172 protein-coding genes, 1 pseudogene and 1 riboswitch are annotated in these 183,363 nt (G+C 64.7%); of the genes and pseudogenes, 61 read left to right on the top strand and 112 right to left on the bottom strand.

Going from position 1 to position 183,363, the window contains the following annotated elements:
* Positions 1-75 precede the first annotated feature (75 nt).
* The 5 genes from queA to coaD are packed head-to-tail and all read right to left on the bottom strand — an operon-like array spanning position 76 to position 3,208.
* On the bottom strand, positions 76-1,149 hold the full coding sequence (gene queA, locus AC1RUR_RS29115) for a tRNA preQ1(34) S-adenosylmethionine ribosyltransferase-isomerase QueA (protein WP_492850423.1): 1,074 nt from the start codon (positions 1,147-1,149) through the stop codon (positions 76-78).
* A 48-nt stretch (positions 1,150-1,197) separates the two neighbouring features.
* Positions 1,198-1,662: a peptidylprolyl isomerase gene (locus AC1RUR_RS29110; protein ID WP_028171886.1), complete on the bottom strand. Its 465-nt coding sequence runs from the start codon at positions 1,660-1,662 to the stop codon at positions 1,198-1,200.
* Entirely contained in the window at positions 1,659-2,084 is a 426-nt protein-coding gene (locus tag AC1RUR_RS29105; RefSeq protein WP_492850421.1) for a UCP034077 family protein, read from the bottom strand. Before AC1RUR_RS29105 ends, AC1RUR_RS29110 begins: the two co-directional genes overlap by 4 nt.
* A 12-nt stretch (positions 2,085-2,096) precedes the next feature.
* Positions 2,097-2,672 (bottom strand): peptidylprolyl isomerase, encoded by a 576-nt coding sequence (locus AC1RUR_RS29100; RefSeq protein ID WP_492850419.1) that lies wholly within the window; start codon positions 2,670-2,672, stop codon positions 2,097-2,099.
* Between the two features lie 38 nt (positions 2,673-2,710).
* A complete protein-coding gene (gene coaD, locus AC1RUR_RS29095; RefSeq protein ID WP_492850417.1) occupies positions 2,711-3,208 on the bottom strand; it encodes a pantetheine-phosphate adenylyltransferase in 498 nt (165 codons plus the stop codon).
* 258 nt (positions 3,209-3,466) lie between these two features.
* On the opposite strand from coaD, the gene AC1RUR_RS29090 reads away from it, so the two are divergent.
* The 3 genes from AC1RUR_RS29090 to AC1RUR_RS29080 all read left to right on the top strand — a co-directional run bounded on the left by AC1RUR_RS29090 (position 3,467) and on the right by AC1RUR_RS29080 (position 6,773).
* Complete coding sequence (locus AC1RUR_RS29090; protein ID WP_008131028.1) at positions 3,467-3,724, top strand: hypothetical protein; 258 nt, start codon at positions 3,467-3,469, stop codon at positions 3,722-3,724.
* 201 nt (positions 3,725-3,925) lie between these two features.
* Positions 3,926-5,779, top strand: coding sequence for a potassium transporter Kup (locus AC1RUR_RS29085; RefSeq protein WP_492850439.1), 1,854 nt, complete (start codon positions 3,926-3,928; stop codon positions 5,777-5,779).
* 34 nt (positions 5,780-5,813) lie between these two features.
* A complete protein-coding gene (locus AC1RUR_RS29080; protein ID WP_492850414.1) occupies positions 5,814-6,773 on the top strand; it encodes a phosphotransferase family protein in 960 nt (319 codons plus the stop codon).
* Between the two features lie 9 nt (positions 6,774-6,782).
* Here the strand turns inward: AC1RUR_RS29080 and gyrA are convergent, their stop codons facing one another.
* The 3 genes from gyrA to AC1RUR_RS29065 form a co-directional block, all read right to left on the bottom strand.
* Positions 6,783-9,521 carry a DNA gyrase subunit A gene (gene gyrA / locus AC1RUR_RS29075; RefSeq protein ID WP_492850412.1) on the bottom strand — a complete coding sequence of 913 codons (2,739 nt, stop codon included), beginning with the start codon at positions 9,519-9,521 and terminating at the stop codon, positions 6,783-6,785.
* Positions 9,522-9,690: 169 nt separating this feature from the next.
* A complete protein-coding gene (locus AC1RUR_RS29070; RefSeq protein ID WP_492850410.1) occupies positions 9,691-10,089 on the bottom strand; it encodes a DUF2306 domain-containing protein in 399 nt (132 codons plus the stop codon).
* A gap of 200 nt (positions 10,090-10,289) precedes the next feature.
* Complete coding sequence (locus tag AC1RUR_RS29065) at positions 10,290-10,784, bottom strand: single-stranded DNA-binding protein (protein ID WP_011087466.1); 495 nt, start codon at positions 10,782-10,784, stop codon at positions 10,290-10,292.
* Between the two features lie 463 nt (positions 10,785-11,247).
* On the opposite strand from AC1RUR_RS29065, the gene AC1RUR_RS29060 reads away from it, so the two are divergent.
* The 4 genes from AC1RUR_RS29060 to AC1RUR_RS29045 all read left to right on the top strand — a co-directional run bounded on the left by AC1RUR_RS29060 (position 11,248) and on the right by AC1RUR_RS29045 (position 16,767).
* Positions 11,248-11,997: an outer membrane protein gene (locus AC1RUR_RS29060; RefSeq protein ID WP_492850408.1), complete on the top strand. Its 750-nt coding sequence runs from the start codon at positions 11,248-11,250 to the stop codon at positions 11,995-11,997.
* 237 nt (positions 11,998-12,234) lie between these two features.
* On the top strand, positions 12,235-12,903 hold the full coding sequence (locus AC1RUR_RS29055; RefSeq protein WP_492850406.1) for an outer membrane protein: 669 nt from the start codon (positions 12,235-12,237) through the stop codon (positions 12,901-12,903).
* 274 nt (positions 12,904-13,177) lie between these two features.
* Entirely contained in the window at positions 13,178-16,156 is a 2,979-nt protein-coding gene (gene uvrA / locus AC1RUR_RS29050) for an excinuclease ABC subunit UvrA (protein ID WP_492850404.1), read from the top strand.
* Positions 16,157-16,203: 47 nt separating this feature from the next.
* The gene (locus AC1RUR_RS29045; protein WP_492850402.1) at positions 16,204-16,767 is read left to right on the top strand and encodes a DinB family protein; all 564 of its coding nucleotides are present in this window, start codon (positions 16,204-16,206) and stop codon (positions 16,765-16,767) included.
* A gap of 132 nt (positions 16,768-16,899) precedes the next feature.
* Here the strand turns inward: AC1RUR_RS29045 and AC1RUR_RS29040 are convergent, their stop codons facing one another.
* Both AC1RUR_RS29040 and AC1RUR_RS29035 read right to left on the bottom strand, forming a co-directional pair.
* Positions 16,900-17,244 (bottom strand): hypothetical protein, encoded by a 345-nt coding sequence (locus AC1RUR_RS29040; RefSeq protein ID WP_492850400.1) that lies wholly within the window; start codon positions 17,242-17,244, stop codon positions 16,900-16,902.
* A 23-nt stretch (positions 17,245-17,267) separates the two neighbouring features.
* Positions 17,268-18,704, bottom strand: a complete 1,437-nt coding sequence (locus tag AC1RUR_RS29035; RefSeq protein ID WP_492850398.1) for a S8 family serine peptidase — start codon at positions 18,702-18,704, stop codon at positions 17,268-17,270.
* On the opposite strand from AC1RUR_RS29035, the gene AC1RUR_RS29030 reads away from it, so the two are divergent.
* Positions 18,703-18,876, top strand: coding sequence for a hypothetical protein (locus tag AC1RUR_RS29030; protein WP_492850396.1), 174 nt, complete (start codon positions 18,703-18,705; stop codon positions 18,874-18,876). The genes AC1RUR_RS29035 and AC1RUR_RS29030 overlap by 2 nt on opposite strands.
* A gap of 151 nt (positions 18,877-19,027) precedes the next feature.
* Positions 19,028-19,678: an HAD-IA family hydrolase gene (locus AC1RUR_RS29025; RefSeq protein ID WP_492850394.1), complete on the top strand. Its 651-nt coding sequence runs from the start codon at positions 19,028-19,030 to the stop codon at positions 19,676-19,678.
* A 64-nt stretch (positions 19,679-19,742) separates the two neighbouring features.
* On the opposite strand, the gene AC1RUR_RS29020 is transcribed toward AC1RUR_RS29025, so the two are convergent.
* The 6 genes and pseudogenes from AC1RUR_RS29020 to AC1RUR_RS28995 all read right to left on the bottom strand — a co-directional run.
* A complete protein-coding gene (locus AC1RUR_RS29020; RefSeq protein ID WP_492850393.1) occupies positions 19,743-19,973 on the bottom strand; it encodes a hypothetical protein in 231 nt (76 codons plus the stop codon).
* 126 nt (positions 19,974-20,099) lie between these two features.
* Complete coding sequence (locus AC1RUR_RS29015; RefSeq protein ID WP_492850391.1) at positions 20,100-21,053, bottom strand: YVTN family beta-propeller repeat protein; 954 nt, start codon at positions 21,051-21,053, stop codon at positions 20,100-20,102.
* A gap of 2 nt (positions 21,054-21,055) precedes the next feature.
* The gene (locus AC1RUR_RS29010) at positions 21,056-21,622 is read right to left on the bottom strand and encodes an SRPBCC family protein (protein ID WP_492850389.1); all 567 of its coding nucleotides are present in this window, start codon (positions 21,620-21,622) and stop codon (positions 21,056-21,058) included.
* Positions 21,623-22,394: 772 nt separating this feature from the next.
* Positions 22,395-22,682, bottom strand: a complete 288-nt coding sequence (locus AC1RUR_RS29005) for a HigA family addiction module antitoxin (protein WP_492850387.1) — start codon at positions 22,680-22,682, stop codon at positions 22,395-22,397.
* Positions 22,683-22,686: 4 nt separating this feature from the next.
* Complete coding sequence (locus tag AC1RUR_RS29000) at positions 22,687-22,974, bottom strand: type II toxin-antitoxin system RelE/ParE family toxin (protein ID WP_492850385.1); 288 nt, start codon at positions 22,972-22,974, stop codon at positions 22,687-22,689.
* Positions 22,975-23,021: 47 nt separating this feature from the next.
* Positions 23,022-23,225: pseudogene (locus AC1RUR_RS28995) on the bottom strand (AAA family ATPase); the annotation flags it as partial.
* Positions 23,226-23,586: 361 nt separating this feature from the next.
* Between AC1RUR_RS28995 and AC1RUR_RS28990 the strand changes: the two are divergent.
* A complete protein-coding gene (locus tag AC1RUR_RS28990; protein WP_492850383.1) occupies positions 23,587-25,659 on the top strand; it encodes a DUF1217 domain-containing protein in 2,073 nt (690 codons plus the stop codon).
* 16 nt (positions 25,660-25,675) lie between these two features.
* Here the strand turns inward: AC1RUR_RS28990 and AC1RUR_RS28985 are convergent, their stop codons facing one another.
* The 3 genes from AC1RUR_RS28985 to AC1RUR_RS28975 all read right to left on the bottom strand — a co-directional run bounded on the left by AC1RUR_RS28985 (position 25,676) and on the right by AC1RUR_RS28975 (position 28,756).
* Complete coding sequence (locus AC1RUR_RS28985; protein ID WP_492850382.1) at positions 25,676-26,536, bottom strand: PCC domain-containing protein; 861 nt, start codon at positions 26,534-26,536, stop codon at positions 25,676-25,678.
* A 9-nt stretch (positions 26,537-26,545) separates the two neighbouring features.
* Positions 26,546-28,153: an acyl-CoA synthetase gene (locus AC1RUR_RS28980; protein WP_492850380.1), complete on the bottom strand. Its 1,608-nt coding sequence runs from the start codon at positions 28,151-28,153 to the stop codon at positions 26,546-26,548.
* Between the two features lie 105 nt (positions 28,154-28,258).
* A complete protein-coding gene (locus tag AC1RUR_RS28975) occupies positions 28,259-28,756 on the bottom strand; it encodes a hypothetical protein (protein WP_492850378.1) in 498 nt (165 codons plus the stop codon).
* Positions 28,757-28,850: 94 nt separating this feature from the next.
* On the opposite strand from AC1RUR_RS28975, the gene AC1RUR_RS28970 reads away from it, so the two are divergent.
* Complete coding sequence (locus AC1RUR_RS28970) at positions 28,851-29,219, top strand: hypothetical protein (RefSeq protein ID WP_492850376.1); 369 nt, start codon at positions 28,851-28,853, stop codon at positions 29,217-29,219.
* A gap of 51 nt (positions 29,220-29,270) precedes the next feature.
* Entirely contained in the window at positions 29,271-29,546 is a 276-nt protein-coding gene (locus AC1RUR_RS28965) for a GNAT family N-acetyltransferase (RefSeq protein WP_492850374.1), read from the top strand.
* Positions 29,547-29,594: 48 nt separating this feature from the next.
* On the opposite strand, the gene AC1RUR_RS28960 is transcribed toward AC1RUR_RS28965, so the two are convergent.
* Entirely contained in the window at positions 29,595-29,993 is a 399-nt protein-coding gene (locus tag AC1RUR_RS28960) for an SPW repeat protein (protein WP_492850372.1), read from the bottom strand.
* 241 nt (positions 29,994-30,234) lie between these two features.
* On the opposite strand from AC1RUR_RS28960, the gene AC1RUR_RS28955 reads away from it, so the two are divergent.
* Entirely contained in the window at positions 30,235-30,510 is a 276-nt protein-coding gene (locus tag AC1RUR_RS28955) for a GNAT family N-acetyltransferase (RefSeq protein ID WP_492850370.1), read from the top strand.
* A gap of 52 nt (positions 30,511-30,562) precedes the next feature.
* Here the strand turns inward: AC1RUR_RS28955 and AC1RUR_RS28950 are convergent, their stop codons facing one another.
* Positions 30,563-30,955, bottom strand: coding sequence for a DUF3597 domain-containing protein (locus tag AC1RUR_RS28950; protein WP_492850368.1), 393 nt, complete (start codon positions 30,953-30,955; stop codon positions 30,563-30,565).
* A 335-nt stretch (positions 30,956-31,290) separates the two neighbouring features.
* Here AC1RUR_RS28950 and AC1RUR_RS28945 point away from each other — a divergent pair, with 335 nt between their 5' ends.
* Together AC1RUR_RS28945 and AC1RUR_RS28940 are read left to right on the top strand one after the other, a co-directional pair.
* Positions 31,291-32,199: a DUF2189 domain-containing protein gene (locus AC1RUR_RS28945; protein ID WP_492850366.1), complete on the top strand. Its 909-nt coding sequence runs from the start codon at positions 31,291-31,293 to the stop codon at positions 32,197-32,199.
* Positions 32,200-32,329: 130 nt separating this feature from the next.
* Complete coding sequence (locus tag AC1RUR_RS28940) at positions 32,330-33,154, top strand: lytic murein transglycosylase (protein ID WP_492850365.1); 825 nt, start codon at positions 32,330-32,332, stop codon at positions 33,152-33,154.
* Positions 33,155-33,214: 60 nt separating this feature from the next.
* On the opposite strand, the gene AC1RUR_RS28935 is transcribed toward AC1RUR_RS28940, so the two are convergent.
* A complete protein-coding gene (locus tag AC1RUR_RS28935) occupies positions 33,215-33,541 on the bottom strand; it encodes a hypothetical protein (RefSeq protein ID WP_492850363.1) in 327 nt (108 codons plus the stop codon).
* A 653-nt stretch (positions 33,542-34,194) separates the two neighbouring features.
* Between AC1RUR_RS28935 and AC1RUR_RS28930 the strand changes: the two genes are divergently transcribed.
* The 6 genes from AC1RUR_RS28930 to AC1RUR_RS28905 all read left to right on the top strand — a co-directional run bounded on the left by AC1RUR_RS28930 (position 34,195) and on the right by AC1RUR_RS28905 (position 39,362).
* Positions 34,195-34,347 (top strand): DUF1127 domain-containing protein, encoded by a 153-nt coding sequence (locus AC1RUR_RS28930; RefSeq protein WP_007590701.1) that lies wholly within the window; start codon positions 34,195-34,197, stop codon positions 34,345-34,347.
* Between the two features lie 126 nt (positions 34,348-34,473).
* Positions 34,474-35,901: a methylenetetrahydrofolate--tRNA-(uracil(54)-C(5))-methyltransferase (FADH(2)-oxidizing) TrmFO gene (gene trmFO / locus AC1RUR_RS28925; RefSeq protein ID WP_492850361.1), complete on the top strand. Its 1,428-nt coding sequence runs from the start codon at positions 34,474-34,476 to the stop codon at positions 35,899-35,901.
* A 7-nt stretch (positions 35,902-35,908) separates the two neighbouring features.
* On the top strand, positions 35,909-37,003 hold the full coding sequence (locus AC1RUR_RS28920; RefSeq protein WP_492850359.1) for a serine/threonine protein kinase: 1,095 nt from the start codon (positions 35,909-35,911) through the stop codon (positions 37,001-37,003).
* A 73-nt stretch (positions 37,004-37,076) separates the two neighbouring features.
* The gene (locus AC1RUR_RS28915) at positions 37,077-37,652 is read left to right on the top strand and encodes a CAP domain-containing protein (RefSeq protein WP_492850357.1); all 576 of its coding nucleotides are present in this window, start codon (positions 37,077-37,079) and stop codon (positions 37,650-37,652) included.
* An 86-nt stretch (positions 37,653-37,738) separates the two neighbouring features.
* Complete coding sequence (locus AC1RUR_RS28910) at positions 37,739-38,152, top strand: GFA family protein (RefSeq protein WP_492850437.1); 414 nt, start codon at positions 37,739-37,741, stop codon at positions 38,150-38,152.
* A 31-nt stretch (positions 38,153-38,183) separates the two neighbouring features.
* Positions 38,184-39,362 (top strand): aminotransferase class V-fold PLP-dependent enzyme, encoded by a 1,179-nt coding sequence (locus tag AC1RUR_RS28905; protein WP_492850355.1) that lies wholly within the window; start codon positions 38,184-38,186, stop codon positions 39,360-39,362.
* A 17-nt stretch (positions 39,363-39,379) separates the two neighbouring features.
* On the opposite strand, the gene AC1RUR_RS28900 is transcribed toward AC1RUR_RS28905, so the two are convergent.
* From AC1RUR_RS28900 to yajC, 6 genes are all read right to left on the bottom strand, one after another.
* The gene (locus tag AC1RUR_RS28900) at positions 39,380-40,624 is read right to left on the bottom strand and encodes a threonine ammonia-lyase (RefSeq protein ID WP_492850353.1); all 1,245 of its coding nucleotides are present in this window, start codon (positions 40,622-40,624) and stop codon (positions 39,380-39,382) included.
* Between the two features lie 45 nt (positions 40,625-40,669).
* A complete protein-coding gene (locus tag AC1RUR_RS28895; protein WP_492850351.1) occupies positions 40,670-41,533 on the bottom strand; it encodes a phytoene/squalene synthase family protein in 864 nt (287 codons plus the stop codon).
* Positions 41,530-41,913, bottom strand: a complete 384-nt coding sequence (locus AC1RUR_RS28890) for an Mth938-like domain-containing protein (protein WP_492850349.1) — start codon at positions 41,911-41,913, stop codon at positions 41,530-41,532. Before AC1RUR_RS28890 ends, AC1RUR_RS28895 begins: the two co-directional genes overlap by 4 nt.
* A 61-nt stretch (positions 41,914-41,974) precedes the next feature.
* Positions 41,975-42,994: a protein translocase subunit SecF gene (secF, locus tag AC1RUR_RS28885; RefSeq protein ID WP_492850347.1), complete on the bottom strand. Its 1,020-nt coding sequence runs from the start codon at positions 42,992-42,994 to the stop codon at positions 41,975-41,977.
* 10 nt (positions 42,995-43,004) lie between these two features.
* Positions 43,005-44,609 (bottom strand): protein translocase subunit SecD, encoded by a 1,605-nt coding sequence (gene secD, locus AC1RUR_RS28880; protein ID WP_492850345.1) that lies wholly within the window; start codon positions 44,607-44,609, stop codon positions 43,005-43,007.
* A 59-nt stretch (positions 44,610-44,668) separates the two neighbouring features.
* A complete protein-coding gene (gene yajC, locus AC1RUR_RS28875; protein ID WP_492850344.1) occupies positions 44,669-45,043 on the bottom strand; it encodes a preprotein translocase subunit YajC in 375 nt (124 codons plus the stop codon).
* Positions 45,044-45,224: 181 nt separating this feature from the next.
* On the opposite strand from yajC, the gene AC1RUR_RS28870 reads away from it, so the two are divergent.
* On the top strand, positions 45,225-46,226 hold the full coding sequence (locus AC1RUR_RS28870; protein ID WP_492850342.1) for an ATP-binding protein: 1,002 nt from the start codon (positions 45,225-45,227) through the stop codon (positions 46,224-46,226).
* A gap of 98 nt (positions 46,227-46,324) precedes the next feature.
* Here AC1RUR_RS28870 and AC1RUR_RS28865 read toward each other — a convergent pair whose 3' ends face one another.
* Together AC1RUR_RS28865 and AC1RUR_RS28860 are read right to left on the bottom strand one after the other, a co-directional pair.
* Positions 46,325-47,725: a peptidoglycan DD-metalloendopeptidase family protein gene (locus AC1RUR_RS28865; RefSeq protein ID WP_492850340.1), complete on the bottom strand. Its 1,401-nt coding sequence runs from the start codon at positions 47,723-47,725 to the stop codon at positions 46,325-46,327.
* A gap of 109 nt (positions 47,726-47,834) precedes the next feature.
* Complete coding sequence (locus AC1RUR_RS28860) at positions 47,835-48,485, bottom strand: protein-L-isoaspartate(D-aspartate) O-methyltransferase (protein WP_492850338.1); 651 nt, start codon at positions 48,483-48,485, stop codon at positions 47,835-47,837.
* Positions 48,486-48,728: 243 nt separating this feature from the next.
* Here AC1RUR_RS28860 and AC1RUR_RS28855 point away from each other — a divergent pair, with 243 nt between their 5' ends.
* Positions 48,729-49,100: a response regulator gene (locus AC1RUR_RS28855; RefSeq protein ID WP_492850336.1), complete on the top strand. Its 372-nt coding sequence runs from the start codon at positions 48,729-48,731 to the stop codon at positions 49,098-49,100.
* A gap of 107 nt (positions 49,101-49,207) precedes the next feature.
* On the opposite strand, the gene surE is transcribed toward AC1RUR_RS28855, so the two are convergent.
* The gene (surE, locus tag AC1RUR_RS28850) at positions 49,208-49,975 is read right to left on the bottom strand and encodes a 5'/3'-nucleotidase SurE (RefSeq protein ID WP_492850334.1); all 768 of its coding nucleotides are present in this window, start codon (positions 49,973-49,975) and stop codon (positions 49,208-49,210) included.
* A 182-nt stretch (positions 49,976-50,157) separates the two neighbouring features.
* Between surE and AC1RUR_RS28845 the strand changes: the two genes are divergently transcribed.
* Positions 50,158-50,967 (top strand): hypothetical protein, encoded by an 810-nt coding sequence (locus tag AC1RUR_RS28845; protein WP_492850332.1) that lies wholly within the window; start codon positions 50,158-50,160, stop codon positions 50,965-50,967.
* 94 nt (positions 50,968-51,061) lie between these two features.
* Here the strand turns inward: AC1RUR_RS28845 and AC1RUR_RS28840 are convergent, their stop codons facing one another.
* From AC1RUR_RS28840 to AC1RUR_RS28790, 11 genes are all read right to left on the bottom strand, one after another.
* Positions 51,062-51,424: a hypothetical protein gene (locus AC1RUR_RS28840; RefSeq protein ID WP_492850330.1), complete on the bottom strand. Its 363-nt coding sequence runs from the start codon at positions 51,422-51,424 to the stop codon at positions 51,062-51,064.
* Between the two features lie 95 nt (positions 51,425-51,519).
* Positions 51,520-52,851 carry a serine--tRNA ligase gene (gene serS / locus AC1RUR_RS28835; protein WP_492850328.1) on the bottom strand — a complete coding sequence of 444 codons (1,332 nt, stop codon included), beginning with the start codon at positions 52,849-52,851 and terminating at the stop codon, positions 51,520-51,522.
* Positions 52,852-52,988: 137 nt separating this feature from the next.
* Positions 52,989-53,804, bottom strand: a complete 816-nt coding sequence (gene tatC / locus AC1RUR_RS28830; protein WP_492850326.1) for a twin-arginine translocase subunit TatC — start codon at positions 53,802-53,804, stop codon at positions 52,989-52,991.
* On the bottom strand, positions 53,801-54,328 hold the full coding sequence (gene tatB, locus AC1RUR_RS28825) for a Sec-independent protein translocase protein TatB (protein ID WP_492850324.1): 528 nt from the start codon (positions 54,326-54,328) through the stop codon (positions 53,801-53,803). The genes tatC and tatB overlap by 4 nt, the downstream gene beginning before the upstream one ends.
* A gap of 92 nt (positions 54,329-54,420) precedes the next feature.
* Positions 54,421-54,657: a twin-arginine translocase TatA/TatE family subunit gene (locus AC1RUR_RS28820; protein WP_492850322.1), complete on the bottom strand. Its 237-nt coding sequence runs from the start codon at positions 54,655-54,657 to the stop codon at positions 54,421-54,423.
* Between the two features lie 167 nt (positions 54,658-54,824).
* Positions 54,825-55,577: an SMC-Scp complex subunit ScpB gene (gene scpB, locus AC1RUR_RS28815; protein ID WP_492850320.1), complete on the bottom strand. Its 753-nt coding sequence runs from the start codon at positions 55,575-55,577 to the stop codon at positions 54,825-54,827.
* Between the two features lie 21 nt (positions 55,578-55,598).
* Positions 55,599-56,438: a segregation and condensation protein A gene (locus tag AC1RUR_RS28810; RefSeq protein ID WP_492850318.1), complete on the bottom strand. Its 840-nt coding sequence runs from the start codon at positions 56,436-56,438 to the stop codon at positions 55,599-55,601.
* Complete coding sequence (gene nagZ, locus AC1RUR_RS28805; protein WP_492850316.1) at positions 56,435-57,463, bottom strand: beta-N-acetylhexosaminidase; 1,029 nt, start codon at positions 57,461-57,463, stop codon at positions 56,435-56,437. Before nagZ ends, AC1RUR_RS28810 begins: the two co-directional genes overlap by 4 nt.
* Before the next feature lie 45 nt (positions 57,464-57,508).
* On the bottom strand, positions 57,509-59,080 hold the full coding sequence (locus tag AC1RUR_RS28800) for an SPOR domain-containing protein (protein WP_492850314.1): 1,572 nt from the start codon (positions 59,078-59,080) through the stop codon (positions 57,509-57,511).
* Between the two features lie 140 nt (positions 59,081-59,220).
* Positions 59,221-61,011, bottom strand: coding sequence for an arginine--tRNA ligase (gene argS, locus AC1RUR_RS28795; RefSeq protein ID WP_492850312.1), 1,791 nt, complete (start codon positions 61,009-61,011; stop codon positions 59,221-59,223).
* Positions 61,012-61,020: 9 nt separating this feature from the next.
* Positions 61,021-62,229 carry a deoxyguanosinetriphosphate triphosphohydrolase gene (locus tag AC1RUR_RS28790; protein WP_492850310.1) on the bottom strand — a complete coding sequence of 403 codons (1,209 nt, stop codon included), beginning with the start codon at positions 62,227-62,229 and terminating at the stop codon, positions 61,021-61,023.
* 124 nt (positions 62,230-62,353) lie between these two features.
* On the opposite strand from AC1RUR_RS28790, the gene erpA reads away from it, so the two are divergent.
* Positions 62,354-62,683 carry an iron-sulfur cluster insertion protein ErpA gene (gene erpA, locus AC1RUR_RS28785; RefSeq protein ID WP_011087527.1) on the top strand — a complete coding sequence of 110 codons (330 nt, stop codon included), beginning with the start codon at positions 62,354-62,356 and terminating at the stop codon, positions 62,681-62,683.
* A gap of 269 nt (positions 62,684-62,952) precedes the next feature.
* Positions 62,953-63,855 carry a hypothetical protein gene (locus AC1RUR_RS28780; RefSeq protein WP_492850308.1) on the top strand — a complete coding sequence of 301 codons (903 nt, stop codon included), beginning with the start codon at positions 62,953-62,955 and terminating at the stop codon, positions 63,853-63,855.
* A 175-nt stretch (positions 63,856-64,030) separates the two neighbouring features.
* Here the strand turns inward: AC1RUR_RS28780 and AC1RUR_RS28775 are convergent, their stop codons facing one another.
* Both AC1RUR_RS28775 and AC1RUR_RS28770 read right to left on the bottom strand, forming a co-directional pair.
* A complete protein-coding gene (locus AC1RUR_RS28775; protein ID WP_492850306.1) occupies positions 64,031-65,158 on the bottom strand; it encodes a dienelactone hydrolase family protein in 1,128 nt (375 codons plus the stop codon).
* A 67-nt stretch (positions 65,159-65,225) separates the two neighbouring features.
* Positions 65,226-67,556 carry an ATP-binding protein gene (locus tag AC1RUR_RS28770; RefSeq protein ID WP_492850304.1) on the bottom strand — a complete coding sequence of 777 codons (2,331 nt, stop codon included), beginning with the start codon at positions 67,554-67,556 and terminating at the stop codon, positions 65,226-65,228.
* A gap of 133 nt (positions 67,557-67,689) precedes the next feature.
* On the opposite strand from AC1RUR_RS28770, the gene xth reads away from it, so the two are divergent.
* Positions 67,690-68,487, top strand: a complete 798-nt coding sequence (gene xth, locus AC1RUR_RS28765; protein WP_492850302.1) for an exodeoxyribonuclease III — start codon at positions 67,690-67,692, stop codon at positions 68,485-68,487.
* A 49-nt stretch (positions 68,488-68,536) separates the two neighbouring features.
* Here the strand turns inward: xth and AC1RUR_RS28760 are convergent, their stop codons facing one another.
* The 9 genes from AC1RUR_RS28760 to AC1RUR_RS28720 form a co-directional block, all read right to left on the bottom strand.
* Positions 68,537-69,358 carry a tetratricopeptide repeat protein gene (locus tag AC1RUR_RS28760; protein WP_492850300.1) on the bottom strand — a complete coding sequence of 274 codons (822 nt, stop codon included), beginning with the start codon at positions 69,356-69,358 and terminating at the stop codon, positions 68,537-68,539.
* The gene (gene ilvD / locus AC1RUR_RS28755) at positions 69,345-71,069 is read right to left on the bottom strand and encodes a dihydroxy-acid dehydratase (protein ID WP_492850298.1); all 1,725 of its coding nucleotides are present in this window, start codon (positions 71,067-71,069) and stop codon (positions 69,345-69,347) included. The genes AC1RUR_RS28760 and ilvD overlap by 14 nt, the downstream gene beginning before the upstream one ends.
* Positions 71,070-72,338: 1,269 nt before the next feature.
* Positions 72,339-72,920: a hypothetical protein gene (locus AC1RUR_RS28750; RefSeq protein WP_492850296.1), complete on the bottom strand. Its 582-nt coding sequence runs from the start codon at positions 72,918-72,920 to the stop codon at positions 72,339-72,341.
* A 74-nt stretch (positions 72,921-72,994) separates the two neighbouring features.
* The gene (locus AC1RUR_RS28745) at positions 72,995-75,226 is read right to left on the bottom strand and encodes a TonB-dependent receptor (protein WP_492850294.1); all 2,232 of its coding nucleotides are present in this window, start codon (positions 75,224-75,226) and stop codon (positions 72,995-72,997) included.
* A gap of 114 nt (positions 75,227-75,340) precedes the next feature.
* Positions 75,341-75,555: riboswitch (cobalamin riboswitch) on the bottom strand.
* A gap of 61 nt (positions 75,556-75,616) precedes the next feature.
* Positions 75,617-75,799 (bottom strand): hypothetical protein, encoded by a 183-nt coding sequence (locus AC1RUR_RS28740; RefSeq protein ID WP_492850292.1) that lies wholly within the window; start codon positions 75,797-75,799, stop codon positions 75,617-75,619.
* Positions 75,800-75,952: 153 nt separating this feature from the next.
* Positions 75,953-76,210: a hypothetical protein gene (locus tag AC1RUR_RS28735; protein WP_492850290.1), complete on the bottom strand. Its 258-nt coding sequence runs from the start codon at positions 76,208-76,210 to the stop codon at positions 75,953-75,955.
* 138 nt (positions 76,211-76,348) lie between these two features.
* On the bottom strand, positions 76,349-76,561 hold the full coding sequence (locus tag AC1RUR_RS28730; RefSeq protein ID WP_492850288.1) for a hypothetical protein: 213 nt from the start codon (positions 76,559-76,561) through the stop codon (positions 76,349-76,351).
* 154 nt (positions 76,562-76,715) lie between these two features.
* Positions 76,716-76,892, bottom strand: coding sequence for a hypothetical protein (locus AC1RUR_RS28725; protein ID WP_492850286.1), 177 nt, complete (start codon positions 76,890-76,892; stop codon positions 76,716-76,718).
* Between the two features lie 104 nt (positions 76,893-76,996).
* A complete protein-coding gene (locus AC1RUR_RS28720; RefSeq protein WP_492850284.1) occupies positions 76,997-78,733 on the bottom strand; it encodes an adenylate/guanylate cyclase domain-containing protein in 1,737 nt (578 codons plus the stop codon).
* Between the two features lie 323 nt (positions 78,734-79,056).
* Here AC1RUR_RS28720 and AC1RUR_RS28715 point away from each other — a divergent pair, with 323 nt between their 5' ends.
* Positions 79,057-81,243 (top strand): lytic transglycosylase domain-containing protein, encoded by a 2,187-nt coding sequence (locus AC1RUR_RS28715; RefSeq protein WP_492850282.1) that lies wholly within the window; start codon positions 79,057-79,059, stop codon positions 81,241-81,243.
* 511 nt (positions 81,244-81,754) lie between these two features.
* Here the strand turns inward: AC1RUR_RS28715 and AC1RUR_RS28710 are convergent.
* Positions 81,755-81,946 carry a hypothetical protein gene (locus tag AC1RUR_RS28710; protein ID WP_492850280.1) on the bottom strand — a complete coding sequence of 64 codons (192 nt, stop codon included), beginning with the start codon at positions 81,944-81,946 and terminating at the stop codon, positions 81,755-81,757.
* Between the two features lie 1,115 nt (positions 81,947-83,061).
* On the opposite strand from AC1RUR_RS28710, the gene AC1RUR_RS28705 reads away from it, so the two are divergent.
* From AC1RUR_RS28705 to AC1RUR_RS28695, 3 genes are all read left to right on the top strand, one after another.
* Positions 83,062-85,326 (top strand): PAS domain S-box protein, encoded by a 2,265-nt coding sequence (locus AC1RUR_RS28705; RefSeq protein WP_492850278.1) that lies wholly within the window; start codon positions 83,062-83,064, stop codon positions 85,324-85,326.
* Complete coding sequence (locus AC1RUR_RS28700) at positions 85,323-85,994, top strand: response regulator transcription factor (protein ID WP_492850276.1); 672 nt, start codon at positions 85,323-85,325, stop codon at positions 85,992-85,994. Before AC1RUR_RS28705 ends, AC1RUR_RS28700 begins: the two co-directional genes overlap by 4 nt.
* Positions 85,995-86,082: 88 nt before the next feature.
* Positions 86,083-86,469, top strand: a complete 387-nt coding sequence (locus AC1RUR_RS28695) for a response regulator transcription factor (protein WP_492850274.1) — start codon at positions 86,083-86,085, stop codon at positions 86,467-86,469.
* A gap of 162 nt (positions 86,470-86,631) precedes the next feature.
* On the opposite strand, the gene AC1RUR_RS28690 is transcribed toward AC1RUR_RS28695, so the two are convergent.
* The 16 genes from AC1RUR_RS28690 to AC1RUR_RS28615 form a co-directional block, all read right to left on the bottom strand.
* Positions 86,632-86,880, bottom strand: a complete 249-nt coding sequence (locus AC1RUR_RS28690; protein WP_492850272.1) for a hypothetical protein — start codon at positions 86,878-86,880, stop codon at positions 86,632-86,634.
* 18 nt (positions 86,881-86,898) lie between these two features.
* Positions 86,899-87,870, bottom strand: coding sequence for a tripartite tricarboxylate transporter substrate binding protein BugD (locus AC1RUR_RS28685; RefSeq protein ID WP_492850270.1), 972 nt, complete (start codon positions 87,868-87,870; stop codon positions 86,899-86,901).
* 87 nt (positions 87,871-87,957) lie between these two features.
* Complete coding sequence (locus AC1RUR_RS28680) at positions 87,958-89,199, bottom strand: threonine synthase (protein WP_492850268.1); 1,242 nt, start codon at positions 89,197-89,199, stop codon at positions 87,958-87,960.
* 128 nt (positions 89,200-89,327) lie between these two features.
* Positions 89,328-90,749: a dihydrolipoyl dehydrogenase gene (lpdA, locus tag AC1RUR_RS28675; RefSeq protein ID WP_492850266.1), complete on the bottom strand. Its 1,422-nt coding sequence runs from the start codon at positions 90,747-90,749 to the stop codon at positions 89,328-89,330.
* A gap of 17 nt (positions 90,750-90,766) precedes the next feature.
* Complete coding sequence (locus AC1RUR_RS28670) at positions 90,767-91,000, bottom strand: hypothetical protein (protein ID WP_492850264.1); 234 nt, start codon at positions 90,998-91,000, stop codon at positions 90,767-90,769.
* Between the two features lie 22 nt (positions 91,001-91,022).
* A complete protein-coding gene (locus AC1RUR_RS28665; protein WP_492850262.1) occupies positions 91,023-92,375 on the bottom strand; it encodes a pyruvate dehydrogenase complex dihydrolipoamide acetyltransferase in 1,353 nt (450 codons plus the stop codon).
* Between the two features lie 62 nt (positions 92,376-92,437).
* Entirely contained in the window at positions 92,438-92,890 is a 453-nt protein-coding gene (locus AC1RUR_RS28660; protein ID WP_492850260.1) for a nucleoside deaminase, read from the bottom strand.
* A 2-nt stretch (positions 92,891-92,892) separates the two neighbouring features.
* Positions 92,893-93,195 carry a DUF5076 domain-containing protein gene (locus AC1RUR_RS28655; RefSeq protein WP_092181243.1) on the bottom strand — a complete coding sequence of 101 codons (303 nt, stop codon included), beginning with the start codon at positions 93,193-93,195 and terminating at the stop codon, positions 92,893-92,895.
* 3 nt (positions 93,196-93,198) lie between these two features.
* A complete protein-coding gene (locus tag AC1RUR_RS28650; protein ID WP_492850258.1) occupies positions 93,199-94,602 on the bottom strand; it encodes a pyruvate dehydrogenase complex E1 component subunit beta in 1,404 nt (467 codons plus the stop codon).
* Positions 94,603-94,631: 29 nt separating this feature from the next.
* Entirely contained in the window at positions 94,632-95,654 is a 1,023-nt protein-coding gene (pdhA, locus tag AC1RUR_RS28645; RefSeq protein WP_492850256.1) for a pyruvate dehydrogenase (acetyl-transferring) E1 component subunit alpha, read from the bottom strand.
* 372 nt (positions 95,655-96,026) lie between these two features.
* Positions 96,027-97,544: an aldehyde dehydrogenase gene (gene adh / locus AC1RUR_RS28640; protein WP_492850254.1), complete on the bottom strand. Its 1,518-nt coding sequence runs from the start codon at positions 97,542-97,544 to the stop codon at positions 96,027-96,029.
* 170 nt (positions 97,545-97,714) lie between these two features.
* Positions 97,715-98,674 carry a helix-turn-helix domain-containing protein gene (locus tag AC1RUR_RS28635; RefSeq protein WP_492850252.1) on the bottom strand — a complete coding sequence of 320 codons (960 nt, stop codon included), beginning with the start codon at positions 98,672-98,674 and terminating at the stop codon, positions 97,715-97,717.
* 218 nt (positions 98,675-98,892) lie between these two features.
* Positions 98,893-99,210: an FtsB family cell division protein gene (locus AC1RUR_RS28630; RefSeq protein WP_011087554.1), complete on the bottom strand. Its 318-nt coding sequence runs from the start codon at positions 99,208-99,210 to the stop codon at positions 98,893-98,895.
* A gap of 119 nt (positions 99,211-99,329) precedes the next feature.
* The gene (locus AC1RUR_RS28625; protein WP_492850250.1) at positions 99,330-99,881 is read right to left on the bottom strand and encodes an NADPH-dependent FMN reductase; all 552 of its coding nucleotides are present in this window, start codon (positions 99,879-99,881) and stop codon (positions 99,330-99,332) included.
* 182 nt (positions 99,882-100,063) lie between these two features.
* The gene (locus AC1RUR_RS28620; RefSeq protein WP_492850248.1) at positions 100,064-101,062 is read right to left on the bottom strand and encodes an MBL fold metallo-hydrolase; all 999 of its coding nucleotides are present in this window, start codon (positions 101,060-101,062) and stop codon (positions 100,064-100,066) included.
* A 110-nt stretch (positions 101,063-101,172) separates the two neighbouring features.
* Positions 101,173-102,117 (bottom strand): AraC family transcriptional regulator, encoded by a 945-nt coding sequence (locus AC1RUR_RS28615; RefSeq protein WP_492850435.1) that lies wholly within the window; start codon positions 102,115-102,117, stop codon positions 101,173-101,175.
* A 141-nt stretch (positions 102,118-102,258) separates the two neighbouring features.
* Here AC1RUR_RS28615 and AC1RUR_RS28610 point away from each other — a divergent pair, with 141 nt between their 5' ends.
* Positions 102,259-102,996 carry an SDR family oxidoreductase gene (locus AC1RUR_RS28610; protein WP_492850246.1) on the top strand — a complete coding sequence of 246 codons (738 nt, stop codon included), beginning with the start codon at positions 102,259-102,261 and terminating at the stop codon, positions 102,994-102,996.
* Between the two features lie 30 nt (positions 102,997-103,026).
* Here AC1RUR_RS28610 and AC1RUR_RS28605 read toward each other — a convergent pair whose 3' ends face one another.
* Positions 103,027-104,166 carry a zinc-binding dehydrogenase gene (locus AC1RUR_RS28605; RefSeq protein WP_492850244.1) on the bottom strand — a complete coding sequence of 380 codons (1,140 nt, stop codon included), beginning with the start codon at positions 104,164-104,166 and terminating at the stop codon, positions 103,027-103,029.
* Positions 104,167-104,217: 51 nt separating this feature from the next.
* A complete protein-coding gene (gene eno / locus AC1RUR_RS28600) occupies positions 104,218-105,501 on the bottom strand; it encodes a phosphopyruvate hydratase (RefSeq protein ID WP_492850242.1) in 1,284 nt (427 codons plus the stop codon).
* A 174-nt stretch (positions 105,502-105,675) separates the two neighbouring features.
* On the opposite strand from eno, the gene AC1RUR_RS28595 reads away from it, so the two are divergent.
* Genes AC1RUR_RS28595 through AC1RUR_RS28585 form a run of 3 tightly spaced genes read left to right on the top strand, consistent with a single transcriptional unit; the run spans position 105,676 to position 107,983 of the window.
* Positions 105,676-106,653 carry a Vgb family protein gene (locus AC1RUR_RS28595; protein WP_492850240.1) on the top strand — a complete coding sequence of 326 codons (978 nt, stop codon included), beginning with the start codon at positions 105,676-105,678 and terminating at the stop codon, positions 106,651-106,653.
* Positions 106,654-106,704: 51 nt separating this feature from the next.
* On the top strand, positions 106,705-107,157 hold the full coding sequence (gene queF / locus AC1RUR_RS28590) for a preQ(1) synthase (protein ID WP_492850238.1): 453 nt from the start codon (positions 106,705-106,707) through the stop codon (positions 107,155-107,157).
* 16 nt (positions 107,158-107,173) lie between these two features.
* Complete coding sequence (locus tag AC1RUR_RS28585; protein WP_492850236.1) at positions 107,174-107,983, top strand: substrate-binding domain-containing protein; 810 nt, start codon at positions 107,174-107,176, stop codon at positions 107,981-107,983.
* 8 nt (positions 107,984-107,991) lie between these two features.
* Here AC1RUR_RS28585 and AC1RUR_RS28580 read toward each other — a convergent pair whose 3' ends face one another.
* The 8 genes from AC1RUR_RS28580 to AC1RUR_RS28545 all read right to left on the bottom strand — a co-directional run bounded on the left by AC1RUR_RS28580 (position 107,992) and on the right by AC1RUR_RS28545 (position 120,759).
* A complete protein-coding gene (locus AC1RUR_RS28580) occupies positions 107,992-111,336 on the bottom strand; it encodes an autotransporter outer membrane beta-barrel domain-containing protein (RefSeq protein WP_492850234.1) in 3,345 nt (1,114 codons plus the stop codon).
* A gap of 291 nt (positions 111,337-111,627) precedes the next feature.
* Positions 111,628-112,860: an HlyD family secretion protein gene (locus AC1RUR_RS28575; RefSeq protein WP_492850232.1), complete on the bottom strand. Its 1,233-nt coding sequence runs from the start codon at positions 112,858-112,860 to the stop codon at positions 111,628-111,630.
* Positions 112,853-113,323: a hypothetical protein gene (locus AC1RUR_RS28570; protein WP_492850230.1), complete on the bottom strand. Its 471-nt coding sequence runs from the start codon at positions 113,321-113,323 to the stop codon at positions 112,853-112,855. Before AC1RUR_RS28570 ends, AC1RUR_RS28575 begins: the two co-directional genes overlap by 8 nt.
* A gap of 118 nt (positions 113,324-113,441) precedes the next feature.
* Complete coding sequence (gene glsA / locus AC1RUR_RS28565) at positions 113,442-115,301, bottom strand: glutaminase A (RefSeq protein ID WP_492850228.1); 1,860 nt, start codon at positions 115,299-115,301, stop codon at positions 113,442-113,444.
* A gap of 712 nt (positions 115,302-116,013) precedes the next feature.
* Complete coding sequence (locus AC1RUR_RS28560) at positions 116,014-118,107, bottom strand: methyl-accepting chemotaxis protein (protein WP_492850226.1); 2,094 nt, start codon at positions 118,105-118,107, stop codon at positions 116,014-116,016.
* 143 nt (positions 118,108-118,250) lie between these two features.
* Entirely contained in the window at positions 118,251-119,459 is a 1,209-nt protein-coding gene (locus AC1RUR_RS28555) for an MFS transporter (RefSeq protein WP_492850224.1), read from the bottom strand.
* A complete protein-coding gene (gene kdsA / locus AC1RUR_RS28550; RefSeq protein WP_492850222.1) occupies positions 119,459-120,307 on the bottom strand; it encodes a 3-deoxy-8-phosphooctulonate synthase in 849 nt (282 codons plus the stop codon). Before kdsA ends, AC1RUR_RS28555 begins: the two co-directional genes overlap by 1 nt.
* A gap of 125 nt (positions 120,308-120,432) precedes the next feature.
* Positions 120,433-120,759 (bottom strand): NIPSNAP family protein, encoded by a 327-nt coding sequence (locus tag AC1RUR_RS28545; protein WP_326897278.1) that lies wholly within the window; start codon positions 120,757-120,759, stop codon positions 120,433-120,435.
* A 286-nt stretch (positions 120,760-121,045) separates the two neighbouring features.
* Between AC1RUR_RS28545 and AC1RUR_RS28540 the strand changes: the two genes are divergently transcribed.
* Complete coding sequence (locus AC1RUR_RS28540; protein ID WP_492850219.1) at positions 121,046-123,874, top strand: DUF3857 domain-containing protein; 2,829 nt, start codon at positions 121,046-121,048, stop codon at positions 123,872-123,874.
* A 7-nt stretch (positions 123,875-123,881) separates the two neighbouring features.
* On the opposite strand, the gene pyrG is transcribed toward AC1RUR_RS28540, so the two are convergent.
* The 4 genes from pyrG to AC1RUR_RS28520 form a co-directional block, all read right to left on the bottom strand.
* Entirely contained in the window at positions 123,882-125,513 is a 1,632-nt protein-coding gene (pyrG, locus tag AC1RUR_RS28535; RefSeq protein WP_492850217.1) for a CTP synthase, read from the bottom strand.
* A 166-nt stretch (positions 125,514-125,679) separates the two neighbouring features.
* Positions 125,680-126,063: a preprotein translocase subunit SecG gene (secG, locus tag AC1RUR_RS28530; RefSeq protein ID WP_035702405.1), complete on the bottom strand. Its 384-nt coding sequence runs from the start codon at positions 126,061-126,063 to the stop codon at positions 125,680-125,682.
* Between the two features lie 139 nt (positions 126,064-126,202).
* Complete coding sequence (tpiA, locus tag AC1RUR_RS28525; protein ID WP_492850215.1) at positions 126,203-126,958, bottom strand: triose-phosphate isomerase; 756 nt, start codon at positions 126,956-126,958, stop codon at positions 126,203-126,205.
* Position 126,959: 1 nt separating this feature from the next.
* Entirely contained in the window at positions 126,960-127,190 is a 231-nt protein-coding gene (locus AC1RUR_RS28520) for a hypothetical protein (protein WP_492850213.1), read from the bottom strand.
* A gap of 44 nt (positions 127,191-127,234) precedes the next feature.
* Here AC1RUR_RS28520 and AC1RUR_RS28515 point away from each other — a divergent pair, with 44 nt between their 5' ends.
* From AC1RUR_RS28515 to moaC, 4 genes are read left to right on the top strand one after another with little or no spacing between them, the layout of a single operon-like run.
* Positions 127,235-129,133: a SurA N-terminal domain-containing protein gene (locus AC1RUR_RS28515; RefSeq protein ID WP_492850211.1), complete on the top strand. Its 1,899-nt coding sequence runs from the start codon at positions 127,235-127,237 to the stop codon at positions 129,131-129,133.
* 14 nt (positions 129,134-129,147) lie between these two features.
* The gene (trpD, locus tag AC1RUR_RS28510) at positions 129,148-130,161 is read left to right on the top strand and encodes an anthranilate phosphoribosyltransferase (RefSeq protein ID WP_492850209.1); all 1,014 of its coding nucleotides are present in this window, start codon (positions 129,148-129,150) and stop codon (positions 130,159-130,161) included.
* A 7-nt stretch (positions 130,162-130,168) separates the two neighbouring features.
* Positions 130,169-130,990 carry an indole-3-glycerol phosphate synthase TrpC gene (gene trpC / locus AC1RUR_RS28505; RefSeq protein ID WP_492850207.1) on the top strand — a complete coding sequence of 274 codons (822 nt, stop codon included), beginning with the start codon at positions 130,169-130,171 and terminating at the stop codon, positions 130,988-130,990.
* A 1-nt stretch (position 130,991) separates the two neighbouring features.
* A complete protein-coding gene (moaC, locus tag AC1RUR_RS28500) occupies positions 130,992-131,540 on the top strand; it encodes a cyclic pyranopterin monophosphate synthase MoaC (RefSeq protein ID WP_492850205.1) in 549 nt (182 codons plus the stop codon).
* 8 nt (positions 131,541-131,548) lie between these two features.
* Here moaC and AC1RUR_RS28495 read toward each other — a convergent pair whose 3' ends face one another.
* A complete protein-coding gene (locus tag AC1RUR_RS28495; protein ID WP_492850203.1) occupies positions 131,549-131,725 on the bottom strand; it encodes a Flp family type IVb pilin in 177 nt (58 codons plus the stop codon).
* Positions 131,726-132,049: 324 nt separating this feature from the next.
* On the opposite strand from AC1RUR_RS28495, the gene AC1RUR_RS28490 reads away from it, so the two are divergent.
* On the top strand, positions 132,050-134,782 hold the full coding sequence (locus tag AC1RUR_RS28490; RefSeq protein WP_492850433.1) for a bifunctional diguanylate cyclase/phosphodiesterase: 2,733 nt from the start codon (positions 132,050-132,052) through the stop codon (positions 134,780-134,782).
* On the opposite strand, the gene AC1RUR_RS28485 is transcribed toward AC1RUR_RS28490, so the two are convergent.
* From AC1RUR_RS28485 to AC1RUR_RS28450, 8 genes are all read right to left on the bottom strand, one after another.
* Positions 134,779-135,390, bottom strand: a complete 612-nt coding sequence (locus AC1RUR_RS28485) for an RNA polymerase sigma factor (RefSeq protein WP_492850201.1) — start codon at positions 135,388-135,390, stop codon at positions 134,779-134,781. The genes AC1RUR_RS28490 and AC1RUR_RS28485 overlap by 4 nt on opposite strands.
* A gap of 356 nt (positions 135,391-135,746) precedes the next feature.
* Positions 135,747-136,193, bottom strand: a complete 447-nt coding sequence (locus AC1RUR_RS28480; RefSeq protein WP_492850199.1) for a hypothetical protein — start codon at positions 136,191-136,193, stop codon at positions 135,747-135,749.
* A 207-nt stretch (positions 136,194-136,400) separates the two neighbouring features.
* Positions 136,401-136,997, bottom strand: coding sequence for a class III cytochrome C family protein (locus tag AC1RUR_RS28475; RefSeq protein WP_492850197.1), 597 nt, complete (start codon positions 136,995-136,997; stop codon positions 136,401-136,403).
* A 179-nt stretch (positions 136,998-137,176) separates the two neighbouring features.
* Positions 137,177-137,884 (bottom strand): iron reductase, encoded by a 708-nt coding sequence (locus AC1RUR_RS28470; protein ID WP_492850195.1) that lies wholly within the window; start codon positions 137,882-137,884, stop codon positions 137,177-137,179.
* Between the two features lies 1 nt (position 137,885).
* Positions 137,886-139,874, bottom strand: a complete 1,989-nt coding sequence (locus tag AC1RUR_RS28465; protein ID WP_492850193.1) for a 2Fe-2S iron-sulfur cluster-binding protein — start codon at positions 139,872-139,874, stop codon at positions 137,886-137,888.
* Positions 139,875-139,897: 23 nt separating this feature from the next.
* A complete protein-coding gene (locus tag AC1RUR_RS28460) occupies positions 139,898-140,608 on the bottom strand; it encodes a Spy/CpxP family protein refolding chaperone (protein WP_492850191.1) in 711 nt (236 codons plus the stop codon).
* 116 nt (positions 140,609-140,724) lie between these two features.
* Positions 140,725-141,138 carry a DUF1622 domain-containing protein gene (locus AC1RUR_RS28455; protein ID WP_492850189.1) on the bottom strand — a complete coding sequence of 138 codons (414 nt, stop codon included), beginning with the start codon at positions 141,136-141,138 and terminating at the stop codon, positions 140,725-140,727.
* Positions 141,135-142,358: an OpgC domain-containing protein gene (locus AC1RUR_RS28450; RefSeq protein WP_492850431.1), complete on the bottom strand. Its 1,224-nt coding sequence runs from the start codon at positions 142,356-142,358 to the stop codon at positions 141,135-141,137. Before AC1RUR_RS28450 ends, AC1RUR_RS28455 begins: the two co-directional genes overlap by 4 nt.
* A 496-nt stretch (positions 142,359-142,854) precedes the next feature.
* Between AC1RUR_RS28450 and AC1RUR_RS28445 the strand changes: the two genes are divergently transcribed.
* Positions 142,855-143,118, top strand: coding sequence for a hypothetical protein (locus tag AC1RUR_RS28445; RefSeq protein ID WP_492850187.1), 264 nt, complete (start codon positions 142,855-142,857; stop codon positions 143,116-143,118).
* 454 nt (positions 143,119-143,572) lie between these two features.
* Positions 143,573-144,328 carry an SDR family oxidoreductase gene (locus AC1RUR_RS28440; protein ID WP_492850185.1) on the top strand — a complete coding sequence of 252 codons (756 nt, stop codon included), beginning with the start codon at positions 143,573-143,575 and terminating at the stop codon, positions 144,326-144,328.
* Positions 144,329-144,400: 72 nt separating this feature from the next.
* Here the strand turns inward: AC1RUR_RS28440 and AC1RUR_RS28435 are convergent, their stop codons facing one another.
* Complete coding sequence (locus AC1RUR_RS28435) at positions 144,401-145,738, bottom strand: S41 family peptidase (RefSeq protein WP_492850183.1); 1,338 nt, start codon at positions 145,736-145,738, stop codon at positions 144,401-144,403.
* Positions 145,739-146,056: 318 nt separating this feature from the next.
* Here AC1RUR_RS28435 and AC1RUR_RS28430 point away from each other — a divergent pair, with 318 nt between their 5' ends.
* From AC1RUR_RS28430 to AC1RUR_RS28395, 8 genes are all read left to right on the top strand, one after another.
* Positions 146,057-147,190, top strand: coding sequence for an alpha-hydroxy acid oxidase (locus tag AC1RUR_RS28430; protein WP_492850181.1), 1,134 nt, complete (start codon positions 146,057-146,059; stop codon positions 147,188-147,190).
* A gap of 14 nt (positions 147,191-147,204) precedes the next feature.
* Positions 147,205-147,828 (top strand): HAD family hydrolase, encoded by a 624-nt coding sequence (locus AC1RUR_RS28425; protein ID WP_492850179.1) that lies wholly within the window; start codon positions 147,205-147,207, stop codon positions 147,826-147,828.
* Positions 147,829-147,997: 169 nt separating this feature from the next.
* Positions 147,998-148,192 (top strand): hypothetical protein, encoded by a 195-nt coding sequence (locus tag AC1RUR_RS28420; RefSeq protein ID WP_492850177.1) that lies wholly within the window; start codon positions 147,998-148,000, stop codon positions 148,190-148,192.
* Between the two features lie 231 nt (positions 148,193-148,423).
* The gene (locus AC1RUR_RS28415) at positions 148,424-149,635 is read left to right on the top strand and encodes a molybdopterin molybdotransferase MoeA (RefSeq protein ID WP_492850175.1); all 1,212 of its coding nucleotides are present in this window, start codon (positions 148,424-148,426) and stop codon (positions 149,633-149,635) included.
* A 176-nt stretch (positions 149,636-149,811) separates the two neighbouring features.
* On the top strand, positions 149,812-150,513 hold the full coding sequence (lexA, locus tag AC1RUR_RS28410) for a transcriptional repressor LexA (protein ID WP_492850173.1): 702 nt from the start codon (positions 149,812-149,814) through the stop codon (positions 150,511-150,513).
* Between the two features lie 187 nt (positions 150,514-150,700).
* Complete coding sequence (locus AC1RUR_RS28405) at positions 150,701-150,904, top strand: hypothetical protein (protein ID WP_492850171.1); 204 nt, start codon at positions 150,701-150,703, stop codon at positions 150,902-150,904.
* A 191-nt stretch (positions 150,905-151,095) separates the two neighbouring features.
* Positions 151,096-151,527 carry a hypothetical protein gene (locus AC1RUR_RS28400; protein ID WP_492850169.1) on the top strand — a complete coding sequence of 144 codons (432 nt, stop codon included), beginning with the start codon at positions 151,096-151,098 and terminating at the stop codon, positions 151,525-151,527.
* Positions 151,528-151,761: 234 nt separating this feature from the next.
* A complete protein-coding gene (locus tag AC1RUR_RS28395; protein ID WP_492850167.1) occupies positions 151,762-152,703 on the top strand; it encodes a GAF domain-containing protein in 942 nt (313 codons plus the stop codon).
* Between the two features lie 9 nt (positions 152,704-152,712).
* Here AC1RUR_RS28395 and AC1RUR_RS28390 read toward each other — a convergent pair whose 3' ends face one another.
* The 4 genes from AC1RUR_RS28390 to AC1RUR_RS28375 all read right to left on the bottom strand — a co-directional run bounded on the left by AC1RUR_RS28390 (position 152,713) and on the right by AC1RUR_RS28375 (position 157,483).
* On the bottom strand, positions 152,713-154,995 hold the full coding sequence (locus AC1RUR_RS28390) for a ComEC/Rec2 family competence protein (protein ID WP_492850165.1): 2,283 nt from the start codon (positions 154,993-154,995) through the stop codon (positions 152,713-152,715).
* Between the two features lie 96 nt (positions 154,996-155,091).
* Complete coding sequence (locus AC1RUR_RS28385) at positions 155,092-155,325, bottom strand: DUF2171 domain-containing protein (RefSeq protein ID WP_492850163.1); 234 nt, start codon at positions 155,323-155,325, stop codon at positions 155,092-155,094.
* Between the two features lie 87 nt (positions 155,326-155,412).
* Positions 155,413-155,799, bottom strand: coding sequence for a nuclear transport factor 2 family protein (locus AC1RUR_RS28380; RefSeq protein ID WP_492850161.1), 387 nt, complete (start codon positions 155,797-155,799; stop codon positions 155,413-155,415).
* A 7-nt stretch (positions 155,800-155,806) separates the two neighbouring features.
* Positions 155,807-157,483, bottom strand: coding sequence for a glutamine--tRNA ligase/YqeY domain fusion protein (locus AC1RUR_RS28375; RefSeq protein WP_492850159.1), 1,677 nt, complete (start codon positions 157,481-157,483; stop codon positions 155,807-155,809).
* Between the two features lie 156 nt (positions 157,484-157,639).
* Here AC1RUR_RS28375 and gltX point away from each other — a divergent pair, with 156 nt between their 5' ends.
* The 9 genes from gltX (at position 157,640) to AC1RUR_RS28330 (ending at position 167,681) form a co-directional block, all read left to right on the top strand.
* Positions 157,640-159,067: a glutamate--tRNA ligase gene (gltX, locus tag AC1RUR_RS28370; RefSeq protein ID WP_492850157.1), complete on the top strand. Its 1,428-nt coding sequence runs from the start codon at positions 157,640-157,642 to the stop codon at positions 159,065-159,067.
* 167 nt (positions 159,068-159,234) lie between these two features.
* Entirely contained in the window at positions 159,235-160,539 is a 1,305-nt protein-coding gene (gene gltA, locus AC1RUR_RS28365) for a citrate synthase (RefSeq protein ID WP_492850155.1), read from the top strand.
* A gap of 139 nt (positions 160,540-160,678) precedes the next feature.
* Positions 160,679-161,344: a hypothetical protein gene (locus tag AC1RUR_RS28360; RefSeq protein ID WP_492850429.1), complete on the top strand. Its 666-nt coding sequence runs from the start codon at positions 160,679-160,681 to the stop codon at positions 161,342-161,344.
* A 150-nt stretch (positions 161,345-161,494) separates the two neighbouring features.
* Positions 161,495-162,673 (top strand): ROK family transcriptional regulator, encoded by a 1,179-nt coding sequence (locus AC1RUR_RS28355; RefSeq protein WP_492850153.1) that lies wholly within the window; start codon positions 161,495-161,497, stop codon positions 162,671-162,673.
* A 61-nt stretch (positions 162,674-162,734) separates the two neighbouring features.
* The gene (locus AC1RUR_RS28350) at positions 162,735-164,021 is read left to right on the top strand and encodes an ABC transporter substrate-binding protein (protein WP_492850151.1); all 1,287 of its coding nucleotides are present in this window, start codon (positions 162,735-162,737) and stop codon (positions 164,019-164,021) included.
* A complete protein-coding gene (locus AC1RUR_RS28345) occupies positions 164,018-164,941 on the top strand; it encodes a carbohydrate ABC transporter permease (RefSeq protein WP_492850149.1) in 924 nt (307 codons plus the stop codon). The genes AC1RUR_RS28350 and AC1RUR_RS28345 overlap by 4 nt, the downstream gene beginning before the upstream one ends.
* Positions 164,934-165,791, top strand: a complete 858-nt coding sequence (locus tag AC1RUR_RS28340) for a carbohydrate ABC transporter permease (protein ID WP_492850147.1) — start codon at positions 164,934-164,936, stop codon at positions 165,789-165,791. Before AC1RUR_RS28345 ends, AC1RUR_RS28340 begins: the two co-directional genes overlap by 8 nt.
* Positions 165,792-165,801: 10 nt before the next feature.
* Entirely contained in the window at positions 165,802-166,917 is a 1,116-nt protein-coding gene (locus AC1RUR_RS28335; RefSeq protein WP_492850145.1) for an ABC transporter ATP-binding protein, read from the top strand.
* Positions 166,914-167,681 (top strand): SDR family NAD(P)-dependent oxidoreductase, encoded by a 768-nt coding sequence (locus AC1RUR_RS28330; protein WP_492850144.1) that lies wholly within the window; start codon positions 166,914-166,916, stop codon positions 167,679-167,681. Before AC1RUR_RS28335 ends, AC1RUR_RS28330 begins: the two co-directional genes overlap by 4 nt.
* On the opposite strand, the gene lpxB is transcribed toward AC1RUR_RS28330, so the two are convergent.
* Genes lpxB through lpxA form a run of 3 tightly spaced genes read right to left on the bottom strand, consistent with a single transcriptional unit; the run spans position 167,678 to position 170,527 of the window.
* The gene (gene lpxB / locus AC1RUR_RS28325; RefSeq protein ID WP_492850142.1) at positions 167,678-168,862 is read right to left on the bottom strand and encodes a lipid-A-disaccharide synthase; all 1,185 of its coding nucleotides are present in this window, start codon (positions 168,860-168,862) and stop codon (positions 167,678-167,680) included. The genes AC1RUR_RS28330 and lpxB overlap by 4 nt on opposite strands.
* Positions 168,859-169,716: an LpxI family protein gene (locus tag AC1RUR_RS28320; protein ID WP_492850427.1), complete on the bottom strand. Its 858-nt coding sequence runs from the start codon at positions 169,714-169,716 to the stop codon at positions 168,859-168,861. Before AC1RUR_RS28320 ends, lpxB begins: the two co-directional genes overlap by 4 nt.
* A gap of 19 nt (positions 169,717-169,735) precedes the next feature.
* On the bottom strand, positions 169,736-170,527 hold the full coding sequence (lpxA, locus tag AC1RUR_RS28315) for an acyl-ACP--UDP-N-acetylglucosamine O-acyltransferase (protein WP_492850140.1): 792 nt from the start codon (positions 170,525-170,527) through the stop codon (positions 169,736-169,738).
* Between the two features lie 176 nt (positions 170,528-170,703).
* On the opposite strand from lpxA, the gene AC1RUR_RS28310 reads away from it, so the two are divergent.
* Entirely contained in the window at positions 170,704-171,048 is a 345-nt protein-coding gene (locus AC1RUR_RS28310; protein ID WP_492850425.1) for a KTSC domain-containing protein, read from the top strand.
* 5 nt (positions 171,049-171,053) lie between these two features.
* Here AC1RUR_RS28310 and fabZ read toward each other — a convergent pair whose 3' ends face one another.
* The 11 genes from fabZ to AC1RUR_RS28255 form a co-directional block, all read right to left on the bottom strand.
* Positions 171,054-171,515 (bottom strand): 3-hydroxyacyl-ACP dehydratase FabZ, encoded by a 462-nt coding sequence (gene fabZ / locus AC1RUR_RS28305; protein WP_183238958.1) that lies wholly within the window; start codon positions 171,513-171,515, stop codon positions 171,054-171,056.
* Positions 171,512-172,579 carry a UDP-3-O-(3-hydroxymyristoyl)glucosamine N-acyltransferase gene (gene lpxD / locus AC1RUR_RS28300; RefSeq protein ID WP_492850138.1) on the bottom strand — a complete coding sequence of 356 codons (1,068 nt, stop codon included), beginning with the start codon at positions 172,577-172,579 and terminating at the stop codon, positions 171,512-171,514. Before lpxD ends, fabZ begins: the two co-directional genes overlap by 4 nt.
* A 125-nt stretch (positions 172,580-172,704) precedes the next feature.
* Complete coding sequence (gene bamA, locus AC1RUR_RS28295; RefSeq protein WP_492850136.1) at positions 172,705-175,242, bottom strand: outer membrane protein assembly factor BamA; 2,538 nt, start codon at positions 175,240-175,242, stop codon at positions 172,705-172,707.
* Between the two features lie 188 nt (positions 175,243-175,430).
* Positions 175,431-176,582 (bottom strand): RIP metalloprotease RseP, encoded by a 1,152-nt coding sequence (gene rseP / locus AC1RUR_RS28290; protein ID WP_492850134.1) that lies wholly within the window; start codon positions 176,580-176,582, stop codon positions 175,431-175,433.
* Positions 176,583-176,626: 44 nt separating this feature from the next.
* Positions 176,627-177,853: a 1-deoxy-D-xylulose-5-phosphate reductoisomerase gene (gene dxr, locus AC1RUR_RS28285; protein WP_492850132.1), complete on the bottom strand. Its 1,227-nt coding sequence runs from the start codon at positions 177,851-177,853 to the stop codon at positions 176,627-176,629.
* 4 nt (positions 177,854-177,857) lie between these two features.
* Positions 177,858-178,700, bottom strand: a complete 843-nt coding sequence (locus AC1RUR_RS28280) for a phosphatidate cytidylyltransferase (RefSeq protein ID WP_492850130.1) — start codon at positions 178,698-178,700, stop codon at positions 177,858-177,860.
* Entirely contained in the window at positions 178,697-179,455 is a 759-nt protein-coding gene (locus AC1RUR_RS28275; protein WP_492850128.1) for an isoprenyl transferase, read from the bottom strand. The genes AC1RUR_RS28280 and AC1RUR_RS28275 overlap by 4 nt, the downstream gene beginning before the upstream one ends.
* Before the next feature lie 10 nt (positions 179,456-179,465).
* The gene (frr, locus tag AC1RUR_RS28270) at positions 179,466-180,029 is read right to left on the bottom strand and encodes a ribosome recycling factor (protein WP_061879517.1); all 564 of its coding nucleotides are present in this window, start codon (positions 180,027-180,029) and stop codon (positions 179,466-179,468) included.
* A 65-nt stretch (positions 180,030-180,094) separates the two neighbouring features.
* Entirely contained in the window at positions 180,095-180,811 is a 717-nt protein-coding gene (pyrH, locus tag AC1RUR_RS28265; protein WP_027545778.1) for a UMP kinase, read from the bottom strand.
* Between the two features lie 60 nt (positions 180,812-180,871).
* Positions 180,872-181,795 carry a translation elongation factor Ts gene (gene tsf, locus AC1RUR_RS28260; RefSeq protein ID WP_492850126.1) on the bottom strand — a complete coding sequence of 308 codons (924 nt, stop codon included), beginning with the start codon at positions 181,793-181,795 and terminating at the stop codon, positions 180,872-180,874.
* 133 nt (positions 181,796-181,928) lie between these two features.
* On the bottom strand, positions 181,929-182,924 hold the full coding sequence (locus tag AC1RUR_RS28255) for a 30S ribosomal protein S2 (RefSeq protein ID WP_492850124.1): 996 nt from the start codon (positions 182,922-182,924) through the stop codon (positions 181,929-181,931).
* Positions 182,925-183,363: the final 439 nt, after the last annotated feature.

The following is a 183,363-nucleotide window of genomic DNA, read 5'->3' as shown; positions in this document are numbered from 1 at the left end:
TTCTGAATCCCTACAGATACTTGATTTTCACACCTAAGCCGCCGCGACCAACTGACTCAGTAGTACTAACCCACCCTACGGCACTGCCCGAAACAGCAAACACGCATCGCCATACGAATAGAACCGATAGCCAGTTGCAATCGCGTGCGCATAGGCCTGCTGCATCGTCTCCAGCCCCGAGAATGCCGACACCAGCATGAACAGCGTCGACTTCGGCAGGTGGAAATTCGTCATCAGGATATCGACGGCGCGGAAGCGATAGCCGGGCGTGATGAAGATCGAGGTCTCGGCCGCGAACGGCTGGATGACGCCGTCCTCGCTCGCTGCGCTTTCGAGCAATCGCAGTGAGGTCGTGCCCACCGCGATGATGCGGCCGCCGTTCTGCCGCGCGGTGTTGAGCCGCTCCGCCGTCTCGGCCGAGATCGTGCCCCACTCGGCATGCATCTTGTGGCCTGCGGTGTCGTCCACCTTCACCGGCAGGAAGGTCCCGGCACCGACATGCAGCGTGACGCTGACGATGCCGACGCCGCGCGCGCGCAGCGCCTGCTCGAGCGCGGGGGTGAAATGCAGGCCCGCGGTGGGCGCTGCAACGGCGCCCTCATTGGCCGCGAACATGGTCTGGTAGTCGGCGAGGTCCTGATCGTCGGGCGTGCGCTTGGAGGCGATGTAGGGCGGCAGCGGCGGGCTGCCGAGGTCGGCGATGGCCTGGTCGAGCGCCGGGCCATGGAACGAGAATGACAACGTCACCTCGCCCTCGGCCCCCTTCGCCTCGACCTCGGCATCGAGATGGCCGAGCAGGCAGACCTTGCCCTCATTGCCGAAGCGGATGCGGTCGCCGGCTGTGAGCTTCTTGGCCGGCTTCACCAGCGCCTGCCAGCGCGAGCCGTCGAGCCGCTTGATCAGGGTTGCCTCGATCTTCGGCTCGGTCTCCCGGCCGATGCGGCGGCCCTTGAGTTGCGCCGCAATCACCTTGGTGTCGTTGACGACGAGCTGGTCGCCGTTCTTCAGCCATTGCGGCAGGTCGGAGACGATCTGGTCGCGCAGCGCACCGCCCTCCACGACCAGCATCTTCGCGGAGTCGCGCGGGCTCGCCGGGCGCAAGGCGATGCGCTCGGCGGGCAGGTCGAAATCGAAGAGGTCGGTGCGCACGTTCGATACCTTGTCATGCCCCGCCTTCGCGGGGCATGACGGCAGTTGTCACTCCGCGTCCGCGGCCATCCGCGCCTTGACGATCTTGTCCGGGTTCTGCACCGGCTCGCCGCGCTTGATCTTGTCGACGTTCTCCATGCCCTCGGTGACCTTGCCCCACACCGTGTACTGGTTGTCGAGGAAGCGGGCGTCGTCGAAGCAGATGAAGAACTGGCTGTCGCCGGAATCCGGGCTCGCGGCGCGTGCCATCGAGGTGGTTCCGCGCACGTGCGGCTCCTTGTTGAACTCGGCCTTCAGCTTCTTGCCGGAGCCGCCGGTACCGGTGCCATGCGGGCAGCCGGTCTGCGCCATGAAGCCCTCGATCACGCGGTGGAACACGATGCCGTCGTAGAAGCCCTCACGGACCAGCTCCTTGATGCGCGCGACGTGGCCGGGTGCCAGATCCGGACGCATCTCGATGGTGACGGGGCCCTGCGTGGTCTCGAGGATCAATGTGTTTTCGGTGACGCTCATGCTCGTCTCTCTTGCGTTGGAGGTGAAGTCTTGTCAGGTGACGTTTTGCGGTTACGAAACTGGATCGCGAATGGACGTCCCGCGGCGGCGCCGGCCATTGCATCGGTAAATGGCATCGGCGTGCAGCGTTGCAACGCCTCCATCACCGCGATCCGGTATTGCAGCCGGTCATTGTCAGAGGCCTCCGCGGATTCATAGCTGATCCGCGGATGGCCCAGAATGTCGCCGGACCGGTTAAAGCTCACGACGACGGTGATGTCGAGTGGGCGAGCCTTGCTGGCCGGCGGCGGCTTCCAGCAGGTGCGCAGATGCCGGAAGACGTCCTGGATGGTGTTGACCTGCGCATCTTCTGCGACCGCGCCGGAGACGCCGAAAAGCAACGCAGCGGCAACCAGCAGAAGCTTGCCGCCGCAGCGTGCCATCGCGCTCTCCCATTATTTGATGTCGGAGGCGACCTGCACCTTCACCATCTTGTCGGGATCGGTGACGGTGCCGCCCGGCGAGCCGGGAGGCGCCTTCTTCAGCTTGTCGACGACGTCCATGCCCTGCACGACCTCACCGATCACGGTGTACTGGCCATCGAGGCTGCCGCCGTCGGCGAACATGATGAAGAACTGCGAGTTGGCGGTGTCGACGCTGTCGCCGCGCCGGGCCATGCCGACGATGCCGCGCGCGAAATGCACCTTGGAGAATTCCTGCTTCAGGTTCGGATATTTCGAGCCACCGGTGCCGTTGAATTTCTCGCCGTCGCCGGTCTGCGCCATGAAGCCGTCCATGACCCGGTGGAACGGCACGTTGTTGTAATAGCCCTCGCGCGCAAGCGTCTTGAGCCGCTCGGCGTGCTGCGGCGCCAGATCGGTGCGCAGCTTGATGACGATGCGGCCCTTGGTGGTGTCGATGACGAGCGCGTTGGCCTTGTCGAGGTTCGCCGGCAGCTGCTGCGCCACCGCCGGGACCGCGCTGACGAGCGCGGCAAAGATCGTGGCAAGAATTGCGAGACGACGGATCATGAAAACTCCGGATCAGGTGAGATGAAGAGTGTGCGCCGTTATCCGGCGAATTTGGCCTTGAGCAGGCTGGCTACGAGCGGCGGCACGAACGTCGAAACATCCCCACCCATGCCTGCGATCTGGCGCACCAGTGTGGCGGTGATCGGGCGGACCATGGGAGAGGCCGGCAGAAACACCGTATGCACCTCCGGCGCCATGGCCTCGTTCATGCCGGCAAGCCGCATCTCGTAGTCGAGATCGGTGCCGTCGCGCAGGCCGCGAATCATGATGATCGCGCCATGCTTGCGCGCGGCCGTCACCGACAGATCGTCGAACGTCACGGCTTCGAGCACGCAGCCGGCCTGGGCCGCCACCGGCCCGCAAACGTCCAGGAGCATCTTCAGGCGCTCCTCGGTCGAGAACAGCGGCTTCTTGCCGGGATGGACGCCGACCGCGACCACCAGCCGGTCGCACAGGGGAACGGCATGCCGGACCACGTCCAGATGGCCGTTGGTGATGGGGTCGAAGGAACCTGGGTAGAAGGCGATGCGCGGCATGGCTCCCTCCTACCCCGCCCGGCCCGGCCCGGCAAGCCGGCCGGGTTCCCTGTCCGTTTCCCGGAAATTGTCCTGCCGGCCGTGTCGGCGCCGACCGGATTGTTTCGTCCTGGGGCCGACCACGAAACAAAACGGGCCACGAACGAAACCATTTCCCGCGTCCGCGAAGACGTCCGGAAACTGGCCATGGTTACTAATCCAGCCAACGAATGACGGGCCGCACACTGGGCGTAGCGGCCGCATCACAGGGGACTGTCAATGATCAAGGCTCTTTCAGCGATCGCTATCTCTGCGTGTGTTGCCGCCGCCCTCACCCTCCTGCCCGGCTTTGCCCCGACCGTCGAGGCCAGCGTGCCGCAGCCGCTGGCCAAGAGCGACCGGCTCGATATCCGCAGCATCGGCCGCGACTGCTCGCAGCAGGCCTGGCCGAATTTCGAGGCGTCCTGCCTCCGCCGTGCCGGCACCAAGGCCGACGTCCGCGTTGCGCGCCTCGTGACCGCCGACCGCACGCCGTAGTCGGGTCTGTCAGTTTCGCGTCAGGTAAGCCTCGATAACCCCGAAGACAAAATCCATGGATATTTGCGACGTCCCGTCGCAGACTGCGTGATGCTCGCGTCCGTCGGAATGGCCCGGCGGGCGCGATCCCATCGGGGGTCGCCGTTGTCCAGTACGCCCGCAGTCGCTTCCGGCCATCACCCTGCCCCGCTGCCGATTGCCATGACCATGGGCGCTCTCGGGGTGGTCTATGGCGATATCGGCACCAGCCCCCTCTACGCCCTGAAGGAAGCCGCCAAGGCGGCCGCCCACGGCGCGACCGCGACTCCCGACGCTGTCCTGGGGGTTGCCTCGCTGATCCTCTGGGCGTTGCTGCTGATCATTTCGCTGAAATACGCGCTGCTGATCCTGCGCGCGGACAATCGCGGTGAAGGCGGCATCGTCGCCCTGCTGGCCTTGCTCCATGCGCGCAACGCCCAACCCGGCACCTGGCGCGCGCATCTCCTGGTCGTTGGCCTCGTCGGCGCCGCCCTGCTCTATGGCGACGGCGCCATCACGCCGGCGATCTCGGTGCTCTCGGCCATCGAAGGTCTGAAGGTCGATGCGCCCTCGCTCGCGCCCGCCGTGGTGCCCGTGACCGTCGTCATCCTGATCGGCCTGTTCATGATGCAGAAGCAGGGCACCGGCTTCATCGGCCGCATCTTCGGGCCGGTGATGATGGCCTGGTTCGTCGTGCTCGCCGCGCTCGGCATCCACGGTATCGTCAAGGCCCCCGCAGTGCTGGCGGCGCTCAGCCCGCTCTATGCCTTCGACTTCCTGATCCACCAGGATTTTCACGTGTCCTTCGCAATCCTCGGCGCGGCCTTCCTGGCGGTAACAGGCGGCGAGGCGATGTATGCCGACATGGGTCATTTCGGCCGCCTGCCGATCCGCCTCGCCTGGTTCGTGATCTGCCTGCCCGCACTGGTGCTGAACTATTTTGGCCAGGCCGCGCTGCTGATCACCGATCCCTCGATGATCGAGAATCCGTTCTTCCAGCTCTGCCCCGACGCCCTGCACTACCCGCTTGTGGCGTTCTCGGCGGTGGCGACCGTGATCGCCTCGCAGGCGATCATCTCCGGCGTGTTCTCGCTGACCCAGCAGTCGATCCAGCTCGGTTTTTTGCCGCGCATGCAGATCCGCCACACCCAGAGCGACGCGATGGGCCAGATCTACGTGCCGCTGGTGAACTGGCTGCTCGCCGCCGCCACGCTCGGCGCCGTCCTGAGCTTCGGCACCTCCGACGCGCTGGCCGGCGCCTATGGCATCGCGGTGTCGCTGCTGATGGCGATCACCACGCTGCTGGCCGCCCTGGTTGCAATCCAGTGGGGCTATTCGCCCTGGCTGGTGGTGGCCGTGAACGGCTTCTTCTTCGTGATCGACGTGATCTTCTTCTCGGCCAACTCGGTCAAGCTGTTCGAGGGCGGCTGGTTTCCGCTGCTGCTCGCGGCCCTCGTCGCCTTCCTGATGCTGACCTGGCGCGCCGGCGTGAAGCTGGTCGAGGCGGCCCGCGCACGGCTGCGCCAGCCCGAGGAGGACCTGATCGAGACCGCCGTGAACAAGTGCACCGCCCGCCTCCCCGGCACGGCCGTGTTCCTGGCGTCCGCGCCGCGCGGCGTGCCGCTCGCGCTGACCCAGTTCGTCAAGCACAACCACGTGCTGCACGAGCGCGTGCTGCTCGCCACCGTGCTGATCGAGGAATCCCCGCACATCACGGACGAGGACCGCGCCGAGGTGATCGACATCATTCCGGGCATTACCCGCGTGATCCTGCATTACGGCTTCATGCAGAACCCGACGATCTATGACGGGCTGACGCTGACCTGCCGGCAGGGCAAGCTGCCCGGCATCGACCTCTCCGACATCACCTATTACGTCGGCCGCGAAACCATCATCCCGCGCGAGGACGTCCCGGGCATGTGGGTCTGGCGCGAAACCGTGTTTGCCTTCCTGCAACGCAACGCCGAGCGCTCGGCCGCGTTCTTCGGCGTGCCGACCAAGCAGGTGGTGGAGTTCGGCACGGAGCTGGAGATTTAGTGCGACTCCGCGCGCTGGCTGGAAGCAAGTGTCGATGTCGAGCGATCCGCCGTTACAGCTAAAACCCCAGCCAGCGATTCCGGTCGATCGGGCGCAAGCGATCGTCCGGCGGATCGATCCCCATGCACGGGTCGCGGGAATCACCGAGCTGCATGGCGGGGAGATCAGTACCGTCCTCGAGATTGCGCTTTGGGATGCCCCCGCCTGCATCCTCAAGATCTATCCTGAATCGCTACAGTGGAAGATGGCCAAGGAGGTCTACGTGCTGGGGCTCCTGCGGGACGTCGACGCGGTCGTCCCCCAAATCCTGCTCGCCGACGACACGCGGTCGGTGATCGACCTGAACTATCTGCTGATGACCAGGCTTGACGGCACGGTGCTCGGCCGGCGCGAGGCGGCGCTGTCGGAGGCCGAGCTGTTCGCGATCTATGCAGAGATGGGCGCAGCGCTGCGCCGGATCAACGACGTCACCCTCGACAACTTTGGCTATATCGGCCCCAACGGAGTGTGGACGCCGCATCCGAGCAACCACGCCTACATGTCTGCGCAGCACGACCGGAAGTTGACGGAGTTTTGTACCCGCGGTGGCGACGCCGCGCTGGCCGCGCGGCTCCGGGACAGCGTCACGGCGCGGCAGCATCTGTTCGAGGCGGCCACAATGCCTCGCCTCTGCCACTACGATTTCCATGCCGGAAACGTGCTGGTCACGTCTCAGGGCGAACCGCACCTGACGGGCATCGTCGACTTCGAGAATGCGACCGCAGGCGATCCACTGATGGATATCGCCAAGGCGCTGTACTACTTCACGGCGAAGGACGCGCCCAAGCGTAACGGATTACTTGCCGGCTACGGCAAGATCGAGCGCCCTGACTGGCAGGAGACGCTCGCTGTCTACCGTCAGTATTGCACGCTGGAGCTGTGGTGCTGGATGGCGCAGATCGGCAAGCGTGATGCGCTCGCCGATCTCACGAGAGAGCTGGCGAACGCCGCATAGAACGGGGCGTCACGCCCCGTTTCCGTTCTCACCATTCCCGCTCTCGGCCTCTTCCGTGATGTGCTCGACCGACACCACATGCTCGTCCTCGGCGGTGTCGAACACGATCACGCCCTGGGTCGAGCGGCCCGCAATGCGGATGCCTTCGACCGGGCAGCGGATCAGCTGGCCCTTGTCGGTGACCAGCATGATCTGGTCGGCATCCTCCACGGGGAAGGACGCGACCAGATTGCCGTTGCGGTTGTTGACGCTCATGGCGACGATGCCTTTGCCGCCGCGCCCCGTGGTGCGGTACTCGTAGGACGAGGTCCGCTTGCCATAGCCGTTGACGGAGACGGTGAGCACGACCTGCTCGGCCGCCGACATCGCGACATAGCGCTCCTGTGGGAGCTGGAAGCTCCCCGAGGTCTCCTCGGCCTCGGCGTCCACCGCCGGCTCCTCGGTCGTGGCTTCGCCGGCTATCGCGCGGCGCATCTTCAGATACGCCGAACGTTCGTCCGAGGACGTCTCGACATGGCGCAGGATCGCCAGCGAAATCACCTTGTCGCCCTCGCCAAGCGCAATGCCGCGCACGCCCATCGAGGTGCGCCCGGTGAACACGCGCACATCGGTGACGGGGAAGCGGATGCACTGGCCGCCGGCACCGGTCAGCAGCACATCGTCGTGCTCGGTGCAGATCTGCACGTCGACGATCGCCTCGTTCTCGTCGAGCTTCATCGCGATGATGCCGGAGCGGCGGACATCGACGAAGTCGGACAGCTTGTTGCGACGGACGTTGCCGCCTGTCGTGGCGAACATCACGTCGAGGTTGCCCCAGGTAGATTCATCCTCGGGCAGCGGCATGATGGTGGTGATGCGCTCGCCCTGCTCCAGCGGCAGGATGTTGATCAGCGCCTTGCCACGCGCGTTCGGCGCCGCCATCGGCAGCCGCCAGACCTTTTCCTTGTAGACCTGGCCGCGCGAGGAGAAGAACAGCACCGGAGTGTGAGTCGATGCGACAAAGAGCCGGCTGACGAAATCCTCGTCGCGGGTCTGCATGCCGGCGCGGCCCTTGCCGCCGCGGCGCTGCGCCCGATAGGCCGACAGCGGCACGCGTTTGACGTAGCCGGCATGCGACACGGTGACGACCATGTCCTCGCGCTGGATCAGATCCTCGTCCTCGACCTCGCCTTCCTGCTCCATGATCACGGTGCGGCGCGGGGTGGCGAACTCCGCCTTCACCTCGGCAAGCTCGGTCTTGATGATGCCAAGCACGCGCTCGCGCGAGCGCAGGATGTCGAGGTAATCGGCGATCTCACTGGCGAGCTTGTCGAGCTCGTCGCGGATTTCGTCGCGGCCAAGTGCGGTCAGGCGTTGCAGACGCAGGTCGAGAATGGCCTTGGCCTGCTCCATCGACAGCCGGATGGTGCCGTCCGCGCTGATGCGGTGGCGCGGATCGTCGATCAGCGTCAGCATATCCTCGACGTCCCGCGCAGCCCAGTCGCGCGACATCAGGGTGTCGCGCGCCGTGGTCGGATCGGGTGAGGTGCGGATGACGCGGATCATCTCGTCGATATTGGCCACCGCGATCGCCAGACCCACCAGGATATGGGCGCGATCGCGCGCCTTGGCCAGCAGGTACTTGGTGCGCCGCGTGACAACTCGCTCACGGAAGTCGACGAAGATCGCCAGCAGGTCCTTCAGATGCATGATCCGCGGACGGCCGCTGTCGAGCGCAACCATGTTGACGCCGAAGCTGGTCTGGAGCGGCGTGAATCTGTAGAGCTGGTTCAGCACCACGTCGGGCACCGCGTCGCGCTTCAGTTCGACGACGACGCGGAAGCCGTCGCGGTCGGATTCGTCGCGCAGATCGGCGATGCCTTCGATCTTCTTTTCCTTGACCAATTCGGCGATGCGCTCGACCATCGTCGCCTTGTTCACCTGGTACGGGATCTCGGTGATGATGAGCGCTTCGCGCTCCTTGCGGATGGTGTCGATCGTGACCTTGCCGCGCATCACGACCGAGCCACGGCCGAGGTGATAGCCGGCGCGGATGCCCGCCCGTCCGAGAATGACGCCACCGGTCGGAAAATCCGGTCCCGGCACGATGTTCATGAGCTCGTCGATGGTGAGCGCGGGATTGTCGATCAGGGCCACGCAGGCGTCGATGACCTCGCCGAGATTATGCGGCGGGATGTTGGTCGCCATGCCGACCGCGATGCCGCCCGCGCCGTTGACCAGAAGGTTCGGGAACTTGGCCGGCAAGACCGACGGCTCGGTCTCGTTGTTGTCGTAGTTCGGCTGGAAGTCGACGGTGTCCTTGTCGATGTCGGCCAGCAGCGCCTGCGCCGACCGCGTGAGGCGCGCTTCGGTGTAACGATAGGCGGCAGGCGGATCGCCGTCGACCGAGCCGAAATTGCCCTGGCCGTCGATCAGCGGCACCCGCATCGAGAAGTCCTGCGCCATGCGGACCATGGCGTCGTAGATCGACTGGTCGCCGTGCGGGTGATACTTACCGATGACGTCGCCGACCACGCGGGCGGACTTGACGTACTTCTTGTCGGGCGTGTGGCCCTGCTCGTGCATCGAGTAGAGGATACGGCGGTGCACCGGCTTCAGGCCGTCGCGGGCATCGGGCAACGCACGCGCCACGATCACGCTCATGGCGTAATCGAGATAGGACTTCTTCATCTCGTCGAGAATGGAGACGGGGCGAATGTCCGAGGGGTGCGCCGGCTGGTCGCCGGGCTTGTTGTCGTCGTCAGCCAAGGGGGAATCCGGTGAGTTTTTGTCTGGGAATCATATAGCGCATCGAGCCCCTCATAACCACCCTTGCGGGGGTCAAGGGAAGCGCTTTTTCCGACTGTTTTTCCAGAGACTTACGCCCTTCCCGGCACCATCCGGGGCAAGGCCCGAACGAGCCGGGTGGAACCGCCCCTTACGTCCCGAAAATCACGTGGTGCATGATGCGCCCGGGCACCAGCGTGAACAGGCCCGCCACCAGCAGCGCGCCGGCGAAGATGAAGATCATCATCCGCCGGTGGTCGGCCACCCGATGGGTGTGTGCCCGCCAAACCGCCAGCGGCAGCACCACCAGCGTGAAGACCGACAAGAGATGGATCGGGCCGAACGGCCCGACCAGGCGGATCTGGTGGATCCAGAACGACGAGGCGGCGACGATCGCCATCAGCCCCACCCAGATCCAGCCGATCGTCCGGTGCGGCAGCGTGCCCTTGGGGGCGGCAAACTGGACCAGGCCGAGCAGGAAGGCGGCCATCGCGGCGAAGGCATGCAGCGGGATCGCTGGAGCGGCCTCAAGCAGCGGCGCGAGACTCATGCAGGGGCTTCCTCCGATCGACAGATCCATGTGAATAGGATTAACATGAAGTTAATACCATTCACATCAAGGCCCGTCAAAAGGCCTGAGGCCGCACATGAAGCAAGCCCGGAAAAACCGAGCTTTACCCGCCAATTGGTAAGAAATCCTGTCGCTTCACGCGAGCAAGGTGACATCCGGGGCGAAGCGCCCCGCCCGCCTCAGAACGGGATGTCGTCGTCCATGTCGCTGTTGCGGCCACCGCCGCCGGCGGCAACGGCCCGGCGCGGTGCGCTGCTGACGGGACCGGAGGAGCCGAAATCGCCGCCCGGCTCCTCGCCGAAGCTGCCGCCTCCCCCGCCGCCGCGGCCGTCGAGCATCGTCAGGGTCGAGTTGAAGCCCTGGAGCACGACCTCGGTGGAGTACTTCTCGACGCCGCTCTGGTCGGTCCACTTGCGGGTCTGCAGCGCGCCCTCGATGTAAACCTTGGCACCCTTCTTCAGATACTGCTCGGCGACCTTGCAGAGCCCTTCATTGAAGATCACGACGCGATGCCACTCGGTCTTTTCCTTGCGCTCGCCGCTGTTCTTGTCGCGCCAGGTCTCCGAGGTCGCGATGCTCAAATTCGCAATCGGCCGCCCGTCCTGGGTGCGGCGGATTTCAGGATCCTTGCCGAGATTTCCAACCAGAATGACCTTGTTGACGCTTCCCGCCATTGCCGCTCTCCGCTCCGAATGCCACTGAATCTAAAAGGCGGGGTCCGCGCGAAACGGTCCTCTGCCACCCTGTTGAGGCGAACCTATACGCTTGCGAGGTCGGATCAGCCCGTCACCCCTCAGGTTATCCCCATATATAGCATCGCTGGCGGATTTGTTCCAGATTTGTTCTCAGCCCCGACCCACCCCGAACAGGTGCCGAATTACCGGGCAAGGCAGGATTGAAAATTGCACAAGCCGATGAAACCGACGGAACTTTCTCGGGTTCCCCGGAATCGAAAAAATCCCTTAACATTCATCTACTTGACCTCTCTGACATTGGTTGGCGAGTGTGGCATTTCGGAGACGGACTCTGCCGCCGAACCGGGCTATCGTTGCCTCGGAATTAGATCATTTGGGCGTCGCGCCTGATGGCCCGCTTCGGGGATTTCTTGAGAAGCGGACAAGCTTGGGAGAGACCGTAATGAATAAAATCTTGGTGGTTGCATTTGGTGCCGCTGCGTTGGGCTTGGCGGCTCCTGCGAATGCGGCGGATATGGCCGCGCGTCCCTATACGAAGGCGCCGATGGTCGCGCCCTCGCCCATTTATAACTGGACCGGCTTCTACGTCGGTGTTCAGGGGGGCGGCGGCTGGGGCCGCAGCGACGAAACTTTCTTCGGGACTCCCAATACGGCGGTTTTTGCTGGAACGCAGAAGTACGATACCAACGGCGGCTTTGTTGGTGGCGTGTTCGGCTACAATTGGCAGTCCGGCCCGGTCGTCTTCGGCATCGAGGGCGATTATCACTGGGCTGACATCAGCGGCCGTTCTGCCGAGATCAATGCCGGCGTCGGCGACACCTACTTCACGAAGATTCGCGGCTTCGGTGACATCAAGGGCCGTCTTGGCTATTCGACCGGTCCCGCCCTCCTGTTCGTCAGCGGCGGCGCCGCGGTCGGCGACATCCAGCACCGTTATGATGGCGTTCCCGGAAACGTCTTCGTCCAGAACGACTGGCGCTGGGGTTGGACCGTCGGTGCCGGCGCCGAATACATGTTCGCTCCGAACTGGTCGGCCAAGGTCGAGTACAACTACATCGATTTCGGCAAGAGCACGATCCAGTACACCGCAGCGCCCACCAACCGCTCCGAGTGGACCGACACCGTTCACACCATCAAGGCTGGCGTGAACTATCACTTCAACTGGGGCAGCCCGGTCGTCGCGAAGTACTGATATCCATCTGATATCATTTGAAGATCAAAGGCCGGCCCCGCGCCGGCCTTTTTGCTTTGGGTTCCAGCCTCGCAACAATCAGTCAGTGACCATTACGTTTTGTAACTGTTGTGGCTTTTGGGAGACACAACTTGCAGCTTTATTGGTGTAAGCACGACATCAGTTGGACCACAGCGTCCGATGCCCTTCCCGATCGTGGAAGGCACAACAGAAACTGGGACTGGGATTAAGTTGAAAATGAAGAAGGTTTTGCTGGCTTCGGCCTGTTTGTTCGCTTTGGCTGCCCCCGCATCGGCGGCTGATCTCGCGGCCCGCCCCTACACCAAGGCTCCGGTGGCTGTGGCTTCGGTCTACAACTGGACCGGCTTCTACCTCGGTATCGTCGGCGGCGGCGCCTGGGAAAACGCTTCGGGCGACCCGAAGATGAAGGGTGGCTTCGTCGGCGGCACCGCCGGCTACAACTGGCAGACCGGCAACGTCGTGTTCGGCATCGAGGCCGATGGCGCCTGGGCTGATGTCAGCGCTTCGGCAACCGACGCGCTCACCGGCATCACCGCCACCTCCAAGACCGACGCCATGGGCACCGTGCGCGGCCGCATCGGCTACGCCGTCAACCAGGTGCTGTTCTACGGCACCGGTGGTTACGCCTGGATCGACAACAAGATCACCCTCGCCGCTGGTGGCGCGAGCGTCTCCGACAGCAAGTTCCACTCCGGCTGGACCGTCGGCGCGGGCGTCGAGGCGTTCTTCGCTCCGCAGTGGTCGGTCAAGGGCGAGTACCTCTATCGCAGCCTCGGCGGCGAGACCTACTTCTCGGGCGCACTGCCCACCGGCACGCTCAACTTCCACACCGTGCAGGTCGGCGTGAACTATCACTTCGGGGGCCCGATCGTCGCGAAGTACTGATCGCTACCGACGTCACATCGTTACGAAAGGCCGGCCTTGTGCCGGCCTTTTTGTTGTCGTGCGCACGATCCACCCGTTTCAGGATGGTCGCTGCTGCCAGATGCCGCCAGCGCGCCAACAATCCGTTGACGATTCGCAAGTCGCACTGGAAATCCGTCGCCGTTCTTCCTACGTTCGCTGACAACCCCATCGGCGCCGATCCCGGTTCCGGGCGAAGCGCGCCTTTTTTGCTGGCGCGGTCGCGCACCCATGGGATTCCTTGAGGGCAACTCGGATGGATGAAGTGATCAAGGCGAAGCGCCAACAACAGAACGCGGGCTCCAGCCTGCGCGCAATTACGATCCGTGGCGCGCGCGAGCACAACCTCAAGAACATCGACGTCGAGATTCCCCGCGACAAGCTGGTGGTGTTCACCGGCCTCTCCGGCTCCGGCAAATCCTCACTCGCCTTCGACACCATCTATGCCGAGGGCCAGCGCCGCTACGTCGAATCGCTGTCGGCCTATGCGCGCCAGTTCCTGGAGATGATGCAGAAGCCCGACGTCGACCAGATCGACGGCCTGTCGCCGGCGATCTCGATCGAGCAGAAGACGACCTCGAAGAACCCGCGCTCCACCGTCGGCACCGTCACCGAGATCTACGACTACATGCGCCTGCTCTGGGCCCGCGTCGGCGTGCCCTATTCGCCGGCCACCGGCCTGCCGATCGAGAGCCAGACCGTTTCGCAGATGGTCGACCGCGTGCTGGCGCTGCCCGAAGGCACTCGCCTCTATCTGCTCGCGCCGGTCGTGCGCGGCCGCAAGGGCGAGTACAGGAAAGAGCTCGCCGAATGGCTCAAGAAGGGCTTTCAGCGCGTCAAGATCGACGGCACCTTCCATGAGCTCAGCGAGGCGCCGACGCTGGACAAGAAGTTTCCGCACGACATCGACGTCGTCGTCGACCGCATCGTGGTGCGTGCCGACATCGGCCAGCGCCTCGCCGAGAGCTTTGAGACCGCGCTGAAGCTCGCCGAGGGCCTCGCGGTGGTCGAATTCGCCGACGCGCCCGCGACGGCTGCCCCAGCTGAAGAGAAAAAGAAGACCGCGAAGATCCACGACAAGAGCGGGCCCGAGCGCATCCTGTTCTCGGAAAAATTCGCTTGTCCCGTCTCCGGCTTCACCATCCCCGAGGTCGAGCCGCGGCTGTTCTCGTTCAACAACCCCTATGGCGCCTGCCCCGCCTGCGGCGGCCTCGGCGTCGAGCAGCACGTCGACGAGGACCTCGTCATCCCCGACAAGGAGCTCGCGATCGGCAAGGGCGCGATCGCGCCCTGGGCCAAATCGTCGTCACCCTATTACACGCAGACGCTGACGGCGCTCGGCAAGCACTACAAGTTCACGCTGACCACCAAATGGAAGGATCTGCCGAAGAAGACGCAGAATGCCATCCTCCACGGCTCCGGCGAGGACGAGATCAAGTTCTCCTACGAGGACGGGGTGCGCTCCTACGACACCAAGAAGCCGTTCGAGGGCGTCATCACCAACATCAACCGCCGCTATCGCGAGACCGAGAGCGAGTGGGCGCGCGAGGAGCTGGCGAAGTATTTCCACGACGTGCCCTGCGGCGCCTGCAGCGGTTTTCGGCTCAAGCCCGAGGCGCTCTGCGTCAAGGTCGGCACCAAGCATATCGGCGAGATCTCGGAGCTGTCGGTCAAGAAGGCCGGCGAGTGGTTCGAGACCGTGCCCGACGCGCTGAACAAGCAGCAGAACGAGATCGCGGGCCGCATCCTCAAGGAGATCCGCGAGCGCCTCACCTTCCTGCTCGACGTCGGCCTCAACTACCTCACCCTCTCCCGCTCATCCGGCACGCTGTCCGGCGGCGAGAGCCAGCGCATCCGCCTCGCCTCGCAGATCGGCTCGGGACTGACCGGCGTGCTCTACGTGCTGGACGAGCCCTCGATCGGCCTGCACCAGCGCGACAATGCGCGCCTGCTCGACACCCTCAAGCGCCTGCGCGATCTCGGCAACACCGTGATCGTGGTCGAGCATGACGAGGACGCCATCCTGCTCGCCGACCACGTTCTCGACATCGGCCCCGGCGCCGGCATGCATGGCGGCAACATCATCGCCGAAGGCACGCCCGCCGAGATCATGCGCAACCCGAAATCGCTGACCGGCAAGTACCTCACCGGCGAGCTCGAGGTCGAGGTGCCGGAGCGGCGTCCGCCGAACCATCGCCGCACCATCAAGGTGGTCAACGCGCGCGGCAATAACCTCAAGAACGTCACGGCAGAGATTCCGCTCGGCCTGTTCACCGCCGTCACCGGCGTCTCCGGCGGCGGCAAGTCGACGCTGCTGATCGACACGCTCTATCGCGCCATCGCCCGCAAGCTGAACAATGCCAGCGAGGGCGCCGCCCCGCACGACCGCATCGAGGGCCTCGAGCACATCGACAAGATCATCGACATCGACCAGTCGCCGATCGGCCGCACCCCGCGCTCGAACCCTGCGACCTATACCGGCGCCTTCACGCCGATCCGCGAATGGTTCGCCGGCCTGCCGGAAGCCAAGGCGCGCGGCTACGAGCCCGGCCGCTTCTCCTTCAACGTCAAGGGCGGCCGCTGCGAGGCCTGCCAGGGCGACGGCGTCATCAAGATCGAGATGCACTTTTTGCCCGACGTCTACGTCACCTGCGACGTCTGCAAGGGCAAGCGCTACAACCGCGAGACGCTGGAAGTCCTGTTCAAGGGCAAGAGCATCGCCGACGTGCTCGACATGACCGTCGAGGAAGCCGCCGAGTTCTTCAAGGCGGTGCCGCGCGTGCGCGAGACCTTCCAGACCCTGCACCGCGTCGGCCTCGACTACATCCATGTCGGCCAGCAGGCGACGACCCTGTCGGGCGGCGAAGCCCAGCGCGTCAAGCTCGCAAAGGAATTGTCCAAGCGCGCCACCGGCCGCACGCTCTACATCCTGGACGAGCCGACCACCGGTCTTCATTTTCACGACGTCAAGAAGCTGCTGGAGGTGCTGCACGAGCTGGTCGCACAGGGCAACACGGTCGTCGTCATCGAGCACAATCTCGAAGTCATCAAGACTGCCGACTGGGTCATCGACCTCGGCCCCGAAGGCGGCGACGGCGGCGGCGAAATCGTCGCCTGGGGCCCGCCGGAGGATATTGCCAAGGCGCCAAGGAGCTACACGGGAAAATTCCTGGAGCCGGTGTTGAAGAAGGCAAGGAAGCCGAAGCGCGGGAGGACGAGCGAGGCGGCGGAGTAGTCCACGCGACCGAATCTGCCGACGCATTGATCGAAGGGAGATCAACCTTGTCCGCTGGCTTTGTGCAGACGTACCGCGCCTTCGCCCACAACAATGCCTGGGCGAACCATCGCCTGCTCACCGCCTGCGCCGCACTCCCTCAGCCGGAATTCGAAGCCCACCGCACCGGCTTCTTTCCAAGCCTGCAGCGTACGCTGAACCACATCTACGTCATCGATCTCTTCTACATCGATGCGCTGGAGGGCGGCTGGCTCGGACCGGCGGCCTGGAAGAACGAAGTGCCATTTCCGTCCCTCGCCGCGCTGAAGCCTGCGCAAGCTGCGATGGACAAGCGCCTGATTGCCATCTGCGATGCGCTGACGCCCGCGGGGCTCGATGACATCGTGAAGATCAACCGCGATACGCGCGTCCAGGCCGAGCGGCGCGACCGGCTGCTCATGCATCTCTTCCAGCACCAGATCCATCATCGCGGGCAGGCGCACGCCATGCTGTCCGAGTCGACCGTCGCGCCGCCGCAGCTCGACGAGTTCTTCGCAGAAGGCGAAGCGCCGCTCCGGGCCGCCGAATTCGACGAACTCGGCTGGACCGAAGGGACGGTGTGGAAGTCCTAGACAAGGGGCGCAAACGAATTCAGGGCTCATGGCCTGCGAGCTGAGCCGCGACAGGCTTCGACGCGTGACGACGACTAAAGACGAGGCGCTCGGGTCGTCGCTTCGGGTCCGGCGGTGCGGCGCGCCCTCGCCTCAGCTCGAACCTGGCAGGCCGACCTCCGGCCCGACCCAGGCATCCTCGACAGCAGGCCACTTGCGGATGACGTCGACATAGTCGTTCGCCGACACGCCGTGCGGCAGGATCACCTGGAGCTGACGGCCGAGCTCCTTCTCCCACTTCGACAGCTTGGTGCGATCGGCAGCAGCCAGTGCAGGAACCTTGTGAACGATCCGGGTTCCCTTCGGCAGCTCCCGCGAAGGATTGAAGCGTGCGCCCGAGGCCGCCTCGAACATCCGCTTGCTCGAGTCGTAACGGTGGCTGGATTTCAGTTTCACCTCGACCGGAATGCGGATTCTCGCGGTTCCGGGCGCACGCACGTTCGGGATCATTCCTAAGGCTATTACACTTTCTTCATGGCCTCAACGAGGTTAGGCAACGGCCCAATGTGCTGGCCGAGCGGCACACCGAGACCGGGCTGCTGCGGCGTGCCGGTGGCCATCAGGATGTCCCGCACCTTCTTCGGCGTGAGCGGCGCGCCGTTCTTGGCTTTCGCCCGCCCCTGGAGGCAGGCCACCGCGCCGGTAACGATCGGCGACGCGCTGGAGGTGCCGGAGAAACGAAGCGTGTACCAGGCATTCTCCGACGCACCGCCCTGGGCATCGCCATAGCCGAGCGAGGTCACGTGCCAGCCCCATCCCTGAACGTTGACGATCTTGCCGTAGTTGGAGAAGAAGATGCGCGAGCGCGGCGTGCCGAGCGAGGAATAGCCTGCAAACTGCGCGCCGAACCCGTCGAAATCGAAATGGTTGGTCGGTGGCACGCCGGCGCCGACAACGATCGCACCGCTGTCCTTCTGGAGCCCGCTGCCGTTGTAGATCGCCGCGTCGAAGTTCTCGTTGCCGTTGCCGGCGGCCTCGATCACGGTGATGCCCTTGTCGACCGCCGTCTTGATCGCCGCGAAGATGTCGGACCAGAACTGCATCGCGACGTAGTTGCCGGTCGGTCCGGGCGCATGAAGCTCGATCAGGATCGCGTCCCCGGCCTTCAGCTTGCCGGCGGCGGCGGTGATCGCGCCGGCCGCGTTGAAGACGCCGTTGATGACCGCGGAGTGGACCATGGCCTTGGCGCCGTGGCTGATGCCCACGCACCCCCTGCCGTCGGGGATCGAGATCATCTCGCCGAGCACCGCGGTGCCATGATTGATCCATCCGGGATCGGCGATCACCGTCCCGCCGATCAGCGGGATGCCGCTCGGCAGATCCTCGTGCGTCCGATTCCAGTTGCCTTCGATATCGCAGATGGTGACACCCTTGCCGTTGCCGCCGGCCAGCGGCCACACCGCCTCCGCGCCGATGCCGTCGGGCGCGTCGCAGAGATAACCTTGCGACGGCTCGAAATTGCGGCTTCCGGCGGCCGAGCCCGTCGGCATCGCGGGCACCGGGCGCGGAGCCACATAGGCCTGCCAGACCGCCTTCTGCCGGTTGAGCGCGGTCGCGATCTTCTTGGCGTCCGCGCCCGATTTCGGCACGATCTGGACGAAGCCGCTCTGGATGAAGCCGGCGTCCATGCCGCGCCGTGCAAACCGCTTCGGGTCCGGCTCTTCGGGCAACACCGCCGCGACCTCGACGCGGGATCTGATGGCCGCCTGCGGAAGCGCGAAGTGCGATCTGATCGCGTCGATCTTGAAATCGGCGAGAACGCGATTGAGCGAGTCCGCCTGCGGCTCCGCATCTGCAGGGGCCGCAAATGCCCGGCCACTGAACGCGACCGGTGCCTCATAGCGCAACTCGGCCACCACATAGTCCGGAACGTCCGCCTCGGCGATGTCCGCCGACATGAAGCCCGCTCTGGTTCGCACGCCCAGCACCGGCCTGCGGCCTCGTTTCGAACTCGTCTTCCTTGCCTTCGCCTTTGCTTTCGCCTTTCTTGCGGCCATGATTGAGATCCTCCATGAAAGTTTTCGTTTGACCAATTCCTTCAAATATTGCCTATGCCCGGATCCCGCCTGAGCAGGATCAGGGTTGCGCTTCAAATGATGCACAACTTTTGCTTTAGCGCAACCGCCGCAGCTTGTCGCGCGGAAGCGACGCAGCGAATGGTCGCACCGTCTGTCCTCTCGGGACCCACCAGGGTCTCGCGGTCACTTTGAATACCTCCTCCATGCCCTACGCCCTCGCCATCTTCGACCTCGACGGCACGCTCGCCGACAGCTTCCCCTGGTTCCTGCGCACCATCAACGACGTCGCCGATCGCTTCGGCTTTCGCCGTGTGCAGGATGAGGACGTCGAGGGGCTGCGGCATGCCTCGACGCGGGAGATCCTCAGCCGGCTCGAGGTGCCGCTGTGGAAGCTGCCGGCGATCGCGCGGCATGCGCGGCGGCTGAAGGGAGAAGCGGCGGCCGAAATTTCGCTGTTCACGGGCGTCGAGGCGACGCTGCGGACGCTGGCCGGGAATGGCGTGCAGCTCGCGCTCGTGACCTCCGACAGCGAGGCCAATGCACGTGAGAAGCTTGGTGATGCCGCCGCGCTGTTTTCGCATTTCGACTGCTGTGCGTCGCTGTTCGGCAAATCAGCGAAATTCCGCCGCGTCATCCGGCGCGCGGGCGTCGAGCCGGGCCAGGTCATCGCGATCGGTGACGAGGTCCGCGACATCGAGGCGGCGCGCGTGGTGGGGATTGCCTGCGGCGCGGTCAGTTGGGGCTATGCGGCGCCGGCGGCGCTACGAGCGCTTGCGCCCGACTACATGTTCGAACATATGCGCAACATTGCAGATACTTTATGCGGACACGTAGGGTGGATTAGCGAAGCGTAATCCACCACTCTTCGCATCCGCAGTGACAAAAGAGGTGGGTTACGCTTCGCTACCCCCTACGAACCTACACCCCGCCCCGCGGCGGCTCGTGCTTCTCCAGCGACTGCGCGATCCGCTCCAGATAACCGTTCATCCGCCGGTTCTCGGCGAGTTGCTGCTCGTAGAGGTCGATCAGGCTCACGCCCGACGCGCTGCGCGCCTGCATTCCGGCCCGCCGTGAAAACCAGAACCACAGTCCGACCAGCACCACAAACGGCAACCACGACAGCGCAAGCTCAACCATCCATTTTTCCATCAGACAATTCTCCAGTTCAGCCGCCCGCGAGTCGGCGCATAACAACAATCGTGGATAGCATCTGTCGGCGCAGGGGAACATCTGGTTCGACGATGAAGGTGGTCAACTGCGGGACGCCCGCACCCCCTACTCCGTCCTGCGCAAGAACGCCCCGAACGCGCGCGGGCCGTCGCCGGTCTTGACCTCGCCGATCTTCTTCAGCTCGGCTGCATCGATGATCTCAAGCGTGTTGCTCTCCCAGCAGGCGACGATGATGCGCTTGCCGTCGGCGGTCGCGGCAATGCCCTCGGGATAGTCGCCGACATTGATGCGCTTGATCGGCTTCAACGTCGCAACATCGAACACGCTGACGGTGCCGCCATATTGATCGGTGACGAAGCCGCGCCCCTGCGCAAGCGCCACCGCATAGGGGCGCATGCCGACCGGCACGCGTCCGATCTCGGAGCCGGTAGCAATATCGATCACCGAGACATCGTTGGAGCCGACATTGGCGGTGTAGGCGCGCTTGCCCTCGGCATCGATGGTGACGCCGAACGGACGGGTGCCGACCTTGATCGTCGTCTTGCGCAGGCGCGTCGCCGTGTCCACCACGGAGACGCTGTCGTCGTCGCGGTCCGCCGAGAGCAGCAGCTTGCCATCCGGCGTCACCGCAAGCCCCGACGGCGAGGCGCCGACGCCAATGCTGGCGGTGACGCTGCGGGAGGCCGTATCGATCACCCGCACCGCCGCGGCGTACCAGTCCGCGACATAGACGGTGCGGCCGTCGGGCGCGACCGCAATGCCGAGCGGCCCACCGCCGACCTCGATCCGGCCCGCGACCCGGCGCGTGGCAGCGTCCACCACCGTCACCGCCTTCGCGTCGGGGCTCGTCACATAGGCAAAGCGCCCGTCCGCACTCACCGCCACGCCTGCGGGCTTGCCGCCGATCGGGATGGTCGCAACGCTGCGAGATGTCGCGAGGTCGACGACCATCAGATCGTCGCTGAGCTGGTTGGTGACGAACGCCTCCTCGGCCGCAGCGCTGCCGAGAACGGCGTGGCAAAAGCTGGCGGCCAGCGCCGCCAGCACCAGGGCCCGCACCGTCAGCTTCCGCTCTCGACCTTCTTCTTCAGCGCCCCGAGGCCGGCCTGATAGAGCCCCTTGACCGCCTTGACCGCGGCCTCGTCGCTCAGCTCCGGCGGCGGATCGTTGTTGGGAAAGCCGCGGTAGAACGCGCCGGCCCATTCCAGCGTCGCGCCCTTGCCGTCGGCGCTCGGCGTCACCGTCAGCGTCGAGGAATAGTTGGTGACCGGCAGCACCTTCACGTCGACGGTTGTGATCCGGTAGGAATAGGTCATCGCGGCAGCGTCGAACTTGTAGAGCTCCTCGTCCACGGTCGCCCCGCCCGTCAGGGTCAGCTTCCGCGTCGCGCCGATCTCGTTGCCCTTCTCGCCCTCGGTCTTGGTAACGGGCGGCAGCCAGCTCATGTCCTGGAAATTGCCGATCACCGCCCACACCTTGGCCGGGGCTGCGTTGATCTCGATGGATTCCCGCACCTTCTGCCGGGTCGGTCCATGGGCCCAAACCGGCTCGAGCGCGACCGTCAGAGCCATCCCCGCCACCGCCAGCGCCGCCACCCCGGCGAACGCCGTTCCGCTTGTCATCCTCATGTCGTTTCCTCACTCTTGCATCTGCGCGACTTGAGGCGCGCTGAGGTCATGGTAGCGCATTTTTGGACCGTGGCGAGACCGGTTCGCGGCACGGCTGGGGCGGGAGACGATTCCCATCCACACCATCCCTTGCGTTGCCCGACGGGCAAAACACACCAGATCGGGGGCAATGCACCAGGACCAAAATAATTCGCTTTACGCGAATTCGGAATTGTCGCATATTTCGGCCATCCCAGCCCGGTCCGAGGGGCGTATCGCGATCGTCACGACACGCGGGGTGGGACGTGGTGGACGCAGGCGGCGTCGGCGCGAAGGTGGTTTGCAGGGCGGCTCACGCCGTGAGCAACGATCCGCGCGCACACGACCGGTGCAGCCCGCGTACGGCAAAATCGTGTGGTCCTGGCATCCGGGGTCTGTATGCCAAGTCTTGCGGTGACGTGTGCTGCCCGACCGGGCGGGCGCGTCAGCCATCCGCAAGGCGACGGGGGCAATAGTGCATCGCTCCCCGGGGAGAGCACGACATAAGCCGTCAACCCACTGCGCAGGGAAGGCCGGATGTTTGGCTTCACCTGTATGCCGCTGTGCAGCCTTTTAAGCACACGCTTCGCACAGTGGACCGCGGGTGCCAGCCGGCACCCGGCCTTCCCTGCGCCCTCGGCACTTTTGGGGGCGGCAAGTCCAGCAGAGCTCGGGCACGATGTGCCGCGAGGAAGTAAAGCCGTGTTCAGCGTCGTCCGGAGGCGATCCGATGAAACCCTGGACCAAAACTCAGTCAGGCCGCGTCGGCCGGCCTCACCCGTCGAGCGATCTCCGCTCCCTTCTCACGCTCGACCACGCCGATATCGTACTGTCCTTGCAAGTCCAGCCAGAATTGAGGGCTGTTGCCGAAGTAGCGTCCGAGACGCACTGCCGTGTCTGCGGAGATACCGCGACGCCCGTTCAAGATATCCGTGATCCGGCCCGAGGGAACGCCGATGTCAATTGAAAGCCTGTTGGCGCTAAGACCGCGCGCCGTCATTTCGCGCTTGAGCAAACGACCGGGGTGCAGGAGAGGAGGCATATCTTCAGCCCTTATGATAGTCGACGATTTCAACCTCGTAGGCGTCGCCCTTGCTGAACTCGAAGCAGATGCGCCAGCGCTCGTTGACCGCCATCGCCCATTGCCCTTTGCGATCACCCTTCAGCTTGTGCAGCCCGACGCTCTTTAACGGGCTGAGGTCGCCAAGCGATTTTGCGACGTTCAGCGCGAGCAACAAATCGGCCGCCGCCTCGAAATCGAGTCCGCGAAACTGGCTCGGACGCTCGCCATCCCAGACCTTGCGGCTCGCCGCATTCCGCCAGGATCTTATCATGGCAGAAACGTACTACGGAAACCGGTGAACTGCAATGAATACGGCATTCATTCCCCGAGCGTCGCTTCCACGAAGCCCCGCGGATCGTCACAGAACTCCCGCATCAGCCGGTAATGGTCGGTCTCCTCCACCGTCACCGGCTCCAACCCGGATTTCCCGAGCCGCAGCAGCCGCGCATTGGGATAGGCCATCAGCATCGGCGAATGGGTTGCCATGATGACCTGGCAGATGCCGGACTCGTCCATGCGTCGCCTCGCGATCGCGAACTTGCGACGGGTCGAGCCAGACCCGCTTCAGGTAAGGCGCCGGCAGGTTGATCGTTCGACCGCTTCTTCGGCTCATGCCCGGCTTCCAACTCATTCCGACCGATGCCTTGACTGGAACATATCGGGAACGCAACCTTCGCGAAAGCTGCATTTGAGAAACATATGGAAATGAACAGCAACAAAACCCGGCGCGCGTCACTTGAACACAACTTAAAACCTCAAATTGAAGTCCGGAATCGCCTTAAGACATGGCTGAGAAAGTTTCCTGGCATGAGGCCAGCCCCCACCTCGCGACCCCGCAATGATTGACGGACGTCCGGGACCGTAGAGCCGCGAGGAATGCGCGATGGTGACCACGTATTTCAATTACAACTACATTACGCGCAATCTCAAACAGTCCCTGACGCGGGTCGAACAGCAAGCGGACGTGGCGCGAGAGGCCGCCTATTACAAGGCCAACATCGGCAAGGTGAAGACCGTCGACGATTTCATGAAGGACTATCGCCTGTATCACTATGCGATGAAGGCGTACGGCCTGGAAGACATGGCGTACGCCAAGGCTTTCATGAAAAAGGTGCTGGAGAGCGACCTCTCCGACGGAACGAGCTTTGTCAACAAGCTGGTCGACAAGCGTTACCGGGAGTTTGCCGCGGCATTTTCCTTCAACGGCACCGCAACGCCGGTTGCGCAATCAGAGGACCAGACCGATGAGATGATCGGTCTGTACACGGCAACCAAGAAGAGCCAGGTCGACGCACTTGCCGACGATACGAATTACTACGGCGCCCAAATCGGCAGCATCAGCACCGCAGACCAGCTCCTGAACGACGATCGCCTTCGCAACTACGTCTATTCGGCATTCGGGATCGATCAGAGCAAGTGGCCGCGCGACACGATCAGTCAGGTCCTGCGCAGCGATCCATCCGATCCAAACAGCTACGTCAACACCACCTTCGCGTCTCAGTTGACCGGCCTCAACGCCCAGCTCGCTCAAGCCAAATCGGACGCGAGCGCCGCCAACACGAAGATCGCCGACTACACGGCCCAACTCTCGCAACCAGGCGCCGACGTGGACCAGTTGAAGGTTCAGATCCTGGTCGAAAAATATCACCTGGAGTCATACACGAAGAGCATTTCCAGCCTCAACGACCAGATCGCGACGATTGGCGAGTTTGTAGACCTGGCCGGCGCGTTCGAGTTTTCGCCTGACGGATCCCTGCCCGCGGGCGTGTCTGCGCAAACTGCTGCAAACATCACGCTCACCAAACAGCGGTTCGATGACAGCAAGTCCGCCGTCTATGCGGCGGCAAGCCCGCTGAGCGAAGCTCTGGCCATCAAGCTATTCAGAAACGCCATCCTCAATGTCAATTCCCTGCAGGCGTTCGTGTCGACACCAGCCGTGTACAACTTTGCGCTGGGCGCCGTCGGCCTTGATCCCGCGGAGGTCCCGCAGGCCACCGTCAAGGCTGTCCTCGAAAGCGACCTCAGCGATCCCAAGAGCTACGTCTATACGCTCAAGGACGATCGATACGTCGAGCTCGCACGGGCCTTCAACTTCGACGCAAAAGGCAATCTGACGACCCCCTTGGTGGCTCAGGACCCGGCCGACGTCCTCCAGATCGCGAAGGACTACGTCATTGCGGCGCTGAAACAGGCAAGCCCCGAGCAGCAGAAGGCGGTTCGGGAACAAGCCCAGAAAGACGCGACGTCCTATCAGGAGGCCATCGCGAGCATCGACAGCGTTTCCGAGCTGCTTGCGAACCGCAAGATTGTCGATTTCATTCTCGTTGCCGAGGGCTTGGACCCCAAGAAGGTCAGCACCGACTATCTCAAGAAGATCTTCGCATCCGATCTGAATAATCCAAAGAGCTTCGCCAACACCGAGAGCGATCCCCGCTTTGCCGAGATCGCCGCGTCGTTCAATTTCGACAGCAAGGGCAACGTCGCGCGCCTCCCGATGATGGGTCCACAGAAGCAAGATCAATTTCGGGAAACACAAGCGAACTATGTCGAGCAGAGCCTGGAGCAGCAGCAAGGGGATACCAATCCCGGCGTGCGCCTGGCGCTTTATTTCCAGCGGAAGGCGCCAGACATCACGTCCGCGTACGACATCCTGGCCGACAAGGCTCTTTCGGAGGTGTTCAGGACCACTTTCAATCTGCCAGATTCGATGGCTGCGATGCCGATCGATCAGCAGGCCAAGTTCGTGGACAGGTTCATGAAGATCAAAGATCTTTCCGACCCCGCGAAGGTTGAAAAGCTGTTGGGCCGGTTCTCCGCCATGTACGACGTCAAGAACAGCCAGAGCACCGGTCAGGGTCAATCTCCCTTGCTCAATCTCTTTCAAGGATCGAGTTCAGGCACATCGAGCATAAGTGAATCCACGTTCCTGGCGATCGCCAAACTACGTGCTCACTGACGATCGCTCGCCGATACTAGCCTGACACCTCGAGCGCCAGTTCCATGGTCATCAGCACGGGATTGTCACCTCGGATCAGACGGCCCTCCGCGATGCCGCCGGTGTAGTCGATCAGCGCAACGTCAAGCGCGGCTTCCAGCGCGCCGGCGGGACCGGGCGCGATCGCGCCGGCCGTTATCGCCAGCTCCGTCGCGAACGGCTCGGTTACGCCACCATGAGTGAAGCGCGCGCCGATGGTCGAGCCGACGCCACCATGGATTTTCGCGCGCGAGATGCCGTGCTCGCGACAGAATGCTTCGAGACAGAAGGCAAAATCCTGATTGGGCCGCAGCCGCAGCGCGAAGACACGGCTCGTCGTACGCGCCCCGGCGCTCGCAGCCGCCACCGGTCCGAACAGCTTGAAATTGGTCTCGGGATCGGGCTCCGCGATGAACATCGCCCCGTCGATACCGAAAGCGGCGACCTCGAACGGCGCGGCAACGATCGTCTCGTCCGGCATCATGTGGCCGCCGCCGGCCTTGCCGTCCGCCTCGGTCCACAGCCCATGGCAATGAAAGAACGGCGCCCCGTCGCGCGCGCCGAGCGTCATGCTGCCGAGCCTCGTCCGCGTCACGCCTTCGGGGCGATACGTGTCGCTGTAGAACGCGGCATTCTCGCCGGTCTTCGACAGCGCCGGCATGACATAGGCGAACGGCCCGAGCGTGCCGCGGCCGAAATTCAGCACGCCGCTCGTAAAACCTTCAGCGGCAAGGCCGCGGCGCGCAGCCTCCAGCAGCGGCAGGCCGGCTTCAAGCGTGAATGCGAAAGCCCGCCCCCTCGCCTCCACCCACTGGATGCGTTCGGCGACGGGCACGCCCGGCTGCTTGATACTCCGCATCGCGTATGCTCAGCCCGTCTTGGTCTTGTCGAGGTCGAGCAGCCCGCGCGCCTCGAGCTCGTCGCGGACCATGCGCTTCGGCACCTTGCCATAGCCGGACTTCGGCAGCGCCTCCCAGAAGAAGAACCGCTTCGGCATCTTGTAGCGCGGTACCTTGGGGCCAAGGAACGCCGCCATCTCCGCTTCACTCACCGGCTTCGCTCCCTCACGCGCGACACACACGGCCACGCCGACCTCGCCCCAGGTCGGGTCGGGCACGCCGAGCACGGCGACCTCGCCGACGCAAGGATGCGTCAGGATCTTCTCCTCGATCTCGCGTGGATAGATGTTGGAGCCGCCGGAGATGTACATGTCCGACGCGCGTCCCGTGATGTAGACGAACCCCTCCTCGTCCATGTGGCCGAGATCGCCGGTGCGGAACCAGCCATTGCGGAACGCCTTCGCATTGGCCTCGGGATTGTCATAGTAGCCGGCGAGCACCGCAGGACCGATCACGCAGATCTCGCCGCTCTGGTTCGCCTCGAGCTCGCGGCCCTCGTCGTCCTGGATCGAGACCTGCATGGCGGTGCGCTCGAAGCCGCAGGTGCCGATCTTCGCGTAGGGGCCGTCCTCTGGATCATGCAGCGCCGCCGGCAGCACGGTGATGTTGCCGGTGACCTCGCCAAGGCCAAAATACTGCACGATGACCTTGCCGAGCTTCTTCAGCGCGGTCTTCTGGTCCTCGCGATACATCGGCGCGCCGGCATAGATCACGTGGCGCAGCGAGGAGTGATCGTATGTGTCGACGGCGGGATGCTCGACCATCATCTTGAGGATGGTCGGCACGGTGAAGAGATTTGCGACCCGATGCGTCTCGATCAGGCGGAAGGCCTCGTTGATGTCGAATTTTTCGGTCGGCAGCAGCACGGTGCAGACGCCGCGCGCGGTCTGCACCAGCTGATGCACGCCGGCGCCATGCGACAGCGGCGCCACCACCAGCGACGCATCCGCTTCCGTCGCGCCGGGGGTGAGATCGGCGAGATGGTTGGTGACGACAAAGCCCATCTGGCCGTGGGTCAGCACCGCAGCCTTGGAACGGCCGGTGGTGCCCGAGGTGAAGAAGAACCAGCAGGGATCATCGTGCTCGACTGCAACGTTCTCGACCACGGCGCCCGCCTGCGAGGCGATGGCATCGGCCACCGACATCTCGCCGAACGTACCCTTGCCGTCGACGCTCCAGGTGAACTCCAGCGCGCCGCCTTTCACGGCCGCCGCATGCTCGGGAAAATCGACATGGCACAGAAACGCCTTCGCACCGGAAGCCTGCGCGAGATAGGTCACCTCGTCCGGCATCAGGCGGAAATTGGTGGGCACCCAGACCGCACCGAGCCGGAACGCGGCGAACATCGAAAAGAACATCTCGTCGCCGTTCTTGGAATGGACGAGAATGCGGTCGCCCTTGGTGATGCCGCGCGCGGCGAGCGCCGCGGCCAGCGCCGAGACCTGCGCATCGATCTCACGCCAGGTCCAGGATCGCTCCCCCCAGACGAAGCCGGGGCGCGCGCCATGCCGCCGCGCGTTCTGGGTCAGCATGTAGGCGAGATTCATGACGCGACGGGACATGCGCAGGGGCTGCATCGGGCTTCCTCTTCGACAGCGGATGGCGCGCTCGCCGCCCGCTCGTTGCAGCCCATTTATCGCCATCGCCCACGCCCCCGCAAGGCCGCCGGCCGGGCACCTGCTCTACGGCTGCTTGAATGCGAACGGCGTCGCCGTGATGGCCTTCTCCTTGACGCAGGCCTGCGCGCCAAAGCCGCCGCAATAGCTGCCATGCAGGTCGAAGCGGATGGTGCGCGCGGCGCCGCGCTTGATCGGCGGCGCCACGATTCTGTAGCTCCGGACATGGCCGTCGAACACCGGACGCAGGCCGCCATCCGGCAGCGTCACCAGGATGGTCATGACGCAGCCGCCGGTTCCGCAATAGGTGGTCTCGCGGTCGCCGCACTTGGTGTCGCGGAAATCGACGATGTAGTCGTCGCGGCCGTCGCCGGTCAGGTCGATCCTGCGCACCGTGTCCGGCGCAAAGGTGACCGCGCCGCCGTCCTGGCTCTCACACTCTTCATTGGCGTAACGCAGCGCCTTCTGCACGCCGGGCGGATACTCGGCCGGATTGAACGGTCTTGCGTCGTCGGCACGCGCAGCGGTGGCGAGCAGTGTGAGCGGGAGGATCAGATATCGCATTCGCGTTGGTCGTTCGCAGAGCGGCGATCGTTCAGGGAATTTTAAACATGATCGGCGCAACCTCGGCCAGTTCTTGCGTACAGAGTGCCGCATCATGGTCAAAGCGTCCGCCCTCCTCCTGTTGTCGCTGGCGCTTGCCGGATGTGCCGTGGCTCCGCAGGCCCATCTCGCGCCCGATCCCGCCTTCAAGCCTGCGCGCTATGCCTGGGATGGCGCGGGCGAAGATCCCAATCAGCAGCGCTCCGCCGCGGGGCCATCGCGCGCAACACGATCCGCCGCAGCAGCCGAGCGCAACAGGTCGCAAGCCGGCCTTCAGCCCTATTCAAAGGAATGGTGGCAGGCGCAGGACGGTATCGAGGCCGCGCAGGACGCCAGGGTCAACCGCTCCCTCGTCATCTGCCAGGGCTGCCTGCGCCCGCAGCCGCAGCCCGAGGACGCGCGGCTGGCCAAAGCGAGTGATTGAACCGGGCGGCAAGATGCTGACGGACTCGCTGAAGAGCTGACCGGAGACGACATGAGCGACGTCATCAACAACAAGGCCCATCACCGCTATGAGCTGGAGGTAGAGGGCCACCTTGCGACCGAACACTACAAGCTCGACGGCAAATTCATCACGTTCGAGCACACGGACGTGCCGAAGGAGCTCGGCGGCAAGGGCGTCGGCTCGACGCTGGTGCAAGGCGCGCTCGACCAGGTTCGCGCCGCCGGATTGAAGGTGATCCCGCAATGCCCGTTCGTGAAGGCGTGGATCGAGAAGCACCCGGACTATCAGGATCTCGTGGAGAGATGAGCGAGCGCAGGCCAGCCGACCACGCAGCGGGCCTGCTGAAATCCACGCCTATTGCCCATGCCTGAGCATATCCTGGTCACTCAGATCCCAGTCCTGCCACAGCTGGAGCACGCCGAGGACCACCGCCGCCGCGCCGAGACCCGTGTGATAGACCCGGAGAAAACCTTCGCCGGAATAACCGAGCGCTAAAGGCGAGACGATGAGCCACAGCCCGACCAGGATCGTCGCCACCTCCTGCCAGCGCTGCAAGGCGACATATTCGAGCTGGCTGAGGCCAAATACGACGAGGCCGACCGCGACCGTGTTCAGGACCATCGTCTCGTGTCCGACGATCCCCGAATGATCCTGGATGGGGAACCACGGCGACGCAACCATCAGCGCACCGAGCAGCATTCCGCACCAGTCTTCCCATGTTCGATGAGTGTTCAAGAAACCAAAGTCCGACATCGTACCCTCCTCCAAAAGAGGCATACGTCTGCGGCTGGCAATCACGACACTCCGAATGTCTAGCGACCGTGCCGGCCGCATTCGGGCGTATGTCCTGCAGTGGACGTTGGGAGCCGCCGCGGAACTTGCAAGAGCGGTGTCGGGAATTATTCCGGCAACCTGCCTTGCTTGGCCGCGCTTGCCAAGTGCTGGAACGGGCTTCTAGATGAAGCAAGCGATACGCATGTCGAAAGGATCTTGCATGGCGGGGCCGGTACGCGACAACAAGGACAGGAGCCGCTTCGAGCTCGATGTCGGCAGCGAGGTCGCCTTCGCCAATTACCGGCTGACGCCGTCGGCCGTGATCATTACCCACACCGAGACGCCGCGCGCGCTCCGCGGCCGCGGTATCGCCTCCGAGCTGGTCAAGGGTGCGCTGGATCTGATCCGCAGCGACGGCAGGAAGGTGATCGCCGGCTGCGGCTTCGTCGCCGACTATCTCGACAAGCATCCGGAGGACGCGGACCTCGTCGCCTGAACCCAAAAGGGCCCGCGTGATCGCGGGCCCCTGGCTGCGTCCGAGCGATCGCTCAGTGCTTGATCTCCGGCGGCAGCTTGCCGCCATTGGCGGCGAGCTTGGACATCACCTGCTTGTGCAGCCAGACGTTCATGCTCGCGGAATCGTTGGTGTCGCCGCTGTAACCGAGCTCCCGGGCAAGGTCCTTGCGCGCGGCGAGGCTCGAGTCGATGTCGAGAGCCTTCATGAGGTCGACGATCGAGGTGCGCCATTCGAGCTTCTCGCCCTTGTGCGCGGCGACCGCCTTGTCGACGATGGCTGCGACGTCGATGGCCGCCATGGGCGCGGCTCCCGGCGCCGGCGCGGCCCCAGCGGGGGCGCCGCCCGGAGCTGCCCCGCCTGCGGGCGCGGCGGAAGCCGGTTGGCTGCCGAAGATCGCGCTCATGATTTTCCCGAAAATGCTCATATCTGCTCCCCAAAAAGGATCCGTTGGAAGGGCCTTGAGTGGCACTTATAGACGAAGTTTCTGCGTTGCGCCCGCGGAGTTCTGCGAACCAACAACCAGCATCAGCTTATCTGCGGCGAAATGACGGCCGAATGACATCATTGAGGTTGCGGTGCGGCATCGAATCTCACCCAAGCGTGAGGGACAGGACTCGGAATTGGGAGTACGCTTGCAGTTCAGCTCGCGATGCCTTCCGGAATTCGCGTCTGGTTGGGATCGCGATCATCCAAGAGAAGCGGCCGCTTGCGCCGTTTGCCGGCGCCGGATTCGGCTGCATGGCAAGGGAGCTAGCGACCATGGCCACATTCTACCCGGGCAATGTCCCCACCATGGCCCCGCCCGCAGATGCGACGGGACCAACCATCCGGACCATCCATCTGTCCGACCTGCATGATGCGCTGAGGCGCGGCTGGGAGGATTTCAAGGCGGTTCCGAGCCACGCCATCATCCTGTGCGTGATCTATCCGGTGCTGGGCCTCGTGCTCGCCCGCGTGGTGATGGGCTATTCGGTGCTGCCGTTGTTGTTTCCACTCGCCGCAGGCTTCGCCTTGATCGGGCCGTTCGCGGCTTTGGGTCTCTACGAGCTCTCGAGCCGGCGCGAACGCTATGAAGAGGCCAGCGCCTGGGATGCCATGGAGGTGCTGCGTTCGCCTTCGTTCGGCGCCATGCTCGGTCTCGGCACCTTGCTGCTCGCCCTGTTCGTGACCTGGGTTGCGACCGCACAGGCGATCTATGTCGCAGCCTTCGGCTATGAGGGCGTGACCGGGATCTCGGACTTCATCACGCGCGTGCTGACGACCCGGCAAGGATGGTGGCTGATCGTGGTCGGCTGCGGCACCGGATTCCTGTTTGCGCTCGCCGCGCTCTGTATCAGCGCCGTGTCGTTCCCGTTGATGCTCGACCGCCATGCGGGCGCATTCGAGGCGATGGTCACGTCGCTGCGCGTCGTCGCGAAGAACCCGGTGCCGATGGCGGCCTGGGGCCTGATCGTGGCGGCGCTGCTGGCGCTCGGCACGATCCCGGCATTCCTCGGCCTCGCCGTGGTGATCCCGCTGCTCGGCCACGCCACCTGGCATCTCTATCGCAAGGTGATCGTGTCCGATCCCGGCGCCCGGCCCGTGCCGCCGCCGCCGCATCGTCCGCGCAAGCCCGCCGCCGACTTCCCCGCCAACCTCTTCCCGTGGCGGAATCGAACGGACGCCTAACGATCTCGTGACATCCGGTCCTGCCCGGCTCCGGGCAGGACCGGCCCCGTCATGCGCCTTGCTTTGGCCGCGGTTCCGACCGAGATTGCACCTCGCCGGTCAGATCACTTCACGGAATCCATTTCATCTGATGACCCCGACGATTTCTCGTCTCGCTCTCGCAGCCTTCGCCCTCTCCGCGTCAATCCTCTCCGCCGAGCCAGCACTCGCTGCGGTCGCCTGCGGCTCCGGCAATTTCGACGCCTGGCTTGCGGACTTCAAGACTGACGCCGCGGCCAAGGGCATCTCGCAGCAGGCCATCGCTGCCGGGCTCGCCGGCGTGACGCTCGATCAGAGTGTGCTCAACCGCGACAAGTCGCAAAAGGTCTTCACCCAGACCTTCGAGGAGTTCTCCGGCCGTATGGTGCCGCCGCGCATGACGCGCGGCTCCAACATGATGAAGCAATACGGCTCGGTGCTCTCCCGCATCGAGCAGACCTACGGCGTGCCCGGCGAGGTGCTGGTCGCGATCTGGGGGTTGGAGACCGATTTCGGCGTCAACACCGGCAAGTTCGCAACCATCCGCTCGCTGGCGACACTGGCCTACGATTGCCGGCGTTCCGAGCAATTCCGCGCCGAACTGCTGGATGCGCTGCGCATCGTCCAGCGCGGCGATCTCGCCCCCGCCGACATGAAGGGCGCCTGGGCCGGCGAGCTCGGCCAGACCCAGTTCATGCCCTCGTCATGGATGAAATACGCCGTCGATTTCGACGGCAACGGCAAGCGCGATCTCCTGCACAACGCGCCCGACGTGCTGGCTTCCACCGCCAATTACCTCGCCGGCTATGGCTGGCAGCGTGGTAAGGATTGGCAGCCAGGCAGCCCGAATTTCACAGTGCTACAGCAGTGGAACAAGAGCGAGGTCTATTCCAAGACCGTCGCCTATTTCGCGACCCAGCTCGCGCACGCTCCATAAGCAGCGTTCACCAAACGCGTAGGGCCGATCGCCCGGCGACCGGCCCTCTCTTGGGAGCGTTTACTTACCCATAGTGGCGTGCATCGCCTTGTTCAGATGCGAGCCGCACGCACCCATTTTGCCGTTGAGCAGCGAGTCCTGCGCCGCCGCGATCTCCTTCTGCGCGACGAACTTGCTGTCGCCGTCGGCCATGTTCTCGATCGCGGTCTCCGTCTTCTCCAGATTGGACCCGCTGCAGCCGCCCATGGCGTGCTTGGCGGCCTGGGCCGGCGCGACGGCGAATGCGACGGCGGCAATGGCGATAACCCCGAGTAACTTCGTCATGATGTTACTTTCCTTCTCTTGTTCTTGGGACAGATCCAGCGACATTGCCGGAATCCGCGACATGACTTTCCTCCGCTCGCGGCAACATGTCGCAATAAATTCCCCGCGAGAATTGCGTGATGTTGCGCGCGGCGCAGAGCCGCATGCAGAACTTCTGATTTTCATTACAACTTTGTAATCAGGCTTCACACGTCTGGCGTGTGCACTGCATCAAACGAGCCGCAGACGCTCAAGCTCGGGCCATTGGACCGACACATCCCGGCTGCGCAGCAAGCCGCTGAGGTGGCCTGCCAGCGGGCGCTGAGCGAATCGCGCAGCTGAATGTATCTCCTTGGGCCACGGAACGGCATTACCACCGTGAATATAAATTCATTTCTACAATTCGCAGGTCATGCGAATCACGCATGCGAGACTTGGGCTTACAAGCTGCTCCATCGTGTTGCAGATCACGAGAACGTAACCTATTTCCAGCATCATGGGAACCGAGTGAATCGTCATAAACCCGTGATTTCACGGGGTTTTATTGCATGACGCGATGGCTTCCGCCTAGCTCTTGGGCGGGACTGCCAAGAGGTTAATCGCCCCTTACCAATGCCATGCGCTGTTCGCTTAGCTGCATCGCAACATCGGAACTTTCGCAGTGCACCACTCTCACCTATATTCATTTCAATGATGACGCCCGGGCAAGGGCTGAATCGAACTACAGGAGACTACCAATGCTGCTCTCGCTCATCCGCATGATCCAGGCTTTCCGGGACTATCAGCGCAATGTTGCCGAGCTGTCCCAGCTCAGCGATCGCGAACTGGCCGACATCGGCCTCGATCGCTCGGACATCCCGCGCGTTGCCGCCGGTCAGTATCAGGGCTGATATCGTTCAGCCCTCACCGGACGAACCGATAGCGCCCGCCTCGTGCGGGCGTTGTCGTTTTCTGATGGCAGAAAACTCGATCTCGGCGATTCCACTGGTCGCCGAAAAGCGCTACCTGTCCGCCCCATGACAGGACCCCTATCCAATACCGTGCACGTCATCGGCGCAGGCCTAGCTGGCTCCGAGGCCGCCTGGCAGGTGGCCAAATCAGGCGTGCCCGTGGTGCTGCACGAGATGCGGCCGAACCGCATGACCGAGGCGCACCGCACCGACGGGCTCGCCGAGCTCGTCTGCTCCAATTCGTTCCGTTCGGATGACGCCGCCAACAACGCCGTCGGCCTGCTCCATGCCGAGATGCGCCGCCTGGGCTCGCTGATCATGCGCGCGGCCGATGCCAACCAGGTGCCTGCCGGCGGCGCGCTGGCGGTCGATCGCGACGGTTTCTCGGCGGCCGTGACCAAGGCGCTGAACGACCATCCCCTGATCGAGATCGCCCGTGGCGAGGTCGCGGGCCTGCCGCCGGCCGACTGGGACAACGTCATCGTTGCCACCGGCCCCCTCACCTCGGCTCCACTCGCCGACGCCATCCGCGAACTGACCGACGAAAACGCACTCGCCTTCTTCGACGCGATCGCGCCGATCGTGCACCGCGAATCCATCGACATGTCGGTGGCCTGGTTCCAGTCGCGCTACGACAAGGTCGGTCCCGGCGGCACCGGCGCCGATTACATCAACTGCCCCATGACCAAGGAGCAGTATGACGGCTTCGTCGCCGCGCTGATGTCAGGCGAGAAGACCGAGTTCAAGGAGTGGGAGACCAACACGCCCTATTTCGACGGCTGCCTGCCGATCGAGGTGATGGCAGAGCGCGGTCCCGAGACGCTGCGCCACGGCCCGATGAAGCCGGTCGGCCTCACCAATCCGCACGATCCCACGACGAAGGCCTACGCGATCGTGCAGCTGCGCCAGGACAACAAGCTCGGCACGCTCTACAACATCGTCGGCTTCCAGACGAAGCTGAAATACGGCGAGCAGCAGCGTATCTTCCGCACCATTCCCGGGCTGGAGAAGGCCGAGTTCGCCCGTCTTGGCGGCCTGCATCGCAACACCTTCCTCAACTCGCCAAAGCTGCTGGACGGCCAGCTGCGGTTGCGCGCGCAGCCGCGGCTGCGCTTTGCCGGCCAGATGACCGGCTGCGAAGGCTATGTGGAGTCCGCCAGCGTCGGCCTGATCGCCGGCCTCTATGCGGCGGCCGATGCCCGTGGCGAAACCCTGACCGGCCCGCCCGCGACGACCGCGCTGGGATCGCTGCTCGGCCACATCACCGGCGGCCATATCGAGACCATCGAGCCCGGCACGCGCTCGTTCCAGCCGATGAACATCAATTTCGGCCTGTTCCCGCCGCTTGCGAGCGCTCCGACCAAGAAGCCCGACGGCACGCGCCTGCGCGGCAACGAGAAGACGGTGGCCAAGAAGCAGGCGATGAGCGCACTGGCGCTCGCGGATCTCGATCGCTGGATAGCCGATCACCTGCGCATTGCCGCCGCCGCGTGAGTTGTCAATGAACCTCCCCAAAGACGACGCCGCGATGCTCTCGGCGCGCTGGACCGAGGGCGTGCTGCTCAAGCGCGACGTGTTCTCGACCGTCGAACGCGGCCGCTTTCGTGCCGACACCGGCGAGGTCGATGCCGTGCTGCGCCGGCTGGATGAGGTGCCGTGGTGGTCGTTCCTGCTGGCCCGCCATCTGTTCGCGCGCGAGAAGCATGCGCTCGCCCTCGCCAAGGGCCTGAACGTCGGTCCCGAGCTGCTGTGGGCCGGGCAGCGTGCTCTGGTTCGCGGCTTCGTCGACGGCGTCGCGCTGCATCTGGCCAAACCGCATGGCGACCTCGCCTATTTCCGCTCGGCCAAGGCGGCGCTACGCCGGCTGCGCCGCGCCGGCATCTGCCACAACGACCTCGCCAAGGAACAGAACTGGCTAGTCGGCCGCGACGGCCGCGCCTATGTGACCGACTTCCAGCTCGCCGCGTGCTTTGCCCGGCGCAGCAGGCTCTATCGCATCCTCGCCTATGAAGACCTCCGGCATCTGCTCAAGCACAAGCGCTCCTATGCTCCGGAAGCGCTGACGCCACTGGAACGAAAGATCCTCGCCAAGAAGTCCTTTGCCGCGAGCCTGTGGCTCGCCACCGGCAAGAAGGTCTATCGTGCCATCACGCGCGGCCTGTTCAACTTCACCGACCGTGAGGGCGGCGGCCGCCGGCTCGTCAATGATGCGCCGGTGCTGGCGGAGCTGATCCGCAAGAATCCCGCCGTCCGCGATGCCGCCATCGTCGCCTTCGCCGACCGACGCTCCGGCGTTGGGCTCTATGCCTTCGTCGAAGCAGATCAGGCCGCGCTCGAAGGTCAGCTCCGCAACGAGCTTGCTGCCGCCAAGGGCCCGAAGCCGCCGGAACACATCCAGGTCGTGCATGCGCTACCGCGCGACGCCGGCGGCAAGCCGCGCACCGAGATCCTGCAACTCGTCGCCATGAACCAGCTCGATTTGATCGAGCCGATGATGAAGAACGACCAGGACCGCGCCTTCCTCAAGGACATCCTGGAGCAGCGCAAGAACCTGCGCGACCGCTTCAATTTCGAGGCGGACCTGCCGGCGGGTTGACAGGCTGGCCGCGCCTTGAAGCGTCCACATTGGCGATAGAGAAGCAATCGGAAAACGCAGGCTTGGCAGGGTCATGAGTTCTCGGGGGACGATGAGGCAACGTGGGGCTGGCGGCATGATCGCCGGCCTTCTGCTGTTGGCAGCGACGCCCGCAATGGCCGAAACCCCGGCCGAGCTGATCTCCAGCTTCCGCCTCAAGCACGGCGAAGTCCGCGTCGTGCGCGATGCGACCCTCGACCGGATCGCCATGGATCAGGCGCGTGCGATGGCGACGAAGGATGACCTCAGCCACGACGCGCTCGGCCCGTTCAACAGGCGCGTCGCGCCGGCCGGCGCGGGCCGCGCCGCCGAGAACATCGCCTACGGCTACGACAATTTCGAGAAGACGCTGGGACAGTGGATCGACTCGTCGGGGCACCGCAAGAACCTGTTGCTGCACAACGCCTCGCGCGTCGGCATCGCGAGCGCCAAAAATGCCAGCGGCAAACGTACCTATTGGGCGATGGTGATCGCCGGCGATTACGAGCCGAAGAAGGGCAAGGGCAGGAAGGACTCAGAGCCGCTGGTCGCCGTGAAGCGCGAGGCCGCCCCCGCCAGCAAGCCCAAATCGAGTAACTGCCACGTCAAGCTGCTCGGCCTCTGCATCTGAGACGAGGCGCCGCGCGGCAGGCGCTGTTGCGCGCGCTTCCCTGGCCAGCCAATATGGTCGCGCCGCTGTCCAGTTTGAGACCATCAATGGCCAAAAAATACACCGCCCAATGCGCCTGTGGCGCCATCAAGTTCGAATTCGACACCGATCCGACCTTCGTCGCCAATTGCCATTGCAATGACTGCAAGCGCGCCTCGGGCGGCGAGATGGCGACCTTCTTTGCCGTCCCGGAGGATGACTTCACGCTTCTCAGTGGCAAGCCAAAGGCCTTTCACTACGTGGCGAACTCCGGCAAGGGCCTGGATCGCAATTTCTGCCCCGAATGCGGCTCGCGCGTGTTCACCTCGAACCTCGATAGCTTCCCCAAGACGGTCTTCGTCCAATTAGGAAGCCTCGACCGGCCCGACCTCGTCGCACCGAAGCTCGAGATGTTCACCAAACGTCGCCTGCCATGGAACACGCCGCTCCATCTGCCGCAGTTCGAAGAGATGCCGCACTGAAGCGGCCGCGGCACAAGGCGGAGATCCTGACTTGATCGACATCGACCGAATCCGTGCCGACACGCCGGCCGCTGACCGGCTCGCCTATCTCCACAACGCAGGCGCAGCCCTCATGCCGCTGCCCGTCGTCGCGGCGATGAAGGAGCATATCGATCTGGAGAGCGAGATCGGAGGTTACGCCGCTGCAGACCGTGAGGCGCGCCGGCTCGATTCAGTCTACGCCTCGGTCGCGCGCCTGCTGAACGCTTCGCCAGACGAGATCGCCCTCGTGGAGAACGCGACGGTGGCCTGGCAAATGGCGTTCTACGCGCTTGCGTTTCGCCAGGGCGATCGCATCCTGACCGCCGAGGCGGAATACGCCGCCAACTACGTCGCGTTTCTCCAGGTCGCCAAGAGAACCGGTGCGGTCATCGAAATCGTGCCGAGCGATGCCAGCGGCGAGCTCGACATCCACGCACTCGAACGCATGATCGATGAGCGCGTGAAGCTGATCGCCATCACCTGGGTTCCGACTAATGGCGGGCTGATCAATCCCGCAGCGGCCGTCGGCAAGATCGCGCGGGCGCACGGCATTCCCTATTTGCTCGACGCCTGCCAGGCGGTCGGCCAGATGGCAGTCGACGTCGATGCCATCGGCTGCGACATGCTGTCGGCGACGGGGCGCAAATTCCTGCGCGGCCCGCGCGGCACCGGCTTTCTCTATGTCCGCTGCGGGCTGCTGCGACAGCTCGAGCCGCCGATGATCGACCACTTCGCGGCGCCCTGGGTCTCGCGTGACCAATACCAACTCCGCGACGATGCGCGCCGTTTCGAGACCTGGGAGAACAATTACGCAGCCCGGCTCGGGCTCGGCGCTGCCGTCGATTACGCGCTCGATATCGGTATGGGTCCCATCGAGCAGCGCTGCCGCCTGCTGGCGGACCGCCTTCGGAGCGGCCTCGCTTCCGTTCGCGGCATCACAATTCGCGACCTCGGACGCACACCGGGCGCCATCGTCAGCTTCACGATGGACGGATATGAGGCGGACGCGATTGTCAGCAGTGCCGCTGCCGCCGGCATCACCATTGGTGCTTCAGATCCGTCGAGCACCCGCATCGACGCCGAGATGCGGGCGCTGCCGCCGCTCGTGCGCGCCTCCCCGCATTACTACAACACCGAAGCCGAGATCGACCGGCTGATCGGTCATCTCGCCGATTTGGCACTGCGATAACGGGATGACCGCGCCACTCAGGTGCAGCGCGCGCTCAATCCGGATGCGTTGAGCCTCGCCATGACCTCGTCGAGATGCGCGCTGTCGCGGGTCTCGATCACCAGTTGCAGCAGCGTCGCCTTGGCCGGCAGGTCGGAGAAGGTCCGCTGATGCGAGACCTCGATGATGTTGGCCCCCGCTTCGGCCAGCAATGCAGCCACCGCGGCCAATTGGCCGGGCCTGTCGGGGATATCGAGCGACAGCTGGGTCAGCCGCCCCTCGCGCGCAAGCTCGCGGGTGAGAACGGAGGCGATCAGCCGCGTGTCGATATTGCCGCCGCTCAGAACCAGGCCGACCTTCTGGCCGGCAAAGCGGGACGGATCGGACATCAGCGCGGCAAGGCCGGCGGCGCCGGCGCCTTCAACGACCGTCTTCTCGATCGAGATCAGGGTCGCGACCGCGCGCTCGAGCTCGGCTTCGTTGACCAGTGCGATGTCGTCGACGAGGCGGCGGACGATTTCGGTGGTGATCTTGCCCGGCGATTTCACCGCGATGCCCTCGGCGAGCGTGTCGCCCCGCGCCGGCAAATTGCCGTCATGGATGGCGTTGTACATCGAGGGATAGAGCCAGGCCTCGACGCCAAGGATCCGCATCGATGGCTTGATCGATTTCGCGGCAATGCCGACGCCGCTGATCAGGCCGCCGCCGCCGATCGGGACGACCAGCGTGTCCAGCTCCGGCACGGCCTTGAGAATTTCGAGGCCGACAGTGCCTTGCCCGGCGATGACAAGCGGATCGTCGTAGGGGTGGACGAAGATCATGCTGCGGGCTTCGCCATGGCTTCGCGCGAAGGCGGCCGCCTCCTCCAGCGTCGCGCCGGTGACGACCACTTCGGCGCCATGGTGCTTGGTATTCTCGACCTTCACCATGGGCGTGCCGACGGGCATCACGATGGTGGCGGGAATGCCGAGCCGCCTGGCGTGATAGGCAACGCCTTGCGCGTGATTTCCCGCCGACATGGCAATGACCCCACGCGCACGCTCCTCCGCTGTCAGCGCGGTAAGCCGGTTGAGTGCACCGCGCTCCTTGAACGAGGAAGTGAACTGGAGGTTCTCGAATTTGAGCCAGATGTCACAGCCGCAAATGTTGCTCAGCGTGCGGCTGTAGCTACAGGGCGTCTCGACGACGGCGCCACGGATAGTCTCGGCGGCTGCGTGAATGTCGTCAGGTGCGACGGGAAGGCCGCTGAGATCGGAGGCCGTGATTTGGGACAAGTCAGCCATAGGACAACATAGAGCATTTGCCCGGCTCGGGCGACAAGCCAACCGCTATTTGGTAAATTCCCGGGAACGTGAAGCCCGCCATAGCGTCCACAGCGTGCGCAGCCGTGACGACGGCTGCGGCGTAAACGGATTGCGCCCGGGTTGCGACAGGCGCTTGAGGTCGGCCTGAGCCTGTCCGAGCGGAAGAAACGCTGGACGCGCTGATGCCGGCAGCTCCGCCAGCAGCGACAAGGCCGTCGTCAAATGCTGCTGCGCCTCGCCCGCGAGTTGCTCCAGCACGGCGCGCAAGCCCGGCGTCTCCTTGCCGGCGAACACGTCCTCCATGTTGCAATTGTGGCTCGCCAGCACCTGCTGCGGCAGCAACAATTGCCGGTGCGCGGCGTCGCGCGGCAGATTGGAGATCACCTGCACGATGCCCTGCGCCAGCCCGGCATGGCGGGCGAGATGCTCGACCGCGTCCGACGGCGGGCCCATGATACGCGCAGCGAGGGCGAACAGCGCCGATGAGGTCGCGGCCAAATAGCCTTCCAGCGCCGCCATCGTCGGCATCGGATCATTGTAGAGATCGAACTGATGCTCGTCGGCGAGCAGCGACAGCGGCTCGACCGGCAGGTCGAAATCGCGGATTGCGCGGAGCAGCTCGGCCGCGACCGGATTGCCCTCGGCGCTGCCATGGACCTGGCCCGAGAGCATGTCGGTCCACCATTGCAGGCGGATTTCGCCGGGCAAGGGCTGGCTTACCTGGTCGCGGACCCGGACGATCTCGACATTGAAGGCGTAGAGCGCGAGCAGCGCACGGCGCTCGGCGGCGGGCGCGAACAGGGTCGCGACATAGCGCGGAAAGTCGTGGCTGCGCACGAGATCGGCGCAGAAGGTCACGGAATCCGGCGGAGGTGCGGCGCTGCTCATGGCACGGCGATCAGCGCGGCCGCAACGCGGCGCCGCTCGCCGATCATGATGTTGTAGGTGCGCACGGCCGGGCCCGTCTGCATCGTGTCCAGTACCACCCTCACCGCCTTCAAGGCCTGCCGCAGCTCCAGCGGCGGCAGCCAAACCCCTGTTCCAGTGCCGATCAGGAGCGTGTCGATGCTGTTGGCGGCCGTGAAGACCCGTTCCAGCGAATAGCGGTCGATCTTCGCAGGGTCCGTCACATCCCAGGCCCAGATCGCATCCGGCAGGCAGAGCAGCGATCCCCGATGCGACATGCCGGCAAAGGCGAAGCCGCCCTTGCCATAGGCCTCGATCGGCGCCGAGCGCGGAAAATGCGGTGCGTTGGGATCGCCGGTCATGAGCTTGGTCCGAATGGGGCTTACTGCCCCCGCAAACGCGTGCGAGGGCGTGCGGTTCGGATCATGCCTTGTTTTTCTTCGCCGGCGTAGCCGTATCGGCCGCATCTTCGCGATGCTCGCCGACCCCGAGATAGATCAGGATCGGAGCCGCAATGAAGATCGACGTGTAGGTGCCGACCAGCACCACGCCGAACATCATCACCGCGGTGAAGCTGTGGATGGCATGGCCGCCGAACAGGAGCAGCGCCAGCAGCGCCAGCGTCACGGTGAAGTGGGTGATGATCGAACGCGACAGCGTCGAGTTGATGGACTCGTTGAGAAGCTGCGGCATCGGCATCTTCTTGTAGCGCCGCAGCATTTCACGGATTCGGTCGTAAATGACGACGGTGTCGTTGAGCGAATAGCCGAGAATGGTCAGAAGCGCCGCGATGCTGGTCAGGTCGAAATCGACCTGGCTGATCGACATGAAGCCGATCGTCAGCACGATGTCGTGCACGTTGGCGATCATGGCGCCAAGCGCGAACTGCCACTCGAAGCGGAACCAGAGATAGATCAGGATCGAGACGATCGCGAGCATCAGGCCAAGCATGCCGTAGGCCAGGAGCTCGCCGGACACGCGCGGGCCGACGACCTCGACGCGGCGGTATTCGACGGAATCGCCGAGCGCGGTGCGGACCTTCTGCACGGCCTCCTGCTGGGCCGCATCGCCGCCCGGCTGCTCCGCGACACGGATCAGCACGTTCTCGGCATCGCCGAACTGCTGCAATTGCACTTCACCGAGACGCAAGGAATCCAGCGTCGTGCGCATCGCAGCGATGTCGGCGGCACCCGACTTCGACCTGACCTCCAGCAGCGTGCCGCCGCGGAAGTCGATGCCGAAATTCAGGCCGTGGGTGAAGAACAGCGTGATGGCGACGATCGACAGCGCCGCCGAGATCGGGAAGCTGATGCGGCGAAAGCGCGTGAAGTCGAAATGCGTATCATCCGGGACGATGCGCAGCGACGGCAGCCAGCCGAGCGCGGCGACCACGGTGAGGACGGCAATCAAGATGCCAAGCCCGATGAGAACGGTGTGAGTCACGATCAGGCTCCTAGATCGGCACGCTCTGCGGCCGCTTCCACCGCACCCACCAGGCGACGATCAGCCGGGTCAGGGTGAAGGCGGTGAACACCGTGGTGATGATGCCGATGCCCAGCGTCACGGCAAAGCCGCGCACCGGGCCGGTGCCGATGTAGAACAGCACCGCGGCGGCAATGAAGGTGGTGATGTTGGAATCGAGGATGGTGGCGAGCGCCCGCTTGAAGCCGGCGTCAATCGCCGAGATCGCGTTGCGGCCACCCCGCAGCTCCTCGCGGATGCGCTCATAGATCAGCACGTTGGAGTCGACCGCGATGCCGACGGTGAGCACGATGCCGGCGATGCCGGGCAGCGTGAGCGTGGCATTGAGCAGCGACAACAGGCCGAAGATCATCGCGACGTTGATGGCGACCGCGATGTTCGCGAACACTCCGAACAGCCGGTAGGTCAGCAGCATGAAGATGATCACGAGGATCGAGCCGACGTAAGCCGCAAGCTCGCCCTTCTCGATCGAGTCCTGGCCGAGGCCCGGACCGACAGTGCGCTCCTCGACCACCGTGAGCGGCGCCGGCAGCGCACCGGCACGCAGCAGGATTGCAAGATCGTTGGCCGACTGCACGGTGAAATTGCCGGAAATCTGGCCCTGGCCGCCGGTGATGGGCTCGCGGATGACGGGCGCCGAGATCACCTTGTTGTCGAGCACGATCGCGAAAGGCAGTCCCACGTTCTCCTGCGTGGCCTGCGAGAACTTGCGCGCGCCCGACGTATTGAACTTGAAGCTCACGACCGGCTCGCCCGTGCGCTGGTCGAAGCTCGCCTGGGCGTCGGTCAGGTCGCCGCCGGCGACCAGCACCTGCTTCTTGACCACATAAGGCACCGGCGGCGGCGAAGCGCTCATCAGAAGCTCGGATTCCGGCGGGAGCCGCCCCTGCTGCGCCTGATCAGGCGGCACGGAGGCATCGACCATGCGGAATTCCATCTTCGCGGTCTTGCCCAGCAATTCCTTCAGGCGGGTCGGGTCCTGCAGGCCGGGGACCTGCACCAGGATGCGGTCGTTGCCCTGACGCTGGATGACGGGCTCGACGGTGCCGAGCTCGTTGACGCGGCGTTCGACGATCTGGATCGATTGCTCGATGGTCTTGCGCATGCGGTCGAGCATCGCGGCCTGCGGGATACTCAGGCGGATCACGCCGCCGCTGGCGTCGGTCACCTCCAGGTCGCGCTGACCGCTGGAGCCCATCAGTCCGCCCAGCGGCTGGGACAGCTCGCGCAGCTTGGCGAGCGCGGGCTGCACGTCGGTTTCCTTGGTGATGCGAACCTCGGCCGCGTCGTTGCGCACGGTGACGCCGCCGGTGAATCCGATCTTGGCATCGCGCAGCGTCCGGCGAACGTCGTCGCGGACCTGGTCCAGCCTCTCCTTCTTCACATAGTTGGAATCGACCTCGAGCAGCAGATAGGAGCCGCCCTGGAGGTCGAGCCCAAGCACGAGCCGTCGCTGCGCCCAGGCGGGCCAGGTCTTGACCTGCGCTTCCGGGAAGAAGTTCGGGACCGCGCAGAGGCACACGATCAGCGCTGTCAGGATAATCCCCAGCGCTCTCCACCGCGTGAAATACAACATCGACTGGACCTGTCAGATCAGGGGACTTGCAGGAAGACTTGAGACACTCGCAGAAGCGCTCACTTCGCCGCGGTGTCGTCCTTGGCGGCTTCCTTGCTATCCTTGGATTCTTTCGCCGGCTCGCCCTTGGCGCGCACGCCCGAGATCATCTGGCGCATCTGCCGCACGCGGACGCCGTCGGAAATCTCGAACTCGATCTGGTCGTCGTCGACGACCTTGGTGACCTTGCCGACGAGGCCGCCCGAGGTCACGACGGTGTCGCCGCGACGGATGTTCTTCACGAGATCGGCATGGTCACGGACCTTCTTCTGCTGCGGACGCAGAATCAGGAAGTACATGATCACGAAGATCAGGGCGAACGGCAGCAGCGACATCAACATGCTGTTGGTGTCACCGGCGCCCGCAGCCTGGGCATACGCAGGGGTAATCAGCATTCGGACGATCCTCGTGAGAACGGGGGAAAGCCGGTCAGGCCCTCAAAGGCGACCGGCTCGGTCAAATTCGCGCGGACTATAGCGGCCACCGCCCCAATTGCAACGCTGCCAGACCGCCCTTTTGGCCACCTTGCGGCGCGCCGTCAGGCCCGATAAGGCTGCATTCTCAGGAACTTCGGACATGTCCAAAAACCTTAGCAAAAGCCCGGCCGGCAAAGGCCCCCGTACCCCTGCCAGGAAGCCTTCCCGCGTCGCGGCAAAACGCCCCACGGCAGGCTCCAAGGCGACCACCAAGGTCTCCAAGCCAACCCCCGACCTCACCCAGGAGCGCATCGTCCGCGCGCTGGAGACCATCGCGGCGCATCTCTCCGCCCAGGGCAAGCCGGCCGCCGAACGCGAGTCGTTCGAACGGGCGGACGCCTATGTCTGGCATCCGGACGGCCGCCTCTCGGCCGTGCCGCGGGTCAGCCGCGTCGAGCTGTTCCTGCTCAAGGGCGTCGACCGGATGCGCGACATCCTGATGGAAAACACCGAGCGCTTCGCGGGCGGCCTGCCCGCCAACAACGCCCTGCTCTGGGGCGCGCGCGGCATGGGCAAGTCGTCGCTGGTGAAGGCGGCACATGCCAGCATCAACGCGGACCGCAAGGCCGCCGACAGACTGAAGCTGATCGAGATCCACCGCGAGGACATCGAGAGCCTGCCCGCGCTCATGGACCAGCTGCGCGCATCGTCCTTCCGCTTCATCGTGTTCTGCGACGACCTCTCGTTCGACGGCAATGACGCCTCGTACAAGTCACTCAAGGCGGTGCTCGAAGGCGGCATAGAGGGCCGACCCGAGAACGTCATCCTCTACGCCACCTCCAATCGCCGCCACCTGCTCGCGCGCGAGATGATCGAGAACGAGCGCTCGACCGCGATCAATCCCGGCGAAGCGGTCGAGGAGAAGGTGTCGCTGTCGGATCGCTTCGGCCTCTGGCTCGGCTTCCACCGCTGCAGCCAGGACGAATATCTCGCCATGGTGCGCGGCTATTGCAGCCATTTCGGCATCAAGGTCGATGACGAGGCGCTGGAGCGCGAGGCGCTGGAATGGTCGACCACGCGCGGCTCGCGCTCGGGCCGTGTCGCCTGGCAGTTCGTGCAGGAACTGGCGGGTCGGCTCGGCGTGAAGCTGGCGGCGAAGTAGCAGCCTTCGAATACACGATCGCCCGCTCCAGTGTGCGATTGCGCACAAGGCGGGCGATCACGGCGTTCGTTTTGATGTGACCAGCGAGGCGCCGGGCCTCACGCCCCGTTCAGGAATTGAAGCGGGTCAACCGGGCTCGATCCCTTGCGGATCTCGAAGTGGAGCTGCGGCGACGCCACCTCCCCGGATTGACCCGACTTGGCAATGACCTGACCGCGCTTGATGGTATCGCCGCGCTTCACCAACAGCTCACTCGCATGGGCATATGCGGTGACGTAGCCGTTGGAGTGCCGAACCAGGACCAGATTGCCGTAACCTTTCAGCTCGTTGCCGGAATAGGCGACGACGCCGTCTTCAGCCGCCTTGACCGGCGTCCCCTCAGGCACCGCGAGATTGATGCCGTCATTGGACTTGCCGTTGGTCTTGGCGCCGTAGCTCGTGACCACCTTGCCGCGCACCGGCCAACGGAAGGTCGGGAGCGCACTGGTGGTCTCGGCGGCTTTCGCCGGAGCCTCCGCAGCTTTCTCCTCGACATTGGTCGTGGCCTGGGCGAGGCGCGCGCTCTGCACAGGTGCCGCGACGGCGGCCATCTTGGTGGCCGGCGCGGGAGCGGCCGCAACGGGCTGCAGCGTCCCCGCAACCGGGGCGGCCGAGACCGGAGCCGCAGTAACCGGTGCCGCGACGGCGGCGGTCTTCGCACCGGGCACGGTCAGCTTGGTGCCGAGCTTGAGCTTGGCGGACTGATCGAGACCGTTGGCACGGGCCAGTTCGGCCGCCGAGATATGGTTCTTGCGGGCAATGCTGGCGAGCGTGTCGCCGCGATTGACGAAATGCATGCTCGACGGCGCGGCAACGGCCGCAACCGGCTTCGCCGCCGGCGCCATCGCGGGAGCCGCAGCGACGGGAGCCATCACAGGCGCAGGTGCCGCCGCGGTCGCGCCCGGATGCGGAATGATCAGCTGTTGACCGGGCGAGAGTGCGCGCGGGCCCTTGTAGCCGTTGGCAGCAAGGATCGCCTGCGGGGTGACGTGATAGCGCTTGGCGAGCACGTCGAGCGTGTCGCTGGTGCCGACGATGATCTTGGTCCCGCCGGCCGGCTGGGCGGCCGCGACAGAGCGCGGCGGCACGGTGGCCGTGGTCTCCAGATGCGGCTGCGCCGGGGGCGCGTAGGAGCCGACGCCGCGCCCGCCACCGGACACGCCACCACCTGCCGCGACCGGATAGGATTGCGGCGCGGCCACCGCGGGCGGCGGCAAGGGCTGGGACTGATAATAACCGGACTGCGTCTGCGGCCGCGCATATTGCGGCAGCTCACGCTGCGGCGGCGGCGCCTGCTGCACCGAACCGGTCGATTCTTGCGAGAACGGATTGGAGAAGTTCGACTGGGACAGCCGCGACGACATGTCGGCACTGCACCCTGCGAAGCTGAAGGAGATCAGCGCCAGCACCGCGACCTGCGGTACGCGGCGCGAGTAAAGCAACTCGGCGACGACAGACATGGTTACTCACTCGTACGCAACAGAACTGGTCTTTTAAGTAAACACGCGCCGAGTAAATAACGGCTTAACCCTCCCAATAAGATGTTGGCAGCACAGCCAATCCGGAAATCTACAGCTCCCGCGCCACCCCGGGCAGCGCAGGCACGAAGCGGACCTCGACGAGTTCCTTGCGCGCGATCCCGCTCGCGCTGCGGGTCAGCCGGGTCAGCGTCTGCACGCCCTGATGCGGGCCGACGGGCGCGATCAGGATGCCGCCGACCTCCAGCCGCTCGACCAGGTTCTCCGGAATCTGCTCCATCGCGGCGGTGACGATGATGCGGTCGAACGGGCCGATATTGGGAGGCAAGTTGAGACCGTCGCCCAGCATCACCTCGACATTGTGATAGTCGAGCTTCTCAAGCCTGGCGCGTGCGGCATCCGCAAGCTTGCGATAGCGCTCGACCGTCAACACCTGTCCGGCGAGCCGCGACAGCACGGCGGCCTGATAGCCGGAGCCCGCACCGATCTCGAGCACGCGATGTTGCTTCTGGAGCTGGAGCTGCTCGGTCATGTAGGCGACGACGAAGGGCTGGCTGATGGTCTGCCCGCACGCGATCGGCAAGGCGCTATCGCGATAGGCGCCGTCGCGGTCGGCCTCATCGACGAACAGTTCGCGCGGCACCTCCTCCATGGTCCGCAGCACCGCCTGATCGCTGATGCCCCGACGCCTCAGCGTGAGCTGAAACATCATCTTTTCCGGCGGGTGCTGATGGGAGGTCATTGCTGCTTGTGCCGTCTCGTCAGGTCGAGCCCGATGCTTGCGTGGCCAAGCCACCGGGCGCGAGAATCTTGTTCCTGTTCAGGAACCCATGATACTCTTCGGGGTGGAGTATCTGACCACAAATTGGCTTGCAACGGGCCAACCGCGACGGCCATTTTCAGGTGGCCCGTTCGCCGAAACGCGCATTGCGTCGATTCGCGTTATCTGCGAACGTTTTCCGGAATGGGCAAGGACTCACCGATAATGACCGCGACAGGGCTTTCCGGCCGCTCTGTATTCCTCGTCGAAGACGAGGTGATGATCAGGATGATGGTCGCGGACATGCTCGAAGAGCTCGGCTACAAGATCGCGGCCGAGGCCGGTGACATCAACGAAGCCCTGCGGCTCGCCCAGGCGACCGAGTTCGACATCGCCATCCTCGACGTCAACGTCAACGGCAAGGTCATCTCGCCGGTCGCCGACGTCATCAAGGCCAAGGGCTGCCCGTTCATCTTCGCCACCGGCTACGGCTCCTCCGGCCTGCCCGAGCAGTACCGTGACCGGCCGGCGCTGCAAAAGCCGTTTCAGCTCGATGCGCTCGGCAAGACCATCGAAGCCGCCCTTCGCGGCGGCTAGGAGATTTCCGCAGCCCGGATGGAGCGCAGCGCAATCCGGGAATCGTGCCAGAAACGACGACGGCCCCGGATTTCGCTGCACTCCGTTCGGGCCACGATTCCTCGACGCTACTTCAGCGTCGCACTCAGCGCTTCGGAAAACGCTTCGTTGGTGCGGTCGAGCCTGAGCGGCGTGACCGAGACATAGCGCTCGCGCAGCGCCGCGAGATCAGTGCCCTCGGCGGGCGTATCCATCATCGCGGCGCGCTCGAAGCCGATCCAGAAATAGGGATTGTTGCGACCGTCCCTGCGCTCTTCGATCCTGAGGAAGCCGAGATTGCGCTTGCCCTGGCGGGTGACGCGAATGCCGAGCACATCCTCCGGCGCACAGGCCGGGAAGTTCACGTTGATGACGGTGTCCTTCGGGATGCCGGCCTTGATCACCTTGCGCAGGATGTCGGGCCCGAATTGGCGCGCGGTGTCCCATTGCGGCCGATCGCGGGTCTCGACGCTGAATTCCTGCGACAGCGCAAATGACGGCAGCCCCAGAATGGTGCCTTCCAGCGCGCCGGCGATGGTGCCGGAATAGACCACGTCCTCGGCGACGTTGCGGCCCTTGTTGACGCCCGACAGCACGAGATCGGGCGGCTTGGTGCCCAGAATATGCCGCGCCCCCATGATGACGCAGTCGGTCGGGGTGCCGCGCACGGCGAAGTGGCGGGGGCCGACCTCGCGCAGACGCAAGGGATCGTTCAGCGACAGCGAATGCGACACGCCGGACTGGTCGAGCTCGGGCGCCACCACCCAGACGTCGTCGGACAACGCCCGCGCGATCTCCTCAACAACCTTGAGGCCGGGAGCGTGAATGCCGTCGTCATTGGTGCAGAGGATGCGCATGCGAAAGGTCGATTCCTGAAGCCGTTTGGGCCGTCTTATCCGGCTATGACCGATCAGGCAAACCGGGCGCCTCCGGATATGAGCTGCGGGCGTTTAAACGGCCCATCTGTGATCTAGCTCATTGCGGCGGCGCAGCATGCCGCCCTATTTTCCATCCACATTCCGAGGCGACGGGACACCAGATGACCCGCTTTGCAGCCCTTATCTGTTTTGGACTTGGTCTTGGCCTGAGTCTCGGCCTGAGTCTTGGCCTGAGCGCGCTCGCGCCGCGGCCGGGACATGCACAGAATTCAAGGGCTGAGGACCGCTGCTTTCCCTGGCAGGAGTTCCGCAACGGCATTTGCGCGGCGAAGTCGGCCCCTCTTGCCCCGGCTCTTGCTCCGCCGCCTGCGGAGACGCAGGTCCCGAGCCCGCCCCCTCCGCCGGAACGCATCGAAACAGCCACTCCGCCGGCCTGCCCTGCCGACACCCACATCGACGCGAGCGGGGTCTGCATCGCCGACGCGCCACCTCCAGCCACGCCGCCGCGTGCCCTGATCACCATCACCTGCATCGGCGGCACGGCGAGCAACGGGCAATGCACCTGTCCGGCCGGCTACGAGTTGATGCCGGCCGGCACGGATCCCGGCGGCACCTGCCTGCGGACCGACGCGGAGAATTGCCAGGGCGGTGCGATGACGATCACCGGCGAATGCCTGTGCAACGGCCAGGTCACGATGTCCGGACAGGTTTACGATCTCGAATTGTCGCGGGGCAAATGCGTGCCGAAACGCTGTCCGCGCGAGGGGCCTTGCGTTACGGCGGCCGCGAAACCGGAGGGCGAGGCACCGCCAAGACTGTCATCGGACGAACCCGAGCGACACCGCGCCTGCGCCAAAGGCACGGTCGCAACGCGCCACGGCTGCGTGCCGGTGCGGCACCGATCGCAGACGATCGACCCCGGTTCGCTGCTGCGGATGACGCCGAACTATTCGAGCCCGATACCGTATTAGAGCGTTTTCGAGCGAAGTGGATACCGGTTCGCGTCAAGAAAACGCGTCAAAACAAAAATCTAGAGCGCCGTTCCGATGTCATCGGTGCGGCGCTCTAGCGGCGGATGCGCCATTGCGGCAGGAATCGCGCGAGCCGGCCTTCGGCCGACAGCTTCATCGCCGGCACCACCGGACTCACGGCGGGCGTCTCGATCACGCCGAGTGCCTTCAGCTGCGCAACGATCGGGTCCGATGCCGGCTCTTGCGGAAAACGTTCGCGCGCGACCGTCAGCGCCTTGTCGAAATCCGCAACATTCACGCCGGGCTTGGCGCGCCGGCTCCGCACGAGATCCTCGTCCCAGAGCCGCGCGATCTCGATGTCGAGCACGCCGCGCAGCCGCTGATCGACGGCTTGAATACCGGCACCTGTCACCGCCCATTGTCTGCCGACCCAGAAGATGTCGCGGTGCAAGGCCATGAACTGTCGGTTCGCATTGACGGGTGGCCGGCAGGATAACCGGCCGCCCAATCTTCGCAACCAAACGTTTCTGCGTTTCTGCGAGCAATACCGCGTTAGTCGCGCGCGACCACCTTCAGCCCGCCCATATAGGGCTGGAGCACGCTGGGGACCGCAATCGAGCCGTCCTCCTGCTGATAGGTCTCCATCACGGCGATCAGCGCACGGCCGAGCGCGGTGCCGGAACCGTTCAGCGTGTGCACGAAGCGCGGCTTGCCGTCGGGCCCGCGCGAGCGGGCGTCCATGCGCCGCGCCTGGAAGTCGCCGCAGACCGAGCAGCTCGAGATCTCTCGGAACGCGCCGCCTTCGCCCTGCCCGGGCATCCAGACTTCGATGTCATAGGTTTTTTGCGACGAAAAGCCCATGTCTCCGGTGCACAGCGTCATCACGCGGTAATGCAGATCGAGCCGGCGCAGCACTTCCTCGGCGCAGGACAGCATCCGCTCGTGCTCGTCCTTGCTGGTCTCCGGCGTCGTGATCGACACCAACTCGACCTTGGTGAACTGGTGCTGGCGGATCATGCCGCGGGTATCACGCCCTGCGGCGCCCGCCTCCGCGCGAAAACACGGCGTCAGCGCGGTCAGCCGCATCGGCAGCTGCTTTTCATCGAGGATGGATTCGCGGACGAGGTTGGTGAGCGCCACCTCCGCTGTCGGAATGATGCCGAGACGCTCGGTCCGCAGCCGGTCCAGATCGGGTGCGGCGAGCAATTCGCCCTTGATCGCCCAGAACTGGTCGTCCTCGAATTTCGGCAATTGCCCCGTGCCGAACATGATCTCGTTGCGGACCAGCAGCGGCGGATTGATCTCGGTATAGCCGTGCTCGTCGATGTGCAGATTCAGCATGAACTGGCCGAGCGCGCGTTCGAGCCGCGCGAGCCCCTTCTTCAGCACGACGAAGCGCGCGCCGGAGAGCTTGGCCGCCGTCTCGAAATCCATGTCACCGAGCGCGCCGCCGAGATCGTCGTGAGGTCTGGGCGCAAACGCATAGTTGCGCCGATTGCCGAAGACATGGCGCTGCACGTTGCCGTGCTCGTCGACGCCGTCCGGCACTTCGCCGAGCGGCAGATTGGGGATCGCCGACAGCACCGTGGCGAGCTCCTCGTCTGCGGCTTTCGCAACGGCCTCGAGCTCCGGCATCGTGGTCTTCAGCTCGGCGACCTCCGCCATCAGCTTGGCCGCGCGCGCCTCATCCTTCGCCTTCTTGGCATCGCCGATTTCCTTCGAGGCCGCGTTGCGCCGCGCTTGCGCCTGCTCGGAGGCCAAGATCGCCGCGCGCCGCTTCTCGTCGATCGCGAGCAGCGAGGCCGACAGTGGCTTCAGTCCACGCCGGACGAGACCGGCGTCGAAGGCTTGCGGATTGTCGCGGATCGATTTGATGTCGTGCATGGCTGTTTTCCCGTCATGGCCGGGTTTATCCCGGCCATCCACGTGTCTGCCGCCTTAGACCAAGTCGTGAATGCCCGGGTCAAGCCCGGACATGACGAATCATGGGCTGAGCAACGAGATGATAGAGCGAAAGTGCCCTACTCGGCCGGATTGGCTGGCGTCGACACGTCGGTGCCGGTGGCGGCCTTTGACGCCGCCGCCTTCTTCTCCACCATCGCCACCGCGATGATCGAGCCCTCGTAGAGCGCCATCAAGGGAATCGCGAGCGAGCACTGGCTGATCACGTCGGGCGGGGTCAGCACCGCCGCGATGACGAAGGCGATGACGATAAAATAGCGCCGCTTCTCGCGCAGCATCTTGGAGGTGATGATGCCGATCCGGCCCAAGAGCGTCAGGATGACCGGCAGCTGAAAGGCGATCCCAAAGGCAAAGATCAGCGACATCATCAGCGACAGATATTCGCCGACTTTCGGCAGCAGCTCGATCTTGGCGGTCTCGTCGCTGCCGAGCTGCTGCATGCCGAGCGAGAAGCGCGCCAGCATCGGAAACACCACGAAATAGACCAGCGCCGCGCCGAGCACGAAGAAGAACGGCGTTGCGACCAGGTACGGCAGGAAGGCCTGCTTCTCGTGCTTGTACAGCCCTGGCGCCACAAACTTGTAGATCTGCGTTGCAACGATCGGGAACGAGATGAAGCCAGCCCCGAACAACGCCAGCTTCAACTGGGTCAGGAAATATTCCAGGAATGCGGTATAGATCAGCTTGGCGTTTCCGCCGTCGCCGACGGCCAGGACATAGGGCCATACCAGAACGTTGAATATCTGCTTGGCGAAGAAGAAGCAGACGATGAAGGCCAAGCCAAAGCCAACCAGCGCCTTGATCAGCCGCGAGCGCAGCTCGATCAGATGGTCCATCAGCGGGGCTTTGCTGGCCTCGATATCGGCGTCGCTCATGACGCTTTGGCATCCTTGATCGCTTCGGATGGCGCAGTGTCCTGCGCAACGACGCCCGCCTGCTCGACCTCACGGGTGATGGCGAGCGGCTCGTTCACCGCCGTATGGGCCTCCGCTTCAACGAAGGTTTCCGGCGTCGGCGCTTCAGGAGTGGTCGGTGTCGTCGGCGCTTCAGTTGAAGTCGTCGGCGTTTCGACCGCCGTGGTGGCCGTCGTCTCGGCCGGCTTGTCCAGCGCATCGACGCGGAGCGCGTCGCTCACGTCCTTCTGGAGCGAGGTCAGCGGATTGTTGCTGGCGAATCCGGTGGCGGCTTCCTTGACCTCGTCAAAACTCTTCTTGAGGTCGGCCATCTCGGCCTCGCGCATCGCTTCCTGGAACTGACCCTGGAATTCGGCGGCCATCTTGCGGGCCTTGCCCATCCACTGTCCGACCATGCGCAGCACGCCCGGCAGCTCTTTCGGGCCGATGGCGATCAGGGCCACGACCCCGATCAGGACCAGTTCACTCCACCCGATGTCGAACATGAGGTCTTCCGTTCACGCCAGCAGCAAGCCGGCCCAATCCCTCGCGCGCCAGGATCGGGGCCGCCACCCGCGTCTCGCGTGCTTCTTTAGGCTCAGACGGCCTTGCTGCCGACGTCGGAGCGTGCCGCGCTCGGGGCGGCGTTGTGCTCGATGGACTTGGCCGGTTCGGCGGGCTTGTCAGCGGGCTTGTCGTCGTCCTGCATGCCCTTCTTGAACGCCTTGATGCCCTGTGCCACGTCGCCCATCAGATCCGAAATCTTGCCGCGGCCGAACAGCAGCAGGACCACTGCGATCACCAAGATCCAGTGCCAAATGCTGAGTGAACCCATCCTGCAACCCTCCAAACGCGCATGGCCGGGGACCCGGCCGATCTTCACCGGAACGTAGGCTTGGCAGGCCTCAAAAACAAGGACCAAGGCAGCGCCAATTCGCTGTTGGCGCTACGTAATCTTGCTAGTGTTAACCGGTCGCAGGGGGCCCCTAGAAGGCCAGGACGTCAGTCCTCGCGACCACCTTCGCCGCCCTCCTCATTGCCGCCTTCCGGCGACTCGGGCTCGACCGCAGGTGCCAGCGCGAGATCGAGGTCCTCGCCCGGTTCCAGCGGATCCTCGTCCTCGCGCAATTGCGGGTCGTCGGACGGCGTCGGCACGCTGAATCCGGTCGGCAGACGCGAATCCAGCAGACCCGTGCCCTTGAGCTCTTCCAGGCCCGGCAGATCGCCGAGCTGTTCCAGGGTGAACTGCGACAGGAAGTCCTCGGTGGTTCCGAAGGTCAGGGGACGGCCGGGTGTCTTGCGCCGGCCGCGCGGCTTGATCCAGCCGGTCTCGAGCAGCACGTCGAGCGTGCCCTTCGAGGTGACGACGCCGCGGATCTCCTCGATCTCGGCGCGCGTCACCGGCTGGTGATAGGCGATGATCGCCAGCACCTCGATCGCCGCGCGCGACAGGCGGCGGGTCTCGGTGCTCTCCCGCGTCATCAGCCAGGCGAGATCGCCGGCGGTGCGGAAGGTCCATTTGTTGGCGACGCGCACGAGGTTCACGCCGCGCGAGGCATAGTCGGCCTGGAGCTGCTCGAGCGCGGCCTTGACGTCCACGCCATCAGGCATGCGCTTGGCCAGCGTCGCGGTATCCAGCGGCTCACTCGACGCGAACAGCAGCGCTTCCAGCAGCCGCAATTCTTCGGGACGTGCCTGGGACTCGTTCTCCATCGGCTCGGCCTCGTCTACCCGCACTTCAGCCAGGCTTGCCATGGCAGATTCTCCTTCTTGCACTTAAGCGACCGGCGCATCGGGCGCAGGAGCTGCGTCAGCGACCGGTTTGGGACGCCCCTTCCGGAAATAGATCGGCGCAAACGCCTCTTTCTGGTTCAGCTCGAGCTGACCTTCCCGCACCAGTTCCAAGGCGGCAGCGAAGCTCGACGCGAACACCGTTGCGCGCTGCGTGGGATCGGCGACGTGCCGGATCAGGAAGTCGTCGAGAACACCCCAGTCGTCCTGTTCGCTGATGCTGCCGACCAGCCGCTCCAGCGTGGCGCGCGCTTCCGCGAGCGACCACACCGTGCGCTTGGCCAGGTGCACGCTCGCCAGCACGCGCGACTGGCGCTGTGCGGCATAGGCGGTGAGCAGGTCGTAGAGCGTTGCGGTGTATTTCGGATGCTTGATCTCGGCGATCTGCTCGGGCTCGCCGCGCGGGAAGATGTCGCGCAGCAATTGCTGCCTGTTCATCAGCCGGTTGGCGGCTTCGCGAATGGCTTCCAGACGGCGCAGGCGGTTGGCGAGCGCGGTCGCCATCTCTTCCGCACTCGGGCCTTCCGCGCTCGGCGGCTCCGGCAGCAGCAGACGCGACTTCAGGAAGGCGAGCCACGCCGCCATCACGAGATAATCGGCGGCGAGCTCCAGCCGGATCTTCCGCGCGGCTTCGATGAAATGGAGATACTGGTCGGCCAGCGCCAGGATCGAGATCTTGGCGAGATCGACCTTTTGCTGCCGTGCAAGCGCAAGCAGCAGATCGAGCGGGCCTTCATAGCCCTCGACGTCCACCACCAACGCCGGCTCACCCTCGGCGAGCTCGGCAGGCCGCCCGGTTTCAAACGATAGGATTTCTGCGGTCATGCGGATGCCGTGTTTGCCCGTGCGATCAGTGCGTCCAGCTCAGCGCGCGCGGCCACCCGGTCGAATGGCTGCGGCGCCTTGCGCGCGGCGAGCGCGGCTGTCGCCCGCTGCAGCGCCCTGCCGGACAGTTCAGGCGCCTGGCCGGCAACTTCACGCATCTCCTCGATGTTGCCGTTGCAATGCAGGGCCATGTCGCAGCCGGCCGCGAAGATGGCGCGGGTCCGATCGGCGATATTTCCCGCCAGCGCGTTCATCGACACGTCATCACTCATTAACAAACCCTGGAACCCGATTGCGCCGCGAATCACCTGAGCAATCATTGTCGCAGATGTCGTCGCCGGATGGGCGGGGTCGACCGCGCTAAACACAACATGTGCAGTCATGGCCATCGGCAAATCCGCCAGCGGCTTGAATGCAGCAAAGTCGGTCCGCTCGAGCTCGTCCCTGGGCGTATCGACGGTCGGCAGCTTGAAATGGGTATCGGCGGTGGCGCGGCCGTGGCCGGGAATGTGCTTGAGGACCGGCAGCACGCCGCCCTGCTCCAGCCCCTCGGTCACCGCGCGCGCGATCGCAGCGACCTTGCCAGGTTCGGTGCCATAGGCCCGGTTCCCGATGACGGCGTCGGCGCCCGGCACCGGCACGTCAGCCAGCGGCAGGCAATCCACGGTAATGCCGAGATCGGCGAGATCGGCCGCGATCAGCCGGGCGCTGAGGCGCGCCGCGGTGAGCCCGAGGGCCGAATCAGTGTCGTACAGATTCGCGAAAATCGCCCCTGGCGGATAGACCGGCCAGTGCGGCGGGCCCAGCCGCTGCACCCGTCCACCCTCCTGATCGATCAGGACGGGGGCGTCGGCCGCGCTCGCGACCGCCCGCAAATCCGCAACCAATGCAGCAACTTGAGCCGGCGTCGCGATATTGCGCTTGAAGAGGATGAAGCCCCATGGGCGCTCGCTACGGATAAACTCCCGCTCGGCGGCGGTTAGTTCCGTTCCGGATACACCGGTAATGAAGGCCCGCGTGCTCATAGGGCCGATTAACCCTGCCCCGCGAGGGGGTCAAGGAATCGGCCGTTAATTCCTCTGGACGAAGCAGGCTGACAAGCCCGCGGACTTGAGGCTGTTGCAAGCCTGCGTCGCCTCCTCAGCCGAACCATAGGGGCCAGCGAAGGCGCGGTAGACGATGCCCTTGCCCTTGTCGCTGAGATCGACCCGCTTGATCACTGGCGAGCGCGATCCGAGGACGCTGCCATACTTGCTCTGGAGCACGCGGTAGGACGCGGCGGCGCTGTCCTCGCTCTGCTGCGAGGAGACCTGCACGATGTAGCCACCGCCACCACCGCTGGCGGGCGCGAGCTGCGTCGGGTTGGTCGCGGCCATCCGCTGCGGCGGCTCGGCCGCAGGCGCCGATTGCGGCGCCAGCGAGAGAGGCTGATTGGCGCTGGCATTGGCCGAGGTCGGCGGCGTGCGCGGCGCGGCTGGCGCGGCGACGGGCTTCGGCGGGGTTGCGGGCTTGGCGGCCGCAGTCGACTGCGGCGCGGCGCTATCGGTCTGATCGCCCCGCACAGCCACAGTCCGGATCGGCCGCGGCGAATTGTTCGGCAGCGTGCCGTTGCTCGGGATCGGGCCTGCGCTCGGCGGCGGGACCGTGGATGGCGAAACGCTCGCCACCGGCGGCGGATTCGCATTCGGGTTCAGTGGCGGGAACACGACGCGGGGACCGCTCGCCCTGGCATTGACGTCGACAGGCGCTTCCTCGCGCGGCACGATCTTCTCGGTGCCATCGCCAGTGACCATGCGATCCGGCACCTTGGCCGAGGAATCCGTCGGCGCGGGCACGATCTTGGTCGGCGTGTTGTCGGCCTTGATGATCGGCGGCTCGCCGCTGCGGGGCGAGCCGACATAGGTCTTGTAGGCGAAAGCCGCACCGGTCCCGACGACGGCAAGCGCAAGGATCGCCGCAACCGTCATCATGCCGCCGCGCTGCTTCTTCGGCTCGTCGAGATCAGCTTCCGGATAGTCGCTCTGGAACGCGTAAGGATCGTCCGGATAGGCGGGATCGCGCTGATAGTCCTGCTCGCCAGCTTCCAGCCGGCCGTAGAGCGCATCGTCGTAGCGCGACGGATCGGGCTGCGCATAGGGCTCCTGATAGGCCTGCTCCTGCTGATGGCCATGACCCTGCTGGTAAGCCTGATCCTGATAGGCCTGATCCTGATAAGCATGGTCCTGATACGCCTGCGGCTGATGGAAATCAGGCTCGGGCGCGGTCGGCTGGGCTGAATAGCGATGCAACGGATGAACCGGGTTTACGGAGACGGGATAGTCAGGCTCCGGCGCGGGTGCCGGCTGGGGCTGCACGTTGGCGCGCCGCATCCATGAGGGCGGCCCGGGCGGAGACGGCGGGGCCTGCTCGGCATAGTCCTGCTGATCGTCCTGGCGATAGTCGTCGTCCTGATAGCTCTGGGCGGGCGCCGGTGCTGCTGCGGGCGGGCGCGCAGCGGGCCGCCCCTGCGCTGCAAACGGATCTGTCTGTCCGATCAGGCGGGCGAGCTCGGCCAAGGGATCATTTTCCGCCTTCCCATGCTGATCGCCGCCGCGACCATAGTCATCGGAAGGAAACGGTCTGTCATGATATCGTTCGGCCATCGTGATGATGCGTCCCTTCGGGAAAGCCGCGCGCCCCTCGACCAAGGCACGGCTTTCGACCCACAAGGCTTTCAACCAAGTCTAAGCGGTCCGGCTTCTGCCGGTTACCCCCAAAATCCCCTTAAGTAGTTCGCCCCAAACTACCGCATCTCGTCCGGGGCATGGACGCCGAGGATGGCGAGGCCCGATGCCAGGACAGAGACGACGCCCTGGACCATGGCCAGCCGCGCCTTTGTTAGAACTGCATCATTATTGATAATGAAGCGTAAATAGGGCAAATCGCGCCCCTTCGTCCAAAGTGCATGAAATTCGCTCGCTAAGTCATAGAGATAGAAAGCAATTCGGTGCGGCTCGTGGGCCGCAGCGGCGGCTTCCAGCATGCGCGGATAAATTGCGAGGCGCTTGAGAAGGTCGAGCTCCACCGGGTCCGACAGCCGCTCCACCGCCGACTCACCGAGCCAGGCGATCCGCGTGTCCGGATCCTCCGGCAGGTCCGGGAACACCTCGGCCCGGGCGTTGCGGAAGATCGAGTGGCCGCGGGCGTGGCCGTACTGGACGTAGAACACGGGATTGTCGCGCGACTGTTCCATGACCTTGGCGAGGTCGAAGTCGAGCACCGCGTCGTTCTTGCGATACAGCATCATGAAGCGGACGGCATCCTGGCCGACCTCATCCACCACCTCACGCAAGGTGACGAAGTCCCCGCTCCGCTTCGACATTTTCACCGGCTCGCCGTTGCGCAGCAACTTCACGAGCTGAACGATCTTGACGTCGAGCGCGCCCTTGCCCGATGTCGTCGCCTTCACAGCCGCCTGCATGCGCTTGATGTAGCCGCCATGGTCGGCGCCCCAGACGTCGATCATGTCCGCAAAACCACGGTCGAACTTGTTCTTGTGGTAGGCGATGTCGGAGGCGAAATAGGTGTAGGAACCATCAGACTTGATCAGCGGACGATCGACATCGTCGCCATAGGCGGTCGCCCGGAACAGCAATTGCTCGCGGTCTTCCCAATCCTCGACCGGCGCGCCCTTCGGCGGCGGCAGGCGCCCCTCGTAGATGTCGCCCTTGGCCTTCAGGAAATCGATGGTTTCGGCAACCTTGTTGTTGCCGGTCTCGATCAGCGAGCGCTCCGAGAAAAATACGTCGTGGCGGATGTTGAGCGCGGCGAGATCGTCCTTGATCTCGTCCATCATCATCGCAATCGCCTTGGCGCGAACCGTCGGCAGCCATTGCGCCTCGCTGATCGTCAGGAGCTCGTCGCCGTGCTGCTTCGCCAGCGCTTCGCCCACCGGCTTCAGATAATCGCCGGGATAGAGGCCTTCCGGAATCGCGCCGATGTCCTCGCCCAGCGCCTCGCGGTACCTGAGGAAGGCGGAGCGCGCGAGCACGTCGACCTGGGCGCCGGCATCGTTGATGTAATATTCGCGCGTGACGTCGTGGCCGCCGAACTGGAGCAGGCTCGCCAGCGCATCGCCGAACACGGCGCCGCGGCAATGGCCGACATGCATCGGCCCGGTCGGATTGGCCGAGACGTATTCGACATTGACCTTGGAGCCACCCCGGACGCGGCCGTAATCGGCGCCCTCGCGCAGCACCGTCCGCAGGGCTTCGGCCCAGGCAGCCGGCTTCAGCGTCAGGTTGATGAAGCCAGGCCCGGCGACGTCGACCTTGGCGATCAGCGCGTCGGCGCGCAGCCGCTCGGCGATCTGCTCGGCGAGATCGCGGGGCTTTGCCTTTGCCTCTTTCGCAAGCACCATGGCGGCGTTGGTCGCCATGTCGCCGTGGGAGGGATCGCGCGGCGGCTCGACCACCACGCGCGAGAAATCGATGCCCTCGGGCCAGCTGGCATCCGCGGCGAGCGCGCGGCAGGCGGCGTGCACGCGTGCGAGCACGTCAGCGAACAAATGCAGGGATGAGGATGTCTGGGGCATGGCCGCCGCCTAACGCAAATCCGGGGTCGAGTCAAAGAGCCGCTGGTGCTCGGTCAGGGCGAAACGGTCGGTCATTCCGGCGATGAAATTGCCGATCCGCCGGGCCCGGTCGCCCTCGTTGTCCGCCTCCGCCCCGAGCAGCCATTCCGGCGGCAGCTCGGCCGGGGATTTCAGGTATTTCGCGAACAGGTCGAACAGGATCTGTTCGGCCTCCGCCATCACCCGCATCACCCGCTTGTGGCGGTACATGTGCTGGTAGAGGAAGCGCTTGATGGCAGCCTCCTCCTCGGCAACGTCAGCGGGGAACGCGACCAGCGCCCGGCTCTGCTGGCGCACGTCCTGAGCCGATTGCGGCTTCACAGCGGCAAGGTTCTTCTCGGCTTGCGCAAACACCGCGCCGATCAGATGGGAGATCAGCTCCCGAACCAGCTCGGCGCCGCGCCTGACGTCTTCGAGATCGGGGTAATGCGCCGAGGTCTCGGCGATGATCTCGGCGGTGAGCGGCATCACCTTGAGATCGTCGAGATGGAACAGGCCGGCGCGCAGGCCGTCGTCGATGTCGTGGGCGTCGTAGGCGATGTCGTCGGCGAGCGCTGCGACCTGCGCCTCGAGCGAGGCGAAGCTCCACAATTCGAGATCGTAGACCTTGATGTAGTCGGCGATGCCGACGGGAATGCCATGCTCGCGATAGTGCCCGACCGGCGCGCCGCTGCGGTCGGTCAGCGGGCCGTTGTGCTTGACGATCCCCTCCAGCGATTCCCAGGTCAGGTTCAGCCCGTCGAACTCGGGATAGCGGTGCTCCAGCGCCGCGACGACGCGCAAGGCCTGGGCATTGTGGTCGAAGCCACCAAACTCCTTCAGGCAGGCGTCCAGCGCCCGTTCGCCGGCATGGCCGAACGGCGGGTGGCCGAGATCGTGGGCAAGCGCCAGGGTTTCCGTGAGGTCCTCGTCGAGCCCAAGCTGCCGGGCCAGCGCGCGGGCGATCTGCGCCACCTCCAGCGAATGGGTCAGCCGGGTGCGGTAGTGGTCGCCCTCGTGGAACACGAACACCTGGGTCTTGTACTTCAGGCGGCGGAACGCGGTGGAGTGGATCACCCGGTCGCAGTCCCGGCGGAAAGGGCTGCGAGTCCGGCTCGGGGGCTCGGCGACCAGCCGGCCGCGGCTGCGATCGGGGTCGCAGGCATAGGGCGCGTGAGGGGGTGCCATTCCGACGGACACGGCGAATTTAGTCCCTATCCATTTGATTCTGCGTATGGTGGCACTTAACTATGCCGGATGCGGGATACCAAATGAATTGGGCAAGTGACCTTGGTATGACGCCGCCGACGATCGGAGACCAGAGATGACGACTGCCGTGACCATCAGTGACCGGGCCGCACGCCGGATTGGGGAGATCCTCAAGGGCGAAGGGTCAGGCGCGATGCTGCGCATCTCGGTCGAGGGCGGCGGCTGTTCCGGCTTTCAGTACAAGTTCGATATCGACCGCGACCGCACCGACGACGATCTCGTGATCGAGCAGGACAATGCGGTGGTGCTGGTCGATTCCGCCTCCCAGCCCTTCCTGGCGGGGTCGCAGGTCGATTTCGTCGATGACCTGATCGGCGCCTCGTTCCGCGTCAACAATCCCAATGCGACGGCGTCCTGCGGCTGCGGGACCAGCTTCTCGATCTAGCTCGACTTAAAACCTGAAAAACAACCCCATGCACAGTAGCCGGGAAACCGGCACGATGCATTTCGTCTTTTACGAAAATTGATTGACGCGTCGGGCAAGACAGGGGTAGGATGTAATCATCGCGAGGTCCCCAAGGTCGGGGAACTCGACCTGACATACACACGACGGGTTCGATACAGCCCAACGCCGAAGCGGCCCTGCCCCAGTCCGATTCTCCCGCGCAAGTTAGTATCTCGTCGGCGGCGCCGATAGCGGTAGTAAATTATCCGATGCGCATGATTGATCGTTTGTTCTGTTACTTCGTTCTTTTCCTTGCAATCGTAGTTCTCCCGGTGCTTCCCGCGAACGCTGCCGAAACCTGCCCGTTCATCAGCGCAAAGGAACTCGCCGGCGCGATGCCGGCGCTCAAATGGTCGCTGATTTCAAATCAGGACGGCCGCGGCTGCATCTATCAGGGCGGGCGCGGCGACACGATGATGCTGACCGTGTTCCGCAATCCCGACAGGGACCGCGCCAGGGAATTGTACGCAACCTTCGTCAAGACGCTCGGCGAGCGCATGCCGCTTGGCCCGGTGTCCGGGATCGGCGATGAAGGCCAGGGCGGCACGACCGCCGCCGACGCGCAGCGCCAGGAGGCCTCGGTCGTCGCCTTGTCCGGCGATTACATTCTACAGATCGGCGTCTATCCGATCGGCCGGCGTGCCGACGACGCGCTGCTCGGACCGATCACCCAAGCCGCACGCGTTGCCATTGGCAATGTGAACAAGACTAGCGAGCGCTTCGGCACTTGCGAATGGCTCACGGCCGCGGATGCCGACGGCTTCCTCGAAAAGAGCACGCTGACGGTCCAGCGGACCGGCGCGGGCAGCTGCATGATGTTCGATCGCGAGGCCAACACCATGACAGTCGCGGTGATCGCGATCTCGCGCGACACGGTCATGAGCATGATGAAGCGCATGGGCCCGTGCAAGCACGTGGCGATCCCCGAGCTCGGCAGTGAAGCGTTCGGCGAGCATTCCTGCACCAAGGGCAACGGCAATGCCGTCAACATCTTTGTCTGGAAGAACGGCAGGCAGGCTTCGATCCTGTTCGCGCCGGTCAAACCGCACCCGGAGTCCGGCTCGGTCGAGCGCCTGAAGGCGGTCGCCGGCCGAGTCTATGGAAAACTGTGACGGCGCCGCGTTTACACTGCCGGCCGTTGCTCACCTGGATAGAGTACTGGTCCGCGTTCGCTCTGCTCCAACAGCGACCAAGTGCGTACCGCTCACTTCGTCACAATGGGCCAGAGTTGTCATTTTGCAGGAATCAAAGATTCCAGATCCTGCAAAGGATCAAGTGGACTGCGGGTCAATCCTCCGCAAGCTTCTGTCCGACCGCGTAAAGCCTGCAATCGCCGCCGCGCGTATTGATCTTGCATTTCATTAAAGCAGGCTCGCGCGCCTCGAGCCCTGTGCGGCCAAATCCAGTCCCGCAGCCGCCGCGGGTGCTCATCGCGAAGGCCTTGGCGTCATCGGGATTAGAGAGGTAGTCCGCGAACGCCTTCTGACAAGGAGCGATAGCTCCCGGCGGGATTGGCAGCTCAGCGAAGAACGGCGCCGCTATGACAGTCCTGGTCGGAAGACCTAGCTTTTCGAGGAAGGGTTCAACGAACGGAAACCAAGTATCAGCCGACGCGAGCGCGACGGTATCGTGGCCGTTTGATCCGAATGGAGGCAGCATGTGCAACTGCGCAGGCGCACCGCCAGCGCTGTAGGCGGCGAACATGCGCCGCGCCAAGTCAGGACCATAGGATTGATCGTTCTCAGCATAGAGCCAAAGCACCGGGACACGGGCCGTGCGCCCCAATGCGGCTACTGTATCGACTAAGTTATCGGGCGAGCAAGGTTGGTTGGGTGCTGAGAAGCTGTGCCAACCGCCATCAAAATTCACGGCGCCAACTACGCCCGGCATGTTCTGCGCGGCAACTGCCATCACCGAGAGCCCCCCGACGGAATGACCGAGCAAGACAACATGCTCAGCGTCGACCCAGGGCTCATTACGCAGTGAAGCGACCGCCGCAATGACATCGTCGCCGGAAACGCGCACGGCGGGAAGATAGTCGCAGGCCTGCTGCAAATACTCGGAGAACCCTCCCCCCGATCGGCCATAGCCACGACGCATGATCGAGACCACTGCATATCCTCGCTGGGCAAAGGCGACGGCCGCCTTGCTGTAGCCGACCGGAGAGCGGTTGAGGATTTCATTGAAGAATTCATCGCCAAAGATGCCTGGCTGGCCATGAGTGATCACGACGAGAGGAAATTTGCCGGGGCGATCAGGACGAATGACGAAGCTTTCCAGCGACACTTTGTTGCCGGAGATCACGACAGGCAACATCATGTGCGCGCTCATCAGCGGCCCGTCGCTGGCGCGGGCGGAGACCGTGAACAAGATGAGAAGCAGGGCAATGAGGCGCATGGCGGCGCAAGCTAACATGGCGCATCCGAATTGGCAGCGTCCAACCAACCGGTGCGAAACGCATATTCAGGCACAGGGTTAGCGCTTATGCGCCCGTCATCTGCCTTTCCTCGTCCGTCCACTCCACCTCATCAGGCGTCAGCTCCGGCTGGAGCGGCGCGTCGTCCGTTATCACGTGTCCGTCCAGTGCACGCAGCAACGCCGCGACCAGCGCGGGCTTGCGCAGCGGCTTGGCCAGGAAGTCCGACATGCCGGCCTCGCGGCAGATCCTGACGTCGTCCGGAAAGGCATTGGCGGTGAGCGCGACGATCGGCAACGCTTCGAAGCGGCCGCCCTGTGCGCGGATCGCGCGGGTCGCGGCGAGGCCGTCCATGTCGGGCATCCGCACGTCCATCAGCACGACGTCGCAGTCCCCCTCGGAGGCCGCCGCGACGGCCTGGACGCCGTCGGTGACGACCCGCAGCTCGACGTCGAAGGCTCCCAACATCTTGGTCACGACCATGCGGTTGACGGCATCGTCCTCGGCGACCAGCACCTTTAGTGGGCGGTCGAGCTCGGCGATGCGGGCCTTGAGCTCATCGGCTTCGTCACGACCCGCCGCTTGATCGGAGGCCTGCGCCTGGCTCCAGGGCAGCACCAGTGTGAAGTGGAAGGTCGAGCCCTCGCCCGGCGTCGAAGTGACGCCGATCGTACCGCCCATCTGCTCGATGATGCGCCGGGAGATCGCAAGGCCAAGTCCGGTGCCGCCGAAGCGGCGGCTGATCGAGGCGTCGGCCTGCGCGAAATCGCTGAAGAGCTGGCCGAGTTTTTCGGGGGCGATGCCGATGCCGCTGTCCTTGACGGTCCATTCGACGGTCGCCAGCAGGTCGCGCCGCGCCTGGCAGGTGGCCGAGATCGTGACCTCGCCCTCATCGGTGAATTTCACCGCGTTGGACGCGAGGTTGAGCAGTACCTGGCGGATGCGCGCGACGTCGCCACGCAGCGTCGGCGGCAGGTTCGGATCGAGCTCGACCTTGATCGCGAGCCCCTTGCTCTTGGCGCTCGCGCGCACGACGGTCGCGATCGTCTCGACCAGCGTCCGCGGCGCAAAGTCGATCGCCTCGAACGCGAAGCGGCCGGCCTCGAGCTTGGATAGATCGAGGATGTCGTTGAGAATGCGCTGGAGGTTATCGCCGGACTCGCGGATCGTGGTGACGGCCTCGCGCTGCTCCGGATCGAGCCTGGTTTCGAGCAGCATGCTGGCGAGCCCGAGCACGCCGTTCATGGGCGTGCGGATCTCGTGGCTCATCACGGCGAGGAAGTCGGACTTGGCGCGGCTCTCGGCCTCGGCCTTTTCCGCGCGCCAGCGCTCGGTCACGTCGCGGCCGAAGCCGCGATAGCCGAGGAACTGGCCGTCGCGATCATAGGCCGGCTTCGCGGTCAGCGACCACAGCCGCGCCTCGCCGCCGGCGACGACCTTGAGGTTCATCTCGTGCAGCGGCTCGGCATGTTCCATCAGGCCGACGACGTTGTAGGCCGCGCTCTTGTCCTCGGGACAGAGCATGTCGAGCACGTCGGCGAATTGCGATCCCTTCAGAAGCGGCAGCGGCAGTTGCGCGACATCGGCGAAGCGCTCGGGCACATTGACCAGACGTCCCTCGGCGTCGGTCTGCCACAGCCAGTCGCTGGCGTTCTCCTGAAAATCCTTCAGCAGCAGCGAGATGATCTCGGTCTGGCGCTCGAGCTCGAGCTGGGCCTTGAGATTGCCGAGGAACAGGTTGCCTTGCGAGACGATGTTGCGCGCCATGAAGAACGCGAACAGCAGCAGGAACAGGGAGGTCACCAGATACGGCCCGGCGCCGCACAACAGCAGCGCGCCGGCGCAGCCGACCGTCATGGTGGCGAGATAAACGAGGCCGGCCCGCGGGAAGGTCGAGAGCGTGAAGGCGCCGCCGGACATCATGCCGACCATCAAACAGGCCAGGATCAGCTGGCTGGTCGGCTCGACATGTCTGAACAGCGCCAGTGGCAGCGTGCCCCAGATCGCGGCGAGGAAGAATGCCTGCCGCAGCATGTGCCGCGCGGCGCGGGGCGATGCCTCCTGCGGCGGATTCCGGTGCGACCGCCGCCACGACCGAAACGCAACCAGGGCGACGGCTGCGAGCGTCAGGCCCCAGACCGCGAGGAAGTCGTTCCAGCCCCTGCCCCAGAACAGGATCAGCACGATGGCGACGTTGAGCATGGTGACAGCCATCGTCACCGGGATCAGCCGCGTCACCGCGTCGATCTGCTTGGCGCGGATCCGGCGCAGCTCACGCTCGCTGAGATCGGCGGTCAGGCCGTCCTCGATCTCGAAGCCGCCGAGCCAATACAGGAACGCGCCGACCAGTCCGTCGCGCGGCTCAGTCCGTTGTGAAGCTTTGACCCGCCATCCCATCCGTAGAACCTTTTCCGTATCAATGGCCTGCGGCCCGCTTAAGCCGGGTTAATTTTGTGGGAGATTTTGCGGCGTCCTTGACGGGAGCGTTTGCATTTTGTTCTAACTGACGCCCCTGCCCGGAGCCGTCGATATGCCCATCAGAGTAGCCACCTGGAACGTGAACTCGGTCCGGCAGCGGATCGATCTGCTCCTGACCTGGCTGAGGGAGTGCCAGCCGGACATCGTCTGCCTCCAGGAGATCAAATGCGTCGACGAGGCCTTCCCGCGGCTGGAGATCGAGGCGCTCGGCTACAACGTCGTCACGCATGGGCAGAAGACGTTCAACGGCGTCGCCCTGCTCTCGAAGCTCCGGTTCGACGAGACCAAGTCGGGGCTCGCGGGCGACGACGAGGACGCGCATGCCCGCTTCCTCGAGGGCGTGGTGACGCTCAAGCGCGGGGTGCTGCGCATCGCCTGCCTCTATCTGCCCAATGGCAATCCGGTCGGGACCGAGAAATATCCCTACAAGCTCAAATGGATGTCGCGGCTTCTTGAATATTCAAAGGAGCGCCTCAAGACCGAGGAACCGCTGATCCTGGCAGGCGACTTCAACGTCATCCCGCACGCCCGCGACGTCCACAATCCCGCGGCCTGGACCGAGGACGCGCTGTTCAAGGCGGAGACGCGGGAGAGCTTCCAGTCCCTGCTCGGCCTCGGCCTGACCGACGCGCTGCGGGCGGTCACCGACGAGCCCGGGCTCTACACCTTCTGGGATTACCAGGCCGGCGCCTGGCAGAAGAACCATGGCCTGCGGATCGACCATCTCCTGCTGTCGCCGCAGGCCAGCGACCGGCTCGCCAATGTCGGCATCGACAGCTATGTGCGGGCCTGGGAGAAGCCGTCGGACCACGTGCCGGTATGGGCGGATCTGGATCTCGAGGCGGCGTAACGCCGCCTCTTTCTGGATCTGGAGGCAGCCTAACGCCGCCTCTTGGGGCTCACTCGCGGCGGCCCTGCACCCACTGCTCCAGCATTTGCAGGCACATGGCACGGTCGTCGTCGGAGGCCTTGGACAAGGCGCGGTTGTAGCTTTCCTTGATCCAGGTCTCTTCGCTACCTGCGCTGTCGCGAGCCAGCGTCAGCCACATCAGGCCGCGCGCGGCCTGCCGCGGCAGGCGGTCACCGTTGAACAGCATCTGGCCGAGCAGCGCCTGGGCCTCGTGCTGGCCCTTCTGCGCGGCAAGGCCGAGCCAGCGCGCGCCATAGCGGAAATCCTCGCGCGAGGCGTCCGGCGTCTTCAGGTACAGCCGGGCGAGGTCGTACTGGGCGTCCGCGTTGCCGAAATAGGAGGCCGCATAGGAGAACATCTCCCGCGCCCGGTCCTGGTCCGGCTTGATCTTCGAGTTCGGGATGCCGCTGAGATAATAGCGGCCGAGCGCAACGAAGGCATTGGCCACGATCTGCGCCTGCGGCGCCGACGGGCTGTCCTCGGCATGCGCGTTGGCGATCCGGCTGAAATATTCGAAAGCGCGCAAATCGTCCTGGGCCACGCCGTCGCCATTGGCGTACATGCGGCCGAGCTTCCACTGCGCGATCGGATGGCCGCCCTCGGCGGCATATTGCAGGGCGCTGAGCGAGGTTTCCTGGGTGGCCGGCGGCACCTTGCTGCGCACCGCACCCGCGGCTCCCGGCAGGGTCGTCACGACGGGGATGGTCGCGTCCTTCTGGTTGACCGGCGCGCCGTCGAAGGCGAGCGCGGGCGCGGCCAGCGCACCGACCCCCAACACAAACGCAACAATGGCACGCCTAGATGTCCGCATAGCACTGTTTCTCGTGCGCGCCGCCCGGATGGGTCACTGCCCCCCCGACCGCGGGTCCAACCTGCTGAGCATATTTCCAGAGCGCGCCCGTCGTGTGGTTAGTCGCGCGAGCGGTCCATTTGGTCTTGCGCTGGGCAAGCTCCTGGTCGCTCAATTTTACGTTAAGGGTACCGACGTCCGCGTCGATCTCGATGATGTCGCCGTCCTCGAGCAGCCCGATCGGGCCGCCGATGGCCGCTTCCGGCCCGACATGGCCGATGCAGAAGCCGCGGGTGGCGCCGGAGAAGCGGCCGTCGGTGATGAGCGCAATCTTGCCGCCCATGCCCTGGCCGGTCAGCGCCGCGGTGGTCTGGAGCATCTCCCGCATGCCGGGGCCGCCCTTGGGGCCCTCGTAGCGGATCACGATGACTTCGCCTTCCCGATAGGTGCGCTTCTGAACGGCCTCGAAAGCATCCTCCTCCCGGTCGAAGCACCTGGCCGGACCGGTAAACTTGAGGTTGGACATTCCCGCGACTTTCACGATCGCACCTTCTGGCGCCAGATTGCCCTTCAGACCCACCACACCGCCGGTGACGGTGATCGGCTTGTCTGCCGGGTGCACCACGTCCTGGTGCGGATTCCACTTCACGCTCTTGAGGTTTTCGGCGATCGTTCGACCGGTGACCGTAATGCAGTCGCCGTGGAGAAATCCGTTGTCGAGCAGCGTCTTCATCAGAAGCGGGATGCCACCTACTTCAAACATGTCTTTGGCGACATAACGGCCACCCGGCTTCAAATCCGCGACATAAGGTGTCTTTTTGAAGATTTCGGCGACGTCGAACAGGTCGAACTTGATGCCGCACTCATGTGCGATTGCCGGCAGGTGCAATGCAGCATTGGTCGAGCCACCGGAAGCCGCAACCACGGCGGCGGCATTCTCCAGCGCCTTGCGGGTGACGATGTCGCGCGGCCGGATGTTCTGGGCGATCAGGTCCATCACCGTCTCGCCCGCGGTCATGCAGAACGCGTCGCGGATTTCATACGGTGCCGGGGCACCGGCGGAGTAAGGCAGCGCCAGGCCAATCGCCTCGGAGACAGTCGCCATGGTGTTGGCGGTGAACTGGGCGCCGCAAGCGCCCGCCGAGGGGCATGCCACGCGCTCGATTTCGTCGAGGTCCTCGTCCGACATGGCGCCGACCGAGTGCTTGCCGACGGCTTCGAACATGTCCTGCACGGTGACCTGCTGCCCGCGGAAATTGCCGGGCAGGATCGAGCCGCCATAGATGAAGATCGAGGGCACGTTGAGGCGCACCATCGCCATCATCATGCCCGGCAGCGACTTGTCGCAGCCGGCAAGGCCGACGAGCGCGTCATAGGCATGACCGCGCACGGTCAGTTCGACGGAATCGGCGATGCATTCGCGCGACGGCAGCGAGGAGCGCATGCCGTCATGCCCCATGGCGATGCCGTCGGTGACGGTGATGGTGCAGAATTCGCGGGGCGTACCGCCAGCGGACGCCACGCCCTTCTTCACCGCCTGCGCCTGGCGCATCAGGGAGATGTTGCAGGGAGCGGCCTCGTTCCAGCACGAGGCGACGCCGACGAAAGGCTGATGGATCTGCTCGGTGGTCAGACCCATGGCGTAGAAGTAGGAGCGATGGGGCGCGCGCGAGGGGCCTTCCGTCACGTGACGGCTCGGCAGCCTCTGCTTGATGTTGGTCTTCGCGTCCATCGCAAACCAGTTTCCCCGGCCAACCCTTTCAGACCCGAAAAATCAGACCCAAGATTTGAATCGACCTTGGGATTTTCCGTCGCCTTGAGGACCGCCGCTGCCCCTGAAACATTAGAGAGATTTTATTCATGTTCGGGTGTGGCTAAAAAGCGGCGGTGATGCGAACTGGCGGTGATGAGGGTTAAATCCGCTGAGACTGTTGCGAAGACAGCACAATCGTTACCGGGAAGACACGAGGTTCGCTTACTGAGATACCCTCATCAAGCGGACGATCCACAACTCCAGGTTTTGTGAGCGCATATTGCGCCAAACTTTCCCTCAACCGCCACGCGCACACAAGTGAGTCGGTACGACTCTCCACTCGTCGACCACTCCTCCTCGTGCCCCGGCTCTGCAGCGCACCGCCGTGCCGGACGATGCTTCGCATCGCCGGGGAGACGCTGCGCTGCGTCCGGGGCACGAGGTGCAATTCGTTTCGCATCCATTCTCGATCACAGACATGCGTTCGCAGCCTCGCGGCGCATTTCGCCCGAGCTTTGCTTGATCTCTCCACCCTCATAACCAAGAGGGCGCAGGGAAGGCCGGGTGCTGACCTCGCACCCGCGGTCCGCTGCGCGAAAAGCGCACGCAGAAAAACCGCACAGCAGCATACAGGTGGTGCCGATCACTCGGCCTTCCCTGCGCGATGGTCGGACGGCTTATGCCGTGCTCTCCCGGGAGCCGAACTTTCCTTCTGGCCTCCCTCGCCCCGCGAATTGACGATGCTGTCCGCCCGGTTGGGCTCGCACACACCTCCGCGAAAGCTTGACCGTAGCAACGACGGCCAGGACCACACGGTTTTGCCGTACGCACGGCCCGCCCTATCGCCGCAGTTTTCCCGGCCCTGTCGACGAAGCCGGAAACTTACAGACGAGACGAACCTGACAGCGCCGCTCGTCCGCACGCGGCCGCGAGCTCACAGGGACTACCCGCCCTGCCCGCACCTTTCGTGCCGACGCTGCCGCGTCCACCGCAAGCCCGGCTCGCGAACAAGACGACCACATGATCGCCCCTCAAGGATGAGCCGGGATGGGCGACACATACGCCATTTCCGAATTTCGGTAAAGTGGAATATTTTCGCGGCAGCGGCTTGACAGCTTCGCGGGTGTTTTGCCCGTCGGGCAAGATCTCGCAGCCCGGATGGAGCGCAGCGTAATCCGGGGTTCTCACCTCGCTGAAAAACCTTCCCGGATCGCGCTGCGCTCCATCCGGGCTACGCGAGAGGACCGCTCAGGCCGACATCGCTCCCTTGCGCCCGAACGGCGCAAGCAGGCGGACGATCTCGCAGGCGGCGACGAGGCCGGCGAGCCAGACGGCGCTGGTCAGTCCGATCCGCGCCACGATGGAAGCGGTGAAGGCGCCCTCTCCGCCCAAGGTCGGCGTCGCGGCGAGCAGCACGAGCTCGTAGGCCGCGTAGGCGGCGATGAACGTGATCGCCAGCATCAGCGGGGTTCGGCCCTGCGGCAGCGCACGGAGCACTGCGGACGACACGGCGGTCGCGACCAGCGCAGCGGCGCCGATGACGAGCCCCCAGCCAATCGTGCTGCCGTCGATCGGATAGTGCAGCGCGCCGAAGCCGATGCTCTGGTTCACCAGCCATGCGCCGGTGACGACGAGCAGCGCAGGACGCAGCGGCAGCATTGCCGCCGCAACGACGGCGAAGGCCGCAAACGGCGTCGCGCAGGCCAGCGCGAAGCTCGCCAGTGCGCATGACACCGTGAGCAGCGCAAAGCCGAACATCGGCGCAAGGCGCGGCGCGACCGGATGAAGCCGGAAGCGGTCGGCGTGAGACGGCAGGATGCTGAGAGCCATGGGTGATCTCCTTCTTTTCGAATTCTAGTCCATTTGAGAGCCTGTGACAGCCCTCATCGCGGTCAGAGCCTTGATCAGAAATTGGCGCCGGCCTTGAGCAGATAAGTGCGGCCGGGCAGCGGATAGGCGCTGAAGCGGCCGTCCGTAAACGTGCTTGCGATCGCGTAGTCGTAGTAGAGCGCGTTCAGCAGGTTGTTGACGCTCAGCGACCAGAAATAGCGCTCGTATTGACCGCTGAGCTTGAGGTCGATCGTGCCATTGGCAGGGATCGGCCTCTGTGTCGCCGCCTGGTCGTTGTCCATGCGCCGCTCGCTCCAGAAGCGCGCGGTGGCGTCGAGCACCACATAGTTCTGCCAGATGTTCCAGGTGAGGCCTACACTCGCGGTGTAGCGCGACACCAGCGGCACGTCGTTGCCGGCCCAGACGCCCTCGCGGAACACGGCCCGTGTATAGGCCATGCCGGAGCGCAGCAGCAGAGAGTCGTTGACGCGATAGGACACACCGGTCTCCGAGCCGTAACGGCGGGTCGGATCGAGATTGGTGTTGTAGAACAGGATCGGACTGAAGTGGATCTCGTTGGTGAGGTCCATCAGGTAGACACTGCTCTGCAGCTGCAGCCCGCCCCCTCTGATGCGCAGCCCGCCCTCGACATCCTGCGAGGTCTGGGTCTTGAGCCGGAAGGTCTGCGGGACCGGATTGAAGAAGGGGTCGAATGAAGGGCCTGATGACACCCGCTCGTCGACGTCAGGTGTGCGGAACGCACGCGCAGCGCGACCGAACAGCGAGACCATGTCATTGAGGCGATGCTCGGCGCCGAGGTGCAGCGCATACTGAGTTTCATCGCTCCGGAGCGGGAGCGCACCGATGTCGGCATTGAATGGAGCTGCCGGGTCGAAATTGTCGCGCGCCGAGAGACTGATGGTCTGCACCCGCGCGCCGTAGGAGATGTCGGTCATGGGCGCCACACCCAATGTGTGCTGAAAATAGCCCGCAACCGTCTGCTGCCTGAGATCGTAATTGTGCCAGGGAGCGAGCCCCTGGCCGGCGCCGCGGTTCTGCTGAAAGCTCGCATCGTAATAGTCGAGGCCGGTCAACAGCTGCGACGGCATCCCCTGCAGCGAGCCCTTCACGCTGAGCCGCGGCGTAATCGACCATGTCGTCAGGTCGGCATCGACATAGGTCGACGTGAAGAACGCGGGAACCGGCGCCGGACTGGAGAAGAACGCGCTCTGCTGCTTCTTGTCGCGCGCGCCGCCGTCCACGATGAGATCGACGCCGTTGACCAGGGTTTTTGTGAAGCCCGCTGTCGCGCCAAGGCCCTGCTGGTTGGCGTAGTTGAAGGGTGTGCTGGTTCCCCGTCGGCTGGTCGCGAGCTCGTCGACGCCGATGGACGGATCGACGGCGCGGCCGCCCGGCAGCCGCAGCTCCTGATTGTCGCCGGTCACGGTGAAGAAGGCAGTCAGGCCGGGCGTGTTATAGTTCAGATTGCCGACGCCGTTCTCCTGGACATAGCGATTGTTGTCGCGGTAGCCGTCTGTCTTGACGGCATTGCCGTGAAACGAGGTCGACCACGGGCCGGAATTGAGCGACGTCGAGACATTGCCAAGCCTGGTGTTGAACGACCCGAATCCGGCCTCGATGCGCGCGGCAACGGGCGGCCCGCCGACGCCGTTCCTGGTGACGATGTTGATTACGCCGCCCACCGCATTGTCCCCATAGAGCACCGCGCCGGCATTGCCGCGCGTGATCTCGATACGCTCAATGGAGTTGAGCGGGATAGTGGACAGGTCCACCTGCGCGATGTCGATGTCATTCAGCCGCCGCCCGTTGATCAGCACCAGCGAATTGGCGGTGGCAAACGCACCGAAGCCGCGCAGGTCGACGCTGGTCTTCGCGCCGACCTGGCCGCCATAGAGCGTCGTGATCTGGGCGCCCGGCACTTGCGTCGCGATGATCTCGGCAAGAGTCTGCGAGGGCGCATGTGCGATGTCCGCGGCCGTGATGACGGTTGTGGCAGCCCCGACAATGCCTCCGTCGCTGGCGACCACCTTGCCGCCGGAGCCGGTTGCGCCGGCTCCATTGGCTGGCGGCGCTCCGCTCGCGGCTCGCCGCCTCGTCGTGTCGCCATCGCCGATCGCCCGGGCGCGCGTGCGGTTCTGATCGTCGGACCTGGTCACTTCGACCGGCGGCAGCTGCTCGGCAGCGGCTTGCTGCGCGAAGGCGGTGGGAAGATCGATCGAACAGAGGGAAACGGCAGCAACGATGCCGGCGTTAAAGCGCCTGGCGGCAAAGACAGTACGGGACACGGTTGTAACCTCGGTATGACGTCAGTGGCACGTCACAGCGAACGAGGTTCCAAGGCGGAGCGATCGATTGCTCCGGTGAAGCCAATGCCTGTACTCCCCGACCGACATCTTCGCGTGTGACCACGGCTGACGGCAGGTCTCCTGGCTCGCGGGTCGTTACCTCTACGTCGCCTTCCCAGGACCGAGATTCCCAGTGGCATATGACGAAAGATTCACCGCTTACAGTTGCGGGGGCAGCCGTGGCGTTGGGAAAATCCCGGCGTCGGGACAATCTCGCACCACGTTCCCTTTTGATCTCCGTGAGGAGAACCGTCGCCGATCAAACTAGGGGCGAGCATATGGAGAGTCAATCGACCGGTGGAACGATGAGCTCCAGCGCAAGGCAGACAATCAGGAAGGCTTCCGCGCCGCGCGCGTCGTGACCACCGCCCGCTCGCCGGCATCGACGAGCTGACCGATGCCGGTCCGGCCTGCGAGCGCGCAGCGGATGATGTTCTCGGCGACCGACCTGCGGAACCCATGGTCCTCGCCTGCGGGCCGATTGCGGCAAATCCGATCCAGCGCCAGCTTCATGTTGATCCGTGTACGGGTGTCGAAATGCTCACTGATCATTCGCCCGGCCCCGCTACGTGACGTTGGAGATGGTGGGGCGGAAACGTCCGACGAAACGCCCGGGTTCCGAAACCGGATCGAGCAACGTGCCGGCCGGCTACGCCCGCCCTCTTGCTACGCCCGCCCTCTTGGGCGCTGCGCCTGGGCCCAGGCCACAGTGACATCGCGCGGCGGGATGTCGATGCGCCTGATCGGCGTCAATTCGCCCGAGGCGGAGACGATCGCGGTCTCCTCGCGGCGACAGCGCGGGCACACGAAGCGGACCTCGCTCGGGGACGCCGACCAGCTCGAGCGTTTGACGTTGGCCGCCATCGGCCATGCGTCGCACTGCGAGCATGACACCAGAAACCGGCCGGGATCGAGCATACCCATTCCATCGGACTCCGCGTCCTGCCTGCTCCTACCAATGATGTGTCAGGTAAATCGTTCCGGTGCCCCAACACCGCCAGTTCCTCGCCGCCCAAGCGGCCGGCGATCCCAGCCCTCCGCTTCTGCCAAACCGCCGGCCGCTCAGTGAGCGCCCTTGAGCGTGCAGGACGTGGTGCAGGTGACCGTGTTGCCGTGGTCGCACGCCTTGCAGGCGGCGACGCACTGCTTCAGGTCGCGGGAATTGTAGGAGCTGTAGTTCCGCACCGGGCAGGCTGCGGTCGAGCCCGTGATGTCCTGCTCCTGGTTACAGGCCGCAGTCATGAGCGCGAGAATGAGAACCGCAACAACACGCATGGGACTGCCCCGTAAGAACACCGGCAAAGCAATATCCGCGAGACGCGCTGCATCGCAGCAGGCCTCGGCATTCCCAAAGCGAGCCATCGCGAATCGCGACGCTCACTCCCTGGAAGGATGCGTGCCAAATGTTAAGAACGGATTGCAGTTGCCCTCAGGCCGCAGCCCGGGTCGCAACCGCGGCCCGAGTCTCGCTCGCCAGCTGGTAATAGTGCTCGGCGAGCTTGAGATAGAATTCACGCTTGCTGCTGTCGGTAGCGAGCTTGGCGATCAGCTCGCATTCGGCCGTGAGCGTCTCGAACCGTTCCAGCCTGTCCTCAAGTTCTGTCATCGGCGTGTCCCCATCAAACGCCTCAAGGACGACAAACCTAGGCCCGGGAAATAGGTCACGGCGAACATCGTTATCGAGTAGAATCAAATTTCCCGCGCGGCGGCTTACTTCTGCTCCGGCCGCCAGGCGCCGTCCCACCCCTCCTCCGGCGGATTGGCCTCGAACTGCGCGATCCGGGCGAGCAGCGTGCGCGAGGGACCATCGCCGGGGACGGCTTCGAGCGCCGCGTTGAAGGCGGCGCTGGCCTCGTCGAAGCGGCGGGCGCGGTAGGCGGCAAGGCCTTCGGCGTAGTGCGTGCGCAAGCTGGCCTGCGCGGCGGTGAGCGCGCCGGCCCTCGCCATCACCTCGAAGACCACCTGCGGCGCGCTCTGGCCGGCGACCGCGAGGCAATCGATCTCGCGCAGCGCGAGGCGGTCACCGATCGCATCCGCCGTCGCTTGCGAGATCAGGATACGGGTGCCGTAGATCTTGTTGACGGCCTCGAGCCGCGAGGCGAGGTTCACGGCATCGCCCATCACGGTGAAGCTCATCATCAGCTCGGAGCCGATGCTGCCGGTGAGGACCTCGCCGGTGGCGATGCCGATGCGCAGGTCGCACGGCACGGGCATGGCGCGGATGCCGAGCAGGTCAGGCAATTGCTTCTGGAGCGCCGGCACCTGGTCGGCCATGTCGATGGCGGCACCGGCGGCCAGCAGTGCCGGCTCGTCCTCCTCGATGAAGGGCGGGCCCCAATAGGCCATGATGGCGTCGCCGATATATTTGTCGATGACGCCGCGATTGCTCCTGATCGGGACCGACATCACCGTGAAATAGTGGTTCATCACCTTGACGAGGCCGCGCGGGGTCATGCCCTCGCTCATCGAGGTGAAGCCGCTCATGTCGCAGAACATGATGGTCATCACCCGGCGCTGGCCGTCGATGGCGACCTCCGGCCGGTCGATCAGGCCCTGCACCACCTTGGGATCGATGTAGCGGCCAAAGGTCTCGCGGATGCGCTCATTGTGCCGGAGCTGCTCGATCATGCGGTTGAAGGCGGCCGCGAGCTCGCCGATCTCGTCCTGGGTCGAGACGGCGATGGTCTTGTCGAAGCGACCCGCCTCGACCTCGCGGGTGCCGGCCAGTAACAGCCGCACCGGCCGCGTGATGCCGCCGGACACCAGCAGCGCAAAGGCAAATCCGACGACCGCCGCAAGCAAGGTCACGATGCCCGACACGATGATCGCCTGCCGCTGGTGACCGATCACCTGCGACGTCGAGACGAAGACCTGCTTGAGCATGTCGGCGCGGATCGCATCGATCTTCTGGTTGAACTGGTCGCGGATCGCGTCGATATGCTCAAGCGTGCCGCGCGCCTCCGGCATCTGCTTGGCATCGACCTGCGTGAGGAGCTTTGCGTGGTCCTCGTTCATGTCGCGGCGCAGCTCGCTGACGGCGGTTTCGATGCGGATCTCGATCCGCGCCAGCGCGGCGTTGTCGGACGGCGTCCTGGGATCGTCGATGATCGCGTTGACGAGCGTGCGCGCGCTCTCCGCCTCCTCCTCGATCCTGCGGTCCGCCTCCTCGAACTCGCGCAGGCGCGCCGCATAGGCCTCCTCGTCCGAGGACGCCTGCATCCTCATCATGATCATCCGCCGCAGCGCGACCGACCGCTCCAGCGAGCGGATATTGGCGCGCGCCAAGTGCCCGTAGGCCGGGATGTAGCGGTTGGTCAGCTCGTCCAGGAGGACGCCGACCTTGCTCGACATCACCATCGACAGGATCGAGGTGACCAGCATCAGGACGATCAGTCCGAGCGCGATACCGACGATCTTGCGCCGGATCGACTGGTTGAAAAGCGGCATAGGTGCGGGGCAAAGGCTGAAAGGACCGATTGGGAACTCAATACACCGGATTTCGGCCCGGGAACACGCGCAATCTGGCCTTCGCGACGCTCCGAGCCGTGCGCAACCGTCGCGCGAGCCTTATTCGTTAACAAAAGGTTAAAAGACCCGTTCTATTCCCCGTTGCAAGAGTTCCCGCGCTCCATCCGTATTTTGCCGCATTGTTGCGACAGCGTGACAAATGCGAAACGATGCCGTGGCATCGTTTTCGATGTCATTTTGATTCTCGAGCCGCATGTTGTCGCGGATTTTGGTTTGTACTGGTTTCGCAGGGGGACCACGGAATGAACCAGTGCCTACGCTCGCTCGCGTGTGTCGTTGCCATGGCCGCTTTGGCCTTTCTCCCCACTGAGTTGGCAGCAAAGAGCAGTCACAAGCCGTCCGCGTCGAAGAAGACGCATGAGGCAAAGGCCGGCAAGCAGCGCCATGCCGCGGCCAAATCACGCCACGGCAAGCATGCCGAGGCCAAGCGCAAGTCGAAGACGCAGGACGACGAGCCGTCAGACAAACCGGCAGCCCCGCCGCTGACCGGCGATCTCGCCGCGCTGAAGGACGCGATCGATCTCGCGCGCAAGGGCAAGACCGAGGATGCGAGCGCGGCGCGCGACCGCATCGCTGACCCCGCCGGGCAAAAGCTCGCCGACTGGTTCATGCTGCGCCACTCCGAGAGCACCGCGAATTTCAAGCGCTATGCCGGCTTCCTCGCCGCCAATCCGGACTGGCCCAGCAGCGCGCTTCTGCGCCGGCGCGCCGAGGCGCGGCTGTGGCAGGAGAAGACCGACGCGGCCACCGTGCACAAATTCACCATGGACCGCCCGACCAGCGCCAAGGGCAAGTTCGCGCTCGCGCGCGTGCTGATCACCGAAGGCGACAGCGACAGGGCTGCCCGTCTCGTGCGTGACGCGTGGCGGACCGACGAATTGTCCGAGCGTAGCGAGGAGGACGCCTACGAGGCGTTCCGCGACCTCCTGACGGCCGACGATCATCGCGCCCGCATGGACAAGCGGCTCGGCGCCAAGGACTATGCCGGCGCAAGGCGCGCGGCAAAACGGCTCGGCGAGGATGCGCTCGCGATCGTCAAGGCCTGCGCCGCCGTCACCGGCAAGGCCAACAAGGCCAAGGACTATCTCGATGACGTCTCCGCCGAGGCGCGCCGCGATCTCGGCTATGTGCTGTGCCGCGCGCAATGGCATCTCCAGAAAGACCGCATCGACGATGCGGCCGAGGTGATCCTGGCGGCCGCGCCCGACACCATGGCGGCGCAGGACACCGACGCCTGGTGGCGCGAGCGCCGTCTGCTGGCACGCAAACTGCTCGACCAGGGTAAGTTCAAAACGGCTTACGACGTTGTGCGCGCGGCGGCCGTGCCGGCGATGGAGGTCTATCGCGTCGACCATCACTTCATGTGCGGCTGGATCGCGCTGCGCTATCTCGACGATCCCGGGACGGCAATGATGCACTTCGCCGCGATCGACGAAGGCTCGGCCAATCCGCTTGCGCTGTCGCGCGCCAATTACTGGCGCGGCCGTGCCGCCGAAGCGATGGGCGCGGCGGCCGACGCGCGCCAGAGCTATCGGGCGGCGGCGCGCTATCCGACCGCCTATTACGGCCAGCTCGCCCGCGCAAAGCTCGGCCTCGACCGCATCGAGCTGCGTCCGCCCTCGCCCGTGCTGGCGGCGGCCGACACGCCAGCCTCGGACGAGCGCGTGCGCGCCGCCGACATGCTCTACGGCATCGGCGAGCGCGACACGGTGTTGTACTACGCCGAGGATTTCGCCAAGGAGAGCACCGACGTCGCCGCCCTCGAAGGCCTCGGCGAGCTGGCCGGGCGGCGCAACGATGCCCGCGTGATGCTGGAGGTGGGCAAGTCGGCGCTGGCGCGCGGGCTTGCGCTCGACCATTACGCCTTCCCGACCATCGGCATTCCCGAGCACAAGCAGGTGGCGCCGGCGATCGAGACCAGCATGATCTATTCGGTCGCCCGCACCGAAAGCTCTTTCGACCAGCGTGACAAGTCGCCCGCCAATGCGGTCGGCCTGATGCAGGTCACGCCGGAAGCGGGCCGCGACACCGCAAGGCGCTTCGGCCTGACCTATGACTGGGACAGGATGGTTTCCGATCCCGTCTACAACACGCAGATGGGCGCGGCCGAGCTCAGCGCGCTGCTGTCGGAATATCGCGGCAACCAGATCATGACCTTCGCCGGCTACAACGCCGGCCGTGGCCGTGTCCGCGAATGGGTGCAGGCGCGCGGCGACCCCAGGGATCCCAATATCGATCCGGTCGACTGGGTCGAGCGCATCCCGCTGTCGGAGACGCGCAACTACGTCCAGCGCGTGATGGAGAACGTGCTTGTGTACCGCGCGCGGTTCGATGGCAGCAGCGTGGTCGCCGGCAAGAGCGATGCGCGCGTGGTGACGCAAGACGCGAGCGCCGCGGCAACGCCCGCGAGTCTTGTGGGCGGGGATTGATCCCTGGAATCGCCGGGTGGGTTAGCGAAGCGCAACCCACCACTTTTGTCGTGGCGGGCACGTCTGCCGCTAACCCACCCTCCCTGGTCGACGCTCCGGGGCTGGACAGGGCGCCTTCCAGGTCGCGGTGGCTGCCGCCCAAACGGGCTCTGCTAGCCGTCACCGCCTTCGACCATAGTCGGGTCGTGAGCGCCCCGAAATGCGTTGGTCAATGCCAGCGAGAAAGTCCACATCTGCAACGTGGAGCTCCAGCACGAGACCGCACCGAGGACTGCGAGGACAGCGCCCGTGCTGCGGGCGACGACCGCAATGTTGTTTGCCTGCGTCGCGGCGAGGCCCGGCATCGACCACTCCATCATCCGCGTCGCGAACTCGTTTCGGTGATAGCAATCGTAGCCACAGTACCGGCGCTGCGTCCGCATATGTCGGATATAGCCGGATCGGAGTCGCTGCGAGCAGGTGCTGCACACAGCCTCGCGCGACGGCGGCTCATGATTGACAAACGCGAACCTCATGAAGCCGCCCTCGCGCGAACCTTCCGCTCCGCCAGGGCCTCGTAAAACAACACGTAGCATTCATAGTCGCAGTAAGGCAGATGCGTCCCGATCTCGCGCAGATAGCTGCCGCCGCGCTCGCAGCACTGCATGCAGTAGGTCTGCCGGAATGGCCTCCAGTCGTTCACCGGTACGAGCGCGAATTTCATGTGGCACCTCCCAATGCGAAGCAATAGACGGTATCCAGCGGAGAGAGCGCAGGCGGTGGCGCGCAAAGATGATTCCGGCCGTCGGGATTATCCCTGTTCCGCTCCACCTTCTGAGACGGGACCAGGATGTATTTGCCGTCTTCCCTGCGCCGCGCAAAGATCTTGCCGTCCTCGTACCTGATCTCGGTAGGGTAGCAGTCTGCGCTGTTGCAGCAGCTGTGCGCCGGATTATCCGGCATATGCCAGGTCGAATAAAACCTTTCGTGCAGAGCCTGATCCTGAGGAGGATGGTGTCGATGGGCGGTACCTTGTCCCGCCTCCTGCGCCTGGGCTGCCGCAGCGAGGCCAGGAAGGAGAACGCTCGAGAAGAGAAGCTTCCAAGACCGGTTCAACGCGCAGCCTCCTGGATCAGAACGACCGAACAGCGCAGCTCCCGCCGATCTCACGCCAGCTGCATCCGGAACAACCATCGGCGGTCGCGTTCGCTGCGCGTCCGGAAACGATCGAGGCACTTCCTGGAGCAGATCGCGGTTCGCGAGGAATAGTAACGGATCAGCCCGAACTTCCGGCCGCAGACGGCACAGCCATTGTCCGAAGGACGACGCTCAGGGTGTTCGGGCTTACCGCACATCGTTCTCTCCCTCGTGTTGCCTGCGCTCTTGCTCGTTCGATTCCTTCGACCTCAGACGGGTAGTGAATTACCAGGATTGCGGCTGCGTCGTCGCGGTGCGTGCAATGGCCGCGCACCGGCCCTTCCCGATTGGTTGTGAGGCTATTCCGCCGGCAATGAAGCGCTCAATTGTACGGAGGTAAATGACCGACATGACTAGGGATGCGGGAGCTATACCTAGGTTTGTCCCGTAGTTGCCCGAGGTCATGCGGCGGCGCGTTCGCAACGAGGCGGCGCAGACCTCGCCAATTGCACGGTGACCGCGAAACCTGGGTCGGCATGACCGCGCTCGATGCACCACCCATGAACGGCGCCGCAACTGCAAATTCGATGGCGTGTCATCGTTCGACCGCCGCCAATCCAGCTCCGGGTCGGAAAGAATTGCCCACGCTGCTGCAACGTGCTCTATTTGTGTTCGCCGCAGGGAGCGCCGGGACCGTCTGCGATGAAGCTAGGCCGGGCAGCGACATTCGGAACGCTAGCCGCGCAGTTCATCCTGGGCTGCGTCGGATTGGCGGTGGTGACTGCGGCCTGCTTTTTCCTCCAGGTCGGGCTCGCAGCGACCGCCTTCTGCTATCTTGTGGTGATCCTGCTGTTCGCACTCACGGACAGCTTCCTGGCCTCCGGTCTCCTGACCCTCCTCGCAGTCGCTGCGCTCGCCTATTTTTCGGCCCCGCCCCTCTTTGATTTCCAGATCTCCGATCCGCGGGATCGGCTGGTGATCCTTCCGTTCCTTCTCGCATGCCTGGTCGGGTCTGGGTTGATCCAGCAGTGCCGCAGTGAACGGCAAGCCGTCTCGGCCAAGCAGAGGCCGGAATACGGCGATGCAGGCTTGCGCGCAGCAGTCAGGCAATGGCAGCAAGTCTTCGAGCACAATCCGGTCATGTACTTCATGGTCGATCCGGCCGGAGCCGTAGTGAACGTGAACACGTACGGCGCCGCACAGCTGGGCTATAGGGCGTCGGAATTGATCGGCCAATCGGTGATGGACGTGTTTTTCGAGCAGGACCGCGACTTCGTCCGCCAGTGTGTCGCGCTGTGCCTCGAGACCGTCGATCAGCCCCACACATGGGAAATCCGAAAATTGCGAAAAGACGGCTCGGTCCTGTGGGTGCGCGAGAACGCCAAGGCCATGTTGCGCGCCGATGGCAGACCGGTCGTGCTGATCGCCTGCGAAAATGTCACCGAGCGCAAGGAAGCGGAGAACGCATTGCGGCAGAGCGAGGCCTACCTCGCCCAGGCACAGGAACTGAGCCGCACCGGCAGCTTCGGTTGGAGAGCCGCGACCGGCGAGATCACCTGGTCGAAAGAGACGTTTCGGATCTTCCAATGCGACGAGGCGGCGATGCCGTCGATCCCGTTCATGCTCCAACGCATCCATCCGGAGGACCGGCTCGCCGTGGAACAGGTCACGGGTCGGGCCGCGCGCGAAGGCCGAGATTTCGATCACGAATACCGGCTCGTGATGCCCGACGGCTCCGTGAAATACGTCCGTGCGGTGGCCCGCGCCACGCGAGATGAAGGCGGGGCCACGGAGTTCGTTGGCTCGGTGACCGACATCACGGCGGCCAAGGAGGCAGAACGAAGGTTCCGTGAAAGCGAGCAGCGCTTTCGCGACTATGCCGAAACCGCGTCCGACTGGTTCTGGGAGACCGGACCGGACCATCGCGTCACCCAAATCTCCGAACATTCCGAGACCGCCGGCATGGCCCCTTCCGGGGTGGTCGGGCTTGCACGCTGGGACATCGCTCCCGACGCTGAGACCGAACCGCAAAAGTGGCAGGAGCATCGCGCGGCACTCGATGCTCACGTACCGTTTCGCGATCTGGTGTATCGGAGCAAAGACCGGAACGGGCAGCCGATCTACGTTCGCACCAGCGGCAAACCGTTCGTCGACACCAACGGCAATTTCCTCGGCTATCGTGGCGTCTGCACCGATGTGACCGCAGCCATCCGGGCCGACCAGGCTGAAGAGGCGCTGCGCAAGGCGCAAGCCGAGCTCGCCCATGTGACGCGCGTCACGACGCTCGGCGAGCTGACCGCCTCGATTGCCCATGAAGTCAACCAGCCCCTCGCCGCGGTGATCGCCAACGCCGATGCCTGCATCGGCTGGCTCCAGCGCAGTCCGCCCGATCTCAAGGCGGCGCGCCGATCGGTGGAGTGGATCATCGAAGACGGCAACCGCGCCAGCGAGGTGATCCGTCACGTCCGGGCGCTCGCCAAGAAAGCCGACATCGAGATGGTGCCGCTCGACGCCAACGGGGTCGTCAGGGAGGCCGTCGCGCTCGTTCAGCGTGAGATGGCCAGCCACGCCATATCGGTGCGAATGGAGCTGTCGTCACAGCTGCCCAGGATTTTCGGCGATCGAATCCAATTGCAACAGGTCCTGATCAACCTGATGATGAACGCGATTGAGGCTATGGAGGGTATCGTTGATCGTCCACGCGAGCTGGCGATCCGCTCGGGCGCGGACGGAAACGGAGCGGTGCTGGTGACCGTGATGGACCGCGGCCCCGGCATCCGTGAAGACGCCATCGACCGGATGTTCATGCCATTCTTCACCACGAAGTCCGGCGGTATGGGCATGGGGCTGTCGATCTGTCGTTCCATTGTCGAGGCCCATGGCGGACGGCTTTCGGCGTCGCCCAATCAGGGCCGAGGCGCGACATTTCAGATCAAGCTGCCCTTGCATCAAGAGGAAGCATCGTGACAGAGCGCGCCAAGCCTTTCCCGCCTCAGGCGAACGACGATCAGCCGATCGTCTTCATCGTCGACGATGATCCGTCAATGCGCCGGGCGCTCACCAATCTCTTTGAGTCGGTCGGCCTCAGGGTCGAGGCATTTGGTTCGGCGCCGCAGATCCTGCAAAGAAAACCGCCGGAAGTCCCCAGTTGCCTGGTACTTGACATCCGTCTGCCGGGACTGAGCGGCCTTGACCTCCAGGCCGACCTCGCCAGCGCAAACATCCACACACCGATCATTTTCATCACCGGTCATGGCGATATCCCCATGACCGTACGGGCCATGAAGAGCGGCGCCGTCGACTTCCTGACCAAGCCGGTACGCGACCAGGACATTCTCGACGCGGTTCAGGCCGCGATCGAGCGGGATCGCAAGCGCCGCAACCTCGATAAGACGGTTTCGAATGTCAGATCCCGCTTCGAGTCCCTCACCCCGCGAGAGCGAGACGTCTTGTCGCTGGTTACGTCCGGCCTGATGAACAAGCAGGTGGCCGCCGAGCTGGGACTGGCCGAAATCACCGTCAAGATCTATCGCGGCCAGATCATGCGGAAGATGGGAGCGAAGTCGCTCGCGGACCTGGTGAGAATGGCCGAGGCGCTGGGGATTCAGCGCGCCAAGCCCGACATACAAACCTAAGTATGCTTCCAAATCCTGCCCGGCAGGCTCACGTTACGCATCGCCGCAGTGCGTCAGCAAGCGTATTCCCAGGCGAGGAGCGGACGTCTTGTCAGTGCCTTCGGTGATTGCGGTGCTTGACGATGACCCCTATGTGCGGGCCGCGATCAACAATCTTCTGGAGTCGCGCGGTTACGTCGTCCACACATTTGCCTCGGCCGAGGAGTTTTTGGGGTCGACCGATGTGAAGGGGGCCTCGTGCGTGATAGCGGACGTGCAGATGGCGATGATGAGTGGGATCGACCTGTTGATACAGATGCGAGCCCAAGACTCGACGACACCGTTCATTTTCATCACGGCGTTCCCGGATGAAAGCGTGCGGACACGTGCGCTCAAGGCCGGGGCAATCTGTTTTCTTGGCAAACCGTTCGCCACCTCGGACCTGATGCAATGTCTGGAGATGGCACTGGGTGGACGCCGGGCAACCACGGCGTGATGTTCAGCTGTGAGCGAGCATGGCTCCTCATCGCCGCCCCTCATTGCAATATGGTTTCTGCAAATAGGAGCCCTCACGTGAGCCCCCACAAAGGGACCAAGAAAGGCCCCAACTTCCTCCGATCCCGCGGGCCATCCTTCGAGACGGCCGTTACGCGGCCCCTCACGATGAGGTCTGTGTGTGTCGCACGCTGAAAAATAGATCTAACCGAGCAAGCCCATACGCCGGAGCGATCGCACGAAGATCTTGCGGCGTCAGATCGTCCTGCTCAACCTTGCAGGTTCGTAGCGACTCTTTCGCCTGCGATGGCACACCTGCATCACGACACCAGGCAATCGTCTGGGTCAGGCGTTCGATGAACATGCGCTGCTCCTGAAGATTGTCGAGGCCAGCGACCGTCTCGTCCGTCATGAGCCCGCTCTTCCCGCCTCAATCCACCTTGATGTTCGCCGCCTTGATGATCGGCCACCATTTTGCGATCTCGGCTTTCTGTCGCGCGCCGAGCGCCTCCGGCGTGAGCTGATCCTGCGGCGTCATCTCGAGGCCCTGGCTTTCGAGCTGCTTCCTCACGGCGGGATCGTTCAGCGCTTCCACGGCGGCGGCGTTGAGCTTGGTCAGGATCTCCTTCGGCGTGCCCTTCGGCACCCACATTCCCGACCACAGCGTCATGTTGAAGCCTTTCAGCCCCGCCTCCTCCGCGGTCGGGATGTCGGGCGCCGAGGCCAGACGCTTGTCGTCGGTGACGGCATAGGCGCGGATGGTGCCAGCGCGGACCTGATTGATGGAGTTGGAGGTCTGGTCGACGATGACATCGATCTGGCCGGCGATGAGATCGTTCAGCGCCGGCGCGGTGCCGCGATACGGGACGTATTGCAGCTTGATGCCGGAGACACTTTCGAAATAGACGCCGGCGATGTGGCTGCCGGAGCCTGCGCCTGCGGTGCCGGCGGTCGCGGGCGACGGGCGCGACTTCAGCCAGGCGAGCAGCTCCTTCAGCGAGGTTGCGGGCACCGCGCTCTTGCTGACGACGATCATCGGGTTGCTCGGCAGCAGTACCACGGGTTCGAGGTCCGTGACGAGATCGTAGTTGAGCTTGTAGACGGCGCCGTTGGCGACGTGGGTGCCGAGATGGCCGAACGAGATCGTGTAGCCGTCAGGCGGTGATTGCACGGCCCGGCCGACGCCGATCGAGCCGCCGGCGCCGGTGACGTTCTCGATCACCAGGGGCTGGCCGAGCGAGGTCCGCATCCGCTCGGCGAGCACGCGTGCCATCGCATCCGACGGGCCGCCGGCGGCAAAGGGCACGATGATGGTGACGGGCCGCGAGGGATAGTCATCGGCGCGCGCGGCGCCGGTGAGAGCGAGGATACCGATCAGCGCGGCCCAGACGGCCTTGTTCATTGCACTCTCCCCAGCGATATCATTCTTATTTTTATCTCTTCCCGCGTACGGGAAGAGAGATCGTTCGTGAAGAGACGAAATGACGCGCTAGAACTGCGTGTAGTCGATCGGCTTGTGGCGATCGAGCGTGCGGGTGACCGGCGGCAGCGGATATTTCAGGCCGGTCGCGCAGTTGAACAGCATCACGCGGTCGGTCTTGCTGACGCGGCCGTCGGCGAGGCTCTCCTTGTAGGCGGCGTAGGTTGCGGCACCCTCGGGGCAGAGCAACAGCCCCTCCTCGCGCGCGACCTCGTTCAGTGCCGACGAAATCTTGTCATCGTCGACCGCAATGGCAAAACCCTTGCTCTGACGCACCGCGCGCAGGATGAGAAAATCACCGATCGCCTGCGGCACGCGGATGCCGGAGGCGATGGTGTGGGCGTCCTCCCAGCGCGTGGCGTGCTCGGTACCGGCCTCATAGGCCCGCACCATCGGCGCGCAGCCCGACGCCTGCACCGCGACCATGCGCGGGCGCTTTGAGCCGATGAAGCCGATCTTCTCGAGCTCGTCGAATGCCTTCCACATGCCGATCAGGCCGGTGCCGCCGCCGGTCGGATAGAAGATCACGTCGGGGACGTCCCAGCCGAGCTGCTCGGCAAGCTCCAGGCCCATCGTCTTCTTGCCTTCGATGCGGTACGGCTCCTTCAAGGTCGAGGTGTCGAACCAGCCGACCTTGGCCTTGCCCTCGCCGACGATCTTGCCGCAATCGTCGATATAGCCGTTGACGCGATAGACCGTCGCGCCCTGGAGCTCGATCTCGCTAACGTTCACCTCGGGCGTGTCGGCCGGGCAGAAGATCGTGGTCTTGATGCCGCAGGAGGTCGCGTAAGCCGCGAGCGCCGCGCCGGCATTGCCGTTGGTCGGCATCGCCATGTGCTTGATGCCGAGCGCCTTGCCCATCGACACCGCCATCACCAGGCCGCGCGCCTTGAACGAACCGGTCGGCAGCCGTCCTTCGTCCTTGACGATGATCTCGCCGCCGCCGAGTTTCTTGCCGAGCTTGGGCAGCCGGATCAACGGCGTCGTCACCTCACCGAGCGAGACGATATCGCTGCATTTGCGCACCGGCAGCAGCTCGCGGTAGCGCCACATGTCGGCGGGACGGTCGCTAAGCGCATCCTTGGTCAGCGCCTTCTTCACGCCCGCAAGGTCATAGCGCACCAGCAGCGGCTTGCCGGCCTTGGAGAGGTTGTGGACCTGATCGGCGGCGTAGTGATCGCCTTCCATCGCGCATTCCAGATGCGTGACGAAGGTCGGGCGTTCGATGGTGAGGTTGTCGTTGTCGTGCATGGGATGATTTCCTTCTTATTTTGCAAACGGCTCTCTATGCTCGTCATTGCGAGCGAAGCGAAGCAATCCAGAGTCTTTCCGCGGAGCCAGTCTGGATTGCTTCGCTTCGCTCGCAATGACGGCGGCGGTCAAATATTCAACACCCTTCCATAGGCATCCAGCACGGCTTCCTTCATCATTTCCGACAGCGTCGGATGCGGGAACACCGTGTGCATCAGCTCTTCTTCCGTGGTCTCCAAATTCATCGCGACGACGTAGCCCTGGATCAGCTCGGTGACCTCGGCGCCGACCATGTGGGCGCCCAAGAGCTGGCCGGTCTTCTTGTCGAAGATCACCTTGACCAGGCCCTGGTCCTCGCCGAGCGCGATCGCCTTGCCGTTGCCGACGAAGGGGAAGCGGCCGACGCGGATTTCTCGGCCGCCTTCCTTGGCCTTGGCTTCGGTGAGACCGACCGAGGCAACCTGGGGCTGGCAATAGGTGCAGCCCGGGATCAGGTTCTTGTCCATGGGATGCGGATGCAGGCCCTTGATCGCCTCGACGCAGATCACGCCTTCATGCTCGGCCTTGTGCGCCAGCATCGGGGGACCGGCGACATCGCCGATGGCGTAGATGCCGGGGATGTTGGTCTTGCCGTAGCCGTCGATCACGATGCAGCCGCGGTCGGTCTTCACGCCAAGCTTTTCGAGGCCGAGATTCTCGATATTGCCGACGACGCCGACGGCTGAGATCACCCGCTCGAACTCGGTGGTCACGGGCTTGCCCTTGCCGTCGTCGATGGTGGCGACGACGCTGTCGGCCTTTTTCTCCAGCTTGGTCACCTTGGTCGAGGACATGATCTTGATGCCCTGCTTCTCCAGACGCTTGCGCGCGAGGCCGGCGATCTCCGCGTCCTCGACCGGCAGGATGTGCGGCAGCACCTCGACGACCGTGACCTCGGAGCCCATGGTGTGGAAGAACGAGGCGAACTCGATGCCGATCGCGCCGGAGCCGACCACCAGCAGCGACTTCGGCATCTTCTCCGGCACCATCGCCTCGAAATAGGTCCAGATCAGCTTCTTGTCGGGCTCGAGCCCCGGCAGCACGCGCGGCCGTGCGCCGGTCGCGACGATGATGTGCTTGGCCTGGTAAGTCCCCTCGCCCAGCGAGCCCTTCGGCGCCTCGACATCGGACTTCTTCACGGTGACCTTGCCGGGCGCGTCGATCGAGGCGGCGCCCCAGATCACGCTGACCTTGTTCTTCTTCATCAGGAAGCCGACGCCGTCATTCAGCCGCCTGGAGACGCCGCGCGAGCGCTGCACCACGGCCTTCGGATCGAACGAGACTTTCTCCGCCGACAGGCCGTAGTCCTTGGCATGCTGCATGTAATGGTAGATCTCGGCAGAACGCAGCAGCGCCTTGGTCGGGATGCAGCCCCAGTTCAGGCAGATGCCGCCGAGATAGGATTTCTCGACGATCGCGACCTTGAAGCCGAGCTGGGCGGCGCGGATCGCGGTGACATAACCGCCGGGGCCGGAGCCGATGATGATGACGTCGAAGGATGTATCGGCCATGGCGGCTCCCGTTCAACTCAAGAGGCGCCGCGGGCGCGGCGCTTGACCAAAAGATATCTCACCAGCCATTCGAGCATTGCCGCCAGGACCATGACGGCCAGCGCGGTGAACACGATAGGCTGGGCGATGTTCCGTGCCAGTTGCTCACCGGCAAGGAACGCAGAGTGAAGGAATTCGAGCCCAATCGGGTTGAGCGCGACGACGGCTCCGAGCAGCAGCGATATCCACGGCCAGCGGGTACGGACATGCAACGTTGCCCCCTCTGCCGCCGTGTCAGACCATCATCATGACGGGATTTTCGATCAGCTGCTTGAAGGCGCCGATCAGCTCGGCGCCGAGCGCGCCGTCGATGGCGCGGTGATCGCAGGACAAGGTCACGCTCATCATGTTCGCGATCTCGATCTTGCCGTTCCGCACCACGGGTCGTTCTTCGCTGGTGCCGACCGCGAGGATGGTGGCATGCGGCGGGTTGATCACGGCGGTGAAGTGGCTGATGCCGAACATCCCGAGGTTGGAAACCGCGGTGGTGCCACCCTGGTACTCTTCGGGCTTCAGCTTGCGCGAGCGGGCGCGAGCGGCGAAATCCTTCATCTCGTTGGAGATGGTGGAGAGCGTCTTGGTCTCGGCCTTCCGGATGATCGGCGTGATCAGGCCGCCGGGCATGGCAACGGCGACGCCGACGTCGGAATGGTGATGCTTGACCATGCCGCTTTCGGTCCAGCTCACATTGCAGTTCGGGATCTTCTGCAGCGCGACCGCCATCGCCTTGATGACGAAGTCGTTGACCGAGATCTTGTAGAGCGGCTTCTTCTCCTTGTCCTTGGGAGCAGCCGCATTGATCTCCTCGCGCGCGGCGAGCAGCTTGCCGATGTCGCAGTCGATGGTGAGGTAGAAGTGCGGGACGTTCTGGATCGACGCTGTCAGGCGCTGCGCGATGGTACGGCGCATGCCGTCATGCGGGACGACCTCGTAGGAGCCGGGCTCGAACAGCGACAGGATCTGCTTGTCCGACATGGTCGGCGCGATCGAGGGCGCGGAGGACGGCGCCGCCGCGGGCGCCTTGAGGCCCTTGCCTGACTTGGCCTGCTCGACGTCGCGGGCCACCACGCGGCCATGGGGGCCGGTGCCCGTGACCATCGACACGTCGATGCCGGCGTCCTTGGCAAGACGACGCGCCAGCGGCGACGAGAACACGCGGCCGCCATGGCCGTTGCTCTGCGCGGCCGGTGCGGCGGCTTGCGGCGCGGGCGCGGCGGCAGGCGGCGGTGCGGCCTTGGGCGCAGCCGGTGCCGGTGCTGCAGCGGGAGCATCAGCAGGTTTCTCGGCCTTCGGCGGCGCGGCTGAAGCGCTGGGCTTGGCGCTGCCTGCGGCCTTCACGTCCTCGCCCTCGCCGGCGAGCACGGCGATCACGTCATTGACCGGGACGTCCTGCGTGCCCTCGGGCACCAGGATCTTGGCGATCGTGCCCTCGTCGATGGCCTCGACCTCCATGGTCGCCTTGTCGGTCTCGATCTCGGCGATGACGTCGCCGGACTTGACCTTGTCGCCTTCCTTCTTCAGCCACTTGGCGAGGTTGCCCTTCTCCATCGTCGGCGAGAGAGCGGGCATCAGGATGTTGATGGGCATGCTGACCTCAAGAAGAACTTTGCAAAAATTCGTCTCCGACAGCGAAGACGAACAGACCAGGTTTAGTTGCCGATGTCGCCTTGCCAAAGGCGCTCATTGGCCGGGATAGAACGCCAATTCTTCATCATGGTGATGGAGCGATCATCGGCAAGGTCGATCCAGGGGATCCCGAACTTGTCGAGGATGTCCTTGGATCCCGGGAAGGTGACGGATTCCCCGATCACCACCAGCTTCACCTTGAACAGACCAAGCGCGCCGGCGCACATCGAGCATGGCGACAGTGTGGTGTACATGACGGTGTCGTGGAACGAGATCACGCCGGCCTCGCGCAGGCAGCTCATCTCGCCGTGCAGGATCACGTTGTTCTCCTGCACGCGGTTGTTGTGGCCGCGGGCGATGATCTGGTTGTCGCGCGTCAGCACGGCGCCGATCGGCAGGCCGCCCTGCGCGATCGAGGCCTCCGCCTCGCGGATCGCCTCGAGCATGAAATCGAAGTGATAGGATTCGATCGCCACTGTCAGTGCCCCTTCCCGCGCGGTGTCGTGGTGCCGGTGTCCGTGGGACGCTCGATCTCGGCCTGGAACATCTCGAGGATCCGGTTCAGCGCGTCTTCCTCGGTATATTCGCTCTCGCGCGCATAGGCGCGCGCGGCGTGGCGGGCGAGATCGACGAGCAACAGGCCCCACATGTCGGGCTCCTCGAAGGCACGCTGGAACGCCATCGACAGCCCGCCGTCCAGCACGAACACGCGCAGGATCTCGACCGCGTCCTCGCGGGTCATGACGTCGGGTGGCAGAGGCTGTTCCTTCGGGCCCGCCATGGTCTACCTGTAGCAGACGGCTTTGGCGGCCTCGACGACTTCCGCCGCCGAAGGCAGCGCGAGCTTCTCCAGGTTCGCCGCGTAGGGCATCGGCACGTCCTTGCCGGAGACGCGGGTGACAGGGGCGTCGAGATAGTCGAAGGCGTTCTCCATGATGCGCGCGGCGATCTCGGCGCCGACGCCGCTCTGGGCCCAGCCCTCTTCCACCGTGACGGCGCGCCCCGTCTTCTTGACGGAGTTGATGATGGTCTCGGTGTCCATCGGGCGCAGCGTGCGAAGATCGATCACCTCGGCCTCGATGCCGTCCTTGGCGAGCTCGTCGGCGGCCTTCAGCGCATAGGTCATCCCGTTCGACCAGGAGATGAGGGTGACATGGCTGCCGGAGCGCACGATGCGCGCCTTGCCGATCGGAATCACGAAGTCGTCGAGCTTCGGCACTTCGCCGGTGTGACCGTACAGCACCTCGTTCTCGAGGAAGATCACCGGATTGGGATCGCGGATCGCAGCCTTGAGCAGGCCCTTGTAGTCGGCGGCCGAGAACGGCGCGACGACCTTGAGGCCCGGAATGTTCGAGTACCAGGCCGAGTAATCCTGGCTGTGCTGGGCGGCGACGCGCGCCGCAGCACCATTGGGCCCGCGGAACACGATCGAGCAGCCCATCTGGCCTCCCGACATATAGAGCGTCTTGGCGGCGGAGTTGATGATCTGGTCGATCGCCTGCATGGCGAAGTTGAATGTCATGAACTCGACGATCGGCTTCAGGCCGGTCATGGCGGCACCGACGCCGACGCCGGCAAAGCCGTGCTCGGTGATCGGGGTGTCGATGACGCGCTTGGGCCCGAACTCCTGGAGCAGGCCCTGGGTGACCTTGTAGGCGCCCTGATATTCGGCGACCTCTTCGCCCATCACGAAGACGTCGGCGTCGCGGCGCATCTCTTCGGCCATCGCGTCGCGCAGCGCTTCGCGGATGGTCTGCGTCACCATCTCGGTGCCGGCAGGCACTTCCGGATCGGGCTCGGCAACAGCTTGCGGTGCGGGCGCAGCCTTTATCTCTGAAGACTTGGGCACGGGCGCTTCGGCCTTCGCGGCGGCAGGGGCTGCGGATTCGGCGGCCTTCTGCTGCGGGGCCGGCGCGGGCGTCTTGGCGAGATCAGCGGCGCTTTCACCGTCGGCGAGAATCGTCGCGATCGGCGTGTTCACCGCGACGTCGGCGGTGCCCTCGGGGATCAGGATCTTGCCGAGCGTGCCCTCGTCGGTCGCCTCGACCTCCATTGTGGCCTTGTCGGTCTCGATCTCGGCGATGACATCGCCGGACTTGATCGTCTCACCCTCTTTTTTCAGCCATTTGGCGAGGTTGCCCTTCTCCATCGTGGGCGACAACGCGGGCATCAGCACTTGAATTGGCATATCGACTCCAAAAGAAAGCTTGCGCGCGTTCAGCGGTAAATGTCGGTCCAGAGCTCGGCGGCATCCGGCTCGGGATCATGCTGGGCGAAATCGGCAGACGCGTTGACGATGTCGCGCACTTCGGCGTCGATCGCCTTGAGGTCGGCCTCGCTCACCTTGGCGGCCAGCAGGCGATTGCGCACCTGCTCGATCGGGTCCTGGTCGTGGCGGACCTTTTCGACCTCCTCGCGCGTCCGGTATTTTGCAGGATCGGACATCGAGTGGCCGCGATAGCGGTAGGTCTGCATTTCAAGGATGAAGGGGCCCTTGCCGGCGCGGCACCACGCGGCCGCCTCGTCGCCGGCAGCCTTGACGGCGCGGACGTCCATGCCGTCGACCTGTTGGCCGGGGATGTTGAAGGACGCGCCGCGCTTGGAGAAGTCCTGCTGGGCGGAAGCGCGCGAGACCGCAGTGCCCATGGCGTAGCGGTTGTTCTCGATGACGTAGATCACCGGCAGCTTCCAGAGCTCCGCCATGTTGAAGCTCTCATACACCTGGCCCTGATTGGCCGCACCGTCGCCGAAATAGGTGACGCTGACATTGCCGTTGCCGCGATAGTTGTTGGCGAAGGCCAGCCCGGTGCCGAGCGAAACCTGGGCGCCGACGATGCCGTGGCCGCCGTAAAAGTGCTTCTCCTTGCTGAACATGTGCATGGAGCCGCCCTTGCCCTTGGAATAGCCGCCGCGGCGCCCCGTGAGCTCGGCCATCACGCCGTTGGCGTCCATGCCGGTCGCGAGCATGTGACCGTGGTCGCGATAGCCGGTGATGACCTGATCGCCCTCCTTGAGGGCCATCTGCATGCCGACCACCACGGCCTCCTGGCCGATATAGAGGTGGCAGAAGCCGCCGATGGCGCCCATGCCGTAGAGCTGGCCGGCTTTTTCCTCGAACCTGCGGATCAGGAGCATGTCGCGGAGCGCCTTGAGCTCCTGCTCCCTCGTGAATTCCGGGGGCGAACCGCCGTTGGTCTTGTCGTGTGGAGTGCTTGCGGCGGCTTTCTTGGGTGCGGCCATGGGAATTCCGGGTCAGAGAAAACTTTCGTCCTCTCTAACCCAAGTCAAACACCCTTGGAAAGCACCGCGGCGGCATGGCACGACTTTCATTATGCCGCACTGCAACGTGATCGTAATATTGCAAAATCTTTGGCGCTGATAGGGCAACAAATCTATGCACGGGCGCCGCACGCGCAGATTCGTGGCCGCGTCAAGAACTGCGAGCCACCATTAGCCTGCCCGGCTGAAACCAAACGCATGAGTTTGGCGCCGAAGCTTCCACAGCGTCATGGCCGGGCTTGTCCCGGCCATCCACACTGCCCAGCGGCACGAAGGACGTGGGTGCCCGGGACAAGCCCGGGCATGACGACCTCCTCAGTGCCACGTCCCCGATCAGAAGAAGCCGAGCTTCTTCGGGCTGTAGCTGACCAGCAGATTCTTGGTCTGCTGGTAATGATCGAGCATCATCTTGTGGGTCTCGCGACCGACGCCCGACTGCTTGTAGCCGCCGAACGCCGCATGCGCGGGATAGGCGTGGTAGCAGTTGGTCCAAACCCGCCCGGCCTGGATCGCCCGGCCGAAGCGGTAGCAGCGGTTGGCGTCGCGGCTCCAGACACCGGCGCCCAAGCCGTAGAGCGTGTCGTTGGCGATCGCGAGCGCCTCCTCGTCGTTCTTGAAGGTCGTGACCGAGACGACGGGGCCGAAGATCTCCTCCTGGAAGATGCGCATCTTGTTGTGGCCCTCGAACACCGTCGGCTGGACGTAGAAGCCGCCGGAGAGATCGCCGCCGAGCTCGGCACGACCGCCGCCGGCCAGCACCTTGGCGCCCTCCTGCTTGCCGATGTCGATATAGGAGAGGATCTTCGCGAGCTGCTCGCCGGAGGCCTGCGCACCGATCATGGTGTCGGCCGCACGCGGATCGCCCTGCTTGATGGCAGCGACGCGCTTCAGCGCCCGCTCCATGAAGCGGTCGTAGATGTCGGCGTGGACCAACGCACGGCTCGGACAGGTGCAGACCTCGCCCTGGTTCAGCGCGAACATGACGAAGCCTTCGATCGCCTTGTCGAAGAAGTCGTCGTCCTCGGCGGTGACGTCCTTGAAGAAGATGTTCGGCGACTTGCCGCCGAGCTCCAGCGTGACCGGGATGAGGTTCTGGCTGGCATATTGCATGATCAGCCGGCCCGTCGTTGTCTCGCCGGTGAAGGCGATCTTGGCGATGCGCGGGCTCGAGGCCAGCGGCTTGCCGGCTTCGAGACCAAAGCCGTTGACGATGTTGAGGACGCCGGGCGGCAGAATATCCGCGATGAGCTCGGCCCAGACCATGATCGAGGCCGGGGTCTGCTCGGCGGGCTTGAGCACGACGCAATTGCCGGCGGCGAGCGCAGGCGCGAGCTTCCAGCAGGCCATCAGCAGCGGGAAGTTCCAGGGGATGATCTGGCCGACCACGCCGAGCGGCTCATGGAAATGATAGGCGATGGTGTCGTGGTCGATCTCGCCGATCGAGCCTTCCTGGGCGCGGACCACGCCGGCGAAATAGCGGAAGTGATCGATGGCGAGCGGGATGTCGGCGGCGCGGGTCTCGCGGATCGGCTTGCCGTTGTCCCAGGTCTCGGCGATCGCGAGGCGCTCGAGATTCTCTTCCATGCGGTCGGCGACCCGGTTCAGGATCGCGGCACGCTCGGCGACGCTGGTGCGGCCCCATGCGCCCTTGGCGGCATGCGCCGCGTCGAGGGCGGCCTCGACGTCCTGCGCGTCGGAGCGCGCGATCTTGCAGACGATCTGGCCGTTCACCGGCGAGGCATTGTCGAAATACTTGCCGGCGATCGGCGCGACGAACTTGCCGCCAATGAAATTGTCGTAGCGTTCGGCGAAGGGAACTTTGGTGACGCTGAGGAATTCAACCTTGTTCATTGATCACTCCCGATGTTTGCTGTTTGCGCAATTCGTCGCTGCTCGCGACTTGCGCAGACGATGTATCGGGAGACATTTGCTGTCAGCCCTGATGGGAGCGATGGAGGAGTGGACCTGTCGCAGAACTGCGACAGGTGGTAGGCGGCCCGGAAGGGGGAAGACGCGAAGACCTAGTGGTTCAGCTCGAACCGCTTCAGCTTCCGGTGCAGCGTGGCGCGGCTGACGCCGAGGGCCTTGGCGGCCGCCGAAACATTGCCGCCCGCGCGCAGCAGCGCCCGCTGCAGCACGGCACGCTGACCGCCGGCAAGGTGGTCGCGCGCGACGTCGCCGCCGAGGAGATCGGCCGCAGGCACCGGTCGCAACGCCCGGCCCGGCGCGAGCCCCAGTCCCGCCCGGGCGGACCGGGTCGCGCCGATCACGAGATCATCGGCATCGACCGCGACCAAGCCGCCGCACTGGCCGTCCGCAGCCGGCGTCAGCACGATGCGGGCGTGAGCGAAGGCCCGGCGGAACAGGTCGGCCTCAATGCGCTTTGCCGCCTCGCCCGCCGCGAGCGCGATCAGATTGGAAAACGCATCGGTTCGGTCGGCGCGGCAGGAGGAGACATCGAGCACGCCGGCAAACGCCGCCTCGTGGTCGTAGATGGGAACCGCGGTGCAGCTCAGCAGCGTGTTGCGGGTGAAGAAATGCTGGTCGCGGTCGATCGTCAGCGGCCGCTGCTCGACGACGCAGGTGCCGATGCCATTGGTGCCCTCGTGCTCCTCGCTCCAGACCGCGCCGGTCCACAGGCCCCAGGATTGAAAGGTGGTGTCGTCCGCCGATGTGCCGCGACGATCCACCGGCACCCCCTCGCCGTCGGCCAGCAGCACGCAGCAGCCGGCAGCGCCGACCGCCTGGTAGAGCCGGTCCATCGCCCCCTTTGCCGCGGCGAGCAGCGGCGCGATGCGCTCGCGCGCCTCGCGGAGTTCGGCGTCGGTCAAACGCTGGGGCAGGCCATGGCCAGAGGGGTCGAGATGATGCAGTCGGGACGAACGGCGCCACGAGGCCACGAGCGCGGAGCGAGCCGCCTGGCCTGATGCAATAGCGGCCTCGACACGAGCCGCGTGATGCTGGGGCATTGACCCATTCATCACCGTTTCCTCCGGGGGGCAATCTATGACGTGCCGGCGCGGCCTGATTGATCTCTGTCAATCTTGGGGGCAGGTGCGCCGCGCAAGCCATGCCCTCACCGGTGCTGCTCCGTCAAGGCGGCAAAGCCACTGCGGTCTTGCGACTTTTGGCGTGCTGGAGAAGGAAGCGGCCAGCGCGGCGCCGGATTGCGATACCAGTATCGAAACCCGCGCAAGCGCTAGTTCGGCGGGATCATCCGGACGAGATCGCGCGGATTGACGTAGTCGAGCTGGAAGCGCGCCCGCTCGTCCAGCATGTCGGGATCGATCCTCGCGGAACGCAGCAGCGAGACGCGCTGCTCGCTCCTGGCGCGCTCGCGCTTGAGCTGGGCCAGCTCGCTCGTGAGCGCGATGATCTCCTGGTCGAGTTCCTGGCGGGCGTTGAGGCCGTATTTGCCGGTATAGGCGTTGACGCCGAAATAGCCGACGATGGCAGCCGCCATCGCATAGAGGGCAAGACCGGTCAGGATCGATTTGAGGCGCGCGCGGGAAACCATCCTTGGGAAGATGGGGCAGCTTGGTTAAGGGAGAGCTAATGCCCCCCCCTGCCCGCGCCACCAACCGTCATCGTCATGCCCGGCCTTGTCCCGGCCATGACGATGAACTGGTGTTGGGCTCAGCCGTGATGCTTGGCCACGTGCGCGGCGAAGGCGTCGATATAGGCCTGGAGCACGGTCTTGAGCGCGTCCTTGGCCAGATTGCCGTCGGCATCGAAGGCGTCGCCGACGGCGTTCAGATAGGCCTCGGGCTGCTGCATGATCGGGCCTGAAATGCCCGGCAGGATGTTCTGCAGGGTCTTGGCGGCGCTGACGCCACCGAGCGGACCCGGCGAGTTCGAGATGATGCCGACCGGCTTGCCGTTGAACGAGCTCTTGCCATAGGGCCGCGAGGCGACGTCGATGGCGTTCTTCAGCACGCCGGGGATGGCGCGATTGTATTCGGGGGTGACGAACAGGACGCCGTCCGACTTCTGGAGCTTGTCGCGGAAGGCCAGCCAGTCCGCGGGCGGCGCGCCTTCGAGGTCCTGGTTGAAGAAGGAGATGCCCGCCGGCGTGACGACCTCGAGCTTGAGCGAGGCCGGCGCGAGCTTGGCGAGCGCATTGGCGATCTTCAGCGAGAAGCTGTCCTTGCGCAGGCTGCCGGCGATAACGACGATATTGTAGGCCATGGGGGGTCCTCGAAGACTTGAGCGGGAGTGCCGGGCGGCACTTAAGCGGCCTCGACCAATCAATGCAAGTGCATGAACCGGCCCGATTTGGAAACGCTGAGTTTCGCGAAAGCAGATGGTCTCCCAAAACGATCAGGCCGCCAAGCGGCGGCCTGATGTTTCGAGCAAGTCCGCAACCAAGATCAGATCGTCGGATTCCAGGCCGACGGGATCAGGCGATATTTGGCGCCGTCCTTCTCGACATGGCCGACCGAGGGAAAGGTGAAGTGGAAGCCGATCACGGTCGCCTTCTCGGCCGCCGCCATGTCGTAGAATTTGTGGCGCGTCTCCTGCGCCATCGCGGCGTCGTTGTCGAACATCACGTGCCAGTCCGGATTGCGCAGGAAGAACTCCGGAATGTTGGTGACGTCGGACTGGATCAGCACCTTGGCGTCGCCCGATGCGACCGCGAAAGAGGTGTGCCCGGGGGTGTGGCCGGGCGTGGCGATCGAGGTGATGCCTGATACGACCTCCTTGCCCCACTCGTATTTGGTGACCTTGGACTCGAGGCCGGCGAAGGTCTTCTTCACGTTGGCGAAGTAGTTCTTCATCATCGGGCTCGACTCGGCCTTGGCAGCGTTGTCCTCGCTGGTCCAGAACTCCCAGTCCTTGCCCGGCACCATGATCTCCGCATTCGGGAAAGCGAGCGCACCGTCGGCGAGGCGAATGCCGTTGGTGTGGTCGGGATGCAGATGCGAGAGCAGCACGACGTCGATGTTCTTCGGGTCGACGCCGGCGGCCTGGAGGTTTTGCAGCGTGCGGCCGACCGCGCCCTTGCTGGGCTCGAGATTGGCGACGCCGTTGCCGGCGTCGATCAGCACCAGCTTGGATCCGGTGTTGATGAGCTGCGGGTTGAACGGCACCGTGACCATGCCCTTCGGCATGTAGGCGGCCTCGCCCGCGGCAAGCGCCTCGTCCTTGGGCGCGTTGACGACGAACTTGTCCGGCATCGGGAAGGTGCGCGCGCCGTCATTGATCGAGGTGCACTCGAAGCTGCCGACCTTGTAGCGATAGAAGCCGGGCGCCTGCGTCCCGGCTTGCGGCACTGCAGCATTGGCAATGGTCGGTCGAAGTCCGGTGGCGGCAGCCGCACCGATGGCGGCGGCGCCTGCGAGCAGATGACGGCGATTGAGATCGGTCATGGAGAGGTCCCCTTCTGAGCCCTTGCGGTTTTCCGCTTTCAATGGCGGCGGAATAATCTCCCGCTTCGCTCAGAAGGCAAGACCTTCCTTCGGTGACGTGCCGTCGCAGATCACGATAATTTATTTGGAGCGTTGGGGAATTTTTCGTCCGTGGCCTGTCCACGCCAGTATCGCTTCGGCGCACGGCCGTAGACCCGTTTGAAGGCATGTCCGAAGGCGCTCTCCGACGCGTATCCCAGCTGCGCGGCGGTTGCCGAAACGGTCGCTCCACGTCTTAGCTGATCGCGTGCAAGCCGCATGCGCCATCGAAGAAGGTAGTCGAGCGGCGTCAGCCCCACCAGCGACTTGAACCGCTTCGAAAACGCGGATCGCGACATGGCGATCGCGTCGGCCAATGCGTCCAGGGTCCAGGGGTGAGCGGCGTTTTCGTGCATCAGCCTGATTGCCTTGCCGATCCTGGCATCGACCAGCGCGTTGATCCATCCAAAACCCTCTCCGGCACTCTGATCCAGCGCCGCGCGGAGCACCTGGACGAGCAAGACGTCGGCGAGCCTGTCGGTGAGTACGGCCGCGCCGATTCCCGTCCCCCTGATTTCAAGATCGAGAATCTGGAGCGTGGAATGAATGACTGACGCCGACGGACTGCGAGATGGTATGAGCAAAATGCGAGGGAGCGCATCGAGCAGCAACTCGGCGTCAGACGCTTCGAAGCCGAAACTCCCGGCGAGCAGAACGGTATCGCTGCCCGCGTGACGGGCGACATCCGACTGCGTCCAATCGAACGCCGCTATCCCGTCTTCGGGAGCGAGGCGCTCGTCGTTGGCAAGAACATAGCCGGGTGCATTGGCCAGAAGAAAACAGTCGCCGGTGGCAAGCCGATGACGGGCTTCGTCGCCAAAATCGATCCAGCAATCACCTCGGATGACCGCGCCGAACTTCAGGGCAGGTTTTGCCGGGAACCGATACGACCAATTGCCGCCCGCCTCGAACCTCGTGCAACGCGCCGCGCGAACGTCCAGGAGCGAGAAGACCTGAGACAACGGGTCCGAGGTCATGTCCAGGTGCATGTCGAGCTGCCTGTCCGAAAGTTTGTCCAAGGCTTGATCCGATCTCGACGATTTTCGAGCATTTCGAGCATAGATCATCCTCGCGACCGATGCGAATTTCATCTCGCAACGAATTGGATGGAACACCCTATGACAGGCATCGCGGGCAAGGTCATCGCCATCACGGGCGCCAGCAGCGGAATTGGCGACGCCGCCGCCCGGCGTCTCGCAGAGCGTGGCGCCATCGTGGTCCTCGGCGCACGGCGCTCCGACAGGCTGGAGATGCTGACCGCGAGCATCGCGTCAAAGGGCGGAAAGGCGTCATATCTCGTCACCGACGTCAGGCGACGCGAGGACGTCGCCAGGCTCGTCGGACTCGCAACAGACCGATACGGAAAGTTGGACGTGATGATCAATAATGCGGGGATTGCTCCGATTTCGCATCTGGACGATCTGAGGGTCGACGACTGGGACGACATGATCGACGTGAACGTGAAAGGCGTGCTCTACGGAATCGCCGCGGCCTTGCCCGTCTTCCGTCGTCAGGGCTTCGGCCATTTCGTCAACACCCTGTCGACCGCCGGCATCAAGATCGTTCCGACAATGGCCGTCTACGCGGGCTCGAAGAACGCCGTCAGGGCGATTTCCGAAGGGCTTCGTCAGGAGGCCGGCCCATCGCTTCGGGTGACGACCATCTCCCCCGGTTATGTCGACACCGAGCTTCCATCCTCCATGACGGATTCCGCGCTACGGGAGCAAGGGCAAGCGAGCATGAAGGCGCTGGCCATTCCAGCGAGCGCTATCGCGGAAGCCATGGCTTTCGCGATAGGGCAGCCGGATAATGTGGATGTCGGCGAGATCGTTATCCGCCCCACCGCTCAGGCCTGAATTCGATCAGGCCCCGGACGCCGTCGCACATCACGACGACTTGTTCGGGTTGATGAGGAATTTTTCGCCGGTGGCGCGTTTGGCGTAGACCGCAATGTTGGCGGGATCGAGCGCCTCGGGAAGCGAGACGACCTTGGTGTAGTGGCTGGCGAAGGTGGTCTTCAGTTCGTTCACGACGCGCTGGCGCAGCCGTCCGATATCGGCCGGACCGATCTTCTGGAGGAATGGGGTCAAGAGCCAGCCGCCGACGCCCCAGGCCATGCCGAAGCCGCGCGGCAGCTCGATCGGACGGACGTCGAGCCCGCCGTAGACATAGACCTGCTTGTGCACGCTGGAGCCGTAGCGGCTGTATTCCTTCGCGGTCTTGTTGATCGCGATCTCCATGCAATTGAGGATGTCGCCGGCGAGCTTGCCGCCACCGATGGCATCGAAGGCGATGGTGGCGCCGGTCTCGACCAGCGCGGCCGTGAGATCGTCGAGGAAATCAGGCGCACTGGAATCGACGACGTGTTTGGCGCCGATCTTCTTCAGGATGTCCGCCTGCTCCTTGCTGCGCACGATGTTGACGAGCGGGATGCCGTCCGCAAGGCAGATCTTGTTCAGCATCTGGCCGAGATTGGAGGCGGCCGCGGTGTGCACCAGCGCCTTGTGGCCCTCGCGCCGCATGGTCTCGGTCATGCCGAGCGCGGTGAGCGGATTGACGAACCAGGAGGCGCCCTCCGCCGCCGTCGTGCCCTCGGGCAACGGCTGGCAGTCCCGCGCCTTCAGGGTCCGGTATTGCGAATACATGGCGCCGCCGATCATCGCGACCGTCTTGCCCATCAGCGCCCTCGCGGCATCCGATGAGCCGGTCTTGATCACGACGCCGGCACCTTCATTGCCGACCGGCAGGGACTGGTCGAGCCGCGCGCCCATCGCACGCATCGCACCGTCAGGCACCTTCGCGGTGATGATTGGCGCCTCTTTCGTACCGGACGCCTTGGCCGTGCTCATGTCGGCGGCGCCGACGAGCAGGCCGAGGTCGGACGGATTGATCGGCGCCGCCTCGACGCGGACGACGACCTCGTCGTCCGCGGGCTCGGGGGTCGGCATGTCGGCAAGCGAGATTTCCAGCTCACCGCTCTTCTTGATCAGCGAACGCAGTTGCAGTCCGGTCTTGCCGTCGCTCATGTCGATCCTCCGCTGTCTTCGTTTTTCGCGCTTTCGCGCGGTGACGCTGGCTTACGCCAGCGCCTTCAGTGCCGCCCTGCCGCCGTAGAGCGCCTGCTTGCCGAGTTGCTGCTCGATGCGCAGGAGCTGGTTGTATTTGGCGGTGCGATCGGAACGCGCCAGGGAGCCGGTCTTGATCTGACCGCAATTGGTGGCGACCGCGAGGTCGGCGATGGTGGAATCCTCGGTCTCGCCGGAGCGGTGCGACATGACGGAGGTGTAGCCATTCTTGTGCGCCATCTCGACGGCGGCCAACGTCTCGGTCAGCGTGCCGATCTGGTTGACCTTGATCAGGATCGAGTTGGCGCGGCCGGCCTTGATGCCGTCGGCGAGGCGCTTGACGTTGGTGACGAAGAGATCGTCGCCGACCAGCTGGCACTTCTTGCCGATGAGGTCGGTGATCTCCTTCCAGCCGTCCATGTCGTCTTCCGACATGCCGTCCTCGATGGTGACGATCGGATAGCGGCCGACGAGGTCGGCGAGATATTTGGCCTGCTCGGAGATCGAGCGGGTCTTGCCCTCGCCTTCATAGACGTACTTGCCGTCCTTGAAGAACTCGGTCGAGGCGCAGTCGAGGCCGAGGACGATGTCGGTGCCCGCCTTGTAGCCGGCCTTGCCGATCGCATTCATGACGAATTCGAGGGCTGCGTCCGCCGACGGCAGGTTCGGGGCAAAGCCGCCCTCGTCGCCGACATTGGTGTTGTGGCCGGCCTTCTTCAATTCGGATTTCAGCGTGTGGAAGACTTCGGCGCCGTAGCGCAGACCCTCGGCAAAGGACGAGGCGCCGACCGGGAGGATCATGAACTCCTGGAAGTCGATCGGATTGTCGGCATGCACACCGCCATTGATGATGTTCATCATCGGCACCGGCAGCAGCCGCGCCGAGGTGCCGCCGACGTAACGGTAGAGCGGCATGTCGAGCGAGTTCGCGGCCGCCTTGGCGCAGGCGAGCGAGACGCCGAGGATGGCGTTGGCGCCCAGCCGGCTCTTGTTCGGTGTGCCGTCGAGATCGATCATGATCTGGTCGATCTGGGCCTGCTGCTCCACATCAAGGCCGCTCAAAGCCTCGAAGATCTCGCCGTTGACGGCGCCCACCGCCTTGGTGACGCCCTTGCCGAGATAGCGAGCCTTGTCGCCGTCGCGCAGTTCCACCGCCTCATGGGCGCCGGTGGAGGCGCCTGATGGCACGGCGGCACGGCCAAGCGCGCCATCTTCCAGCACGACGTCGACCTCGACGGTGGGATTGCCCCGGCTATCGAGGATTTCGCGGCCGATGATGTCGATGATGGCGGTCATGATGTGCACTTCCGTTCGTTAGGGCTGATCGGTGCCGCGGGTCTTACACGGGCCGCAAGCAAATGTGAACGCTTGGACGAGCCTCTTCGACTGACGCCCGGAGCGCCTCAGATTATGGTTGAGGGCGTCGCGTCCGTGCGCCTAACCTCAATCTGAAACAGTCGGGGTAACGCCATGAATCGCCGCCAGTTTCTCGCCTCGAGCGCCGCCCTCCTCGCGGTCCGCCCGTCTCTTGCGCAGGAAGGCCCGTTCCGGACGAAATATTTCCCTATCAGTGCCGGCATCGGCCTGCACGATCTCGCCCCCGCCCCCGACGGCGCCGTCTGGTTCACGGCGCAGGGCAAGGGCATGCTGGGAAGGCTCGATCCCAAGGATGGCAGCTTCAAGACGGTCGGCCTCGGTCAGGGTGCCGCTCCGCACGGCGTGACGATCGGCCCCGATGGCGCGCCCTGGGTCACCGAGGGCGGCCAGAACGCGATCGCACGGGTCGATCCAGCGGATTTGAAAGTCACGTTGTTCCGCCTGCCCGAAAAGTTCGCCTCCGCCAATCTCAACACCGGCGTGTTCGACAAGAACGGCACCTATTGGTTCACCGGACAGTCCGGTTATTACGGCCGGCTTGCGCCCAAGTCGGGCGAGATGAACGTTTTCCGGGCGCCTAGGGGTGTCGGCCCCTATGGCATCACGGTGACGCCCAAGGGCGACGTCTGGTACGCCTCGCTCGCCGGCAGCTATATCGCGAAGATCGATCTTGCGACCGGCAACGCCAATGTGGTCGAGCCGCCGACGCCGAACCAGGGATCGCGGCGTGTCTGGTCGGATTCGAACAGCCGCATCTGGGTCAGCGAGTGGAACAGCGGCCATGTGTCGGTGCACGATCCCGCTGACGGCTCCTGGAAGACCTGGAAGCTGCCGGGCGAACGTCCTCGTGCCTATGCGGTGTATGTCGACGACAAGGACAAGGTCTGGCTAACCGATTTCTCCGCCAACGCCATCGTCCGGTTCGATCCCGCGACCGAGCGGTTCAACGTCGTCGCCAGCAACAAGCCGAATGCCAATGTCCGCCAGCTCGACGGCAGGCCGGGCGAGCTCTGGGGCTGCGAGTCCGGCAACGACCGGATCGTCGTGATCCAGACAATCGCGGCCGGTTGACGGCGGCTCCAATTGCGTCCATCCCGGCATCCGCAAAAGGATGTGACGACGATGGCGAAGAAATCCCTCCAGCTCGGCCGCGCGGTGGAATGGCCGCAGACGCCGGAAGAAGCCCAGCTCGACCGCGTGCCCAATCCGCAGAAGGGGACGGACTATCTGGTGCGCTTCACGGTGCCGGAATTCACCTCGATCTGCCCGGTGACGGGCCAGCCGGACTTCGCGCATCTGATGATCGACTACGCGCCGGGCGCGTGGCTGCTCGAGTCAAAATCGCTGAAGCTCTACGTCGCGAGCTTCCGGAACCACGGCGCCTTCCACGAGGACTGCACCGTGATGATCGGCAAGCGCATCGCCGCCGAGATCAAGCCGAAATGGCTTCGCATCGGCGGCTATTGGTACCCGCGCGGCGGCATCCCGATCGACGTGTTCTGGCAGACCGGACGCGTGCCGAAAGGCCTGTGGGTGCCGGAGCAAGGCGTCGCACCCTATCGCGGGCGGGGCTAGCAGGAGAAGAACAACAATGAAATCGATGTCAGCACCGTTCCGCAACCTTGCCCTGAACCTTGCCCTGGGTCTTCTGGGCGTCCTGTGGCTCACCGGCGCGTCCGATGCGGCCGAGGTCCGGGTGATGATCTCCGGCGGATTGACGGCTGCCTACAAGGCGCTTGTGCCGGAATTCGAGAAAGCCACGGGCAACAAGGTGCTGACGGAATATGGGCCGTCGATGGGGACCACCACCAACGCGATTCCCGTGCGGCTCGAGCGCGGCGAGCCGGCCGACGTCCTGATCATGGTGGGCTATGCCCTCAACGACCTCGCCAGCAAGGGCAAGGTCGTCGCCGGCAGCCAGGTCGATCTGACCAGATCGCCGATCGGGATCGCCGTGAAGTCGGGCGCGCCCAAGCCGGACATCAGCTCGGTCGAAGCAGTCAAGCGCGCGCTGCTGGCGGCGAAGACGATCGCCTATTCCGACAGCGCCAGCGGCGTCTACGTCTCGACCGAGATGTTCGACAAGCTCGGCATTGCCGACGTCATGAAGGACAAGGCACGCAAGATTCCGGCAACGCCGGTCGGCGAGATCGTCGCGCACGGCGAGGCCGAACTCGGCTTTCAGCAGATCAGCGAATTGAAGCCCGTGCAGGGCATCGACATCGTCGGACCGCTGCCGAACGAGTTGCAGAAGATCACGATCTTCTCAGCCGGCATCGCGACCGTCTCGAAAGAACCCGATGCCGGCCGGGCCTTGATCAAGTTCCTCGCCTCACCGGCCGCCCGCGACACGATCATTGCGAGCGGCATGGAACCCATCCCGGCTGGTGGAGCGAATTAAGGCTGACATCACCACGCGTACCGCACCACGCCCTTGCCGGCGTAGGAGCGTGTGACGTCCGAGAACTCGCCCTCGAACGTGCCGGCGGCCGACCAGCCGTTCAGCCACTTCTTCTCGACCGATCCCGTCACCAGCGCGGAGTCCGAGGCCATCGCCGCGCCGTTCACGACGAAGCTCGCGCCGGGCAGCGTCTGAAACGTGGCGCCGATGGCGCGGTCCGGATTGAAGTCGTGCGCCCAGGCGAGCCGCCCGCGCAGCGTGACGATGCCGTCGGCCTGGGCGAACGCCTTGTCGGTGCGTAAGCCCAGCTCGCTGCGGGTGTCGGTGACGCTCTTCGCATTGTAGGCCAGCGCAAACTGGTTGCTGCCGACGATTGCCTGTTCGGAATAAGCCGGCAAGTCGAAGGTGGTGAACTGGGCCGCCGCATAAGGCGTCCAGCCCAACCCGTGCGATACGAAGCGATAGCCGCCCTCGAGCCGCCCGGAATAGGTATTGGCGTTGAACGCGGCGCGCAGGCGATCGAGGCCGGCAACCGTCACGGTGCGATCGGTGGTGATGTCCTGCCAGCCATAGGCCAGCGCGCCGGTGATATAGGCCGGCCCGACGTTGTGCCGGAAGAATGCGCCGGCCTGGAACAGATCGGAGCGACCGCCACCGAGCGCATTCGCCACCGTGAAATTGGTACCGCCGCCGGCGAGCGCGAAGCCGACCAGCGTCTCGCGCGAGATGCGATAGTCCGCGCCGACGGCGGTTGCGTAGAGGTTGCTGGTGGTGCTGTTCGATCCAACGGCGGCGTTGCCATCGGTTGCTTGCGAACCGCCGAAGCCCGCCGCCCAAACGCTCCAGCGCTGCTCGAAGGCGGGGGCAACCGGCGGCGCCTTGGTGGAGATGGCGGCATGGGCGTCGCGCTCGCTGCGGCCCCTGCCCCTGGCCGCATAGGCAAGGCTCTCGTCCGCAAACGCGTTCGGCGTACCGCCTGCACTGACGGGATCGCCGCGGCCCGCGATGAAGGGATCGCTCATTACGCCCATGAATTGGTTCATCGCGTTGAACGTTGATTGCTGCGGCGCGCTGCCGACTTCGCCGGAGAGTTGCGTCAGGCCGAACGGCGTCAGGCCGCCGAACGCGATCGGGATCGTGCCGTTGCTGTTGAAATAACCAATGATCGCGTTGCCGACGTTCTGCTGATTGCCGTTCAGATTGCCAGACGGCGGCGCGAAGCCCAGCACCAGGTTGAGATAGGCGTGGGTGGCAGTGGCGTCATAGCTCAGTGAGGTCTTGAAATTCGCCGGCAGGCCGATGTTCACCACGGTGGGATCGAACGTGCCGGTGATGCTGCCCGCATTCAGGATCGTGTACTGCTTGGCGACGTAAGAGCCGCCAGCAAAGTTAGCGCTCACGGTGGCGCCGCCAAGCGCTGCGTTGCCGGTGACATTGGCAAAGGTGGAGGTCGTGGGATTGACGAATACGTTGAAGTACGCCCCGGACTGCATCGCGAGGCTTGCCAGGGTCATGGAGGTTCCTGGCCCACCTGGGGCGCCCGGCGAGAAATAGCCTCCCGCGATCTGGGCGGCACCGACGGTGCCGGTGCCGGTGAGGTATCCGTTCGTATTTACCGTGGTGAGGATTGACGACGCGATCGAGCCGTTCACCACGAGCGTGCCGCCGTTGATCGTGGTGGCGCCCGTATAGGTGTTGTTACCCGACAGCGCCAGCGTACCGATGCCGACCTTGACCAGGGAGGCACCGGTACCGCCACCGAGACCGCCGTCGGCGATGACGCCGCTGACATTCGTCGACTGGTTGTTGCTGCCGACCGTCAGCTCGTTCTGGCCGAGGCTGAAGGTGCCGCCTCCTGCAATCGAGCCGGCCTGGATCCTGCCGTCGTTGTTCAGACCGAACGTGGTACTGAAATCCGTCAAGCCGGTCGCACCGTTGGTGATGGCGGAGTTGCCGGCAGTGGAATTGTTGAAAAAGCTCAGGAAGGTATTGTTGGTGATACTGGCGCTGCCGGCCGTGCTGTGGTCGACGAACTCCATGAGAACGCCGTTGTTGGTGATGACGGCGCCGCCAGCCGTCGCAAAGTCCCCGAATTGCAGGTTGTTGCTGCTGGTGATCGTGCTGCTGCCGGCGGTACTGGTGTCTGCGAAGACCAGATGTCCGTCGTTGGTGATGCCAGCGCTGCCCGCCGTGCTGGCGTTCAGGTAGATCAGGCCCGCGCTATTGCTGGTGATGTTGATATTGGCCGACGCGATCGTGCCGTTCGCTGCCAGCACACCACTGTTGACCGTGGTGGCGCCGGCATAGGTGTTGGCGCCCGTCAGTGTCAGCGTGCCGGTGCCAGTCAGGGTCAGGCCGCCAGTGCCGGTCAGGGCAGTGGCGAAGGTGACGACGTTGGCGCCGGTGTCGAACGTGGCGCCACCGCTGCCGATGGCGGCCAGTCTGGAGGAAATGTCGGTGGTTGTACCCGCCGCCCATTGCAGGCCGCCGCCGTTGAGCGTGATCTGCCCCGTGCCGAAATTGTTGGCGGCGCTGAAGTTGATCAGGCCGCCGCTGACGGTCGTTCCGCCGGTGTAGGTGTTGGCACCCGACAGTGTGAGCGTACCAGTGCCCGTCTTGGCGAGCGAAGCTCCCGCGCCGCCGCCAACGCCGCCATCATGGATGACGCCCGAAAATGTCGTCGAGAGATTGTTGCCGCCGACGGTCAGGATTTTCGAGCCAAGATAGACATTACCGTCGCCCTCGATCGAACCGGCGGTGGTACCGCCCGTCACGAGCTGCGAGACGTCTAGATAGCCGGTGCCGTTCAAGATGAAACGCGCGATTCCTCCGCTGGCCGAATCTCGGAAGACGGCTCCGCCGCCGGCGTTGGCGGTGACGGTGGCGCTGCCGGCGGTGCTGGTGTCGGCGAATGACGCGATGCCATTGTTGGTGATATTGGCGGTGCCAGCGGTGCTGTCGTTGTAGAATTGCAGAGACAGGTTGTTGGTAATGCTGGCGTTGCCGGCGGTGCTGCTGTTCAAGAAAATCAGGCCACCACCGGTGAGGCTGGCGCTGCCGCCATTGACCACGATGCCGGCGCCCGAGAAGAACAGGTCAACGGCGTTCGATACTGTAAAGTTGTAGTTCGACGCCCCGGCATTGAAGGTCCAGCCGCCGACCGAGGTGGTGGAGGAGATCGACAGGGTGGTGGTATTGGACGTACCGAAGAAGGCGGTGCCGCTCGGCACCGCCGCCGGGCTCCAGTTGGCGGAGGCGTTGTAGTTGCCCGACCCCGGATTGAGCAGCCAGGTCGCATCCTGCGCCTGCGCCGCGCCGTTGAGAAACACCGTCGCCACAATCAGCGTCGTCATCGACGGCAACGTCCTGATCGAGAATGCCCGCTGCGCGGGTCGCGAGCCGCCTGCCCCAGCCATTCCAAATTCCACAGCGCAATTCGATTGCTATACGATGCGATTCATCGCCAATTATTTCGAACGGGAAATAATTAGCTGCTTCGCAGCCTGTGGACCATCGCCGACATTTCTCGTGGCCAGCCCGGTCGCCAATTTTCCGCGGTGGTGTGATTGCGGGGCAACAGGTGATTGCATATTTCCCATGCAGTGCGGAGAACTGCGGGCGATCTCCGGCGTCTTCTGGGCGGATCAATGCCCGCTCAGCACCAGTGTCTTGATCGGCAATAGCAGGGCCTGAATCCGCAGCAGCATGGCGTGCACGAGCCCCGTCGCATCGACGACATGCAAGGTGAAGCTCTTGAACGCGCCGACCTTCCCTGACGAGATCAATTCGTGATTGCTGGTGTAGGCGTTGGCGATGCAACTGCTGCCCGGCGTCACGCCCTGGAGACCGCCCTGGTAGATCGGCTCCATGAAGACGAGAATCGTACCGGGCCGAGTGGTATTCTGCACTTCGAGCAGTTGCTCACCGCCCCTGAATTGGCCCGCCGCGATGTAATCCTGCACGTCGGTGATCACCATCGGAATGATCGTCCACGGCTTGGAAATGCAGGTGGCCTCGGCCACCATCCCGACCTTCATGACCTGTGCTTCGATCTGACCGAACCCCGCCGACAATGCGCGTTGCCCGGCACCTTCAGGGATCAGGACGCCCGCGGAGCGTATCATGGGATTGACGACATCGCCCGGCCTCAGCAGGAACTGCTCGACACGGCCATTCACGCCGGCGCGAACGTAGGTCTTGTCAAGATCGACCTGTGCCTCGGCGAGTACTGCTTCCGCGCTTGCCTTCTCGGCCGGAAGGAGCGCACTGACGCGCGTCGCTGCCGACTGCTTTGCCGCGGTTGCAGCATCGACCGAACCCTGACGGCCGGCGACGGCCGCTTCGAGCTTTTCGATATCCCGCTGCGGCACGATGCCTGGATTGCGCTTCTGGAGCTCGCGCTTGACGTCGAGTTCGTCGCTGGCCTGTTGCAGCGCGCTCCTGGCTTCCTGAAGCTGGCCCTCCGACTTGAGAATATCGGCCTGCGCCGCCAGCATCGATGCATCGACCTCGGCAATCTTGCGCTTCGCCGTCTCCAGCGATGCTCGCTGCTTGGAATTGTCCAGCCGGAAGATCACGTCGCCTTGCTTGACCGGCGCGCTGTAATCGACATGAACCTCAGCCACGCGGCCGGTGATCTCGGGAACGATCGGGACGGACCGATAGTACAACGTCGCTGAATTGGTCGACGGATGAAAATAGAAGATCATCGTGATCAGGGAGACCGTCAGCATCAGGCAGGCGATGATGCCAAATCGCAGCTCGAACCAAACCGAGAAAAGCGTGATCTCGCGCCCAATACGCTTTCCCTGCCGATAGCGGCGGTAGAGATAATCTGGAAATATCGTCAGAAGGGAGCAGAGCAGCAGCTCAAGCATGGCTGGCCACCTCGCTCTTGGCCTCCCCGATCTTGGCCTCCCCGACCTTGGCGTCGGCGGCCGCAGAAGGTTGCGCGGCGGCAGCTTGGTCGGGCGACTCGGTCGGGTCCTGCTCCGGTGCAACGCCGGCCATTTTCTCGACCGATCCGGCGATCTTGCGTAGCGGCGTGCTGAAGTCGGGCAGATCGATCATGGCGAGGAACAGGCCGATCACCCAGAACAGGTGATTGTGCGTGAACAAGGCCAGCAGCCCCAGCACGGCCACGATCTCGAACTGGAGTTTCTGCGACTTGTGGGCCATCCGCTCCGGCATCGTGTGCAGGTGCAAATAGAAATTCCCGACCGCAAGAATTGCCCCGATCAGGACGATGCCGACGACCACCATCAGGACATCGGGATCGCCGGGCGCGGTGATGAAAGAAGGCAAATGATGGGGTGCGGCGGGATGAAGCGACTCACTCACGCAACTCTCCCTGAAATTGTATTGGGAGCCGACCGCTCCAACTCCATTCTTTCACAATGCGGGAGCTTGGCAAGCGCAAAGCCTGCGCCGCGCGTTCGCGAGCGAGCTCGGGTCGCTCCTAGTACGCACTAAGCAAATCGACCTTCGCATTTGCGAGCACGAGCCGCCGCGCCAAAATTGCGGCGAGGTTGCGCATGATCTTGAGTGACGTCTCCGGATGCAGACGGCGATAGTCGGCAAAGCTGTCGAGCGGCAGTTCGAGGCAACTGACGGGCGTGTCGGCGAAGACGTCGGCGCTGCGGCTTCCCTCCAGGATCGCCATCTCGCCGAACGCCATACCCGGGCCGAATGAAGCCAGACGCACGCCGCTGCGCAGCTTCACACTGACCATGCCGCTCTGAAGGAAGAACAGGGAATTGGCGGGCTCGCCGGCGGCGATGATGCGCTGGCCGGCGGCGTAATGGCGCGTGGTGGACAGCTTGACGATCGCGGCGATCTCGTCGGCGTCGAGCTCGGCCAGCAGCGCCTGCTCGCCGAGATGCGCGCTCTCCTTGACGTCGGTGAAGCCGCCGAAGCGGTAGATGACCTGATCCTCGGCCCATTCGATGGCGTCGTCGAGCAGCGCGAAGCGCCGCAGCCGGCGCGGATCGGCCGTCCTCGCGCAGATCGCGCCCCACACCGCGGAGGCCCCCTCGAAGCCCGACAGGATGGTGATGACGCCCGCATTGCCGAGCGCCGTCAGCGTCTCACCCAAAAGCTCCGCGCCGGCTGCGGTGATGTCGGGGACGCGGCGGAAATCGATGATTAGCAGCGGCGCATTCGGCGGCTCGCTGGCGAGCCGCCGCGTGAGATAGTCGATGGTGCCGAAGTTCATCGCGCCGACCAGCTCGAGCACGCGGATGTCGCTGTGGCGCTCGTCGAGTATCTGCTGCTCGTGCGGCTGGCGGCTGCGACGCGAGGAGATGCCGTAGATGTCGTAATCCGCCATGATGCTGGTGCGGACGTCGGCGTTGCGATTGAGCATGTGCAGGTCGAACCGCGCAGACAGCGCCTCGCAGACTTTCAGGCCGCGCGCGCTGTTGAAGTGATCGTCGAGCAGCGGCGAAAAGGTGCCGAGCCCGAGCTGCGAAGGCAGCGCCGCGACGATGCCTCCACCGACGCCGCTCTTGGCGGGAATGCCGACGCGATAAGTCCACTCGCCGGCATAGTCGTACATTCCCGAGCTCGTCATCACCGACAGCGTGCGGGCAACGATGTGCGGCGTGATCACCTGCACGCCCGTCACCGGATTGATGCCGCGGTTGGCGAGCGTTGCCGCCATCACCGCAAGATCGCGCGCGGTCACCAGGATCGCACATTGGCGGAAATAGACGTCGAGCACGGCGTCGACGTCATCGGGCAGCACCGCGTAATTGCGGAGCAGCCAGGCGATCGCCCGATTGCGATTGCCGGTCGCGCTCTCCGAGGCATGCACGGCATCGTCGACGTCGAGCTCGCGGCCGGCGAACTGGCTGAGTTTCGAGCGGACGCGTTCGAAGGCGCCCTTGCCATCCACCTCGTAGATCAGGCCCGAGCAGGCGATCGCGCCGGCATTGACCATCGGGTTGAAGGGACGGTTGTCGTTGGTGAGCCGGATCGAGTTGAAGGCCTCGCCGCTCGGCTCGACGCCGATGGTGGCCGCGACGCGCGCCTCGCCGACCATCTCCAGCGCCAGCGCGAACACGAAGGCCTTCGACACCGACTGGATCGTGAACGGCACGGCGCTGTCGCCGACCTCGTAGACATGGCCGTCGATGGTGACGAGCGCGATACCGAAATGATCGGGGTTGGCGCGCTTCAGCTCGGGAATGTAGTCGGCGAGCTCGCCCGAATTGTCGGCTCGGAATTCCTCGTAACAGTCGATCAGGAAACGCCGCAGCGGTGGCCTGGTGGGGTATCCGGTCGCTGCGCTGGGTGAACGGATAGGCTGGGCGTCCACGGTCTCACACCTTAGATTTGCTCAAAATCGAAGCAATCTTCGTGCCATGTATACCGAAGACGACTGTGGCACGGTGACGCGAGACCTGCGTGCGGCGTAGCCGCTCCAAATTTTGCAATTCCTTACATGGCCACGAGATCGACTCGGACGTGAAGCGAGGTGACGCTCGCTGCGATCGCTACGAGGAACGGGAGTAGACGGTTCATCAGCGCCGTCGCTGGGGCGTCGAACCGGAACCGTTCCAGTAAGGCTGAGCAGATGCGGCCGGGGGCACGCCTTGTCCGATCGGGTTGCTGAACGGGCTGTTGCTCGGCTGCGTCGGGACTGCGCAACAATAGGGAGTATTCGCCGGCCGGCTTCGCTGGCGCTGCTGCGCCTGCGCAAAGGCCGAGGTTGAGACCGCAAGCAGGACCGCGAAGAGAAGCCGAACCATCGTTATGCCCTCAGGGAAGACATAACTAACGATTGCCGCGCCGCTCTTGTTCCTAAGGAAGCATCAGCGCAAGTCAGCCACACGGCCAATCGAGGCGATTTTTGTGCCCACGCGGAAATGGACCTGCCTCAATTCGGTCTCTCGGGCCGCAGACCGGGCGTGGTTGTCGACAAAATCAGCGCGCTTGAGGCGGCCCCTCAGGACAGCGTCACCATCAACATCAAGTCTTGCTGCCGCCGTTGATGCAGCAGCAAGACTTCAAATGCCGCGGCCAGCGCCCTACGCCACCGCCCTCACCCTGCTGACGAAGCCGTCGACCTCCGACGTCAGCGAGCTCGACTGGCTCGAGAGGTTGGCAGCGGCCTTCAGCACGCCGGATGCAGCGCGACCGGTCTCGTTCGCGGCGGACGACACCGTCGCGATGTTGCGGGTGACAGTTGCGGTGGCCTCCGCCGTGTGCTGCACCGTGTTGGCGATCTCGGCAGTGGCCTTGTTCTGCTCTTCGATGGCGGCGGCGATGACACGGTTGATGCTCGAGACCTCCTCGATGGTCTTGACGATGCCATCGATCGCGGAGACCGCCTTCTGCGTCGCCTCCTGAATCTGCGTGACCTGGGTGCTGATCTCGTCGGTCGCTTTCGCGGTCTGCGAGGCAAGGTTCTTCACCTCGCTCGCCACCACCGCAAAACCCTTGCCGGATTCGCCGGCGCGAGCGGCCTCGATGGTCGCGTTGAGGGCCAACAGATTGGTCTGGCCGGCGATCGAGGTGATCAGCCCGATCACCTCGCCGATGCGGTCGGCGCCTTCGGCGAGCGCACGCACGGTGGTGTCGGTCTCCTTGACGGTGACGACCGCCTGCTCGGTGGCGCGCGTGGCCTGCTCAACCTGGCGGTTGATCTCGCGAATGGAGGCGTTGAGTTCTTCGGCGGCGGCCGCGACGGTCTGCACGCCGCTGCCGACCTGGTCGGCAAGGGTCGAGGCCGAGCCGGCCTGGTCCTGGGCTTCCGCCGCCGTGCCGGACATCGAGCGCGCCGTCGTCTCCAGCTCGCCCGAGGCGCTCGACAGCGCCTGCACCATCTGGCCGATCCGGCTCTCGAACTGCCGCACGAGGCCGGCAAGCTCGCCGGCACGCTTCTCCTTCTCGGCGCGCTCGGACGCCTGATCACCGGACAGGCGCTCGGCGTTGATCATGGCCTCCTTGAACACCTGCAAAGCCGCGGCCATCCGGCCGATCTCGTCGTTGCGGTCGAGGCCCGGCACCTCGCCGGCGAAATCATGCGCGGCAAAGCGGGTCATGACGCCGGTGATCGCGGTCAGCGGTCGGGTGACACGGTTGCGCATCAGGAACAGACCGCCGATCATCAGCGTGACTGACGCCGGCACCAGGAGCCCGAACAGCATCAGGCCGCTGCGCGCCTGTGCTGCGCCCTCCTCCGCCCGCGAAATCATGTTGGCGAGCGCCGACTGGGTCACGCCGACGAGCTTGTCGGCACCGACGAGCTGGCCGTTGCGATAGTCGAGGCCGGTGATGCCGGCGGGCTCGCCCTTCAACAGGCGGGCGGCTACCGCGTTGCGCTGGTCGTACAGATCGCCGGACATGTCCGGCTCGGCATCGCGGATTGCCTGCATCAACGCAGGCGAAGCGGCGTTCGCGCTCAAATTCCGCACGATGCCCCAGGCCGCCTGCGAGCGGCCGCGAAGATCGGCGAAATCGATGCCGTCGGTGGCACTCCAGGACTTGCTTCCCAGGATCGCGCTGAACTGCGACAGGATGGTCTGGCCGACCGTTGCGCGCGCCAGCCAGGCCGACTGCTTGACCAGCAACAGGCGGTCGATGACCGGATCGATCAAGGTCATGCTGTTGTCCAGATGTGCGGTCACCTCGCCGACCGCATCCATGTAGGCATCGGTCGCCTTGGCCCATGCCGGGGCGAGCGCCGCGTCCCGCGCCGCCTTGTCCTGACGCAGGGCTGCCGTGGTGCCCGAGCGCAGTCGGTCCACCTGATCCCAGGCCGCGCGCAACTTCTGCACGCGCTCGGCAAGACCGGGCAGGTCGAGCTGCTCGGCGGTCTGGAGCGCCTGCCCGTAATTCTTGATCGCCGCCGCGCGCATCTCGGCGATGGCGCTGAACGTCTTGTCGGCGGCCGGTGCAGCCGCTGACAGGTTGCTCAGCGTGTCTCCGCGCTCGAGCCGGAACACCACCAGCGCGTTGGTCATGTCGCGGCTCGCGATCGCGAGCGAGACGATGCGGTTGCTGTCGCTATGGCGGCTGATCGCCTGCTTCAGGCTGTAGCCGCAGATGAGGACGAGGACGATACCGAGAGAACCAACCACCGCCCCGAGAATGCGGGCGACCGAGCGTTGCTTTTGCATCTGACAATCCGACGGGTGATGCCGCAACCCGGCGGCTTGCCGGAATTCTACGGTTCGAAGCGTGTGATTTGATTTAAAGTGGAAGGGATTGTGTTACCGTTCGCCTACGGGAAAATACGGAAATCGGTAACTTGATACTTCCGTCAGGCCCGTGCGTCGGACGGTGCGCGTTGTTTCAACAAGCGCGCGCAAACAAGGCCCAACACCACCATGATGACGGCGCTCGCGAGCAGCGTCGGCACCTTGCCGCCATGCTGGAGGCCAAGGCCGTAAGCGAGCGGCCCCACCGTCTGCCCCATGAAGAAGAAGAACGAATGCAGCGACAGCGCGGTGGCGCGCGCCTCCACCGAAAGCTCGCTCGCGAACACCTGAAGGCAGCCATGGGCCATGTAGAAGCCCCAGCCCATGACGATGAGATTGAGCGCCTGGACCTCCCAGCGCGGACCGAAGGCCACCGCGACGAGCTGCGAGGCGACCAGCGTCATGCCCGCGATCATCATGCCCCTCACGCCGAGCCGCGGCAGCAGGCGCGACACCGTCAGCGTGTAGAACAGGCCGCCGACCGCAAAGCCTGCGATGACGATGCCGGCGATCGACAGTGAGGTCTGCCCGAGCTCGAACAGGAACGAGGCGACGTAGGGAAACAGGCCGAGCACGCAGCAGCCTTCGACGAACACCGCCGCGTAGCACACGTAGGCATTGGGATTGGTGAAGATGGTGCGATAGCCGGCCTTCAGCGCCGACAGGCTCGTTTTCGGCGGGTGCTTGACCTTGGCGCCGCGAAAGCCCGCGGCGACCGCGATCGAGGCCACGATCACGAGTCCGCCGAGCACGGCCAGCACGCCGCGCCAGCCGAGGAAATCGCCGATCAGGCCGGAGGCCGAGGCCCCGAGCAGATTGCCGGTCATGGCGCCGGCGAGCGTGCGGCTGATCGCGACCTGCCGCTTCTCCGGGCCGACCAGATCGCTGGTCAGGCTGAGCGCGACCGGAAACACGCCGCCCGAGCCGATGCCGGCAAGAATTCGGGTCGCAAACAGAACCGAGAACGAGGTCGAAAGCGCGCCCAGGATGTTGGCAAGGCCGAGCAGCGCGAGGCAGCCGATCATCAGCCGCGTCTTGCCGAACAGATCGGCGGCGGCGCCGACAATCGGCTGGATGATCGAGAAGGTGAAGGCGAACACTGCGGCAAAGCCCGCGGCGGTCGCGATGCTGACACCGAAATCCTCGGCGATATGCGGCAGCACCGGATCGAGCGCGCGCGCCGACAGCGCTGCGGCAAAGCTCGCGCCTGATATGACGTAGAGCGCGGCCGGCAGACCGTGATCGTGCGGCCGCGCCTCGCCTTGCTCCATCAGCGCGGGGTCTTTGCGAGTGCGTCGAACGCCATCAGCCTAGCGATCAGCCCTTCGAACTCGCGCAGCGGCACCATGTTGGGCCCATCCGAGGGCGCGCTATCGGGATCGGGGTGTGTCTCGATGAAGACGCCGGCAACGCCGACCGCGACCGCTGCGCGCGCCAGCACCGGCACGAATTCACGCTCGCCGCCGGAGGATGTCCCCTTCCCGCCGGGCTGCTGCACCGAATGGGTGGCGTCGAAGATCACGGGCGCGCCAGTGGTGCGCGCCATGATCGGCAGCGCGCGCATGTCCGAGACCAGCGTGTTGTAGCCGAAGGAGGCGCCGCGCTCGGTGACAAGCACATTGGGATTGTTAGCGCTGGTGATCTTGGCCACGACGTTCGCCATGTCCCAGGGCGCCAGGAACTGGCCCTTCTTGACGTTGACGACCTTGCCGGTCGCGGCCGCAGCAAGAAGGAGATCGGTCTGCCGGCACAGGAAGGCCGGGATCTGCAGGATGTCCACCGCCTGCGCGACCTCGGCGCATTGCGCGGCATCGTGCACGTCGGTCAGCACCGGCAGACCGAGCGAGGATCGGATCTCCGCGAAGATCGGCAGCGACTGCGCCAGCCCGAGCCCGCGCGCCGCCGACGCGCTGGTGCGATTGGCCTTGTCGAAGGAGGTCTTGTAGACGAGACCGACCTTCAGCCGCGCGGCGATCTCCTTCAGCGCGGAGGCCACCTCCAGCGCATGCTGGCGGCTTTCGAGCTGACACGGCCCGGCAATGATCGCAATCGGCAGATCATTGCCGAATTTGACCTTGCCAATGGTGACGACCGGCGCCGCTGAATTCGAAGAGCTCAAGGCAAATCCCTCGTTTCGGCGCGACCATAGCCGCCATCAGGGTCGGATCAACCCCATTCGGCCCGGCCTGTCAGAATATCAGGGTTGCGCCGGGCCTCCCCGCGAGGCCCTTGCGCTGGCGGCCCCTATTTCACCGACGAGAAGGCGGTCGGCGTCAGCAACTGGCTGACGATGTTGCCGACGATCTGGCCGTCAGCCTCGCTCTCGGCGCGTGCCTTCATCCAGTCCGGGTCAGTCATGAACTTGCCCCACTTCGCTTCGCGATCGGCGAGCGACTCCCAGGCCAGGAAGTAGGTCAGCTCCTGGTTGGACTCGCCGATCAGCGTGGTGAAGAACCCAGCCTGCTTGATGCCATGCTTCTCCCACAACTTCAGCGTCACCGTCTCGAACCGCTTCAGCAGCGCCGGCAGACGGCCGGGTACACAGCGATAGATGCGCATTTCGTAGATCATTCTGAGCTCCTCCCTGAACAGGTCCGGCGGTTATAACGGCTGGCCTTGATGGTGTCTTGAGCCCTGCCCGGCCGCCTCAGTGGCGTTTTGCGCATGGCTAGGCGGCGCTCCAGCGGCGACATCTGCACGCCGGCCGCAACTGTTCTCAATCGATCCGGTCGGAAACCAGCGGCTCACATCGGTTGAATGCACCGTCACATATCGCAGCGGCAATGCAGCCGGGAGCGTGCGCATTGAACACCCCCGTCGCATCATCTATACAACCTCTGAGTGGCAGAGGTGAAGCATGTATCTTGCGAAGTTTCTCCGTGCGGGCGTCGTGCTCGCCGGCCTGTTGGTGTCCTACAACGTTTCTGCGCAGCCCGCTCCCGGCCAACAACTGAAGGAAGTGCAGGTCGAGAGCAACGCATTCACCCTCGCCGACCCGATCCCATCCTGGGTTGATCCCACGCCGCTTCCGGAGATGACGAAGCCGCAACCGATCGTGATTCGGTTGATGGAAACCCAATTCCTGGTCGGACCGACGCCGGTGACCTATGTCCGGCGTGCGATGGCCATCAACGATGCAGCCTCGCTCACCGCAGCCGGGCGCTTCTCGATCTCCTTTGCGCCTGAATACGAGCACGTCCAGCTGCACTGGGTCAGGATCCGGCGGGCGCAGGAACTGCTCGACCGGACCAAGACGTCGAACATTCGCTTCCTCCAGCGCGAGCAAGGCCTGGAGAACGGCGTCTACAGCGGGCACGTCACGGCATCGATCCTGATCGACGATCTGCGCGTCGGCGACACGCTCGACATCGCCTACTCGACCTCCGGCGACAATCCCGTCTTCGGCGGCAAGTATTTTGGCCTGAGCCTCTGGGACCAAAGCCTGCCCACGCTGCATCGCCGGGTGGTGATGAATCATCCGATCGGCCGGCCGATCCAGTGGCGGATGGTCGGCGATCGCGCATCGCCGGAGCTCGCTCCGAGCGAAAGCGTTCGCGACGGCATACGCCGGCTCGACTTCAACCAGGAAAACCTGGCCGAGATCGTCGGAGAGGCCCAGACCGCCCCCGATTTCTTCGGCTATCGCTTCCTGCAATTCTCGGAATTCAAGAGCTGGAACGAAGTCGCCGGCTGGGCGGCCACCTTGTTCGATGCTAAGCCTGCCATCGGCGAGGACCTTCGCACAGCCATCAATCGAATCCGGAGCCTCGGCTCGGACAAGGAGCGCGTGACCTCCGCGCTGGAATTCGTACAGTCGCAGATCCGCTACTTCTCGGTTTCGCTCGGCGAGAGCTCGCACCGTCCCGCAGCCCCCGACGAAGTGTTGCGCCGCCGCTATGGCGACTGCAAGGACAAGTCGTTCCTGCTGGTCACGCTGCTGCGCGAACTCGGCATCGAGAGCAGTCCCGTGGTGCTCCAGATCGGGCGGCGTGAGGGCATCGACAAGACGCTGCCGAGCCCGCAATTCTTCGATCATGCGATCGTGCGGGCGGTGGTCGACGGTCAGGTCTACTTTCTTGATCCGACCCGGCTCGGCCAGCATGGGCTTCTGAACCGGATGGGTCAGGCCCATAGCGGCGCGCAAGTTCTGGTGGTTGGCCAGGGCACGACCGACCTGACGTCGATCCCGGACACCGGCAATGATCTCGTCGAGGATGAAATTGCGGAACGGATCACGCTCGCCAAATTCGGCGACGAGGGCCAGCTCGAGCTCAAGCGCATCCTCAGTGGTCTCACTGCCGAACGGACCCGCGTCGTGTTCGAGCTCAGCTCGCGCGACCGCATCTTGAGGTCGTTCGGCGATGCGATGGAGCGCCGCTATCCCGGCGCCAGGATGGTCGGCGAGCCCACCATCGCCGACGACACAGTCAACAACACCCTGACGATCGGCGCGACCTACAAGGTCCCGAAACTCGCCACCGAACGCGACGGAAACTGGCTGGTCTATTTCAGGCCGGACAATTTCGTCGACATCCTGACGACGTCGTCATCGGCGAACCGGACTACGCCGCTGCGCATTCCCGGATATCCGTTCCACGCCAAGTACGATCTGGAGATCACTTTTCCCGAAGCGGTCAGCGACTTCGCCGATCCCCGCGCCCAGACGGTCGAGAACAAGTATTTCAGCGCGACGGTCTCGGAATCGTTTCGCGGCAACATCGCCAAGCGATCGATGAATCTGATGACGCTCCGTCCTTCCGTCGAGCCGGGCAACTACACGGCCTATGCCGACGACGTGCGATCCTTCAGCAAGGCGGTCGGGGGGCTCATTTTCGTGAGCAAGCTTGCGATCAAGTCCGGCGATCCATCGGATCAATCCAGCTTCACCAAACGGCTCCAGGGCCTGAGCGAGCAGACCATCAAGAAGGCGACCGAAACGATCGAGGGCGGAAAGCTGTCAGGTCCCGATCTGGCGGATGCCTACTGCCTCCGCGGTCAGAGCTACGCCGACCTGGATCGCTATGACGAAGCCATGCAGGACGTGAATGCTGGCGTGCGCCTCGCGCCAAATTCGTTCTCGCCTCTGACCTGCCGTGCCGGGATCTATTTCCGCACCGGGCAATTCGACAAGAGCATCGCCGACTATTCAAAGGCGATCCCGCTTGGAGGGACTGCCGCTGAATCGTTTCGGGGGCGCGGCGTGTCGCGCTTGTTCGCCGGCCGTCTCGAGGAGGCGGTTACCGACCTAACCAAGGCCAGCGAACTGGCCGACAAGGAATCCAGAGTCTACTGCGACATCTGGCTCGTCATTGCCTACACCCGGCTCGGCAAGCCGGCGCCCGCCGATCTATTGAAGCGAGCAACCACGGAGCTGCGCGGCGAATGGCCGCGCGCGGCACTCGGTATGGCCGCAGGTGCAATGACGCCCGACGACGTCATCAAGTCGGTGGGCGACAAGAAGGGCGACGACCTCCAGATGGCACTGGCAGAGGGCTATTTCTATATTGGGGAGTACTATCTCGCGACCGGCGACAAGAAGACCGCGCAGACTTACTTCAACAAGACGCGCGAGCTCGGTGTCATCATCTACATCGAGCACATCGCCGCCGGACTCGAACTTGCGCGCATGAAGGGCGAGGATTCCGGCGCGACAGCCGCTGCGACGCCGCGCCAGGCGACGCCGTAACCGGCGCCTACACCAGGCGCGACTGCACCATCGCCGCCTGAATGAACGAGGCGAACAGCGGGTGCGGCTCGAATGGCCGTGACTTCAGTTCGGGGTGGAACTGGACGCCGATGAACCAGGGGTGATCCTCGTACTCGACGATCTCAGGCAGCACGCCGTCGGGCGACAGGCCTGAGAATTTCAGGCCATGCTGCTCGAGCCGGTCCTTGTAGGCGGTGTTCACTTCGTAGCGGTGGCGGTGGCGCTCGGAAATCTCGGTGGCGCCGCCATAGACCTGCGAGACGCGGCTGCCGCGATTGAGCGCGGCGGGATAGGCCCCGAGCCGCATCGTGCCGCCGAGGTCGCCGGCCTGCGAGCGCTTCTCGAGCTCGTTGCCGCGCAGCCATTCCGTCATCAGACCGACCAGGGGCTCCTTGGTCGGGCCGAACTCGGTGGAGTTGGCGTCCTCGATGCCGACGAGATTTCGCGCGGCCTCGATCACCGCCATCTGCATGCCGAAGCAGATGCCGAAATACGGCACGTCGCGCTCGCGCGCGAACTGCGCCGCGCGGATCTTGCCCTCCGCGCCACGCTGACCGAAGCCTCCGGGCACCAGGATTCCGTTGACGTGCTCGAGGAACGGCGCGGGATCTTCCTTCTCGAAGATCTCGCTCTCGATCCAGTCGAGATTGACCTTCACCTTGTTGGCGATGCCGCCATGCGAGAGCGCCTCGATCAGCGACTTATACGCATCCTTCATGCCGGTGTACTTGCCGACGATGGCGATGGTGACGTTGCCCTCGGGATTTCGGACGCGCTCGTTGATCTGCTGCCAGCTGCGCAGCTCCGGCGGAATCCGAGCGGCGATGCCGAAGGCGGCGAGCACTTCGTCGTCGAGGCCCGCGTTGTGGTAGGCCTCGGGCACCGCGTAGATGTTGTCGACGTCGCGCGCCTCGATCACCGCGCTTTCGCGGACGTTGCAGAACAGGCCGAGCTTGCGCCGCTCTTCCTTCGGGATCTCGCGGTCGGTGCGGCAGAGCAGGATGTCCGGCTGAATGCCGATCGAGCGCAGCTCCTTCACCGAGTGCTGCGTCGGCTTCGTCTTCAATTCGCCGGCGCTGGGGATGTAGGGCAGCAGCGTGAGGTGGATGTAGACGGCATGATCGCGCGGCAGATCGTTCTTCAACTGGCGGATCGCCTCGAAGAACGGCAGGCCCTCGATGTCGCCGACGGTGCCGCCGATCTCGACCAGCACGAAGTCGTAGTCGTCATTGCCGTCGAGGACGAATTCCTTGATGGCGTTGGTGACGTGCGGAACCACCTGGATGGTCGCGCCGAGGTAATCGCCGCGGCGTTCCTTGGTGATGATGTCCTGGTAGATGCGTCCCGTCGTGATGTTGTCGGCCTTGGTCGCCGGCCGCCCGGTGAAGCGCTCGTAGTGACCGAGATCGAGATCGGTCTCCGCGCCGTCATCGGTCACGAACACCTCGCCGTGCTGATACGGCGACATCGTTCCGGGATCGAGGTTGAGATAGGGGTCGAGCTTGCGGAGGCGGACCTTGTAGCCCCGGGCCTGCAACAGAGCACCGAGTGCCGCTGAAGCCAGACCCTTGCCGAGCGAAGAAACCACGCCGCCGGTGATGAATATGTACCGCGCCATGGGACTTAACCTCTAATCCCTCGAATTCGATTCGCCAAAGCGATTCGTATTCCGCCCCAAAGATTCTGCGGGCCTGTGGGTGATCCGAAACTGAGAGTGGTGACAGTGCCTTGATGGGGATTTTTGATGCAGGACGGTAGCCACCGCCCTGCATGGCCCCCCTGCTTTATTGCGAGCGAGGCACCTGCGGGCCGCTCGGAGCCGGCGCCTGCTGCTGCTCGTCCGCCTTCTTCAGCGAATCCAGGATACCGCCCGAAGTCGGCGGCGCGATCGGCGATCCGCCGGCCGGCTGGGTCTGCGACGGCTGGCCGATGATCGAGGAAGGCTTGCGGTCGTAGCCGGCGTACCAGGACAGGAACAGGCTGGTGAGGAAGAAGCCGACAGCCAAAATCGCGGTGGTCCGCGTCAGGAGATTCGCGGTGCCGCGGCTGGACATGAATCCCGCGCCGCCGCCCATGCCAAGGCCGCCGCCTTCCGACTTCTGGAGCAGGACGGCGCCGATCATGACGGCGACGATCATGAGGTGGATGACGATGACAACAGTCTGCATAGTGCCCTTCCGTCACAAGCGGGCGGCGCCTGACGGCGGCCGATCGCGCTTCGCGGGTTTTCCTGAAGTTGCGCGGTGTTACACGATCGGAAACGGCATTGCCACCCCCGATCGGGTACGGCCCAACGGTTTGGGTTAGCTAGGGGCAGCCCTTGGCGATCGCAAGGAAATCGGCCGCTTTCAGGCTGGCACCACCGACCAGCGCCCCGTTGACGTTCTTCACAGCCATCAGCTCGGCCGCGTTCGAAGGCTTGACCGAGCCGCCATAGAGGATGCGCATCCTGGCGCCGTCGGCCTTGAACCGGGAAGTCAGAATTTCCCGGATAAACCCATGAATTTGTTCGACATCCTTGGCCGTGGGGGTCAGGCCGGTGCCGATCGCCCAGACCGGCTCGTAGGCCACGACCAGATTCGCGGCGGTGGAGCCGTCCGGCAGCGAGCCGTCGAGCTGCCCGCGCAGGACATCCAGGGTCTGGCCGGCATCGCGCTGGCCCTGCGTCTCGCCGATGCAGACGATTGCCGTCACCCCGGCCCGCCAGGCGGCTTCCGCCTTCTGCCGCACCAGAGCATCGCCCTCGCCATGGTCGGCGCGGCGCTCGGAATGGCCGACGATGATGGCGGTCGCACCCGCATCCGCCAGCATTTCGGCAGCGATATCGCCGGTATGGGCGCCGGAAGCCTTGGGATGGCAATCCTGGGCCCCCACCGCGACCTTCTTGCCGCGCGCCTTGTCGGCAAAGGCCGCGATCAGGGTCACCGGCGGGCAGACCAGCAGATCGGCCTTGGCGGCCACATCTGCCGCGCCATTGAGCATGGCGTCGAATTCGGCAGACGAGCCCTTCAGGCCGTTCATTTTCCAGTTGCCGGCGATCAGCGGTCGGATGGCGTCGGTCATGTCAACTTCCAGCAAAATGAGGTTTGTGCAGCGCTAGCAGAGCTGCTGCGGCAGTTCCAGATTCTTGTTTTGACGCGTTTTCCTGACGCGAACCGGGGTCCACTTCGCTGGAAATCGCTTTGGGGCCCTTAACCGCAGCTTCGCGAGGCCGCGTGACCTGAGGTTGCGGGGGGAAAGCCGCCACTTTATGATGATTGATCAATTTGGTGACGCGCTTTTGCGGAATCTGCATTAAGACGCGCTCCCGTTCCCCTCCTGCCAAACAAGTTGGACCAAATGCTTCGAGGAATGCGCAAGGCCTCATCAAACTGGCTCGGCAAGACCATTATGGCCGTAGTGATGGGCGTGTTGATCGTCAGTTTCGGCATTTGGGGCATCGCCGACATCTTCAAGGGCTTCGGCCAGTCCACGGTGGCCAAGATCGGCCGCACCGAGATTTCGGTGAACGAGTTCCGCCAGATCTATACGGACCGCCTGCAACAGATCAGCCGCCAGTTCGGCCGTCCGCTGACCCCCGATCAGGCGCGCGCCTTCGGCCTCGACCGCCAGGTGCTCCAGCAGACGATCGCGGAAGCCGCCCTCGACGAAGAGGCACGCCGGCTCGGGCTCGGCCAGTCCGACGACCAGATCCGTCAGGTCATCATGAACGACCCCAACTTCAAGGGCGTCGGCGGCAGCTTCGACCCGAACCGCTTCCAGGCCGTGATCCGCAACTTCGGCTACACCGAGCAGCGCTACGTCGCCGAACAGCGCAAGGTGTCGCTGCGCCGGCAGATCACCGGCACGATCGGTGCCGGCCTCGAGCCGCCCAAGGCCATGGTCGACGTGCTGACGCGCTTCCAGAACGAGCAGCGCGCCATCGAATTCGTCAGGCTCGACGCAGCCCAGGCAGGCACCATCGATGCGCCCTCGCCCGAGGCGCTCGCCGCTTATTTCGAGGATCACAAGGTCCAGTTCCGCGCGCCCGAGTACCGCAAGATCGCCTTCGTCGTGATCTCGCCGGAAGAGATCGGCAAATGGACCGATGTGTCCGACGAGGACGCGAAGAAACTGTTCGACCAGCGCAAGGACCGGCTCGGCACGCCGGAGAAGCGCCAGATCCACCAGATCGTGTTCCCCAACGCGGCCGAAGCTGCGACCGCGCGCCAGCGCCTCGCCGGCGGAATGTCGTTCGAGGATCTCGGCAAGGAGCGCGGACTGAGCGCCTCCGACGTCGACCTCGGGCTCGTGACCAAATCCTCGCTCGACCCGGCGGTTGGCGATGCCGCGTTCGCCCTCCCCGCAGGTGAAATCAGCCAGCCGATCCAGGGCCGTCTCGGCACCGCGATCGTCAAGGTCGACAAGATCGAGCCGGGCGTCGAGGCGAACTACGCCAGCCTCGCCAGTGACATCAAGCGCGAGATCGCCACCGAGCGCGCGCGCGTCAAGGTCGCCGATCTCCGCGACAAGATGGAAGACGAGCGCGGCGGCGGCTCCAGCGTGATCGATGCGGCACAGAAGCTCGGGCTGTCAGCCGTGACCATCGACGCCGTCGACCGCTCCGGCCGCGCGCCGAACGGCCAGCCCGTCGCCAACATCCCGCAGGGCCTCGACGTGGTGTCGCAGGCCTTCAACACCGACGTCGGCGTCGACAACGACTCGATCTCGTTCAAGGGCGGCTATGTCTGGTACGACGTGCTTGCCGTCACGCCCTCGCGCGACCGCAATCTCGACGAGGTCCGTGACCAGGTCGAGGCGCGCTGGCGCCAGGACCAGATCGCGACCAAGCTGAAGGCCAAGGCGACCGAGATGGCGCAGAAGCTCGAAGCGGGCGGCAAGCTCGCCGATGAAGCCACTGCGATCGGTGCCAAGGTCGAGAGCGCGACCGGCTTCAAGCGCGACGACTCCCCGGCCAGCGTGCCCGGCACCGTCGTGGCGGCCGCCTTCCGCACCGCCAAGGACGGCGTCGGACAGACGCCGGTGAGCGGCGGCAGCGAAGTGATCGTGTTCCGCGTCACCGACATCGTCGCCCCCACGGTCGACGCCGCCTCCGACGCGGTCAAGAAGCTGAAGGACAGCCTCGACCGGGCGCAGACCGAGGAGCAGGTCGCGTCCTACGTCAACAAGCTTCAAACCGACATCGGGACCACCATTAATCAGGCCGCCTTCGCGCAGGTGACCGGCGCGAACCAGTGAGTTGAAAGCACGCGATGGACGACCTGAAATCGATCATTGGAAAAGTGGCGACCGGCGCCAGCCTGTCGCGTGACGAAGCGGCTTCCGCCTTCGATGCCATGATGTCGGGCGAGGCGACGCCCTCGCAGATGGGCGGCCTCTTGATGGCGCTGCGGGTGCGCGGCGAGACCGTGGACGAGATCACCGGCGCAGTCGCAGCGATGCGCTCCAAGATGCTGACCGTGACGGCACCGCCTGATGCCATCGACATCGTCGGCACCGGCGGCGACGGCTCCGGCTCGGTCAACGTCTCGACCTGCGCCTCCTTCATCGTTGCAGGCGCCGGCGTGCCGGTGGCCAAGCACGGCAACCGCGCACTGTCCTCGCGCTCGGGAGCCGCCGACGTGCTGGTTTCGCTCGGGGTGAAGATCGACATCAGGCCAGAGCAGGTCGGGCGCTGCGTGCGCGAATGCGGCATCGGCTTCATGTTCGCCCCTGCCCACCATCCGGCCATGAAGAATGTCGGCCCGACCCGGGTCGAGCTGGCAACCCGTACGATCTTCAATCTGCTCGGCCCGCTGTCCAACCCGGCCGGCGTGAAGCGGCAGATGGTCGGCGTGTTTTCGCGGCAATGGGTGCAGCCGCTGGCGCAGGTGCTCAAGAACCTCGGCTCTGAATCCGCCTGGGTGGTGCACGGCTCCGACGGTCTCGACGAAGTCACGCTCACCGGTCCGACTTTCGTGTCCTCGCTCCACAATGGCGAGATCAGGAACTTCGAGGTGACGCCGGAGGAAGCGGGGCTGCCGCGCTGCGAGCCCGGTGCGCTCAAAGGCGGTGACGCCGACGCCAATGCGATTGCGCTGCAAAGCGTGCTCAGCGGCAAGCCGAGCCCCTACCGCGACGTGGCATTGATGAACGCGGCCGCCGCGCTGGTCGTGGCCGGACGGGCCAAGGACCTCAAGGAGGGCGTCGCAATCGGCACGAAATCGCTCGACAGCGGCGCGGCGAACGCGCGGCTGAAGCATCTGATCGCGGTCTCCAACGGCTGAGCCTGACATGTCGGACATCCTGACCAAGATCGAGACGTACAAGCGCGAGGAGATCGCGGCGGCCAAGCGCGCGCAGCCGCTCTCCGTCGTCGAAGCAAGGGCCAAGGCGCAAGGCGCGCCGCGCGGTTTCGTGCGCGCGATCAGGGCCAAGCACGCCAATGGCGACTTCGCGCTGATCGCCGAGGTCAAGAAGGCCTCGCCCTCGAAGGGGCTGATCCGCGCCGATTTCGATCCGCCGCAGCTTGCCAGGGCCTATGAGGCCGGCGGCGCCGCCTGCCTCTCGGTGCTGACCGACACGCCGTCGTTCCAGGGCCATCTCGACTTCATGGTGGCCGCGCGTGCGGCGACGGCACTGCCGGTGCTGCGCAAGGATTTCCTGTTCGACACCTACCAGGTGGTCGAGGCCCGCGCGCATGGCGCCGACTGCATCCTGATCATCATGGCCGCGCTCGACGACGCCACCGCCAGGGACCTGGAAGACGCGGCGATCGCCCATGGCATGGATGTGCTGATCGAGATCCATGACCGTGCCGAGCTCGACCGCGCGCTCAAGCTTCGCTCGCCGATGATCGGCGTCAACAACCGCAACCTGCGCACCTTCGAGACCACGCTCGCGACCAGCGAAACATTGGCGCCGTTGATCCCCGGGGACCGGCTCATGGTCGGCGAGAGCGGCATCTTCACGCCCGCCGACCTCGCCCGGCTCGAGCGCGTCGGCATGTCGACCTTCCTGGTGGGCGAGAGCCTGATGCGACAGGCTGATGTGACCGCCGCCACGCGTACGCTGCTCGCGCGCGAGACGACGGCCCGCGCGACCGGTACGCGCTGACATGGCGCGCAAGCCGGCCAAAACGAGGCCTACCAAGACGAGGCCTACCAGGACGAAGCCCGCCAAGACCAAGGCCGGCCCTGCCCTCACCCATATCGGCGCCTCCGGCGAGGCGCGCATGGTGGACGTCTCGGACAAGCCTGCGACCGAACGGCTTGCGGTCGCGGAAGGCCGCGTTCTCATGACCAGGGCGACGCTGGACCTGATCGTCTCGGGCAACGCCAAGAAGGGCGACGTGCTCGGCACCGCGCGCATCGCCGGCATCATGGCCGCCAAACGCACCTCGGAGCTGATCCCGCTCTGCCATCCGCTCGCACTGTCGAAAGTCACGGTCGACATCGCGCCGGACCCGAAGCTGCCCGGCTGCCACGTCCGCGCCAGCGTGAAGGTGACGGGCCCGACCGGAGTCGAGATGGAGGCGCTCACGGCCGTGTCGGTCGCCTGCCTCACCATCTACGACATGATCAAGGCGGTCGAGCGCGGCGTGCGGATCGAGGGCATCCATCTCGTCGAGAAGCTCGGCGGCAAGTCAGGCCATTACCGCGCCTGATCCCGTCGCTACTTCAGCGACGTGCTGATCGATCCGAATTTCGCGCTGAGCCTGCTGCCCATGCCGTTCACGACGGTGATGATCGCAAGCGCGATGCCGGCGGCAATCAGGCCGTATTCGATCGCGGTCGCGCCGCGTTCGTCGGCGAGGAAGTTCTTCAAGGTGTTCTTCAAAGCGTTCTTCATCGTGGCGTCCTCTCTGTGTCGTTGGCATGTGTGTTCGCAAATCACGTGCCAATGTGACCTTGAGGATCGCCAGCATGTTAGATGGTTAAGCCCTGGTTGATCGTCGCAGGGCCGGCAGAAATTGACCGGCATCGCAGGAGCCTCGCGGCAATTCCTGCACGTCTTGCATCTCCTTTCGCATCCCGCGCATCGATTGCTTTTGTGTGCGGCCATTCACATCGCGTTAACCGCGATTCCTAACTTCGCCTCCACACCGTTCCCGTAAACCGACGGATGTTTTGAGGATCAAGAACTGATCCTGGCGTGTGCACGGCAACTATCGACATGATGACGAAATACGGCAGTCGCCTCCTTGACCAGACCTTCGTGCGCAGCGGACCGATCCGCTGGCTGGTCGTGGGCGGCACGCTCCTGATCGCCGCGATCGCCGTCGGCGCGGTTCTGATGGCTCAGAACTTCCGCGAGCGTGCGCTGCGCAACTCCGGCCGCGAGCTGGAAAACACCGTGCTGATGCTCGCCCATCATTTCGATCAGCAATTGCAGGATTTCGCGGTCATCCAGAAGGATTTCGTCGACCACGTTCGCGCGATCGGCATTGCCAGCGCGGAAGACTATCGCAAGCGCCTTTCCGGGCAGGACATCCACCGTCTGCTGCGCTCGAAGATCGAGGCGCTTCCCTACATGGGCGGCGTCAACGTCATCGATGCCGAAGGCAATTTGATCAACTCGTCGACGGCGTGGCCGGCTCCGAAGGTCAACGTCGCCGATCGCGCCTATTTCCGCACCTTCCGATACGATCCCGATGCGCCCGACGTCCTGATCGAGCCGCTGCATAGCCGCATTTCGGGCGCCTGGACCATCCTGATCGTGCGCAAGATCGTGGGACCGAACGGCGAGTTCATGGGCTTGGTTGGACGCGGCATCGAGCCGGCCAATTTCGAGAAGTTCTTCGAGTCCGTCGTGCTCGGCGAAGGAGCGACGATCTCGATGCTGCATCGGGACGGCACGCTGCTGGCCCGCTACCCGCACTCCGAGGACTTGATGGGGCGGAATTTCAGGAACGGCCCGTTCGCGCAGCAGAGGGTCTTCGGTCTCGATCATTTTGCCGGACGCTTCGTCAGCCCCGTCGACGGTGAGGACCGGCTGATCTCCTCGCATGCGCTGCCCCACTTCCCGATCCTGATGATGGCCACCACGACGCGCGCGGCGGCCCTGACGGACTGGCGTGAGCAGATCGGCATCCTGATCTCGGTCGCCGCCTCTTCCGCGCTCGCCATCGCCGGCGTGCTGATCGCGATCGTGCGCAAGCTCCTGGAGCAGCACCGCCTCTCGCGGGAACGGCTGACGCTGGAGAAGCAGCGCCTCGACCGCGCCGTCAACAACATGACCCAGGGCCTGCTGCTGTTCGACGCCGAGCAACGGCTCGTGGTGTGCAACGAACGCTATATCGAGATGTACAGCCTGTCGCCCGAGGTGGTGAAGCCCGGCTGCAGCTTCTACGACATCATCGCCCACCGCAGGGCGACCGGCTCGTTCACCGGCGACGTCGACGACTATGTCGCGCGCGTGCTGCACGACATCCACGCGCGCAACTCCATGGTGGTCGACACCTCGGACGGACGCTCGATCCAGATCCTCAACGAGCCGCTCGCGGACGGCGGCTGGGTGGCGACGCACGAGGACATCACCGAGCGCCGGCGCATCGAGGAGCGCATCACCCACCTCGCCCATTACGACGCGCTGACCGACCTGCCCAACCGCACCATGTTCCACGAGCATCTGCGGCAGGAACTGGCCGCCATCGCCGACGGTGAAGAGATCGCGGTGCACTACATCGACATCGACGAGTTCAAGGGTGTCAACGACGCGCTCGGCCATCTCGTCGGCGACGAACTCCTGAAGTCGGTCGCGGCGAAGCTCAGCTTCTGCGCGGGCGCAGGCGACTTTGTGGCACGGCTCGGTGGCGACGAATTTGCCATCGTGCAGCGCGCGGTCACGTCGCCGGAGCAGGTCACCGATCTCGTCGCCCGGGTCTTCCAGGCCATCCGCACGCCCTTCGACTGCATGGGCCATCATCTCACCACCGACGCCAGCATCGGCATCGCGCTGGCGCCGGGGCACGGCACCGCGCTGGACCAGATCCTGAAGAACGCTGATATGGCGATGTACGCCGCCAAATCCGCCGGACGCCGCACCTATCGCTTCTTCGAGCCCGAGATGGATGCCAAGGTCCGCGAGCGGCGACAGCTCGAGATCGACCTGCGCCACGCCATCGCCCAAGGCGGACTCGATGGCGGCCTCGAGGTCTATTACCAACCCTGCCTCAGCCTGAAGGACGACCGCATCACCGGCTGCGAGGCGCTGGTGCGCTGGCGCCATCCCGAGCGCGGCATGGTCTCGCCGGCCGAGTTCATCCCGATCGCGGAAGACACCGGCCTGATCAACGAGATCGGCGAATGGGTGCTGGCGACCGCCTGCCGCGACGCGGCCACATGGCCCGACGACATCCGTCTCGCCGTCAACGTCTCGCCGGTGCAGTTCAAGAGCGGAACGCTGGCGCTGAAGATCATGGCGGCGCTTGCCGCCTCCAACCTGCCGGCAAGCCGGCTCGAGCTCGAGATCACCGAGGCCGTGCTGATCCGCGACGACGACACCGCGCTGGCGATCCTGCATCAGCTCCGCGCCATCGGCGTGCGCATCGCGCTCGACGATTTCGGCACCGGCTACTCCTCGCTGAGCTACCTGCACCGCTTCCCGTTCGACAAGATCAAGATCGACCGCTGCTTCGTCAACGATATCGCCGGCCCCGACGGCTCCGCCAGCATCGTCCAGGCCGTCGTCAACCTGGCAACCGCCCGCCGCATGACCACCACCGCCGAGGGCGTCGAGACCGAGGAGCAGCAGCGCTTGCTCCGCACACTCGGCTGCTCCGAGATGCAGGGCTATCTGTTCAGCGCAGCGAAGCCGGCCGACAAGGTGCTGGAGCTGTTCGCACTGCATCGCAGCCGGCTCGCCCAGCGCAGCAGCGCCGAAAGCCGCCGCCGCGAGGCCGGCTAGGTCGGACCTCGGCTGTCGGCGCAGCGGCATTCCCAGAAGCTCTCCTCCAGACACACAACGCAGGTCTGCTCGAGACGCTCCTTCAGGGCGTGTCGCGCGCGATGAAGGCGAACGGTCAGGTTGTTGACGGTCACGCCCAGATCGGCTGCGACCAGCTCCCGCGGTTCACCGCCGAGGTCCACCCTTCTGATCACATCGGCATGCTCTGGCTTCAGGAGGGACAGATGGGTGTAAAGGCACTCGCAGACCGCGGCATTCGCGGTGGCATCCTCGCTGGCTGCAAGACGATCGTTGAGCTCACGCGGGAACGGCATCTCCCGCGTTCTGCTCTTTGACATCTGACGGTGAAAGTCGGCGATGGTGGTCGCCAGGACCCTGCTCAACCAGCCTCGAATCGAATCCGCATCACGAATGTCGCCGGACCGCTCCAGCGCGCGCAACATGAACGCCTGGAGCACCTCCTCCGCTTCCGCCCTCCCGCCAAAGCGTCGCTGAAGATAGCTGCGGAGGCGATCGTAACTAGTGACGAGAGCGGCACGAACGACTGCGTCCTGCACATCCGGGGAGCCGGCTGCCCGCGCCTGTAGACTCTCGTTCGGCGGTTTCATGACGCATCGTCCTTGCAATGACATTCGGTAGATCGCTTTGAAGCGGGAGCGCGTCGAATGGGGCACGACAGCGATCCGCGGATTGAGCAGCCCTCGAACAAGGGTCGCGAGAGATCGCCGCTCCAGCGGCGCTCACGCGATGACCTCGCCTTCCGCAAGCCGATGATCGCTATGTCGGTGTTCTTGCGCCCAACGCGCGGCGCGCGCGAACAACGACCGAGACCGGTCCTGTCGCTCCGCCGCGTGGAACGACTTGGCGTGCACCGGCCATCATCCGCTGGGGCATAGCGCTCCTCGCAGACGTGCCAATCCGCGCTCAAACCTGGAGCGACGCAGTTCGATCTTCGGGGGCTATGTCAGGCGATGGGGGGCCGGTAGTGACGACGGAACGCACCCGCGTCACAGATCACATCAGGCTGTGCTTCACAGCGCGCGTGCGGCACGACAAGCTCCGCAATCGCGGGCGCTTGTGGCGACACGGCGCTGAAGCACAGCACCGAGCCGCAGCAGGTGGCATGCCGGTCGCCGGGCCGGTCCTGGTCGTCGTCGCAATCCCCAGCCATCGCAACGTCATGCGAATGCACCGCCGATCCCGCACCTTCATCGTGCTCATGCGTATGAGTATGCGCGGGCTGATCGGCCTGATGCTCGCATTGAATCGATGCGTCGAGAACGGTCGAGATCGCGAGGGACGGCGTCATCGACGCAAGCAGATAAGCGATGGCAACAAGCCATCCCCACCATTTTCGCCTTGGCTTTCTCAAGCCAATCATCTGCGCACCCACTGCCTCGACCCGGAACATATAGCTCTGGTTGCAGGGACGGCCAACAGAAAACGACACACGCGACATAGTCAGTCGAAGAGCTATGACGCGCGTCGTGCACCCCCGCACAATTTCAAGGTCCGGCGCCCTATCCGGCCGCACGATGCTGCGCGAAATGGGCCTCATATTTTTTTTCGCGGCATGCTGTAATGTGCAACACCCTTCTCCGTCGCACGACCGGACTGGTCAGTGATGCTTCATCCAACCGACGCCTTTAATGTCGTTGAACGAGTCGGTCTTGTGACACAGAAAGCACTGATCGACCGATGCGTGCTCCTGCCCCGTGATCATCCGATCCATCATGACGAAATGGCCCATGTAGTGGCTCGGCGGCGCCTGATGACATTGGGCGCAGTCCCTTGACGTTGGCGAGGGGTGCAGGAAACCGACGATTTTCCAGGACGCGAGCCCATGGCACTCCGCGCAGTTCCGTCCAAACAATTCGCGATGCGGCTCCCGATTGCTGTGGCAGCTGGCGCAATCGAGCCCTGCCCTTTCCCGCCGGTCTGACTTTGGCAGGCCGAGAAACTCCTTCAGGTCGGCCGTCAGCTGATCGGCCGCAGCCCGGTCGAACAACGTCCTGCCGGAGGCGGACGTCGCGATTTGAAGCAGCGATGCGTGGTCCATCCTGATCGGCCGCAGTCCACCCATGTGCTCGAGATGACAGCCGGAACATTGACCGCCTGCCGTGGCGTGAAACGCCGTCGACTGCTTGGCGAGATCCCCGGCGGAAGGCGCATGACAGGAGATGCAGGCCGCTGCTTCGACGCCCCTGGTCGGCATATGGCAGCTCTCGCATCTGTCGGATAGAAACGCATGCTTCCCGGACAATGGCCCGGGTGTCACAAACCTTGCCCACCCTGGAACGACCTCGGAGCCGCCCCGATACAGAGCGATCGACACGACGGCCACGCTTGCGACAGCCAGTGTCGCGATCACGGCGTAGAGCACGCCCCTGATCGTCACGCGAGCCACCGCAGCCCGTAATAAACCTCGGTCGCCACATGCACCGCGAGCAGCCCATACATGACGATCGCTGCCATGACGTGCAGCCCGACCCACTGCAGGAAGATCTTCTTGATCGCTTCGCTCGATCCGATCGCCGATTCGAGGTCGGCAATGCCATCGACGAGTTGCAGCAGGGGCACATTCTGCAAGGCCGATGCACGCACGGCGGACCCGTCACGGGCCCCCCGATCGGGCGACGGCATGGCCGCCGCAATGTGCTCATAGGCCGACCTCAAGGTCGCCAGATGCGACTGCTGCTGACGGAGCTCCATCGCGGTTTGCGGCAGGTAGTACCGCCCGACAAATCCGGTGATGACGACGACCAGCATGCTGGTCACCAGGGCGATCCCAAGCGGGCTTTGAAACTTGTGACCGGTATGCAGAAGCGCGAGGAAGGCTGCGGCGATTCCGGCATAGGCGTGAAACGCCAGGAGCGTCGGCATCGACACGCATCGCGTGACCAGGGCCTTCAGACCCACGCTGTATTTCGTCATCGGATAGACGAGGAGGAGAACCATCAGCACGGCCGCGCCGCCCCCAAGGACAAAGCCAGCCAGGCTTCCCGCGAACCGGCCGTCGGAGTGCAGCAGGAACGCCGGCACCAGCAGCAACAGGGCCGCCAGGGCGACGTCGGCAGCCAAACGCTGTCTCCCGTCCATCATGTCAGGCCTCGACGACCAGATCGCCGACCGATCTCGCCTGGCAGGCCAGGATCAGACCGTTCGCCTTGTCGTCTGCGGTCAGGGCGTCCTGGACTTCCATCGTGACGTGTCCCTGCAGCAGACGCGTCTTGCAGACGCCGCAGACCCCGACCCGACAGGAATAGTCGATCGGAACGCCCGCGCTCTCGGCCACCTCCAGGAGGCTCTTGTCCGGAGGCAGCGCCACGACCTTGCCGGAACTCGCAAAGCGAACGGTGGCCGTTGCAGGACCGACTGTTGCAGCCCCTCGATTGCTCGCCTCAGCCGCCGGCATTTGCGCTTCGGACGCGACCTTGCCGGGAGGTGGGACAGCGCCGCGGGCCGGCCCGAAGGCCTCTGCCTTGATCTGCGCGTTCGGAACACCGAGCCCGATCAACGTCTTCCTGAGCGCGTCCATCATTCCGGGCGGACCGCACAAGTGAACGCGTCGTCCGGCGAGATCAGGCACAGCCTGCGTCAGGAACTCGGCCGTGATCTGCCCCTCGCTTCCCATCCACGACGTGCCTGCGGCCCGCACCATCGTGGCCGCGACGTGCAGATTGTTCATCCTGCGCTGCAGATATTCCAGCTCGTCCCGGAAGATGAATTGCTCGGTCGTCTGCGCGCCATAGACGAGGTAGATCTGGCCGGGCCATGCGATATCCGAGAGATACCGGATCGCCGCCATCAGCGGCGTGATGCCAACCCCGCCACCGATCAGGACGACGCTGTCGGCTTCCACGCCGGTGAACGTAAAGGCGCCGGAGGGGCCTGTAACCTCGATGAGGTCTCCCTCCTTCAGATGGCCGTGCATGTAGTCGGACAGAAGCCCGCCGTCTTCGCGCTTGATCGTGGTCTCGACATAGGCGGTCTGGGCGGCGGACGACGCGATCGTGTAGGAACGCCTGACGGCCTTTCCGTCGATCTCGATGGCATAGGTCAGGAACTGCCCCGGCAGGAACGCAAACGGAATCGCGCCGCCGTCCGGTGCCTGCAGACGGAAGGTCTTCACATTCGGCGTCTCCTGATAGATCGCGCAGACCCTTAATTTGCCCTTCCAGGAGCGGCTCGGTTCGACCGGCCGCGGACGGCGATTTGCCTCCTGGGACAATGTCGACTCGGCCTTGTCGACCGGCGAGCCGACGGTCAGCGCGGATGCAAGCGGCTCCGCAGCCGCCGGAGCGACCGCTGCACGCATCAGCCGGTCGACCAGCGCGTTCGCCCGGCGCATGCGCGCAACGTAGACCGCGAGCATCGCGAACGAGAACAGCGCCAGCAGTGCCATGGTCGTGACGTGAAACCAGGAGATTCCCGGCGCGCCGGCATCGGCATCCACGGCGTCTCGCTGAGGCAGGAGGTTCATCTGCGATTTGAACCAGGCCTGTGCGATTTGCTGCGGCGACTTGCCCTCGTGCAGCGAATGCAGCGCAACCACGCCACTCTGGACGGCGTTCAGGGATTCGCGAAGCCGACGCGCCGCCTGATCCGCGGCAGCGATATCGCCTCCAGCGACGGCGTGCCGCAGGTCCATTTCGGCACCCGCCAGGCGATCGGCCTCCGCGCTGATCCGCTCGCGCGCCTGGCCCTCCAGATTGCTCCGCTGTTCGGCGGACAGCAACGGCATCTCCATCAGTGCCGGGTAATACTCCTTGCGCGGCCGGCCCATCATGCCGTCCATGCCACCCATCATCCCTGGCGTGGCACCGCTGGACGGCGCGCCGGCCGCATGGCGGTCGCTCGGATCTCCGCCCGGCTGCGACGCCGCATCGCCGGCGGAGCCGGATGCGGCGGGATGATGCGCCGCGTGGTCATCGGCTGCCTGCGCCAGCTCCCGGCGTTGAGCGAACTGACCGGCCCCGTGCGCCACGCCGCGGCCGGTGTCCGATACAGGCGCGGCATTCGCCGCGAGCTGGCTCGCCAGGACGACGAGCGCAGCCAGGGCGGGGCGACGTCGAAGCAGCAGACCGAACATGATCCCGCACTCGCTTCCAGCGCTCAGAATGACGCAATCAGAGGCAGCAGGATCGTGTCTGCGGTCTGCTTCTGGCTCTCGTTCAACGACGCATAGAGCCGCGTGAAGGCCACGCGAGCCGCCTTGAGGGCCTCCAGGCGCTCGGACAGGTGCCGCTCGTAATGCTCCAGACGGTCGGCGCTTCCCAGCCTGTCGTCCATTGCGAGCATCTTGCGCGCATCCAGCAGGTGCTGCCGGCTCGACCGCAGGGCATCTGCCACGTTATTCCAATCGGCTGCCTGCTTGTCGCCGATCTGCAACTCCGCCTTCAGAAACGCGATCCGCCCCTCGAGCCGCTCGGTCACATCAGCCGGGCCGCTCATCGCTCCGCTGCCGCCAGACGGACTCATCTGACCGCGCATCATCTTCTCCATCATCTGCATCATCGGCATCATGCCGGAATTGTCCTGGCAACCGCCGCCCTGGCAGTCCCGCATCTGGCCCTGCGGCGGCATCTTCATCTTGTCATCGCTCATCCGGCCGCCACTCATGTTCTGCGACTGACCTGCCGGCTGGCCCATGTTCATGCCGCTGCCGGAATCCGACGGGTCGGGCTTCTTCGGCATCTTGTCGTCATCCATCATCGCAACCCGCGTGAGATCGGATGCGGCGACCGCCGACGGTAGTCCACCCGGACTCAGCACGAGGACGACAAGGGCTGCTGCACTCACGACAAACTTTTTCGGACAGTTCATGGTCATTCTCCAGGGTTTGATTTGGATGGTCGTCTGCTCATCGAGGTCGACGATGAGGGCAGCGAGGGTCAGGTGATATAGACGCGAAGCGCCGCCAACTCTTACGCGCAGATGTGTCAAAGGCCGCCGTGTCCCGCATCCGGCACCTCACTGTCATGCCTTCGCCACGGCCATCGCCCCTCGATCTCGATCTGGAGCGAGAAGCTCAGGAAGGTGCGGATCACGATGATCAGCGCCAGGATGCCAAGCCGGTCGAACGACGGCACGATCGCGACCATGCCGATGATGTCGGCGGCGATCAGAAACTCGAGACCAAGCAGGATGCCGCGACCAAGATTGGCGCGATAGGAACGAAATGCATCGGCGGGAGCGCCGTGCCGCATCTCTGTCAGCGACAAGACCGTTGCGGCAAGCACTCCACAGACGATCACCACCACGCCGAGCAGCTCAATGGTCGACGCCGTCCAGTGCAGACCGTGCAGAATGATACTCTGGGTTTCTTCGGTGAAGATCAGCTCTGACGTTATCATCCGCCCGTCTCCTCGCCGGCCGAACGGCTCCTGTCGACGCCCTTCGACCACGTTCGGTAGTAGGCGACGATCGTCATGATCCAGAGGCCCGCGGCGCCGACCAGTAGCTGGGCCCAGACTCCCTCAGATCCGGACTCGAGCACGAAATGCGCGACGAACGACAGAAAGAGCCCGACGCAGAACACGGACAGCGACTGCTGGCCGCATCTGATCAAGGGCTGGAGGAAGGGCGACTTCAGGCCGGGCCAGTCGATCGGAACGAGCAGGACGACGACGAACACCAGGCTCGCCAGATGGAGAATGCGATATGGGCCCAGATTGGTCTTGTCGTTCGGGATAAAGATAGCGGCCAGACCGTCAGGAACGTAGTCCCGCAGTCCCGGGATTCGTTCAGCCAGCGTCATCACGAGTGCGAAGAGCAGGAAACCGCAGCACAGGACAAGCAGCGTGCGGGACGACAGCAGCCAGCGGCTTGCCGCCGCTCCTCCCAGTGCCAGCCAGGCTCCGAATACGAACAGCAACTGCCAGGCGAACGGATTGAAATACCAGACCCCGGTCGGATAGGACGGCAGGTTCGAGCCGTAATGGCGGGCCGCCAGATAGAGACCGAGCGAGCCGATCATCGCCGCGTTGCGCCATCGCAGCATGAACCAGAGCACGACGGGAAACGCTGCCATCAGCACGATATAGAGCGGCAGAACGTCGAGATTGAGCGGCTTGAACTTGAGTATCAGGCCCTGGGAGAGCGTCTCGACGGGAAAGCTCATCAAGGGCGCGACGTTGAACTGATCCATCAAATGAAGATCGTCAAAGCTGTGCGCGATGTAGTGCACGGCCGTGAGATAGACCAGGAACAACAGCAGGTGGGCGACATAGAGTTGCCACACCCGCCGCAGCAGCCGGGTTGCTCCGACGATGAAGCCACGCTCCACCATCATCGTGCCGAACACGAAGGTCGCAGTGTAGCCGGAGATCAGCACAAACAGATCGGCGCCGTCACTGAAGCCGTAGTTTCGCGTCGTGAACCAGGCGAGCACCGAATCCGGAATGTGTCCGAGGAAGATCAGCCAGTTTGCCAGGCCGCGAAACAGATCCAGCCGGACGTCGCGCAGCGGTTTTGCCAACACTGATCTGACCGTGATCGTCTCCCAGAGCCGGCGACGCAGGAGAAACGCAACTTGCAAGGGACGGCCGGATAGCTGGATCGTCTCGTCAATCAACGGCGTGCTTCCCATTCTCTTGCGCGATGTTCGCGGATCGCGATCGCACGCGATGCTCTCGCCGCTTGTGCGCGCCGGCACGCTAGGTCGCGTCGTTGATGCGCTTTTGACGAACATCAAACTCGAGCGATCCACCGGCCAAATCTTTTTGTCGCCCAGCGATGTAATGAATTCAGGCGCCTTTCGTCCTCGGGGCATTCGGTCGGCAGCGTCAACTTCCCAGCAACGCCTCTTGTCGGCGCTGCCGTGTGAACGAGGACACGCCATGAAGCCATCGATTTCGTGCGGTCGGCGAAAATTTTTCTCTGTAAGAAGATCGACACTTCGCGTCGCCCGCTGCAACTCGACGATCCGCGCATCGGCGCACGCAAGCATGCGCGCCGACGCTTGATCTTGCTCAACCTGGACAGTCTCGCTCCGGGTTTGGTTGCGGCTCAGTCAAGCCATCGGGACTTGATTGACACCAACTCGACAAGATCAAACAGGAGAAACCAAAATGAGTCACCGCAAGCTGATCGCCGTCGCCGCGATCATGTCGTTCGTCGCGTTGCCCGCCGTGGCGCAGACGAGCACGACAAGCACGACCGACGAAAAGAACGGCCACCACTATTCCGGCGGGCCCAAGACCGAAGTCCCGCATCACATGGGCAAGAAGGAGAGCTCCGGCGGGTCGACCAGCGGCTCTGGCGGCAGCCACCATTACGGCGGTGGACCGAAGACGGAAGTCCCGCACCACATGGGCCCGAAGAAGGATCAATGACGACCCAGCGGTGATCCCGCCGCTCACGAGGACACGGGATCACAGCCTTTCAAGTCGCCTGGCGGGGGAACACGACGCCCCCGCTGTTGCTGTGGCAGCAACGAGGGTCGCTGCCGCGAGGCGGGACGGGTCTTCCGCCGGGATGGCGGGGCCGCCGGACTTGACGATAGCCGCCAGCCAACGTATTTCCGCAGTTGCAGCTGCCGAAACGGCGCTGCCGTAGGCGTTACCGTCATCCAACGCGTCCTTTGTCGAGAGGATCCCAGCTGGGAGTTCTCGATTCACGAGACGCCACGGTCATGCCATCACTCCCCTGTTTGCGACACCACCCATCCATTTACGACGCCTCTTCCGGCACGGCTCGCCCGCGCCGCGATGTTTGCTGTCCTGCCGGATGGCTCACCACTGGGATTTCCTGGGTTGCCGTGGCTCTCAACTCCATTGAGAGGCAACCATGAAGATGACTGGCAACACGATCCTCATCACCGGCGGCACCAGCGGCATCGGCCGTGCCCTGGCCGAGGCTTTCCACGACCGCGGCAACCGCGTCATCATCGCAGGACGACGGCAGGCCCTGCTCGATCAGATCACCGCTGAGCGCCCCGGCGTGATCGGCCTGCCGCTCGACCTCGACGATCCCTCCAGCCTGCCGCGCCTGTCGGCTGAAATGCGCGAACGCTGTCCCGAGCTTAATGTGCTGATCGCCAACGCCGGCATCTCGCGTCCGGAGGACATGACGGCAGACGGTTGGAATTCCGCGGACGCGGAAGCGATCGTCGAGACCAATATTCTCGGTGTGCTGCGCGTGACGGCAGCGTTCCTGCCGCTCCTGAAAGGGCAGCCGAACGCGACGATCATCGCAACCAGTTCGAACCTCGCCTTCGTGCCTCGCGCAGATTTCCCGGCCTACTGCGCCAGCAAGGCGTTCCTGCATTCCTGGCTCCAGTCGCTGCGGCATCAGCTCGGCAAGATCCCGGTCGAGGTGCTGGAGCTTACGCCGCCTTATGTGCAGACCGAACTGACAGGTACGCAACAGGCGAGCGATTCCCGCGCCATGCCGCTTCCCGCCTACATCGCGGAGGTCATGCAATTGCTGGAGCTGCGCGTTCATCCCCACGATGAGGTGCTGGTCGAACGCGACCGCGACCGCCGCTGGGCCGAGCGCGACGGCCGCTACGAGGCGACCTTTGCAGCGATGAACCCGAGCTGAGACAGCGTCCCAAAACGAATTCGCCCGGGAGCGGCGATCCACTCCCGGGCGATTGTCTGGACGCCGTAAGACTTAGTTCGGCACCGCAGCCTTCGGCGCGGGCTTGGCGGCAACCGCGTTCGCGGTGACGCCGTGCAGGAAGTCGTAGGCCGCGTGCAGGGCCTTGTCGTCCTTCTCTTCCGGCGGGACGTAGGACTGCGATCCGGTCTGCTCGGTGCCGTCGGCAGCCTGCAAATGGCCGCGCATCTGGGACTCCGCCATGGTGTCCATCCGGCCCTTCAGCTCGGGCGGCACGTCCTGCAGGATCTCGATGTCGGGCGCGATGCCCTGGGCCTGGATCGAGCGGCCCGAGGGCGTGTAGTAGCGCGCCGTGGTCAGCGCCAGCGCGCCGTTGCCGGCGCCGAGCGGAATGATGGTCTGCACCGAGCCCTTGCCGAACGAGCGCGTGCCGATGATCGTGGCGCGCTTGTGATCATGCAGCGCGCCGGCCACGATCTCCGAGGCCGAAGCCGAGCCGCCATTGACCAGAATGACCAGCGGCTTGCCCTTGGTGAGGTCGCCGCCATGCGCGGTGAAGCGCTGGGTTTCTTCCGGATTGCGGCCGCGGGTCGAGACCACCTCGCCGCGCTGCAGGAACGCGCTCGACACCGACACGGCCTGGTCGAGCAGGCCGCCCGGATTGTTGCGCAGGTCCATCACATAGCCCGCGAGCTTCTCCTGCGGGATCTCCTTGGAGATCGCCGCGATCGCCTTCTTCAGGCCGTCGGTGGTCTGCTCGTTGAACGAGGTGACGCGGATATAGCCGATATCGCCGTTCTCGACGTGGAAGCGGACGGGCCGCACATGGATGATCTCGCGCTTGATCGCGACATCGAGCGGGGCGTCCGCGCCCTTGCGCACGATGGTGAGCTTGGTCTGGGTGTCGACCGGGCCCTTCATCTTGTTGACGGCCTGCTCGAGCGTCATGCCCTGCACGGCATCGCCATCGATCTTGCTGATGAGGTCGCCGGACATGATGCCGGCCTTGGACGCCGGCGTGTCGTCGATCGGCGAGACGACCTTGACGAGGCCCTCCTCCATCGTGACCTCGATGCCGAGCCCGCCGAACTCGCCGGAGGTGGTCTCCTGCATCTCGGTCCAGGCCTTGTCGTTCATGTAGCGCGAATGCGGATCGAGCGAGGTCACCATGCCGGTGATCGCGCCTTCGATCAGCTTGGCATTGTCGGGTTTCTCGACATAGCTCGCCTTCACCCGCTCGAAGACTTCGCCGAACAGGTTGAGTTGGGAGTAAGCGTCATCCGCGCTCGCCGCCGCCCGTGCCGCCCATACGCCGCCGTGCGGACTGGCTACCAAAAGGGTCAGACACGCTCCGGTGAGCGCGCCCAGGGGGAACAGCAGGGATTTCCGCATGGATAGGCCGACCTTTTTGCTTGGCGGTTCTGGGACAGTTCACTCGGGGCTTGGAAGCCGCCATGCAAATGGCGATCCAGCCCGCTTCTCACAATACCATTCTGGTTTCTTCAAGGCCGGGCTGCCACGCCGGCGGGTACACCGCAAAAATCCCTTCGCCCGGATCTAAACTTTTGGCAACGTTCCGAAACCGTTTCGCGAGGAGCGGCAATCGGTCCGGCCGACCCACGCCTCGCAGCCATGCGATTTTAGGATGGTTTTGGGCAGCTGGACGGGTTAGGCGATGAGACAAGGCTTCAAATTCTCGGGAGGACAATAATGAACGAAGCACCCCGCATCCGGCCGGAAAGGAACGTCGAACTCGGCGCCAGCAACGAGCCGTTCCAGAATCTGCACGAATTCATCAAAAAGGCGCGCGCCAACCTCAACCAGAACGCCTGGGACTATATCGTCGGCGCCGCCGAGACCGAGACCACGATGCGCCGCAACCGCATGGCGCTGGACGAGATCGCCTTCCGCCCGCGCGTGCTGCGGGACGTCAGCAAGGTCGATGGCTCCGTCGAGCAGTTCGGCCGCAGGATGCGGCTGCCGGTGGTGCTCGCGCCGGTCGGCGCGCTCGAAGTCTTCGATCCGCAGGGGGCTGCCAGCGTCGTGCGCGGTGCCGGCGCGTTCGGTGCGGCGCACATGTTGAGCTCGGTGACCGAGCCCGGCCTCGAGAAGACCGCCGAAGCCGCCCCCGATGCGCTACGCCTGTTCCAGCTCTATGTCCGCGGCGACGATGACTTCGTCACGGATGTCGTCAGCCGTGCGGTCAAGCACGGCTACGCCGCCTTCTGCCTGACCGTCGACACCGCCCATTACAGCCGTCGCGAACGTGACATCGCCAAGCGTTACGTTCGCGAGAGCCGGCTGCGCGCCACCGGCGGCGATTTCCAGAAGGGCCTGGAGTGGCGGACCGTGAAGATGATCAAGGACAAGTTCAAGATCCCCCTGATCCTCAAGGGCATTGCCACCGCCGAGGACGCGCTGATCGCGGTCGACCACGGCGTCGAATGGATCTACGTCTCCAACCACGGCGGTCGCCAGCTCGATCATGGACGCGGTGCCATGCATGTGCTGCCTGAAATCGTCGAGGCGGTGAAGGGGCGCGCCAGGATCATGGTCGACGGCGGCTTCTGCCGCGGCACCGACATCGTCAAGGCGATCGCGGCGGGCGCCGACCTCGTCGGCATCGGCCGGCTGCAATGCTGGGCGCTGGCGGCGGCCGGCGAAACCGGCGTAACGCGGATGCTGGAGTTGCTGGAAGACGAGGTGCTGCGCTGTCTCGGCCTGTTGGGCGCCACCTCATTCGCCGAGGTCGACAAATCCTGCCTGCACCCCGCCACCGCGACGAATGCGCCGGGCGTGTTCAGCGCGTTCCCGCTGTTCGACCACGAGCCTTACCGATACTGACCTGAAAGGATGCAATGACCTCGCTCTCTCCCGGCAGCGCGGATGCGCTGCTGTTCGATCTCGGGCGCGTGGTGCTCGACATCGATTTCTCCAAGGCGATCGCCTGCTGGGCAGGACATGCCGGCTGCGAGCCCGAAGCCATCGTCGCACGCTATGTGCGTGACGAGGCCTACCGGCTGCACGAGGTCGGCAAGATCAGCGACGAGGATTATTTCGCCTCGCTACGTGCTTCGCTCGGGATCGGCATTTCGGACGCGCAGTTCCTGGAGGGATGGAATGCGATCTTCGCCGGCGAGATGCCCGATATCGCGGAGCTGTTGCCGCGCGCCGCCCGGCAGATGCCGCTTTATGCCTTCTCCAACACCAACCAGCCGCATGTGGACTACTTCTCGAAGGAGTATGCCGACCTGCTCGGCCATTTCCGCGAGCTCTATTTGTCCTCCAGCATCGGCCTGCGCAAACCGGACGCGGAGGCCTTCGACCATGTCGTCGCCGCGATGGGCGTGCCGGCGAACCGGATCCTATTCTTCGACGACCTCGCCGAGAACATCGAGGGAGCCCGGGCGCGCGGATTGATCGCGGTGCACGTGACCTCGCCCCGCGACGTCGGAGAAGCGCTCAAAGCGCTCGGAATCTGATCGAGATACATCGTCCTGCGGGTGGAAACCGGCGAGTTCCCCGGAACCGATTTGGCCGCGAGACGAGGAACCAAGTCACTTTGTACATTTTTATACAGAGTTCCGGGAACGGAATGCCTGCTTCCGGACTCTTGAGTCCGTTGGGACTTCTACGGACGGACGCATCATCGTGTTGGGCAAGACCTACCTCACCAAACAGGCCTCTCTCCTGCTTGAATTCGCCAGAACGACTTCGGATTCTGACCTTTCCGCCAAACTGATCAGCAAGGCCGCCGACCTGAAATCGCAGGCCGATCCGCTGCCCGACAAGGACCAAGGCCCCAAGGCTCCTGACGTCAGTCCGGACGAACCAGCGAGGAGTTGACCGGTGCTGGCCGCGGCTCTCGTCATTCTCGTGATTGCCGTGGTCACCCTCGTGCCGGTTCTTCTCGTCGTTCGGACCATGCCGCGCCGGTTCTGACACGTCACCCCTCGATACCAGGCGGAAGCTGCGGGATGAATCATCCCGCCATGCCGCTGTTTTTGCCTCTGCGCCCGCGCTCGGGTAGAAGACTCGCGGAACATTCGTCCGAACGTGTCGAGCAGGAGTTTTCCCGTGGCCTTGATGCCGGTTTCTGACGCGCTTGCCGCGGTGCTGGCGGACGCAGAGCCGTTGTCCGAAGAGATGGTCTGCCTCAACGACGCGTTCCACCGCGTGCTCGCGCGCGACATCGCGGCGCGGCGTACGCAGCCGCCGGAGGCGATGTCGGCGATGGACGGATATGCGGTGCGGGCGGCCGATGCGGCCACGGTCGGCACGCAGCTCACGGTGATCGGCGAGGTCGCGGCGGGCCGGCCGTTTGCGGGATCGGTCGGTGCCGGCCAAGCGATGCGCATCTTCACCGGCGGCGTCGTTCCCGCTGGCGCGGACGCGGTCGTGATCCAGGAGGACACGGTCGCCGAGGGCAAGCACATCACGATCAAGGAAGCCGCTATCGCCGGTCGGCACATCCGCCCTGCCGGCGTCGATTTCCGCGAAGGCGACGTGCTGCTGCGCAAGGGTATCAGGCTCACCGAGCGCGACCTCGCCCTCACCGCCGGGATGAACCACCCGCACCTGCCCGTCCGTCGCCGCCCGAAGGTTGCGATCCTCGCCACCGGCGACGAGCTGGTGATGCCGGGCTCAACGCCGGGTCCCGGCCAGATCGTCTATTCCAACGGCTATGCCCTGCACGCCCTCGCCCGCCAGGAGGGCGCAGATACCATCGACCTCGGTGTGGCCGCCGATACGCTGGCAGCCACCACGGCCGGCATCCGCCGTGCCCGCGAGAGCGGCGCCGACATCCTGATCACCACCGGCGGTGCCTCGGTAGGCGACCACGATCTGGTCCAGCAGGCGCTGAGGGACGAAGGTATCGCGATGGCGTTCTGGAAGATCGCGATGCGGCCGGGCAAGCCGATGATGCACGGGCGGTTGGGGCCGATGCGCGTGATCGGCCTGCCCGGCAATCCCGTGTCCTCCTATGTGTGCGCCTTCCTGTTCATGGTGCCTCTGATTCGCGCTCTGTCGGGCCAACAGATGATTCATCACCGTCGCGAGCGCGCCGTGCTCGGCCGCGATGTCGGAGCCAATGACCAGCGCGAAGACTATCTGCGCGCGCGCCTGGAGCGCCGCGACGACGGCACGCTCGTCGCCCTTCCCGTCAATAACCAGGATTCCTCGCTGCTTGCGAATCTCGCTGCGGCACAGGCACTTCTCGTGCGCGCGCCGTTCGCGCCGAAGGCCGAGGCCGGCTCGCCTTGCGAGGTGCTGCTGCTGCCCGTCTGAACGCTGCGGACACGTGCGTTCCGCGAACTTTGTCGCGTTCACGGTAAATTAAGCAGTTGCGGAACATGTATCGAACATATAGTGTCCGTTCATGATTTGTTTCGAGCATCTAGCGGCTTATCGCTGAATTGAACGTCTCGGAATCGAACGACATCAACCGGGGGACTTTGGTCGAGATGCTAACGCGCAAACAATACGAGCTTCTGCGGTTCATCAGTGAGCGTCTGAAGGAAAGCGGCGTGCCGCCCTCCTTCGACGAGATGAAGGACGCGCTCGACCTGCGCTCGAAATCGGGCATCCATCGCCTGATCACCGCACTGGAGGAGCGTGGCTTCATTCGGCGACTGCCCAATCGCGCCCGCGCGATTGAAGTCATCAAGCTGCCCGAGCTCCAGGCCGCCGCCGGCAGTCGTCGCGGCTTCACGCCGAGCGTCATCGAAGGCAATCTCGGCAAGGTGCGAACGAGCTCCAGCGCGCCCGTGGACGACGGCGAGCGCCCCGTCGCGGTACCTGTCATGGGCCGCATCGCGGCCGGCACGCCGATCGAAGCGTTGCAGACCCGCAGCCACACGATCAGCGTACCGCCTGACATGCTCGGCTCGGGCGAGCATTACGCGCTCGAAGTGCGCGGCGATTCGATGGTCGAAGCCGGCATCCTCGACGGCGACATGGCGCTGATCCAGCGCAACGAGACTGCCGACACCGGCGACATCGTCGTGGCGCTGATCGATGACGAGGAGGCAACGCTGAAGCGCTTCCGCCGCCGCGGCGCCTCGATTGCGCTCGAGCCCGCCAATGCGGCCTATGAGGTCCGCATCCTGCCGCCCAATCGGGTGAAGATTCAGGGCAAGCTGATCGGCCTTTACCGGAAGTACTGAACCGTCCGCGCGGCGGCAGTCGGCAACCACACCCGAGCAATTGGAGCGGACGATTGTCCGCTCCGGCTGGATAGTCTTTCTGGTTTTGCACAGATTATCCGGCCACCTCTCCAGCGCTAGATCCTCGGCGCGCCGCAACGAAGCACTCATCGCTTCGCGGGCCTGTGCGCAAACCGGGGAGACAACCATGCGCAAGATCGTCTTGAGCACAGTCACGATAGCGCTGATCGCAGCATCGGCGTCGCAAGCCTTCGCTGCTCCATCGCACCATTCCCGCAAGACGTCGCCGGCAATGACCAGCGAACAATTCCGCAATGCCCGCAACGCCGTCGCGCAGCCGTCGCAACCGGTCTGGCCGTATTCAGGCTGGTCGGCACCTGCTGGTCGCTGACGGAGAAGCACGCGAAATGCACGGGAGTGGGCTTTGTTCCCAATGCATTTGAAAAAGATATTGTGATGGCAGCCTGCGGACCCAAGCCGCAGATTTGCCTACAACCAAGCAGAGCTTGGGGGCTTCCACTCTGATAGAGGCCTGCGCCTCGGAAGAGACGCGGGTTGCTATCTCCGAATGAGGAGCACCCGATGTGTGACTACAGCCTGCACGCCGTCGCGACGCGCCCCGCAGAGGTCGGCGAGACGATCGTCACGACAACCTTCCGTGGCACCTCGACGCGTGGCTTCGCCTCCGAGGCCGACATGTCCGTCGCGGTCTGCCTGCTGCCGGGAACGGAGCTCGCCTTCGCCGACAACGTCCGCTACGACAATCGCTGGATCTGGACGCGCACGATCAACTCACGCGTCGGCAAGTTCGGCAAGATCGATCCGCACATTCCCGATCGTCATCACGACGCGATCGAATTCCCCGACGGCAAATACGTGCTGGTGACCCAGCTGGTCGAAGGCCAGCGCGCGACCGTGCTGCAATTGCCGGTGACCCAGCCGGTCGGCGAGCGCGAACACAAGCCGCAGATCATCGCCGACAGGCCGACGATCACCCGCCTGCCGATCGGTTGAGATAGCGCCCCCGGCCCACGGGTCGGAGCCAGGATTGAAATTGCCATCGCCGGCCGTGGCCGGCGAGATGGTGTGGTTTGTGTCCCGAGAATCCAGTCCGCCGAGATCTGCCCCGCACCTCCCCGTCGCACGAAGTTTGCGCGGCCCTGCCTGAATTTTGAACGCCCGTTCCGCAGGCAAATGGCCGATGCTGTCTCGGCTGGTGTCTTGGGCATGAGGCGGCGGGCACGGTCGATGAAAACCTTCATTCGGGTCGTTGAACTCTGGGTGCCTGACCGGACGCGCACGCGGCTGGAATTCGGCGGCGGCCTCTACGGCGAAGGCCTGTCCGCGTTCAAGGCCGTGAGCGAGGATTTGCGCTTCGGATACGACGAGGGCCTTCCCGGCAAGGCCTGGGCCAGCGGCCACCCCGTGATCCTCACCAAGTTCGCCAACTCCTATTTCAAGCGGACCGATCAGGCGCTCGCGGCTGGCCTCACCTGCGGCGTCGCGGTGCCGGTATTCTCAGGCGAATTCCTGCAGGCCGTCATGGTGCTGTTCTGCGGCGACGACGAGGCGCATGTCGGCGCGATCGAGCTCTGGCACAACGACCCTGACATCTCCCACGAGATGGGGCTCGTCGACGGCTACTATGGCACCGCCGAGATGTTCGAGTTCAACTCCCGCCACACCAGGTTTCCGCGCGGCTTCGGCCTGCCCGGCCGCACCTGGAAAGCGGGCCTGCCGCTGATCATCAAGGACCTGCACAACGCCCGGAGTTTTCTGCGCTGGGAAGACGCTGCCGAAGTCGGGATCAATCTCGGCGTCGGCGTGCCCTACCGGACCGGCACCGACCAGACCTGGGTGCTGACCTTCCTCTCCGCGCAGGCAACGCCCATTGCGCGACGCTTCGAGATCTGGGTCCCGAACGAGGCCCGCTCAGCGCTGGTCTTTCACGCCGGCGATTGCAGCGCGCAGACCGATCTTGCCGCGCTCTACGCGGACAAATCCATTGCCAGGGGCGACGGCAGCATCGGCGGCGCCTGGGCCACCGGCATGCCCGCACTCAACGACGATCTCGCGCATGACAGCTCGATCTCCGCCGCAGAGGCCCGCGCAGCCGGACTGAGCCAGATGGTGGCCCTGCCCGTGATCGGGGCCGCCGGGCTCGACGCCGTGCTGACCTGGTACCTGTAGCCGATCCGCTCAGTCGTCCGCCTGCAAGTCCGCCTCGGACGGCGTTGCGTCCCGGTTGCGCGGCGCTGCCGCCTGCGGCGCAAGGCTCGTACCGAAATCGCCCTCGCCGGCGGTTGCCGGCGACCACGGGCGGTCGGTACCGCGCGCTTTCACCGCCTGAACCGCAAAGCCGTCGCCGCGCCGCGTCAGCGCGAGCGCGCCTTGCGCGGCGAGACGCTGCCGGTCGACCACCATCGCCGTGCAATCCGGTGGCGCCGGCCGGGCCGTCACCACCAGCGCTGCCCGGCTGCAATCGTCCGCCAGCGCGTCGATGCGCAAGGCCAGCGTGACCAGACGCCCGTCGGCGAGCGGCGTCACGCAGCCGGCCTCGTCGCACGATACGCCGTCGGCCAGCGAGGCGCTGCCGGCGTCGCGCGGATCGGCGTCGGCAGCGAGCCACTGCTTCAGCAGAAAACTGTCCTTGCTCGCCCGGATCAGATGCAGGTGCCCGTCCCTGCCCCGCACCGCGACGCTCTGGCCGTCGCCGGCGATCAGGATGTCGGGTTGCCGCACCGACAGCCCCCAGAGGATCGCAGCGAGCAGCACCAGCGCGCCCGACCAGCGCAGCGGCGTGCGCAGCAGGCCCATGATAATGATGCCGAGACTGGCCGCGACCAGCGGCACAATGCCGAAAGCCGGAATGCGGCCGACGGCGCCCGGCAGCGCCGCCACCCAGCGCGATACCGCGACCATCCAGTCGATGCCGATCCCCATCAGCCACCAGAACACGCCGTCAAGTCCGAACGGTGCCGCGAGCAATCCGAGGAGTCCCGCCGGCATCACCAGCGCCGAAACCACCGGCATCGCCCCGAGATTGGCGAGCACGCCGAACGGTGTGACGCGGTGGAAGTGAAAGGCGGCATAGGGCGTGGTCGCAAGCCCCGCGATCAGCGAGGCCAGGAACAGCATCGCGATCTCGCGGCCGCCCCACATCGCAATGCGCGCGGTCGCCGAATGATCCGGGGATGCAAACAGGTTAGGCATGCCGATCTGCACCAGCGCCACCAGCCCGAGCGTTGCCGCAAACGACATCTGGAAGCTCGGATGCACCAGCGCCTCCGGCGCGACCGCGAGCACGATCAGGGCGGCCACGGCCAGCGTGCGGAAGGTGATGGCGCGGCGGTCGACCATGACGGCGATCAGCACCACCGCGGTCATGAAGAACGAGCGTTGCGTCGCAACCTCTGCGCCCGACAGCAGCAGATAGAACGCGGCTGCGACGAGTGCGGCTGCCGCCGACCATTTCTTGATGGCAAAGCCGACCGCCAGTCCCGGGATCAGAGCGAGCAGCGCGCGCACCGCGAAGAACACGACACCGGCGACGACCGCCATGTGATAGCCGGAGATCGAGAGCACATGGCCGAGCCCCGAGACAAACATCGCATCGTTGACGGGCGTGCTGATTGCGTCGCGCCGCCCCGTCAGCAGCGCGGTCGCGATCGCGCGGTTGTCGCCCTCGAGTGTCGCCCGGATGCGCGCGTCGATCGCATCGCGCAGGCCCTGCATGAAGGCGGCATAGCGCAGCCGCAAGCCGCCGGTATCCGCTGGCACCGATGCCGTGATCGCCCCCATCACGAAGCCGGAGGCGCCGATGCCCTGGAAAAACATGTCGCGGGAGAAATCATAGCTGCCGGGGCGCACCGGCGAGATCGGCGGCATCAGCCGCGCCTTCAACTGCACGAAGCTGCCGACCTCGGGCGCCGTCCCCTTGCGCACCGACAGGCGCACGCGCTCCAGCTTGACGTCACTGCGTTGCGCCTCCATCGCGGTGACGCGCAGCACGAACCGGTCGGTGCGCTCACGGATGTCGCGGGTCTCGACGAAGCCCGACAGCGACACCGAATAGAGCGGCTTTGCCAGCACCGTGTGTGCGATCCGCGCCGTCTTCCAGGTCGCCATGGCAAAGCCGGCGGCAACCGCCGCGATCAGAAGCGCCGGCGCGAACAGCCGGCTCCGCCGCAACAGGACCGCAGAGAGCGCGAATACCATCGCCGTGACTGCGGCGACCCACAGCACCGGCTCGTGATCGGCGGCAAAGTACAGCGCGATACCACCGCCGAACGCGACAGGCACCCAAGGCAGCAGCCGCCCGGCGCCGGCCTCGGCGCGCGCCCATTCGCGCAGCGTCTCGACGAGCACGGGCCAAAGGCCAGAGCCCGCCGGCACGAAGCCACCGGCCTGCGCGGTTCGGCCCGTCGGCCAAGTCCCGGCGATCCCCTGCGAGGCACGCTGCGGCCGGCCTGGCTCCGCCATTCCCCTGCACCTTACGATACGCGACGGGAACCGAGGCTACCGGAACGAGCAGGCAGGCGAAAAGCGGAACGGATCAGGAACGAGGCGTGTCAGCCCCTACTTTTCCTCTTCCATCGTCACGGCGACGTCAGCCTTGGCGGACAGCCGGACCTTGTTGCCCTCGACACCGGCGATGAGGCCCTTGTCGATGAAGTGATGGTGGCCCTTGTGGCGGCCCTCGCCGCTGTCCTTCTTGGTCAGCTTGATCCGGTGGCCCTCGACCTTGTCGACGGTGCCGACATGGACGCCGTCGGCGCCGATGACTTCCATATGCTCTGCGATGTTCTGCATGGTGGGATCCTCTTCTGGACCCGCACAACGTGCTTGCGGCGCGTTCGTTGCTATCGCCGGAATGACGATGGCGTGTGCGGCGAGCCGCTAGATCAACGGCGCCTTCGACGAGGCGTGATGATTGACGATCTTCCAGTCGCCGTCCTCGCGGATGATGACCCAGCTCATCTTGACGACGAGATCGTCCCGCTCGCCGGCGAGATCGAACGAGATGGTCGCGGCCATGTTGATCAGGTCAGGGCCGGCCTGCGCCGCGTTCACCTCGGAAAACACCGCGCTTGGCCTGCGCCAGCGCGGCAGGCCGTTGAAATAATCGGCAACGCCGTGCCTGCCCAGATAGAGCTTTGGATTGGAGCCGAAGAAGAACGCGTTCTTCGCATAGAGCGACGACAGCGCGGCGGCATCGAGCGTCGCGAAGCCGGCGCACCATTTCGCGATGATGGCGGAAACGATGGCGTCGGCTTCACTGCTCATGCCTGCCTCAACCCTTCGCGACTTCCTTCGCAAAGGTGTCGCGCAGGCCGATGGTGCGCGAAAACACCGGCTTGCCGGGCGTCGAGTCCTTGTCGCGGACGAAATAGCCCTGGCGCTCGAACTGCATCGGCTCGGTCGCATTGCTTTCGGCCACCGATGCCTCGACCCGCGCGTCGCTGAGGATCTCCAGCGACTGCGGATTGAGGTCGGCCGCGAAGTTCGAGGCGTCCGGGCTCGGATTGGCGAACAGCTGGTTGTAGATGCGGATCTCCGCAGGCTTCGACGCTGCCGCCGGCAGCCAGTGCATGGTCGCCTTGACCTTGCGGCCGTCGGGCGCGTTGCCGCCCTTGGTGGCGGGATCATAGGTGCAGCGCAGCTCCACCACCTCGCCGGCGTCGTTCTTGATCACGCCGGTGCACTTGACGAAATAGGCGTAGCGCAGCCGCACTTCGTTACCCGGCGACAGGCGGAAGAACTTCTTCGGCGGGTTCTCCATGAAGTCGTCCTGCTCGATATAGAGCTCACGGCCGAACGTGATCTTGCGCGTCCCGGCGGAGGGATCGTCGGGGTGGTTGATCGCCTCGAGCTCTTCCGTCTGCCCTTCCGGATAGTTCTCGATCACGACCTTCAGTGGCTTCAGCACCGCCATGCGGCGCTGCGCGGTGCGGTTCAGCTCCTCGCGGATGCAGAACTCCAGCATGCCGACGTCGACCACGCTGTTGGCCTTGGCGACGCCGATACGCTTGACGAATTCGCGCAGCGCGGCCGGCGGCACGCCGCGGCGGCGCATCCCCGCCATGGTCGGCATGCGCGGATCGTCCCAGCCCGCGACGTGGCCCTCGCGGACGAGCTGGGTCAGCACGCGCTTGGACAGCAGCGTGTAGGTCAGGTTCAGCCGTGCGAACTCGTACTGGTGCGGCTTCGACGGAACCGGCAGCTTGTCGATGAACCAGTCATAGAGCGGCCGGTGGTCCTCGAACTCCAGCGTGCAGATCGAATGCGTGATGCCCTCGATCGCGTCCGACTGGCCGTGGGCATAGTCGTAGCTCGGATAGATGCTCCACTTGGTGCCGGTGCGCGGATGATGTGCATGCAGGATGCGATAGAGCACGGGATCGCGCAGATTGATGTTGCCCGCGGCCATGTCGATCTTGGCCCGCAGCACGCGCGCGCCGTTGGGGAATTCGCCCGCCTTCATGCGCCGGAACAGGTCGAGATTCTCCTCCACCGAGCGGTCGCGGAACGGCGAGTTCTTGCCGGGCTCGGTCAGCGTGCCGCGGGAGGTGCGGATCTCCTCCTGTGTCTGGTCGTCGACATAGGCGAGCCCGTCGCGGATCAGCTTCTCCGCCCATTCGTAGAGGCGGTCGAAATAGTCCGAGGCAAAGAACAGGTTCTTGCCCCAGTCGAAGCCGAGCCAGCGCACATCGGCCTGGATGGAATCGATGTATTCCTGCTCTTCCTTGACCGGATTGGTGTCGTCGAAGCGCAGATGGCAGCGGCCCGGAAACTCCTGGGCGATGCCGAAATTGAGTGCGATCGACTTGGCGTGGCCGATATGGAGATAGCCATTCGGCTCCGGCGGGAACCGGGTCACGATCTCCTTGTACTTGGCCTGATCGAGGTCGGCCTGGATGATGTCACGAATGAAATCGCGCCCAACCTCGTTCGCCACCGGTTCTGTCATTACGTCAATCCTGTAGGGAAATCAGCGGTCCTTCTGCCAAATTCCCTTGGCTGAGCCAAGGGCTTAAGCGAGACCTTTAGCGGTCCGCCGCCGGGCTTTAGTTATGCTCCGGTCCTGTTATATACCACCGCCTCCAATGCATAGGCCCTGCCAAGAATGACCTCCCCCGTCGTCACCCGCTTTGCTCCCTCCCCGACCGGCTTCCTCCACATCGGGGGTGCCCGCACGGCGCTGTTCAACTGGCTCTATGCGAAGAAGCATGGCGGCAAGATGCTGCTCCGGATCGAGGACACCGACCGCGAGCGCTCCACGGAGGCCGCGATCGGCGCGATTCTGGACGGGCTGAAATGGCTCGAGCTCGGCTGGGATGGCGACGTCATCTACCAGTTCAGCCGCGCCGCCCGGCACCGCGAGGTCGCCGAGCAGCTGCTCGCCGACGGCAAGGCCTATCGCTGCTACGCCACCGCCGAGGAGCTCACCGCCATGCGCGAGAAGGCGCGCGCCGAGGGCCGCACCCGCCTCTATGACGGCCTATGGCGCGACCGCGATCCCGCGACCGCCCCGTCCGACGTCAAGCCGACCATCCGGCTGCGCGCGCCGCAGACCGGCGAGACCGTGATCGAGGACCAGGTGCAGGGCCGCGTGGTCTGGCAGAACGAGAACCTCGACGACCTCGTCCTGCTTCGCGGCGATGGCAACCCGACCTACATGCTCGCGGTGGTGGTCGACGACCACGACATGGGCGTCACCCACGTCATCCGCGGCGACGATCATCTGATCAACGCCGCCCGCCAGAAGCAGATCTACGACGCGATGGGCTGGGCGCTGCCGAGCATGTCCCACATCCCGCTGATCCATGGCCCGGACGGCTCGAAGCTGTCGAAGCGCCACGGCGCGCTCGGCGTCGATGCCTACCGCGCCATGGGATACCTCCCGGATGCGCTCCGCAACTACCTCGTCCGGCTCGGCTGGAGCCATGGCGACCAGGAGATATTCTCGACCGAGGAGATGATCGCAGCGTTCGACCTCGCCAGCGTCGGCCGCGCCGCGGCCCGCTTCGATTTCGCCAAGCTGGAAAACCTCAACGGCCATTACATCCGCCACGCCGACGATCAATCACTCGTGAAGATGTTCGAGGACGTGCTCGACCACGTCGTGCCGAGCCGTGACGAGCTTAAGGCCAAGTTAAACGACACCACGCGCGCACAGCTCCTGAAGGCCATGCCGGCCCTGAAGGAGCGCGCCAAGACGCTGATCGAGCTGATCGACAGCGCCTATTTCATCTTCGCCGACCGGCCGTTGGAGCTCGATCCGAAGGCGGCAGCTCTGCTGACGCCGGAGAACCGCAAGCTGATCGGCCAGCTTCATTCCGCGCTGGAGAAAGTCGAGACCTGGAGCGCGTCCACGGCGGAAGCCGCGCTGCGCGCCTTTGCCGAGGAAAATAGTCTCAAGCTCGGCGCGGTCGCCCAGCCGCTACGGGTGGCGCTGACCGGACGGACCACGTCGCCTGGTATATTTGAGGTTCTGGACGTGCTGGGACGCCAGGAAAGTCTGGACCGGCTCAAGGATCAGGCCAAGGACTAGGCGAGGGCTAGGCTAGACGTAAGTCGAGCATGCGCGGCGCCATCTTGCAGCGCACACAGCAATAATATACCCATCTCACCCGTACCTTCTGGAACATCCGGCCTGCCCCGCCAACTCATCGGGGCCTTCCGGGTCCGGCCCGTTTCACCATACATCGGGGACCTACGATGGACGCAAAAGCAAGCAATAAGACCGCCACGCTGACGGTCGGAAACAAGAACTATGATCTCCCGATCCACAGCGGCAGCGTCGGGCCTGATGTCATCGATATCGGCAAGCTCTACGGCCAGTCCGGGCTGTTCACTTACGATCCCGGCTTCACCTCCACCGCGAGCTGCCAGTCCAAGATCACCTATATCGACGGCGACGCGGGCGTGCTGGAATACCGCGGCTACCCGATCGAGCAGCTCGCCGAGAATGGCGACTTCCTGGAGACCTGCTATCTCCTGCTGTACGGGAACCTGCCGACCGCCGCGCAGAAGAAGGATTTCGACGACCGCGTGATCCATCACACGATGGTGCACGAGCAGATGGCCCGCTTCTTCCAGGGCTTCCGCCGCGACGCCCATCCGATGGCGGTGATGGTCGCCTCCGTCGGCGCGCTCGCCGCGTTCTATCACGACTCCACCGACATCAACGATCCGAAGCAGCGCATGATCGCTTCCATGCGCATGATCGCGAAGATCCCGACGCTGGCGGCGATGGCCTACAAGTACACGGTTGGTCAGCCCTTCGTGTATCCGAAGAACTCGCTCTCCTTCGCCGAGAACTTCCTCAACATGTGCTTCGCCGTGCCGTGCGAGGACTACAAGATCAACCCTGTGCTGGCTGACGCGCTGGACAAGATCTTCATCCTGCACGCCGACCACGAGCAGAACGCCTCGACCTCGACGGTGCGCATCGCCGGCTCCTCCGGCGCCAACCCGTTCGCCTGCATCGCCGCCGGCATCGCCTGCCTCTGGGGCCCGGCGCATGGCGGCGCCAACGAAGCCGCTCTCGCGATGCTCGCCGAGATCGGTTCGGTCGACAAGATTCCGGAATTCATCGCCAAGGTGAAGGACAAGAACAGCGAAGTCCGCCTGATGGGCTTCGGTCACCGCGTCTACAAGAACTACGATCCGCGCGCCAAGATCATGCAGAAGATGTGTCACGCCGTGCTCAAGGAGACCGGCCATGGCGACGATCCGATGCTGAAGGTGGCGCTCGAGCTCGAGAAGATCGCGCTCAGCGACCAGTACTTCATCGATCGCAAGCTGTACCCGAACGTCGACTTCTATTCGGGCATCACGCTGAAGGCGATGGGCTTCCCGGTCTCGATGTTCACCGTGCTGTTCGCGGTCGCCCGCACCGTCGGCTGGATCAGCCAGTGGAGCGAGATGATCGAGGATCCGCAGCAGAAGATCGGCCGTCCGCGCCAGCTCTACACCGGCGTCACCCGCCGCGACTACGTCGCGATCAAGGATCGCAAGTAAGTCTCGAGCCAACGCAGCTTTCGAAACGGCGCCATCTCACGATGGCGCCGTTTTTGTTTGGCAGGATCCCGCAGGGCGAACAAAGCGCAAGGGCGAGCGGATGCGGATCACGAACCCGGTGGACGGATGGTTGCAGGTCGTGGCCTGCTCGCCGTTTCCCGATGCAGCCGGCGAGATGGTGCTTCATCCCAGATGCGACATTGACGGGGTGGTCACCGCGGAGCGCCTTGTCGCAACTGCCGTGCGGTACAGCGGCTACGACGTGCCCAAGCCGAAATGGCCGCGCCCCGGGGCGGAGCTTCCGGTCACCGTGGACCTCGCTGATCCCACACGGTTCAGGATCGAATGGGATCTGGTGCCGACCGAGCGGGAAGCCGCCGAGCATCTCGCAGAGCATTTGCGCGGCGAGCGCCAGACCGGCACGCCCGGCCACCGCCCGTTTCCCCGCGTCTGGCGCGAGGCGGAGCACGCCGCGTCGTCGCCCGCGCTGGTCAACGGCCTGACGCCGCAGCAGACGGAGATTGCGCTTGCCGGCGGCGCCGCAGCGCTCGGCCTGGTCCCGACCACGGCGAAGGTGTTGAGCGCGCACGAGGTGCAACCGAGCAGTGCACCGGGCGGAACGTGGGACATTGCCATCGCGGTGGACGACCCGAATGGTGGTGCGGCTTGGAAAGCGGTCACGCGCATGTCGTTCAGCAGCCCGAGCCGCCGCGAAAGCCGCATCGTCGCTGGAGGCGAGTTGCCTGTCCTGATCGATCCAGACAACCGCGAGCGGATCATCGTCGACGTCACGCGCCTCTCCTGAATGCTGCCGCTACCGCGCGATGTGCGTGCAGATCGCGCGCGCCGGTCTTGCTGCCTCGCACAACAACAAGTCGAACGATCGCACCGGCGATCGCTTGACAGCCGAAACGCTCCGCGCGCATTCTTACTCTAAGTAAGAATGACGACAGGGATGGAAATGCCGGAGCAGCCGAGAAGTCGGCGGCAGACGCGCGCTGCCATTTTGACTCATCTGCTTCAGTCGGGCGGCTCGTTTCGCCCGCCTCTGGCCAAGGCCGTGCGCCTGTCGGAGGCGAGCCTGTCGCGCATCCTGTTCGATCTGAAAGCTGAAGGCCTGATCGAGGAAGTGCGGCGCCCTGCCCCTTATGTCGGCGGCCCGACAGGCCTCGTCTCGCTCGATGGTTCGGTGGCGCTTGCGGCCCTCGAACTGACCGGCCAGTGGCTCAGCGTCGGCATCGGCAGCCTGTCGGGCGAGTTGCGTTACACCGAGCGCGTACCGCTGCCGGGAAAGCCGACAACGGAGTCGGTCGGCCGGGTGTTTCGCGAGGCGCTGACATTGCTGCGCGACTGGACGCGGCGGCGAAGGGTCAGGCTCGCGCAGATCGGCGTCTCCATTCCGGGTCTCGGCCGCTTGAGCGAGTTCGGCAACCCAATCATTCCCTGCGATGTCGGAGATATCGGCGACGTGCTTGGTGAGATGTTCGCCAACGTCCCGGTCGAGTTCACCAATTCGGTGGTGGCGCACGCCATTTTTCACCGCTGCCGCACGGAAGACTATCCGTTCAGTGGTGCGCATCTGTTCGTCTTCGTCGGCCAGGGCGTCGCGGGCGCCTGGATGGACGATCCGATCGAGGCCGATGCCCTGCAACCGGTCGAGCTCGGCCACATGGTGTTCGAAGCCGACGGCCCGCGTTGCCGCTGTGGTCATCATGGCTGCGTCGAAGCCTATACCTCGTTGCCGGCGCTCGCCGAGCTGCTCGGCGTACCGGAGCCGGAGCTGCTCCGCTTTGGCAGCGATTGGGTGACCGCGATCCCGATCTCCGCGCGCGTGCGGCAGGAGCTGCGGCATCGCCTCTATCGCCTTGGCCTTGCGATCGGCAACACGCTGAACGTCAAGCCCTGTCACGGCGTTGTCATCTCCGGCTGGCCGTCGCTGCTTGCGGAGGACGATCGGAAGGCGCTGGTCGACGGCGTCGACGCCAGCCTGCTCGGTGGCCGCAAGCATGCGCAAGCCACGCTCGCTTTCGTGCCGCCATCGAATGGCAACGATCCGCGGGCCGCGCTGGCCTTCGCTGCCTTCTGCCTCGCCTGCCGCGGCGGCATGCCGGCCGCATCGACGGAGGCTGCCTGAAATGCCCTGAGCCGCGCAGCCCTCGCGCAAACAAGAGAGTTCACACCGGGAGGAACTTGCCATGCCGATCACGACAACAAGGCGCCGTCTGCTCGCTGGATCTGCAGCCGCGTTCGCACTGCCGGCCTTTGCCCGCGCGCAAGGCGCGGTCAAGCCACGCCTGACCGCGATCTCACAATGGTCCGCAGGCAGCGACGGGGCGGCCATCACCGCGCTCGGCAAGAAATTCGAGGAGAAGGGCGGGGTTTGGCAGCACTCGCCCGTCCCCGGCTTCACCACCGAGATGATGAACAAGCTGCGTGCCCAGATCATCGCCGGCGATCCGCCGGCCTGCTCGCAGCTCAAGGGCCCCGAGATCGCGGCCTGGTCGAAGATCGCGCCGACCGTCGATCTCGACGCCCTGGTTGCGGCTGCCGGCTACGAGAAGGTCGTCGCCCCGGACCTTGCGAAATTGCACAGGCCGGGCGGCAAGTGGATCGCGCTGCCGCTGCAGATCTACAGCACCAACATGCTGTTCCTCTCCAAGCGCGCGATGGACAAGGCCAAGGCCGACAAGATCCCGGTCACCTGGGCCGAGTTCAACGATCTCGCCGACAAGATGAAATCAGGCGGTGTCCCCTACCCGGTCGCCAACGGCGGCACCCGCCCCGACGACGGGCAGAAGTTCGAAGCCTCGCTCGCCGGCATCAGCCCGACCGCGTACCGCGCAGCCATCATGAATCTCGACAAGAAGGCCCTGGAGGCCCCCGAGATCAAAGCTGCGTTCGTGCAGGTTCGCAAGATCGCCGACTGGATGGACCCCAATGTCGGCGCCCAGCACTTTTCGACCAACCTGAAGCGCTTCGTCGACGGCGACATGGGCATGATGATCATGGGCGGCTGGGCGCAGGGCGTGTTGCGCAATGCCGGTTTCAAGTTCGACGACTTCATGATCGCGCCGGGCCCGAGCGACAACGGCAAGCCGGTCTTCCTGTTGAACGCCGATGCCTTCATCTTCTGGCAGCGCAAGGAGGCCGACCTGCAAGCCGGTCAGACGCTGATGGCCCAGCTCGTCATGGATCCGGCGATCCAGACGATGTATTCGCAGATCACGGGATCGATCCCCGTGCGCACCGACGTCGATCTGTCCGGCGAAGGCTGGTCGGACGGTCAACGGCGGACCGCAGCGGCTCTGAAAGACGCCATCGCCAGCAATCAGGCCGTCCTCAGCATGGCGCACAACATGGCGCTGGAAAACGGCATGACCGCAGCGATGATCGACGTCATCACGGAATTCGTGAAGAACAAGACGATCAAGCCGGAGCAAGCGGCCACACGCCTCGCCGAAGCCGTCGAGAGCTCGCGTTGACCACCGTCGTCTCGACAAGACCGGGCCGGCCGGCGACTGCTGAAATGATCCGCCGGCTGCCCGAATATCTGACGATCTGGGTGCCGCTGCTGTTGTCCGCCGCGCACCTCATTGCGTTTTCGCTGTGGACGATCTGGATATCGTTCACGCCATCCACGCTGGTCCCGGTGTCGGGTTGGGTGGGTTTGCGCAACTATTCCGCGGTCGCGGCATCGCGGAACTGGCAGATCGCCCTGGACAATCTGCTGCTGTTTGGCAGCTCCTTCGTGTTGCTGAGTCTGGCGACCGGGCTCATCCTTGCCATCCTGCTCGATCAACGCATTCGCGGCGAGAATTTGCTGCGATCCATCTTCCTCTACCCACTGGCGGTGTCGTTCGTGGTCACCGGCACGGTCTGGAGCTGGCTGCTCAATCCTGGCCTCGGCATCCAGAAGCTGGTCCACGATCTCGGCTGGACCTCCTTCCGGTTCGACTGGCTGATCGACCGCGACATGGCGATCTGGACCATTGTCATCGCGGCGATCTGGCAATCCTCGGGCTTCGCCATGGCGCTCTTCCTCGCCGGCCTCCGCTCCGTCGATGCCGACCTGATCAAGGCCGCACAGATCGACGGTGCCGGGCCGATCCGGATGTACCGGCGCGTCATCCTGCCGACGCTGTGGCCGATCACCATCACCGTCATCGTCATCCAGCTGCAGTTCGCGATCTCGACCTTCGACCTCGTCCGCGCCCTCACCAATGGCGGGCCCGGCATTGCGACCCAGTTGCCGGCCCTCGTCGTCTATGACCTGATGTTCCAGCGCAGCCTGCTCGGGCGGGGGGCGGCAGCGGCCGTGCTCATGCTGCTCATTCTTCTCGCGATCTTGCTGCCCTATGCAGCGTGGCGTTATGTCCAGCGGCGGCGGGCCATCCATGCGTGAGCGAACCTTCGCCCCGGGCCGGATTCTGATCTATCTCATCGTTTCGCTGATCGCCGCAGCATGGCTCGCGCCATTGGCTGTCGTCGTGCTGAATTCGCTCCGCACCAACGAGGAGATCGCGCAGGGCTCGATGATCGGTTGGCCGCAACATCTGGCCTGGAGCAATTACGCCACCGCCTGGAGCGGTTTCTGCGTCGCAGAGACCTGCGCCGGCATCCGGCCCTACATGCTGAACTCCGCACTCGTGACCATTCCCGCGACGATCTTCTCGACCCTGCTCGGCGCGGTCGCAGGTTACGCGGTTTCGCTCTGGCGCTTTCGTGGCGACAGCTGGATCTACGGGATCGTCACGCTCGGCATCTTCCTTCCACAGCAGATGCGTCTGCTGCCCTGGACCATCGTGCTGCGCGATACCGGTCTGATGAACACGCTGACGGGCCTGGTCGTGATCCACACGATCCAGGGGCTCTCCTTCACCACCTTGTTCTGCCGAAACTACTACGTGGCCGTCCCGCAGGAATTGATCAGGGCTGCCCGCATCGATGGTGCCGGGTTCTTTCGCATTTTCTGGCGCATCATCCTGCCTCTCTCGCCGCCCATCCTGGTCGTCACCGTGATCTGGCAATTCACGCATATCTGGAACGAATTTCTCTATGGCGTGACATTCACGACCGGCCAGCAGCAGCCGGTCACCGCCGCGCTGATCGCGCTGTCCGCCGCGGTCGCCGATATCCCGCAGCATGGCGTGCAAAGCGCCGCGGTCATGATCGCCGCCCTGCCCACGCTGCTGATCTATCTGATCGGCGGCAAGTATTTCGTACGCGGCCTGACCGCCGGAGCCGTGAAATGATGGAGTCGTCATGGCAGCGCTGAGCATTCGTGCCCTGTCCAAGCGCTACGCCAATCTGGAGGTGCTGAAGGGGATCGATCTCGACATCGAGAGCGGCGAATTCACCGTGCTGGTCGGGCCGTCCGGCTGCGGCAAGTCCACGCTGCTCAACATCGTCGCCGGGCTCGACCGCGCCAGCGCCGGCACCGTGGAGATCGGCGGACGCGTCGTCAACGACGTCCCTCCGAAAGACCGCGACATCGCCATGGTGTTCCAGTCCTACGCGCTCTATCCGTCGATGACGGTCCGCCAGAACATCACCTTCGGCATGGAATGCCGTCATGTGCCCAAGGCCGCGCAGGACGCCGCGGTCGAGAATGTCGCAAGACTGCTCCAGATCGAGCCGCTGCTCGGCCGCAAGCCGTCGCAATTGTCCGGCGGCCAGCGCCAGCGCGTGGCGATGGGCCGGGCCTTGGTGCGCGATCCCCTGCTCTTCCTGTTCGACGAGCCGCTCTCCAACCTCGATGCGAAACTGCGCGTCGAGATGCGGATGGAGATCAAGCGCCTGCATCAGCGCATCGGCGCCACCATCGTCTACGTCACCCACGACCAGATCGAGGCGATGACGATGGCGACGCGGATCGCCGTGATGCATCAGGGCAGCGTGCAGCAGTTTGCCGACCCCGATACCGTGTACCGCTATCCCGCCAATCTGTTCGTCGCCCGCTTCATGGGCTCGCCGCCGATGAACACCATGCCGGCCCGGCTCGAGGCCGACGGCCGCGGGCCGGTGGTCGTGATCGGCGCCGGGCGATCGGACGAGGTACGTCTGCATCTGCAGGACTACGATGCCGCCGCATCCTACGTCGGCCGCGCGGTGGTGCTCGGAATCAGGCCGGAATGCATCGCCGAAGGGGATCGCGCATTCTCCGGCGCGACCGGCGCGCCGGTTGTCGTCACCGCGCCGGTGGAGATGGTCGAGCCCACCGGCGCCGAAACCATCGTCCTGTTGCGGCTCGGCGGCGAGCCCGCACAGGCGCGCATCTCGCCGGACGTCCGTCCTGCGCCGGGCGCCATGGCCCCCTTTGCGCTCGACACCCGCCGCATCTGCCTGTTCGACCCCGAGACGGAGCGACTGATCGCATGACCCAGACGAGCTATGCCGGCCTCGCGGACCGCGTGGTGCTGATCACCGGTGGCGCCAGCGGCATCGGTGCCGCCTTCGTTCGCGCCTTCGCAGGCCAAGGCGCCCGCGTCGCCTTCCTCGACATCGACGAAGCAGCCGGCGCGGCGCTGGTCGCGGACGTGACGGCCGCGACCGGCACGGCGCCGCTGTTCGTGCCTTGCGATCTCCTCGATATCGACGCCTTGCGCGGCGCGATGGCAGCGGTGCATCGATCGCTCGGTGATGCCGCGATCCTCGTCAACAACGCCGCCAACGACCAGCGCCAGGTTCTGGCCGACGTGACGCCGTCCGAATTCGACTGGATGATCGGCGTCAACCTCAAGCACGTCTTCTTCGCAGCGCAAGCCGTGGTGCCCCAGATGCAGGCGCGCGGCGGCGGCTCGATCATCAACATGTCGTCGATCGCCTGGATGCGCGGGGCGCCGGCGCTGCCGGTCTACGCCGCCGCAAAGGCGGCCATCGTCGGCTTCACCAACTCGCTGGCGCGGTCGGTCGGCCCTGACCGCATCCGCGTCAACGCGATTGCGCCGGGGATGGTGATCACCGAACGCCAGCGCCGGCTGTGGTATCCGGACGAGCAGACCATCGCCGAGATGCGCTCGCGCCAGGCCATTCCGGATGCAGTGACGCCCGAGGACATCGCCAACATGGCCCTGTACCTCGCCTCCGACGAGAGCCGGCGCATCACGCGCCAGTGCTTTCAGGTCGACGGCGGCCTCGGCTAGCTCGTCCGCCGGCCCTTCCGCATCGTCGCGAGCACGACATCGGCCGCGAGCACGCTCGGCGACTTGTTGCCGGTGGACATGATGGTGTCGAGCCGGGCGAACGCCTCGACCTGCTGCTGACGCAGCGGTGTGTCCGTCAGCACGTCGGTCAGCGCCGGCGCGAGCTTCTCCGGCGTGCAGTCCTCCTGCAAATACTCCGGAATGACCTCCTTGCCGATCACGAGATTGGCGAGGATCACCGAGGAGACACGGATCGCGCGGCGCAGGATGAACGCCTCGATGGCGCCGACGCGATAGGCCGTCACCATCGGAATGCCCGACAGCGCGAGCTCCAGCGTCACCGTGCCGGATTTCGCCAGCGCGGCATGCGCGATGCGGAAGGCGGCACGTCTCTCGGCCTCGCCGATCACGATCTGCGGCTTGACCGGCCAGCTCGCGATGCCGTCGCGCACGGTGGCTTCGAGATGCGGCATGGTCGGCAGCATCAGGTTGAACGCGCGCCCCTCCGCCTGCAGCCGGCCGAGCGCCGCGCCGAACACCGCGAGATGATGCCGGATCTCGCTGCGGCGGCTGCCGGGCAGCACCAGCAGCACCGGCGGCTCGCTGTCGCGGCGCGTCTGCTCCTGCGCGTTCGGCCGCAGCGAGGACAATTGCTCGATCAGGGGATGGCCGACATAGCTGCACGGCGGCCCGCCGAGCTTGCGGTATTCCTCCGGCTCGAACGGCAACAGGCCGAGCACATGATCGACATAGCCGAGCATGGTCCGCGCCCGTCCCGGCCGCCAGGCCCAGAGCTGCGGCGAGACGTAGTCGACGATCGGGATCGCAGGATTCTTCGCGCGCACGCGCCGGGCGACGCGATGGGTGAAATCCGGACTGTCGATGATGACGAGTGCGTCGGGCGCGGCCTCCAGCACGGCATCCGCGGTCTGGCGGATCAAGCGCAGGATCTTCGGCAATTGCTGCACCACCGCGGCGAAACCGACGATCGACAGCTCCTCGATCGGAAACAGCGTCTCGAGCCCCTCGCGCGCCATGGTGCGGCCGCCGACGCCGACGAACTGCACGCCGTCGCCGAGGCGCTGGCGCATCACCTTCATCAAGGCGCTGCCGAGCCGGTCGCCGGATTCCTCCGTGGCGATCAGGAAGATCTTCCGCTTGGGATCGCGCCCCTGCATCACGCCGGCAATCCGATGACGAAGAGATATTTGGCGTCGGCGAGCGAGATCATCGCCTGCGGCTCGGCGGCGATGGTGTTGCCGGCGATCACGGCGATGCCGGCAAGACCTGCCGTGGCGACGCCCTCGATGGTGCGCGGGCCGATCGTCGGCAGGTCGAAGCGCAGATCCTGGCTGTTCTTCGGCGCCTTCACCAGCACACCGCGCCCCGTGGCGGCGCGGATACGCCCCTCATCGCGCAGGCGTGCGACGCGCGCCAGCAGCGCGTCGGTGCCCTCGATGTCCTCGACCGCCACCACATGGCCATCGATCACCACGACGGCCTGGCCGATGTCGAACGGCCCGAGCGCGGTCAGGACCGCGCGTCCACGCTCGATGTCGGCCTTGCTCGCGTCGCTCGGCCAGGCGCGGCTGATGCAGCCCGCAGGCATCAGGAGATCGGGTGCGACATCCTTGATGCCGACCATGCGAAAGCCGCCTTGCTCGAGAATGCGCCCGACACCCGACAGCAGATGATCGTCGCCGCCGCGGAAGGCGCGGATGACGTTGCCGAGCAGCCGCAACGTCGTGAAGTCGAACCGGATCTCCGAGAGCGAGGGCCGCACCAAGGTGCCGATGAAGATCAGGTCGCGGCAGCCTTCCTCGCGGAACAGCCGCATCGCGCGCCCGAGCTGGCCGACCGAGATCCAGCGGTGGCGGAATTTTTCCACCTGCACCGGATCGCAGGCACCGCGCAGCGGGAACAGCACCGGCGTGATGCCGCGCGCAACGAGCGAGTCGGCGACCGCGAACGGCATCGCGCCGCCGCCGGCGACCACGCCGACCGGCGATGAAATCCCTGCCGCCGCCGATGTCATGTCCGCGGCCATCACAGGTTCACTTCGCGATGGCGGGAAGACAGAGCGGGCGCTTGCCCTTGCCGATAAAGCCGAGGATTTCGGCGATCGCCGGGTCTTCGCCGGCGAGCGGCCGCACCGCCTCCAGCCGCTCGGCAAAGGTGCCGGCGCCGTGGAAGAGCTTCTGGTAGAACGCGCGCACGGTCGCAAGCCGCTGCTTGGTGAACTTGCGCCGCTTCATGCCGATCAGGTTGAGGCTCTCCAGCACCGCGTACTGGCCGTTGACCAGCCCGTACGGGATGACATCGTCGCGCACGCCGCAAACACCGCCGACCATCACATAGGGGCCGATGCGGGTGAACTGATGCACCGCGGACAGGCCGCCGATATAGACGGCATCGCCGATCTCGCAGTGGCCACCGAGCGTCGCCGACGTCGCGAAGATCACGTTGTCGCCGACCATGCAGTCATGCCCGACATGGCTGTTGTTCATGAAGTAGCCGCCACTCCCGACGCGCGTCAGCCCGCCGCCCTTGATCGTGCCGACGTTCATCGTTGCACCTTCGCGGATGGTGCAGCCCGAGCCGATCTCGAGCCGGGTCGGCTCGCCCTTGTAGCTGAGATCCTGCGGCGCGCCGCCCAGCACCGCGAACGGCGAGATCACGCAGCCGTCCCCGACCGAGGTGTGGCCGATGATTGTGACCTGTCCGATCAGCTTGCAGTTTTGGCCGATCACCGCATTCGGGCCGATGATGCAAAAGGGTCCGATCTCGGTGCCCTCGCCGATCACGGCGCCGTCCGCGACCCGTGCAGTGGGATCAATCTTACTCATCAAGCGATCTGGCTCATCAAAAAGGTCTGGTTAGGCGTTGAAGTCGTTCGGTTTTCCGGTGGTTAGCGCGACTATGCCCGATCTGTCCAGTGACGTATCATATCGGCCTGTTTCATATGCTGGATGAGCCGGCCGTCACAGTTCTTCAATACGTTCATGTGGAGCTTGAAGTCATCGTGGTCAGGGCCCTGGTACTCCTGCTCGCACAGCTCGCGGCTACCCCGATCGTCTCCGAGACGGTCGAGACCGGCGAACGCGACCTTGTTGATCTCAAGACGTTCGAGTGCCGCGACATCACCCGCAGCACGGTGCTTCAGCGCATCTGCTATGACCGCGCGCGGCAGGACCTCGTCGTCGCCGTGAACGGCGCCTATGACCGCTATTGCGGTGTGACGGCGGACACGGTCGACCGCCTCCTGGGCGCACCGTCCATGGGCCAGTTCTTCAACCAGAACTTCAAGCGCGATCTCACAGCCGGTCACTACGCTTGCGGGACGCGGGAGCGCGTCCAGAGGAGCTGACCCGCTCAGTCCGTCAGCATGGCGCCGACATCGGCTTCGGCCACGACCTGGCCATTGACCTTGGCGTCGCCGTGAAACCACCACATGGTCTTGCGGCGGCCGAGCGAGCGCATGTGATACTCGATGGTATCGCCGGGCAGCACCGGCTTGCGGAACTTGCACTTGTCGATGGTGAGGAAGTAGACCGCGCGCGGCTTCTCGGTGCCCTCGACCGACTTGATGCCGATCACGCCCGCGGTCTGCGCCATCGCCTCGATCATCATCACGCCGGGATAGACCGGGCGCTCGGGGAAATGCCCCTGGAAGGCCGGCTCGTTGAAGGTGACGTTCTTGATGCCAATGCCGCTGTAATCGGCGCGGATGTTGATCACACGGTCGATCAGCAGCATCGGAAAGCGGTGCGGCAGCGTCTGGAGGATCGCGTTGATATCCACCAGCTCGAACTTGATAGGAGATTCCTCCGTCATTCCCGTCCCTCGTCCTTCGGATCGGCCTTGCTGTCGCGTACCAGGCGCTCCACCGCGATAATTTCCTTGAACCACTGCTTGGTCGGCTTGGCAAAAAAGCCGCCCCAGCGACCGTTCGGCGGGATGTCGTCCTTGACGCCGCTCATCGCGGTGACCTGGGCCCCGTCGCCAATCTTGAGGTGATTGTTGATGCCAACCTTGGCTCCCAGTGCCACGTTGTCGCCGATGGTCAGGCTGCCGGCCAGCCCGATCTGGGCCGCCAGCAGGCAATTCCGGCCGATCGTCACATTGTGGCCGATCTGGACCTGGTTGTCGATTTTGGTGCCCTCGCCGATCACGGTGTCGCGCAGGGATCCGCGATCGATGGTGGTGCCGGCGCCGACCTCCACATTGTTCTGGATCAGCACGCGCCCGGTCTGCGGCACCTTCAGATGGCCCTCGGGGCCGAAGAAGATGAAGCCGTAGCCGTCCTGGCCGATCGAGCAGCCGGGATGGATCAGGACGTCGTTGCCGATCAGCGCACACTGGATGGCGGTGCGGGCACCGACATTGCAGTCCCGGCCGATCTTGACGCCGGGGCCGATCACGGCGCCGACGCCGACCACCGTGCCGCTGCCGATCTCGACATCCGCACCGATGACAGCCAGGGGCTCGACGATCACGCCGTCCTCGAGCCGGGCCGTGGGATCGATGATCGCCGACGGGGCGATGCCGTCATTGCCGGTCCAGGCTTGCGGCCTCAGCGCGTCCGCATGCCACTCCCGCGCGATCCCGACGAAGGCGCGGAACGGCTGCGCCACCCGCAACACCGCGACATGCGCAGGCACCTGGCCCTCGAAGCGCGGGCTGACCAGGCAGGCACCCGCTTTGGTTGATTTCAGCTGATCGACATATTTGAGATTGTCGAAGAAGGCCAGATGCATCGGACCGGCCTCGTCGAGCGAGGCCAGGCCCGTGATGACGTGGCCGCCCTTCCCGGGATCGACCAGTTGCGCCTTGGTCAGCGCGGCAATATCGGCCAGCGCTGTCGCTGGCGGCTTTGTGAAGAAGGTCGGCTGCGCCATTCCACCCCGTCGCGGTCCGGCTTCGGCATGAAGCGGACGGGCCGCATCATGCCTCATCTCTTGGATCGGCACGATCCCTTTCGGAAACCGGCTCCAGTGATCCGGGTCGTGCCGTGCTGATCGAATTAGAACGTGGTGCCGCCGCCGAACCGGAACTCCTGCGTGCGGTCGTTCTTGCCCTTGGTGAGCGGCACGGCGTAGTCGAAGCGCAGCGGACCGAACGGCGAGGCCCAGATCAGGCCGACACCCACCGACGAACGGACCACCTTGCTGTCGTCATACACGAGACCGGTACAGGTTCCCGCGGAGGACGGATTGATGCTCGACGGGATGCAGCTCGAGTTCTTCGTCGTGGTCATCTCGTTCGTCGCCGACCACGTCGTCGGTCCCTGATAGTCGTACAGGCCGCCGGCATCGGCATAGACCGCGCCCTTCAGACCCACTTCCTTCGGCAGGAACCAGAACGGCATCTGCAATTCGAGCGAAGCGCCCCAGTACTTGGTGCCGCCAAGCGCGTCCTGCGTACCAAAGGGATTGAGGTCGCGCGGACCGATGCCGTTCGGAGCAAAGCCGCGAACGAGGTTCGGACCCATCTGGAAGTGGTCGAGCATCCGCAGATCGCTGCCCATCTTGGTCAGGATGCCGCTCTGGAGGCGAACGAGGCCGACGATGTCAGACACCAGCGGAGCGTAGTACTTCGCGTCGATCACGCTCTTCATGTAGGTGACGTCGCCGCCGACGCCGGCGAAGTCCTGCCGGAAGTCGACGAGCAAGCCGTCGGTCGGGTTCTTGTTGTTGTCCAGCGTGTTGTAGGTCAGCGTGTAGCCGAGCGCCGAGGTCAGGGTCTTGCCGTTGGCAAGCTCCTTGCGCACCGGCAGCGAAGCTTCGCCGTCGCTGTAGCAGCCAAGACCGCCGGTCGAGCTCAGGTCGATCGCCGGCGTCTGCGACGCGGCGAAAGCCGGGCTCGGGTTGAACGCCGAGGAGCCGAGGACGTTGTTACAGTTCGCCAGATAGTACGGCAGCGAGATTTCCTGCTGGTAGATCGAGTAGCGCAGCTGGAGCGCCAGATCTTCACGCAAGGAGAAACCGAGACGCGGCGAGAAGCCGAGCGTCTTGGTGCCGTAGGAGATGTAGCTGTTGGAGAGCTGCTGGCGCTGATAGAGGTCGAGGCCGAGCGCGACGCGGTAGTCGAGCAGGTACGGCTCGACGAACGACAGCGAGTAGCCGCGTGCGTACTGGCCATAGGTCACCGACGCCTTGGCGAACAGGCCGCGGCCGAGCAGGTTGCGCTCGGAGATCGAGACTTCCGCCAGCGCGCCGTCGGTCGTGGAGTAGCCGCCCGAGATCGAGAAGTCGCCGGTCGACTTCTCTTCCATGTCGACCACCAGGATGACGCGATCGCTCGAGGAACCTGGCTCCGTCGTGATCTTGACGCTCTTGAAGTAGTCGAGGTTCTTCAGGCGCCGCTCGGCGCGGTCGACCAGCGCACGGTTATAGGCATCGCCCTCGGAGATGTCGAACTCGCGACGGATCACGTAGTCGCGGGTGCGGGTGTTGCCGCGCAGGTTGATGCGCTCGATATAGGTGCGCGGGCCCTCGTCGATGTTGAACACGACGGAGACGGTGTGCGCCTCGAAGTTGCGGTCGCCGCCGGGACGGACCACGGCGAAGGCATAACCGCGGCGCGAGGCCTCGATCTGCATCTCCTCGACCGACTTCTCGACCGATTCGACGTTGTAGAGCGCGCCGACATTGACGCGCGAATACGCGCGCATCGAGTTCGGATCGAAGTTCGGGATGCTGGAACGGAAGTCGAGCGCGCCGACGCGGTATTGCGAGCCTTCCTCGATCTTGAAGGTGACGTTGAAGCCCTTCTTCTCCGGATCGTATTCGGTGAGCGCGGCCACCACCTGGACGTCGGCGAAGCCGTTCTTGAGATAGAAGCGGCGGATCAGGTCGCGGTCGGCCTCGACGCGGTCGGGATCGTAGATGTCGCCGCTGGCAAGGAAGCTCAGCAGGTTCGATTCGCGCGTCTTGATGACGTCCCGCAGACGGTAGGACGAGAACGCGACGTTACCGACGAACTCGATCGACTTGACGCCGGTCTTGGCGCCCTCCTCGACCGTGAAGATCAGGTCGACACGGTTGTTCGGCTGCTCGATGATTTCGGGCGTGACGCGGACGTCGTAGCGGCCGGAGCGGCGATAGATTTCGGCGATTCGCAGCGTGTCGGACTGCACCATGGCGCGGGAGAAGGTGCCGCGCGCCTTGGACTGGACTTCAGTGGTGAGCTGCTCGTCCTTGATCTTCTTGTTGCCCTCGAAGGCGATGCGACCGATCACCGGGTTTTCCACCACGGAGACGATGATCTGGCCACCGGCACCGCGGTTGATCTTCACGTCCTGGAACAGGCCGGTCTCGATCAACGCCTTGAGGCCGTCGTCGATGGCGCCTTGATCAAGGCGGCCACCGGGGCCCGGCTTGAAATAGGAGCGGATCGTCTCCACCTCGACACGGCGATTTCCCTCGACGGAAATCGACTGGACAGTCTGCGCAAGCGCAGACGAAGACACAAAAGCAGCCCCAACCGGGGCAACCACCGGCGCGCCGAACATGATCAGGGTGGCAAGCAAGCCTCCCCGGAGTCGCAGTCCAAACTTCATGCGCAACGCGCCCTTATCATTCCGTGCCAGACCCAACCCCAACGCCGGTCCGGAGATTCCCCAAGTTCGAAGCCGCTTGTAGCCAATTTCCTCGGTGCCGCAAACGGCAGCAGACACCGTAATTTCAATTTCATTCCAAGACGTTGCTGATCAGCAACGCCCTCAACCACGCCACAAAAAAGCCCCTATCAGGAAGCCGCCATCCGCAGGATGTCATTGTAGGTGGCGAACACCATCAGCATCAGCACCAGGCCCAGACCGATTCGGAACCCCATCTCCTGAGTCCGCTCCGACAGGGGCCGGCCACGGACCACCTCCGCCGCATAGAACATAAGGTGACCGCCATCGAGCAGCGGGATCGGGAACAGGTTCAGCAGGCCGATCGACACCGACAGCACCGCGCAGAGGTTGATCACGAACTGGAACCCGGCGCTGGCCGCCTGTCCCGACATCTTCGCGATGCCGAGGACGCCGCTGACCTCATTGGGATTGCCGTTTCCGACGAACAGCGAGCCCAGGAACTTGAAGGTGCTGGTGATGATGAACCAGACCTGCTCGACCCCGATCTTGAGCGCCTCGCCGACACCGACCGGCGCGGTCGAGGCCTCCCCTGCCTGAGACTTGTGCTCGACGCCCAGCACGCCGAGGCGATGGCTGTTGCCGAACGGATCCTTGCGCTCGAGCAGCGCCGGCGTCGCGGTCAGCGACACGATGGCGCCGTCGCGCTTCACCTGGAAAGCAAGTGCCGAACCGGCATTCATCGCAACGATTCGCTGCATGTCGGCAAAGCTCTCGATCGGCTTGCCGTCGATCTGGACAACGACGTCCCCGATCTTGAACCCGGCCGCGGCCGCAGCGCCATCGGCGACGACGCCGTCGACGCGCGCGATCGTGCTCGGCTTGCCGTAATACAGCGCCATGCCGGCGAAGATCAGCGCGCCCAGGATGAAATTGGCGATCGGTCCGGCCGCGACGATGGCGGCGCGCGGGCCGACCTTCTTGTGATGGAAGCTGCCGGCGCGCTCCTCGGCCGTCATGGCCGCGAGCGTCTCGGGCGACGGGGTCGAGGCCTCGCTCTCGTCTCCGAAGAACTTGACGTAGCCTCCGAGCGGGATCGCGGAGATCTTCCAGCGGGTGCCATGGCGGTCGTTGAAGCCGACCAGCTCCGGCCCGAAGCCGAGCGAAAAGGTTAACACCCGAACGCCAGCCCAGCGCGCGACCAGGAAATGGCCGAGTTCGTGGAAGAACACGACGATGGTCAGGACGAACAGGAAGGGAACTGCGTAGCCGAGGAGCCCATGGCTCAACGTATTGAAACTATGGACGAAAAAGTCGATCATCGATTCCCCTCATCCAGCGCCGCAAGGCCCTGGCCGCGAACCATCTAGGATGCCTTTAAGGCAATTTGAGGCAATAGGGCGGCAGCTCTATTTCGAGCAACATGGTCAACAGAGATTGCATCGTCGGCGGACGTCAGGGGCGCCTGGTTCCCACTCCGGATCCAGTCCTCCAGCGTCGCCTCCACCAGCCGGGCAATCGCGCCGAACCGGATCTTGCCGGCGATGAAGGCGGCAACCGCGACCTCGTTGGCGGCATTATAGACCGTGGTGGCCCCCTTCCCGGTCCGCAGCGAATCGTAAGCCAGCCGTAGTCCGGGGAACCGCTCGAAATCGGGCGCCTCGAAGGTCAGCTGGCCGATCTTGGCCAGATCGAGCTTGGCCGCCGGACCCTTGATACGGTCGGGCCAGCCGAGGCAGTGAGCGATCGGCGTACGCATGTCGGGCGCGCCGAGCTGGGCCACCACCGAGCAGTCGGAGAACTCGACCATGCCGTGGATGATCGACTGCGGATGCACGAGAACGTCGATCTCGTCGGGCGAGAGCGCGAACAGATAGGAGGCCTCGATCACCTCGAGCCCCTTGTTCATCATCGAGGCGGAATCGATGGTGATCTTCTGGCCCATGCTCCAGTTCGGATGCTTCAGGGCTTGCGCGAGCGTCGCCTGCTCGATGTCGGCGGGCTTCCAGGTGCGGAACGGGCCGCCCGAGGCCGTGATGATGACCCGGACGAGCTCGTCGCGATTGCCCGAGCTCAGCGCCTGGAACAACGCATTGTGCTCGGAATCCGCCGGCAGGATGCAGGCGCCGGCCTTCGCCGCCCGCTGCATGAAGAAATCGCCGGCGCAGACGAGACATTCCTTGTTGGCGAGCGCGACATGGGCGCCGCGGTCGACCGCGGCGAGCGCCGGCTTCAGTCCGGCGGCTCCGCTCACCGCAGCCATCACCCAGTCGGCCGGACGCGCGCCGGCCTCGATCACCGCGCTTTCGCCGGCGCCGCACTCGGTGCCCGTGCCCGCGAGCGCAGCCTTGAGCTCGGCGAGCTTGGAGGTGTCGGCGATCGCCACGAAGCGCGCGGAAAACTCCTTCGCGAGCTTGGCCAGCGCCTCGACATTGCTGTTCGCGGTCAGCGCCTCGACGCGGTAACGCGCGGGAGAGGCGCGCAGCAGATCCATCGTGCTGTCGCCGATCGAGCCGGTGGCGCCGAGAACCGTGACGCTGCGGACGGCAGACGCCGCGGCAGCCTTGTTATTACGCAATGGGACCGCGCTCATATCCTCACCAAACCATAAGACCGCTTCCGGCGCTATGCACACCATGGCGGAGGAAGCCGATAATCCATGCCATCAGGATGGCGGCAACAAAGCCGTCCAGACGGTCCAGCAGACCGCCATGGCCGGGAATTAAGTGACTGGAATCCTTGACACCGAAGCGCCGCTTCACCGCGGATTCGAAGAGATCGCCGAATTGCGACACCACCGACAGGACGGCGCTGACGAGCAGCAGTGGAACCGGCTTTCCGAGCCCGCACGCCGCAAAGCCGGCGGCAACCGCAAGGCTGGCGGCAAAGCCGCCGAGTGCGCCGGCCCAGGTCTTCTTCGGGCTCACGCGCGGCCATAGTTTCGGTCCGCCAATGCCGCGGCCGGCGAAATAGCCGCCGATATCGGTCGCCCACACCACCAGCAGAACGAACATCAGCGCGGCGAAGCCGTTGACGAGATCCTTCCGCACCAGGATCGAGGCCAGCAGCGCCGCCGCTGCGTAGGCGAAGCCGGTCGCCGCCCAGACGAACTTGCCGCGCGCGATCAGCGTCACGATTGCACCGCCGACGCAGCCGACGATGATTGCGGTCTTGAGCGCGCCGGCGGCGACGCACAAACCCATCATGGCGATGACGATCGTCCCTGCCCCGGTCAGCGCGGCTGAGCCAGCGCCCACCACCGTCAGCCATTCCGCGAACAACCCAATCGACACCAGAGTGACGAGAAGGGCCCACAGCCAGCCGCCGGCGTAAGCGATCGCAATGGTGAGCGGCGCCAGCACCAGCCCTGCGAGGACCCGCATCACGAGATTGCTGGGGGCAGGCTTGGCGCCCGCCGATGCGGCGTCGGGTTCGCTCACGAGGCGGTTTTCGCGACAAGGCCGCCGAAACGGCGCTCGCGCCTGGCAAACTCGGCGATCGCGCCTTCCAGAGCCGCCTTGTCGAAATCGGGCCAATGGATCGGCACGAACACGAGCTCGCTATAGGCGGCCTGCCACATCAGGAAATTGGACAGGCGCTGTTCGCCGCTGGTGCGGATGATCAGATCGGGATCGGGAATGTCGGGCGCATCGAGATGCGCACCAAGCGTCTCGGCGTCGATCGAAGCAGGATCGCGCCTTCCTTCCGCAACTTCACGCGCGAGCTTCTGCGCCGCTTTCGCGATTTCATGCCGCGAGCCGTAGTTGAAGGCGACCACGAGCGTGAGGCGCGTGTTGTCGCGCGTCAGCTCCTCGGCCTCGTTCAGCAGCGCACAGATGTCGCTCTCCAATCCTTCGCGCTCGCCGATGATGCGGACCTTGACGCCGTCGCGATGCAGGCTCGCCAGATCGTTGCGGATGAAACGCCTGAGCAGGCCGAACAGATCGCCGATCTCGCTCGCCGGACGCGACCAGTTCTCCGAAGAGAACGAGAAGATGGTGAGATAGCGGATGCCGAGCTCGTGCGAGGCGCGCACCACGCGGCGCAAGGCTTCCACGCCGCGGCGGTGACCTTCGGCCCGCGGCAAGCCACGCGCGGCCGCCCAACGCCCGTTGCCATCCATGATGATGGCGACATGCGCGGGCGCGTCGGACCGGTCGGGTCCTTCCGTTGCGGGCGCGGCGGCGTTGGACATGAGGGCGGCCTTAGACGGTCAGGATTTCTTTTTCCTTGGCGGCCAGCAACTGGTCGATCTCGGCGATCGTGCCGTCGGTCGCCTTCTGGACCTCGTCGGCGTGACGCTTCTGATCGTCCTCCGACATCTCGTGATTCTTCTCGAGCTTCTTGAGAACGTCGAGGCCGTCGCGGCGCACGTGACGCGCGGCGACCTTGGCGGCCTCAGCGTATTTGTGCGCGACCTTGACCAGTTCCTTGCGGCGCTCCTCGTTGAGCTCGGGGATGCGCAGGCGCAGCACCTGGCCTTCGGTCGCGGGCGACAGGCCGAGATTGGAATCGACGATCGCCTTCTCCACCGCCTTGACCATCGACTTGTCCCAGACCTGCACCGAGATCAAACGCGGTTCGGGCACGCTGACGGTGGCAAGCTGGTTCAGCGGCATGTGGCTGCCATAGGCCTCGACCTGCACCGGATCGAGCATCGAGGCGGAGGCGCGGCCGGTGCGCAAGCCGCCGAGCTCGTGCTTGAGCGACTGGACGGCGCCCTGCATGCGGCGCTTCACTTCGTTGAGGTCGAAATTACCCGTGGGCATCACGTTTCTCCTTCAAAATCCCGGCGACCTCACCGCGCCCTCCCTTCAGGGCGCCAGATGAGCCGTCAGCCGGCGACGATGGTACCGTGGCCGATGCCACGCAGAATCGCACCGATCGAACCCGGCTCCGCGATCGAGAACACGATGATAGGCAACGACGTCTCGCGGGCAAGCGCGAAGGCGGTCGCATCCATCACCTTGTAGCCGCCCTCGATCGCCTGTGAATGCGTCAGCCGGTCGAACCGCGTGGCGGTCGGATCCTTCTTCGGGTCGGCCGAGTAGACGCCGTCGACATTGGTCGCCTTCAGGACCGCCTGCGCGCCGATCTCGGCGGCGCGCAGCACCGCGGTCGTATCGGTGGTGAAGAACGGATTGCCGGTTCCGCCGCCGAGCAGCACGATCCGGCCCTCGGCGAGGTATTTGTGCGCCGCGGTCCGGGTGAACAGTTCGGAAATCTCGGGCATGACGAAAGCCGACAGCGTGCGCGCCGGCGTGCCCTTGCGCTCGATCGCCGCTTCCAGCGCCAGGCAATTCATCATGGTGGCGAGCATGCCCATGGTGTCGCCGGTCGGGCGCGAGACGCCGCGGGAGGACACCTCGACGCCGCGCACGATGTTGCCGCCGCCGATCACGACCGCAACCTCGGTGCCGAGATGGCGGGCGGCGATCAGATCGTCCGCAACCCGGTCGACGGTCGGCTGATCGATGCCAAAACCCTGCTGTCCCGCGAGATATTCGCCGGACAGCTTGATGACGACGCGACGATAGACCGGATCAGTCATGAGCACTTTCCTTGTCCGGGCGCCGCTTCCGGCGGCACGCCGGAAGGAACGTTCCGGCGCTTACTTCTTGCCGCTGGCCGCAGCGACCTCGGCTGCGAAGTCGCTTTCCTGCTTCTCGATTCCCTCACCGAGAGCATAGCGCACAAAGCCCGCGATCTTCACAGCGCCGCCGACCTTGCCTTCGGCTTCCTTCAACGCCTGCGCCACCGACTTGCCGGTGTCGTGGATGAAGGCCTGCTCGAGCAGGCAGACTTCCTTGTAGTAGGTCTTGAGACCGGACTCGACGATCTTCTCGATCACGTTCTCGGGCTTGCCCTGCTGGCGATATTTGTCGGCGAGCACGTCCTTCTCGCGCTTGACGACCGCCGGATCGAGGCCGGACGGATCGAGCGCGAGCGGGTTGGCGGCCGCGATGTGCATCGCGACCTGGCGGCCGAGCGTCGCGAGCTCGTCGGCCTTGCCGGGCGATTCCAGCGCGACGATCACGCCCATCTTGCCGGCGCCCTCGACGACCGCGCCGTGAACGTAGCTCGACACCACGCCCTGGCTCACTTCGAGCGAAGCTGCGCGGCGCAGCGTCATGTTCTCACCGATGGTGGCGATCGCGTCATTGATCGCGGCCTCGACCGTGACGTCGCCGACCTTGGCTGCCTTGATCTTCTCGACATCGGCGCCGACGTCGAATGCGACCTGGGCGATCATCTTGACCAGGCCCTGGAACTGGCCGTTGCGCGCGACAAAGTCGGTCTCGGAGTTGACCTCGACCACGACGCCCTTGGTGCCCTTGGTGAGCGCGCCGATCAGGCCCTCGGCCGCGACGCGGCCCGACTTCTTGGCGGCCTTCGACAGGCCCTTCTTGCGCAGCCAATCCTGCGCCGCTTCCATGTTGCCGTCGTTTTCGGTCAGCGCGGCCTTGCAGTCCATCATGCCCGCGCCGGTCGACTCGCGCAGGTCCTTGACCATCGCAGCTGTGATCGTTGCCATCGTTGAATATCCTTTGTGCCTGCCGGTTTGCCGCGGCGTGGCATCGAACTGCCCCGCCGCGGTCCATCTCAGGAATTCGCGTCAACTGAAATGGTGGCCGGAGCTTGTCCGGCCAACCCATCGCTCTTTTTGACTATTCCGCTTCCGCGGTCAGCGCCTTGGCCTTGGCCACCCAGGCATCCGCGCGGCTCGGCAGACCAACTTCTTCACCGATCGTGTGCGCGGTGTCGTGATCGAGCTCGGCGAGCTGCCAGAAGTGGAAGATGCCGAGGTCGTTGAACTTCTTCTCGATCGCGCCCGACACGCCCGGGAGCTTCTTGAGGTCGTCGGCGGTGCCGCGCGGACCGGCAAGGCCCTGGAAGCCGCTCGAGGAGGCCGCCGGCAGCTCTTCGGCGAGCGGACGGGCGGAGGCGCCAACGTCGATGCCCGAATCGCCCTGGGCGCGCGAGATGCCGTCGATCGCCGCACGCGCAATCAGGTCGCAATACAGCGAGATGGCGCGGCCGGCGTCGTCATTGCCCGGCACCACATAGGTGATGCCCTTCGGGTCCGAATTGGTGTCGACGATCGCGGCGACCGGGATGTTGAGGCGCTGGGCCTCCTGGATCGCGATGTCTTCCTTGTTGGTGTCGATCACGAAGATCAGGTCGGGCAGACCGCCCATGTCCTTGATGCCGCCGAGCGAGCGATCGAGCTTGTCGCGCTCGCGCTGAAGCGTCAGGCGCTCCTTCTTCGTGTACGAATTGGCCTCGCCGCCCGAGAGCACGTCGTCGAGGTGACGCAGGCGCTTGATCGAGGCCGAGATCGTCTTCCAGTTGGTCAGCGTGCCGCCGAGCCAGCGCGAATTGACGAAATACTGCGCACAGCGCTTGGCAGCGTCCGCGACGCCGTCCTGCGCCTGGCGCTTGGTGCCGACGAACAGGATGCGGCCGCCCTTGGCGACGGTGTCGCTGACTGCCTGGAGGGCGTGGTGCAGCAACGGCACGGTCTGGGCGAGATCGACGATGTGGATGTTGTTGCGGGTGCCGAAAATGAACGGAGCCATTTTCGGATTCCAGCGGTGCGACTGGTGACCAAAGTGCACGCCAGCTTCCAAGAGCTGACGCATGGTGAAATCGGGTAGCGCCATCGTTATAATTCTCCGGTTGGTTCCTCCGGAAGCGTGTGAGCAAGACGGAGCGTTGTCGCCCCGGCTGCCACCGGACGGCCTTGTGAGCCATGCTTCCGTGTGAGATGGCGCGCTATATAGCGCGATTTCGGCCAGAAGCAAGGAAATAAGGGCCTTTCGGGGGCGGCTTTCGCCCACGAGAGGCCCGTTCCGTAGATACCGCCCTGCCCCCTAGCACTTCGGCTGGTTCGGCGGGCATTTCCTGGCCGCCGGCGGCGGGGCCGCGGGACGTGGCGGAGGTGCTGCCGGGCGCGGCGGAGGTGCGACGGCCATCCGGGGCGGCGGCGGGGGTGCCGGCCGGGCCACCGGTGGCGGCGCGGGCCGGGCCGCAGCGACCGGCGGAGCCGGTCGTGGCGGCGGAGGCGCCGCCATCCTTGGCGGCGGGGCCGAGACCCGCGGT

The sequence above is a fragment of the Bradyrhizobium sp. GW821-FHT12B03 genome (assembly GCF_058807535.1).
This window is presented reverse-complemented; position numbering and strand designations above follow the sequence as displayed.

Bases quoted from the DNA above. Each gene is read 5' to 3' on its own strand.
- AC1RUR_RS29110 (WP_028171886.1), bottom strand. From the start codon at position 1,662: ATGAGCGTCACCGAAAACACATTGATCCTCGAGACCACGCAGGGCCCC.
- AC1RUR_RS29105 (WP_492850421.1), bottom strand. From the start codon at position 2,084: ATGGCACGCTGCGGCGGCAAGCTTCTGCTGGTTGCCGCTGCGTTGCTT.
- AC1RUR_RS29100 (WP_492850419.1), bottom strand. From the start codon at position 2,672: ATGATCCGTCGTCTCGCAATTCTTGCCACGATCTTTGCCGCGCTCGTC.
- coaD (WP_492850417.1), bottom strand. From the start codon at position 3,208: ATGCCGCGCATCGCCTTCTACCCAGGTTCCTTCGACCCCATCACCAAC.
- AC1RUR_RS29090 (WP_008131028.1), top strand. From the start codon at position 3,467: ATGATCAAGGCTCTTTCAGCGATCGCTATCTCTGCGTGTGTTGCCGCC.
- AC1RUR_RS29085 (WP_492850439.1), top strand. From the start codon at position 3,926: ATGACCATGGGCGCTCTCGGGGTGGTCTATGGCGATATCGGCACCAGC.
- AC1RUR_RS29080 (WP_492850414.1), top strand. From the start codon at position 5,814: ATGTCGAGCGATCCGCCGTTACAGCTAAAACCCCAGCCAGCGATTCCG.
- AC1RUR_RS29070 (WP_492850410.1), bottom strand. From the start codon at position 10,089: ATGAGTCTCGCGCCGCTGCTTGAGGCCGCTCCAGCGATCCCGCTGCAT.
- AC1RUR_RS29065 (WP_011087466.1), bottom strand. From the start codon at position 10,784: ATGGCGGGAAGCGTCAACAAGGTCATTCTGGTTGGAAATCTCGGCAAG.
- AC1RUR_RS29060 (WP_492850408.1), top strand. From the start codon at position 11,248: ATGAATAAAATCTTGGTGGTTGCATTTGGTGCCGCTGCGTTGGGCTTG.
- AC1RUR_RS29055 (WP_492850406.1), top strand. From the start codon at position 12,235: ATGAAGAAGGTTTTGCTGGCTTCGGCCTGTTTGTTCGCTTTGGCTGCC.
- uvrA (WP_492850404.1), top strand. From the start codon at position 13,178: ATGGATGAAGTGATCAAGGCGAAGCGCCAACAACAGAACGCGGGCTCC.
- AC1RUR_RS29030 (WP_492850396.1), top strand. From the start codon at position 18,703: ATGAAGCCCGCTCTGGTTCGCACGCCCAGCACCGGCCTGCGGCCTCGT.
- AC1RUR_RS29035 (WP_492850398.1), bottom strand. From the start codon at position 18,704: ATGTCGGCGGACATCGCCGAGGCGGACGTTCCGGACTATGTGGTGGCC.
- AC1RUR_RS29025 (WP_492850394.1), top strand. From the start codon at position 19,028: ATGCCCTACGCCCTCGCCATCTTCGACCTCGACGGCACGCTCGCCGAC.
- AC1RUR_RS29020 (WP_492850393.1), bottom strand. From the start codon at position 19,973: ATGGAAAAATGGATGGTTGAGCTTGCGCTGTCGTGGTTGCCGTTTGTG.
- AC1RUR_RS29010 (WP_492850389.1), bottom strand. From the start codon at position 21,622: ATGAGGATGACAAGCGGAACGGCGTTCGCCGGGGTGGCGGCGCTGGCG.
- AC1RUR_RS29005 (WP_492850387.1), bottom strand. From the start codon at position 22,682: ATGCCTCCTCTCCTGCACCCCGGTCGTTTGCTCAAGCGCGAAATGACG.
- AC1RUR_RS29000 (WP_492850385.1), bottom strand. From the start codon at position 22,974: ATGATAAGATCCTGGCGGAATGCGGCGAGCCGCAAGGTCTGGGATGGC.
- AC1RUR_RS28990 (WP_492850383.1), top strand. From the start codon at position 23,587: ATGGTGACCACGTATTTCAATTACAACTACATTACGCGCAATCTCAAA.
- AC1RUR_RS28985 (WP_492850382.1), bottom strand. From the start codon at position 26,536: ATGCGGAGTATCAAGCAGCCGGGCGTGCCCGTCGCCGAACGCATCCAG.
- AC1RUR_RS28980 (WP_492850380.1), bottom strand. From the start codon at position 28,153: ATGCAGCCCCTGCGCATGTCCCGTCGCGTCATGAATCTCGCCTACATG.
- AC1RUR_RS28975 (WP_492850378.1), bottom strand. From the start codon at position 28,756: ATGCGATATCTGATCCTCCCGCTCACACTGCTCGCCACCGCTGCGCGT.
- AC1RUR_RS28970 (WP_492850376.1), top strand. From the start codon at position 28,851: ATGGTCAAAGCGTCCGCCCTCCTCCTGTTGTCGCTGGCGCTTGCCGGA.
- AC1RUR_RS28965 (WP_492850374.1), top strand. From the start codon at position 29,271: ATGAGCGACGTCATCAACAACAAGGCCCATCACCGCTATGAGCTGGAG.
- AC1RUR_RS28960 (WP_492850372.1), bottom strand. From the start codon at position 29,993: ATGTCGGACTTTGGTTTCTTGAACACTCATCGAACATGGGAAGACTGG.
- AC1RUR_RS28955 (WP_492850370.1), top strand. From the start codon at position 30,235: ATGGCGGGGCCGGTACGCGACAACAAGGACAGGAGCCGCTTCGAGCTC.
- AC1RUR_RS28950 (WP_492850368.1), bottom strand. From the start codon at position 30,955: ATGAGCATTTTCGGGAAAATCATGAGCGCGATCTTCGGCAGCCAACCG.
- AC1RUR_RS28945 (WP_492850366.1), top strand. From the start codon at position 31,291: ATGGCCACATTCTACCCGGGCAATGTCCCCACCATGGCCCCGCCCGCA.
- AC1RUR_RS28940 (WP_492850365.1), top strand. From the start codon at position 32,330: ATGACCCCGACGATTTCTCGTCTCGCTCTCGCAGCCTTCGCCCTCTCC.
- AC1RUR_RS28935 (WP_492850363.1), bottom strand. From the start codon at position 33,541: ATGTCGCGGATTCCGGCAATGTCGCTGGATCTGTCCCAAGAACAAGAG.
- AC1RUR_RS28930 (WP_007590701.1), top strand. From the start codon at position 34,195: ATGCTGCTCTCGCTCATCCGCATGATCCAGGCTTTCCGGGACTATCAG.
- trmFO (WP_492850361.1), top strand. From the start codon at position 34,474: ATGACAGGACCCCTATCCAATACCGTGCACGTCATCGGCGCAGGCCTA.
- AC1RUR_RS28920 (WP_492850359.1), top strand. From the start codon at position 35,909: ATGAACCTCCCCAAAGACGACGCCGCGATGCTCTCGGCGCGCTGGACC.
- AC1RUR_RS28915 (WP_492850357.1), top strand. From the start codon at position 37,077: ATGAGTTCTCGGGGGACGATGAGGCAACGTGGGGCTGGCGGCATGATC.
- AC1RUR_RS28910 (WP_492850437.1), top strand. From the start codon at position 37,739: ATGGCCAAAAAATACACCGCCCAATGCGCCTGTGGCGCCATCAAGTTC.
- AC1RUR_RS28900 (WP_492850353.1), bottom strand. From the start codon at position 40,624: ATGGCTGACTTGTCCCAAATCACGGCCTCCGATCTCAGCGGCCTTCCC.
- AC1RUR_RS28895 (WP_492850351.1), bottom strand. From the start codon at position 41,533: ATGAGCAGCGCCGCACCTCCGCCGGATTCCGTGACCTTCTGCGCCGAT.
- AC1RUR_RS28890 (WP_492850349.1), bottom strand. From the start codon at position 41,913: ATGACCGGCGATCCCAACGCACCGCATTTTCCGCGCTCGGCGCCGATC.
- secD (WP_492850345.1), bottom strand. From the start codon at position 44,609: ATGTTGTATTTCACGCGGTGGAGAGCGCTGGGGATTATCCTGACAGCG.
- yajC (WP_492850344.1), bottom strand. From the start codon at position 45,043: ATGCTGATTACCCCTGCGTATGCCCAGGCTGCGGGCGCCGGTGACACC.
- AC1RUR_RS28870 (WP_492850342.1), top strand. From the start codon at position 45,225: ATGTCCAAAAACCTTAGCAAAAGCCCGGCCGGCAAAGGCCCCCGTACC.
- AC1RUR_RS28865 (WP_492850340.1), bottom strand. From the start codon at position 47,725: ATGTCTGTCGTCGCCGAGTTGCTTTACTCGCGCCGCGTACCGCAGGTC.
- AC1RUR_RS28860 (WP_492850338.1), bottom strand. From the start codon at position 48,485: ATGACCTCCCATCAGCACCCGCCGGAAAAGATGATGTTTCAGCTCACG.
- AC1RUR_RS28855 (WP_492850336.1), top strand. From the start codon at position 48,729: ATGACCGCGACAGGGCTTTCCGGCCGCTCTGTATTCCTCGTCGAAGAC.
- surE (WP_492850334.1), bottom strand. From the start codon at position 49,975: ATGCGCATCCTCTGCACCAATGACGACGGCATTCACGCTCCCGGCCTC.
- AC1RUR_RS28845 (WP_492850332.1), top strand. From the start codon at position 50,158: ATGACCCGCTTTGCAGCCCTTATCTGTTTTGGACTTGGTCTTGGCCTG.
- AC1RUR_RS28840 (WP_492850330.1), bottom strand. From the start codon at position 51,424: ATGGCCTTGCACCGCGACATCTTCTGGGTCGGCAGACAATGGGCGGTG.
- serS (WP_492850328.1), bottom strand. From the start codon at position 52,851: ATGCACGACATCAAATCGATCCGCGACAATCCGCAAGCCTTCGACGCC.
- tatC (WP_492850326.1), bottom strand. From the start codon at position 53,804: ATGAGCGACGCCGATATCGAGGCCAGCAAAGCCCCGCTGATGGACCAT.
- tatB (WP_492850324.1), bottom strand. From the start codon at position 54,328: ATGTTCGACATCGGGTGGAGTGAACTGGTCCTGATCGGGGTCGTGGCC.
- AC1RUR_RS28820 (WP_492850322.1), bottom strand. From the start codon at position 54,657: ATGGGTTCACTCAGCATTTGGCACTGGATCTTGGTGATCGCAGTGGTC.
- scpB (WP_492850320.1), bottom strand. From the start codon at position 55,577: ATGGCAAGCCTGGCTGAAGTGCGGGTAGACGAGGCCGAGCCGATGGAG.
- AC1RUR_RS28810 (WP_492850318.1), bottom strand. From the start codon at position 56,438: ATGACCGCAGAAATCCTATCGTTTGAAACCGGGCGGCCTGCCGAGCTC.
- nagZ (WP_492850316.1), bottom strand. From the start codon at position 57,463: ATGAGCACGCGGGCCTTCATTACCGGTGTATCCGGAACGGAACTAACC.
- AC1RUR_RS28800 (WP_492850314.1), bottom strand. From the start codon at position 59,080: ATGGCCGAACGATATCATGACAGACCGTTTCCTTCCGATGACTATGGT.
- argS (WP_492850312.1), bottom strand. From the start codon at position 61,011: ATGCCCCAGACATCCTCATCCCTGCATTTGTTCGCTGACGTGCTCGCA.
- erpA (WP_011087527.1), top strand. From the start codon at position 62,354: ATGACGACTGCCGTGACCATCAGTGACCGGGCCGCACGCCGGATTGGG.
- AC1RUR_RS28780 (WP_492850308.1), top strand. From the start codon at position 62,953: ATGCGCATGATTGATCGTTTGTTCTGTTACTTCGTTCTTTTCCTTGCA.
- AC1RUR_RS28775 (WP_492850306.1), bottom strand. From the start codon at position 65,158: ATGTTAGCTTGCGCCGCCATGCGCCTCATTGCCCTGCTTCTCATCTTG.
- AC1RUR_RS28770 (WP_492850304.1), bottom strand. From the start codon at position 67,556: ATGGGATGGCGGGTCAAAGCTTCACAACGGACTGAGCCGCGCGACGGA.
- xth (WP_492850302.1), top strand. From the start codon at position 67,690: ATGCCCATCAGAGTAGCCACCTGGAACGTGAACTCGGTCCGGCAGCGG.
- AC1RUR_RS28760 (WP_492850300.1), bottom strand. From the start codon at position 69,358: ATGCGGACATCTAGGCGTGCCATTGTTGCGTTTGTGTTGGGGGTCGGT.
- ilvD (WP_492850298.1), bottom strand. From the start codon at position 71,069: ATGGACGCGAAGACCAACATCAAGCAGAGGCTGCCGAGCCGTCACGTG.
- AC1RUR_RS28750 (WP_492850296.1), bottom strand. From the start codon at position 72,920: ATGGCTCTCAGCATCCTGCCGTCTCACGCCGACCGCTTCCGGCTTCAT.
- AC1RUR_RS28740 (WP_492850292.1), bottom strand. From the start codon at position 75,799: ATGAAGCTGGCGCTGGATCGGATTTGCCGCAATCGGCCCGCAGGCGAG.
- AC1RUR_RS28735 (WP_492850290.1), bottom strand. From the start codon at position 76,210: ATGGGTATGCTCGATCCCGGCCGGTTTCTGGTGTCATGCTCGCAGTGC.
- AC1RUR_RS28730 (WP_492850288.1), bottom strand. From the start codon at position 76,561: ATGCGTGTTGTTGCGGTTCTCATTCTCGCGCTCATGACTGCGGCCTGT.
- AC1RUR_RS28725 (WP_492850286.1), bottom strand. From the start codon at position 76,892: ATGACAGAACTTGAGGACAGGCTGGAACGGTTCGAGACGCTCACGGCC.
- AC1RUR_RS28720 (WP_492850284.1), bottom strand. From the start codon at position 78,733: ATGCCGCTTTTCAACCAGTCGATCCGGCGCAAGATCGTCGGTATCGCG.
- AC1RUR_RS28715 (WP_492850282.1), top strand. From the start codon at position 79,057: ATGAACCAGTGCCTACGCTCGCTCGCGTGTGTCGTTGCCATGGCCGCT.
- AC1RUR_RS28710 (WP_492850280.1), bottom strand. From the start codon at position 81,946: ATGAAATTCGCGCTCGTACCGGTGAACGACTGGAGGCCATTCCGGCAG.
- AC1RUR_RS28705 (WP_492850278.1), top strand. From the start codon at position 83,062: ATGAAGCTAGGCCGGGCAGCGACATTCGGAACGCTAGCCGCGCAGTTC.
- AC1RUR_RS28690 (WP_492850272.1), bottom strand. From the start codon at position 86,880: ATGACGGACGAGACGGTCGCTGGCCTCGACAATCTTCAGGAGCAGCGC.
- AC1RUR_RS28685 (WP_492850270.1), bottom strand. From the start codon at position 87,870: ATGAACAAGGCCGTCTGGGCCGCGCTGATCGGTATCCTCGCTCTCACC.
- AC1RUR_RS28680 (WP_492850268.1), bottom strand. From the start codon at position 89,199: ATGCACGACAACGACAACCTCACCATCGAACGCCCGACCTTCGTCACG.
- lpdA (WP_492850266.1), bottom strand. From the start codon at position 90,749: ATGGCCGATACATCCTTCGACGTCATCATCATCGGCTCCGGCCCCGGC.
- AC1RUR_RS28665 (WP_492850262.1), bottom strand. From the start codon at position 92,375: ATGCCCATCAACATCCTGATGCCCGCTCTCTCGCCGACGATGGAGAAG.
- AC1RUR_RS28655 (WP_092181243.1), bottom strand. From the start codon at position 93,195: ATGGCGGGCCCGAAGGAACAGCCTCTGCCACCCGACGTCATGACCCGC.
- AC1RUR_RS28650 (WP_492850258.1), bottom strand. From the start codon at position 94,602: ATGCCAATTCAAGTGCTGATGCCCGCGTTGTCGCCCACGATGGAGAAG.
- pdhA (WP_492850256.1), bottom strand. From the start codon at position 95,654: ATGGCCGCACCCAAGAAAGCCGCCGCAAGCACTCCACACGACAAGACC.
- adh (WP_492850254.1), bottom strand. From the start codon at position 97,544: ATGAACAAGGTTGAATTCCTCAGCGTCACCAAAGTTCCCTTCGCCGAA.
- AC1RUR_RS28635 (WP_492850252.1), bottom strand. From the start codon at position 98,674: ATGAATGGGTCAATGCCCCAGCATCACGCGGCTCGTGTCGAGGCCGCT.
- AC1RUR_RS28630 (WP_011087554.1), bottom strand. From the start codon at position 99,210: ATGGTTTCCCGCGCGCGCCTCAAATCGATCCTGACCGGTCTTGCCCTC.
- AC1RUR_RS28625 (WP_492850250.1), bottom strand. From the start codon at position 99,881: ATGGCCTACAATATCGTCGTTATCGCCGGCAGCCTGCGCAAGGACAGC.
- AC1RUR_RS28620 (WP_492850248.1), bottom strand. From the start codon at position 101,062: ATGACCGATCTCAATCGCCGTCATCTGCTCGCAGGCGCCGCCGCCATC.
- AC1RUR_RS28615 (WP_492850435.1), bottom strand. From the start codon at position 102,117: ATGACCTCGGACCCGTTGTCTCAGGTCTTCTCGCTCCTGGACGTTCGC.
- AC1RUR_RS28610 (WP_492850246.1), top strand. From the start codon at position 102,259: ATGACAGGCATCGCGGGCAAGGTCATCGCCATCACGGGCGCCAGCAGC.
- AC1RUR_RS28605 (WP_492850244.1), bottom strand. From the start codon at position 104,166: ATGAGCGACGGCAAGACCGGACTGCAACTGCGTTCGCTGATCAAGAAG.
- eno (WP_492850242.1), bottom strand. From the start codon at position 105,501: ATGACCGCCATCATCGACATCATCGGCCGCGAAATCCTCGATAGCCGG.
- AC1RUR_RS28595 (WP_492850240.1), top strand. From the start codon at position 105,676: ATGAATCGCCGCCAGTTTCTCGCCTCGAGCGCCGCCCTCCTCGCGGTC.
- queF (WP_492850238.1), top strand. From the start codon at position 106,705: ATGGCGAAGAAATCCCTCCAGCTCGGCCGCGCGGTGGAATGGCCGCAG.
- AC1RUR_RS28585 (WP_492850236.1), top strand. From the start codon at position 107,174: ATGAAATCGATGTCAGCACCGTTCCGCAACCTTGCCCTGAACCTTGCC.
- AC1RUR_RS28580 (WP_492850234.1), bottom strand. From the start codon at position 111,336: ATGACGACGCTGATTGTGGCGACGGTGTTTCTCAACGGCGCGGCGCAG.
- AC1RUR_RS28575 (WP_492850232.1), bottom strand. From the start codon at position 112,860: ATGCTTGAGCTGCTGCTCTGCTCCCTTCTGACGATATTTCCAGATTAT.
- AC1RUR_RS28560 (WP_492850226.1), bottom strand. From the start codon at position 118,107: ATGCAAAAGCAACGCTCGGTCGCCCGCATTCTCGGGGCGGTGGTTGGT.
- AC1RUR_RS28555 (WP_492850224.1), bottom strand. From the start codon at position 119,459: ATGGAGCAAGGCGAGGCGCGGCCGCACGATCACGGTCTGCCGGCCGCG.
- AC1RUR_RS28545 (WP_326897278.1), bottom strand. From the start codon at position 120,759: ATGATCTACGAAATGCGCATCTATCGCTGTGTACCCGGCCGTCTGCCG.
- AC1RUR_RS28540 (WP_492850219.1), top strand. From the start codon at position 121,046: ATGTATCTTGCGAAGTTTCTCCGTGCGGGCGTCGTGCTCGCCGGCCTG.
- pyrG (WP_492850217.1), bottom strand. From the start codon at position 125,513: ATGGCGCGGTACATATTCATCACCGGCGGCGTGGTTTCTTCGCTCGGC.
- secG (WP_035702405.1), bottom strand. From the start codon at position 126,063: ATGCAGACTGTTGTCATCGTCATCCACCTCATGATCGTCGCCGTCATG.
- tpiA (WP_492850215.1), bottom strand. From the start codon at position 126,958: ATGACCGACGCCATCCGACCGCTGATCGCCGGCAACTGGAAAATGAAC.
- AC1RUR_RS28520 (WP_492850213.1), bottom strand. From the start codon at position 127,190: ATGCAGATTCCGCAAAAGCGCGTCACCAAATTGATCAATCATCATAAA.
- AC1RUR_RS28515 (WP_492850211.1), top strand. From the start codon at position 127,235: ATGCTTCGAGGAATGCGCAAGGCCTCATCAAACTGGCTCGGCAAGACC.
- trpD (WP_492850209.1), top strand. From the start codon at position 129,148: ATGGACGACCTGAAATCGATCATTGGAAAAGTGGCGACCGGCGCCAGC.
- trpC (WP_492850207.1), top strand. From the start codon at position 130,169: ATGTCGGACATCCTGACCAAGATCGAGACGTACAAGCGCGAGGAGATC.
- moaC (WP_492850205.1), top strand. From the start codon at position 130,992: ATGGCGCGCAAGCCGGCCAAAACGAGGCCTACCAAGACGAGGCCTACC.
- AC1RUR_RS28495 (WP_492850203.1), bottom strand. From the start codon at position 131,725: ATGAAGAACGCTTTGAAGAACACCTTGAAGAACTTCCTCGCCGACGAA.
- AC1RUR_RS28490 (WP_492850433.1), top strand. From the start codon at position 132,050: ATGATGACGAAATACGGCAGTCGCCTCCTTGACCAGACCTTCGTGCGC.
- AC1RUR_RS28485 (WP_492850201.1), bottom strand. From the start codon at position 135,390: ATGAAACCGCCGAACGAGAGTCTACAGGCGCGGGCAGCCGGCTCCCCG.
- AC1RUR_RS28480 (WP_492850199.1), bottom strand. From the start codon at position 136,193: ATGTTCCGGGTCGAGGCAGTGGGTGCGCAGATGATTGGCTTGAGAAAG.
- AC1RUR_RS28475 (WP_492850197.1), bottom strand. From the start codon at position 136,997: ATGCCGACCAGGGGCGTCGAAGCAGCGGCCTGCATCTCCTGTCATGCG.
- AC1RUR_RS28470 (WP_492850195.1), bottom strand. From the start codon at position 137,884: ATGATGGACGGGAGACAGCGTTTGGCTGCCGACGTCGCCCTGGCGGCC.
- AC1RUR_RS28465 (WP_492850193.1), bottom strand. From the start codon at position 139,874: ATGTTCGGTCTGCTGCTTCGACGTCGCCCCGCCCTGGCTGCGCTCGTC.
- AC1RUR_RS28460 (WP_492850191.1), bottom strand. From the start codon at position 140,608: ATGAACTGTCCGAAAAAGTTTGTCGTGAGTGCAGCAGCCCTTGTCGTC.
- AC1RUR_RS28455 (WP_492850189.1), bottom strand. From the start codon at position 141,138: ATGATAACGTCAGAGCTGATCTTCACCGAAGAAACCCAGAGTATCATT.
- AC1RUR_RS28445 (WP_492850187.1), top strand. From the start codon at position 142,855: ATGAGTCACCGCAAGCTGATCGCCGTCGCCGCGATCATGTCGTTCGTC.
- AC1RUR_RS28440 (WP_492850185.1), top strand. From the start codon at position 143,573: ATGAAGATGACTGGCAACACGATCCTCATCACCGGCGGCACCAGCGGC.
- AC1RUR_RS28435 (WP_492850183.1), bottom strand. From the start codon at position 145,738: ATGCGGAAATCCCTGCTGTTCCCCCTGGGCGCGCTCACCGGAGCGTGT.
- AC1RUR_RS28430 (WP_492850181.1), top strand. From the start codon at position 146,057: ATGAACGAAGCACCCCGCATCCGGCCGGAAAGGAACGTCGAACTCGGC.
- AC1RUR_RS28425 (WP_492850179.1), top strand. From the start codon at position 147,205: ATGACCTCGCTCTCTCCCGGCAGCGCGGATGCGCTGCTGTTCGATCTC.
- lexA (WP_492850173.1), top strand. From the start codon at position 149,812: ATGCTAACGCGCAAACAATACGAGCTTCTGCGGTTCATCAGTGAGCGT.
- AC1RUR_RS28405 (WP_492850171.1), top strand. From the start codon at position 150,701: ATGCGCAAGATCGTCTTGAGCACAGTCACGATAGCGCTGATCGCAGCA.
- AC1RUR_RS28400 (WP_492850169.1), top strand. From the start codon at position 151,096: ATGTGTGACTACAGCCTGCACGCCGTCGCGACGCGCCCCGCAGAGGTC.
- AC1RUR_RS28395 (WP_492850167.1), top strand. From the start codon at position 151,762: ATGAAAACCTTCATTCGGGTCGTTGAACTCTGGGTGCCTGACCGGACG.
- AC1RUR_RS28390 (WP_492850165.1), bottom strand. From the start codon at position 154,995: ATGGCGGAGCCAGGCCGGCCGCAGCGTGCCTCGCAGGGGATCGCCGGG.
- AC1RUR_RS28385 (WP_492850163.1), bottom strand. From the start codon at position 155,325: ATGCAGAACATCGCAGAGCATATGGAAGTCATCGGCGCCGACGGCGTC.
- AC1RUR_RS28380 (WP_492850161.1), bottom strand. From the start codon at position 155,799: ATGAGCAGTGAAGCCGACGCCATCGTTTCCGCCATCATCGCGAAATGG.
- AC1RUR_RS28375 (WP_492850159.1), bottom strand. From the start codon at position 157,483: ATGACAGAACCGGTGGCGAACGAGGTTGGGCGCGATTTCATTCGTGAC.
- gltX (WP_492850157.1), top strand. From the start codon at position 157,640: ATGACCTCCCCCGTCGTCACCCGCTTTGCTCCCTCCCCGACCGGCTTC.
- gltA (WP_492850155.1), top strand. From the start codon at position 159,235: ATGGACGCAAAAGCAAGCAATAAGACCGCCACGCTGACGGTCGGAAAC.
- AC1RUR_RS28355 (WP_492850153.1), top strand. From the start codon at position 161,495: ATGGAAATGCCGGAGCAGCCGAGAAGTCGGCGGCAGACGCGCGCTGCC.
- AC1RUR_RS28350 (WP_492850151.1), top strand. From the start codon at position 162,735: ATGCCGATCACGACAACAAGGCGCCGTCTGCTCGCTGGATCTGCAGCC.
- AC1RUR_RS28340 (WP_492850147.1), top strand. From the start codon at position 164,934: ATGCGTGAGCGAACCTTCGCCCCGGGCCGGATTCTGATCTATCTCATC.
- AC1RUR_RS28335 (WP_492850145.1), top strand. From the start codon at position 165,802: ATGGCAGCGCTGAGCATTCGTGCCCTGTCCAAGCGCTACGCCAATCTG.
- AC1RUR_RS28330 (WP_492850144.1), top strand. From the start codon at position 166,914: ATGACCCAGACGAGCTATGCCGGCCTCGCGGACCGCGTGGTGCTGATC.
- AC1RUR_RS28320 (WP_492850427.1), bottom strand. From the start codon at position 169,716: ATGACATCGGCGGCGGCAGGGATTTCATCGCCGGTCGGCGTGGTCGCC.
- lpxA (WP_492850140.1), bottom strand. From the start codon at position 170,527: ATGAGTAAGATTGATCCCACTGCACGGGTCGCGGACGGCGCCGTGATC.
- fabZ (WP_183238958.1), bottom strand. From the start codon at position 171,515: ATGACGGAGGAATCTCCTATCAAGTTCGAGCTGGTGGATATCAACGCG.
- lpxD (WP_492850138.1), bottom strand. From the start codon at position 172,579: ATGGCGCAGCCGACCTTCTTCACAAAGCCGCCAGCGACAGCGCTGGCC.
- bamA (WP_492850136.1), bottom strand. From the start codon at position 175,242: ATGAAGTTTGGACTGCGACTCCGGGGAGGCTTGCTTGCCACCCTGATC.
- rseP (WP_492850134.1), bottom strand. From the start codon at position 176,582: ATGATCGACTTTTTCGTCCATAGTTTCAATACGTTGAGCCATGGGCTC.
- dxr (WP_492850132.1), bottom strand. From the start codon at position 177,853: ATGAGCGCGGTCCCATTGCGTAATAACAAGGCTGCCGCGGCGTCTGCC.
- AC1RUR_RS28275 (WP_492850128.1), bottom strand. From the start codon at position 179,455: ATGTCCAACGCCGCCGCGCCCGCAACGGAAGGACCCGACCGGTCCGAC.
- frr (WP_061879517.1), bottom strand. From the start codon at position 180,029: ATGCCCACGGGTAATTTCGACCTCAACGAAGTGAAGCGCCGCATGCAG.
- pyrH (WP_027545778.1), bottom strand. From the start codon at position 180,811: ATGACTGATCCGGTCTATCGTCGCGTCGTCATCAAGCTGTCCGGCGAA.
- tsf (WP_492850126.1), bottom strand. From the start codon at position 181,795: ATGGCAACGATCACAGCTGCGATGGTCAAGGACCTGCGCGAGTCGACC.
- AC1RUR_RS28255 (WP_492850124.1), bottom strand. From the start codon at position 182,924: ATGGCGCTACCCGATTTCACCATGCGTCAGCTCTTGGAAGCTGGCGTG.